The following is a 225,097-nucleotide window of genomic DNA, read 5'->3' on the forward strand; positions in this document are numbered from 1 at the left end:
TCCACCGCCTGGCGGAGCAGCGGCGCCGCCGCGTCGTCATCGAGGGTCCAGCTGTGCAGGCCGCGATTCGGGTCGCCGAAGCTCATGCAGCCGAGGGCGAGGCGACTGACGCGGAGGCCGGTTCGGCCGAGGTTCGTGTACTCCATGCCAGGAGCGTATGGCGGACCACCGACATCGAGGGAGTTCCTGCGAGTACCCGTTACGCAGTGCCCGGCTTGCTGGCTCTCATCACCCGACGCCAGACCTGAGGGTTGTGCAGGTGAAGGCACGCGCGGAGATGTGCAACTGCGAGGTCTGCGGATGTGGCTTCGCCAGACCTGGGGGTTGTGCCTGCCTTTCGGCGCGCCCGGGTGCGCAAGGGCAGTGTCTGCGCGCGCCGCCGCCGCCCGCGCCGTGCCACCGCCGTAACCCAGTGTTTACAGCGGCGAACGCTCTGGAAACATCTGCATGTCTACTATTGGCGAACAAGGTTTCATGTCAGGTAACATCGACAACATGCGGGAGACGACCATGACGCAACTAGCCCCCAAGCTGGTCGAGGCCACCCCACCAGGTGGGGACAGCCTCGCGGCCGGCGACCGCATCACGCTCCGCGACCTCGCGCAGGCGCATGGCGTGCACTTCATCCTCGCCACCTTCGTCGACCTCAACGGGAAGCCGTGCGCGAAGCTCGTGCCGACCTCGGCGGCCGACGAGCTCGAAGCGGGCGCCCTCGGGTTCGCGGGCTTCGCCGCCGGCCTCATCGGCCAGGAGCAGCACGACCCCGACCTCATCGCGATCCCCGACCTCGACTCGTTCACGCCGCTGCCGTTCGTGCGCGAGGGGCTCGCGCTCGTGCATTGCGACCCGCACGTCAACGGCAAGCCGTGGCCGTACGCGCCCCGGAACATCCTGAAGCGCGCCATCGCCGAGCTCGCCACACGCGGCATGACGGCCAAGGTCGGCGCCGAGGTCGAGTACTTCCTCGTCGACCGTGCAGAAGACGGCACCCTCGCCCCGGCGGACAAGCGGGACAACGGCCCGCGCCCCTGCTACGACGCCCGAGGCGTGACGCGGATGTACGACCACCTCGCATCCGTCTCGACCGCCATCAACTCGCTCGGCTGGGGCAACTACGCCAACGACCACGAGGACGGCGCCGGCCAGTTCGAGCAGAACTTCGACTACGCCGACGCGCTCACGACGGCCGACCGGGTCATCACGCTCCGCTACATCCTCAACGTGCTCGCCGAGGAGCGCGGCATGACGGCCACGTTCATGCCCAAGCCCTTCACCAACCGCACGGGCACGGGCCTCCACCTGCACCTCTCCCTCTGGAGCGAGCAGGACGAGCCGCTCTTCCCCGCGACGACGGGCACCGACAGCGAAGCGGATGCGCGCGGCCTCGGCCTCTCGCCCGTCGCGTACGGCTTCGTGGCCGGCCTCCTCGAGCACGCCCCCGCGCTGCAGGCGTTCCTCGCCCCCTCGGTGAACTCGTACAAGCGCATCGGCACGGCCACCTCCAGCTCCGGGGCGACCTGGTCGCCGCGCAAGGCGTCGTACGGCGGCAACGACCGCACGCACATGGTGCGCGTGCCGGACAACAAGCGCGTCGAGCTCCGTTCGGGTGACGGTGCCGCCAACCCCTACCTCGCGGTCGCGACGGCCATCATGGCGGGCATCGACGGCATCGACAACAGCATCGACCCGGGCAACCCGTCGGGGCCAGGGCAGGCGCCGGAGGGCGCGGCCGTGCTCCCCGCAACGCTCCTCCACGCCGTCGAAGCGCTGCGCCACGACCCCGTGATCCTCGCCAGCCTCAGCGGAGACGAGGCCACCGGCCGCTACTTCGCCGACGCGAAGGAGACCGAGTTCCTCACCTGGCACGCCCAGGTCAGCAACTGGGAGCTCGACACCTACCTCACCGCCTTCTAACCGCCCGCATCCAGAAGCCAGACCAGCTCACCCCCTCGAAAGGACCACGCCCGTGTGTGGAATCGCCGCGCTGCAGTTGCGCAACCCCCAGCTCAGGCCGCAGATGGGCGACCTGCTCTCGACCATGCTCTGCGAGATGGTCGACCGCGGACCCGACTCCGCCGGCCTCGCCGTCTACGACAACCCAGACCTCACCGGCAGTGCGGCGTCGACCCTCAGCCTGCTCGGGGGCACGCAGCTGCTCATCGCAGAAGAGCTGACGGCCGAGCTCGAGCGCACCCTGCCTGCGGGCGCCGCCCCCAAGGTCTCGGTCGTCGGGGACACGACGCTCGTCAGCGGGGAGCTGTCGACGAGCCTCCTCGCGGATGCGGTCAGCGCGGCCCTCCCGACCGCCACGATCATCGGCCGCGGCGGCCACCTCGCCGTCATGAAGAGCGTCGGCAACCCCATGGATGTCGCCTCCAACCACGGCCTCGAGTCGATGTCCGGCAGCCAGGGCGTCTCGCACACCCGCATGGCCACCGAGTCGGCCGTGACGGCGGGCGGCACGCATCCCTTCGCCGTCGCTGACGACCTGTGCCTCGTGCACAACGGCTCCTTCTCCAACCACGCGTCCATCCGCCGCGAGCTGAAGCGCACTGGCGTGCAGTTCGACTCCGAGAACGACACCGAGGTCGGCGCCCGCTACATCGCCTCCCGCCTCGAGCAGGGCGACACCCTCGAGGAAGCGCTCATCAACCTCGGCGAGGTCTTCGACGGCTTCTACACGCTTGTCGTCACCACCGCCGACAGCATGGCCATCGTGCGCGACCCCATCGCCTGCAAGCCAGCCATCGTCGCCGTCACCGACGACTACGTGGCCATGGCCTCCGAATACCGCGCCCTCGCGCAGCTCCCCGGCATCGAATCGGCCGACATCTTCGAACCAGTCCCCGGAAAGGTCTACACGTGGTCACTCTAGACAGCACCCAGTACGCGGCAGCCCCGGCGGTCGCACCGGCCCCCACGTCGCTTCCGGCGGCGGCTCCGGCATCAGCTTCGGCGGCAGCCACCACTACCACCATCGACCTCGCGGGCCAGGATGTGCGAGTCGTGAACGCGGCAGTGCAGACGGCCGAAGGCGGAACCAGGTGGAGCATCCAGCACCCCGCCGGGAAGCACAACGTCGCGGTCGGCATCACCTCCGCCATCGACGTCACGATCGACGGGCACGTCGGCTACTACGCCGCCGGGATGCACCAGCAGGGCTCGGTCACGATCAACGGCAACGCCGGCGTCGGGCTCGCCGAGAACATCATGAGCGGCACCGTGCACGTCACGGGTGACGCCTCCCAGTCGGCGGCCGCGACCGGCCACGGCGGTCTCGTCGTCATCGACGGCAACGCGGGGGCCCGCTGCGGCATCTCCATGAAGGGCGTGGACATCGTCGTGGGCGGCAGCATCGGCCACATGTCGGCGTTCATGGCGCAGGCCGGACGCCTCGTCGTGTGCGGCGACGCAGGGGAAGCGCTCGGTGACTCCATCTACGAGACGCGCATCTACGTGCAGGGCACCGTCGAATCGCTCGGCGCCGACTGCATCGAGAAGCCCATGCGCGACGAGCACCTCGCGGAACTCGCCGAGCTGCTGCTCGCCGCCGGCCGCGACGACGACCCGGCGGCCTTCAAGCGCTACGGCTCGGCCCGCAAGCTCTACCACTTCAACGTCGACAACGCCTACTAGGCCGAGCAGAGAGAGCCAGCCATGACGCTCATCGAACAGCCCACATCCACGGTCACCGCAACTCCCACCCAGTCGCCCGCGCAGCTCGCCGAGCTCGGCCTCCGCGAGTCGGCGACCTTCGACCGCGCGACGATCTCCGACATCCAGCGCGCCGCCCGCACCGGCATCTACGACATCCGCGGGTGGGGTGCGAAGCGGCAGCTGCCGCACTTCGACGACCTGCTGTTCCTCGGCGCATCCATGTCGCGCTACCCGCTCGAGGGGTACCGCGAGCGCTGCGGCACCGACGTCGTGCTCGGCGACCGCTTCGCCTCGAAGCCGCTGCACCTCGACATCCCCGTCACCATCGCGGGCATGAGCTTCGGCGCCCTCTCCGCGAACGCCAAGGAAGCCCTCGGCCGAGGCGCGTCCGAGGTCGGCACCTCCACGACGACCGGCGACGGCGGCATGACGCCGGAGGAGCGCGGCCAGTCGAAGCACCTCGTCTACCAGTACCTGCCCTCCCGATACGGCATGAACCCGGACGACCTGCGCAAGGCCGACGCGATCGAGATCGTGCTCGGGCAGGGCGCGAAGCCTGGCGGCGGCGGCATGCTGCTCGGGCAGAAGATCACCGAGCGTGTGGCCGGGATGCGAACCCTGCCCATCGGTATCGACCAGCGCTCCGCGAGCCGCCACCCCGACTGGACGGGCCCCGACGACCTCACGATCAAGATCGCCGAGCTCCGCGAGATCACCGGCTGGGAGAAGCCGATCTACGTGAAGATCGGCGCATCCCGCCCTTACTACGACACGGCGCTCGCCGTGAAGGCCGGCGCTGACGTCGTGGTGCTCGACGGCATGCAGGGCGGCACGGCTGCAACGCAGCAGGTGTTCATCGAGAACGTCGGCATCCCGACGCTCGCCGCGATTCCGCAGGCCGTCGCAGCGCTGCAGGAGCTCGGGATGCACCGCAAGGTGCAGCTCATCGTGTCCGGCGGCATCCGCACGGGCGCCGACGTCGCGAAGGCCATGGCGCTCGGCGCCGATGCGGTCGCGATCGGCACGGCCGCGCTCATCGCGCTCGGCGACAACGACCCCCGCTACCAGCAGGAGTACGCCGACATCGGCTCGGCCGCGGGCTTCTACGACGACTTCCAAGACGGGCGCGACCCGGCCGGCATCTCGACGCAGGACCCGGAGCTCGCCTCCCGCCTCAACCCAGTCGAGGGCGGGCGACGCCTCGCGAACTACCTGCGCGTGCTGACCATGGAGGCGCAGACCATCGCCCGCGCGTGCGGCAAGTCGCACATCCGCAACCTCGAGCCGGAGGACCTCGTCGCGCTGACCGTCGAGTCGGCCGCCATGGCCAACGTGCCGCTGGCCGGCACCAGCTGGATCCCCGGCAAGCAGTACTGAGGCGCGGGGCCTCTGCCGCCTCTCCGCCTCACCAGCGACGGCGCCTTCCCAGCTCCGTCGCCTCTCCAGCTACGCCGCCTCTATCCGCGCCGCCTGGCCAACTTCCGTGACGAAACGATACTTCGGAGCCCCGAAACCTTGGGTGCGGAGGTTTCATCACGGAAGTTGGTCACACGTCGAGGGTCGGAGGGTTGCCGCCTCGAGTTGGGCGAGGCGCTCGGCGAGATCGCCCGCAAGCTCCACGACGCGGGGGCCGATGAACTCCGGCTCGGCGGCGAGGTCGAGGAGGGCGTCGTTCATGGCATCCCGAAGTTCGAGGTCCTCGTCCTCGCCGACCGCGATCTGGTCCCGATAGGCGAGGGGGACCAGGGCGACGAGATCGATCTGCTCGGTGGCTTGCCTCGTGAGCGCCGTCCCGCGCTGGATGGCGGCGCGCGACCGCCCGGGCCTGCCGAGCGCATCGAGTGCGTGCAGGTAGGCCAGAAAGTCGACGGGCCCGCGTTCGGCGATGACGTTGGAGCCCGCCGGAAGCTCGGCCAGCCGGTGAGCCGCGATGTCGAGCTGGCGGCTGAACAGGACCGCGTCGAGTTCATCGAAGCGGTCGTCGATGAGTTCCTCGAACGGATCCGGCAGCACGAGGTACTCCGGATGCGCGGCCGCGAAGTCGCTGATGAGCGTGCTCTTGCCACTCGCATGGGTTCCCGACACGACGATCCGCATGGCACGCGAGCCTAGGTCGTCGCGCGCGCCACCGCCATCGCAGCGACTCGCGGCAGCGCCGGCAACTCGCCGGGCGCTGCCGGTCCACGTCTGCGCGGCACACTCCGTCTCCACGGGCTTGACCACCACGCCCTTTCACTAACTCCCGTGGCCAACTTCCGTGATCAGAGGGTGCCTCGAGGGTCTATCGAGCGGGAAGCTCAGGTTTCGTCACGGATGCTGGCCAATGGCTGGCCAGCATCCGTGCGATAGCGGCGCAATCTCAGTGTTCGACGGCGAATCGGCCCGACATTGCACTGATGTTGGTCAGGCGGCCGCATCCGCCGAGCGTTCGGCACGCGCCCGCCGATGCGCGCAAACGATGCGTCTGCAACGTTGTAGAGTGACGCGCACGAGCATCCCTGCAACGGCGCGCGCTGTGCTCGGAACCTGCAGCGCGCCGCCTGAAGAGAGACGACCACGCCCATGGCTGCGACCCTCCATGACGTTGCCCGAGTGGCGGGTGTGTCGATCAAGACGGTGTCGAACGTCATCCACAACTATCCGCATATCCGTGCCAACACGAAGCAGCGGGTGCTGGATGCGATCGCCGAGGTCGGGTACCGCCCGAACCTGGCCGCTCGCGGGTTGCGTCTCGGGCGCACTGGCGTGATCAGCCTCGTCATCCCGGATCTGCGGAACGCCTACTTCTCGGAGCTGGCCGAGGCGGTGATGCGTGCGGCGGCTGCCCACGATCTCTCGGTGCTGATCGAGCAGTCCGGCGGTTCTCGCGAGAGCGAGATCGCGGCGCTGAAGGGGCCGAGGACTGAGTTCGTTGACGGGATCCTGTTCAGCGTGCTCGAGCTGGGAGAGGAGGATGCGCCGTTGCTGGCTGACGTGCGCGTGCCGATGGTGCTGCTGGGGGAGCGCATCTTCAACGGTCCCACTGACCATGTGACGATGCGCAACACGGAGGGCACGCGCGCCGCGACGGAGCATCTCATCGAGGTGGGATGCACGCGCATCATCGCGCTTGGCTCTCACCCGGACGAGGAGGTCGGGTCGGCCGCGCTGCGCACGTTGGGGTATCGGCAGGCGCTCGAAGCCGCCGGCCTGCCGTTCCGCGACGAGCTGGTGAGGCCGGTCGGCACGTGGCATCGCTTCGATGGTGCCGAGGCGATGCGGGAGGTGCTGGCGTCCGGCATCGAGTTCGACGGCATCGTCGGGTTCAATGACTCGCTTGCGCTCGGCGCAATGCGGGTGCTGAGCGAGCGGGGCATCCGCATGCCCGAGGATGTCGCCGTGGTCGGCTTCGACGACATCGACGAGACGCGGTACTCGCTGCCGACGCTGACCACGATCGCGCCGGGCCGCGACGAGATCGCGAAGCGAGCGGTGGAGATGCTCGTGGAGCGCATGGACAACCGGGATGCGCCGCCCGAGCCGCGCGAGCTGCTGACGGAGTTCACGCTCGTGCGCCGGGAGTCGACCGCGCGCTGAGCTCGTCTCGAATCGGGCCTTGACAGGGTCGATCTCTTTCGGCAGGATCGCATTTACAACGTTTACCTACAACGTTGTAAATCGCAGAGGCGATGACAATGACGTTTCATCCTCGAGAGGTTCGCTCCCCCATGAACAAGAGAACTCTGACGGCCATCAGCGCCGCAGCACTCACGGCCGTCGCGCTGAGCGCATGCTCGTCTGGCGGAGGCGGTGGCACCGCTGCTGCGGACGCCACGTGCACGAACACGATCGTGAACGAGGACGCCCCGCAGGTGCTCGTCTGGGCTTGGTACCCCGCGTTCGAGCAGGTCGTCGACCTGTACAACCAGACCCACGACGATGTTCAGGTGTGCTGGACGAACGCCGGCCAGGGGAACGACGAGTACACGAAGTTCTCCACCGCCATCGAGGCCGGCTCGGGAGCCCCCGACGTGATCATGCTCGAGAGCGAGGTGCTCTCGAGCTTCACGATCCGGGATGCCCTGGTGGACATCAGCGAGTTCGGTGCGAACGACCTCTCCGGCAGCTACACGGAGGGTGCCTGGAGTGATGTGACGAGCGGCGACGCCGTCTACGCCATCCCGGTCGACAGCGGCCCCATGGGCATGCTCTACCGCCAGGACCTCTTCGACGCGGCGGGTATCGCCGTGCCGACGACATGGGACGAGTTCGCCACGGCAGCGCAGCAGCTCAAGGACGCCGGTTCCGGCGGAGTCCTGGCCAACTTCCCCACAAACGGTCGCGCCTTCAACCAGGCGCTCTTCGCGCAGGCAGGCTCCGAGCCGTTCGTCTACGACAAGACCAACCCCACCGAGGTCGGCATCAACGTCAACGACGACAGCGCCAAGGAGGTGCTCGCCTACTGGGACGACCTGGTGAAGAAGGACCTCGTCACGACGGACGACGCCTTCACCGCCGACTACAACACGAGCCTCGTCGATGGCACCTACGCCGTCTACCTCGCCGCGGCCTGGGGCCCCGGCTACCTGCAGGGTCTGTCGGACGCCGACGGAACCGCGGAGTGGCGCGCGGCCCCGCTCCCGCAGTGGGATGCGGCCAACCCCGTCGACGTGAACTGGGGCGGATCGACCTTCGCCGTCACGGAGCAGGCCGACGACAAGGCGCTCGCCGCCCGCGTCGCCATGGAGATCTTCGGCACGGAAGAGGCCTGGAAGATCGGCATCGAGGAGGGCGCGCTGTTCCCGACCTACACCCCGGTCCTCGAGTCGGAGTACTTCACCGAGCTCGAAGCAGAGTTCTTCGGCGGTCAGCAGGTCAACAAGGAGGTCTTCCTCCCCGCGGCCGCCGGCTACTCCGGCTTCACGTTCAGCCCGTTCCAGAACTACGCCTTCGACCAGCTCACCGAGCAGCAGTACGCGATGGTGCAGGGCCAGAAGTCGTCTGACCAGGCGCTGGACGACCTGCAGGCGTCGCTCGTGCAGTACGCCACGGAGCAGGGCTTCACCGTCACCGAGTAGTCGGCAGCGCCGACCCCCGTCCGGGCATCGGCGTCGACCGCCGCACGACAGCGGCCGACCCGATGCCCGGACGCCTCCTCCAGTGCGCCCACCGCGGCACCGGCTTCGTGATGACAGACAGCGTGATGACAGACAGAAGGACTCGAAATGGCTACTCCGAATGCCGTGATCGTGCCGAGTGCACGTGAGGCGGAACCGGGCGAGCAGGAAAGCGCCCCGCCTCCTCGCAAGCAGGGCAGACCCCGCAAGCCGCGGGCAGTGATCGGCCCCACCGAGCGTCGTCGGCAGCGCATCGGGTGGCTGTTCGTCGCCCCGTTCGCGGTCGTGTTCGTGACGTTCCTGATCGTGCCGCTCTTCTACGCGTTCTGGATGAGCCTGCAGACGTCGACGCTCGCCATGGGCACGTCGTTCACGTGGTTCGACAACTACGCGAAGGCGTTCACCGACCCGATCTTCCTCGACGGCCTGCTGCGCGTCGGACAGTTCGCGCTCGTCATGATCCCGCTGCAGATGCTCGTGGCGCTCATCGCCGCGCTGGTGCTCGACAGCCTGACGACGTGGGCGTCGAAGTTCTCGCGGCTCATGATCTTCCTGCCGTACGCCATCCCCGTCGTCATCGGGGCGCTCATGTGGGGCTTCCTCTACAGCCCGCGCTTCGGTCCGGCCAGCGACCTGTTCGAGCTCTTCGGGCTCGCGGCCCCCGACTTCCTCGCGCAGAGCGCCATCTTCGGCAGCCTCGTGAACATCGTCACCTGGCAGTGGGCCGGCTACTACATGATCATCATCTACGCGGCCCTCCAGGGCATCGACCGCTCCATCTACGAGGCGGCCCGCATCGACGGCGTCACCTCCCTGCAGATGGCGCTGCGCATCAAGGTACCCATGATCTCGTCGTCGATGGTCATGGTGCTCATCTTCGCGATGATCGGCACGCTGCAGTTCTTCACCGAGCCGCAAGTGCTCCGCGGCATCGCGCAGGGCGCGATCCCCGTGTCGTACACGCCGAACATGTACGCCTACTCGCTGGCCTTCTCATACAGCCAGTTCAACTACGCGTCGGCGATCTCGTTCGCGCTCGGAGTCGTCGTGTTCATCGGCTCCTACTTCTTCCTCTTCCTCACACGCAAGCAGAGCGGGCTGAAATGACCACGGAGACCGCGGCGAGTTCCACGCTCACCCCACGACAGCAGCGCAGCTTCGCGCGCGCCCAGCGCAACGCCGACCTCCGCAGAGGCGGGTCGAAGGCGAAGCGCACCTTCTCGCACATCCTGCTGCTCGCATTCGTCATCTACTTCATCATGCCGCTGTGGTGGCTCATCGTGGCGTCCACCAAGGACACGGCGGGGCTCTTCACCGGCAGCGGCGGGCCGCTCTGGTTCGACGACAGCTTCAACCTCTTCGACAACATCGCGCAGCTCAGCACCCACCAGGGCGGCATCTACTGGCGCTGGCTCGGCAACTCGTTCCTCTACGCCTTCACGGGAGGCATCGGGGCGACGATCCTCGCGGTGTTCGCCGGCTACGGCTTCGCGAAGTACCGTTTCCGCGGCCGCACGGTCTTCTTCAACGTGCTGCTCGGCGCTGTCATGGTGCCGCTCACGGCCTTGGTCATCCCGACCTTCGTCCTCCTCAGCGAGGCGGGCCTCGTCAACACGATCTGGGCGGTCATCCTCCCGTCGCTGCTGAACCCGTTCGGCGTGTACCTCATGCGCATCTACGCCCAGGATGCGGTGCCAGACGAGATCCTGGACGCGGCACGAGTCGACGGGGCGGGGGAGATCCGCATCTTCTTCCAGGTCGCGCTGCCACTGCTGCGCCCCGCGATCGTCACCGTCCTGCTCCTCAGCGTCGTCGGCACGTGGAACAACTTCTTCCTGCCGCTCGCCGTGCTGAGCGACCCGAACCTCCTCCCCGTCACCGTCGGTCTCAACAGCTGGACGGCGCTCTCCAACGCGGGAGCCGGCGGCGAGCAGGTCTGGAACCTCATCGTCACTGGCGCCTTCCTCTCCATCGTGCCGCTTGTCATCGCCTTCCTCTCGCTGCAGAAGTACTGGCAGGGCGGCCTCTCGCTCGGCGCAGTCAAGTAACCCCGCGCATCCGCAGCTCTCACCCCTCGACAGAAAGACAGCAGAACACCCCATGGTCACTGCACGACTCACCATCGACCCCCACTTCGCAGTCGGCGACATCAACCGCCGAGTCTTCGGTTCGTTCATCGAGCACCTCGGACGCGCCGTCTACGACGGCATCTACGAGCCAGGCCACCCGACGGCAGACGAGAACGGCTTCCGCCGCGACGTCATCGACCTCGTCAAGGAGCTCGGCGTCTCCGCCATCCGCTACCCCGGTGGCAACTTCGTCTCCGGCTTCCGCTGGGAGGACAGCGTCGGCCCCAAGGCTGAACGCCCGCGTCGCCTCGACCTCGCCTGGCACTCGACCGAGACCAACGAGGTCGGCCTGCACGAGTTCGCGACCTGGCTCGACAAGGTCGACAGCGAGCTCATGCTCGCAGTGAACCTCGGCACGCGCGGCACCCTGGAAGCCCTCGACCTCCTCGAGTACTCCAACATCCCCGCAGGCACCGCACTCAGCGAGCAGCGCATCGCCAACGGCAGGACCAACGCGTTCGGAGTGAAGATGTGGTGCCTCGGGAACGAGATGGACGGGCCGTGGCAGCTCGGCCACCGCTCGGCCGACGACTACGGCAAGATCGCATCCCAGACGGCGAAGGCCATGCGCCAGATCGACCCGACGCTCGAGCTCGTCGCCTGCGGCTCGTCGAGCGCGCAGATGCCGACCTTCGGCGAGTGGGAGCGCGTCGTGCTCACGCACACGTACGACGACGTCGACTACATCTCCTGCCACGCCTACTACGAGGAGAAGAACGGCGACCTCGACAGCTTCCTCGCCTCCGCGGTCAACATGGATGGCTTCATCGAGTCGGTCATCGCGACCGCCGACCACGTCAAGGCCGTCAAGGGCAGCGACAAGACCATCAACATCTCGTTCGACGAGTGGAACGTCTGGTACCTCGACCGGTACCACGACGTCGACAAGGTCGAGGGCGTCGACAACTGGCCCATCGCCCCGCGCATCCTCGAGGACGTCTACTCGGTGGCCGACGCGGTCGTCTTCGGCAACCTCATGATCTCGCTCCTCAAGCGCGCCGACCGGGTGACCAGCGCCTCCCTCGCGCAGCTCGTCAACGTCATCGCGCCCATCATGACCGAGCCGGGCGGGCCGGCCTGGAAGCAGACGACCTACTTCCCGTTCGCCCTCACCTCGCGCCTCGCCAAGGGGCAGGCGCTCGAGGTTCGCCTCGAGAGCCCCACCCACACGACCGAGGTCTACGGCACCGTCGCGACCCTGGACGCCGTTGCCACCCACGATGCCGAGACCGGCTCGACGGCGCTGTTCCTCGTCAACCGCAGCCGCGACGAGGAGGCAGTCGTCACGATCGACATCGCCGCGCTGGGCGGGGCAAGGGTCGTGGATGCGCAGACGCTCGCCGACGACGACGTGTACGCCAAGAACACGCTCGAGGACCCGGAGCGGGTCGGACTCGTTGCCAACGACACCGCCCGCGTCGAAGACGGAATGCTGACGGTCACCCTGCCCCCCGTATCGTGGACGGCGGTAGAGCTCCGAGCCTGACAACCTGGCCGAGCCCCGCCGGGTGCATCCACTTCGCAACGTCGCAGAAAGCAGGACAGCAGTGACCTCCAACTGGGCTGGCAACATCACCTTCGAGGCGGAGCGCGTCGCCGCCCCGACGAGCACGGCCGAGGTCAGCGAGGTGGTGCGCGCCGCGGTGGCTGCCGGACAGTCGGTGCGGGCGCTCGGCAGCGGGCACTCGTTCAACCGGATCGCCGACACGAGCGGAGTGCAGGTGTCGACGCGGGGGCTGCGCAGCCCGCTCCGCATCGACGAGGACCGGCGGTGGGTGTCGATCGGCGCTGGCACCCGCTACGGGGAGCTCGCGATCGACCTCGCCGAGCACGGCCTGGCGCTCGCGAACCTCGCCTCCCTCCCGCACATCTCCATCGCGGGGGCGGTCGCGACGGGCACCCACGGTTCCGGCAATACCAATCGGAGCCTGGCCGCCGCCGTCGCCGCCATCGAGTTCGTCGCGGGCGACGGGGAAGTGGTCGTGCTCGAGCGGGGCGACGAGGGCTTCGACGGGGCCGTCGTCTCGCTGGGGGCCCTCGGAATCGTGACGCGCATCCGCCTCGACGTCGTGCCCCACTTCGAGGTGCGGCAGCGGGTCTTCGAGAACCTGCCGTTCGCGGCGCTGCTCGAGAACTTCGACGAGATCACCGGCACCGGGTACAGCGTGAGCGCCTTCACGACGTGGGCCGAACCCGAGGTCATCGACCAGGTGTGGGTGAAGCAGCTCGCGAGCGAGCTCGCGCCTGGCGACTTCTACGGGGCCACGCCCGCGACTGAGGCCCTGCACCCCATTCGTGGCATCTCCGCCGTGGCCTGCAGCGAGCAGTTCGGCGTCGCCGGCCCCTGGTACGAGCGGCTCCCGCACTTCAAGCTCGAGTTCCAGCCGTCCAACGGGGCCGAGCTGCAGAGCGAGTACCTCATCCCGCGGCTCCGGGCGCAGGATGCGCTGCTCGCGCTCGCGGGCATCGCCGACCGCATCCGCCCCCACCTGCTCGTCAACGAGGTGCGCACGGTCGCGCGCGACTCTCTCTGGCTGAGCCCCATGCACGGCAACGACGTCGTCGGCCTGCACTTCACATGGAAGCAGGACCCGGAGGTCGCCGAGCTGCTGCCGCTGCTCGACGAGATCTTCGAGCCACTCGGCGGTCGCCCGCACTGGGGCAAGGTCTTCGACGAGCGGATCGACGTCGCCGAGCGGTACCCGCGCCTCGGCGACTTCCGGAAGCTCGTCGGGCGCTACGACCCGAACGGCGTCTTCGCGAACGACTTCACGCGACGCGTGCTGCGGTAGGCCTGGGGCTGGACGCGTTTCGAGCCCTGGCGCGCGGAACGGCACGTTTTTGCACTGATGTTGGTCACGGGGGAGTTCGCTGAGCGGCCGCGCCCCACTGCGCCTCGAACTGACCCTGTTGTGATCTCGCACGATCGTGCTAATTTACATCTGTAAATTAGTTCCGAGCGAGGAGTGCCGTGATCCAGGAAGATGCGAGGTTCGTCCGTTCGCGGGCGGCGCTCATCGCTGCCGTCGTCGAACTGCTCGATGAGGGGCGCGACGCAGCTCAGCTGAGCATCACCGACCTCGTCGGCCGGGCCGGAGTCAGTCGTCCCACGTTCTACAAGCACTTCGACGACACCGCCGCGCTCATCCGCGAGGCCGCCCTCCGCCGCCTGCAATCGGCATTCGATCGGATTCCGAGCGTCGGCGAGGACCCCTCGTGGCCGACCTTCGTGCGCGGCACGCTCCGCGCGCTCCTCCACGAACTCGACGCAGACGCGCCTTTCTACCGGGCGGCCCTCGAGAGCAGCTTCGGCCTCCTCACGGGCGACGTCATCGCGTACCTCGCCTCGAGGCTCCTCGAATCGTCACCGCTCGGACCCGTCATCCGACGGCGCCCGGGCCCCGACACCCCGCGGGACCGCGCCGAGTTCCTCGCGGCCGGCGCCATGTGGCACGTCACGCGGTGGCTCTTCGCTGACGTTAATGTCCCAGTCGAAGCGGACACGAACCCGACCGCCGACTCCTCGGCCGCTGCTCGCGCATCCACCGATGAACTCGTCGAGCGCCTCTCCTCCCTGCTCCTCGCATCCTCCGGCGCGACTGTCGCCGAGCTTGACGCCCTCCGCGCCGAGCACGTTCGCTCATAGGACTTCACACCCACATGCGTTCCTTCCCACTTCCCGCCTTCGTGCGCTCGCACCGGCGGACGCTCATCGTCATCGTCGGCATCGCGCTCATTCCCCTCATCTACGCGGGCTCGCTGATCTGGTCGAACGAGGACCCGACGCACCGCCTCGACCACATCGACGCGGCCATCGTGAACAGCGACCAGGCGGCGACCCCCGCGACGACCACCGAGGGGGAGCCGGCAGAACCCGTCGATCTCGGCGCGACGCTCACCGAGAAGCTCGTCGACAGCACCGAGTCGAACAACTTCAGCTGGCACGAGATGTCGGCGGATGAGGCGCAGAGCGAGCTCGAGTCGGGCAAGGTGCTCGCCGTGCTCGATATCCCGGCGGGTTTCTCGGCGGCGGCCGTCTCGGCGGGTGGTGACGACCCGCTGGACGCGGCCATCGCTCGCCTCTCCATCACGACCAACGACGGGGCGAACATCATCGTCGGCAACATCGCGTCGACGGTCGGCACGACGGTCGCCGACGAGCTGGCGACAGAGGTCTCCGACGAGTACCTCCGCAACGTCTACGTGGGCTTCACCGACATCCACGAGAGCGTCTCCGAGGCTGCCGACGGCGCGACCGAGCTCAACGACGGCGCCGAGCAGGCGCGCACCGGCTCTGGCCAGCTCGTCGTCGGGCTCGGCCAGCTGCGCGAGGGCGGGCTCACCCTCGCCGACGGCAGCGCGACGCTCGCCGACGGGGCGGCTCAGGTGGATGCGGGCGTGCAGCAGCTCAACGCCGGTCTCGTCACCGCCAACTCGGGTGCGCAGACGCTCAGCTCCGGCGCCGCGGACGCCAACGCGGGCGCGCAGCAGCTCAGCGCGGGCGCTGCGACCGCGAACACGGGTGCACAGGAGCTGAGCGCGAAGCTCGCAGAGGCGAGCTCCGGTGCGCAGCTCCTCAGCGATGGGCTCGCGGAGTTGAACTCCAAGACGAGCGACCTGCCTGCGAGCGTCACGACGCTCACGGAAGGGGCGACGACTCTCGACGCTGGAGCGACGGCTCTCGCCGGTGGCCTCGAGACGGCCCTCGGAGCGAGCAGGGGCCTCGACGACGGCACCACTGCCCTCGCCGCCGGTGCAGGGGACCTCTCAGGCGGCATCGATTCGCTGCTTGCCGACTACGACTCGCTGTCCGATGCCCAACGCAAGGAACTGCTGACGCAGCTCTCCACTGCTGGACAGTCCCTCGGCGCGAAGGCCGGCGAACTGAGCGCCGGGACATCCGCGCTCGTCGGTGACGCCGCCGCGGGGACCGGGCTGAGCTACCTCCAAGCGAAGTCGACCGAACTCGCCGCTGGCGCCACCCAGCTCTCCGACGGCGTCTCACCGCTCAGCGGCAAGGTCGACGAGCTCGTTGCAGCGGTCTCGACTGTTTCGACGAAGTCGGCGGAACTCGCCTCCGGAACCCAGCAGCTCTCCACCGGCGCTTCCACGCTCGCGACGGGCACCCAGTCGCTCGCCGACGGAACGTCGACGCTGGCGACCGGAACCCAGTCGCTCGCGGACGGCGCATCCTCGCTCGCGACGGGCACGCAGACACTCGCGGACGGCGCATCCACCCTCGCGCAGTCGACGCCGAAGCTCGCCTCGGGTGCCTCCGAGCTCTCGTCGGGCGCGACAACCCTCGCCGACGGAACCGCCGACGCCGAGTCGGGCGGCGCCGAGCTGAACGACGGCATCACGCAGCTCGCCGACGGCAGCAAGACGCTCGCGGATGGCCTCGACGACGGGGTCTCCGACATCCCGAGCTACACGGATGCGCAGGCCGACCACCTCGCCGGCGTCACGTCGACGCCAGTGGAGATCACGAAGACCCGACTCAACGAGGTGCCCGCGTACGGCTACGGTCTCGCGCCCTACTTCATGACGCTCGGCCTCTGGGTCGGCGCGCTCGCCTTCTACCTGATGTTCCCGCCGCTGCGCGAGCGTCTTGTGCTCGGCCGTCAGCCCGCGATTGTCGTGGCGCTGCGCAGCTTCGCGCCCGGCGCGATGCTCGGCGCCGCGCAGAGCCTGCTCATGCTCACGATCGTCCGCTTCGGGCTCGGGCTCGAACCTGCCGACATGCTCGGCCTCATCGCGCTGGCGCTGCTCACAAGCGTCACGTTCGTCGCCGTCAACCAGGCCTTCAACGCGCTCCTCGGCCCTCCCGGACGCTTCCTCGCGCTCATCATGATCGTGCTCCAGCTCTCCTCAGCCGGCGGCACCTACCCGGTCGAGACGGCACCCGCGTTCTTCCAGCTCATCCACTCGTGGCTGCCGCTGAACTACGCCGTCACCGCGTTCCGCTCCCTCGTCGCCGGCGGGTCGATCGGCATCGGGGAGGCGTACGGGATGCTCACCGTCTGGCTCGTCGCGGCCCTCGCCCTCACGACGCTGTCGATCGTCATCAAGCGCCGCCGGGAACGCCTGAAGCCGGCCGCAGCACCCGCTCCTGCGCGCATCCCGAAAGCTGCTGTCAGGCGGGCCGCGGCGTCCGTGACCTAGTTGTTCGCCGCGTTGGCGGCGACGCTCGCCGCGACGGCAGCATTGATCGTGATGGCGTTCATGGTGCGGGCGACGGCCGAACTGGCCGCGGTGGCTCCCCAGTCACCTTGCTCGAGGGCCTTGGCGCGGTTGATGACGTCGGTCTCCCAGGGGATCTCCCGGTGCAGCGTCGGCATCGACCCGCTCGCGGAGATGAGCGCCGCGAGGGCAGCGGTTCGCGCGTCGGGTTCCGCGCCGTCGATGAGCACGGACTGCACGCGGCTCATGAGCGTGGCACGGCGTCCCGTATCGCCCAAGCTGAGCGTCGTCTTCGGGATGAACCCGAAGGTCTTGCCCTGCTCGCGGGTGAGGTCGCCGCGGAAGATGAGGCTCTCGAGCAGCTGGCCGCGGAGGTTCGGCCCGATAGCGGCGAGCATGCCCTGCACCTCGCGCCGCTTCTCCCGCGAGTACTCCCAGGCCGACCGCAGAATCTCGTCCTCGGGCGCCTCATCGCCGACCGAGAGCACACGCGTGCCGCGAAGCCCCGCCTGCTCGATTCCGATCTGGTCGTTCAAGGCCAACTCAGTGAGCACCGCCCCGCCGAGCACGTAGAAGAGGGTGCCTTCGCCGCCGATGGTGCCGTCGTCCGGGTTGAAGAGCAGCAGCAAGAGGTCTTCTGCGAGCAGCGGCTGCGGCTCACTGGCGTGGTCGGCGCCGGTGTCGTCGGCGTCGTGGATGCGGTCGGGCTGTTCCATGGATCCCCCTGGCTGGTGCGCGAGTCGTCGTGCGCGCCAAGCTAGCATCCGAGCCTCGAACGGATGCTCGACCGTCCTGCTCAGCCCTCCGCGCGGTCTCCGTACGCGGTGACCGACAGGAAGCGGGCGGGCAGCTCGATGAGCTCTTCCGGCCCGTGGGGGCCCTCGCCGTCGAACTGGAGGGTGTCGCCTGGGCCCATCTCGTAGCGCGCATCCCCGTGCCCGTAGGCCATGCGGCCTTCGAGCATGTAGAGCAGCTCGGTGCCTGGATGCTGGAACAGCGGGAAGACCTCGCTCGCCTCGGTGAGGGTCACGAGCACGGCCTCCATGCGCTTGTGCTGGCCGCGCAGGGCGCCGAGGAGCTCGTAGAGGTGCCCGGATCGGGAGCCGCGGCGCACGATCTGCGCGCCGTGGCCTGCTGGCACGTAGACGGCTTCGCGGTCGGAGTCGACGCCGCGGAAGAGCGCCGTGACGGGCACGTCGAGGCCGTGCGCGAGGCGGCCGAGCGTGGTGAGGCTGCAGGAGGTGAGGGCGTTCTCGATCTTCGAGAGCATGGCTTTCGAGATGCCCACCTTGTCGGCCATCTCGGCGACGGACAGGCCGGTCGCGAGCCGGTACGCGCGCACCTGGGCTGCGATGGCCCGCTCGAGGTCGCCCGGCTGCGGGCCGACCGTGGCCGGATCGACCTCGCGGTCCACCGAACCCACGCCGATCTCGTCGTGGTCGTGTGCGTCGCTCATGCAGCCTCCGGGGTTTCGCTCAAGCCTAGCTTTCGAGCGTTGGCGAGCCGGACGCCTGGCATCGTTTGGTGTTGGGAGCCCCTTGCCCCTAGCGTTGCGGCATGACGAGCGCGAGCGCAGGGGCAGAGCGTGGCTGGGTTCTGCGCGCGGCGATCAGGGCCGGGCTGCTGACGGTCATCGCCGGGTTCCTCGTCTACATGCTGCTGATCTTCCCGGGGGCGGCGGCCGCATCCGACGTCGATCGCGACTCGGCCGAGGGCGCCCGACTCGCCGGCACGCTCATCCCGATCGCCGTGGCGAGCATCGCTGCCGCGCTGGTGCTGGGGGTCTGGCTGACGCTCGACGTTGCTCGGGCGATCAGCCTCAGCTTCCGGCGCGCGGTGTCGAGGGGTGAGCGGATGCGGCTGCGAGCGTCGCTGCCGTGGGTCGCCGCGCTCGCGGTGCTGGTCGCGGTGGGCTGTGCGACGCTCAGCGTCGCCGTCATCGTGGACAGCATCGTCGCCGGCATCGGCGTGGATGCGGATCAGACCAAGTACTGGGGGAGCACCGGCGCGATCATCGGGGACGCGTTCGGTGCAGCCTGCATCCCGTTCGTGGTCGCGACCGGTGTCGCGCTGGTCACGTGGACGATCCGCGCGGCAACAAAACTTGACCGCCACGCGAAACGCGCCGGGAGTAGCGTTGCGGCGTGACTTCTTCTTCGTTCAATGACCTTCTGACCGCCCAGATCGGCAACGAGTTCTCGGCATCGCAGCAGTACATCGCGATCGCCGTGTGGTTCGACAACCACGACCTCCCGCAGCTGGCGGCGCACTTCTACCAGCAGTCGGTCGAGGAGCGCAATCACGCGATGATGCTCGTGCAGTACCGCCTCGACCGCGACCTCGGCGTCACGATTCCCGGCGTCGCCGCCCCCAGGACCGAGTTCGCGAACGTCGTCGAGCCCATCGAGCTCGCGCTCGAGCAGGAGCGGGAGGTGACGTCGCAGATCGAGGCGCTGTTCCGCGCGGCACGTGCGGATGGCGACGCGATCGGCGAGCAGGCGATGCTCTGGTTCCTGAAGGAGCAGGTCGAGGAGGTCGCCTCCATGTCGACGCTCGTCACGATCGCGAAGCGCGCCGGCGACAACCTCTTCGACATCGAGAACTTCATCGCCCGCGAGACCGTCGGCGACAGCGGCCAGGACGCGGATGCTCCTGCCGCGGCTGGCGGGGCGCTCTAGGCGCTCGCGCTCGTAAGTCGCTCCAGATGGTCGCCATGCGTGCGCACTGACGACCTTTTGGGGTGACTCGTGGATGTCGGCGGTCGCGCTGGCGACCCCGCGTACGCTGAAGCCGTGCATCCCGAACCATCGACGAAGGCCGCGCGTGCGCAGCTGACCGAGCTCGCCGAGTGCGCGGCTGCGGGCCTCGAGCCCGCCGTGCCGCTGTCGCCCGTGGATGAGCGGCTCGTGCGCGTCTCGCGATCTGCGGCTGTGCTCATCCTCTTCGGGATGCTCGACTCGCTCCCCAGCGACCGCGACGCCCAGGCGGGCGCCGTGTCTCGTGACCTCGACGTGCTGCTGCTCGCGCGCGCGTCGACGCTGCGATCGCATCCTGGACAGGTCGCGTTCCCCGGCGGGCGCGTCGACCCGGAGGACAAGGACGCGGTTGCCGCCGCGCTGCGCGAGGCGGTGGAGGAGACGGGGCTCGACGCCGACGGCATCGACGTGCTCGGCCCCCTCGAGCCCGTGCCACTCACGTACTCCCGCCACCTCGTGACGCCAGTGCTCGCCTGGTGGCGGCGCACCTCCGCCGTCGGGGTCGTCGACGAGGCGGAGTCGGCCGCCGTGTTCCGCGCGCCCGTCGCCGATCTGCTCAACCCCGCGAACCGCGGCATCACCGTGCTTCGACGTGACGGGGAGGAGTGGCGCGGCCCCGGCTTCCTGGTGCGCGATGACAGTGGCCAGCACCTCGTCTGGGGTTTCACGGCGATGCTGCTCGACGGCATTTTCGACCGCCTCGGCTGGACCGAGCCGTGGGATGAGGTGCGCGAGTTCGAGCTCCCGGAGGGCTGAGCGGGCCATTCGCATGCTCCTGCCCACGCGGCACGCGTGTCCGAGAGCGGGCGCGGATCGGGCTGCCGCCGCATCCGCCCGCATTCTCGGGATGGAGAACTCGCTTCGTGCTGGGAAGTTTCCCGCAACGAAGTGAGGTTGCCATCCCGAAGTCGGAGCGCGGTCGGTCAGAAACCGGGGGTGGTGGATGCGAGGTGCTGTCGCATCCGCTTCGTCGACGCCTAGAAGATCATCGGGCGGTCGTCGTCGAGGGAGGTCTCGAGGTCGAGCTCCACGACGACGGGCACGTGGTCGCTCGGGCCGTCGCCCTTGCGCTCGTCGCGTTCGATGGACGCATCCACGACGAGGTCGTCGAACTCCGGGGTGCCGAGGATGAAGTCGATGCGCATGCCCTCGTTGCGGGGGAATCGGAGCGACTTGTAGTCCCAGTAGGTGTAGCCCTCGACGCCGCGCGAGCGCACGGTGTCGACGAAGCCGGCCTCGAGGAACGCCTCGAACGCGGCACGCTCGGGTGCCGACACGTGGGTCGAGTCGACGAATGCGGCCAGGTCCCAGACGTCGATGTCGAGGGGAGCGATGTTGAAGTCGCCCATGAGTGCAAGCGGGGTGTCTGGATGCGCCTGCCGCCACCCGGTCATGTCGGCGAGCAGCGCCTTCAGCCAGGCGAGCTTGTACGGGTAGTGGTCGTTGGTGAGCTCGCGGCCGTTGGGCACGTACAGCGACCACAGGCGCACGTCTTCGACGGTGACGCCGAGGGCGCGGGCTTCGAGCGGAAGCGTGCCCTCTGGCGTTGCCTTCCCAAAGCCCGGCATGTCGGCGAACGTGATCTCGGGATCGCTCATGGGGAGGCGGCTCGCGAATGCGACGCCGTTCCACTGGCTGAGGCCGTGGATCTCGAGCTCGTAGCCGGCTTCTTCGAACACCTCCCGGGGGAACTGCTCGGGCTTGCACTTGATCTCCTGCATCGCGAGCACGTCGATGTCGGCGCGCACCATCCAGTCGATGACTCGTCCCGAGCGGGCGCGGATGGAGTTGACGTTCCAGGTGGCGATGCGCATGGGGTCAAGGCTATCGCCCGGCGCTCTCAGGGAACTCGCACGCGCACGCCCCTGCCTGCTCTTGACGCAAACTAGTTTGCAGCGCAAACTGGTTTGCATGGACATCAACGAACGCCGGACCCCCGCCGATGGCAGCATCCCGCAGGCGAGCGACGACGACCGTGCCCTCGCGCCGAGCGAGATGCTCGCCCTCATGCGTGACCAGCAGCGCACGACGCGCACCCGGCTCGACCGTGCGCTGTACATCCTCCTCGGCACCTGGGCGGTCGCCTGGTTCGTCGGCTTCCAGGCGCTGTGGAGTGCCGAGGATGGGGGAGCGAGCCCGATCGTTCGCATCCCCACCGCCACGGCCTTCATCATTTTCGGCGTGGCGATGATCGTCGGCGTCATCGTGTCGGTGGTCTCCGGCATCTCGATGGGGCGGGGGATGCGCGGCCGCAGCAACACGGCGGGCAAGCTCTACGGCTGGTCCTGGTCGATCTCGATGATGGGCGCCTGGTTCTTCGCCGCGTCGCTGCTGCGTCAGGTGCAGGACCCGACCCTCGCGCCGCTGCTCATGCCGGGCATCTTCGTCATCACGGTCGGCGTGCTCTACATGGCGGGCGCCGCGATGTCCCGCTCCGGCGCGCAGTTCGCGCTCGGGGTCGCCGTCATCGTGCTCGCCGTCGTCGCCACCGCGCTGGGCGCGCCCACCCACTACCTCGTCTACGGCACGGCGGGCCCGCTCATCTTCATCGCCTTCATCGTGCTGCTGCGCACGGGGGTCATCTCGAGCGAGCCGCCCCTGCGCGAGACCACTCCGCGGGGCGAGGTGCACGCATGAGCGACCCGAGCGCCGAGTTCGACCCGATCATCCACGCGCCCGCCCGACTGCGCATCATGACGACCCTCGCCGAGAGCCTCGACGACGGCGACGAGATGACGTTCTCGAAGCTGCGCAGCCTCCTCGACATGACGGCGGGCAACCTCACGACGCACCTCTCGAAGCTCGAGGACGCCGGCTACGTCGTCATCGACAAGGCCTTCGCGGGCCGCAAGCCCGTCACGTATCTGACCATCAGCCCCGCCGGTCGAGCCGCGTTTCGCAGCTACCGGACGGCGCTCCTGAAACTCCTCGGGGGATGACATGAACGCCCAGCCCGCCAACGCCCAGCCCGCCAGTGCGCGGCCTTCCACGATCGTCGAGGTCGACGAAGTGGTCAAACGATTCGGCCAGCACACGGCCCTCGACGGGATCTCGCTGAACGTCACCGCCGGTGAGTGCGTCGGCCTGCTCGGGCCGAACGGCGCCGGCAAGACGACGCTGCTGTCGCTCCTGCTCGGGCTGCGCTCGCCGACGACCGGCACGGTGCGGCTCTTCGGCGGCGACCCGCTCGACGTCCGCACGCGCATCCGGGTGGGGTCGACGCCGCAGGCCAGCGCACTGCCGGAGGCGCTCAAGGTTGCGGAGGTGCTCGACTACGTTGCGGCCCACTACCCGCAGCCCGCGGCCAGGAACGAGCTGGTGGATGCGTTCGACCTGGGCCCGCTGCTCGGCAAGCAGTGCGGCTCGCTCTCCGGCGGGCAGCAGCGGCGTCTCGCCGTGGCGCTCTCGTTCGTCGGCGACCCCGACCTCGTGCTCCTCGACGAGCCCACGACGGGCCTCGACGTCGACGCGCGTCGCAGCCTCTGGGACGCGCTCCGCGCCAAGCACCGCGCCGGCTGCGCCGTCATCGTCACGAGCCACCACCTCGAGGAGATCGAGCAGCTCGCCGAGCGGGTCGTCGTCATCGACCATGGCAGCGTCATCACGGACGGCAGCCTCGCCTCGGTGGTCGGCAGCGTCTCTCGCCGCAGGGTCACGATGCGGGGCGTCGATGCGGCCCGCATCCAGGCCATCGACGCCGACGCGCTGACCGAGACGGTCGAGGGTCCGGGCGGTTCAGCGGGTTCGGGGCGGGCAGCGGATGCGGGGCTCGTGACCGCGCTCGTGCGCGACTCGGACGCGTTCATCCGCTCGCTCGTCGCATCCGGCGCGCCCTTCACGGACCTGACGGTGCGCGGGGCGACGCTCGAGGAGGCCTTCCTCGCCATGACGCAGAACGACGAGGCCTCGCCCGCCGTCAAGAACGCACAGAACGGGAGTTGAGGACCATGTCCACTGCAGCACTCATCGCCACGCACGTGAAGTACTCGCTCATCGAGACGGCGCGCGTGCCCATCGCCGTCATCGGGTCGCTCGTCTTCCCGACGCTCGCGTTCTGCTTCTTCGTGCTGCCGCAGCGCGCGATCGCCGAGGATCCGGTGATCGCCACGCAGGCCGTCGCGTCGATGGTCGTGTTCGCCTTCATGACCAACGGGCTCTTCAGCCTCGGCCTCGACCTGGCTGAGCAGCGCTCGAAGCCGTGGGTGCCGTACCTGCGCACCCTGCCGGGGAAGCCGTCCGCGCGCATCGCGGGGCTTGTCATCGGGACGCTCGTGATGGCGGTCGTCTCGATCGTGCCGCTGCTCATCGTCGGCGGGCTCTTCACGGCGGCCGCCCCGACCCTCATGCAGGTGGTGTTCGGCCTCATCGCGGTGGTGCTCACGGCGGTTCCGTCCGCCCTCATCGGCGCGATCGTCGGCACGACCGCGGGCCCGAAGGCGGCGATCGCGATCACGCAGGTGCTCATGTTCCTGCTCGCCTTCGGAGGTGGCCTGTTCCTGCCGCCCATGATGTTCCCCGGCTGGCTGGATGCCGCCTCGAAGGTGCTGCCCGTGCGGCAGGCGCGCGAGGTGGTCATCGCGGTGGTCTCCGGCGGGCAGTTCCCGATGTGGGCGCTCTTCGGCCTCCTCGCGTGGACGGCCGTCCTCGGCTTCCTCGCGGTGTTCTTCTACAAGCGAGACGAGGGCCGGAAGTTCTCGTAGGGGCCGTGGACAACCTGGCTATGAACGCTGAAAATCTCCATCAATCTGGCCGAAGGAACGCCACTTAGACGGAATCCATGAGAATGGATCTTTCTCGTTTGTTGCGGTCCAGAATCACCGCTACATTGATCCGCGTCGGCGCAAAGGGGCCCGACTCGGATCGAGGGGTGGCAGGGTGAAGCACGCGCAGCCTGGCAACGAAGACGTGGTCAGCGTCGTGTCGGACAGCGACCGACCTGCCCGGCGCCGGGGCTTCTCTGCCACCGTCGCGCTGGTCATCGTCGCCACGCTGGCGGTAGCCGCATCCCTCGTCGCCTTCTCCGTCTTCCGCCCCACCCCGCCCGGACTCGCAACCGCCTCCGTGCCTTCAGAAGTGCAACTCGTGGCCGAGGAACTGACCGACGCACGAGCCGTGGAGCTGACTGCACAGCTGGGTGACGACGCCTCCTTGCCGTCACCGACGAGCGGCACGCTGACCGACTCGTCCTGCACTGCAGGCGGCGACCTCGTCTCAGGGGGGAGCTCCTTCAAGGTCGGCGAGACTCCGCTCGTGAGTCTCCACACGTCCACGCCGCTCTGGCGGGACCTCAGCTATGGCCTCAAGGGTCCCGACGTCACCGCACTGCAGGTGGCGCTTGCGGGCCTCGGCTACGACGTGTCCGAGACTGACGCCTTCGACTGGCAGACGTGGTCTGCCTGGGACGACCTCGTCGAGTCGGTGTACGGCGACACCAAGCAAGGCGAGCTGGCACTCGCACAGGTGCTCTGGCTCCCCTCGGCGACGATCTCGGTGCAGTCCTGCCCGGTCCCGCTCGGACAGACAGCCGCGCAGGGCGAGGCTCTTGTCGACCTCGCGAACCCACTCCTATCGGCCTCCGTGAAGAGCTACCCGACAGACCTCGTGCCCGGTGCGCGAAAGCTGACGCTTGAGGGCGTCGACGTCGCGATCGACGAGGCGGGAGCCGTGACGCCTGAAGGGCTCTCCGTGCTGGCCGGCACGAATGCGTTGGCGAAGTACGCGGCGAGCCCTGACGATGCGAGCATTCAAGCCGAGCTCGTGCTGGTCGGTGCGACCACCGTCTACGCGGTCCCCCCGGCCGCGGTCGCGATGACCAGCGAAACAGGTGGATGCGTCGCGACGCCGGACGGCGGGTCGCTCCAGGTGGCCGTCGTGTCCTCGAAGCTCGGTCGCACCTACGTCTCGTTCCCGGAGCCGCCGACAGCCGCGGCCGTCAAGGCCGTCGCGAAGAAGGACCTGGCATGTTCGTGACGCTCGCCGACGTCGGACATCGTTACCCCGGCCATCCGCTGCTCTTCGAGAACGTCTCCGCGCGCCTCGACCCTGGCCGTGTCTACGCGCTCACGGGCCCGTCCGGATCAGGGAAGTCGACGCTGCTCGGGATGCTCGCCGGCTGGATCCCACCCGTGGTCGGCAACATCACGCGTGTCGGCGTGGAGCGGATCGGCTGGGTGTTTCAGAACCCGCACGGCGTTGCGCGGAGGACGGCGCTCGACCACGTGGCGCTTGCGTTCGTCGCACGGGGGGAGACAAGAACACGTGCGGATGTTCGCGCTCGGGAACTGCTCGAACGCTTCGGCCTGGGACACGCGGCCGATCGCCAGTTCAGGGCTCTCTCCGGAGGTGAGGGGCAGCGGCTCATGCTCGCACGCGGCATCGCCGCCGCCCCCGACCTGCTCCTGGTCGACGAGCCGACGGCGCAGCTCGACCTGCGCACGGCAGCTTCCGTCAGCGACGCCCTCGGGCGCATCGCCACCGACGGCACGATCATTGTCGTCGCCACGCACGACGCCCGCACGAGAGACGCCTGCACCGACGTCATCGACCTGGGGGTGTTCCAATGAGCGCGATGCGGTTCCGCGAAGTGCGGCGGGAGGCTGGCCGAAACCTGTCGTCCGGAGCGAGTCGCGCGGTGTTGCTGATGCTGCTTGTCGCCGCCGGCTCAGCCACGCTCGCGGCGTTGGACACTGCCGAGATGACCGGCGTCATCCGGGCCGCGGAGGACTTCCGCGCTCGTGGCGCATCGATCACAATCCTGGCGGCTGAGGACAGCATCGACGGGCGCGCGTGCGACGCACTCGGCCGGGTGGACGGGGTGCGCGCGGCAGGCGCGCTGGCCGAGCGCGAAACGCCGCTCCGCGTGGCGAGCATCCCGCAGAACCCGCTCACCTACTTCGAGTCGTCACCGGGCTTCGCGACGATGCTCCCCGCCGCGACGGGAGGCACGGAGCCGGGGCTGCTCATGCCGATCGCGGTCGTAGAGACCCTCGGGCTGACCTTGGGTGACCCGATCCAGACAGCGGATGGGCCAACGACCCTCGGCGGGACGTACGAGTACCCGGACGACGGGCGTACGACCGGAATGGCGTACGCGGCGATCGCGCCGATCGCGCCTGACTCCAAATTCGATGAGTGCTGGATCGACGCTTTCCCGGTCTCTCAGGCAACCATCGAGCTGCTCTACACGGCCATCGCGGCCGACTCGAATCTGCCTGACACGGGGCCGCAGCTGAGCCAGCACAACCTGCAGCTGGGGAAGCCGGTCAACCCGGAGTCTGCGTTCGCCGGAAGGGCGACTGGCGCGTTCCCGCTCGCGGGCTTCGGCATCGGCGCGATGATCGGCTTCGGGGCCGTCTGGCTGCGGCGGCTCGAGATCGCTTCGGCCTTTCACGTCGGGGTGCAACGAAGCGACCAGACGGTGACGCTCCTGCTTGAGGCGCTCGCGTGGTCGTGTGCCGGGGCATTGGTGGCATTCCCTGCGATCGCCCTGCTGACACAGAACCTGGCGGCGAGTGACCTCATTCCGGTCGCCGCGACCGCCGCTTTGACTCCCGCGCTGACCGTCTCCGGGGCGATCCTCGGAACGCTGGCGGCGGCCCTGCTGGTGCGAGAACGACGGCTGTTCTCGTACTTCAAGGGTCGTTGACGGTACCGGTCAGCGCGGGTCGGCGCCGCCAAGGGGGAGGCGTCGGAACACAGAAAGGGGACGAAGATGTCCACCATCACACTGAAGAACAAGGTCGGACGCAAGCTCGGCACGCTGCTGCTCGCCGGAGCGCTCGCAACCGGAGGGGTCGCGGTAGCGCAGGTCGCAGCTGCACCGGAAGCAGAAGCGGCGGTCTGCGGGTCGGTCTCGGCGCGGCCCGGTTACGCCTACGCGAGCAACGGCTGCGGCTATGCGCAGGCCTCTGTCGGACGCATCGTCAGCGGAAAGGGGAAGTCGGTGACGGCGACCAAGTACCGCGGCTGGGTCTCGGTGTCGTACAAGGCCGGTTCGCACTGGTACTCGCAGGGCAAGGTCTGGTAGCGCCGAGGGCGGTCTAGTGCAGGCGGGGCCCCGCGACCTCAACGCGGGGCCCCGCTTCCGAACATCCATTGACGGGGAGAGACAGATGGTCATTTCACACGCACGATTGATGTGTACGTCGGTTGCCCTGCTCGCGGCGGTCGCACTGACCGGTTGCGCGCAGGCGGACACCTCTGACGAGGGCATGACACAGACGGGCGGGTCCCTCACACTGGAGCAACTCCTTGATGAGGGCCTGGCGAACTCGAAATCGGATTTCCAGACGGAGGTGCTCACGGCCGCTCGTGAGTCCGGGGAGATCTCCGAGGCAGATTGGAAGGAGGGAAACAACCTGAGACTCCAGTGCCTTCAGGAGAAGGGTTTCGACGCCGAACTGCTGTATGAAGGTGCCGAGGTCTACTTGCAGACGGATGCCGATCCAGGGGCAGCAAGCCCCGACGAAGGGGATTCTGAGCTGCAGGCTGCGGATCTGGACTGTTACGAGAAGACCAGTGCGTTCATCAACGAGGCATACTCACTCATCAACGGCGGCCAATCTTCGGTGGATCCAGACGAGATGCAGCGTGCCGTACTGCAGTGCCTCATCGACCGTGAGCTCGTGCCGGCCGACACCACGTACGAGGAGTTCGTTGCCGACCTCGAGCAGAACGAGGGAAAGCAGTACTCGCCGCAGAGCACCGAAGCGAACGACCCCGTCGCGGCCTGCTGGATGGAGAACTCCTAGGTGCGTTCGGCGGCGACCTCCAGCCTCGTTCCCTAGCGTCAGGTCATGGACGCCACTGGGGAAGAGACTGTAACCGCTGCCGTGACCGTGCCACAGGCCGTGTTCCTGCTGGCCCTCGACGATGAGACGGGGAGGCCGCTCGTCGACAGGTCTGCGCTGGCGCAGGTGCTGTCGGCGGCGGGTCTCGTCGAGCTGATCATGCTCGGGAGGCTCCGCATCGCGGGCCCGACAAAGACCGAGTCGGGGGTGGATGCTGACGCCAAGCCCGGCACGTTCGTGGCGGTCGGTCAGCCCCTCGACCCGGCTGGTGCTGACGCCGACCTCGAGGCGCTCGTCGAGACCGCCGTCGGTCGCAAGCCGGACTCGGCGGTGAAGCTCATCGTCGGCTTCGGCGGACCCAAGTCGGAGGCGACGAAGCTCAAGGAGGGCATCGCCGAGGAGTTCGTGGACGCGGGCGTGCTCGGCCACGAGGAGAAGAAGTTCCTCGGCGGCACGTTCTCGGAACGCTGGCCGCGCGGGGAGAACGCGCAGCTCGAGGACTCCATCCAGGCTGAGGCCAGGGCACTGCTCACAGGTGAGGTCGAGCCGCGAGAGACCGACCGGGTTGCCGCAGCCCTCGCGCTCCTCCACGCGGTCCGCGTTCTGCCGCGCGTCTTCCCGGACCTCGACCGTGCATCCATCTCGAAGCGCGCCGAGGAGCTCATCGACTCGGCCGCCGTCGCGGGTGAGCTCGGGAAGATGATCAGGGAGGCGCAGCTCGTGATGATGACGACCGTCGCGACGCTGGTCATCACGACGCGAGATTGACAGCTCCCGAGCCGCCGACGCTTGCTGCCTCGGGCCCTGACCTCTGAAACTCGGGATGGCAAAGTCGCTTCGTGTTGGGAAGTTTTCCTCAACGAAGCGACTTTCCCATCCCGAGACGGATCGCCGGGCGGGCGGACCCGGACGGGAGCGCGACCGGCCGCGCGCGCCCCCCTAGCGGACGAGCGAGCGGAGGCGGCGCAGCGCGACGGACAGCGTGGCGAGGCCCGTGTCGTCGCCGGCGTGCACCGCATCCGATGCCTCGTCGAGCGCGCGCGTGGCGGTGGGGCCGAGCCCGGCGATCCACGCGTCGACGCGTGAGTCGGCCTCGGCCTGCTCGGTCTGAGCGATGACGGATGCGGCGAGCTCGACCATGACGGCGTACAGGTCGTCGCGCATCGCGGCGCGCGCCATGGACCCCCAGCGGTCGTCCTGCGGCAGCGCGGTGACGCGCGTGAGCATGTCGTCGAAGCTGACGCGGGCCGACAGCGAGTAGTAGACGCCCGCGAACTCCTCGAGGTCCCACCCCTCGTTCCCGGCGCGCTCGATGATGTCGAGCAGCGGCATGAGCTCGAGCAGGCCGGCCCCGCGCAGCGCGAGGTCCCGCGGTACCCCGGCGGCCTCGAACTCGCTCACACGGTCCGCGAAGCGCTCGCGTTCCACGCCCTGCTGCAGCTCGCCGATCCGCGACGCGAACTGGGCGACCGGCTCCGTGAAGCGGGTGATCTCCTCGCCGATGTCGATGCGGTCTGGCCTGTGCTGCACGAACCAGCGGGTGGCGCGGTCGAGGAGTCGGCGGAAGCCGAGGTACAGCTCGGTCTGCGTGGAGGTCGAGACGAGGTTGTCGGTCGCCTCGACTTCGACGACGAACCCGCGCAGGTCGAAGATCTCGCGGGCCGCGACGTAGGCGCGTGCGATCTCCTCGCTCGTGGCGCCCGTCTCGTCGGCGGCGCGGTAGGCGAACGTGATGCCGCCCCGGTTGACCATGGAGTTCACGACGGAGTTGACGACGATCTCCTGACGCAGCGGATGCGCGTGCAGGTCGGGCCCGTGCTGCTCGCGCACCTCGGCCGGGAAGTACTCGGCGAGGGTGTGCGAGAACCAGGGGTCGTCGGCGAGCTCGGTCGTGGCGAGGTCGCTCTTGAGGGCGAGCTTGGCGTAGGCGACGAGCACCGAGAACTCCGGCCTGGTGAGGCCGCGGCCATCCTCGATGCGGCGCTTGATCTCGGCGTTCGACGGCAGGAACTCGAGCTCGCGGTCGAGCTCGTCGCGCTCCTCCAGCCACGTGATGAGGCGCTTGTGCGATGGCAGCATGGATGCGGCGTTCGAGCGCGAGTTGCCGAGGAGCACGTTCTGCTCGTAGTTGTCGCGCAGCACCTGGGTTGCGACCTCATCCGTCATCGCGCGCAGCACCTCGTTGCGGGCCTCACGGTCGAGCCGCCCGTCGCGCTCGACGGCGCCGAGGAGGATCTTGATGTTCACCTCGCGGTCGGAGGTGCCGACCCCCGCGGAGTTGTCGATGGCGTCGGTGTTGAGGCTGACCCCGGCCACGGCGGCTTCGATGCGGCCGCGCTGGCTGACTCCGAGGTTGCCGCCTTCGCCGACGACCCTGAGCCGCAGCTCGCGGCCGTCGACGCGGATCGCGTCGTTGCCGCGGTCGCCGATCTCCGCGTTCGTCTCGTCACTCGCCTTGATGTAGGTGCCGATGGCGCCGTTCCAGAGCAGGTCGACCGGGGCCAGGAGGACGGCCCTCTTGAGCTCGAGCGGGGTGACCCGCTGCACGTCGGCTTCGAGGCCGAGCGCCTCCCGCATCTGCGGGGTCACTGGGATGGACTTCTGCGTGAGCGGGAAGACCCCGCCGCCTTCCGACATGACGGTGCGGTCGAAGTCGTCCCATGACGAGCCGGGGAGGTCGAAGAGTCGCTGGCGTTCGACGAACGTGGCCGCGGCATCCGGTGTCGGGTCGATGAACACGTGCCGGTGGTCGAACGCCGCGACGAGGCGGATGTGCTCGGAGCGCAGCATGCCGTTGCCGAAGACGTCGCCCGACATGTCGCCGACGCCGACGACCGTGAAGTCCTCGGTCTGCGTGTCGTGGCCCAGCTCCCGGAAGTGCCGCTTGACCGACTCCCACGCGCCTCGCGCGGTGATGCCCATGCCCTTGTGGTCGTAGCCGGCTGAGCCCCCGGACGCGAACGCATCCGCCAGCCAGAAGTCGTAGCTCTCGGAGATGCCGTTGGCGATGTCCGAGAACGAGGCGGTGCCCTTGTCGGCTGCGACGACGAGGTACGGGTCGTCGCCGTCGTGGCGGACCACGTCGGTCGGCGGCACGATGTCGGTGCCGACGCGGTTGTCGGTGATGTCGAGGAGGCCGCGGATGAAGGTGCGGTAGGCCGACTTCCCGGCCTCGAGCCACGCGCCTCGGTCGCTCGGGGAGGGCAGCTGCTTCGCGAAGAATCCGCCCTTCGACCCGGTCGGCACGATGACGGCGTTCTTCACCATCTGCGCCTTCACGAGCCCGAGCACCTCGGTGCGGAAGTCCTCGCGGCGGTCGCTCCAGCGCAGCCCTCCTCGGGCGACGCGGCCGAAGCGCAGGTGCACGCCCTCGACCTCGGGCGAGTACACCCAGATCTCCACCATGGGATGCGGCTTCGGGAGCCCGGGGACACGCGTGCAGTCGAGCTTCATGGAGACCCAGTGCTTCGGCTTGCCCTCCGCATCCACCTGGTAGAAGTTGGTGCGCCAGGTCGCGTCGACGATGCCGATCATCGAGCGAAGGATGCGGTCCTGGTCCAGGCTGGCGACGTCGTCGAGCGCCGCCTCGAGCCGTGCCGCCACCGTGGCGAGCTCGGCGTCTCGGTCGCCGCCCAGCTCGGGGTCGAACTTCGTCTCGAAGAGCCGCACGATGTCGGCCGCGATGGCGGGGCTCCCGGTGAGCGCCTGCTCGATGTACTCGACGGAGAAGGTCGCGCCGATCTGGCGCAGGTACATGCTGATGGCGCGCAGGATCACGATCTGGCGCCAGCGCAGGCCGCCGAGCAGCACAAGCGAGTTCAGCCGGTCGGTCTCGGACTCTCCCGACCAGACGGCGCTGAACACCGACTCGAGCTCCGCGCCCCAGTCGGCGTCGTTCCAGACCTCTGCGGCAGGGGCTGTCAGCCCGAAGTCGGAGATGTGCAGGTTCGTGCCGTCCGGCAGGGTGATGACGTACGGGTGCTCGTCGACGACGTCGACCCCGAGGTCGGTGAGGGCGGGAAGCACTCTCGTGATGGGGTACACGTGGTGGGAGGCGAACGTGAAGTAGCGCTTCCCCGGTTCGTCGCGTTCGGGGGCGTAGAGGTGCACGGCGAAGGGTGTCTCCGCGTCGAGCTGCTCGAGCAGGGCGATGTCGTGGACCGCGTCCTCGGGTGGGATGTTCTCCTTGTACCCCTCGGGGAATGCCGACGCGTACCGGCCGAGGATCTCCGCCGCACGCTCCTCGTCGTAGATGCGGTGCAGGCCATCCACGAGCTCCTCATCCCAGCCGCGGATGGCGCGCTCGATGCGGGGCTGCAGGTCCTGCTCGCTGACGTCGGGCAGCGGGATGCCCTTGGGCGCGCGCACGACGAAGTGCAGCTGGGCGAGCGGGGATTCGCCGACCCGGGTGGCGTGGTCGACCTGGCTCGCGTTGAAGGTCGTGCGCAGGAGCTCTTCGATGCGGAGGCGAACCGTCGTGTTGTAGCGGTCGCGCGGCAGGTAGATGAGGGCCGACGCGAAGCGGCCGAACTCGTCGCGGCGCAGGAAGATGCGGTAGCGGCGCCGCTCGCGCAGGCGGCTCACCTCGGAGGCCACGGCGTGCAGGTGCTCGACGCTGTCCTGGAAGAGCTCGTCGCGCGGGTACTGCTCGAGGGTCTGCAGGAGGTCCTTGCCGGAGTGCGAGTTCGGGGCGTGGCCGGACGCGCGGAGCACGGCCCGCACCTTCGCGCCGACGATCGGCAGCGTGAGAACGGACGCCGCGTAGGCGACCGACGTGAACATCCCGAGGAAGCGCAGCTCGCCCGTGACGTTGCCTGCCTCGTCGAAGCTGCGGATGCCGATGTAGTCCAGGTACACGTCGCGGTGCACGGTGGCTCGCGAGTTGGCCTTCGTGATCGTGAGGAGGCGCGGTTCCCGTGCGGTGCGCTGCGCCTCGGGGGTGAGGCGGGTGCTCGCGGTCGAGGGCCTGCGCAGGATGCCGAGCCCGGTGTGGGGGAGCGGGCGCAGCACCTCCTGGCCCTCCTCGTCCGTCTCGAGGACGTATTCGCGGTAGCCGAGGAATGTGAAGTTGTCTTCGGCGAGCCAGGTCAGGAACTCGACGGCTGAGGCGATCTCCTCCTGCGTGACGCTCGTCGGCGGCTCGGTGCGCAGGTCGGTGACGAGGTCGAGGCAGGCGCGGCGCATGGGGCGCCAGTCGGCGACCGCCGCGTGCACGTCGGCGAGCACGTTGCGCAGTCGCTCGGCGAGCTCTTCGCGGCCCTCATCGGTGGCGACGCGGTCGATTTCGAGGTGGATCCACGACTCGAGTTCGCCGCCGTGCGTGTGCATCTCGAGCAGCTCGCCGTCGTCGTCGCGGCGCACCGAGACGACGGGATGCGCGAGGAGGTGCACGGCGAGCCCCTGCCGCGCGACGGCGGCCGTGACGGAGTCGACGAGGAACGGGGCATCGGCCGTGCAGATGTCGACGATGGTGCGTCGCGAGCTCCAGCCGTCCTCCTTGAGGGTCGGCGTGAAGACGGCGATGAGGGTCTCGTCGCTGCGCCGGCGCGACGCGAGCCTCCGCATGGTGGCGGCGGCTCCGACGATGTCGCGCGGTTCGCGAGTCGCGATGTCGTCGGCGTCGACGTCGTCGATCAGCCGTTCGAGGCCTGCACGGATGCTCGGCTCGACGTCGTCGAGCGCCTCGCGCAGTCCGGTGAATTCAGTTCCGTGGATCATGCCCTACCCCTTTACAGGCGGGCCCTCATTGGCCCGCCGTCGCACCCCGTGCCTCGATGGTAGCCGGGGTGGGAAGGCTCGGGTGCCGCTCAGAGGGTGACGGTGAGTCCCGTGCGAGCGCTCTCGCGGGCCGCATCCAGGATCTCGACCGTGTGCACGGCCTGCTCGAGCAGCACCGGGGGAGCGGCTTCGCCTCGGACGGCGGCAAGCAGCTGGCGGTAGAACTCGGAGTAGTCGCCGCGCGCCGAGGGCACGGGCGTGCTGCCCTCCGCGGTGTGCAGCACGCCCCAGCGTTCCTCGGTCTCGACGCCCCAGTCGGCGGCCGCGGCGGATGCGGGTCGCAGGCCGGCGTCGATCTGCGAGGTCTGCACGTCGTCCATGCGCGACTCGTACGAGCCGAGGTCGCCGTAGACGATGAGCTCGCGGCCTTCGAGGTGGTTGATCTTGCTGGACGCGACACGGGAGAAGACGCCGCTCGCGTGGTGGAGGGCGACGTCGAAGCCGCAGTCGACGTCGACGCCACCGACCGAGGTGATGTCGAGGTGGGCGCTCACGCGCTCGACGGGACCGAAGAGGAACGCCATCTGGTCGACGAGGTGGCTGCCGAGGTCCCGCAGGAGGCCGTGAGCCGGCCCGGTCTCGAGGGTGCCGGAGTCGTCCTGGTCCATGCGCGAGGAGACGCGCCAGATCTCGCCGAGCCTCCCCTCGTCGATGACCTGCTTGAGCGTGACGAGGTCGGTGTCCCAGCGGCGGTTCTGGTAGGCGGTGAGGATGCGCCCGCTGCGCTCGGCGGCGGTCTGCAGCTCGCGCGCGCCTTCGACCGTCGGCGCGAACGGCTTGTCCGCGACGACGTGGACTCCCCGCTCGAGGGCGTGCAGCACGAGCTCGCGGCGTGTGTCGGGCGGGGTGGTGATGACAACCGCGTCCACGCCAGCGTCGAGGAGCGCATCCAGGGAGTCGAACGCGGGGACTCCCGGGGCTTCGGTCGCGAGGATCGCGCGCCGCGCTGGTGAGCGGGTCACGACCCCGGCCAGCTCCCAGCCCGCCACGGCCTGGATATACGGCACGTGGAAGCGGTGGCCGCCAGCCCCGTAGCCGACGACGCCGATGCGGGACGGTGTGGATGCGCTCATGGGGCTCTCTCTTCTGCGCGGGCACTTGGTGCTAATGACAGGACAAGGCTAGGGCCTGGGTGGCCGGGCGGCAACGGCTCGACTGTCGGAGGTGTGGTGTTGAATGAGCGCAGACAGGAAACAAGGGGGTGCGACCGTGGTTGAAGGCAAGAACGGATACACGCCGCCGGCGGACTACCGGGCACCCGACTTCGTGCGGCAGTGGTCGGACTCCGCGACGCGAGGTGCCGATCGCATCGAGCAGGAACGCGAGCAGCGCACGAGAGACGGCGAGCGCGATGCCGCTCAGCGCGCCCAGGACGGGCAGCGTGCGCTCGAGCAGAGCTCGCAGGACGCGCAGCGAGCCGCCGGTCAGGCAGCTCGGGACGCGCAGCGTGCGGCCGAGCAGCTCGCACGCGATGAGGGGCGGGCCGCCACGAGCACCGCTGCGCGCGCCACGTACGACCTCGACCGCAGCGGGGAGGGTGCGCAGCGTGGACTGGCCTACTCGCACGGCTCCGCCAACGACGCGCTGCTGCGTCGTCGCGCGCAGCTGCCGACGCAGGCGCAGGCGCAGGCGCCGTCGTCGGCCCCGGCTCCGCCTGCTGGCCAGGTGTCCAGCCCAGGTCCGGCCCCGACTTCTCCACCTGCTCCGCAGCCGACCACGCCGGGCGTGCATCCGACTCCCGCCGTCCCCAAGAGCCGAGCGGCCAGGGGCCCCGCCGCGAAGAACGCCGCACATCTCGGACAGCCGGGCCTCGGGCCTGGGGCCGCGGTCTTCGCCGGGCTCGCGGCCATCGTCGCGGCGTTCCTCGGCTACTGGATCCCGGTCGTCATCGCGATCCTGTTCTCGATGGCGCCCATCAAGCGCGGCTTCGCGTCGGGTGCCAAGGGCATCGCGGCCGCGATCCTCGCGATCCTGCTGCTCGCATCCGCCGCCTTGGTCCAGGTCGTGCAGGTGCTGCCAGGCGCCTTCGGAAGCGACGAGACCGAGGTCAGCACCGAGTCGACGCCCGTGGAGCTCGAGGGCGACCCCATCGAGTCCGGAACTCTCCCCGAGTTCACGTTGCAGGCCGGAAACCCCGTCGGAGGATTCGGCGAAGCCAACCTGGATGTCGTGCTGCCCGAAGGCGCCGGACAGCTGGCGGTGCTGCAGGTCGACGACAAGGTCGGTGGCCTCAGCGCCTCCATGTACAGCGGCGATCAGGTTGTCGAGTTCCAGTACCTGGAGCGGGCGACCGGCGGAACGGCGCAATGGCTCATCAACACCCAGGCGGCCTTCGAGCAGTCGTTCGGCGACGACCCGACGTCGCTGGCCGTCGACCGCATCACGATCATGAGCGAGGGGGAGTGGACGGCCGAGATCCTGCCGGTCTCGGTGCTCCCTCCGTTCGACGTGGCGCTCGACGGGGTCGGCCCGGGGCTCTACCTCTACACGGGTGCGGGCGGCGAGGCCTCGATCACATCGAGCGACTACGGCAACTTCGCGATGACCGTGCACGGCTCGGAGTTCGACTACATCACCGCCGAGATCCCTGAGGTCGAGGCGAGGACCTGGCCGGCGGGCCCCTTCGTCATCGAGGTCGTCGAGGCGACCAAGATCGACGGCACACCGCTGCCCTGGAGCATCCAGGTCGTAAGCCCCTAGTTCCATCCAAGACCCCACCGCGTGCGCTTCGAGGCGCCCAGACGGGCCTCGCTGACTCTCCACCCGGTGACGGCGTGACCTTCTGTGACGCAGCACTGCGCCGCGCGACCCTCTCGGAACTCCCGCGTACCGGCCCCTGCTGACGGGCATCCGTTCGCCAATACCTTCTCGACATGCCCTCGCATCTGAGGGTCAGCCCCTCCGCCCGGAGGGTCCGCCGAGAGGAGAACGCGATGTCACAGATCGACACCGCACCGACCACCGACAGCCCGCCGTCGACGCCGCCGGACGACGCCACACCCTTGGCGAGCCGCCGGATGCAGACGCTCGGGCCCGGTGAGCACCTCAAGGTCGTGCACCCCAAGCACTGGGTGCTCTGGATCCTCTCCGCCGTCGCCGTGTTCGCGGTCGCCCAGTTCGCGTGGTCGCTCGTCACGAACCAGCGCTACGAGTGGAACGTCTTCGGCGAGTACTTCTTCAGCCCGATCGTCGTCAACGCGCTCATCCTGACCCTGCAGCTGACGGTGCTCTCCGGGGCGATCGGGTTCATCCTCGGCGCCCTCCTCGCCGTCGCCCGCCTCTCGAAGTCGCCGCTGCTGAACTCCCTCTCGTGGAGCTTCATCTGGTTCTTCCGCTCCGTGCCGCTCGTCGTGCAGCTCGTGGTCTGGTACAACCTCGGCTACCTGTACCCGACGCTCGGCCTCGGGACGCCGTTCACGACGGACTTCTGGCTCGTCGAGTTCCCGACCGTGCAGCTCATCTCCTCGTTCGCCGCCGCGACGCTCGGCCTCTCCCTGCACCAGGCGGCCTACTCTGCGGAGATCATCCGCGCCGGCATCCTCTCGGTCGACCAGGGCCAGCTGGAAGCATCCGCCGCGCTCGGCCTCCCGCGCCGGTACCGCTTCTTCCGCATCATCCTGCCGCAGGCGGCACGCGCCATCACGCCGAACGCGTTCAACGAGATCATCGGCCTGGTGAAGGGCACCTCGGTGGTGTTCGTCGTCGCGCTGCCCGAGCTGTTCTACACGGTGCAGGTCATCTACAACCGCAACCAGCGCATCATCCCGCTGCTGCTCGTCGCGGTCGTCTGGTACGCCATCATCACCACGCTCCTCTCGATCGCGCAGTACTACATCGAGCGCCACTTCTCGAAAGGCGCGCACCGAGAGCTGCCGCCGACGCCCATCCAGAAGGCGAGGGCCTGGATCTCCGAGAAGTGGGCGCTGCTCGACGACGGTGAGCAGAGCGGAGGCAGAGAGAAACAGCGCGAGAAGCCCGAACAACCCGACGGGCGCGCAGCCGCTGACACCAAGGCCGACCGGAAGAAGAACGGGATCCCAGCATGAGCCAGGCAACCATCAACCGGAACGCCGAGGCGGAGCTCGTTCGCAGCGGAGCCGCCTCCGGGCAGGTCAGCGTGTGCGGCGTGAGCAAGTCGTACGGCGCCCACGAGGTGCTGCACGACATCGACCTCGAGATCGAGCCCGGCGAGGTCGTCGCGCTCCTCGGCCCATCCGGCTCCGGCAAGTCGACGCTCCTGCGCACCATCAACCACCTCGAGTCCGTTGACGGCGGCTCGATCCTCATCGATGGCGAGTACATCGGCTACGTCAGGAAGGGAGACCGCCTCTTCGAGCTGCGCGAAGCTGAAACGCTTCGCCGTCGTACGAGGGTTGGCATGGTCTTCCAGAACTTCAACCTGTTCCCGCACCTCACCGCGCTGCAGAACATCACGGCGGCCCCGGTCGCGCTGCAGCGGGCCTCCAAGGCGGATGCGGACGCGCAGGCGCGGGGACTGCTCAAGCGCGTGGGCCTCGAGGGCAAGGAGCACCACTACCCGCGTCAGCTCTCCGGCGGGCAGCAGCAGCGCGTCGCGATCGCGAGGGCGCTTGCCCTCAAGCCGGACGTGCTCCTCTTCGACGAGCCGACGAGCGCGCTCGACCCCGAACTGGTCGGCGAGGTGCTCGACGTGATCCGCGAGCTCGCGCACGGCGGCACGACGCTCGTCATCGTGACGCACGAGATCGGCTTCGCACGTGAGGTCGCCGACCGCATCGTGTTCCTCGACGCCGGTCGCATCATCGAGCAGGGCACGCCGGAGCAGGTGCTCACGAACCCGCAGCACCCCCGGACGCAGGACTTCATCCGCAAGGTGCTCTAGCTCGCAGCGGGCCGATCCCTGCCCGCATTCCTCTTCAGAACTTCAGCAACGCATCCACCCCGAAAGGTGCCTCTCATGGCAAAGCTCAACAAGAAGAAGGTCGGCGTCATCGCCGGCGGTGTGGCGGCACTCGCCGTCATCGGGGTCGTCGCCACGACCCTCATCGTCAACGGCCAGTCGGCCCCGGTCACGGCAGCCGAGCCCGACGGTGCCCAGCCGGCAAGCGGACTCATCGAGTTCGACCTGACCAGCGCCAACGTCGACGGCCGCCCGCAGATCGACCCGGTGCCAGAAGCCATCGCCGCGCTCGAGGCGTCCGGCTGGCAGCCCGCTGAGGCCGGCAAGCTCACGGTCGTCGGCAGCGCGTACATCCCGCCGCTCAGCTTCCTCGCCGAGGACGACAACGTGACGCGCCTGGGCAGCGAGGCCGACTTCGCGCAGCTCATCGCCGACGGGCTCGGCCTCGAGCTCAAGGGCGAGGTCGCCGCGTGGGCCGACTGGCCCCTCGGTGTGCAGTCCGGCAAGTACGACCTGATCACCTCGAACGTCACCGTCACGGAGGAGCGCAAGGACCTCTTCGACTTCGCCACGTACCGTGAGGACGTGCTGGGCTTCTACGTGAAGGCCGACAGCGAGATCGAGTCGATCACCGAGGCCAAGGACGTCGCAGGCCTGTCGGTCATCGTCGGCGCCGGCACGAACCAGGAGAAGATCCTCGTCGCCTGGGACGAGGAGAACCAGGCAGCCGGGCTCGAGCCGGTCGACTTCCAGTACTACGAGGACGACGCGGCGGGCACGCTCGCCCTGCAGTCCGGACGAGTGGATGCGACCTTCGGTCCGAACGCGACGGCCGCGTTCAAGGCGGCGAGCGACGGCGAGACGAAGCTCGTCGGCACCATCAACGGCGGCTTCCCGGCCAACGCGCAGATCGCCGCGGGCACGGCGAAGGACAACGGCCTCATCGAAGCCGTCGAGATCGTCCTCAACCACGCCATCGAGAACGGCCAGTACGACGCCATCCTCGACCGCTGGGGCCTGCAGGACGAGCGCATCGACGTCTCCGAGGTGAACCCGGCGGGCCTGCCGCGCGAGGAGTAGCCATCTCCCACTCGTCAGTGACGGAACCCGCCGCGTCCTCGAAGCCCGAGGGCGCGGCGGGTTGCGCGATCAGTCGGACGACGTGACCGACTTCAGGAAGTCGATGGTCGACGCGAGCGCGCTCTGCGCATCCGCCCCCTCGAGCTTGAACTGGTACTCGTGCTGCAGCGCCGGCTCGTGGTCCTCCGGGTAGAAGACCGCGGTGACCGGCACGCCGAGACCCTGCAGCTTCGTCGCGAACGGCTGCGACTGGTTCGCGGTCAGCGGGTCGGCGTTGCCGCCCGAGATCCAGGTCTGCGGGAAGTCGGCGGTCACGTAGTCGAGGGTCGACATCTCCTGCCCTGCGGGCGTGTCAGCCCAGTCCTTGTCGCCCTGGTACGCCCACAGCGCCACGCGGAAGCCGTAGCCGCCGAGGCCAGGCGCGCTCGGGATGCCGCTCACGTCGTAGATGCCGCAGTTCAGCACCATCCCAGCGAGCTGGTCGGCGGCGAGCGCCGGGGCGAGGCCGAGGAGCTCCGCGTAGGCGGGGTTCGTGGCGAGGGCCGCGAGCTGGCTCGCGAGCTGCGCGCCCGCGGAATCGCCCGCGAGGATGATCTGGTTCGGGTCGATGTTGTACTCGGCCGCGTTCGCCGTCAGGTGCGCGAGCGCCTCGTTCAGCTGCGTGAGCGCCGTCGGATAGGTGGCCTCCGGCGCGACCGTGTAGTTGACGGCGACCGTCGTGAACCCCTCCGCGGCGAGGATCTGCACATACGGGTCGACGTTCTGCTTGCCGCCCGAGATCCACGCGCCCCCGTGGATCCACACGACCGTCGGCAGTGCCTCGGTCGTGTCGGCGGGTGAGTACAGGTCGAAGGTCGTGTCCGAACCGCCGTCGCCGTACGGCACATCGAGCTGCGACTGCAGGCTGTCAGCGGTCGGCGCGAAGGCCTCCATCTCGGTGACGGTGCGCTTCGCGTCCAGCTCGAACAGGCCGCGGATGACCATGGCAGCGGGCCAGGGCGTCGACACCCAGATGATCGCGCCGACAAGGCCGGCGGAGAGCACGCCGAGCGGCACCGTCCTGCTCTTGTGGCGGTACCAGGGCTTCGCTGCGTTCCTGGTTGGTCTCGGCGTGACACTCGGGGGGATGCTCACCCTCGCATTCTTCCAGTACCGCGATCCATGCAGACACACACCGCCGTGTTGTCCGCGAGCCCGGGTATGCAATATGTTGCAGATCCCCCCTCCTCGATGCAGCGATGCAGCGCCGACCGCCCAGATCGGTTGCGCTCCTGCGAGCATCCCGACGCCGAACGGCCCATGCATGTACGCCCTCCTCGTGATCCTCCAGACGGTGGTGCTCCCGTTGCTGTTCGGGGGCGTGCACCTGGGCGTCGCGGGCGGCAATCCAGCGCTCGTCTTCGGGATCTGGTTCGCATTCTGGGGCGTCGGGTCGCGCCTCATCGTCGCGGGCATCAGTCAGCTCACGAACCCCCTGCGAACCACGCAGACCATCCTCGGGGCCGCCGCCGACGAGAGCGACGAGCCTGAGGAACACGCTGCCGGTACGCGCATGCAGACGCTCAACGCGACCGGCGCCGCGACCGCGCAGGTGGTGCAGGAACTCGGGCTCGCGAACCTCAGCCTGGGCACCGTCGCGCTGGTCTCCTCGCTGGTCCCCGGTTGGGGACTCGTGGGCGCGCTTCCCGGCGCGATCTACCTGGGCCTCGCCGGCATCCGGCACCTCGCCAAGCGCGGGAAGAGCACCAACGAGCTCGTCGCGACCTGGACCGACCTGCTCGTCTTCGTGATCGTCGTGGGCGGCGTCGTCGCGGCCGCCCTCCGCGGCTGGTGAACGACCCGCTTCCCGGCTTGTCGCGTCGCGCGCTGCGATAGCGTCGAGCACACCATGATGCTTCGCCTGGCTCGCGCGCTGCTCGTGCGCAGCGCGGTGCGCGACGTGCGGACGGGCCTGCTGTCGATCGCGGTCACCGGCCAGCCTCCGGGCGGCGGTGCGGTGCTCGCCGCCAACCACGGCTCATGGTGGGACGCCTACCTGATCGGCCTCTACGCCAGGAACACCGGGTTCGACGTGGCCGTCATGATGGGCGACGAGCAGCTGCGCCGCTTCCCGTTCCTGCGCCTCGTCGGGGCAGTGCCCCCGCGGGCGGTGCGCACGCTCGCCGACCGTGCGCGCGCCGGCGACTGGTCCCTGATCTTCCCGGAGGGCGAGCTGCGCGCGGGCCGCGGGCTCGCGTCACTGCACCCGGGCGCCGAATGGGTCGCGGCGCGCGCCGAGGTTCCGCTGGTCCCCGTCGCCATCCGCGTCGTCATGCGCGGGGCGGCCAAACCCGAGGCGTTCATCCGCTTCGGCGCACCCGTGCGCCCCGAGCAGCTCGCCGCCGCGCTCGGGTCGATGCTCGAGGAGCTCGACCGGGCCCTCGACGCCGCCGACCCCGCACGGCCCCTGCCGGGCTACCGCATCGTGTTCGACGCGCAGCGATTCCGCCGCGACCGAGTCGGCTTCGCCGGGCGGATGCTCGCGTTCCTGACCAGGCCGGAGGGCTTCCGGGCTCGCCCGGCTCGTCCTGGTCGTCAGGGCGAGCGGGGCCGCGAGTGAACCGGTCGCTCGTGAGCCGCGTGGTCGCCGGAGTCTCCCTCGCGTACCTCGGCGCGAGGGCGATCGTGCTGCTCGCGAACGCGCTGACGCAGCCGAGCCTGCGGGCGGCGGCCGCGACGGCAACCGGGACCAGCCGCGCCCGTGCCAGTGCTGGGGCCGGGCGTGGATCGTCGGCCTCACCAGCTCCGGCTGAGCGCTCGGGCCACGCATCCGCGCCGCGGGTCGCGCTGCTCATCCCTGCCCGCGATGAGGAACCGACGCTGCGGGAGACGCTGCCCGGATTCCTGGGTCAGGGAGCCGACGAGGTGGTCGTGCTCGACGACGAGTCGGCCGACGCGACCCGCGCGGTCGCCGAGGCCGCGGGTGCCCGCGTGCTTCGGGGTGCGCCGCGCCCCGAGGGGTGGACGGGCAAGAACTGGGCGTGCGCGCAGCTCGCCGCCGCCGGCGAGGCGCCCGAGCCGCCGAGGCCCGACGATGTGCTCGTCTTCACCGATGCCGACGTGCGCTGGAACCCCGGTGCGCTTGACGCGCTGCTGGTGACCATGCGTGCATCCCGGGCCGACCTCCTCACGGTCTTCCCACGTCAGGAGACGCGGACCCTCGGCGAGCGGCTCATCACGCCCCTCAACGACGCGGTCGTGCTCGGGTCGGTGCCGATGGCCCTGCAGGGGCGCAGGGCGCCGGTCGTTGCGAACGGCCAGGTCATGGCGTTCACGCGCGCCGCCTACGCCCGCGTCGGGGGTCACGCGGCGGTGAGCGGTGAGCTCGTGGAAGACATGCGTCTCGCCGAACGGATGCGCGCCGCTGGCGGCCGAGTCGTGACCGTGCGGGGTGGCAGCGCGATCGGGGTGCGCATGTACGACGGGTACCGGAGCTCGGTGCGCGGCTTCGCGAAGTCGCTCCTCGGCCTCCATCACGGGTCGCGCGCGCTCATGCTGGCGACGAGTCTCCTGACGGTCTGCGTCTACTCGCTGCCGTGGGTCCTGCCCTTCTTGCCCGGTGCGGGGGAGTCGCGCGCAACCGGGCGCATCCTTCGCCTCGTGCGGTTCATGGGCCTGCTCGATCGCACGGTCTCCAACCTCATCGCGGGGCGGCGACGCCCCCTCGACCTCGCCGAAGGGCTGCTCGGCCCGATGAGCCCGCTGCTCGTGCTGCCCGTGTACGCGTTGGCGGGGCGCCGCAGCGTCGCCTGGAAGGGCCGCGCCTACGAGGCGTGACCAACCATCGCGTCTACGAGCAGTAGAAGACGTGCGTAGACTTCTGGCGTGACCTCCGCCGGCCTGCTGACCCCCGCCGTGGGGGAAGTGGACCCGCTAGACCTCGACCTCGACCTCGACCGAGACCCCGCCCTGGCCCCACCCGTGGATGCGCGGCCACGAGACGCCGCACGGGTGCGCCGAGTTCGGCTCGCGTTCGTCGCAGCATCGGTCTCCACGTTCATCGCGCTCGCCTCGCACGTCTTCGCCGGCGGCGGCATGCCCGGCCTGCTCGGCGTCGCGTTGCCGTTTGCGCTGGCCGTGCTCGCTTGCCTGCTGCTGGCTCGCATCCGCACCGACTCGCTCCGCCTCGCCCTGTCTGTCGGCGCGAGCCAGTTCCTCTTCCACACGCTGTTCGTGCTCGGCACGCCGCCGGCCGCCAGCGGTTCGGCGAGCGCAGCGGATGCGCATGCCGGGCACGCGGGTCACGGCCAGCTCGCGGCCTCGTCGGCGATGGCGGACTTCGCGTCGGGCTCGGGCGTCAGCTCCCCGACCACCGCCCTGCACCTCGGACACGACGGCCCGCTCATGTGGGCGATGCACGCGTTCGCCGCGGTGCTCACGGCGCTTGCCCTGTACTTCGGGGAGGCCCTCCTCGCGAGTCTCGCGCGCGTGAGCCACGCCGCCGTCGAGCTGCTTCGGCCGCTCGTTCGCGGCATCTTCCTGCTCCTCGTTCGCGCCGTGCGCCCCGCCGCGGTGATCGACTCGGCGCCGCTCGAGTTGCCCTGGGTGCCCGCGCTGCCAGTGCGCGCTGCGCGCACCCTGCGGCGCCGAGGCCCGCCCGCGGTCGCGATGCTCCCAGCATTCGCGACCTCGAACTAGCGCCACAGCTCCCGTCTCAGCTTCCCTGCTGAGGTGCTGTCTGGTGCCGGTCGGCGTCGATCATTCTCCGTCCGCGACGCTCGCGCGCCTTCCGCGCGACGCCTTCGTGCGCGGGCGGACAGACCCGAGGAACTCTCGAGATGTCTTTCGACTCAGCACCAACATCCACGACGCGCCGGACACCCCCGGCGCGCAGAACATCCACGACCGGCAGCACACCGACCACAGCAGCCCCGACAGCACCGAGGAGACTCGCCGCCACGGCCATCGCGCTGCTCATGGCCTGTCTCCTGGGGTTCGCCGGCGCGACCCCAGCGCAGGCGCACGACCAGCTCATCGCGAGCTCGCCATCGCCGGACGCGTCGCTCGACACGTCACCGCCGGACATCACCCTCAGCTACTCCGCGAACATCATGGAGATCGGCCCGATGATCGTGCTGCAGGACGCCGCGGGCCGCGACTGGGCGACCGGCGAGCCCGTCATCGACGGGACGACGGTCACGAGCACCATCGTCGACACCCTGCCCGACGGCGCGTACACCGTCAACTGGCGGGTTGTCTCCTCGGATGGGCACCCGATCACGGGCACCATCCCGTTCACGGTCGGCGATCCCACGGCGGCGGACGCGCCCGCGGCACCGGCACCCTCGGACCCGGCCACCGCTGCCCCGACGACGGCCGACCCCGCCCCCACTGAGGCGGCGCCCTCCGAATCCGAGTCACCCTCCGGCGCGACGACCCAGCCGACGTCCGAGATCACCTCGCAAGCGGCGTTCGACGTGCCGCGGATGCTGCTCATCGGCGCGCTCGGGGCGCTCGTCGCGCTCGGCGTCGCCTGGCTGATCGTCCGCGCACGCAAGGGCGGTCAGGCGCAGCCTGAATCGGCTGAGGCCGACACCGATGCGCGCTGACGCCGCCGCCACTCCTTCTCTCTTCTCTCTCCGCAAAGGAACCACGCTCATGACCCGTACCACCACGAACCTCCCTCGCCCCCTCGCAGCGGCCGCCCTCCTCGCTGCTGCTGCGCTCGCCCTCACCGGATGCACGGCCGCCAGCTCGACGGCCACCCCCGACGCCGCCTCAGCGGGTCCCGCCGCCGAATCCGTCACCGTCGAGAACGCCTGGGTGAAGGCCGCCGACTCCGGCATGTCAGCGGCCTTCGGCGAGATCGAGAACACGGGTGCGGGGGACGTGACGATCGTGTCGGTCGCGAGCCCCGCATCCACCGCGCTCGAACTGCACGAGACCGTCGAGAACGAGACGGGCGAGATGACGATGCGTGAGAAGGGTGGCGGGTTCACGATCGCCCCCGGCGAGACGCTGACGCTCGAACCCGGGGGCAACCACATCATGCTCATGGACCTGCCCGAGCCCGTTGTCGCGGGGGACGAGCTGAGCTTCACGCTCACGTTCTCGGACGAGTCGACCCTCGACTTCACTGCCCCGGCCAAGGACTACGCCGGGGCCAACGAGAACTACGAAGACGGCGACATGGGCGGCGACATGGAGATGGACCACTCCGACATGGACCACGCCGAGCACGGCGACGACGCGGACAACAGCTAGTGCCCGGCGACCAGAGCCCTGGTCGCCCCCGCCCGACTCGGCGACAGCTCCTCTTCGGGGGTGCTGTCGCCGGGTTCGGCGCGGTCGCGGCCGTGGGCGCCGACCAGGCGCTCCGTCTCGCGGGACGCCAAGAGCCAGCGGGCGCAGCGGATGCGGCTGCCGACGCGAGCCCGGCCGGTGCCGGCGAGCTGACCGGGTCAGGCGTCGTCCCGTTCTACGGGCCGCACCAGGCGGGCATCGCGACCGTGCCGCAGGCGCACGCGACGCTCGTCGCCCTCGATCTGCGAGACGGCATCGACCGCGATGGGCTGCGGCGACTCATGCAGCTCCTGACCGACGATGCGGCGCGCCTCACCCGGGGTGAGCCGGCACTGGCCGACTCCGAACCCGAGCTCGCGCACCTGCCGGCCAACCTGACGGTGACGTTCGGGTTCGGTCCTGAGTTCGTGCGGCGCGCATCCACCACTGCAATGCAGGCGCCCGCCTGGCTGCGCCCGCTGCCGCCGTTCGGCATCGATCGGCTCGAGGCGGCGTGGAGCGACGGCGACCTGCTGCTGCAGGTCGCGTCCGACGACCCGTTCACGGTCGCCCACGCGTTGCGGATGCTGCTGAAGGACACGCGCAGCTTCGCGACGGTGCGGTGGACGCAGCCCGGGTTCCGCCGGGCGCGCGGGTCGGAGGCCCCGGGCACCACGATGCGGAACCTGTTCGGGCAGGTCGACGGGACCGTCAACCCGGCGCCTCCGACGCTCGACTTCGAGCAGCTCGTCTGGATTCGCGAGGGCGCGTTCGCGGGCGGGACGGGCATGGTCGTGCGGCGCATCCGCATGGACCTCGACAAGTGGGACAGGCTCGACCGCAGCGGTCGCGAGCAGTCGGTTGGCCGCACGCTCGCGAACGGCGCCCCGCTGACCGGCACGGACGAGCACGACGAGCCGGACTTCTCGGCCGAGAACGCGGCCGGGTTTCCCGTCATCGCCGAGTTCTCGCACATCCGGCGGGCGCGATCCGAGGACGCGTCGGAGCGGTTCTTCCGTCGCGCCTACAACTACGACGATGCGCCCACGGGGGAGGAGATCTCGAACTCGGGGCTGCTCTTCATCGCCTTCCAGGCGGACGTGGATGCGCAATTCGTGCCCATCCAGCAGCGGCTCGACGAGCTCGACCTGCTCAACGAGTGGACGACGCCCATCGGGTCTGCCGTGTTCGTCGTGCCGCCCGGATGCGCGGAAGGCGGTTACGTCGGCGAGGGGATCCTCGGATGAGCGGACCAAGACCGCGCGCCCGGCGCGTCTCGAGCACGGGATGGGTCGGGCAGCTGCTGATGCGCCTCCACTTCCTCGCGGGCGTCTTCGTCGGCCCGTTCATCCTCGTGGCGGCGCTGAGCGGCGCACTCTACGCGCTGACCCCGCAACTCGAGCAGCTGGTCTACGACCACGAGCTGCATGCGCCGGTCTCCGAGAGCGCCCTGCCGCTCGGAGAGCAGATCAAGGCAGCAGACGCGCACGTCGGGCAGGACGAGACGATCGTCGCCGTGCGTCCGGCCCCGAACCCGGGCGATACGACGCGGGTCATGTACGCGGATGCGACGCTCGGGGAGAGCACGACGCGGGCGGTGTTCCTCGATCCCGCGACGGCAGAGGTGCGCGGTGACCTGCCCGTCTACGGCACGTCCGGTTCGCTGCCGCTGCGCACCTGGATCTCCGAGCTGCACCGAAGCCTGCACCTCGGTGATGCTGGCCGGCTCTACAGCGAGCTCGCGGCATCCTGGCTCGGGGCCGTCGCGCTTGCAGGGGCAGGGCTCTGGGCCACCAGGTACCGGCGGGCGCGAACGGCGAAACGGGCGACGCAGCAGCGCAACCTGCTGCGGCCGAACCTGCTCGCTACGGGGTTCGCGCGCACCCGCAGCCTGCATGCATCCACCGGCATCTGGGTGCTGGCCGGGGCGCTGTTCCTGTCGGCCACGGGCATCACGTGGTCGCAGTACGGGGGAGCGAACTTCACGGAGCTGCGAGCCGCGGTGGGATGGACGACGCCCGCGCTGAGCACGAGCCTCGACGGCGCCGGCGCCGCGGCCGCAGATGAGCACGCAGAGCACGCTGGCCACGGGCCCGGGGGTGTGACACCGAGCCTCGATGCTGGCGAGCTGAGCCCGGGCGCCTACGACTCGGTGCTCTCCATCGCGCGCGAGGCGAACGTGAACACCGGGCTCGTCGAGATCCGGCCGCCGGCGGAACCCGGCACGGCGTGGGTCGTGCAGGAGATCCAGCGCAGCTTCCCGACGGAGGTGGATGCGGTTGCCATCGACGGCACGACCATGCAGGTGGTCGACCGGGTCGACTTCGCAGAGTTCGGGCCGGTCGCGAAGCTCAGCCGCTGGGGCATCGACCTGCACATGGGTTCGCTGTTCGGCCTCGCCAATCAGCTGGTCCTCTTCGCGGTTGCGGTGGGCATTGCGGCGATGGTCGTGTGGGGGTACGTGATGTGGTGGCAGCGTCGGCCGAGGCACGACCCGTCGCGGTTGGTCGGTGCCGCTCCGCCTCGTGGAGCGCTGCGCCGCGCGCCGTGGTGGGGCGTGCTGCTCGCGCTCGCCGTGGCCGTGGCGCTTGGCATGTTCCTGCCGCTGATGGGCGTGAGCCTGATCGTCTTCCTGGCCGTCGACGTCACGGTCGGGATGCTCGCTCGTCGGCGATCGCGATCCGGGGCGCGGCCGTCCGACCTGCCGCGCGGTCAGCGGGCCGGCGGGGTCAGTCCCGCGAGCGATGGCTCGAGTGCGGGTCGGAGCGTGGGTTCGAGCTTGGACTCGAGGTGACGCCGGGCCACACGTAGTCGAGGCCGCGTTCCGCGTCGGGGAACAGAGCGCCGTAGAACTCCTCGTCCTTGGCGATGAGCTTCGAGCGGTGCGACTCGTGGAGTGCCTCGTCGCCCAGCCAAGGTGGAGGGTCGGACACCCTGAAGTCCGGCCCTCTGCTGGCCGCCGCCTCCTCGAAGACGGCAAGCGTCTTCTCGGCGCAGGTGTCGGCGTAACCGCGTCCCACCCATTCCGCGCAGAACGCGCCCTGGTAGTCGAGGAGGGCCCGTTCGTAGCCGATCCACATCTTCACGACGGGATGCTGCTGCCACCCGTAGCCGGGCACGGTCAGCGCCTTCATGACCTGCAGGGTCTCGACGCGCTGCTTGCCGAGGCGCTGCCGGTCGAGCACCCGCGCGGATTCCGCGAAGTCTGCATAGGGGAGGAACGTCTGCATCGATCCGTTCTACCGTGCGGGGATCCGCGGACGCGGGGAGCTGGGCGGCAGATTCATTCGTCTCGCGGCCGCTCGGCTGGTGCCAGAGTGGGGGTGCCGTCGCCCCCCCCCGAAGCATGCGGCCCCCTCAGTGCTGTGTGATACGTTACCTCGACTCGAGCGACCGACCCCCAGGTTGCAGTGACCGACGGAGTTCACATGTCCATCCCGTGCTCGCAGTTCGCGGCCGAGTTCGACCAGGCTGGTTTCGTAGCGCGCCGCCACGAGCGCCGCGTGCCCACGCCCGTCCACTCAGCCCGCAGCGATTTCACACAGACGAAACATCTCTTGCATGTCAGAGAAATGTTGCGGGTGTCGTATGGGGTCGTGATCTTGGGATGCATCAGCTCGACGACCAGTGATATGTCACATTTCATATGGGAGGTCAGGTCGGTTACTCCGAGCCGCCTCGGCTTGCCGTGAATGTGATCGCTCTCATCGTCTCGCGGTGCCACGCGAGCAGAGCACAAACCCTCGTCTTCGTCACGAAGACCATCTGAGAGGAAAACCCCGTGAAGAAAAGAAAACTGGCCGGTGTCCTAGCGCTCGCCACGACGTCGATCATGCTGCTGAGCGCCTGTGGCGGCGGCGCGGCACCAGAAGCTGAAGGCGGCTCGACCGGAGAGCCCGTCGCGGGCGGCACCGTGCACATGCTGCAGAACGCAGACTTCTCCTACCTCGACCCGGCACGCGGGTTCGACGGCGGCGTCAACGCCTTCTACCGCCTCATCTACCGCGGTCTCACGATGCAGGCGGCCGGCAATGCGGAAGACCCGAACGCCATCGTCGCCGACATGGCGGAGGGGCTCGGCGAGCAGTCGGAAGACGGGCTCAAGTGGACCTACACGCTCAAGGACGGGCTGAAATTCGACAACGGCGACCCGATCACCTCCGCCGAGGTCAAGTTCGGCATCTCGCGCGCCTGGGACCCGGAGATCGGCATCGGCTCGCCGTACCTCAAGCAGGTCATCGACGCGCCTGAGGGTTACGAGGGCCCGTACGTCACGGGCGACCTGCCCACGATCGAGACGCCGGACGAGAAGACCATCGTCTTCAACCTGAAGGCACCCTTCCCCGAGTTCGACAACGTGCTCGCCCAAGCGAACGCCGTCCCGTTCCCCACCGGCACGGGCGGCGGCAGCGAGTTCATCAACGACATCATCGCCTCCGGCCCCTACACGCTCGAGAGCTACACCCCGGGCACAGCCATCAACCTCGTGCGCAACGAGAACTGGGACCCGGAGACGGACGACGTCCGCAAGGCGTACCCGGATGCTTGGCAGTTCAACATCGGCCTCGACCCGGCCACGATCGACGAGCGCATGATCGCCGGCCAGTCGTCCGACATCAACGCGATCGCCGGCGTCGTCCAGGCAGCGAGCCTGCCGCGTCTGCAGACTCCGCAGTTGCAGGACCGCACGGCGCTCTCCCCGGCCTACTGCACGACCTACATGTCGATGAACACGACGAAGGAGGCGTTCAAGGACGTCAAGGTGCGCCAGGCCGTGAACTACGCGCTCGACCGGGCTGCGATTCAGAACGCGTCGGGTGGCAACCAGCTCGCAGACCCCGCGACGGCGATCATCCCGGCTGCCGTGAACGGGCACCTCGACTACGACCTCTACCCGAGCGAGGGCGACGATTTCACGGGCAACGCGACTGAGGCGCAGAAGCTCCTCGACGAGGCGGGCGTCGGAGACGGCTTCTCGTTCACCCTCGACGTGCGCTCCAACCCCAAGGCGCAGGCACAGGCGGAAGCGATCCAGCAGGCACTCTCCCCACTCGGCATCGACGTGGCTCTGAACGTCATCGACGTCTCCACGTACTACGAGACCATCGGCACGACCTCGCAGCAGAACGACGCGGCGATCACCGGATGGTGCCCCGACTGGGCGTCCAGCGCCAGCACCTTCCTCCCCCCGCTGTTCGACGGGCGGAACATCACCGACAAGGGCAACTCGAACCTCGCCCAGATCAACGACCCGGCCATCAACGAGCGCATCGACGAGATCAAGGCGATGACCGACCTCGACGCCGCCAACACCGCTTGGGGTGAGCTCGACAAGCAGATCATGGAGCTCGCACCCATCGCCCCGCTGGTACTCGAGAAGGGCGTCTTCCTGCCGGGCGAGAATATCGCGGGCTACTACCCGAGCACCAGCTTGACCGACCTGACCATCGTCGGCCTCGCGGACCCGTCTAGGGGCTAACCGAAATGACCTTCTCGTCGACCAATCTCGAGGTCGAGGGCACGGCGGGTGGTGATCCGGGTCTCGCTGAGACCCTGGATGCACCACCTGCCTCCGGCCGTCGGCTCGCTCGTGCCTTCTTCCGCGACTGGGGAGCGGTGCTCTCGAGCGCGTACATCGTGCTCATCATCCTCATGGCCATCACGGCTCCACTCCTCGTCAAGCTGAGCGGCTGGGACCCGTACGCGTTCGACCAAAGCGCGATCGACCCGAACCTCGGAGGCGTGCCCCTCGGGGCATGGGGCGGCATCAGCGCCGAGCATTGGTTCGGCGTGGAGCCGGGCAGCGGGCGGGACATCTTCGCCCGAATCGTCTACGGGGCGCAGGTCTCGATGACCATCGCACTGTCGGCGACGGCGCTCACAAGCGTGCTCGGCATCGTGTTCGGGCTGCTCTCCGGGTACTTCGGCGGATGGGTCGACACGATCATCTCCCGCGTCATGGAGTTCCTCATGGCGTTCCCCGCGCTCATCTTCATGATCGCGGTGCTCTCGGCCCTCCCGGCCGACAATCGGCAGCTCTTGCTGGTGCTCGTCATCTCCGTGTTCGGCTGGCCGTACCTGGCCCGCATCGTGCGCGGACAGACGATGTCGATCAAGCAGCGCGAGTACGTCGAGTCGGCGAAGGCGTCAGGCGCGTCGAGCCTGCAGATCATCTTCCGGGAGATCCTGCCGAACCTGCGCTCGACGATCATCGTCATGACGACGCTGGCCATCCCCGGCTACGTCGGCACCGAGGCGGGTCTCTCCTTCCTCGGTGTCGGCGTGGTTCCCCCGACACCCTCGTGGGGTCAGATGATCGCGAGCTCCGTCGGCTGGTACGCGGTCGACCCCATGTACTTCCTTATCCCAGGCATCTTCCTGTTCCTGCTCGTGCTCTCCTTCACCGTGCTCGGTGACCGCATCAAGAAGCTCGCCGAGTCCGGGGAGGCTCGCTCATGACCCGCTACGCCATCAACCGCCTCCTCGGCATGGTCCTCGTGCTGTTCCTGGTGAGCCTCTTCACCTTCGTCGTGTTCTTCGTGCTCTCGCCAGACCCTGCCGTGCAGATCTGCGGCAAGAACTGCACCCCGGAGCGCATCGACCAGATCCGCGAGAACCTCGGCCTCGACCTGCCCTTCTGGACGCAGTTCGGCACGTTCCTCGGGGGCCTCTTCTTCGGTCGCACGTACGAGGGAAGCGGCGCCGTCATCCAGTGCGCGGCCCCCTGCCTCGGCTACTCGTTCCAGTCGAGCCAGCCGGTCACCGAGATGATCCTGCAGCGTCTGCCGGTCTCCGCGACCGTCGCCATCGGCGCCGCGGTGCTGTGGCTCCTCACGGGTGTGACGGGCGGCGTCATCAGCGCCGTCAAGGAGGACAAGTTCGCAGACCGCTTCATCACGGGCCTCACGCTCGGTGGCATGTCGATTCCGAACTACGTGCTCGCGTTGCTGCTGCAGTTCGTGCTCGTCGTGTCGCTCGGGTGGCTGCCGTTCCCGCAGGCCGTGCCGTTCCTCGACAACCCCGTGCAGTGGTTCCTGAACTTCATCATGCCGTGGGTGGTCCTCTCCATCGGCTACGCGGCGACGTACACGCGGCTCACTCGCGCGAACGTCATCGACACGCTGCAGGAGAACTACGTGCGCACGGCGAAGGCGAAGGGCCTGCGCCCGAGCCTCGTCTGGCGACGGCACGCGTTGCGTCCCGCGTTGACCCCCATCGTCACGATCTTCGGGATGGACTTCGCCGGGCTCCTCGGCGGCGCGCTCATCACGGAGACGGTCTTCGGCATCAATGGCGTCGGCAAGCTCGCTGCCGACTCCATCACGAAGAACGACCAGCCCGTCATCATGGGCGTCACCCTACTGGCGGCGTTCCTCGTGGTTGTCGGCAACATGGTCGTCGATCTTCTGTACTCCGTCATCGACCCCCGGGTCAGAGTTGGAGCTTCGAAATGAACGCGTCCGCATCCGCTGCCAATGGGCCCGGCGCAGGGCCGCTGCTCAGCGTCCGCGACCTCACCGTCTCGTTCGCGACGGCCGAGGGCCCGACCGACGTCGTCAAGAGCATCGACTTCGATGTGCCTCGCGGCGGTGCCCTCGGCATCGTCGGCGAATCCGGCTCGGGCAAGTCGATGACCAGCCTCGCCATCATGGGGCTGCTGCCCAAGGGCGCCAAGCGGTCCGGTTCGCTCGTCTTCGACGGCGAGGAGCTGAGCACGCTGCGCGAGCCGGCCATGCGCGCCATCCGCGGCGACCGCATCGCGATGATCTTCCAGGACCCGCTCTCGTCGCTCAACCCGTACTACACGGTCGGCACGCAGATCGCCGAGGCCTACCGTTCGCACCGCTCCGGTGTGAGCAGGGCGGCGGCCAAGAAGGTGGCGATCGAGGCGATGGAGCGCGTCCACATTCGCGACGCCGCTCGCCGCGTCGACCACTACCCGCACCAGTTCTCCGGTGGCATGCGCCAGCGCGTCATGATCGCGATGGCGTTGAGCATGGAGCCGGACCTGATCATCGCGGACGAGCCGACGACGGCGCTCGATGTGACGGTTCAGGCGCAGATCCTCGACCTCCTCACGGAGATCAGGAAGGACACGGGGGCCGGCATGATCCTCATCACCCACGACCTGGCTGTCGTGAGCGAGGTCGCCGACCAGATAGTGGTGATGCAGCGGGGCGAGCTCGTCGAATCGGGCAGCGTCGAGCAGATCTTCACCGACCCACAGGAGCCGTACACGCGCCTGCTGCTGGATGCCGTGCCCCGCATCGACGACGAGATCGGCCTGCTGCGCACCACGACCGTGCCGGTGCAGACCATGCGCGAGGAGGAGACGCGATGAGCGACCGGGAACCACTGCTTCGCGCGCGGAACCTCGTGCGCGAGTTCAGCACGGAGTCGGGCGGGGGCCTCTTCTCGAAGAGCAAGACCTTCCGCGCCGTCGACGACGTGTCGCTCGACGTGCACGAGGGTGAGACGCTCGCGCTGGTCGGAGAGTCAGGCTCGGGCAAGTCGACGACGGCCAGGCTCGTGGCGCGCCTCATGGACGTTACGAGCGGCACCGTCGAGTTCCAGGGGCAAGACGTGAGCGCGATCAAGGGCAAGGAATTGCACGCCTTCCGCGGCGAGGTGCAGGTGGTGTTCCAGGACCCGTTCTCCTCCCTCAACCCACGGCACACCGTCGAGCGGCTCATCACGGCGCCGCTCGTCTACCAGAAGCGCTCGATCCCCGGTGGAGCGCGCAGCTTCGCCAGAGGGCTCATGGAGCGCGTCGGCCTGAACCCCGACCATTCCGGCCGTTACGCCGCGCAGTTCTCCGGCGGCCAAGCGCAGCGCATCGGCATCGCGCGCGCGCTCGCCGTCGGCCCCAAGCTGGTCATCTGCGACGAGGCGGTCTCCGCCCTCGACGTGTCGGTGCAGGCCCAGGTCATCAACCTCCTCAGGCAGCTGCAGGAAGAAGAGGGGTTCAGCTATCTCTTCATCGCCCACGACCTCGCTGTCGTGCGGCAGATCGCGACGCGGGTCGCCGTCATGAGCGAGGGCCGCATCGTGGAGATCGGCGAGCGCGACCAGGTGTTCGAGCGCCCGAAGGACGAGTACACGCGCACCCTGCTCGCCGCGGTCCCGCGCATCAATCCGGAATGGGATGCGCGCCGCAAGAAGAACGAGCGCGCCCGCCGCCGCGCGGAGCGCGAAGCACAGGAGGAGAGCGCATGAGCGACGTGGTCGAGTACTCGCTGCCCGGAATCTGGGTGAGCGAGCGGAGCATCCGCGTGCCGCTCGACTGGTGGAACCCGGAAGCCGGAGAGATCTCGGTGTTCGTGCGTGAGCTCGTCGACCCCGACCGGCGGCGCGACGAGCTCCCGCTGCTGACCTACCTGCAGGGTGGGCCCGGCGGTGCGAACCCCCGCCCGCTCGACGCCACCGGCTGGATCGGCGAGGCGCTGCAGCACTACCGCCTGGTGCTCGTGGATCAGCGGGGCACGGGGCGGAGCACGCCCATCGACGCGCACAGCATCGCGGCCCTCGGCGACGGTGCCAGCGGCGCCGACTACCTCGCGCATTTCAGGGCCGACTCCATCGTGCGTGACCTCGAGCACGTGCGCACGGCGCTCTATGGCGGTGCTCTGTGGGCGACGCTGGCGCAGAGCTACGGCGGCTGGCTCACGCTCGCCTACCTGTCGCACGCGCCGGCGGCCATCGCCGCGAGCTACGTGTGCGGCGGCATCCCGGGTACCCCCGCCGACGCCGCGGAAGTGTACCGGCGCACGTTCACGCGCGTCGAGCAGAAGAACGCCGAGTTCGCGAGGCGGTACCCGCAGGACATCGACGTGGTCTCGACGATCGCCGACCGCCTCGCGGCTGATGAGGTGCGGCTCCCGGACGGCGACCGCCTCACGGTGCAGCGCTTCCAGTCGCTCGGCCTCGATTTCGGCATGAAACCCGGCTTCGAGCGCATGCACTGGCTGCTCGAAGACGCATTCACGCCCGACGGCCGCTTCAGCGAGCAGTTCCTCGCGCAGGTGCTCGCGCGCACCTCCAGCGCGGGCAACCCGCTGTTCTGGACCCTGCAGGAGTCGATCTACGGCGACGAGTCGAGCGGGGCCACGAACTGGGCGGCGCAGCGCGAGCGCGACCGGCGACCGCAGTTCGGCGTCGACCGTCATCCGCTGCTGTTCACGGGCGAGATGGCGTTTCCGTGGATGTTCGAGGAGGTCAGGCTGCTGCGTGGGTTCCGCGACGCCGTGCACGAGCTCGCGAAGCGCGAGCTCTGGAGCCGCCTCTACGACTTCGAGACGCTCGCCGCCAACGAGGCCCCGGTCGCAGCCGCGGTCTACTACGACGACATGTACGTGGATGCCCACCTGCAGCTCGACACGCTCTCGCGCGTCGGCAACTCCGTCAGCTGGGTCACGAACGAGTTCGAGCACGACGGGATCAGTTCGGGGCGCACCTTCACGCGCCTGCGGGAGCTGGTCCGAGACCGAGGAGGAGAGCGACGATGAACGCAGCGAACACAGACATGGCCACGGGCGCAGACGCACCAACGGGCGCGGCCTCCGTTCGGCCCCCGTACGCGGGCACGAGGTATCCGAAGCTCGCGACCATCCCAGCGTTCACTGACTTCATCGCGAAGGGCTGGCAGGACGTGGATGCGCCCGTCGCGCTCACCGAGGGGGCGGCGGCCGCGGCCGCGGCGCATCGAGCGCGCCTCAGCGCCCGCTTCGCCACCTCGACCATCGTCGTCTCGAGCGGCGTCGCCCCGGTTCGCAACGACGACTGCAACTACGGCTTCCGAGCGAACAGCGACTTCGTGTGGCTCACGGGCTGTCAGGTCGAGGGCGCGACGCTTGTCATGCATCCGGTGCCAGGAGGGCACGACGCGACCCTGTACCTGCCCGCGCCGTTCCGCCCCGGCGAGGCTGGCTTCTTCAGCGACGCGAACCACGGCGAGCTCTGGGTGGGAGCCTCGCCCGGCATCGGGCAATGGGCCGAGGCGCTCCAGCTCGAGGTGCGGGCCACGCCGGAGCTCACGGTCGTGCGTGGCGCTCGGGGCGCCCTCGCGAGCGCCTCGGTATCGGCATCGACGATCGAAGCGCTCTCGCTGCTGCGCTCGCCGGACCTCGACAGGGAGCTCTCGAACCTCCGCATGGTCAAGGATGAATGGGAGATCGCGCAGCTCAGGCGTGCCGTCTACGACACGGTGAGTGGATTCGCGGCGGTCGTGAGCGAGGTACCGCGGGCTATCGAGGACGGGCTGGGCGAGCGCTGGCTGCAGGGCACCTTCGACCGGCACGCTCGCACCTTCGGGAACGGCCCCGGCTACTCGACCATCGTCGGGTCCGGGCCGCACGCGCCGATCCTCCACTGGGTGCGCTGCGACGGCCCCGTGCTGCCGGACGCGGCGCTGCTGCTCGACATGGGCGTTGAGACGAACTCGCTCTACACTGCCGACGTGACGCGCACCATCCCAGCCAGCGGGACCTTCTCCGCCGAACAGCGCGCCGCGCACGACCTCGTCGAGAAGGCGCACCGGGCCGGCATGGCCCAGATTCGACCGGGCGTTCCCTACCTCGATTTCCACTTCGCGGCGATGGAGGTCATCGCGCAGGGGCTGCATGACTGGGGGATGCTCCCTGTCTCCGTCGATGAGGCACTCTCTCCCGAAGGCCAGCAGCACCGCCGCTACCTGGCGTGCGGGGTCGGCCATCATCTGGGCCTCGACGTGCACGACTGCAGCCACTCGCCGTACGAGGAGTACATGGGTGCCGACCTCGAGGCTGGCGTCGTCATGACCGTCGAACCCGGCCTGTACTTCCACGCGAACGACGAGACGGTGCCGCCTGAGCTGCGCGGCATCGGCGTTCGCCTCGAGGACGACCTGCTCGTGACGGACGACGGTCATGAGGTGCTCTCCGACGGCCTCCCGATCGACGCAGACGGGGTCGAGCGCTGGACGCGCGAGCAACTCGGCCGTGCCTGAAACACCCCAGAGGATCCTCGAGCACCTGCGCTCAGACGGGGTGAGCGTCGTCGTCGAGCGGCGGGGCGACGAGCTGCCCTGCATCCTGCACTGGGGTCGTGACCTCGGAGAGCTCGATGAGGGTGACCTCGCCTCGTTCGCGGCGGCGAACAGCACGGTGCTCGGCTCGGACACGCTCGACGAGGAACCGCGGGTCTCGCTGCTCCCCGAGGCGTCGCGTGGATGGTTCGGCAGGCCGGGCCTGCGCGGGCACCGCGACGGACGGTCCTTCTCGCCTCGCTTCCGCGTCACCGGAGCCCGGCGAGCGGATGAGGCCGGGAGCGACCGCCTCATCTGGCTCGCCCACGACGCGGCCGCAGAACTCCAGTTGCAGTTGACGCTCGAGCTCGCACCCAGCGGGCTGCTGCGGGCGCGGGCCTGGGTGACGAACGTCGGCTCGAGCCCGTTCAGCCTCGATGCGCTGGAAATCGCCCTGCCCGTTCCGGTCTGCGCTGGCGAGATCCTCGAGCACACCGGCAGGCATCTCCTCGAACGACAGGAGCAGCGCAGCGCCTTCCAGCCGGGCACCCACCTGCGCGAGAGTCGCCGCGCTCGGGGGCACGACGCGACGATGCTGCTTGCGGCGGGAACCCCGGGGTTCTCGGCGAGAGCGGGCGAGGTGTGGGGTGTGCACGTCGGCTGGTCGGGGAACACCTCCGTCGCTGCTGAGCGCGTGCAGCCGACGGGCACGCGGGTGCTCACTGGCGGCGAACTGCTGCTGGCGGGCGAAGGCGCGCTCGCACCCGGCGACAAGTACAGGTCGCCATGGCTGTGGGCGGCTCACGGCGACGGCACCGACGCGCTCTCAGCGCGTTTCCACGACTTCCTCCGCGCCAGGCCCGAGCACCCGAGGGGGCCACGAAAAGTGCTCTGCAACGTGTGGGAGGCGGTCTACTTCGACCACAGCCTCCCGCGGCTGCTCGAGCTCGCGGAACGCGCCGCGGCGGTCGGGGTGGAACGCTTCGTGCTCGACGACGGCTGGTTCTCCGGCCGACGCGACTCCACCGCAGGGCTCGGCGACTGGAGCGTCGACCGCGCCGTCTGGCCGGACGGCCTGTGGCCGCTCGTCGCGCGGGTGCAGCAGCTGGGTATGGACTTCGGGCTGTGGTTCGAGCCCGAGATGGTGAGTCCCGACTCAGACCTGGCACGCGCGCATCCCGAGTGGATGCTGCAGCCCGGCGACGGCAGGCTCCCCGCCTCCTCCCGCTCCCAGCAGGTGCTGAACCTCGCCGATCCGGGCGCGTTCGCGCACGTGCTCGAGGCGATGGACGCCCTGCTCGCCGAGTACCCCATCGCCTACGTCAAGTGGGACCACAACCGCGACCTCGCGGAGGCGGGCGACGCAGCCACGGGGCGCGCGTCCGCGCACGCGCAGACGGGCGCCGCGTACCGGCTCCTCGATGAGCTGCACGCCAGGCACCCCACAGTCGAGTTCGAGTCGTGTTCCGGGGGAGGGGGACGCGCCGACCTCGGCATGATGGGTCGCGCCGAGCGACTGTGGGCGTCAGACACCATCGACGCCCTCGAGCGCGTCGGCATCGAGGCCGGAACGGGGATGCTGCTGCCGCCCGAGATGATCGGCTCGCACATCGGCGCAGCTCGCTCGCACACCACGTCGCGAACCCATGACCTCGCCTTCCGCGGAGCCCAGGCGATCTTCGGCCATCTCGGCATCGAGTGGGATCTCACCAGGATCTCCGACGCCGAGACGAAGGAGCTCGCCGAGTGGGTGGCCCTCTACAAGCGCTGGCGCCCCCTGCTGCACAGCGGGAGAGTGGTGCACGGCGACCCGATCGACGACGCCGTCGCGATCCGCGGCGTCGTGGCGCACGACCGCACGGAAGCGCTCTTCGCCGTCACCCAACTGCGGGCGGGGCTGTCGTACCCTCCAGGGCGCTTCCGCATCCCCGGCCTCGATGAGCGTCGCCGCTACCGGGTCGGTCTCGTGCACCCGGCCGATGCTGTCGGCCCCCACAAGACGAACGTCGAGGGCTGGTGGCAGCGCGAGACGACCCTCGCGGGCAGCGTCCTCACCACCGCCGGTCTCCACCTCCCGCCGCAGCACCCCGAGCACACCGTGCTGGTCTCCCTGGCTTCCTGACCACCCCAGACCTCCCGCCCCCGATCTTCCGCGTTCTCTGAACGGAGCAGCATGACCTCTCCCACCCGCGCTCCCCGCACCGAGCGGATCGCGCCGCCCCTCGTCACCCCGTTCGGACTCGGCGACGTGGCCATCGACGACGCGAGCGTCTTCGCGCGTGCACGCAACGAGATGCTGCACCTCGCCGACGTCTACCCGATCGATCGCCTCCTCGCGGTGTTCCGGGCCAACGCGGGTATCGACACGCGGGGTGCCGCGGCTCCGGGAACGTGGGAGGACTTCGGGCACCCGCTCGAAGAGGCGTGGGGCGAGGCCGACTACCCCGGCCGCGAGCACGCGCAGACCGCGAACCTGCTGCGCGGGCACTACGCGGGCCACTTCCTGTCGATGCTGTCGATGGCCTACGCGGGGGAGCGCGCCCCAGCGCTCCTCGCCAAGGTGGATGCGTGTGTAGCGGGGCTCGCCGAAGTTCAGGCCGTCCTCGCCGAGTCCGGCCGCTACTCGCATCCCGGGTTCCTCGCCGCCTACGGGGAGTGGCAATTCGCTCGCCTCGAGTCGTACGCCCCGTACGGTGAGATCTGGGCCCCGTACTACACGTGCCACAAGATCATGGCGGGGCTGCTCGACGCACACGAGCTCGCCGGCAGCACCCTGGCCCTCGAGGTCGTCACGAGCATGGGGCACTGGGTGCACGCCCGCCTCGAAAGGCTCGACCCCGCGCAACGGCAACGCATGTGGTCGCTCTACATCGCCGGGGAGTTCGGCGGCATGAACGAGACGATGGCCCGATTGAGCGCGGCCGCCGACGAGCCCGCGTTCCTGGAGACGGCATCCTTCTTCGACACGAAGGCGCTCCTTGACGCGGGGGTCGCGGGCGACGACATCCTCACGAAGATGCACGCCAACCAGCACCTGCCGCAGCTCGTCGGGTACCTGCACGAGTTCGAGCTGACGGGGGAACGCCGCTACCTCGACGCCGTGCTCGGCCTGTGGGACCAGATCGTGCCTGGGCGGATGTTCGCGCACGGTGGCACGGGCGAGAGCGAGCTCTGGGGGCCGCCGCAGACGGTTGCCGGCAACATCGGCCAGCGCAACGCCGAGACCTGCGCCACCTACAACCTGCTCAAGATCGCTCGGCTGCTCTTCCAGCACACCCTCGACCCGCGCTTCTTCGACTACTCCGAACGCGCAATGCTCAACCACATCCTCGGCTCACGCCGGGCCGTCGACTCCGACACGAGCCCCGAGGTGACCTACATGTTCCCGGTGCACCCCGGCGCGGTGCGTGAATACGACAACGTCGGCACCTGCTGCGGCGGTACGGGGCTCGAGAACCACGTGAAGTACCAGGACTCCGTCTTCTTCTCCGCCGGGCGCGAGCTCTGGGTCACCCTACCGACCGCGTCGACCCTGCACTGGCGCGAGGCAGGGCTGCGGGTGCAGCTCAGCAGCGGGCTGCCCGCCGTCGGCGAGCTCGCGCTCTCGTTCGCAGCGCTGCCAGGCGGCGCACCCGGCGCAGCTCAGGCCGAGAGCGACGAGCTGGGGGCCAGCGCCGTGCACATCCGCATTCCGAGTTGGGTTGCCGGCCCCGTGAGACTGCAGCTGAACGGGGAGCCGCTCGAGGTGGAAGCTCGCCCCGGCACGTTCGCTACGATCCGTCGCGGGTTCACGCACGGCGACGTGATCTCGCTGGACCTGCCGATGGCTCTCGTGTCTGCCCCGACGATCGACGACCCGCGCCTGCACCACCTGCAGTACGGCCCGACCGTGCTGCTCGCGAGGTCGGAAGCGACGACGCCGCTACAGCTCGGTCTGCTCGGGCGGCGGATGCTCGACGGGACGCTGCTCGAGGACGCGGGCGTGGGCGACCGGGCCGCGGGGCGTCTCGGCGAACGTACGGGTGGTGGCTCGGTGCGGTTCGCCGGCCTCGACCTCGACCCGAGCTGGTCTGGAGCCGACTCGCGGTTCCACATGTATGTGCGGGCCGCCGACTCGACCATCGCCTTCGCCGGACGCGACAGCGGCGTACCGAACCGGGCCGACTCGAGCGGGGAGACCTTCCTCGAAGCGCTCTGGGGTCTGGCGCCGTTCGCCGACAGGCCAGCGTTCCTCGAGGCGGTCTTCGAGGCGGTGAAGTCCACGCGCTCCAAGGGGCTGCTCTCGGGTGCTGAGCTCGAGGCCGTGCTGCAAACCGCCGGGGAGGCCGACCTGGCTGGCGATGGCCGATGCCGGGTCTCGACGGTGACGGTCGTCGTCGGGGCAACGGGCGGGGACACGGGCGAGCTCGGGCCACGCGTCTCCGAGACCACGCTCGAAGGTTCGCCAGCAACGCTCACGGCCTGGACGATCGGCGACTCGGCCGAAGACCCTCCGATGCCGCCCGCCGTGAGCATCCGCGTCGATGTCGACCCGGCCCCGTCGGGTTGGTTCACGAGGCAACCCGTGCTCACGCTCGACGCGGTGATCCTCGACGTGGTGTCCGACTCTTCGGAGATCTGCATCGAGACGCGAATCGATGACGGAGACTGGCGGCCATACGACGGCCCGTTCGCTCTGGGCGCCGAGGGGGTGCACACGGTCACGGCGAGAGCCACGGGCGGTGACGGTCGGTGCGGCTACGCGAGCCGCGACCTCAGCATTGACACGGCCCCGCCCGAGGTTCGTGTCCGGCTCAAGGAGCTCGGGAGCAGTGTCGAAGTGACCTTCTTCGCCGACGATGACGTGTCCGGCGTGGAGCGCATCCAGTGGGAAGGCCCCGGCACGTTCTGGGGAACGTTCCAGGAGGCGTTCGTGCGGGCCCTCACCGACGAGGAGCAGGTGCTCGAATATGCCGCCACCGACCGCGCCGGCAACGAGGGCCCGCGTCAGCGCCTCACTCTGCCCTCGGCCGCGACGGTGCTGGAGCGACACGGATGAGCTCGCGACCGGCCCCGCTCCGCCAGGTGCGCATACTCGACGAGTTCTGGTCGCCGCGCATCCGTCAGGTCCGAGAGGTCATGCTGCCGCACATGCTCGAGCAGTTCCGCAGCGTCGGCCATCTCGAGGCGCTCGGCGGTGAATGGTCGCGCGACGGCTCACCGCATCCGTTCTGGGACAGTGACATCGGCAAGTGGATAGAGGCGGCCAGCAACCTGCTCGTCGTAACAGACGACCCCGTGCTCGCCGCGGAAGTGGAAGCGCTGGTCGACCTCCTCGAAACTGCGCAGCAGCCGGACGGCTACCTCAACTCGTACTTCACGACGGTCGCCCCCGAGCGGCGCTTCACCGACCTGCGCGACTCACATGAGCTGTACTGCGCAGGCCACCTCATCGAAGGGGCCGTCGCCTACGCGCAGGCGACCGGGCGAGAGCGGATGCTCGGCATCCTGATCCGCTACGTCGACCTCATCGAGCAAACCTTCGGTCTGGGCGAGGGGCAGCTGCGCGGCTACGACGGCCATCAGGAGATCGAGCTCGCGCTCGTGAAGCTGTGGCGGCACACCGGGCAGGAACGCTTCCTCGACCTCGCCAGGTACTTCGTCGAGGAACGAGGCACGTCGCCGAAGTACTTCGACCAGGAGGTCGCCGAGCGCGGCGGACCTGGCCACTTCGGGATCGGGTTCCCCGGCACCAGGGGCGAGCTCGAGACCGAGCACGAGTACTTCCAGTCGCACCTCCCCATCCGGCAGCAGACAAAGGTCGTCGGGCACGCCGTGCGCGCCATGTACTCGCTCAGCGCGGTCGCAGACCTCGCGCTCGCCGACGGTGACACGAGCCTCGGCGCCATCAACGGGAAGCTGTGGCAGAACCTCACCTCGCGACGCATGTACGTCACGGGTGGCCTCGGCTCCTCGGCCCACAACGAGGGCTTCACGAGCGACTTCGACCTGCCGAACCTGACTTCGTATGCCGAGACCTGCGCGGCAATCGGGCTCGTCTTCTGGGCCGAGCGCACCGCGAGGCTCGACCCTGACTCGACGTACTTCGACGTCGCGGAGCGGGCCCTCTACAACGCTGTTCTCGCCGGAGCCAGCAGCGACGGCACCGCCTTCTTCTACGACAATCCTCTCGCGAGCAACGGCGAGCGGAGCCGTTCGAGCTGGTTCGGGGTGGCCTGCTGCCCGCCGAACCTCGCGAGGCTCCTGACCTCCCTCGGCGGTTACTCGTACAGCCTGAGCGACGGGTCGGGTGCAGGTGGCGAGGATGGAGACGCCCACGTCGGCGCCGAGCCCTTCACCGTGACCGTGAACTTCTTCATCGGCAGCTCGCTCCGCTTCGAGACGGCCGGCGTCTCGGTGGAACTTCGCCAGCGCAGCGACCTTCCGTGGGAGGGGCGAGCGAGCCTCGAGGTGTGCCTGGAAGGGGCACGATCCGTGGGACTCGAGCTGCGCATCCGCATCCCGGATTGGGCGGAGCACGTGCAGATGACCGTGGGCGGTTCTCCGGTGCCTTTCGAGCTGAGGCGCGGCTACGCAGTCATTCGACGAGAGTTCCTCGACGGGGAACTGCTCGAGATCGACCTCCCGTTCGCCGTTCGTCGCGAACGCGCCGACCCCCGGGTGGTTGACGCCGTCGGCAAGGTTGCGGTCGTGCGCGGTCCGCTCGTCTACGCGGCCGAGGGGGTCGACAACGCGCATCCGCTCGACGAGGTGCCGCTGCCAAGCGCTTGCAGCTTCTCGGCGGAAACGGATGCTGGCCACCCGAGCGGTCCACTCACCCGGCTCATCGCAGATGTCGACCAGGCGACCCGGCTCACGCTTGTGCCCTACTTCTCTTGGGGCAACCGCGACCAGGGCGAGATGCGTGTGTGGCTGCCGGAAGAACCGCGCCAGGAGGCGCACCGCTGAGGGCTGGGCCGCCGTCGGCCCGGAGAACCCGCTGACCTCGGGGTGCAGACGGCGAGCCGCGTGCGCAGATTCAGGCTACCTTTGGGCACCGCGGTGCCCTCGATTCTCGGACCGGACCAAGAATGTCGGTGGTCGGGTGGAAGCTGATCGCATGATCGATGAAGCACTCGCGACGAGAATCCCGGAGGGGTGGAGGCCACCCGACTCGCTAGTGGAGCGCGTGCGAATGCTCGAGCGCTTCCTGGTGGTCCGGTCGATCGTCGATGCCGACGCTGATCTCGCCCGTGCCCAGGCTGAGCAGGCGCGCGTCTACGCACTCGCGGCTCGGACGGCCCTCGCAGAGGACGAGCGCGAGGGCACACTCGAGCAGGAGTGGGCGCTTCGCTCGTGGAAGGCGGAGATCGCCGCGGTCACGAAGACTTCGAGGCAGGCGGTGTCTGGCATCATGGGCCGCTCGGCGGTCCTCACTGAGGACTTCCCGCTCGTTCATGCCGCGCTCGCGGCGGGCGAGGTGTCGATGGCGCATGCCCGCATCGTGTGCGAGGCGGGAACGATCGTCGTGCACGAGGACACCGCGGAACAGGCCGCGCGCCGCGAGCTGTTCGTGCAGCTCGCGCTCGAGAAGGCGCGTTCGACGTCACCGGGCAGGCTGAAGGACTTCGCCATCAAGCAGGCGGAGCGGCTGACGGCGTCGTCGCTCGAGGAACGCTACGAGCAGTCGATGACGTCCCGGGCCGTGCTCGTCTCGAGTGAGGCGGATGGCATGGGGTCGCTCGGCGCGCGGCACTCGCTGCCGGTGCTCACGGCGATCGATGGGCGGTTGTCCGAGATCGCGAAGGCCATCATCGCGGCGCGGGGCTCTGATTCCGACGACCCGCGGACCTTCCACCAGGTGCGGGCCGACGTGTTTGCCGAGCTGCTGCTCACGGGCAGGCTGACGACCTGTCCGGAAGCGGCGGGCATCACCGCGAAGGTGTCCATCACCTTGCCGGTGCTCGCGATGCTCCACGCTCAGCACGGCGACGTCGACGGCGACGGCCGTGCGCTCGATACGACGCCCGCGCTCCTCGACGGCGTCACGCCCATCCCGATGAGCGTCGCGAAGGCGCTCGCAGCCAACGCGCCGTCCTTCGAGCGCATCCTCACCCACCCGATCACTGGAACGGTCGTCGAGGTCGACCGCTACCGGCCGACGGAGGCGATGCGCGCGTGGCTGCGGGCTCGGGATGTGCACTGCAGGTTCCCGGGATGCCGGCTCCCTGCAGAGCGTTGCGACCTCGACCACACGATCCCGGCATCTGAAGGCGGGCCGACGAGCCTCGTCAACCTCGCTGACCTCTGTCGCTGGAACCACACGGTCAAAGGCAACACCGGTTGGGAGGTCTGCCAGCTGCCCGGCGGAGTCATGGAATGGACATCGCCCACGGGCATCCCGCTGAAGGATGTTCCCGAACCGAGGGGCGTCACCTTCGGACCCTCCCCGCCCGGCGAACCGGGCCTCGAGATCGGAGGAACTGCCTACCGGGTGCAGCAGCCCGGGCCCGAGCTTGGACCGAGGACCGGCGAGGAGCCGGGCGTCATGCCGGGCCTCGACCCTCCACCGTTTTGACCGGGCTCCGATTCGTTCCCCGACTCTCGTGAACGCCCGCAGCTCCCCGCCGCCGCGCAGTGCGGCGACAAGGAGCTGCGGTGCGGAGGAGCTGGGCTGAGGAGCTGGGCTGCTTTGCCCCGGACTGTGCCCCGGCCTGCGCCCTGGACTTACGCCGTCGTCGGCCCGTAGAACCCGTTGATCTCGGAAAGCTCGAGCTCTGCGGTCGCCTGGATGAGGGCGAGCAGGTCGGTGTCGAGGCCAGGCGCGAACTCCTCCAGACGCTCGTGGGTGATGAACGACGGAGCTCCGGCGGGGGCCTGCTCCGAAGCGTCCAACGTCGTGCCGTCCTTCGAAGGCGAGTCGCCTTGGAAGATCTTCCCTGCCTCCGACTTGCCGTCGAGGTCGAACGAGTACTGCTTGCTCTGCAGGCCCAGGTCGAGCAGCTCCTTCACCTCGGGGAACGACTCGGCGTTCGTCTTCGGGATGGGCAGCAGCGACTTCCAGTTCACGCCGAGCGTCTCGAGGGCCTTCGCGTACGCGTTCTCGTGCGCCTGGTCGCGCACGATCAGGTAGGCGATCGTGCCACGCGCCGTCGGGTTGTCGGTCATCTCGTAGATGCGGCACTTCTGCAGCCGCCCCGTCGACTCGAGCATGAGGTTGTAGAGCAAGTCGAGGGGCAGGTTCCCGGAGTTGTAGACGTAGCTGCCGCTCCACGGGTTGCCCGCCGCATCCACGGGCAGAGCACCCTGCGCGCCGACCAGGTAGTGGTGGATGTTGCTCGTGTCGAGGGCGATCTTCAAGGGCGTCGCGCCGCCGGCACCCGGCTTGTCGAGCGGGTCCGTGAGCTTGCCCGTGTACTCGGGCGACCCATCGAGCAGCCGGGAGATGGTCGTGCCGATCAGCTCGACGTGGCTGATCTCCTCGGTGCCGATGCCCTGGATGAGGTCACGGTACGGCTTCGCCGTCGGGCCGCGGAAGTTCATCGCCTGGAAGAGGTACTGCATCATGGTGCGCATCTCGCCGAACTGCCCGCCGAGCCCCTCCTGCAGGGCATTCGCGGCCGCGGGGTCTGGCTCGCCGTCGGCGATGTCGTTGATCCAGGTCTGTGCGTGGAAGTACATGGGGGAGTCTCCTCGTCATCGTTCCGGTTCGACGCGGATGCGCCGGTACCGAGAGACCATCAACCGCGCCTGTGTTTTCAAGAGGGGTACCGCGAACCGGGCCCGAAGGTGTAGAACGCGCGATACCGACTACTCCACGGGCGTCGCCGCTCGCGAGTTCTTCGAGCGCCGGACGGCGCGCAACACGACGTACGTGACGACCCCGACGGCCACGATGATGCCGCCGCGCAGCCACACCTCGCCGCTCTGCTGGGTGAGGAGCACGATGCAGGAGATGATCGCGAGCACGGGGAGCACGGTCCAGGCCTTGAAGTGCGCGTGCTCGACCTTGTCTCGGCGCAGCACGAGCACGGCGAGGTTCGTGCTGAGGAACACGATGAGCAGCAGGATGACGACGGTCTCGGCGAGCACGGCGATGCCGCCGGTCGCGGTGAGCACGATCGCGAAGACCGTGGTGACGACGATCGCGACCCACGGGGTGCGTCGCCCGGGGAGCACGCGCCCCAGCATGCGAGGCAGCAGCCCCTGGCCCGCCATGCCGTAGGTGAGGCGGCTGGCCATGATCATGGTCAGCAGCGCGCCGTTGGCGACCGCGATGAGGGCGATCGCGCTGAACAGCCAGGCTGGCACGGGCACCCCGGTCGCCTCGATGACGTTGAGGAGCGGACCGGTGGACTCGGCGAGCTCGTCGGAGGGGACGGCGATGGATGCTGCGGTGCCGACGAGCATGTACATGAAGCCCGCCGTGAGCAGCGAGAAGAACAGCGCCTTCGGGTAGACCTTCGACGGCTCGCGCACCTCCTCGATGAGGTTCGCGCTCGTCTCGAAGCCGACGTAGGAGTAGTAGGCGAGGAGGGCCGCGCCGAGCACGGCCGGGAACGGGTTGATGTCGTCGCCGAACGACACAGCCCGGCCGATGTCACCGCCGCCGTTCCCGACGAGCACCCCGACGAGCACCACCACGAGGACGAGGCCCGTCAGCTCGATGCAGGTCATGACGATGTTCGAGCGCAGGGACTCCTTGATGCCGCGCAGGTTGACGAGCGCGATGAGCACCAGCAGGAGGGATGCGCCGACGACCGGCGGCAGGTCGATGAACGTGGCGAGGTAGTCGCCGCTGAACGCGAGAGCAAGGCTGGCCGCGCTGACGACACCCGCCGCGAGCATGCAGAACCCCACCATGAACGACACGAACTCGGAGCGGTACGCGCGCTGCGCGAACACCGCCGAACCACCCGCCTTCGGGTACTTCGTGACGAGCTCGGCGTAGGACGCGGCCGTCAGCAGCGCCATGCCGAGCGCCACCAGCAGGGGCAACCAGGTGACGCCGCCCACTTCGCCGGAGATGGTGCCGACGAGAGCGTAGATGCCAGCCCCGAGCACATCGCCGAGGATGAACACGAACAGGAGCAGCCCAGTGACGTCGCGCTTGAGGGCCGGGGTCGACGACGGGGAAGATGTGGGGGACATGCCCCGATTGTCGCGCGCATCCGGAGGGCAGTCCTCGCCCTTGTCAGGTGCGTCGCCGTATGCAACGGCGCCGGCCGTGCAGCCGCGGCCCTGAGCACCCGCGGCCCTGTGCACCCGCGGCCCTGTGCACCCGAGGCCCTGTGCATCCGCACTGCACGCGACTCCGGCCTGGCCAATGGAGCGGCCCGTTGCTACCGTTGAACCTTGAAGCCCCGGAATCGGGCTTGCGGACGAGGGAGCAGTACCCGCACCACGACAAGACTGACTCAGAAGGAGCCGTCGTGGCTTGGTTCGTGTTGATTCTGTCTGGAATGCTGGAGGCCGTCTGGGCCTCTGCGCTCTCCGCCTCGAAGGGCTTCAAGAGGCCCGTCCCCGTCGTCGTCTTCCTGGTGTCGCTCACCATCAGCATGGCCGGCCTCGCGTGGGCGATGACGCAGCTGCCGACCGGCACCGCGTACGCGGTCTGGGTGGGCATCGGCGCGACGCTCACCGTCATCTGGGCGATGGTCACCAAGCAGGAGCGGGTTTCCGTCGCACGGGTCCTGTTGCTCGTGCTGCTCGTCGGCTCGGTCATCGGCCTCAAGTTGGTGAGCTGACCATGGCGTGGATCGCACTCGTCATCAGCGGCATCCTCGAAGCCGTCTGGGCCACCGCCCTCGGCCAGTCGGAGGGGTTCACGCAGCCCCTCCCCACGATCGTCTTCTTCGTCGGGGTCGTGCTCAGCATGCTCGGCCTCGGCTGGGCGGCGGCGCGCATCCCGATCGGCACCGCCTACGCCGTCTGGGTCGGCATCGGGGCGGCCCTCACCGTCATCTACGCGATGGCGACCGGCGACGAAGCGTTCTCCCCGTGGAAGGCCGTCTTCATCTCCGGCATCATCCTCGCCGTGATCGGGCTGAAGCTCGTGCCAGACAAGAAGAAGGAAGCGGTCGCTGAGCCCGTGGCGCCTCCGGCGCTCTGACCTGGGCCGCGCGCTGATCGCGGCCACCTCCTCCTGGCGGACAGCTGTGCGGCAGACTTCGGCGACAACTCGCGCCTGACGGACGCTCAACGGACGCGAACGCCCCCGTCGTCACCGAAGTTTGCTGGTCGTGTCGGCGACCGGAATTGCGAGCCGCGATCGTGGCGGCCCTCGGCGCGCATCCAGTCGAGCGTCCGTGGCCGCACGTACGCTGTCCCTTTCGACGCCAGGCACCCCCACGTCCCGACCCCAGGAAGGGCCCGCATCATCGTCTCGTCCGCAAGCTCCCCCGCTCGCGCCCGTCTCCTCACGGCTCTCGGCGCCGGCGTCGCGTCGGCCTCGTTGCTGACGGGATGCGCCGGGTCGTTCTTCTCGCCCGCGTACGGCGAGGACGAGGTGGGGAGTGGGGCGCAGGAGTCGCAGGTGCAGACGGAGCCTTACCTCGACCCTGCCGCTGAGGGATACCCGGTGGCGCCGCCGCAGCAGCTGCCCGAGTCGGCCGGGTTCGGCATCTGGGATGTGCCGGTTGCGGAGCTCGCTTCGCCCGCCTGGGTGCAGGCGACGTCCGATGCGACGGGCATCCCGGTCCGCGCCCTCTCGGCGTACGCGGGGGCCGCGATCCGGGTCGCGGAGACGCGGCCGGAGTGCGGCATCGGCTGGAACACGCTCGCCGGTATCGGCGCGGTCGAGTCCAAGCACGGCACCTACGGCGGGTCGCAGGTGCTGGACTCCGGCCAGGTCGAGCCGCCCATCATCGGGGTGCCCCTCGACGGCAGCGAGGGATTCCTCGCGATTCCTGACACCGACGGCGGCGCCCTCGACGGTGATACCGAATGGGACCGGGCAGTCGGCCCGATGCAGTTCATCCCGGAGACGTGGGCGAAGCACGGGCAGGACGCGAACTTCGACGGGGTCGCCGACCCCCACCACATCGACGACGCCGTGCAGACGGCGGCCGCCTACCTGTGCGAGCGGGGCGGCGACCTCACCACCGACGACGGGTGGAACACGGCGATCTCGGCATACAACCTGCCGGCCGAGTACGCGCGCGAAGTCGCGGGGTACGCGGAGCTCTACGCGAGCTAGAGGTCCTCTGCGCTCGGCGCCACGACGCCGCCCGGGCTGTTGGCCATGCGAAGCAGGTGCGCGAGGACTCGACGGTCGAGGTCGGTCGGCCGCTCGCCTCGGTAGTTGAACAGGACCGGGACGTTGGCGTTCATCCAGACGGCGTCGCGGCCGCCGCCGGTGAGCGCGTCGTTGCGCCAGCTCAACAGGAACGACTCGCCGCGCCTGAGTTTCGTTCCGACGACGGCTTCGAGGTGCGCGAGCACTCGGTCGTCGAACTCGGTTGGTGTGTTGTCATAGATGAAGGTGCCCATAGTGTTGTCTGGCGCGGATGCGGTGAGCATTTCCGCGCCAGACGACGCTATTGAACCTGGCAGTTAGCGCCGAATCTCTTGACAAATCATAGAGTTTCCTCTACTCATGGCCAATCTCGGCGCAGGGAATCGCCATGGTCGCGACGAACGCCCCGTCGGAGTGCATCACCGGTGGGGCGGACTCGTCGAAGATCGCGGCCTCGCCCTCGGCGAGCTCGGTGCCGCCGAGGCTCAGGCGGCCGCTGATGAGGTAGATGGCGCGAACGTCGGGGTCGAACTCGATGGGGTCGCTCACGAAGACCCGGCCGAGGATGATTGGCTGCATCTCCGACTTGCGGGTCACCCGCAGCAGCCTGGTGCTCTTCGCGCGCCCGATGGAGCTGCGCAGCAAGAGGAGCGGGGTCGTCGACTCGACGACGATCTGGTGGTCGGCCCGCACCTTCTCCTGCCGAGTGCCATCCACGAGTCGCAGCTGCGGGCCGCTGATGCCGAGCCAGTGGTCGACGGTTCCCTCGGGCCGGTGCAGCGACTTCACGTTGCGTTTCACGTCGACGAGCGACAGGCTCCACCTCGGATCGACCTCGTCGTCCGGGTCGCGCCAGATCTCGTGCACGCTCCCGGAGCGAAGGTCGGTGCCGAGCCGTTCCCGTGGCAGCGACTGCGGCGTGACGATCTTCATCGAACGGCATCCAATCTACGAAGCTCAGTTGCTGGGGAACCCCGTTGTCAGGGGGGAGAGGCCAGAAGGTGGCGGCCAGTCTGCAGACTGTGCCGCCACCTTCATGGTCAGTGAGCGGATGCTCGTCGTGCGGGGCGGATGCTAGACGCGGGCATCCTCGAGCACGTAGCCGGCCTCACCGTGCGAGACGGTGTCGAGGCCTGCGATCTCGTCCTCGTCCTTCACGCGGAAGCCGATCGTCTTGTGGATGACGAACCCGATGATGAACGCGCCGACGAAGGAGTAGGCCATGACCGCGAAGGCTGCGATGGCCTGCACGAGGAGCTGTGTGCCGTCACCGCCGAGGAAGAGGCCGGTTCCGTTGGCGAAGAAGCCCAGGTAGAGGGTTCCGATGAGGCCGCCGACGAGGTGGATGCCGACCACGTCGAGCGAGTCGTCGAGGCCCAGCTTGAACTTGAAGTCGATCGCGAGGGCGCAGACCGCACCGGCGATGACGCCGAGGAGGATCGCCCAGACCGGGTCGAGGGATGCGCAGGCCGGGGTGATGGCGACGAGACCGGCGACGGCACCGGACGCGGCACCGACCGAGGTTGGCTTGCCGTCGCGGATCTTCTCGACGACGAGCCAGGCGAGGAGCGCCGCCGCGGGGGCCGCGATGGTGTTGACGACGGCGAGGGCGGCGACGCCGTCAGCGGCGAGCTCGGAGCCGGCGTTGAAGCCGAACCAGCCGAACCAGAGGAGGCCGGCGCCCAGGAGGACGAAGGGCGGGTTGTGGGGGACGTGCGCTCCCTTGCCGAAGCCGACGCGACGCCCGAGGACGAGGGCGAGGGCGAGGGCTGCCGCACCGGCGCAGATGTGCACTGCCGTGCCACCGGCGAAGTCGATGACGCCGACGCCGAACGTCTCCTGCAGCCCGTAGGTGATCCAGCCGCCGTAGGCGAAGGAGCCGTCGTCGGCGAGGCCGAAGTTGAAGACCCAGCTGGCAACGGGGAAGTAGACGACGGTCGCCCAGATGCCGGCGAAGATCATCCACGAACCGAACTTCGCGCGGTCGGCGATGGCGCCGGACACGAGGGCGACGGTGATGATCGCGAAGGTCGCCTGGAAGGCGGCGAACGCGAGCGGCGGGTAGGCGGCGTCTTCCGGGACCTCGAGGAGGCTGGAGAGCCCCATCGCGGACGGGTCGATCGCGAAGAGCGGGCTCAGGCCGTCAGCTGCCGGGAAGGCGATCGAGTAGCCGTAGAGCACCCACAGCACGCCGATCAGGCCGATCGCGCCGAAGCTCATCATCATCATGCTGATCACGCTCTTCGCCTTCACGAGGCCGCCGTAGAAGAAGGCGAGTCCAGGTGTCATCAGCAGCACGAGCGCCGCCGCGAAGAGGATGAATGCGGTATTTCCTTGATCCATCGTTGTAGACCTCTCTGCAAGGGGACGCCGTGGGCGTCGGGGTGCACTCAGCTTGCGCTCAGGCTGTTTCGCCTGTGAGGCCGTGGTGTTACGCGAACGAATGAAGTTCATGTCCGGCGTGTTTCCGCGGTGTCGCACGAACCGCGGTCTCGCCTTGCGCTATGTGACGCCCTGAGTAGTCCGGCGTAGCTGCGGTCTTACGGTTGCGGGTGGGCTCTGCCTACCATCCCCGCATGAGCACCTCGGCCTCCCTCGTCCAAGACGCATCCGTCGATCGCGCCCAGTTCAACCGAGACTGGGAGGCGTGGCACGTCGAGCACGAGAAGCGGCGCACCGACGGGCACGGCTTCCTCGCGGTGACGAGCCTCACGTTCCTCTCGGAGGAACCGCAGGCCATCGAGGGCATCCCAGGTGCCTGGTCGTTGGAGGACGGTCAGGCGGTCGTCGACCTCGCGGACGGCGAGACCCTCGAGGCCGACGGGCTGCTCCTGCAGGGTCCGCGCCTTCACCGCTTCCCGTGCATCGCCGAGCGCGACGGGGTCAGCGCCCGCGCCGGGAAGGTGTTCATCGAGATCGCCAAGCGCGGCGGCTTCACGATCGTGCGCCCCCGCGACCCCGACTACGACTATCTGGCCTCCTACTCGGGCACCCCCACGTACCTGCCCAACCTGCGCTGGCGCGCCCAGGGCAGCTTCGAGGCGTTCGACGAGCCCCGCGACGTCACGGTCGGCGCGGCCGTCGAGGGGCTCGAGCACGTGTACTCCTCACCTGGCAAGGTCACCTTCGAGCTGCGCGGCGAGCGGTTCTCGCTCACGGCCTTCAACGGCCACGAGGCCGGCTCGCTGCTCGTGCTGTTCACGGATGCGACGAGCGGGCTCACGACGTACGCCGCGAACCGCGCCCTCTCGGTCTCGGCTCCGGATGCGGACGGCCGCGTCACGGTCGACTTCAACCGCGCCGTGAACCTGCCGTGCGCGTACACGGTCTTCGCGACGTGCCCGCTGCCTCCCGCCGAGAACCGGCTGCCGGTGGGCATCGAGGCTGGCGAGAAGACGCCGCTGTCCAAGGCCGGCGGCGACGCGGGGAGTGAGCCCGCCGTATGACGCAGACCGCATCCGTCGCGACGCAGGATGCACGCGCGACGCCGTCCGCGGCTGTGCGCGTCCGCGAGTCGCGGCCCGCCGACTGGCCAGAGGTGGTCCGGGTCAGCGAGGCGGCCTTCGCGGCCGGGCCGTACGGTCACCTGCCCGTCGGCGAGGAGCGACAGCGCCTCGTGCGCGACGTCGAGGGCCGGGCCGCGGCGGGCAGCGTGCTCGTGGCGGAGCGTCTGACTGAGCGTCGGGCAGAGCAGGCCAGCGAGATCCTCGGCACGCTCAGCATCGCGCGGGCGGGCGCCGGCCCATCGCGGCTCGCGGTCGCCGACGAGGCCGAGGTTCGGCTCCTCGCCGTCTCGCCGACCGCCCAGCGGCTCGGCGTCGCGAGGCGCCTCATGCTCGCGGCGAGCGAGACCGCCCTCGGCTGGGGTGCGTCCGCGCTCGTGCTCGACACGGGTGACCGCAACTCCGCGGCGCAGGCGCTCTACGAGGGGCTCGGCTACCGGCGCACCAACGAGCCCGGCCAGCCCGGCCAGCGCGGCGTCGCGAGCGAGGGACGCATCCCGCACGTCGACTACCGGCTGCAGCTGCAACCCGCCCCGGGCGTCGTCGTGCGGCTCGTGCGACCCAGCGAGGTCGACGCGGTCGCCGAGCTGTCGCTGCGCGCCTACGAGCTCGAGTACAGCATCTCCGGCAGCTACCGCGACGACATCATCTCCGTCGGCGAGCGGGCGGCGGCCCATCAGGTGTGGGTGGCGGTGGATCCGCAGAGCGGCGAGCTGCTCGGATCCGTCGCGACGCCGAAGCCGGGGGAGCACCTCACCTCGTTGCCGCAGCGTGATGACGAGCTCGACTTCCGGCTCTTGGCGGTCGACCCGAGCGCCCGCGGACGCGGTGTCGGGGCCGCGCTCACGACGCTCGTGATCGAGCTCGCACGGTTGCGGGGTCTGCGTCGAGTCGTCATGAACAGCGGCCCGCAGATGGTGCGCGCTCACCGCCTGTACGAGCGCCTCGGGTTCTCGATCCTCGAGTCGCGCGTGCGCACCGTCGATCCGGGTGACGGCCGCGCGCCGTTCCAGCTGCTCGCGTTCTCGATCGACGTGTGACCTAGCGGGCCGCCCCGCGCGAGTCTGGACGTTGCCCAGGAGCCACCGATCCGACGCGGAGGTCGGTTCCGAATGATGGTGGAAGCGTCGCAGGGTGCGGCGCGGGAAGGCAACCAATGACTGAGATCCTCGCTCACCACGGCCTGCTCACCGACACGAAGCTCCACGTCGACGACACGGGCGGGACTGGCCGCCCTGTTGTGCTCATCCACGGCTGGCCCCTCTCGGGAGAGGCCTGGAATCACCAGGTGCCGGCATTCGAGGCGGCCGGCCACCGCGTGGTGACCTACGACCGCCGCGGCTTCGGCCGCAGCGACAAGCCGCTGACCGGATACAGCTACGACGACTTCGCGGACGACCTGCAGGCCGTCCTCGAGGCCCTGAACCTGCGCGACGTGACGCTCGTCGGCTTCTCCATGGGTGGCGGCGAGGTGGCACGCTACCTCGCCAAGTTCGGTGACGAGCGCGTGCACAGCGTCGTCTTCGCATCCGCCGTGCCGCCGTACCTGCTGAAGACGCCCGCCAACCCCGACGGCCCCCTCGAAGCGGGGGAAGCCGCGAAGATGACGGCCGCGCTCACCGCGAACCAGGAGTCGTTCTACGACGACTTCATCACCACGTTCTACTCGGTCGACGGCACGCTCGTCGTGTCAGAAGCCGAGCGGCAGGCCGCCATCGACCTCACGAAGCAGGCCTTCAAGCCAGCCGCGCTGCAGGCCATGGCGGCATTCGCGAACACCGACTTCCGCGACGACCTGCAGGCGGTGAAGGTGCCGACGCTCGTCATCCACGGAGACAGCGACGCGACCGTGCCGTTCGAGGGTTCCGGGGCCCGCACCAACGAAGCCATCGCTGGCTCTGAGCTGTACGTCGTGGCGGATGCGCCCCACGGCGTCAACGTCAGCCACGCCGAAGAGTGGAATCGGGTCGTGCTGGAGTTCCTGAACCGCTGAGCCTCGCCCCCGTGCTGACCCCGAGACCCGCTCGCCACCTCCTGGCGGGCGGGTCTTCGGCGTCTCACGGGCACCTTACAGAGGGCGTGCGCCCGGTGGCAGCGAATGCACCGACATCGCCGTCATCGCAGGGCTCGCAGGATTCGCTGGGAATCGCGGATCGTGCCCCGCAGACGCCGATGAGCCCCCGGTCCGTTTGACAGCAGGTCGACCGGCTTGCTGGGCTGGCCTCAGATCGACTCGCAGGACCGGAAGCATCCCGAGACAACGAAGGCCAGGCAGGCGCCGGCCGGAGGAGGCGTGATGAAGACGAACAGCGTGATTGAGACCAAGGAGCTCGACTCGACGACGTCGAGCGGCGCCGACGAGACCCGGCCCGCCGCAGCGCACGGTGGCGGCCCGGCCCCGAGCCGCGATGCCCACGGCCTGCCGACGGGGGCCGCCCTGCGGGAGTGGCGCCGCGCGCATCCCAGGGCCACGATCGCGGACGCCATCGCCGCGCACTGACGGGCGCGGCGGGCGATTAGGCTTGGCCCGTGACGACAGACCGCGACGCCCTCATCGAACTCATCCGCGACGAAGCCGTGTTCCACGGTGACTTCACCCTCACGAGCGGGAAGAAGGCGACGTACTACATCGACCTCCGCAAGCTGAGCCTCGACCACCGCGCGTCTCCCCTCATGGGCCGCGTGCTGCTCGACCTCGTCGAGGAGTTCGGGCCCGTGGACGCTGTGGGTGGCCTCACGATGGGCGCCGACCCGCTCGCGAGCGCCGTCATGCACCAGGGGCTCGCGCAGGGCAAGATCGTCGACGCGTTCGTCGTGCGCAAGGAGCCGAAGGACCACGGCCGCGGCCGCCAGGTCGAGGGCCCCGACCTGGAGGGCAAGCGGGTCGTCGTGCTCGAGGACACCTCCACGACGGGCGGCTCGCCGCTGAAGGCCATCGAGGCCCTCGAGAAGGTCGGAGCGAACGTCGTCGGCGTCGCCGTCATCGTCGACCGCGCCACGGAAGCGCAGGGCATCATCGAGGCCGCGGGCTACCCGTACCGTGCCGCCATCGGCCTCGAAGACCTGGGCCTCGCCTAGGCGCTCGCGGCGTGACCAACATCCGTGGAGCAGCTGGGCGCCGCAACCGCGGCGTGCTGGCGGCGCTGCTCGGCGTGCTCGTCCTCGGCGGGGTCGCGCTCGGAGTCTGGCTCCAGCCGTTCGGCGACGGGACCGTGCCGCCAGAAGAGACCGCCAGCCCGCCCACGACGACGGTGCCGCTCGCCGGCGTCGATGCCTCCCTGCTCGAGCCTGGCCAGTGCATCCAGGACTTCGTGTCGGCGTGGGAGCCACGCTTCGAGGCCGTCGACTGCGCCCTCGAGCACTCCGGACAGCTGCTCGCCGAGGTCGAGGCGACACCCCTCTCCGAGAGCGACGAGTACCCGGGCGAGGAAGCGCTGCGCGACCGCGCCCAGATCACCTGCCAGGCGACGGACGTCCTCGACACGACCGTCGCGGCGACCCTCCCCGGACTCGTCATCGAGGCCAGCTACCCGCTGAGCCAGGACGACTGGGACGCAGGGCACCGCAGCTACCGCTGCTTCGCCTCCACACCGGGAGCATCCACGACTGGCTCGCTCACTGCCAGCGAGTAGTCCGGCGGCAGCCCAGGGCGCGACGACTACCCTGATCGCATGACCTTCGTGAGTGAATCCATCGACATCGATGTGCCCGTCGACGTGCTGTTCAGCCTGTACGCGGAGCCGGAGTCGCTCCCCAGCGTGCTCAGCATCGTGAAGCACGTCGAGGTGCTCGGCCCCGACCTCATCCGCTGGGATGTGGAGCTCGTCGGCCAGCGTCGGTCCATCGACGCGAGGGTCGTCGTCAACGAGCCGGGCGAGCGCCTGCGCTGGGAGTCGGTCGAGGGGCGCGCGTCCTTCGCCGCCGAGGTGCGCACCGAGGCGATCACGCCAGCGAGCACCCGCGTGACCGTCGACGCCGAGTTCGACGCCGGTGGCATCGCCGAGCGCCTCGGCCTCGCGAAGCCCATCGCCGCCGCCGCCATCGCCAGCGAGCTCCGCAACGCGAAGAAGAGTGCGGAGGCGCAGGCCGCGCAATAGCGCGTGCGGGAAGCTGGGCGGGAGCGGATAGCCCGGTGAGCCTCCGCTGAAGACCCTTGAAGGGTCGAGCGCCATCTGACCACGATGGACGCATGTCCATGGCAGAACCATTCATCCCCCGCCCCCACGAGCAGCGCGAGATGCCCGCCGCCTTCGAGCCTGGCCCAGGTGCGCCCGGTGCCGCCGGAGCCGAGCCTCCAGCCCAGCAGCCCGACGTCCTGCCGCCGCCCGACCCTGAGGAGCAGGCCATCGAAGACGCGGGCCTCGACGACGACATCAACCGCTGAACGACAGCAACCGCTGAACGACCGCAGCCGAGACGGAGGAATCATGAGCGACACCAACGAGTTCTCGAACCCGAGCACGATGCCCGACCGGAACGACCCCGAGCCCGCAGAGCCGGACGCGGTCGACTCGGACACGGTCATCGACGACAAGCCGGACTCCGCTGAGGGCGTCGACGCGCCGGACAGCCCCGTCGACTACGCCATCAAGGTGGCGCGGGGCGACCACTCGACTGAGGCCTGACCCAGCTGTTCGCTTGACGCGGAGCGTCACGAGGTCGCGCTTCGCAGGGACCTGTCGTACTCTGACAGCAGAGTCCACGTGCTCCGGGGTCGGTGTAATTCCGAGCCGGCGGTTATAGTCCGCGACCTGCTCCCGCAAGGGAGTGGCTGATCTGGTGAAATTCCGGAACCGACGGTGAAAGTCCGGAAGGGAGGTGCACGTGACGGCACGCCTCGGCGTACCGTCAGCTCGTGGAATCCGCTGACCTGTTCGGCGAACCCACGCGCCTCGTCATCCCCGGAGCTTTCCACGAAAGCCGGGTAGATGAACACGACGTCAGCACGCATCTCCGCACCGATCTCGGTGGCGGTCGCGGTGCTCGCTGTGTGGTGGGCCGTCACGGCCGCCGGTCTCATCTCGCCGCAGTTTCTCCCCGCGCCGGGACAGCTCGCCGAGCGCTTCTGGCTCGACGTGACGCAGGGGCCCATGCTCTCCCACGCCTGGGTGACGCTGTCCGCGGCCCTGCTCGGCAGCCTCCTCGCGATCCTCGTCGCTGTCCCGCTCGGCTACCTCATCGCGCGCCTGCCCTGGGTCGACGTCGCGATCACCCCGTACGTCGCCGCGTCGCAGGCCGTGCCGGCCATCGCGCTGGCCCCGCTGCTCGTGCTGTGGATCGGCTACGGCCTCGCGCCCACGGTCGTGCTGTGCGCCATCATGTCGTTCTTCCCGATGATCGTCACCACGGTGCTCGGGGTGCGGCAGCTCCCGCAGGACGTCATCGAGGCCGGCCGCATCGACGGCGCCAACTGGTACCAGCTGCTGTGGTGGGTCGAGGCCCCGTTGGCGCTGCCCAGCGTGCTCGCCGGAATCCGTGCCGGCGTGACGCTGTCGATCACGGGTGCCGTCGTCGGCGAGTTCACGATGGGCGGCCGGGGCCTCGGGATGCTCCTCACCCTCAACCGCGACGCCAACGACATCCCTGGCATCTTCTCCACGCTCCTCATGCTCGTCCTCCTGGCCGTCGCGCTGTACATCCTCATGCGCCTGTTCCAGAACGCCGTCACCTGGAACGACGACGAGCCCAAGACGAAGCGACGAGCCCGCGTGCTCGCCGACGAACCCCTCCCCGCCTGACCCGAACCCCCCTGACCAAAACCGCCTGACCCGCCCATCTCGACCAGGAGACGCCCATGAACCTTCACCTCAACACCGCAGGCCGCGCTGCTCGCGGCCCTCGGGTACTGCGCTCCCTGGTCGCTGCGGGTGCTGTGGCGGCCATGGCCGTGCTCGCCGGATGCTCGACCTCCCCCGATGGCAACGCCACAGACGTGACGGCCGAGCCCGCGGGAGCCGCCACCATCGGCCTCACGTACACCCCGAACATCCAGTTCGTGCCGTTCTACGTGGCCGAGGCGAAGGGCTTCTTCGAGGATGAGGGCGTCGATGTCGAGCTGCGCCATCACGGTGAAGGCGAGGACCTCTTCGGGGCTCTCGCGAACGGCACCGAGGACTTCGTGTACGCGGGCGGCGACGAGATCACGCAGGCCCGTGCCGCAGACATCCCCGTCACCTCGGTCGCGACGCTCTACAACACGTACCCGGCGACGCTCATCGTGCCGGAGGACTCCGACATCAAGACGGCAGCGGATGCACGCGGCAAGACGATCGGCACGCCAGGACCCTACGGGCAGACGTACTTCGCGCTGCTGTCGCTGCTGCAGAGCAACGGGCTGACGGCGGACGACGTGAAGATCGAGCACATCGGCTACACGCAGCAGGTGGCGCTCACGACCGGCGCCGTCGACGGGGTCATGGGCTACGTCAACAACGACGCGGTGCAGTTCGAGAAGGCCGGCTTCCCGGTGCGCACGATCGAGATCGCGCCGGCGGACGCGCCGACCCTCGTCGGGCCGTCGCTCGGCGTCGCCGATTCGATCATCGAGGGCGACGACGCCACGATCACACCCGTGCTCGAGGCGCTTGCCCTCGCGACGCAGTACGTGATCGACAACCCGGACGAGTCGATCGACATCGCCGCCGAGTACATCCCGACCCTCTACACCGACGAGGCGAAGAGCGACGCGCTCGCGACCCTCGAGGCGACCATCCCGTTCCTGTCCGCACAGGACGGGCAGCCGCTCTTCACGAACGACGCCGAGGTGTGGGCCACGATGGCGACGTTCATGAGCGAGCAGGACCTGCTCGAGAAGCCGCTCGAGGGTGACGCCTTCACGAACGCGTACGTGCCGCAGGGCTAGGAGGCGGTCGCCTCCGGGCCCTGCGGCACGTAGGTCACGCGGGCCAGATGGTGCCGCTCGAAGCCGAGCCGCACGGGGCCGGGCGTGACCACCCGCCCGTGTTCGTGACGCGGACGCCGATGTCGATCGTTCCGTCGACGGCGACGGTCAGCTCGCGCGGCCCGACCGAGGCCCAGTCGGTGGACCCGTACCCGAGCCCGTGGCCGAAGGGGATGGCGGCTCGCAGGGTCGCGAAGCCGGTCAGGCATTCCTCGTGCGCGCTGGCCGGGATGCCGAAGCGCTGCGCGGCGACGACCCGATCCTGCCGCGAGCGGTGTCGTTCCAGGCGTTGCCGCTCTGCGCCGCGCTCACGCGTCCGCCCCCTCCCACACGCCGTCGACTCGACGGGGCACGCGCGACCGCGGATCCTCCCTGAGCTCGTCCGGCAGGAACCTGTCCGGCGTGCTCTGCCAGGTCACTGCTCGCATCCACCTGTCGATGGCCGATGCCCCGACGGAGGTGCTGGAGGCGTTCGTCGATGCCGGGTACGGCCCTCCGTGCGTCGTCGCCCAGGCCACGCGGACACCCGTCGGCACGCCGTTGACGATGACCCGGCCGCTCGTCGATGCGGCCGCGTCGAGCAGTTCGTCGATCGCGTCGAGGTCCTGGCCTGTCGCGCGCACGGTCGTCGTGAGCTGACCCCCGAGCGCACGGAGCGTTCCGGGGACCTCGTCAAGCGACCTGTAGGTGACGAGCAGCGCTGCCGGGCCGAAGACCTCCTCCTCCAGCGTGCCCGCGAGCTCGCCCAGCGAGGTGATCCCGAGCATCGCCGTCTGGCCCTGCGACGTCGCCCGGCCGTCGACGAGGGCCCGCACTCCCGCCCGCCGCCAGTCATCGAGACGGTGCTCGTATCGCTCCGTGATCCCGGGGGAGAGGAGCGGCTGGGGCTCGGCGTCGGCGATGCGCCCGGAGATGGTGGCGATGAGCGTCGCCGCCGACTCCGGGATGAAGATCAGCCCCGGCTTCGTGCAGAGCTGTCCGGCGCTCGCGGTGACGGCCGCGGCCAGCTGCTCGGCGAGCTCCTCGGCATCGGTCTCGGCGGCCTCTGGCGCGACGACCGTCGGATTGGTGCTGCTCATCTCCGCGAACACCGGGATCGGGGTCTCCCTCGCCGCAGCGAAGTCGAAGAGCGCCCGCCCGCCTGACACCGAGCCGGTGAAGCCGACGGCCGCCACGGAGGGATCCTCGACGAGTGCGCGGCCCGCATCCCGTTCGGTCACGATCCGGAGGGCACCGACGGGGAAGCCGTTCGACTCGAGTGCGTCGCGGACCACCAGGTGGGTCGCCCTGCTCGTCTCGGGGAGGCCGGGATGCGTCTTCACGACCACGGGGCAGCCCGCGGCGAGGGCGGAGACCGTGTCCCCGCCGAAGACGCCGAAGGCGAATGGGAAGTTGCCCGCCGCGAAGACGGCGATCGGCCCGATCGGTACGCGCATTCGGCGTAGCTCCGGCGCGCCAGGCGCCTCGTGGTCGATCGCCGCGTCGAGGTAGCTTCCTTCGTCGATGAGGTCGGCGAACAGCTCGGCCTGCGAGGCCGTGCGTTCGATCTCCCCACCGAGGCGGGCTGCGCTGAGGCTCGTCTCGGCGGCCGCGATCGCGACCAGCTCCGATGCATCCTCCCGGATGGCGGCCGCCGCGGCGCGGAGCCCACGGGCGCGAACACCGCGTTCCGTGTTCCGAAGGAGGGTCCAGGCGTCGACGCTCACCCCTTGACCGCCCCAGCGCTGAGGCCCTGAACCAGGTACTTCTGCACGTAGGCGAAGACCGCGACGACGGGCACGACCGCGACGACGCCGCCGGCTGCCAGCGCGCCGAAGTCGGTCCCGAACTCGCCGAGCAGGTAGCTCAGCCCGACCGGGATCGTGAACTGGTCCTGGGAGGTGATGAACATGATCGCGAAGAGGAAGTTGTTCCACGCGCTGATGAAGGCGAACGAGCCGACGGCGACGATGCCCGGCTTGAGCAGCGGCAGGACGACGGTGATGAAGGCTCTGAACCGAGAGCATCCGTCGACCCACGCCTGCTCCTCCAGGTCGATGGGCACGTTGCGTATGAACCCGGCCATCAAGACCAGCGAGAGTGGCAGCTGGAAGACCGTGTCGGAGATGATGAGCGCCCAGAGCGAGTTCGTCAGGCCGAGCCCGTTGAAGACCTGGAACAGGGGGATCAGCAGCATCGCACCTGGGATGAACTGCGTGCAGAGCATGATCAGCACGAACGCCGACTTGCCCTTGAAGGCGAACCGGGCGAGCGCGTAGCCGCCGAGGAGGCCGATGACGGTGGAGATGACAAGGCTCACGCCGGCCACGTACAGGCTGTTGAGGAAAAAGACCCCGAAGCCGTTCCCGTTCCACACCTTGATGAAGTGGTCGAAGGTGATGGGCCATGGCACCAGCGAGGTCGAGCCGGCTGGGCGGAAGGCGAACAGCAGCATCCAGTAGAACGGCACGAGCGTGAAGATCAGCGCGATCGTCAGCGGCACGGCGAGCAGGAGCCGGTCGAGCAGCGACTTCGGCCGCGGCTTGTTGAGCGGAGCCTCCTTCTTGCTCGTGGGCGTCTCGGGCTCTGTGGGCGCCGGAAGGCCCTGCGGCTGCGCGAGTGTGGTGAGGGACATGTCAGTTCTCCCGTCCGAAGCGGTTCGCTCGGAGATAGATCACGGTGAACACGATGAGGATGATGAAGGCGATGACGGTCAGCGCCGACCCGTAGCCGAACTCGCGGTCGAAGATCGCGGTCTGGGCGACGTAGAGGGGAAGCGTGGTCGTCGAACCGGCGGGCCCACCGCCCGTCAGCGTGAAGAGGAGGTCGACGTTGTTGAACTCCCACACCGCCCTGAGCAGGGTCGCGATGACCACGGCCTGGCGCACGTGCGGCCAGGTGATCGACACGAACTTGCGGATGCGACCCGCACCGTCCATCTCGGCGGACTCGTAGAGGTCCTGCGGGACCGACTGCAGGTCGGCGAGGATGAGGATCGCGAAGAAGGGCGCGCCCTTCCAGAGCTCGGCGAGGACCGCCGCCCAGAACGCCGTTCCCTCGCCGGACAGCAGCGAGGTGCCGTACTGGACGAGGCCCATGTCGGCCAGGTAGCGCCCGAGGCCCGTCGTCGGGTTGTAGATGAGCAGCCAGATCGTGGTGGTGAGGATGCCGGCGACCGCCCACGGCGTGAAGACCAGCGAGCGCACGATGCCTCGGCCCTTGAACGCCTGGTTGATGAGGAGGGCCAGGATCATCCCGAAGATGAACTGGAGGCCGACCTCGACGATCACCCACTGGAACGTGAAGCCGAGACTGCGCCAGAACTTCTCGTCCGAGGCGATGTCGGCGAAGTTGCCGAGCCCCACGAAGCCGTTGTAGATCGGGAACGTCGGGTTGTACTGCTGGAGGCTGTAGTAGAAGACGCTGCCTACGGGGTAGACGAGGAAGATCAGGACCAGCGCGGCGGCCGGGGCGATCAGTGCGTACGGGTACCACTTCGTGCGGTTCATCTTCGGCCTTGGCGGCTTCGTCTGGGGGACCGTTTTCGTCATCATTTCCTTTCCACCGTGGCGGGAGAGAGAGCTCCCGCCACGGCGCGGCTTGATCGCAGGATCAAGATGTGAGTTCTTGGTACCGTTCGTTGGCCTCGGTGAGTGAGTCCGCCCACTTGGTGCAGAACTCGGTGACCGTCATCTGCCCCTGGAGGACGCGCTGCCAGTCGGGGAGCATGTCGGTGCCGGTGATGGACGTCCACTCGGGCAGGTAGTAGGGCACGTTCATGGACACGGCGTCGGGGTTCTGGCTCGACGCGATGGCTGCTGAGATGGCTGGGTTGTCCTGCACCCACTGGTCCTCGAACACCGCGGTGTTGCCGGGGATGTAGCCGGAGGCCTCGGCCCAGAAGCTGTTGCCCTCCTGGCCCATCGTGAACTCGAGGAACTTGGAGGCGGCCTCCTTCTTCTCGCTCTGCTCGAACATCGCGAAGCCGGTCGTGAGGCGTCCGATCACCTCGACGCCGTTGTCCGCCTCGTACGGGGTGTTGACGGCGATCTGCTCGGGCTCGAGAGTCTGCAGCATGGTCGGGTACGAGCCGATCGAGTGGCTGAGCATGCCGGCACCGCCGCCGGTGAACTGCGCGATCATCACCTTGAAGTCGGCCGTCAGGTCGCTCTCGGCGGTCGTCGTCTTGTAGAGGTCGACGTACTTCTGGGCGGCCTCGATGACCGCCGGGTCGTCGAGGGTCGCCTTGCCGCTCTCATCGAAGATCTCGGCGATGCCTGCTCGCGTGTAGACCATCTGCATGAACTGCGGGAAGAAGCCGTTGCCACCGCGGATGGTGTACCCGAACTGTCCGGACGACTGGTCGGTCAGCGCGGCCGCTGCCGCGTCGAACTCGTCCCAGTTCTCCGGCACGCCGAGGCCCGCATCCGCGAGCCAGTCGGCCCGGTAGTAGATGGTGTCGGCGATCGCCGTGGCCGGTGTCATGTAGAGGGCCCCGTCTGGGACGGCCTTGCGCGTGCTGTCGACGAGGCCGGGGTCGAGCTGCTCCTCCCATCCGCCCGCCTCGATGAGGTCGTCGATGGGGGCGAGCGCGCCCTGGGCGACGAGGCCGGAGAGATCGGAAGCCTTCGGGGTGACGAGGTCAGGGGTCGAGTTCGTCGCGATCGCGGTGCCGATCTTCTGCATGTAGGAGTCGGTCGGGAGCCCGAGGTACTCGATCTTGATGTCCGGGTTCTCGGCCTCGAACATGGAGATGAGCTCTTGGAGGCTCTCCGTCCGCTCCGGCCTGGTGTCCGTATCCCACAGCTGCAGCGTGACGACGCCGTCCTCCGCGACGTCGCCTCCGCCCGCGCAGGCTGTCAGCGCGAGTGTCGCGGTGAGTGCGCCGGCAAGCGCTGCGGTCGTGAGCTTCCGTCTCCGGGGGTGAGAACGCGTCATTGCGATTCCTTTCGTGGCCTCGTTGCCGTTGCACCGTCGAGCGGCGATGCGGTCGATCATATACTAGACACCATACATGCTCTATCAGATCGTGCTAGTGTCCATTTCGAAGGAGGGCCACATGAGCTTTGAACCCTTGGCCCCGATGGCGACGCCGTTGTCGCGTACTGGGCATGTAGTTGAATCGTTGAGGAAATCGATCCTCTCTGGAGCACTTCGAGCGGGGCAGCCCCTGGTCGAGTCAGAGCTCGCCGCGAGCTTCGGGGTGTCGAAGACCCCCGTGCGCGAAGCGCTGAAGACGCTGGCGGGACTCGGCTTGGTCACGATGATGGAGTACCGCGGTGCCGTGGTCCGCTCCGTCGACTACGAGATGGCGCGTGCCGTCTTCGAGGTGCGCTGCCTGCTCGAGCCGGAGGCTGTCAGGCTCGCGGTCGGCAACGGCATCGATCTGACCGCGGCACAGCACGCGCTCGAGCGCTCTGAAGCCGCGAAGGACAGCGCCGAGCGGAGCATCGCCAACCGCGACTTCCACCGGCTGACCTACGCGAGCTGCGGCAACCCCCTCCTGCTCTCCATGCTCGACGACCTGCGCGACCAGACGGCGCTCATCAGCGTGACGGCCTGGCAGAACGGGATCACCTGGGTCCACGAGGCGCACGAGCACGTCGCGATCCTCGAGGCCGCCGCGCGAGGCGACGCCGAAGAGGCCAAGCACCTCGTCGACCTCCACATCCGACGCTTCACCGAACACGCCCTCACTCTCCTGGAGGAACACCATGCATGAGCAAGCAGCCCGCCTCTCGGACGTCGTGGCGATCCCGGTGACGCCGTTCGCCGACGGCGCCATCGACTTTCAGACCCTGAGATCAGTGCTCGACCGGATGCTCGACGCGGGCGTTCGGGTCCTCACCCCCAACGGGAACACTGGCGAGTTCTACGCGCTCCGCCCCGACGAGCGCCTCGACATCGTGCGTGCCGTCTCGACCCACGCGAGCGGCAGGGCGCTCATCGTCGCCGGAGTGGGCTTCGACACCGACACGGCGATCACGGATGGCCGGGCGGCGGCAGAGGTCGGCGCCGAGATGGTCATGATCCACCAGCCCGTGCATCCCTACATCTCCCGCACGGGGTGGATCGACTACCACGCGACGATCGCGGACGCGCTCCCCGAGCTGGGGGTCGTGCTCTACGTCCGGAACCCGTGGGTGGACGGCTCGATGATCGCGGAGCTGGCGGCCCGGAGCCCGAACGTCGTCGGCGTCAAGTACGCCATCGCCGACCCGGTCATGTTCGCCCGGGTGCGCAGCGCAGCCCCGCAGCTCGCCTGGATCGCCGGCCTCGCCGAGCCGTACGCGCTCTCCTACTTCGCGCACGGGGCGACCGGCTTCACCTCCGGCCTCGTCTGCGTCAACCCGGGCCTCTCCCTCGAGCTGCTGGACGCGTTGCGGGATGGCGACACGGCGACCGCGCGTCGGCTCACGGAATCCATCCGCGAGTTCGAGGAGCTCCGCGCCCTCGACTCCAACGCCAACAACGTGAGCGTCATCAAGGAGGCGCTCTTCCAGCTCGGCGTCGGCTCACGAGCCGTCCGCCCGCCGAGCGCGGAGGTCGACGCAGCGACGGCGGCCCACGTGTCGCGCATCCTCACTGCGTGGTCGGCCAACCACGAGCTGCACTCGCACGCAGACCTCGCGGCGAGCGCATGAAGATCGTCGGGCTGGAGGCCTTCCTCGCCCGAGTCGGCGACCGGCCGCGCGTGCTTGTCCGTCTCGACACGGACGAGGGCATCTCGGGCTGGGGTGAGGCCTACAACCACGGGCCCGACGAGGCGCTGTTCCCCATCTTCCAGTTCCTGCTCGAGCAGATCCGGAACGAGGACCCGACGCGGGTGGAGCACGTCACCCAGAAGCTGCTTCGGCTCGCCCGCTTCCCCCCTGGCGCGATCGGGCTCGCCGCGATCGCGGCGCTCGACCACGCGATGTGGGAGATCAGCGCCGTCTCGCTCGGGGTGCCCGTCTACCGGCTCCTCGGGGGACAGGTGAGGGACAGGGTCGGCGTGTACTGCGGGCTGTACTCGGCCCCGGACCCGGAGGATGTGCGCGACCGCACCGCGGAGCTCAACGAGACCTACGGGTTCACGTCGTTCAAGCTCAGCCCGTGGCGGACCGACATCCACGACCGCAGGTGGGGGCTCGTCGTCAACGAGGTCGCGTCCTACTTCGGCGCCATCCGTGAGCACGCGGACCCGCGGTGGGAGTTCGGGTTCGACGCCCACGCGCAGGTCTTCGAGCCGTACAAGGCCATCGAGCTCGGCAATGCGCTCGCGCCGTTCCAGCCCATGTTCCTCGAGGAGCCGCTGCGGCCAGAGCACTTCGCCTCGTGGGGGCACCTCCGGGACCGGCTCGACGTTCCCCTCGCGACTGGCGAGAGCCTCTACTCCGCGCACGAGTTCCTCTCGCTGTTCAACGCGGGCGGCGTCGACATCGCACAGCCCGACATCGCCGTCGTCGGCGGCCTGTCGCAGATGCGTCGCATCGCGACGGTCGCGGAGCTGCACAACGTGATGCTCGCGCCTCACAACCCGATGGGTCCGCTGGCGACCGCGCACAACGTGCACTTCGCGGCGGCCTGCAGCAACTTCCTGACGCTCGAGTACAAGTTCGACGAGACCACGTGGTGCCCGGATCCCTATGTTCCGGAGGGCGGCTACCTCGAGCTGCGGGACGACCGACCGGGCTGGGGTGTGACGATCGACGAAGACGCGCTGCGGGCGTCCGACACCACGGTGTGGCACCGGCGCCTCGACATCAGGCCTGACGGAGCCTGGGGCTGGGCCTAGCTGTCCGCTGTGCCGTCCCCGTCGCGTTCGGCCATCCGCTTCTGGATGGCGGACGTGACGGGGCCGGTCAGGAGCAGCAGCAGCCACGTGTAGCGCGCCGGGTCTGGCCCGAAGAGGAACGCGACCGGGATGGACAGGGCGAACACGGCCGGCACGACGAACGTGAAGGCTGAGCGGCGGCGAGCCGCGACCGAGTTCTCCGTCAACCCGCGGCGCACCGCGATGACCCAGATCACGTGCTGCGCGAGGGACGCGCAGATGATGCTGATGGCGTAGACCACGACGGGCAACGGCTGCGAGTCGACCGTCGACTCGCTCATCGACGCAGTTGTGAACGGCAGCACCACGATGAAGAACATGGCCACGATGTTGGCGTTCAGCACCGCGCCGTCGAGCGCGTCGACCTGCCCCATGAGGCGGTGGTTGACCTTCCAGAAGTTCGCGATCACGAAGAAGCTGATCGTGAACGCCAGCAGCTGGTCGAGCACACCGGAGCCGGCGAAGGCATCCCAGCTCGTCCAGTGCTCGGCCGTCGGCGGCTTGATGTCGACGATCAGCAGGGTGATCGCGACCGCGTAGATGGCGTCGAAGAAGGTCAGCCCTCGGTCGAACTCGGTGGTGCCGCGTGCGTAGCTGCGTGAAGCCATGTGGGGGATGCTCCGTGCTAATCGAGGGTGCGGATGACCTTCGCCGGGTTGCCGACGACGTTCGACGGCAGGTCCTTCGTGACGACGGCTCCGGCACCCACGACCGTGTTCTCGCCGATCGTGACGCCCGGGCAGACGATGACGCCCCCGCCGAGCCAGACGTTATCGCCGAGCGTGATCGGCTCGCCCGCTTCGCAGCCGGCGCGCCGGGGCTCCGGGTCGAGCGGATGCGTCGGCGTCAGCAGCTGCACGTTCGGCCCGATCTGGCAGTGCGCCCCGATCGTGATCGGTGTCACGTCGAGGGCGACGAGACCCACGTTCACGAACGTGCCGGCGCCGATCGTGATGTTCGAGCGGTAGTCGACGTACAGGGGCGCCTTCACGGCAACCCCCTCGCCGAGGCTGCCGATGAGCTCCGCGAGGATCTCGGACGCGCGCTCCCCGTCGACCGGGAACGTCGCGTTGTAGTCAGCCTGCAGCCGGGTGGCGCGTTCCGCACCCGCCGCCAGCTCGGGGTCGTCCGCGTGGTACAACTCACCGGCGAGCATCCGCTGCTTCATCGTGCGGCCATCGTCGAGGTTCAGCATCATGGCGAGAACACTAGCGTGCGCGCTCAGGGCAACGAATGACGTTAATCTCGACAGGTGACCTCGCTGTGGAACGCCGCCGGCCCCGACCTCGTGGTGCACGGCGACAACCTCGACGCCATGCGCCGCCTCCCCGACGGCGCCTTCCAGGTCATCTACCTCGACCCGCCCTTCAACACCGGCAAGCAGCAGAAGCGCCAGTCGATCAAGGTGAAGCGGCAGTCCCCGGCTGAGGAAGCCGTCGAGGCCGCCGAACTCGGCGAGGCGCTCGCACACGACGAGGCCCCAGCATCCACCCCACTGACCCGCACCGGGTTCCAGGGGCGCAGCTACGAGCACACCCTCGGCGAGCTGTCGGCGTTCAACGACGAGTTCGCCGACTACTGGGGGTTCCTCGAACCGCGCCTCGTGGAGGCATGGCGGCTGCTCGACGAGACCGGCACCCTCTACCTGCACCTCGACTTCCGGGAGTCGCACTACGCGAAGGTCGTGCTCGACGCCCTCGTGGGGCGAGACAAGTTCCTCAACGAGATCATCTGGGCCTACGACTACGGGGCCCGCACCTCGAAGCGCTGGCCCGCGAAGCACGACACGATCCTCGTCTACGTGAAGAACCCGAAGCGGTACCACTTCGACGCCGCCGAGGTCGACCGGGAACCATACATGGCACCCGGCCTCGTGACCGAGGCGAAGCGCGAACGCGGCAAGCTGCCCACCGACGTGTGGTGGCACACGATCGTGTCGCCGACCGGCAAGGAGCGCACCGGCTACGCGACGCAGAAACCCGCCGGGCTGCTGCGGCGCATGATCCGCGCATCCAGCCGCGAGGGCGACTGGGTGGCCGACTTCTTCGGCGGATCCGGCACGACGGCAGCCGTCGCCCGGGAGTGCGGCCGCAGGGTCGTGACCGTCGACGCCTCAGTGGATGCGCTCCGCACCATGAGGAAGCGCCTCGGCCCGGAAGGCGTCGAGTACCGCAAGCTCACGAAAGACGGCACGCGCCTGCTGTCGGCCGCACCGAAGCGCGCCAAGCGGAGCCGCTGAGCCGCCGAGCTGCTGAGCCTGGCAGCTGTTGAGCCTGGCAGGTTGGCCCGGTTTGCGGGGCTAGCGTGCCTGGTCTGGGTCCGTTGAGGACGGGCCGTTCCAGGTATCCGGAGCTGAGTACGGGTCAGACTGCGGCGCTGACGGGTACTGGTTCGGCTGCTGGCCGTACCCCTGCACTGGAGCCTGGTACGGCTGGTTCGGGAACTGCCCCGGGTACTGCTGACTCGGGTAGTACCCCTGGTTGGGCGCGGGGTACTGGCCGGTCCCGTCGAAGCGAGCGCCGGCCGGCACGGACGGCAGGCAGGCGAACACGACGAGCGCGATCGGGCCGAGGAACGGGAAGAGCCCGATGAACGCGAAGAAGCCGGAGAAGTTCGCGTCGTGGAGGCGGCGCACCGTGATGGAGATCGTGGGCAGCAGCAGCGCGAGGTTGACGAGGAGGCTGAAGAGGCCGAACAGGCCACCGCCGATCGCGACCCAGGTGGGGGTCGAGCCGCTGCTGAAGTCGAAGCCCATCGAGATCGCGTTGAAGGCGATCGTGACTCCCGCGAGGGCCAGCGCGACCCACCAGTACTCGCTGCGGCTCGCCCGCCCGCGGTAGACGAACGTCTTCTTCACGAAGCGCGTGATCGCTTCGGGGAACGGAGCCCCGTAGTAGGGCTGGTCAAGAGCCGGCTGGCCGGCTGGAGCGTGTCCGTAGGTCATGTCGTTCCTCCGTGGTCGCGCGAGTACTGCAACGCCACACCCTAGTGCGGCGTGGTCGAGCGGCTCAGGGCGGTGACCGTCTCGTACACGGCAGCGAGGGTCTCCGCGACGCCGCGGAGGTCGTCCGAGGTGGTGGATGCTCCCCACGTGAACCGCAGGGCGGTGCGGGCGTCGTCCTCGGGGATCCCCAACGCGAGCAGCACGTGCGACGGCTCGTCGTGCCCCGCCGCGCAGGCCGCCCCCGCCGACGCGAGCACGCCTCGCCGCTCGAGCTCCAGCAGCACCGTCTCGCCGTTCACCCCCGGCAGCACAAACGACGCGTGGCGGGGGAGGCGAGCCGATGCGTGGCCCGTGAGCCGTGCACCAGGCACAGAATCCAGGACAGCGGCCACAAACGCATCCCTGGCGCTCGCGGCCGCGTCGCTCGTCGCGGCCGCCAGGCGCTCCTCGTCGGCGAGCCGCAGCGCCACCGCGAACGCCACCGCAAACGCCACGTTCTCCGTGCCGGATCGGCGCCCTCGCTCCTGCCCGCCGCCGTGGATGAGGGGCTCGAGCGGCAGCCGCGACCGCACCGCGAGCACCCCGACCCCCTTCGGGGCACCCAGCTTGTGACCCGACAGGCTCACCGCATCCACGCCCGTCGCGGTCAAGGACACGTCGAGCGAGCCGGCCGCCTGGATCGCGTCGGTGTGAAACGGCACGCCGCGGGCGTGGGCGACGGCGGCCAGCGCGGTGATGTCCTGCACAGTGCCGACCTCGTTGTTCGCCGTCGCGAGCGACACGAGGGTCGTGTCCTCGCGGAGGGCGGAGGCAAGCGATTCCTCGCTGACCAGGCCAGACGCATCCACGTCGACGAACGTCACCTCGAAGCCATGGAGACGCGCGAGGTAGTCGGCGGATGCGAGCACCGACTCGTGCTCGACGCGGCTCGTCACGAGGTGCCGCCCGCGCGGATTCCCCAGGGTGATGCCCTTGATCGCAAGGTTGTTCGCCTCGGTGCCGCCCGACGTGAAGACCACCTCGGCGGACCGGCACCCGAGGACACCGGCCACTGCCTTGTGAGCGTCGGCGAGGGCTGCAGAAGCCTGCTCGCCGAGCCCGTGCGTGCTCGACGGGTTGCCGAACGACGCCGTCAGGAACGGCCAGGCCGCGGCGAGCGCGTCCTCCCGGACCGGGGACGTCGCGGCCGCATCGAGGTGGAGCACGTCAGCGCCTGGCCTCAGGTGCGGGATCGGCCGCGGGCTCGAGCGCCATGTCGAGGCCCAGGTCGATGGCCCGCGCGCTGTGGGTGAGGGCGCCGACCGAGATGACATCGACGCCCGTCTCCGCGATCGCCGCGACCGTGTCGAGGTTCACTCCGCCACTCGCCTCGACGACCGCCCGCCCGTTGATGAGCGCGACGCCCTCGCGCAGCTCGGCCAGCGAGAAGTTGTCGAGCATGATGGTGTCCACCCCGGCCGCGATCACCGGAGCGACCTGGTCGAGCCGGTCGACCTCCACCTCGAAGTGCGTCGTGTGGCCCAGCTTGTCCTTCGCAGCCAGCAGCGCTTGCGTCAGCCCGAGGCCGGACTGCTGCAGGAGCACGGCGAGGTGATTGTCCTTCGCCATCACCGCGTCCGACAGCGAGAAGCGGTGGTTGCGGCCTCCACCGTTCGCGACGGCGTGCCGCTCGAAGGCGCGCAGTCCCGGCGTCGTCTTGCGCGTGTCCGTGATGCGCGCCGACGTGTGCGCGACCGCGTCGACGTAGCTGCGAGTGAGCGTCGCGATGCCGCTCATGCGCTGCGCGAAGTTCAACGCCACCCGTTCCGCCGTGAGCACCGACCGCGCGGGTCCCGCGACGGCCACCAGCACATCCCCTGGGGCGAACTCGTCACCGTCGTCGGCGTGCAGATCGACCTGGATGCGCGCGTCCGTCAGCCGGAAGGCCGCCGCGAACACCTCCATCCCCGACAGCACACCCGCCTCGCGTGCGACGAGGGTGGCGCTCGCGGTGGCGTCGTGCGGGATGAGCGTCGAGGCCGTGATGTCACCCCAGGGGGCGTCCTCGAGCAGGGCGGCGCTCACGGTGGTCATGATGTGGGCAGGAGTGAGCATCAGTGCGCCATGGCCTTCGGCTTGAGAGGGAGTGGGCGTGGGTGTGGGTGTGGGTGCGGGAACTGGCGGGGAGACAAGGGCGGTGCCTGGGCGTGAGGCTCGCGGGCGCTGGGACGGTCAGCTCGGAAGTGCGCGCCCGCCGACTCGCCGCGGGCCCGGGCAGCCGCCACGGTGAGCTGGGCGAGCGTGAGCAGATTGGTGTCCTCGCGCGCGGCGACCGACGAGTCCGGCCCAGCCGCGTCTCGGTCAGCGGCCCAGGCTGCGAGGGCCTGCGCGGCGTCGTCGAGTGCGGGGCCGCTGCGATGCAGGCCCGCGGACGCCCACATCAGCGTCTGCAGTGCCGCCCGCGAGAATGCGGGAGCGCGTCCGCTCGCCGTTCGGTGTCCAACATCAGTGCGATTTCGGCCCGAATCGGGCCCGTTCGGCGGAATCGGGGCGAAATTGCACTGATGTTGGTCAGGGGTGGGGGAGACCGCGACGTCGGAGACGCGGTCAAGTCGGGCCTGGTCAAGCTGGGCCTGGCCGAGCAGCGCCTGGCCGTGCGGCGCCTGCTCGCGGAGCCCCTCCGCGACGCGGTGCCCGAAGACGGCGCCCTCGAGGAGCGAGTTCGACGCGAGGCGGTTCGCGCCGTGCACGCCCGTGCGGGCGGTCTCGCCCGCGGCGTAGAGGCCGAGGATGCTCGTCCGCCCGAGCAGGTCGGTGACGACGCCGCCCATCAGGTAGTGCGCCGCGGGCGTGACGGGCACCGTCTCGCGCGACCAGTCGAGCCCGGCCTCGTCGAGGCGGGCCGAGATGCTCGGGAACCGGTGCTCGAGGAAGCCCCGGCCCAGGTGCCGCGCGTCGAGCCGCACCGGCCGCCCGCCCTGCTTCGCCATCTCGTCGGCGATGCCGCGAGCCACGACGTCTCGCGGGGCGAGCTCGGCGTCGGGGTGCACGCCGACCAGGAAACGCTCACCCGCGTCGTTGAGCAGGAGGGCGCCCTCGCCGCGCACCGCCTCGGAGATGAGCGCACCCCCTGATCCGGCGAGCACGGTCGGGTGGAACTGCACAAACTCCAGGTCGGCGATCTCAGCTCCGGCACGCGCGGCGGCGGCGATGCCGTCGCCCGTCGCGACCGCGGGGTTGCTCGTGTGCGCGAAGAGCTGGCCGGCGCCGCCCGTCGCGAGCACAACCCCGTCGGCCTCGAAGAAGCCGGGCGTTCTGTCATCCGGGCCGAGCAGCCACGCGCCGACCACACGCGTGGCTGCTGGATCGACGTCGTCTGCTGCGGTGCTCACGGCGAGGTCCACGAGGAAGGTGTGCTCCAGCAGCCGGAGCTCGCCGCGTTCGGCCGCCGCGCGGGCGGCGTCGCTCAGCGCTCGCTGGATCTCGCGACCGGTGCCGTCTCCGAAGGCGTGCAGGATGCGCGCATGCGAGTGCGCGGCCTCGAGCCCGCGCGCGAGGGCACCACTCGTGCCAGCGTCGAAGCGCGCGCCGAGGGCGACCAGGTCGCGGATGCGCGCATCCGCCGAGCCGCACAGCACCTCGATCGCGCGCCGGTCGCCGAGCCCCGCGCCAGCTGCGAGCGTGTCGCGCACGTGCGACTCGACGCTGTCACCAGCGCTCGCATCAGCGCTCGCATCAGCGCCAGCATCAGCACCGGCCGCGAGCACTGCCGCGATTCCGCCCTGAGCATGCGAGGTGGCGGTATTGCCGAGCGTCGCCTTCGTGGCGACCATCACGTCGTGCCCGTCGGCGGCCGCCGCCAACGCTGCGGTCAGCCCCGCGATGCCGCTGCCGACGACCAGCACCCGCAGCCGAGCGTCAGCGCCCCGAGCATCAGCGCCCGCGCCCATCTCAGGACGCCATCGTCGTGTCCGGCCGGGCCGCGAGCATCCGCTCGACCGCGACCCTGGCGGGCTCGGCGACACTCGCCGGCACGCTGATCTGGTTGCGCACCTCGCCGGCCACGAGTCCTTCGAGCACCCAGGCGATGTAGCTGGGGTGGATGCGGTACATCGTCGAGCACGGGCACACGACCGGGTCGAGGCAGAAGATCGTGTGCTGGGGGTACTCGGCGGCGAGGCGCTGGACGAGGTTGATCTCGGTGCCGATCGCGAAGACCGAGCCGTCGGGGGCGGCTGCGATGGCCTTCGTGATGTAGTCGGTGGAGCCGTACTCGTCGGCGGCGTCGACGATCGCCATGGGGCACTCTGGGTGCACGATGACGCGCACCTCCGGGTACCCGGCGCGGGCCTTGTCGATCTGGGCGACGGTGAAGCGCTTGTGCACGGAGCAGAAGCCGTTCCAGAGGATCACCTTGGCGGCGTCGAGCGTCTCGGGGGTCTGGCCGCCGAGGGGGCGGCGCGAGTTCCAGAGCGGCATCTCCTCGAGCGTCACGCCCATGGCCTTCGCGGTGTTGCGGCCGAGGTGCTGGTCGGGGAAGAACAGCACCCGCTGCCCACGCTCGAAGGCCCACTGCAGCACGGTCTCGGCGTTGGAGGAGGTGCAGACGATGCCCCCGTTGCGCCCGCAGAACGCCTTGAGCTCGGCGGAGGAGTTCATGTAGGTGACGGGGATGACGGGCACGCGCCCAGCGGCGTCCGGTTCCGTCCCGTACAGGTCGGCGAGCTGCTCCCAGCACTCTTCGACGGAGTCGCTGTCGGCCATGTCTGCCATTGAGCATCCGGCGGCGAGGTTCGGGAGGATCACCGCCTGCTCGGGGGCGGACACGATGTCGGCTGTCTCGGCCATGAAGTGCACCCCGCAGAACACGATGGCCTCTGCCTCCGGCTTCGCTTTCGCGGCGTTGGCGAGCTGGAAGGAGTCGCCGATGAAGTCGGCGTACTGCACGACCTCGTCGCGCTGGTAGAAGTGGCCGAGGGTCACGACGCGGTCCCCGAGGGTCGCCTTGGCGGTGAGGATGCGGGCGTGGATCTCCGCGTCAGTCGCGGTCCGGTACTCCTCGGGCAGGAGCTCCTGCCTTGGCGCCGTCGGCGGGAGCCGGTCGGCCATTGACGCCCCAGGCCCGTAGGACGGCGCTTGCAGGTCGAACGCCCACGGCGACTTCACGAGCTCCGGCGAACAGCTCTCGCCGGCCTGCTTGCCGGTCTGGATGCGCGTGATCGTGGTGTGCACTGAGGCGGTTGTGGTCATGGGGGCTGCCCTTCGCGGCGGGGGAGGTCGTGAGGAGGGGGCTCTGCTCGGACGGGGCTGGAGCCTCGATGTACCTGTAGAGCTTCGGGGGTCGGTGCCTGGTGCCGGCGAGGGTCTCGCCGGTCTCGGCGAGCGTGTTCGAGGCCAGCATGTCGCGGCGGAAGTTGGCGGCGTCGATGGGGCGGTCGAGGACAGCTTCGTAGACCTCGCGGAGCTGGGCGATGGTGAAGGATTCGCCGAGGAAGCTGTGCGCGATGGAGCTGTACTCGACCTTGTTGCGGAGTCGCCAGAGGGCGTAGTCGATGATGCGGCGGTGGTCGAAGGCGAGGGGAGGGAGGTCGTCGACGGGGTGCCAGCGGACGTTGTCGCCGAGGCGCGCCAAGCTCGCTTCCTCGTTGCCGACGAGCGCCCAGTAGACGACGGACACGACCCGCGGGTCGGCCCCGAAGACGCGGTCGGCATCGCCGAAGGCGTAGAGCTGCTCGAGGTACTTGGGGGCGAGTCGCATCGTCTCGAAGAGGGTGCGTGACGCTGCGGCGGCGAGGTCCTCGTCGCCGAGCGGCCCGCCTGGCAGGGCGAGGAGGTCGATGAACGGCTGCCGCTGCCGTCGTACCAGCGGCACCCAGATCGTGGGCGCGGGAGCGCGATGCGACGAGGGAGGTGACGGGCGCAGCGCGAAGATCACCGTGGAGACGGCGAGGGTCGCGTTGTCGGATGGCATCCTCCACCTCCTCTCTAACTTAGAGTCAGTTCGACTCTAAGTGCAGTGTACGCCACGCACGCCTAGGCTGTGGCGGTGAGCGATCAGCAGCAGTTCGGCAGCGAAGACGACGCCCCGCACGGGGTCGGCCCCTGGCCCGGTGGCCGCGGCGCGTGGCCGGACGGGCCCTGGTACGACGCGGAGCTGCTCGAGAACGGCGACCGGCGCAACGTCATCGACCGCTACCGGTACTGGTCGATGGATGCGATCGTCGCCGACCTCGACACGAAGCGCCACGCCTTCCACGTCGCCATCGAGAACTGGCAGCACGACATGAACATCGGCTCGATCGTGCGCAGTGCCAACGCCTTCGCGGCCGACACAGTGCACATCGTGGGCAAGCGCCGCTGGAACAAGCGCGGCGCGATGGTCACGGACCGCTACCAGCACGTCGTGCACCACGAGACCGTCGCAGCGTTCATCGACTGGGCGCGGAGCGAGGAGATGCCGGTCCTCGCCATCGACAACGTGCCCGGCTGCGTGCCCATCGAGACCTACGAGCTGCCGGAGCGGTGCGTGCTGCTCTTCGGGCAGGAGGGGCCAGGGGTCTCGGAGGAGGCGGTCGAGGTCTCGGATGCGGTGCTCGAGATCTCCCAGTTCGGCTCGACCCGCTCGATCAACGCGTCTGCGGCGGCGGCCGTCGCGATGCACACGTGGGTGCTGCAGCACGTCGACTTCGCCTAAGGGGCGGTGGTCGGCTCGTCCGTCGCCAGTCCCGCGGCGCCGGCGAGGATCAGATCCAGGCCTGCCGTGAAGCGATCCGTGGGGTCCTGCCGGCTGAGCGGGTCAGGGGTGCGGGCCTGGAGTGCGCCGACCGCGGCGGCGTGCGCCTGCTGCTGCTCGTGGAAGACCTGCCCGATCGTGTAGTGCACGACCGCGTCCGCACAGGTGCGGCTGCCTGCATCGCCGAGGGTGAAATCGCTGTGCGCGGCGCCGGAGATCATCCGCACGAGGTCGACCGTCAGCAGGTCGAGCGCGAATGAGCTCGAGACGAGCTCGGCGCCATCCCTGCGGGAGAGGAGCGCTGTGCGGAGCTGTATCGCGAGGGTGCGGGTCTGGCGGGCGCCGGGCTCGACCCCGGCCCCTGGGTGCAGCCACGTCTCGGCGGTGAGGGGATGCAGGATGCGGTCGCTCACGGCCGCGAGCAGCGACTGCTTGTTGGGGAAGTGCCAGTAGAGCGCGCTCGGCTGCACCTCGAGATAGTCGCTGATGCGTCGCATCGAGAGGTTCGGCAGGCCGTGCTCGTCGAGCACCTCGAGGGCGGTCGTGACGATCTCTGTCCGGCTGAGCTTCTCGAGGCCGGAGCCTCCGGCTGGACCGCGGGGTGTCATGCCGCTAATCTACTGAACACTGTTCACTGAACACCGTTCAGGAAATTCCAGAGAAAGGTCCCACCCCCCTATGAGTGCCGATTCGATCACCGCCGCCGGGCGTCCCGCCGGCCGCGCCGTGCCCCGTGTTCTTGCCGACCTCGTGGCCGGGGCCGGCACCCATGCCCGCGCTCGAGGCGGGGCTCCCCGGAACGCCGCGCTCGTGCTGGGTGGCACCCTCTTCCTCATCGCCGCCGGCTTCATCGTCATCCCGCTGCCGTTCACGCCCGTGCCCGTCTCCCTCGCGACCTTCGCGGTGCTGCTGACCGGGGCTTCCCTCGGCCCCGTCCGTGCCGCCGCGAGTGCTGGCCTGTACCTCGCGCTCGGTGCGCTGGGGGCGCCGATCTTCGCCGACGGCGCATCCGGGGTCCTGTTCCCGTCGTTCGGCTACATCGTCGGCTACGTGCTCGCCGCGGTCGCCGTCGGGGCGCTCGCCCGTCGCCGAGCTGACCGCCACGTCCTCTCCACCGTCGGTGCCTCGGTGCTCGGGACGCTCCTCGTCTACGCGGCCGGCGTCCCCTGGCTCGCCCTCTCGCTCGGCGTGGACCTCGGCACTGCGCTTGCGCTCGGGGTCGTGCCGTTCCTCATCGGCGACGCCATCAAGATCGCGGCCGTGAGTGCCCTGCTGCCCTCCGCCTGGAAGCTGCTCAAGCGCTGAGCACCGGTGGATCGCTAGGCGTCTGAGTCCGCGGCTGCGTGCTCGCGGAGGAGTGCCGCCGCGATGCGCCGGGCTGATGCGGTTGTGTGTCCCGGGTCGCGGAGTCGCATCGCGAGGTCGCCGGAGACGACCAGCAGCAGCTCGTCGGCGAGCTCTCGGTCGCGGCTGGTCGCGTTCAGCGCGTCGTCGGTGATGGATGCAGTGAGTCGCCGTCGCAGCGAATCGGTGTCGGTGTCGACGGCCGCGCGCACCTCTGCCGGTGCGTCTGCGTACTCGGCGGCAGAGCCGAGGAACGCGCACCACTGGGTGCGCACGGGATGCTCGCGGAACGCGTCGAGGGCGTCGAACACGGCGAGGACGCGTCCCTCCCACGAGTCCTGGCGGGCGATCGCCGCATCCCAGGCCACGAGCCACTCCGCGTGCCGACGAGCCAGCGTCGCCGCCAGGAGTGACTCCTTGCTCGCATACCCGCGGTACATGGTCGCGGCCGACACGCCCGCGCGCTCGATGACGGCATCCACCGGGGTCGCGTGGATGCCCCGCGTGAAGAACAGCTCCTCGGCGGCATCGAGGAGCTTCGTCGCGCTCGATGTGCGGATGCTCATGTACACACCCTAAGCTCTAAATATGAAACGTACGTTTTCGTTTGGGGATATCGTCCAGCAGAGCCGGGGGCAGGGCACCCGGCAGCGGCGCTCGCAGCGACTCCTCGTGGTGGGCGGCGTCGGCCTGATCGCCGCCTGCTACGGCCTCGTGCGCCTCGCGTACGGGCTCTACCTGCCGGATGTGGAGGCCGAGCTCGGCCTCGACGCCTCGATGGCCGGGGTGGTCTCGGGCGGCGCGTCCGCGATGTACTGCGCTGCCGCGATCGCGGGGTTCTTCCTGGCAGGCCGCATTCCGCGCATCCTCGTGGCAGGCGCCGCGTCGACGGCCGGTGGCGGTGCCCTCGGCATGGCACTCGCGTCACAGGTCGAGGGCTTCGCCGCTTTCGCCATCGTCAGCTCAGCCGGGGCCGGCCTCGCGTCCCCCGCCCTGGTCGAGCTCCTCAGGCGGGCCGTGAGCGGAGACCGCGGGCAACGCCTCCAGGTCGTCGTCAACGCGGGCACCGGACCGGGCCTCGTGCTGGCAGGAGCACTCGCGTTGCTCCTGCTGCCCGACTGGCGCCTGGCATGGGCGGCCGCGGCGGTCGTCACGTTCCTCTCCGCGTTCGCCGTGCTCATGTCGACCGCGCTGCCCTCGACCGCGCTGCCGTTGTCGGGTCGAGCGCGGCGCCAGGACGCGTCGGCAGCAGTTCCGCCGCGCGCCTGGTTCGGGCAGCACCTGCGTGTGATCTGCGCAGCGCTGCTCCTCGGGGCAGGCTCGGCCGCCGTGTGGACGTTCGGGCGCACGGTGCTCGTGGACGGGGGCGCCTCCGGCGACTTCTCGGCGCTCGCATGGATGTGCCTGGGCCTCGGCGGGGCTCTCGTGCTGCCGCTCTCGGCCGCCGTGCGCCGCCTCGGTTCCACGCGGGCGTGGATGCTCACCGCGCTCGTCGTCGCAGCGTCGACGGCACTGATCGGGCTCTTCCCGGGCGTGCGGCCCCTCGCCCTCCTCGCGTGCGTCGCCTTCGGCTGGGGCTACACGGCGGCGACCGGGGCGCTCATCACGTGGACCTCCGAGATCGACGAGCGGCGCGCATCCGCGGGCACCGCGCTGCTCTTCGTCGTCCTGGTACTCGGTCAGGGCCTCGGCGCCGCACTGGCAGGGTGGGGGCTCGGCGCTGCGACACCCGGGCTGGTGTTCGTGCTCGCGGCGGCACTGTCGGCAGCGGCGATCGTGCCGGCCCGACCGGTGGCCTCGATCGTTCGCGTTCCGTGAGGAGTTGCACGCGGCCCGTATGGGTTCCGTGAGGGCGAGCACAGCGGCGCCCCGCGAGGAGTTGTATCGGGGACTGCGCCTGAACGGCGCGCAGCCACGCTCACCGCTGGCTGCACACCTCCGAACGGAGTCTCAGTGCTCGACCTCGTCTTCGTCGCGGGCGTCATCGCCCTCTTCACCGCCATCGGCCTCCTCGGCAAGGCGGTCGACAAGCTGTGATCGTCTTCGAAATCATCGCCGCCGCCCTCGGCGTCGCCGCGATCGCCTACCTCGTGGTGGCCCTCGTGCATCCCGAGCGATTCTGATGGACGCACCCACCATGCTCCACGCCAGCCTCGCGTTCCTCACGGTCGCGCTCATCCTCGCCGCCCTCCACCGCCCGCTCGGCGACTGGATCGCACGCGTGTACTCATCCACCGACGACTGGAGGATCGAACGGGGCGCCTACCGGCTCATCGGCGTCGACCCGTCGTCGGCGCAGACCTGGCAGGCCTACCTGCGCGGAGTGCTCATGTTCTCCACCGTCGGAGTGCTGCTCGTCTACCTCCTGCAGCGCACGCAGCAGTGGCTGCCGTACTCGCTCGGGCTGCCCGCGCCCTCGGAGCACCTCTCGTTCAACACGGCCGCCTCGTTCGTCGCGAACACCAACTGGCAGTCGTACTCGCCAGAGGTGACCCTCGGGTACGCCGTCCAGCTCTCGGCGCTCACGGTCCAGAACTTCGTCTCCGCCGCGGTGGGACTCGCCGTCGCCATCGCCCTCGTGCGGGGACTCGCAGCCCGCCGCTCGGGCACGCTCGGCAACTTCTGGGTCGACCTCATCAGGGGCACCCTCCGCCTGCTGCTGCCCCTCTCGGCCCTCGCCGCGCTCGCGCTCCTCGCGGGTGGCGTCATCCAGAACTTCAACGGCTTCACCGAGGTGAGCACCCTCACCGGCGCGACCCAGTCGATACCGGGCGGGCCCGTCGCCTCGCAGGAGGCGATCAAGCTCGTCGGCACCAACGGCGGCGGCTTCTTCAACACGAACTCCGCGCACCCCTTCGAGAACCCCAGCGCCATCACGAACCTGCTCGAGGTCATCCTCATGCTGGCGATCCCGTTCTCCCTGCCCCGCACCTTCGGGGTCATGGTGGGAGACCGCCGCCAGGGCTACGCGGTGCTCGCCGTCATGGCGACGCTCTTCACCGTGTCGTTCGCCATCCTCACCGCCGTCGAGTCCGCTGGCATGGGCTCGGCACCGGATGCGGCGGGCGGCGCCATGGAGGGCAAGGAGCAGCGGTTCGGCATCATCGGCTCGACCCTCTTCGCGACCGCCAGCACCGGCACGTCCACGGGCGCCGTCAACTCCATGCACGACTCCTACACGGCGCTCGGCGGGCTCCTGCCGATGCTCAACATGATGCTCGGCGAGATCGCCCCAGGTGGGGTCGGTTCCGGCCTCTACGCCATGCTGGTGCTCGCGATCATCGCCGTCTTCATCGCAGGCCTCCTCATCGGGCGCACCCCCGAGTACCTGGGCAAGAAGATCGGGCCGCGGGAGATCAAGCTCGCCAGCCTCTTCATCCTCGTCACCCCGGCGCTCGTGCTCACGGGCGTCGCCCTCAGCTTCGCGATCCCCGGCGTCCGCGACGAGCTGGCGGCGACCTCCATCTGGAACCCGGGCGTGCACGGCCTCTCCGAAGTGCTCTACGCGTTCACCTCGGCCGCCAACAACAACGGTTCGGCCTTCGCCGGCCTCACCGCGAACACTCCATGGCTGAACACCTCGCTCGGGGTGGTCATGCTGCTCGGCAGATTCGTCGCCATCGTGCTCGTGCTGGCGCTCGCCGGGTCGCTCGCAGCCCAGGACAAGGTGCCGTCGACGGTCGGCACGCTCCCCACCCACCGGCCGCAGTTCGTCGCGCTCCTCGCCGGCGTCAGCGTGCTCATCACCGCGCTCACCTACTTCCCCGTGCTCGCACTGGGACCCCTCGCAGAAGGACTCTCCTGACCATGCAGAGCATCCCATTCGCAGCCTCGATGACCGGCGCGATCCGCAAGCTCGACCCGCGTCAGCAGTGGCGGAACCCCGTCATGTTCATCGTGTGGGTCGGCGCGGCGTTCACGACCGCGCTTGCCATCGCCGAGCCGTTCCTCGGTGGGCCCGCCGACTCGGGCGGCACGGTCATCCCCGCCTCCTTCACGTGGGGCATCGGGGTCTGGCTCTGGCTGACGGTGCTGTTCGCGAACCTCGCGGAGGCGGTCGCCGAGGGCCGCGGGAAGGCGCAGGCGGAGACGCTCCGCCAGACGCGCACGAGCACGGTCGCGCACCGCGTCGACACCTACGACGCCGGGACCGACCCCGCAGCCGAGCGCGTCGGCAGCGTCGACGTCTCCTCGGCCGACCTGACCCTCGGCGACGTCGTCACGGTGGCGGCTGGCGAGCTCATCCCCGGCGACGGCGACATCGTCTCGGGTATCGCCTCCGTCGACGAGTCGGCCATCACCGGCGAATCAGCCCCCGTCATCCGCGAGTCCGGCGGTGACCGCAGCGCCGTCACGGGCGGCACGCGCGTGCTCTCCGACCGGATCGTCGTGCGCATCACCTCGAAGCCGGGGGAGACGTTCGTCGACCGGATGATCGCGCTCGTCGAGGGGGCCTCCAGGCAGAAGACGCCGAACGAGATCGCGCTCTCGATCCTCCTCGCGTCGCTCTCGATCGTGTTCGTCATCGTCGCCCTCACCCTCAACCCGATCGCCGCCTACGCGGCGAAGCCGGTCAGCATCACCGTGCTCATCGCGCTGCTCGTGTGCCTCATCCCGACCACCATCGGGGCGCTTCTGTCGGCCATCGGCATCGCGGGCATGGACCGCCTCGTGCAGCACAACGTGCTCGCCATGTCCGGCCGCGCGGTCGAGGCCGCCGGGGACGTGACGACGCTGCTCCTCGACAAGACCGGAACCATCACGTACGGCAACCGTCGGGCGTCCGAGTTCGTGCGGATGGCCGGGGTGCGCGACCAGGACCTGATCCGGGCCGCCGCACTGTCGTCGCTCGCCGACCCGACCCCAGAGGGGGTCTCGATCGTCGAGCTCGCGCGTCTGGAGGGCGTCGACGTCGAAGCCCAGGCAGCCGATTCGAGGCGCGGCGAGATCGTGCCGTTCACGGCCCAGACCCGCATGTCCGGACTCGATCTGGCGGACGGCGCGCGCATCCGCAAGGGGGCAGGCTCAGCGGTCACCGCCTGGCTCGGCGACCAGGGTGCACCCCTGAGCCCAGCGCAGCTCGCCGAGCTGGAGGATGCGACGGGTCGCGTCTCGCAGAGCGGCGGCACCCCGCTCGTCGTGGCAGTGATGGATGCGCCCAGCCCTGAGCGGGGACGGCCGGCCGGCAGTGTCCTCGGGGTCGTGCACCTCAAGGACGTCGTGAAGGAAGGGCTCAGCGACCGCTTCGCCGAGCTTCGCGCCATGGGGATCCGCACCGTCATGGTGACGGGCGACAACCCGCTCACGGCCGCCGCGATCGCCAGAGAGGCCGGAGTCGACGACTTCCTCGCCGAGGCGACGCCGGAGCAGAAGCTCGCCTACATCCGCCGCGAGCAGGAGGGCGGCAACCTCGTCGCGATGACGGGGGATGGCACCAACGACGCTCCCGCGCTCGCGCAGGCCGATGTGGGTGTCGCCATGAACACGGGCACGTCGGCGGCGAAGGAGGCGGGCAACATGGTCGACCTCGACTCCGACCCCACGAAGCTCATCGACGTGGTCCGCATCGGCAAGCAGCTCCTCATCACGCGGGGCGCGCTCACGACGTTCTCCATCTCGAACGACATCGCCAAGTACTTCGCGATCATCCCGGCCATGTTCATGGGCGTCTTCCCGGGGCTCGGCGTCCTCAACATCATGGGGCTGCACTCCCCGGCGTCTGCGGTGCTGTCGGCGATCGTCTTCAACGCCATCGTCATCGTGCTGCTCGTCCCGCTCGCGCTCCGGGGCGTGAAGTACCGGCCCGCGAACGCCTCGAGCACGCTCGGCCGCAACCTCCTCATCTATGGACTCGGCGGCATCGTCGCCCCATTCGTGGGGATCTGGCTCATCGACCTCGTCGTCCGCCTCATCCCAGGCTTCTGAACCCCGACCCGACACCTGCCCCAGAAAGGGACACCCACCATGAACTCCGCAACCCGCGCCGCGGCGCGCACCGCCTGGGTCGCCGTCCGCGCGATGCTCCTCTTCACCATCGTCCTCGGCGTCGGGTACACGCTGGTCATCACCGGCCTCGGCCAGGCGGCCTTCGGCGCCCAGGCCAACGGCTCGGCGGTGCGGGACGGCACCGGCGCGGTCGTCGGCTCGAGCCTCATCGGGCAGTCGTTCGTCGACGCCGACGGCAACCCGCTGCCCGAGTACTTCCAGTCGCGCGCATCGGCGGCGGGGGACGGCTACGACGCGGGCGCGTCCTCCGGCTCGAACCTGGGGCCGGAGAACCCGGATCTCGTGGCCACCATCGAGGAGCGGCGAGCGCAGGTCGCCGAGTTCAACGGGGTCGCGCCTGACGCCGTGCCGGCGGATGCGGTGACGGCGTCGGCGTCGGGACTCGACCCGCACATCAGCCCCGCGTACGCGGACTTGCAGGTGCAGCGCGTCGCGGCGACGCGCGCGCTCGACGCCGCCCAGGTCCGTACGCTGGTCGCAGCGCACACCGTCGCCCCTCTGCTCGGGTTCCTCGGGGAGCCCACCGTCAACGTGCTGGAGCTCAATCTGGCGCTCGCGGAGCTGCAGGCGAACGCCTCGGCCCCCACATCCACCCCCACATCCACCCAGGAAGGCAAGGAGCTCTGACCCATGGCGAAGCGGGGACGGCTGCGGGTGCTGCTCGGCGCCGCCCCTGGCGTCGGGAAGACGTTCGCGATGCTCCACGAGGGCACCAGGATGCGCGAAGCAGGCAAGGACGTGGTGGTCGCGGTCGTCGAGACCCACGGCCGGGCCGCGACGGCCGAGGCGGCCGCCGGGCTCGAGGTGGTGGGACGCGCGACGTACCTGCACCGCGGCGTCGAGCTCACGGACATGGACCTCGATGCGGTGATCGGGCGGCGTGCGGAGGTGGCGCTCGTCGACGAGCTCGCGCACACGAACGCGCCCGGCGCCCGCAACCGGAAGCGCTGGGAGGACGTGGAGGAGCTCCTCGACGCGGGCATCGACGTGATCTCCACCGTGAATATCCAGCACATCGAGTCCCTGAACGATGTGGTCGAGCAGATCACGGGGGTGCCGCAGCGCGAGACGATCCCGGACGACGTGCTGCGGCGAGCCGATCAGGTCGAGGTCGTCGACCTGTCCCCGCAGGCGCTCCGGGACCGCCTCGCCGGCGGGCTCGTGTACCCGGCTGAACGCATCGACGCGGCGCTCTCCAACTACTTCCGCCTCGGCAACCTCACGGCGCTGCGCGAGCTGGCGCTGCTGTGGCTCGCCGACGACGTCGATCAGTCCCTCAAGCGCTACCGGGATGACCACGGCATCGACGCGACGTGGGAGGCGCGCGAGCGGGTCGTCGTCGCGCTGACCGGGGGAGCGGAGGGGGAGACGCTGCTTCGGCGCGGCGCCCGCATCGCGGCGAGGTCCGGCAGCGGCGAGCTGCTGGCGCTGCATGTGACGAGCCAGGATGGCTTGCGCGTCGGGGATCCTGGGCATCTTGCACGGCAGCGGGCGCTTGCGGAGCAGCTGGGCGGCACCTACCACCAGGTGGTCGGCGAGGACGTGCCGGCGGCCCTCATCGAGTTCGCGAGGTCGGTGAACGCGACGCAGCTCGTCATCGGCGTGAGTCGTCGCAATCGGGTTGCCGCGCTGCTCACTGGCGCGAGCGTGGGCAGTGCCGTCACTCGGGACGCCGGCACCATCGACGTGCACATCGTCAACCATGCGGATGCTGGCGGCCGGCTCAGGCTGCCGAGGCTCGGCGGGGCGCTGACCCCGCGTCGCCGGATCGCCGGCTTCGTGCTGGCCCTCGGCGCGGGTCCGCTGCTCACCTGGCTGCTCGCGTCCCTCGGCAGTGTCGACTCGTTCACGACGCACGCCCTCAGCTACCAGGTGCTGGTCGTGGCCGTCGCGCTGGTCGGCGGGCTCTGGCCGGCGCTCTTCGCGGCCGTGCTGTCTGGCGTCACCCTCGACTTCTTCTTCGTCGCCCCGTTCGGCACCGTCCTCATCACCGACCCGAGCCATGTCACGGCGATCGTGCTGTATCTCGTCATCGCCGTCCTCGTGAGCTTCGTCGTCGACCGGGCGGCGAGAAGGGCGCGCGAAGCCCGTCGGGCGGCCGCGGAGTCCCAGCTGCTGCAGACCGTCGCCGGCAGCGTGCTCCGTGGGCAGAATGCGATGCAGGCCCTCGTCGAGCGGACGCGCGAGGCGTTCGGACTCGCGGGCGTGCGGCTCGTGGATGCGCGAGGCGTGGATGCGCGGGGCGACGAGACCGAACCGCGCGTGCTCGCGAGCTGCGGTGAGCCGCTGCGCGGGGGCCGGCACACCTCGATTCCGGTCGCCCCACCGTCGTCCGGTGGCTCGGGAGTCGCCCTCGAGCTGCACGGTCGCGAGCTCGACGCCTCGGAGCGCCGGCTGCTGACCGTCATCGTCGCGCAGCTCGGCGCGGCCGTCGAGCACCGCGAGCTGCGGGAGGCGGCCGACGAGGTCGCCCCGCTCGCCGCCTCTGACAAGGTCAGGCGGGCGCTGCTGTCCGCGCTCAGCCACGACCTCCGGCGTCCCCTGGCATCCGCGACAGCTGCGGTCACCGGCCTTCGCGTTGCGGGCGACGAGCTCGACGACCGCGACCGCGACGAGCTCCTGGAGACCGCGAACGAGAGCCTCGGCACGCTCGCAGCCCTCGTGACCGATCTCCTCGACGTGAGCCGCCTCCAGTCGGGGGCGCTCGCCGTCTCCGTCATGAGCATCGACCCGGCCGATGCGATCCTCCCGTCGCTGGACGAGCTGGGGCTCGGCCCGGCCGACGTTGAGCTCGCGCTCGACCCCGTCGTCGCATCCGTCGCCGCCGACCCGGCCCTGCTGCAGCGCGTGCTGGTCAACCTCCTCGCCAACGCGGTCCGCCACTCGCCGCCGGGTCGACCGGTCCGGCTCGCGACCAGCCAGTTCGGGGGCGACGTGCAGATCCGGGTCGTCGATCACGGGCCGGGGATCCCCGCCGAGCGACGCGGTGAGGTCTTCGAGCCGTTCCAGCGCCTCGGCGACACCGACAACACGACCGGCCTCGGGCTGGGGCTCGCCATCTCGAAGGGCTTCGTCGAGGGAATGCAGGGCACACTGGTTCCCGAGGACACCCCGGGGGGCGGGGTCACGATGGTCGTGACACTGCCGATTGACGCGGCGGCGACCGCCGAACGACAGACAGGGGAGGGGAGGCGCGCATGAAGATCCTCATCGCGGACGACGACCCGCAGCTGCTGCGCGCCCTGCGCATCACCCTCACCGCCAAGGGATACAAGGTGCTGATCGCCCGCAACGGGGCGGAAGCCATCTCCGTCGCGATCGACCATCGCCCGGACCTGTACCTCCTCGACCTCGGCATGCCGGAGCTCGACGGGCTCGAGGTCATCGAGGCCATCCGGGGTTGGTCTGAGGCGCCGATCCTCGTCGTCTCGGGGCGCAGCGGGGCGGGCGACAAGGTGGATGCGCTTGACGCGGGCGCGGATGACTACGTCACGAAGCCGTTCTCCATCGACGAGCTGCTCGCGCGCATCCGAGCGTTGTCGCGCCGAGTCCCGCAGGCTGGCGGTGAGCCGGTCGTCGTGTTCGGCGACGTGTCGGTCGACCTGGCGGCGAAGAGCGTCGTTCGCACCGTCGGCGGGGAGTCGACGCACGTGCGCCTCACGCCCACGGAATGGCAGGTGCTGGAGCTGCTCGTGCGCAACGCTGGGCGGCTCGTGACCCGGCAGATGCTGCTCACCAGCATCTGGGGGTCGGAGCACGTCAACGACACCGGCTACCTGAGGCTGTACCTGTCGCAGCTGCGCAGGAAGCTCGAGCCGGTGCCGTCGGAACCGCGCCACCTGCTGACGGAGGCGGGCATGGGGTACCGGCTCGTGCTCCAGCCGGACGGCGTCGCCTAGTTCGTCGCAGCGTCGTCCGAAGGGGCTGCCCGGCTCGCCTCCTCGGCGCTGGGGAAGTTGATGTCATCCACGTCGACATCGATGTCGCCCACGTCGTCCGGGCCGCCCGTGCCGGGGCGCACGTTCACCTGGTCGGCGTCGATGTCGTGGTCGACGTGGCCGTCGACCTCATCCACGCGCTCGGTGCTCGTCTCCTGCTTCTCCTGCGTCTCCGTCTCGCTGCCGGGGGAGTAGCTCGTGTCCTTCTCGAGCTGGTCGCTCTCGGGGAGGCTGTCTTCGCTGTCGTGCATCTGATGGCTCATCGTGCGAGCTTGCGGTCTCGTCCTGGGTGCGCGCGCAATTGTGCGTGTGCGGAGGCCGTGAACCGCTGAGGGTCCCGGGGTAGGCGTGCCCGCGTCAGGCGCCCGCGCAGGCGAAAGGGCCGGGCCGCAGTTTGCTGCGCCCGGCCCTTCGTCGCGAGTCGACCTCGCTCTCGTCAGTCCTCTTCCGGCTCGAACGTGGAGGCGTCCGGGTCGTAGCCGACCGCGACCCCGTCGTCGGAGTCGGGGATCGTGCCGTCTTCGCCGAGGCCGTTCGGCTTCTCGTCGCCGTCGCTGTCGTGGGAGATGTTCTGGTCGCTCATCGTGGGCCTTCCGTTCGGGGTCTGCTCTGACTTGTGGCGACGATAGCGCTCGACGCTGAAGGGTTTTCCGGATCCGCGCGTGCGTCACCGTCCTACGATGAAGTGTGATCTCGATTCGGCGAGCTGTACCCGCGGATGTGCAGGATCTGCTCGGCATCTGGCGGCGCTCGGTCGAGGCGACGCATGCGTTCCTCTCCGCCGCAGACGTCGACGCGATAGCGCTGGATGTCGAGAGCTACCTGCCTCGCATGTCGGACCTGCGCGTCGCCGAACGCGGTGGGCGGCTCGTCGGATTCGTGGCACTCGAGGGTGACGTCATCGAGATGCTCTTCGTGGATGCGGATGCGCAGGGCACCGGTGTCGGGAGCACGCTGCTCGACGCCGTGCTCGCGGGGCGAGCTCTCACCCGGGTCGACGTGAACGAACAGAACTCGGCGGGGCGTGCGTTCTACGCGCGCCGGGGGTTCGTCGAGGTCGGTCGCTCCGAGACCGATGGCGAGGGGCGGCCCTTCCCGATCCTCCACCTCACAGCCCGAGCAGCAGCGACGCCGCGATGCCGACCATGACGACGGCGATGATGGCGTCGAGGACACGCCAGGCGACGGGCTTCGCGAACACCGGCTGCAGGAGGCGCGCCCCGTAGCCGAGGGCGGCGAACCAGACGATGCTCCCGACAGCCGCGCCCGCACCGAACAGCCAGCGCGCCTCGCCGTGCGTGTTCGCGACCGACCCGAGCAGCACGACCGTGTCGAGGTACACGTGCGGGTTCAGCCAGGTGAGCGCGAGGCACGTGAGCACGGTCGGCAGCAGGGCAGAGGATGCCGCCGGGCTGTCCGCATCCATCGCCTTCGGCGTCATCGCCCGGCGGGCCGCGAGCAGCGCGTAGCCGAGCAGGAACGCTGCCCCAGCGATGCGCACGACGGTGGTCAGCCAGGGGAGCGCGGTGAAGACGATGCCGGCTCCGCCCACGCCGAGCAGGATCAGGAGCGCGTCGGAGAGCGCGCAGACGGCGACGACGGCGAGCACGTGCTTCCGCAGGAGCCCCTGCCTAAGCACGAACGCGTTCTGCGCGCCGATCGCGACGATGAGCGACAGGCCGAAGCCGAAGCCGGCGAGTGGGGTGAGCAGGTCCAGGGTCATGCCGCGACGATATGGCGCGTTAAATATCCGGGTCCAGCTCATTTTCCTTGGCAATCATTAGCATTGCTTCATGTCAGTCACTGCGTCGGGCTTCGACCCCCAACGTCTCGCCGCGCTCCGCGCCGCCGTCGAGACGGGCACCTTCGAAGCCGCGGCCCGCGAACTGCGCGTGACCCCGTCCGCGATCAGCCAGCGCATCAAGGCGCTCGAGAGCGAGACGGGTCGGGTGCTGCTGCAGCGCAGCAAACCCGTCGCGCCGACCGAGTCCGGTGAGGTGCTCCTGCGCCTCGCCAGGCAGCTCGAGGCGCTCGGACGGGAGGCATCGAGCATCCTCGGCCGCGTGGGGGCCGGTCCCGGAACCGGCACGGTCGCGGACCACGCGAGACCTGCCCTCGAGCGCCTCCCCATCGCCGTCAACGCCGACTCCCTCGCCACGTGGTTGCTGCCCGCGATCGCTCCGCTCGCCGACGAGATCGCGTTCGAGCTGCACCGGGCCGACGAGACGCAGACCACGGAACTGCTCCGGCGAGGGACGGTGACGGCCGCCATCACCGCCGACCCGGCGCCCGTCCAGGGCTGCACCTCGATGCTGCTCGGCGCCATGCGCTACGTGCCCATGGCGTCTCCCGGCTTCGCCGCGCGCTGGTTCGAGGTTCCAGGGGAGACGCTCACGGATGCCCTGCATGGCGCCCCGGTCGTGGTCTTCGACCGAGCGGACACGCTGCAGGACCGCTACCTGCAGGCCGTGGGGGTCGACCCAGGAAGCCCGCCCTGCCATTACGTGCCGTCGTCCGCCGACTTCGTCACGGCCATCCGCCTCGGCTTCGGCTGGGGGCTCGTCCCGGAGCAGCAACTCGAGGACGAACCTTCGTTGGTGCGGATCGACCCTCGGGGCTGGGTCGACGTGCCCCTGTTCTGGCAGCAGTGGCAGCTGCACACGCAAGCGCTCGGGCGGACGGCGGCAACCGTGTCCGCCGCCGCACGCGTGGCCCTACGGGCATCCGTCTGACGCCTCACTGGCAGCCCACGTCAGCGGCCCGCTGCGACCGCCGCGAGCACCACCGGGTCCGCGCATCCTCGGGCGAATCCGCGGATGCGACGGTCGATGTCGCGTTGCAGGATCGCCCCGCCGATGCGCTCGGCGAGCGGGGCAAGCCATCTCGGCCTGCAGGCGAAGTTGTACCGCCAGACGGCGAGTGTCGCGGGTCTGCCGTCGCCGGACTCATCCTCGGCGGGGCTGAACCGCCAACCCCCGCCGAGTCGTTCGAAGAACCAGGATCCTCGTGTCATCTTCATGCCGACGTTCGACGGCGGCTTGTAGGAGACGTACTCGCTGATCATTCGGAACCCGAGACGGTGCACGGTGAAGGTGCGCACCCCTTTCGCCGGCCGCTCGGCTCCGTCGAGGAAGCGCTGGCGGCGGATGAACGGGTCCCATCGCAGTCGCACGTCGCCGGTCGTCTGGGACACGGCGAAGGCTGTCGCGGGGTCGACGGGGACAACGCAGCGGGACTCGACGACGGGCATGCCCCATCGTCACACGGGGCCATCCCGGAACGTGCGGAGGCGCTCACGGATGCGCCGTCTTGTCAGGTTCGCGGAGGATGACGTGCTTGCCTGGTGGCTGACGGACGCAAACGGCGGGAGCAACCATGAAGGACAACCAGCACAGCGACGAGCGACTCGGGGACTCGATCCAGGGAGATCCGATCGGAGACCCCGCGGACCTGACTGCCAGCGAGGAGAAGTCGGGCGCGGAGCCGGCCGGCGAGAGGGGCGACGTGCTCGGGGCTGTGGGCAAGCTCGCGAACGTGCTCGCGTTCGGGAAGCTCTCCGACGCCTCGTCGGCGACCGCGACGGCCGACGGCACGTTGCCGTCGGACCCTGACGACGACGGCACCGGTGGCACTGGCGGCGCGCGCCGCGCCGGGGCTTGACGAGTCGCACGGGTCAGGCCCGGCCGTCTTCGATCAGTCGACGATGAACAACCGCGCGCCGGCCTCCGTGCGCGAGCGGTGGGCCTCCATGTCGGTCCCGACCTGGTAGCTCTGGCCAGCGCTCAGCGTCACCAGGCGGCCATCGTCGAGCTCGGTGTCCAGCGTGCCGTCGAGCACGTATAGCACGTGTCCGCGTGCGCACCAGTGGTCGGCGAGGTAGCCGGGAGAGTAGTCGACCATCCGGATGCGAGTCTCACCGATCTGCTGGGTCCGCCACCGCGCCTCGCCCGTGGTGCCCGTGTGGACGGTCGGCTCCAGCGAGGCCCAGTCGGTGGTGGTGAAGGCGTGCCCGAGAAGATCCATGGCTCGACGCTACCGCCCTGCGCAGCCGCCCCGCACCGCCGGTCGGGCTACCTGTCGGCGTTCTCGAGCGGCTGGGATGCGCGCATCGCCTCCGCGGTGATCTCGAGCGACCGGACGCGGTCGGCGCTCTGCAGCGCGCCGTGTCCGATGATCAGCTCGTCAGCCCCGGTCGTCTCGGCGAACTCCGTGAGATAGTCCCGCACCTCCGGCCCGGTGCCGACAGCCGTGTAGCGCATCATGTTCGCGATCTGCTGCCCCTGGGGGCTCGCCAGGATCTGGTCCATCTGCTCGTCCGTGAAGTCGGAGTTGGGTCCTCGGAGGAGAACGCTGCGAAGGCGGGACCTCCTGGATCGAGTGAACTGCTCCTGCGCTTCAGCTGCGTCGAGTGCCGCGACGACGTTGACGCCCACGATCAGGTGGGGTGCCTCGAGCTGCTCCGACGGCTGGAAGCGCTCGCGATACAGGGCCACGGCCTGGAAGAGCTGGTCTGGCGCGAAGTGCGACGCGAACGCGTACGGCAGTCCGAGCTGCGCCGCGAGCTGCGCGCCGAAGAGGCTGGATCCGAGGATGTAGAGGGGCACGTTCGTGCCCCCACCTGGCACTGCCTGCACACCCGGGATGGTCGACTCACCGCGGAGGAAGGCCTGCAGCTCGAGAACGTCCTGCGGGAACTCGTTCGCGGACGCGGGGGAGCGGCGCAGGGCCCGGAACGTCGCCTGGTCACTGCCGGGGGCGCGCCCGAGTCCGAGGTCGATGCGGTCCGGATACAGGGTCGCGAGGGTGCCGAACTGCTCGGCGATGACCAGCGGGGAGTGGTTGGGGAGCATGACGCCGCCGGCCCCGAGCCGGATCGTGGAGGTCTGCGACGCGATGTGCCCGATGAGGACGCTCGTCGCGCTCGACGCGATCGTGGGCATGTTGTGGTGCTCGGCGTACCAGACGCGGCGGTACCCGGATCGCTCGGCGGCCTGGGCGAGCTCGACGCTCGCTCGGAAGCTCTCCCTGACGGTCTGGCCAGGGGCGATGGGGGCGAGGTCAAGGATGGAGAGAGGAACAGTCACCTTGGATGCAACCGACGAGCCCCGTCAGGTGTTCCCACCGGCGGGCGGTCGCGTGTCGTGCGCAGCCCGTGTGGCTATTCGTCGCCCAGGTAGAAGGAGGCGGTGCGGGCCGCGGAGTCGTGTGCGTCGTCGGGGTCGGCACCGGCGCTGAGGTGGGCGGTGCACCAGCGGTCGGCCGCGGACTCGATGAAGCGCTTGCCCTCCGCAGTGTCGTTGAAGGCGGAGAGAGCCACCTGCACGTCGGTGCCGGAGTCGCCGAGAGCGAGTGCGAGGGCGAGGAGGGCGCCGTCCCAGCCGATGCCGGTAGCGGCCGGGCCGTACTGAGCCCAGTGCTCGTTGTCCGGCACCGTGTGGTGCAGCGTCAGGCGAGTGCCCGGTCCGGCGGGGTCGAGTGTCAGGCGGACTCGGCTGACATCGCCGTCGTACTCCCACGTCACGCGGAGCTCCGTGTGCGGCTGGCAGTGCTCGATGGTGCCGGATGTGCCGCTGGCGGTCAGCCGGTACCTCCCGCCCTCGGCGAGCTCGCCGTCGACGGGTTCGAACCAGCGCGAGAGGCCCTCTGGTGTTGTGCACGACGTCCACACGGCTTCAGGCGAGTTCGGGAAGGTGCGCTCGAGCGTGACGACGTAGCTCGTGCCGTCTCGCGCGACGCTGCGCGTGACGTTCTCAAGGCTCTCGGTCGACGCTCCGGCGGGGGACACCGGTTTCGTTTCCATGTGGCAGCGTGCCTGGCGTTGTTGTGGAATGGCGCAGACCCGGGGAATTGCGCAAGGGTCCGGCTTCGAGGCGGATCTTGTCCGTGGTCTGCCCCACAATGAACGGATGCACATCCTGGTCACGTCGCTCGAGCGCGGCTTCGCGCTCGAAGATCGACGCGACGCCGCACCCACCGCCGACGCCGCTTCCTCGCACGCCCCTCGCGTGCGGATCGTCCCGGACGCCATCGGGCTCGCGCAGCTGGTGTCCGAGTGCGAGCGGTCGGCCCCAGCAGGCGACCCGATTCGCTGGGTGTGGAACAGCCAGGACATCGTGCCCCGGCTGCTCGCCCACGGGGTGCGGGTGGGCCGGTGCCACGACCTTCGGCTCGCGGGCCGCATCCTCATCACAGCCGGCTATCTCGATGCGAGCCTCGATGTGGCGGACGCGCGAGGCGGGTCTCAGCCCGGTGAGGGCCTCTTCGACCTCGACGCCGAGAACCCGGGCACGCCCGCCGCGACCCGCGAGCTCTTCGAAGCGCAGCTCGCGGCCCTGGAGGCGGCGAACCACGGGGGATCCCGGAAGGGTGCGCTCGCGTTCCTCGTCGGGGTCGAGAGCGCGGGAGCCCTGGTCGCGGCGGAGCTCCGGGCTGCTGGCATGCCGTTCAGCATCGAGCGCCACGAGCGTGTCCTCGTGGAGGCGTTGGGGTCGCGGGGCGCTGGCGGCAGGCCCGCGAAGCTCGAGGCCGCGGCATCGGTGGTGCGTTCCGCGCTGGACGAGCCGACCCTCAACGTCGATTCACCCAAGGACCTGCTCGCTGCACTGCGCCGCGCCGGGCTCGACGTGGCAAGCACCAGCAAGTGGGAGCTGTGGGGCAAGGACCATCCGGTTGTCGAGGCGCTCCTGCACTACAAGCGTCTGCATCGGCTGTTCACGGCGAACGGATGGACCTGGCGCGACGAGTGGATCCATGGCGGACGCTTCCGGCCCGACTACGTTCCGGGTGGCGTCGTGACGGGACGCTGGGCGACCAGCGGCGGCGGGGCCATGCAGCTCCCCAAGGAGATCCGCAGCGCGGTCGTGGCCGACCCGGGTTGGAAGCTCATCGTGGCCGATGCGGCGCAGCTCGAGCCGCGCATCCTTGCTGCCATGTCCGGCGATGAGGCCATGGCAAGAGCGGGCGCGCAGCGCGACATGTACACCGCGTTCGTCGATCGGGGCGTCGTACCCGACCGCGATAGTGCGAAGGTGGCGATGCTCGGCGCGATGTACGGCGCGACGAGCGGGCAGAGCGCGATCCTGTTGCCGGGCCTCGAGCGCGCCTACCCGCACGCGATGGCGCTCGTCGCCTCGGCCGCCCGCTCTGGGGAACGGGGACAGCAGGTGCACACCTGGCTCGGACGAACGTCTCCGTGGCCGCCCGCCGAGTTCTCGCCGCGCGACTTCGGACGCTTCACCCGCAACTTCATCGTGCAGGGCACGGCCGCCGAGTGGGCGCTCACCTGGATGGCCGGCATCCGGCAGCGGCTGGCCCGACTCGGAGTTGGATCGGTTGTGGATGCGCCGCTCGAGCGCAGCCCGCACCTGGCGTACTTCCTGCACGACGAGGTAGTGGTGCACGCGCCCGCCGAGCTGGCAGACCGTGCAGCGGCTGAGGTCGTCGCGGCAGCCGCCGAGGCCGGACGACTCCTCTTCTCGGGCAGCCAGGTCACCTTCCCCGTGGTGGCGCACGTCGTCGACAGCTACGGCGAGGCGAAGTAGCTGAGCGAAGGAGCGCGCTCAGCGCTTCGGCCACACCCACTGCGGACCCTCGAACTGGAGTTGGCCGCGGATGCTCGTCGAGCCCGCCTCCTTCTCGAGCTCGATGACGTTCGCGTCGTCGCGGAGGCCCTCGACGAGCGGCTGCGAGTGCGTGACGACGATGACCTGCGTCTGCTCGGATGCGCTGCGGATGAGGCCCGCGAGCGTCGGGAGGAGGCTCGGATGGAGGCTCGCCTCTGGCTCGTTGAGCACCAGCAGCTCGGGCATGCGGGGCGAGAGCAGGGCGGTGGCGAGGAGGATCATCCGCAGCGTGCCGTCGGACAGCTCGCGGGCGTCGAGCGGCCTTGCGAGGCCGGGCTGCGACATGACGAGCCGCGCCATGCCGGACGCGTCTTCCCCGATGCCCACCCGGGAACCGGGGAAGGCGGCATCGATGGCGGCGTGGAAGGCTCTCGCGTTGCCGACCCGCTGCACCGTCGCGAGGGCCGCGGGGAGGCGCGAGCCGTCATCCGGCAGCACTGGGGTGAAGGTCGCTGGGCTCGGCAGCCTCGCCGGGGCTGCCGCGTCGGTGCGGAGGTAGTCGAGGAAGCGCCAGCCGCGCGCCGACTCGCGGAGCGCGTAGAGCTCGGGCGCCGTCGACGGGTCGGCGAGGGTGGCGAGCATCGACTCGGCCTCGCGCACGCTCCACTCGGCATGCACCAGCTTGAAGTTTGCGTCACGCACCTTGACGAGGTTGCCGCGCCGTTCGACGAGTGTCGTGGAGGGTCGCAGCAGCTCGCTCGACCAGACGAGCTCGCTCTTCACGACCGGGTCGAACGGGAAGTCCGAGATGACGGGGATGCCCAGGTCGATCGCGAAGTTCTGCAAGGGCCTCGAGTCGGGGCGCTCGTGAGGCGGCATGCCGAGGTCGGTCGCGTACGAGGCGGTCGAGGTGCGGAGGCCGAGCTTGAGGGTGACGGGCGTGCCACGGGAGCGCTTGCCCGCGTGCAGCGCAGCCCGCAGCCCGCCTTCCATCGCGAGCGATGACAAGGCGCCCTCGCGGATGATGTCGTGCAGCAGGCGCAGGGCTCGGTACAGGTTCGACTTGCCGCTGCCGTTCGCGCCGGTGATGACGTTGAGGCGTTCGAGTGCCACCGTGACGCTCTTGATGGACCGGTAGTTCTCGATGGCGAGGAGTTCAAGCATGCTCACACGCTAGGAGGTGCCACCGACAATGTCGCTTGAGGGAGCGGAAGAGCCCCTCGGGCGGAGGTGAGCTCCGGCCCGAGGGGCTCCCGGTCGACCAGGACTACTTGACCTGGCGGATGAGCTTCTTGTTGACGAACTCCTCGATGCCGAGCGAGCCGAGCTCGCGGCCGAAGCCCGAGCGCTTCACGCCGCCGAACGGCAGCTCCGGGCTGTCGAGGCCGACGCCGTTGATGTAGACCATGCCGGCTTCGATGGCGTCGGCAACGCGCTGTGCCTGCTCCTGGTCGGTCGTGAAGAGGTACGAGCCGAGGCCGAACGGGGTCGCGTTGGCGAGCTCGATGGCCTCCTCTTCGCTGCTGACCTTGTAGAGCGCCGCGACGGGGCCGAAGAACTCCTCCGTGTAGGCGTCGTTGTCTGGCGTGACGCCGGCGAGCACCGTCGACTCGAAGAAGTTGCCGTCGTGACCACCGCCTCCGAGCAGCTGCGCGCCCTGAGCGACCGCGCGTTCGACCTGCTCCGCGAGGTTCTTCGTGGCTGGCGCCGAGGAGAGCGGGCCGAGCTCGGCGTCGTCCTTCGTCGGGTCGACGGGGGCCACCGAGGTCATCGCGGCCGTGAACTTCTCGGCGAACTCGTCGTAGAGCGAGTCGATGACGATCATGCGCTTCGCGCCGTTGCAGGCCTGTCCGGAGTTGTCGAGGCGGGCGGCGACCGCGGCCTCGACGGCCTCGTCGACGCTGTCGGTGCTGAGCAGGATGAACGGGTCGGACCCGCCGAGCTCGAGCACGACCTTCTTGAGGTTGCGCCCTGCGATCTCGGCGACGGCCGCCCCGGCACGCTCGGAACCGGTCAGCGAGACCCCGTGGATGCGGTCGTCGGCGATGATGTCGGCGATCTGCTCGTTGGTGGCGAAGATGTTGACGTACGCGCCCGTCGGGAAGCCCGCGTCCGCGAAGATCTGCTCGAGCGCGGTCGCCGACTCGGGGCACTGCCCGGCGTGCTTCAACAGGATCGGGTTGCCGAGCACGAGGTTCGGGCCGGCGAAGCGGGCGACCTGGTAGTAGGGGAAGTTCCAGGGCATGATGCCGAGGAGGGGCCCGATGGCCGAGCGCCGGATGAGGGCGGTTCCCTCGCCGCCGAGCAGCTCGATCGGGGCGTCCTTCAGGAAGTTCTCTGCGTTGTCGGCGTAGTACTGCAGGATGTCGGCGCTGAAGTCGACCTCGCCGTAGGACTGCTCCATGGGCTTGCCCATCTCGCGGGTGATGATCTGGGCGAGCTCCTCGCGGCGCTCGCGGTGCAGCTCGGCGGCACGGCGCATGAGGGCGGCGCGCTCCGCGACGGTGCTGGGCTTCGACCACGTGCGGTACGCGGTGTCGAGGCTCTGCAGCGCAGTCTCGATGCCGTCCTCGGTGACGAGCGGGAATTCCTCTCCCTGCTCGCCGGTCGCTGGGTTCACAACTACGTAGGTGCTCAAACTCACTCCAGACATTGGATGCGTGCGCGCAGCATCGCGCGATTGGGTGAAGCCTAGGAGATGTGGCCTCGGAAACCCAGGGTTCGCGCCGAATTAACTGAATCTCGTTCATTTACGAGATGTGGGATGGTCAACGCCGAGGAGCGGCGCCGAGCGTGCCTTTTCCAGCGGCGTCGTCCTAGGCTCGCGATCGGCGGGACGCGCCCGCCGGCGAGGGGATGACATGAGCGAGACGCAGGTCGCCGATGAGCAGTTCTACCGCTCCTTCAAGCGGTTCCTCGAGCGGGTCAACGAGACGCCGCCAGACGCGAGGGTGCAGCGAACGCCGTTCGGCGAGGAGCTGAGCGACTTCCTCGGTGCGGATGCCGAGGCGCTCCCTGTGGTCGTCGAGGAGTTCGCGAGCTACCGAATCGTCGACGCCGACATCGCACTCGAGGAGATCGCCGGCCGCGGGGAGGCTCGCCTCGTCGGTGTCGCGGGCGGTTCGGCCCATGCGCACGCCGGACTCGCCGAGCTCATCTCGAGCCCTCACCTCCCCTTCAAGGCGGGCCCGGCCGAGTTCGCCGAGAAGGCGACCGGGCCGAAGACCACCAGGCAGGTCGTGAGCTTCGGTGCCCGACTCCTCTCCTACCGCGGGGCGCGGGTCGTCATCATGCAGCGCGCATCCCGTCCCGACATGGGGCGGCCGCAGAGCCAGCTCGAGGTGCTCACCGCCGCCGAGCCGGCGCTCGTCTCCGAGCTGCTCGGTGAGGTGCGCTCGCTCATGGTCGAGCGCAGCGTCCTGCGCGGCAAGGTGCTGGCGTTCGAGAGCAGCGACTTCCGGATGGATGCCGGTGCGACGTTCTTGGAGCGGCCGGACGTCGCCGAGGGCGATGTCATCCTGCCGTTCGGTGTGCTCGAGTCCGTCGTCGCGCACGTCATCGAAATCGGGCGCCAGCGCGAGGTCCTGCTCGCCGCGGGCCAGCACCTGAAACGCGGCGTGCTGCTCTACGGTCCGCCCGGCACCGGCAAGACGCTCACCGTCAGGCACCTCCTCAGCCGCACGGAGGGGGTGACCGCCGTGCTGTTGACCGGGTCGAGCATCCAGCACATCAGCGCGGCCGCGGAACTGGCCCGCACCCTGCAACCATCGATCGTCGTGCTCGAGGACATCGACCTCGTCGCCATGGAACGGCACGCCTCGCCGCAGCCGCTGCTGTTCGAAGTGCTCGACGCGCTTGACGGCCTGGACGGCGACGCCGACGTCGCGTTCGTCATGACGACGAACCGCGTGCAGGTGCTCGAGCGTGCCCTCGTCTCCCGGCCCGGTCGCGTCGACCTCGCCGTGGAGATCGCGCTGCCCGGCAGACCGGAGCGCCTCCGCCTGCTCGAGAAGTACGCGACGGGGCTGCCGTTCAGCGAGGCGGCGCTGGCTGAGGCGGCGCAGCGCGCCGAGCGGACCACCGGCTCGTTCTCGAAGGAGCTCGTCCGGCGAGCAGTGCTCACCGCGGCGAGGAACGGCGTCGAGGTCGACGACGACATCCTGCTTCACGAACTCGACGATCTCATGTCGGCGCAGTCCGCCCTCACGCGTCGGCTTCTCGGCGACGGCAGCGAGACCGACGGAATCGGCGACGACAGTGACGACGAGGGTGGGATGCCAGGCGGGGCCGCGCAGGCACGGGCGGCCCTGTTCGAGGGCACGGGGCCGGGGCGGTACTCGACGTCGTACGTTCCGATCGGCACCCAGTCCGACTTCGGTTGGACCGCGCATGTGCACGCCTCGGGCGACAGCTACCAGCCAGGGGCGACGAGCGTGCCATCGGGGCCGGAGCATCCGGACACGAAGCATCCGGATACGCAGCGGCCGGATACGCAGTGGCCGGACGGAGCGTGAACGCGGTGGCAGCTAGGGGGACACCTGTCGGGGCCGTGTGCATCGGCGTCGGCGTGCTCCTCGCGATGAGCGGATGCTCGATCCTCATCCCGCAGTACGGGCTCACAATCAGGCAGGCGGTGGTCGACGCGGAGTACACGGGCCCGGACTACGCGAGCAACCCCGTGGAGATCACGGAGTCGGCCTGCGGCGACGAGATCGACTGCGTCGAGGCATGGTCGACGGACCAGGCCGACTACTACCGCTTCGCGACGCGAGACAAGGCCACCGAGTTCGCCGAAGGGCTCGCCGATGGGGCGCAGTCGCACTTCATCGTCATGGACTTCGCCGGCAAGACGGGCATCGACCGCGTCGACCAGGAGGCGGCGTCGTGCCAGTTGCGCGGGGTCCACTTCGATCATGAGGGCCCCTGCATCGACTGATGCTGCTGCTCCGCGACGTCTTCGAGCGGCCGCTCCGGCCGGCTGGTGTCCTGCGAGAACACCGATGTGCGGGCCGGACGCTGTTTTGCTTCCGGTCGCGCGTCGGTCTTTGCTAGTTTGATGAACTAGCTTCCTGGCGTTCGGTGCGCCAGCACGAGGAGGATCATGGCGCAGAAGCCAGCCGAGCACTCGTCCGGGTACTGGTACCCGACGGGAGGGCAGCACGCGACGTCGGTCGACGTGCTGAACCTGCTCCGTGAATACCGCGAGGCTGAGGCGAAGATGCGTGCGCGGACGCGGTCGTCGATGCGCATGAACGAGAACGACCTCCTGGCTCTCCGCTTCCTCCTCCAGCAGCAGCGCCACGGCAAGGTCGTGGTGCAGAAGGACCTGGGGCAGCGCCTCAACATCTCCTCTGCGTCGGTGACCGGTCTCGTGGACCGACTCGTGAAGAGCGGGCATGTCGAGCGTCGCCCGCACCCCACGGACCGTCGGGCCTCGATCATCGCCCCGACAGTCGAATCCGACCGCGAAGTCCGAGAGACGTTGGGGGTCATGCACCAGCGGATGATCGCGGTGGTCGACTCCCTCAGCACCGAGGAACTCGATGGTGTCGCCAAGTTCCTCTCTGGCATGGTGGGGTCGGTCGAAGCGCCCGCCGCTCACGATGCCCCGGAGGCCGACGGTGTGGCGGATCCGGCGCCCGTCATGGTCGTGCATCGCTCCTAATCGGCTCGCGGGATACCCGTCGCATGAGCGGGCGTCAACCCTTGAGCAGATCCTATTTAGTTAAATAAGCTACATATATGCTCGGACAACGACGAAGGCTCACCCGCACTGCAGTAGCCGACGCTCGACGACGCGCTGAAGACCGCTACTGGGATGTCTACCAGCGGACCGTCATGCCAGGTGAGCTCCTCGCCCTCTGCTTCGTGGGCGCCACGATCTCGATCGGCGTCGCCGTGTCCTTCTTCGCCTTCATGCCCTGGTAGCCAGGCGCAGGACCGTCGCGAGCGTGCTCCCGGCCGCTTGGATGTTCGGCACAATCGGCTGGTTCGACTGACGGATCGGTGCGAGGCTCCCTGTGTGCATCCGCCCGGGTGCGATGGCGCAGAGGAGCGACATGACCGACCCAAGAACGTTGAGCGGACTCGAGCAGCTGCAGGCGCACCTCGCCAGCGGTGCGGAGATCGCTCCCATCGCCCAGCACTTCGGCATGACCGTCGTGAGCTTCGCCGCGGGCGAGGTCGTCTTCGAGGGGGTGCCCGACCGAACGCACTACAACCCGATCGGGACCGTGCACGGCGGCTTCGCCGCCACCCTGCTCGACTCCGCCTGCGGCACCGCTGTCCACACGACCCTCCGCCCAGGCCAGGCCTACACGTCGCTGGAGATCAAGGTCAGCTTCCTTCGGCCCATGACCGCGGATACCGGGCCCGTGCGCGTTCGCGGTCGGGTCGTCAAGTCCGGAGCGCGCGCGGCGTTCGTCGAGGCGGAGCTTCGAGACTCGACAGACGTGCTCCTCGCCACCGCGACCAGCACCTGCGCGATCTTCCCGGCGAGCTGAGACGCGGCGATCCGCCGGGCAAGCGGAGCGCGCTCTCCACAGCAATCCGCCCCGACCGCGCCCCGAAACATCCACAGGATAGAATCGGGCCCGTGACCGGAACGAATCTCCTCGGCATCCCCGAGACACGCCTCGCTGCTGAGCCAGAGGTCGTCGACGACCTCTCGAACCTGCCTCACGACCAGGCCGCGCTCGCGGCCATCGTCGAGAAGCACCCGGCGTCCTCGCTGGCCTGGGCGGCCCTCGCGGATGCGGCGCACGCCGACGGCAGCACCATCGCCTCCTACGCGTATGCGCGGGTCGGCTACCACCGCGGCCTCGACGCCCTCCGCAAGGCGGGCTGGCGCGGGCAGGGCCCGGTGCCGTGGTCGCACGAGCCCAACCGGGGAGTCCTCCGTGCGTTCTACGCGCTTCGGCGAAGCGCGGCGGAGATCGGGGAGGAAGGTGAGCCAGAGCGGCTCGCCGACCTGCTGCACGACGCCGACCCTCAGGCGATCACCGAGATCGAGCGGATGCACGCGGCCAGCTAGGCGCCCACCGGCGCGACAGCTCGAGTCACGGCAACACCAGCAGGGAACAGGGCGGGGCCGTCGAGCCGGTCATCCCGACCGCGTGGCTGACGCCACGCACACGACAGGCGCGAGCTGCGCCGATCCGACAGAGAACAGGGGCACACATGCCAGGCGTAGCGATTATCGGCGGCCAGTGGGGCGACGAGGGCAAGGGCAAGGCGACCGACCTCCTCGGCGACCGCATCGACTACGTCGTGAAGTTCAACGGCGGCAACAACGCCGGCCACACGGTCGTGATCGGCAACGAGAAGTACGCGCTGCACCTGCTGCCCTCTGGCATCCTCACGCCAGGCGTGACCCCGGTCATCGGCAACGGCGTCGTCATCGACCTCGACGTGCTGTTCCACGAGATCGACCACCTCGAGGCGCGAGGCGTCGACACCTCGAAGCTGCGCGTGTCCGCGAACGCCCACCTCATCACGGGCTACCACACGACCCTCGACAAGGTCACCGAGCGCTTCCTCGGCAAGCGCCAGATCGGCACGACGGGCCGCGGTATCGGCCCGGCCTACGCTGACAAGATCAACCGCATCGGCATCCGCGTGCAGGACCTCTTCGACGAGAACATCCTCCGCCAGAAGGTCGAAGCCGCGCTCTTCGGCAAGAACCACCTCCTCGTCAAGGTCTACAACCGCCGCGCGATCACGGTCGACGAGATCGTGGATGCGCTCCTCGTCCACGCCGAGCGCCTCCGCCCCATGGTCGGCGACACGTCGCTCGAGCTGTACGACGCCCTCAACGCGGGCCGCAACGTCGTCTTCGAGGGCGGCCAGGCAACGATGCTCGACGTCGACCACGGCACGTACCCGTACGTGACGTCGTCCTCGTCGACCGCGGGCGGCGCATCCACGGGTGCCGGCGTCGGCCCCACCCAGATCAACCGCATCATCGGCATCGTCAAGGCGTACATCACGCGCGTCGGTGCTGGCCCCTTCCCGACCGAGCTGTTCGACGAGTGGGGCGAGCTGCTTCGCACACGCGGCGGCGAGTTCGGCACCACCACGGGCCGCCCGCGCCGCACCGGCTGGTACGACGTGCCCGTCGCCCGCTACACGGCACGCATCAACGGCGTCACCGACCTCGTCATGACGAAGCTCGACGTGCTCAGCGGCATCGAGCGCATCCCCGTCTGCGTCGCCTACGACGTCGACGGTGTCCGCTTCGACGAGATGCCCGTCTCGCAGTCGGACATCCACCACGCGAAGCCCATCTACGAGTACTTCGACGGATGGACCGAAGACCTCTCCGGCTGCCGCACCTTCGACGAGCTGCCCCAGAACGCTCAGCTGTACGTACAGGCGCTCGAGCGTCTCTCCGGCGCCCGCATCTCCGCCATCGGCGTCGGCCCGAAGCGCGACGAGATCATCCAGATCCACGACCTCATCGACTGACCTCAGCCGGCGGCGAGTCGCCACGTTGCGGGCGTGCGCGGCGGGGCTCTCGCGGCCTGAGACAATCGACGACGTGACTAGCGTTCCCGCCGCCCTGACCGTGCTTCCCGACCCCTAGTTCGTGATGGTCGGCGACGGCCACCGCATCGCCACCTACACGTGGGGCGACACGGACGCGCCGACCGTGATCGTCGTGCACGGCTTCGCATCCAGCACGAAGGACAACTGGGTCGCGACGGGCTGGGTGCGGGACCTGCTGCGCGCCGGCTACCGGGTGCTCGGCCTCGACCAGCGTGGGCACGGGCAGAGCGACAAGCCCCACGAGGGCCGCGACTACGACATCCGCACGCTCGCCTCGGACGTCGAAGCAGTGCTCGACGCCTACCTCGTCGACACCGCCCTGTACGTCGGCTACTCGCTCGGTGCGCGCGTCGGCTGGGAGGTCGCGCAGGACTTCGCCGACCGGATCCCGCGGGTCGTCCTCGGTGGGGTTCCCGACGGCGTTCCACTGGGGCGCCTCGACATCACCCAGGTACGCGAGCTCATCGACAACGGCACCCCCGTGCAGGACCCGGTGACGCAGAACTACCTCGCCCTGACGGAGCGGGTCGGCGGCAACGACCTCCGTGCGCTCCTCGCGATCGCCGAGGGGATGCGCGCTTCCGGCAAGGCAGACCCGGACCTCGGCCGCGTCCCGCAGCAGCCGGTCCTGTTCGCGACAGGATCGCTCGACGGCATCATCGAGGGGTCGAAGGCGCTCTCGGCCGCGACGCCACAGGCTCGCTTCTTCGAGATCCCCGAGCGTCACCACTTCAACGCACCCGGCTCGCGTGACTTCCGGGCGGCGGCCCTCGCCTTCCTCGCAGAGGAGAGCTGACCGCCCTCCGCGGCACGTAGCCGACGGCGCCGCACGGCGTCTGGGACGCCTCTCGGCCGCGGCGGGCAGGATGCGGGCATGTCGCCCACGTCACTCACGCGTCGCACCACCAGGCCTGACGGGTCGATCCCATGGATCGTGGTCCTGCCCTTCGCCATCTCCGGTGTCATCCACCTCGTGAAGCCCGCGGTCTTCGAGCCGATCATCCCGGAGCCGCTGCGAGCGCGCGGACGCGAGCTGGTCGTCGCATCGGGGGCCGCCGAGCTCGCCTGCGCGGCCGGGCTCCTGCATCCTTCGACGCGACCCCTCGCCGGCCTCGCGAGCGCGGCCGTGCTGCTGGCGGTCTGGCCCGCGAACATGCAGATGAGCGTCGACCTCGGGCGTCGCGCGCTCCGCAAGAGGAACGCATCCTCGTTCGCCGCGTTCGCGATCTCCGTCGCGCGCCTGCCACTGCAGATCCCGCTGATCAAGGCCGCGCTGCGCTGACGCGCTCGAGTCCGACTCCTCGCAAGTTGAGCGCGCTAGCCTTTTCGAATGAGCATCGAAGCGCAGAGCGAGCGGGTCAGGACGCCCTCCGAGCAGCGGGAGATCGAGCGGAAGTACGACATCCCCGAGGGGGCTGGCGAACCTGAGCTGTCGAAGCTCGGCGCTGGACTGCGCGCGGGTGGAGCCAGCACCGAGACGCTCGTCGCCGAGTACGTCGACACCCCAGAGCTCGCCATCCTCGGCGCCCGCTGCGTGCTGCGGCGCCGGACCGGCGGGGACGACGAGGGCTGGCATCTGAAGCGACCGCGAAGCGGAGACGAGCGCATCGAGGTCCACGCGCCCGTCGGCGCCCCGCGACGCATCCCGCCTGAGCTCCGCGCCGAGTTCGCCGAGCTCATCGGCGAGCGACCCGTGCTCCCGCTCGTCGAGCTGACGACGATTCGCACGACCACCGAGGTCCGCGGCGGAGGCGCATGGTCCGCCGGAGGCGCCAGCGATGACGACGACGCGCTCGCCGCCCTCATCTGCGAGGACGTCGTGCGCGCGCGAGTCCTTCGCATCGGCGATGAGCGAACGCTGGAGTGGCGGGAGTTCGAGGTCGAGCTGGCTGAGGGCGCCTCGACTCGGGTCTTCGACGAGATCGAGGCGGTGCTCTTCGACGCCGGCCTGACGCCGTCCGTGCACACGTCGAAGCTCGTGCGCACGCTCGACGGAGTCGAGGCCGCGCAGGCGCCCACGGGACAGGCGACCGCGGGGGAGGCCGTGGTCTTCGCGATCGCGGGCCGCTTCGGGGAGTTCCAGGCCCACGAGGACGGGGCTCGGCGAGATGCCCCGGATGCGGTCCACCAGGCGCGGGTCGCGCTGCGTCGACTGCGCAGCCTGCTGAAGGTCTTCGGCTCCCTCTTCGAAGCTGACGCGGTCAAGCCGCTAGCCGCCGAGCTGAAATGGGCTGGCGGAGTGCTCGGAGCGCCCCGCGATGCCGAGGTGCTTCGTGAGCTGGTCCTGGCGGAGCTCGACGCGGAGGATGATCTCGACGCGGGGCTCGAGGCCGTGGAGCGAGCTCGAACTCGCATCGAGCAGGTGCTCGCGGAGCGCCACGACGCGGCCCTCGCGTCGTTCAGGGCCGAGGTCGACTCGGACCGCTGGGATTCCCTCCACGATCGTCTGGTCTCGTTCATCACGGCGCCGCCGTTCACGGATGACGCCGACCGACGTGCCCTCGGCGCGATGCGGCGGTTGACCCGCGGGGCGATCGTCACGGTCGAGCAGCGTGCGGAGCGGGCGCGGAAGAAGCCGAGGAAGCTCGAGCGGTGGCATGACGTCCGCAAGGCGGCGAAGTCGGTTCGCTACGGGTACGAGGCCATCGACGAGCTGCCGGATGCGAAGGCGAAGAAGCAGCGCAAGGAGTGGAAGCACCTCGCGCAGGCGTTCGGCGAGCTCCAGGACGCCGCGATGCTCGACGCGGAGCTCGCCGTCATCATCCAGGACCTCGACGCCGATCACGAACGCGAGCAGGGTGACGCCGGCGCGGAAACGGTCGCCGTCCTCGAGGAGGTGCGCGAGCGCGTCCGGCGTCGCCGGGGCGAGGGCCTCGACACCGCTCGCGACGCGCTCGACGACGTGACCTGAGCTGCATGACGCGGTCAGGCGGTGGTGCCAGGATCGCTGCCATGAACATCGATCTGTCGAATCGCACCGCCCTCGTGACCGGTTCAACGCAGGGCATCGGACTGGCGATAGCCACGGACCTCGCCACCGCCGGCGCCACCGTCGTCGTGAACGGGCGCGGTGCGGACGGGGTGGCCGACGCGGTCGCCGAGCTTCGGGGTCGCCTGCCGGACGCGACCATCGAGGGGGTGGCCGCGGACCTCGCGACTGCGGAAGGCGCGTCCACCGTCATGGCGGCGTTTCCGGACATCGACATCCTCGTCAACAACCTGGGCATCTTCGGCAGCACGCCGGCCCTGGAGATCAGCGACGACGAATGGCGTCGCTACTTCGAGGTGAACGTGCTGTCGGCGGCGCGCCTCATGCGCGAGTACCTGCCGGGCATGACGGCACGCGGCTGGGGTCGGGTCATCTCCATCGCGAGCGATTCAGCGGTGGTGATTCCCGAGGAGATGATCCACTACGGCATGAGCAAGACGGCGCTCCTCGCAGTGTCTCGCGGGTACGCGAAGGCGGTGAAGGGCACCGGCGTGACGGTCAACGCCGTCATCGCCGGCCCCACGCACACGGGGGGAGTCGAGGGGTTCGTCGCCGAGATGGTCGGGGATGAGCTCCCCTGGGATGAGGCGCAGCGTGAGTTCATGCGTCGTCACCGTCCGCAGTCGCTGCTTGAGCGCCTCATCGAGCCCGAGGAGATCGCGCACCTGGTCACCTACCTGGCGTCGCCGTTCGCCTCGGCGACGACGGGTGGGGCGTTGCGCGCCGATGGCGGCTACGTGGATTCGATCCTGCCGTGAGCCTCGACATCGGAACGGTCGAAGACCTGTGGGGCGTGCTCGAAGCGGCGACTGAGACGCGTACCCCGTTCACGCTCGGCTACCTCGGGACGGTCGGGGCGGCGGGGGAGCCTCGTGTCCGTGCGGTGATCCTGCGCGAGGTCGATGTGCGGACGGGCACGGTGGCATTCGCGACGGATGCTCGCACCGCGAAGGTGCAGGAGCTGGGTCGGGATCCTCGGGTCGCCGTCACCTTCTACGATCCCGATCGCGACGTGCAGCTTCGTCTCGAGGGCACTGGGGAGGTCGTCCGAGATGCGGACGCGCGGCGTGCGGCCTGGGACGGGCTCGGGGAGGGGTCGAAGCGGCTGTACGACAAGCCGCTGGTGCCGGCCACGTCTCTCGCCGATGTCGTCTCCGACGGCCTGGGTGGGGGTGACGGGGCGGCGTTCGAGCGCTTCGCGTGGGTCCGCGTCGTGGTTGACGCGGTCGACGCCATCGACCTGTCCGGGGTCGAGCACGCACGCGTTTTGCACTCGCGGCGCTCGGACCGCTGGGTCAGCACACGGCTTGTTCCCTAGCAGGCGCGAGGGGCAGGGGCGCTAGGCGAGCGCGGCGTCGATGGCCTCCGCCGAGAGCACGTGGTCGATGGCGAGGGCACTGGCCCCCAGGATGGCGGCCTCGCCTCTGGCACGCGAGGCCACGACTCGCAGGTGCTGCGTGGCGAGCGGAAGGGAGCGCGAGTAGACGACCTCGCGGATGCCAGCCATGAGCTGCTCACCGGCTTCGGCGATGCTGCCGCCGATGACGATCATGGACGGGTTGAGCATGCTGACGCACGCCGCGAGGACCGTGCCGACGTCGCGACCGGCCTGACGCAGCGCGCGCGCAGCATCGAGGTCGCCCGAGCGCACGAGCGCCACGATCTGGGCGCTGCCGGACACCTCGACGCCCTCCCTGCGAAGCTGGCGGGCGATTGCGTCGCTGCCGGCGACGGCCTCGAGGCAGCCGAGGTTGCCGCACCGGCAGGGGGTGTCCTCTGCTCCTGGCACCGCGATGTGGCCGATGTCACCCGCGGCTCCTCTCGCTCCGCGTCGCAGGGAGCCGTCGGCGATGATGCCGGATCCGATGCCGGTGGCGACCTTCACGAAGAGCAGGTCGGAGACGTCCGGCCACTCGCTGCGGTGCTCGCCGAGGGCCATGATGTTGACGTCGTTGTCGACGAGCACGGGCGCGTCGAAGTGGGCGCCGAGGCGTCCCGCGACATCGGCGTCGTCCCACCCGGGCATGATGGGCGGGTTGATGGGGCGGCCCGAGCTGAACTCCACTGGCCCGGGGAGGCCGACGCCGACGCTCACGAGCTCGCGTCGCCCACGCCCGGAGGCGGCGAGCATCTCGTCACCCTTCTCGCAGACCCACGCGAGCACCGTGTCCGGACCGAGGTCGATGGGCAGCTTGTCCTCTGAGTCGGCGATGATGTTCGAGGCCAGATCGGTGAGGGCCATCCGCGCGTGGGTGGCACCCAGGTCGATGGCGAGGACGACCCGGCTCTGGGGGGAGAACGCGAAGACCGCAGGCGGCCTGCCGCCTGTCGAGTGGGCCTCGCCGACCGTCACGATGAGGCCTGCCGTCATGAGCATGTCGATGCGAGTGGCAACCGTGGAACGGGCTTGTCCGGTGACGGATGCGAGCTCAGCACGTGTGCGCGGCGCCCCGTCTCGCAGCATCTGGAAGAGCTCCCCAGGTCCTGGCTGGCGCGACACCGGCTTCGGCAGCTGCTCGATGACCATCGGCGTCTCCCTTCTCGAATCGGCGGCCGGTGGGAACCGAACCGACTTCGCCACGTTACCCCGCGGCGAGTCGACGTCGACTGCGACGCTTCTGTGTGGCGGCGTATCTCAATTGTGCAACAGACGTGAGACTTTTGCTTGACCGTCGACAAAAGTGCGCGTAGCTTTCGACACATGGTCAACGAAGACCCCATCTCGGGTCCATCCCCCCTGCTGCAGATGCGCGGCATCGTCAAGCAGTTTCCCGGTGCCCGGGCGCTCGACGGTGTCGACCTCGACGTGCTCCCCGGCGAAGTCCACTGCCTGCTCGGCCAGAACGGCGCGGGCAAGTCGACCCTCATCAAGGTGCTCGCCGGCGCCCACCAGCCGACCGAGGGGCAGCTGCTCCTCGACGGCGAGCCCATCACGATCCCGAACCCCGTCGCGGCCCTTGGCCTCGGCATCGCGACGATGTACCAGGAGCTCGACGTCGTCGACGGCCTGACCGTCGCCGAGAACGTCTACCTCGGGCACGAGCTCGACACGGCGGGCGTCTCGCGGCGTGCCGAGGCGAAGCAGCGCACCAGGGAGATCCTGGCGCGCCTCGGCCACTCGGAGATCTCGCCGTCGACCGAGGTCGGCGAGCTGTCCGCCGCCGGCAAGCAGATCGTCTCCATGGCTCGGGCGCTCTCGCACGACGCGCGCATCATCGTCATGGACGAGCCCTCCGCCGTGCTCGACTCCGAGGAGGTCGCGAACCTCTTCCGAGTCGTCGAGGAGCTCACCAAGGCGGGCGTCGCGATCATCTACATCTCCCACCGTCTGGAGGAGATCCGCACGATCGGCGACCGCATCACGGTGCTCAAGGATGGCCGCACGGTCGCGCAGAACCTCCCGGTCAGCGAGACGCCGACCTCCGAGCTCATCACGCTCATGACCGGCCGCAAGGTCGAGTACCTGTTCCCGGAGTCGCCTGAGCTGCCAGCGGATGCACCCGTGCTGCTCGATGTGCGTGACCTTGCACTCGCAGACACCTTCTCGGACGTCTCCTTCACGGTGTCGGCCGGCGAGATCGTGGGCTTCGCCGGGCTCGTCGGGGCTGGGCGCAGCGAGATCATGGAGACCATCTACGGGGCTCGCACAGCGACGAGCGGCACGGTCACGGTGGAAGGGAAGGCGCTCAAGCGCGGCTCCGTCACCGCCGCGGTGAACGCGGGCATCGGCCTCGCCCCCGAGGAGCGCAAGAGCCAGGGGCTCCTGCTCGACGAGCCCGTCTACCGCAACATCACCCTCTCGACCTTCCAGCGCTTCGCCTCGTTCTCCTGGCTGAAGGAGAGCGACGAGCGCCGGGCTGCAAAAGAGCAGGCCGAGTACCTCGACCTGCGGCCTGCTGGCGTCGAGCGCGATATCCGCACGCTGTCCGGCGGCAACCAGCAGAAGGCGATGCTCGCCCGCTGGCTCGTGCACGGCTGCCGCGTGCTGCTGCTCGACGAGCCGACGCGAGGTGTCGACGTGGGGGCCAGGGCTGAGATCTACGCCCTCATCCGCAAGCTCGCCGACGAAGGGGCGGCGGTTGTCGTCGTCTCCAGCGAGATCCCGGAAGTCCTCGGCCTCGCCGACCGGGTGCTCGTCGTCTCCGAAGGACAGGTCGTGCACCAGGGCCCAGCATCCGCTCTCGATGAGCACGCAGTACTCGACATGGTTATGGAAAGCAGCGCAGCATGAGCACTCAGACTCCCCAGTCCTCTGCCCCGAACGGCGGCTCCCCGTACGACGATGGAGCGATCGCTGCCCCGGCCGCCGGCGAGAGTCTTCGCGTCGAGCACGAGGTCGCGAGCGACAACGCCAAGCGGGGCGGCTTCTTCCGGGGCAGCTCGGCCCGCAACTTCGGCCTCATCCTGGCGCTCGTCGTGCTCTGCATCGCGGGCACGGTCTCGGCGGGAGAGCGGTTCGCGAGCGTCGACAACCTCATGGTCGTGCTGAGCCAGGCCTCCATCATCGGCGTCCTCTCCATCGGCATGACCTTCGTCATCACGGCGGGCGGCATCGACCTGTCGGTGGGGTCGGTGCTCGGGCTCGCGTCGGTCTGGGCGACGACGCTCTCCACGCAGGCCTACGCCGAAGCCTGGGGATGGTGGGTCATCGTGCTCACCTCGCTGCTCGTCGGCCTCGGCGCCGGCGTCGTCAACGGCGTCCTCATCGCCTACGGCAAGGTGGTCGCGTTCATCGCCACGCTCGCCATGATGGTCGCCGCCCGCGGGTTCGCCGAGCTCATCGCCGGCCGCCGCACGCAGATCGTCAACGTCGACTCGTTCCTCGAGACGTTCCGCGGCGACCTCCTCGGCATCCCCGTCATCGTGTGGATCTTCGTGCTCGTCGCCATCGGCGGATGGTTCCTCCTCAACCGCACCACGTTCGGCCGCCGCACGGTCGCCGTGGGTGGCAACCCCGAGGCCGCGCGCCTCGCCGGCATCAAGGTGAAGCGCCACACGATGTACCTCTACGCGCTGGTGGGCCTCACCGCTGGCATCGCGTCCATCATGATGCTCGCCCGCACGACGGCGGGCTCCTCCACCAACGGCATGCTCTACGAGCTGGACGCGATCGCGGCGGTCGTCGTCGGCGGCACCCTCCTCGTCGGCGGCCGTGGCACGATCGTCGGCACCGTCCTCGGCGTCCTCATCTTCGCCACCCTCACGAACATCTTCATCCAGGCGAACCTCGACAGCTCCGTCCAGGCCATCGCCAAGGGCGCGATCATCGTGATCGCCGTCCTGCTCCAGCAGCGCTTCTCGTCGCGGGCCAAGACGTCCTAGCCTCCGCGACGGGCGCGAGCCCTGCATCCCCGAGCTCACCGAACCTCACCAGACCCAACCCCCACCAGTAGGACAGCATCAAAGGAGATCCCCATGTCCACGAGTTCCTTCAGGAAGACAGCTTCCCGAAAGCGCCGGATCCTCGCAGCAGGCGCAACGGCCGCTTCGGCGCTGCTGCTGCTCACCGGCTGCCTCTCGAACACCCCGCCGGCGGCGGAGGGCGAGGCCCCAGCTGGTGGCAACGCCACGGCATCGGACAACGACGCGGCGGGCGAGCCGCTGGTCATCGGCTTCTCGGCCCCCGCGGCCGACCACGGCTGGATGGGCGCCATCACCTCGGCCGCTGAGGCGGAGGCGGCGAAGTACGAAGACGTCGAGCTGCGCGTCGCAGAGGGCACGAACGACGTGAACCTGCAGATCAGCCAGATCGAGGGCTTCATCAACGACGGCGTCGACGCCATCGTGCTGCTGCCCTTCGACGGCGCCGCCCTCACCGAGGTCGCGACGAAGGCGATGGAGGCCGGCATCCCGGTCATCAACGTCGACCGCGAGTTCACGAGCCCGTTCGCCGCCCGCACCACGGTGCTCGGCGACAACTACGGCATGGGCGTCAGCGCCGGCACGTACATGTGCGAGCAGCTCGCCGACAAGCCGGATGCCGTGGTCGCTGAGATCGCCGGCATCGACTCGCTGCCGCTCACCCAGGAGCGCAGCCAGGGCTTCGCGGATGCACTCGGCGACTGCGGTCTCGAGGTGTCGAACCGTGTCGCGGCTGACTTCACCGTGCAGGGCGGCGAGCAGGCGGCCACGAACCTCCTCCAGGCCGCTCCGAAGATCGACGCGATGTGGAACCACGACGACGACCAGGGTGTCGGTGTCCTCTCGGCCATCGAGAACGCCAATCGCGACGAGTTCTTCCTCGTCGGAGGCGCGGGCTCGGCGAACGTGATGCGCGAGATCCAGGAGGGTGACAGCGTCGTCCAGGCGACCGTCATCTACCCGTCGACGCAGGCGGCCGACGGCATCAAGCTGGCCCGCCTCATCGCGCACGACCGCTCGCTCGGCGACCTCACGTCGCAGAGCGTTCCGCGCCTCGTGCAGCTCTACGCGCCCGTCGTGACGAGCGAGAACGTCGACGAGTACATCGACGCGGCGTTCGAGTCGTAACCAGACGCCCACACTGTCCACGCGGGGTGGAGTTCTCCTCCTCTCTGACTCCACCCCGCGTCGGCCTCCTGAACGAAAGAGTGAACAATGAGTCAAGACGCACAGCCGGAACTGGGCATCGGGATGGTCGGCTACGCCTTCATGGGTGCCGCACACTCGCAGGCCTGGCGCAACGCGCCCCGGTTCTTCGACCTGCCGCTCGCACCTCGGATGCGTGTCGTCGCGGGTCGCAACGCCGAGAAAGCGGCCAAGGCAGCCGACAAGCTCGGCTGGGCGTCGAGCACCACCGACTGGCGTGAGCTGCTGACACGCGACGACGTGCAGCTCGTCGACATCTGCTCGCCCGGCGACACGCACGCGGAGATCGCGATCGCAGCCCTCGAGGCTGGCAAGCACGTGCTGTGCGAGAAGCCGCTCGCCAACACGGTCGAGGAGGCTGAGCGGATGAACGCTGCAGCCATCGCCGCCGAGGCACGCGGCGTGCGTGCCATGGTCGGCTTCACGTACCGCCGAGTGCCGGCGATCCGCCTCGCGCAGCAGCTCGTCGCGGACGGCCGCATCGGTGACATCCGGCAGGTGCGGGCGCAGTACCTGCAGGACTGGCTCGCCGACGAGAACGCGCCGCTGTCGTGGCGCCTCGACAAGGAGAAGGCCGGCTCCGGAGCCCTCGGCGATATCGGCGCGCACATCGTCGACCTCACCCACTTCATCACGGGACAGCAGCTCAGCGGCGTCTCCGGGCTCGTGGAGACGTTCGTGAAGGAGCGGCCCATCGCCGACGAGTTCGCGGGACTCTCCGGAACCGGCGGCAGCGAGCGGGGGCCGGTCACCGTCGACGACGCCGCGGTCTTCTTCGGACGCCTGCAGAGCGGAGCGATCGCCGTGTTCGAGGCGACGCGCTTCGCGTACGGACGGAAGAACGCCATCCGCCTCGAGATCAACGGCACCAAGGGCTCGCTCGCCTTCGACTTCGAGGACATGAACGTGCTCGAGTACTTCGACGCGACCGGCGACCAGACGACCGCCGGCTACACGCGCATCATCGTCACCGAACCCGACCACCATCCCTTCATCAAGGCCTGGTGGCCCGCCGGCCACGGCCTCGGCTACGAGCACGCCTTCACGCACCAGGCTGTCGAGCTCGTCGAGGACATCGCTGCCGACCGGGCCCCAGCGCCTTCATTCGCGGACGGCCTCGCCGTGCAGCGAGTGCTCGCGGCCGTCGAGGAGAGCTCGGCGAACGGCAGCTCGTGGGTCGCGATCCCCGTGTCTGCCACCTCAGCACCGACACCCGTCGAACCAGAACTCCAGAGGAGCTAGCGCATGTCTCGTCCTGTCACGTTGTTCACCGGTCAGTGGGCCGATCTGCCGTTCGAGGAGGTCGCGCGCCTTGCGGGGGAGTGGGGGTATGACGGTCTGGAGATCGCCTGCTGGGGTGACCACCTGGATCCGTGGCGGTGGGATGACGCCGAGTACGTCCAGGGGCGTCTCGACATTCTCGAGCGCAACGGTCTGCAGGTGTGGACGATCTCGAACCACCTCAAGGGGCAGGTGGTGTGCGACGACCCGATCGACCAGCGGCACCGCGACATCGTCTCCGACCGAGTGTGGGGCGACGGCGACCCGGAGGGCGTGCGGCAGCGTGCTGCGGAAGAGCTGAAGAACACGGCCCGCCTCGCGGCGGCGCTCGGCGTGAAGACCGTCACCGGGTTCACGGGGTCGAGCATCTGGAAGTACGTGGCGATGTTCCCTCCCGCCACTGAGGCGATGGTGGATGCCGGATACCAGGACTTCGCGGACCGGTGGAACCCGATCCTGGACGTGTTCGAGGAGGTCGGCGTCAGGTTCGCGCACGAGGTGCATCCGTCCGAGATCGCGTACGACTACTGGACCACGAAGCGCGCGTTGGAGGCGATCGGGCATCGGGAGTCGTTCGGGTTGAACTGGGATCCCTCGCACATGGTGTGGCAGGACATCGACCCGGTGGGGTTCTTGTGGGATTTCCAGGACCGCATCTATCACGTGCACTGCAAGGACACGAAGAAGCGCCTCAGCAATGGCCGGAACGGGCGCTTGTCGTCGCACCTTCCGTGGGCTGACCCGAGGCGGGGTTGGGACTTCATCTCGACCGGGCACGGGGATGTGCCGTGGGAGGACTGCTTCCGCATGCTGAACGCGATCGGCTACGAGGGTCCGTTGTCGGTGGAGTGGGAGGACGCGGGCATGGACCGCCTGGTCGGTGCCCCGGAAGCGCTCGGCTTCGTGCGCAAGCTCTCCACGTACCGCCCGTCGGAGGCCGCGTTCGACTCGGCCTTCTCCACGAAGCAGGACTAGCGCACGACCGCGCGTCAGGCAGGCGCGGACGCGGGTGCGCCCTCGGCGATGTCGTCGAGGATTCGCGTCAAGCGGTAGGGCACCACCTCGGAGAGCGAGACCGTGGTGCTGGTCCGGGTGACGCCGGGCAGCTCGAGCATCGCCCGCGTCACCCGGTGCAGGTCGCTGGTGTCCTTCGCCACGACGCGCACGAGCAGATCGGCGTCACCGGTCGTGGAATGCACCTCCACCACCTGCGCCATCTCACCGAGCCGCGTGTACGCCTCGTCAGCGGCGTTCTGGCTGAGTGAGAGGGCCACGAACGCGGTCAGGGGAAAACCCAGCGACGTCGCGTCGAGGCGGCGACTCTCAGGGGCGAGCATCCCCTCTCGCTCGAGGCGCGCAAGCCTAGCGTGCACCGTGTTTCGTGCGACGCCCAGCTCGCGGGCGAGGGCCAGCACGGAGGCTCCCGGCTGGTGGTCGAGCGCGCGGATGATCCGCGCATCCAAGGCGTCGAAGCCGCGCTGGCTGGTCATATCTCTCCCTCGTGAACGGTCTCCTGGGCAGAATGCTCAACCTCGGCATCTTGTCTTGCGCAGACTACCTTCGGGGGGTGAAGCTTCGCGCATGACCGAAGCAGCTGTCCGTGCGCCTGAACTCGTCGAGCCCCCGCGGCACCGAGCCATCGACGACATCGCCGGCCTCGCGGTCGGTGCCCTCGTCATCTCCTTCGGGTTGTTCCTGCTCAAAGCCGGTGGGCTCGTCACGGGAGGTACTGCAGGCCTCTCGCTGCTCCTTGGCTACGTGCTGCCCATCCCCTTCGGCGTCATCTTCGTCGTCGTCAACCTGCCGTTCTTCGCGCTCGCCGCGAGGGGAAAGGGGTGGCGGTTCGTCGCGCGGAGTCTCGTCTCCATCATGCTCGTCTCACTGCTCACCTCACTGCACGCCTCCGCGGTCGGGCCGCTGGAGCTGCAGCCCGTATATGCGGCGGTCCTCGGCAACGTGCTCTGCGGGGTCGGTTTGCTGATCCTCTTCCGGCACAACTCGAGCCTCGGCGGCTTCACGGTGGTCGCGCTCGTCGTGCAGGAACGGTTCGGCTTCCGCGCTGGGTACGTGCTGCTCGCCCTCGACCTGTGTGTCGTGCTCGCATCGTTCACGGTTCTCGCGCCCGTCCTGGTGCTGGTCTCTGCGCTGGGCGCCGCAGTCCTGAGCAGCATCATCATGCTGAACCACCGCCCGGGGCGCTATCGAGCGTCCTGACATTCGACGTCGGTTGATGACGGTCCCGGCATCTCTGCAATGCAGAAGGGCGGCGAACCCGATGGGTTCGCCGCCCTTGGACTCCCACAAGGCAGAAACGCATGCGCGCGATTGCCTGGTGAAAGTAGTGATGGGCACCAACCTCCCCCGAAGTTGGTGCCCATCGTCCCCTGCCGCGGTCGCCGTGGCGAGTGATGCAGTTGGGCGTCGTCCCCCGATGACGCCCACCCCGATGTCGATTGGGGCCCGCAATTCCTCAAACCGGGCGTTACACGCCGGCGCGGGGAGTATTTGGTTGCTCTCTGTTCCGTTATTGATCTCGAGCCGAGACTCGAGATCGGGGGGAGGTGATGTCGGTACTTCCAAACCATGCTTCGCTTTCGCGGAGCGGCTCGGATTGAGCTTGTCTCGCTCATCACTGGAAGGAAACTAACACGACATGTGGCCGCAAATGCACTCCTTGGGGGTCCGAATAGGCGCATTTAGTCCATGGATATCGTCCGCGTGCCGTCTGGTCGGTCGGGGTCGCGGAATCCGTCTCTGACCAGGGGAGTTCCGGAAAAGGCAGCTGGACCGATCCACGTAGTGGGCGCGGCGGCTGCGTCGTGTTCTATGGACCTATGCAGCTTGATCCCGAGAAGTCGCTCCGCGGTCGCCACGTCGTGCTCCACCCTGCTGACAGTGCGGGGTGGGCGGAGGTCGGCGATGTCCTGTGCGTGCCAGAGGTGTTCGCGTCCGGATGGGGTGGGGGGCCAGCTGGGCTTCCGGCTCGCGCGGACTGGGCCGAGTGGGTGGCGGACTACACGCCCGGGCCGCAGCTCGGCTGCACCTACATCATCCGAGCTGAGGGTGGGCCCCTCCATGGCCGTGCAGTCGGGACCACCTCGATCGGGCGTGTCGACCTCGCCAGTCAAGCGGCGGAGATCGGATGGACCGCGTACGATCCGGCCGTCTGGGGCAGCGTCGTGAATCCCGCGACCAAGCTCGTCCTGCTCGACCACCTCTTCGAGGTCGGATTCGGGCGCGTGGCGTTCAGCGCGGACAACCGCAACGAACGCTCGCAGGCGGCCCTCGCGAAGCTCGGCGCGACTCGGGAAGGCGTGCTGCGTCGGCACCGCCCTCGTGCAGATGGGAGTTGGCGAGACACGGTTCGCTTCTCGATCATCGAGTCGGAGTGGCCAGACGTCCGCCAGGGCCTTCTGGCGCGCGTCGAGCGCGGGGACTGAGCGTTTCCTTCACGAGTCGTGGTTCCATGGACTCATGACGACTCCTGTGTACACCGCAATTGCCCACGCTTCCGGTGGTGGCCGCGACGGCCACGTGCGTTCGGAAGACGACCGCATCGACCTCGACACGCGTCCCCCCAAGGAGATGGGCGGCAGCGGCGAGGGCACCAATCCAGAGCAGCTCTTCGCGGCCGGCTACTCGGCCTGCTTCCTCGGCGCGTTCCACGCCGCGGGCAAGCAGCTCGAGAAGGATACGAAGGATGCGGCGGTCTCGACCTCCGTGGGGATCGGCAAGCGCGAGCCCACGGGCTTCGAGCTCTCGGTCGTCCACGACGTGTACGCGCCGAACCTCTCCGCCGAGGAGACCGCCGAGGTCGCTCGCGTCGCGCACGAGGACATCTGCCCGTACTCGCACGCCACCCGCGGCAACGTCGACGTGCAGATCAACGTCGTCAGCTGATGACCGAGCTCAACGGACAGACGAACCCTGCCGACCAGGTCACGAGGGCCGAGCTGGCCAGCATCGTGGACCATACGCTCCTGAAGACGGACGCGACGCCAGACCAGGTCGTCGCTCTCCTCGACGAGGCCAAGGCGCTCAACGCGTTCTCGATCTGCGTCTCACCCAACATGCTGCCCGTGCAGGGTGAAGCCGGAGACGTGAAGATCGCGACCGTCATCGGTTTCCCATCCGGGAAGCACCACTCGGCGATCAAGGCTGCAGAAGCCGCGAGAGCTGTCGCGGACGGGGCTGACGAGCTCGACATGGTGATCGACATCGGCATGCTCAAGGCGGGCCGCGCCGACCTCGTTCAGGCCGACGTCGCTGCAGTGCGCGTGGCGGCGCCGCACGCCCTGCTCAAGGTCATCATCGAGTCCGCGGCCCTCACGGACGACGAGATCGTCGCGGCGTGCGAAGCCTCCGAGGCTGCCGGTGCCGACTACGTGAAGACGTCGACGGGGTTCTCGGCGGCCGGAGGAGCATCGACCCACGCCGTCGCGCTCATGAGGAAGACGGTCGGCGAGCGGCTCGGCGTGAAGGCGTCTGGCGGAATCCGCTCGACGGCTGACGCGCTTGCCATGGTCGAGGCGGGTGCGTCGCGGCTCGGGCTGTCCGGTACGGCAGCCGTTCTCGACGGCCTGCCCGCCTAGGCACTCGCTTGCGCGCGAAACGCGCGTCGCCCCTTCGGGCGACGCGCGTTCCGCATGTGTGGCGCTCATTCTGCGACGTGCAGGCGCGGACGCCTACTCGGAGGTCCCTGCGTTCCGGAGCATGTACTCGACGTACTCCTTATCCTCTGAGGGAATATCTTGCTTCCAGCGAATGATGAAGATGTCGCGAATCTGCACGTCATCCTCAATTCGGGCTGCGTCCGCGTCCTCTTTCGAAGAGAACTTGAAGGCATCCGCCTGGTCTGAGCTGAATGCCTCCACACACGCGCCTGCACCTTCACAGGCCTGCGCTGTCACGTCCTCCTGTGACGTCAGGATCGTCGCGGCTTCTGTATCCCAAACCCCCGCGAGCGTCACGTCGTCCCGCAGGTAATCGCAAGCAGTCAGGAGAACTCCGGGCACGACCAGCAGAACTGCACACGACATCCACTTCAACGCCTGGTGCTTCACTAGGGATTTCCGTTGGAGTAGTTCCAGTTGCACTTGTGTCGGAAGACCTCGTGCCAGTTCTCCTTGGGGAGCGATGGGCGATACGGCTCCAGGTCCCAGGTCGGGTTCGTCAGCACATCGATGCCGTAGACCGCGTGGCAGTAATACTGCTGCCGGGTCGAATGGTTGATGTTGTATCGACCAGGCGACCTGTTCGCGAACTCATTCCATCCATCGGCCATGATGATCGACAAGCCGATGTTGGGGGCCTGGGGCGTGTTCACCGCACCCATGCGGATCGCGCGATTCCAGCCGGATGGTTTCAGGACGTGCACGCCATTGATCCATCTGACGTAGTCGAACAGGTTGGTGCCCCAGAACGGGTCGGCGACGACTGGGTACTGGAAGTCGCCGGCCAGATGCTCCACGACCTGGACGACCTGGGTTCCTGTCACCTCGTAATGCGTTGGAACCTCGACGCCGTTCGCGTCCTTGGCCCAGGCCGGCGCCACTCCGCCGAGCAGCGAGCCGTCGGCCGCACGCAAGAAGAGCGCACCGTCGTCGGACTCCTGAATGTAGGAGAGACCTTCTGCGTCGAATTCGTAGGGAATCTCCTGGGTCGTGGTCCCTTCCGCGATGGTCGAGACCACCTGCACCGAGCCGTCTTCCTTGACCACCGCGGTGGAGCTGATGCCACTCGCGTGATCCGCGAAGAGCGTCCCTTCGTTCGTGATGTCGGCTGGCGTCTCTGCCCCCGTCGCCTGCACGAGGGACATCGTGACGGCGCTGCCGTCGGCTGGATCCACCTCGATGGAGCTCGAGCTGGCTTCCAAGGAGACGGTCATTCGCTCCGTCTGGTCGCCTCCGGGGTCGATCTCCGCGGTCGCTTCGGAGTCGCTGGCGACGATGTCCTCATGGAGGTTGTCGAAGACCTCCGGCGTGACCTCCTCGATGGCCTCCTGCGACTCCGATTCGCTCGGTGTCTCCCCTGCCTGGTCTGCCTGTGCGGGCGCGGCGCTCATGATGGCGATGCCCATGAGCCCGGCCAGCGCGGCGGCTGCAACTTTTCGTTTCATGTTCCCCCCGGTTCGAAAGTGCTACTTATGAGTAGCGCGATCGACCCTACAGGGAATGAGGAAGAATTTGGCCCGGTCCATGACTACGCACGAGAATGCCGACGTGTCCCGGACCCGTGCGCCGTCGAGCTCTCGTGCGGGCGCTTCAGGCGCTTCAGGCGCGGGTCAGATGTTGGTGCACCGCCGCGTGGATGCCCTCGATGTCGCCCCGCCTCGTGAGCTCGACGAGGGCTTCGTGGTGAGTGCTGAAGTCGCCGCGGGATGGATGCGCGCCGACGCCGTGCGACGAGCAGATCAGCGACTCGGTGGCGATCGTCGCGTACGCGCGGGAGAGTCGTGAGTTGCCGGCGCTGTCCACGAAGCGGCTGTGGAACTCGTAGTCGAGGCGCAGCGAACGCGCCTCCTGGTCCGCTCGGATGGCGGCGCTGAGTTCGGCGGCAATCGAGGACAGTGCGGCTGCGATGCGTGCGCGCTCGCCCGCTGGCTTGGCGGCGATCACGGCTGCCGCGGCGCATTCGAGCACCTCGCGGGCCGCGAAGATCTCCGCTGCGTCATCGTCGGTCAGCTCGCGGACGAACACCCCGCGGTTGCGTCTGCTCTCGAGGAGGCCCTCCTGCACGAGTCGCTGCAGGGCTTCGCGGACCGGTCCCCTGGACACCTGGAAGTCGCCGGCGAGGCGCGCCTCGTTCATCTGAGCGCCGGGCGCGTAGCTGCCATCGACGACGCGTTCGCGGAGATGCTCGGCGATGATCGCCGAGGTCGGCTGACTCTGCAGGCCTGTGGATGTCATGAGTGCAGCTGCCCCGAGTGCGCCTCGTGTCCGACGTGGGCGGCCGGTTCCACCTGGAACGTGCTGTGGCTCGTCTCGAAGTGCTCTTTCAAGCACGCGTCGAGTTCGCAGAGCACGGCGTCGAGTCCACGCTCGTCGAGGGCCTCTGGCGCGACGACGACGTGGGCCGAGAACATGGGGACCCCGGAGGTGATGGTCCACGCGTGGACGTCGTGCACATCCACGACCCCCGGAACGGAGCGGAGGTGCTCGCGGGTGGCATCGAGGTCGACGTTCTTCGGCGTCGCCTCCATGAGCACGTCGACGACTTCGCGGAGGAGGCTGATCGCCCTGGGGAAGATGAGGATGGCGATGAGGATGGATGCGATCTGGTCGGCGACCATCCACCCCGTCACCCAGATGACGATGGCGGCGATGATGACGGCGACGGACCCCAGCAGGTCGCCGAGCACCTCGAGGTACGCGCCGCGCACGTTGAGGCTCTCCTTCTGTCCAGAGCGAAGCACCAGCAGGGACACGAGGTTCGCGAGGGCGCCGATGACGGCGGCGGCCAGCATGATGCCCGACTCGATCTCGACCTCCTGTCCGAATCGTCGGATCGCCTCGATGAAGATCGTCACGGCGATGACGCCGAGGATGAGGCCGTTGGTGAGGGCGGCGAGCACCTCGGCGCGCTGGAAGCCGAAGGTCCGGCGTGAGGATGCGGGCAGTGTCGCGACGTAGCTCGCGAGCAGCGCGACGGTGACGCCGGCCGCATCGGTCAGCATGTGTCCGGCGTCGGCGAGCAGGGAGAGCGAGTTCGAGGCAAAGGCGCCGACCACCTGCACGAGGAACACGCTTGCGGTGATCGCGAGCACGATGACGAGCTTCTTGCGGTGCTTGCCCGTCGCTGTGGTGTGGTCGCCAAGGCCGTGGCTGTGACCGTGCCCGTCGTCGCCCTCGGGTGCGCGGTCGACGCACGGATGCGCGGGGCTGAACGCCTCGCCGCCCGCGTGGTCGTGCTCGGACGGGTGGTCGCCGTGGTGGCTGGCGTCGTCTGGCTCGTGGGGGAGGGGCATGTGCCCAGGGTAGTCCGACTGTCGATTGTTGACAATCGCCAGCTCGATGACTTCTCGTCGGTTCGTGACCCCCGCTAGGCTCGTCCCATGCCTTCTTCGACCGACGCCCCCACTCACGCAGAGCACGCGGCGGATGACGCGGCGCTGCGTCGCCTGACCTCGATCCGGGGGAGCATCGACAACATCGACGCCGCGCTGGTGCACATGCTCGCGGAGCGCTTCAAGTTCACCACCCTCGTCGGTGAGCTGAAGGCTGAATACGGCCTCCCGCCCGCGGACCCCGACCGGGAGCGTCGTCAGATCCTCCGATTGCGTCAGCTCGCGGAGGAGTCGCACCTGGACCCCGAGTTCGCGGAGACCTTCATCAACTTCATCATCGCCGAGGTGATCCGCCACCACGAGCGCATCGCCGAGCAGGGCTAGCGGTCGGGGGGTCGCTCGCGCCGGCTCCTAGCGAGCGGCGAGCGCATCCGCCATGCGCTGGATGATCTCCTCCAGCACCGGCTTGGGGGTCGCGAAGACGATGCGCACGTACTGCTCGAAGCCGGCCCCGCAGGAGGCGCCCGCCGTGAGGGTGACGCCGGCGTTGTCGAGGAAGAACTTGGCAGGCGGGCCCTCGATGCCGAGCGCTGACACGTCGAGCCAAGCGACGTAGGTCGACTCGGGCACGATGGTGCGCACGCCGGGGAGGTGCTCGGCGATGAGCGCGAAGAGGAGCTCTCGGTTCTCGATGAGCGCCCCGTTGACGTCGTCGAGCCACTCGTCGCTGCTGCTGTACGCGGCTTCGGCCGCGAAGGCGCCGAGGATCGAGGACCCCCAGACGACGCCGAAGCCGAACGTTCGGTAGTGCTCGAGGTCGTCGTCGTTCGTGAAGATGATCTGGGCGGATTTGAGGCCGGCGACGTTCCAGGCCTTCGAGGCGGCCGTCGACGTCACGGAGTGACGCGCGGCTTCGGCGGAGATGGATGCGTAGGGGATGTGTGGCGGCCCGTCGAGGGTGAGGGGCGCCCAGATCTCGTCGGCGAAGACGCGGCCGCCGCCGCGTTCGACGATGTCGGCCAGGCGGAGCAGCTCCTCGCGCGTGTAGATCGCGCCGGTCGGGTTGTGCGGGTTGACGAGGACGACATTCGCCGGCCCGTTCGCGAAGGCGCGCTCGATGCCGTCGAAGTCGAGCGTCCACCGGGCGCCCTCGATCACGCCGGGCACTTCGATAGTCTCGCGCCCCTGCAGCGCCTCGGTCACGAGGAACGGCATGTAGGCGGGCGTCGGCACGATGATGGGGGAGCCCGGCGCGGTGAAGTGGCGCACGAACACGTCGAAGGCGCCCATGACGTCGGCGATGTGGTGGATGCGCGCGGGTTCGACCGCCCACCCGTAGCGTCGTTCGAAGAAGGCGGATGCCGCGGCCGTGGTCCGCGCCCAGGTCGGCGGGGCGAGGTAGCCGAGCTCGTCCTTGGCGACGGCGCCGAGGATCGCCTCGCGCACGTTCGGGGCCGTCCCGAAGTCCATCTCGGCAACCCACGCGCCGATCGTGCCCTCGTTGAGGCTCCACTTCCGACTGTCGGGGCGGTCGAGCTCGTCGCGGGTGATCGCGTCGAAGCGCGAGGTGGACTCGGTCTTGCTGGTGGGCGAGGGCATGGGGGAAGCGTAGCCACGTGAACGCTCGAGGCCCTTCGCGTGTTTCCAAAGGTTTCGCCGCGGCTCCACAAGCGGACGCGACTTCCGTACGTTGACCGTGTGGCCATTGAAGAGCGAAACGAACAGACCTTTGCGACCAGGCAGATCCACGCCGGCGCAGTCGTCGACAGCGACGTCGGCGCGCGTGTGACCCCGATCTACCAGAGCGCGGGGTACATCTTCCCGTCGTACGACGAGGCAGAGGCGCGCTTCTCCGGTGAGAGCGTCGGGCGGGCGTACTCGCGCGGCGACAATCCGACGAACGTCGTCGCCGGCAAGCGCATCGCGAACCTCGAGGGTGGACGAAACGGCCTCGTCGTCTCGAGCGGGCAGGCGGCCATCGCGATGACGCTCTTCTCGCTGGCCGCATCCGGTGACCACATCCTCTCCACGGCCAGCCTGTACGGCGGCACGCGTCAGCTCTTCGATGGCAGCCTCACTCGGCAGGGCCTGAACTTCGAGTTCCTCACGGCCGAGGCGACCGAGGAGGACTGGCTCGCCCGGGTGCGTCCGGAGACGCGCGCCGTCTACACCGAGTCGATCCCCAACCCCAAGAACGACGTCGTCGACCTCGAGCTCCTCGGCCGTGTCGCGGCGAAGGCTGGCGTTCCGCTCATCGTCGACAACACGGTCGCGACGCCCTACCTGTGTCGGCCCATCGAGTGGGGCGCCGACATCGTGATCCACTCGACATCGAAGTGGCTGTCAGGCCACGGCTCCGTCATCGGGGGCGTCATCGTCGACGCCGGCAAGTTCGACTGGGCGGCGAACTCGGAACGGTTCCCGCACTTCACGAAAGGCTCCTTCGAGGGGGCGCCGTCGTTCATCGAGCGATACGGCGCCGACACGTTCATCAGCTACGTGAAGTCGGTGACGGTGCTCGACTACGGCCCCACGGTGCCGCCCACGAGCACGTTCCTGCTGCTGCATGGCATCGAGACGCTGTCGCTGCGGATGGAACGGCACGTCGAGAACGCGCAACGCGTCGCGGAGTGGCTCGAGGCGCGTCCCGAGGTCGGCTCGGTCGACTACTCGGGCCTGCCGTCGAACGCCTACTACGAGCTCGCGCAGAAGTACCTCCCGGATGGGGCCGGCTCGGTCGTCTCGTTCGACCTGCCGGGTGGGCCGGAAGCGGCGCGGAAGTTCGTTGAGGCTCTCGAGCTGGTCAGCCACATGACGCACATCGGCGACGTGCGGACGCTCGCGCTGCACATGCAGTCGACGATCTTCAAGCGCTCCTCGCAGGAGCAGCGCGACGAGGCCGGGGTGACGCCAGGGCTCATCCGCCTCTCCATCGGCATCGAGGGGATCGACGACATCCTCGCCGACCTCGAGCGGGGACTCGCGGCGACCAGGGCGTAACCGGGCGCGCGCATCCCGCCTGCCGGTCGGACCGGTTGCCCCATCACGCACGCTCGCGGGCCCGGTGCCGGCGAACGGCGGCCCGGTTCGCGCATCGCACCGAGCAGTACCGCTGACGTCCGTTACGAGTCGTGTCGACGACCACGTTCCTGCACTCGTCGCCGGCGTCCAGTCCGGCTGCGCACCTGCTCAGGCGGTGCATCCCCCGCGTGGTGAGGTGCAGTGCCGTGCCCACGGTGATCACGGCCAGCAGGATCTCGGGCAGCGACATGTCCCAGTCCCGGTAGTGGAGGTGCCACCCCTCGCTGTCGTGGTTCGTGAGGCGCGGGTAGGCCGTCGCGGAGGCCATGAGGGTGTTCAGCACGTCAGCGCGCTGCTCGTCGGTGGGCGCATCCACGACCCTGAGCCAGTCGTCGACCACCGCGCGTGTGCGCGTGTGGTCCTCGGCCTCGGGCGGGAACGGCATCGTCATGCCGTGTTCGCGAGTTCGGGCGAGCAGGGCAGGGCGGTCCGCTGGCCAGTCGTTGGCGAGGGATGCGGCGAGTTCGACCGCGTATTCACCGTAAGGGTTGAGATGCATAAGGCTATTACACCAGGCTCGAGGGTATGAAGAAGCTGACCCCCGCAGGCGACTCCGCAACACGCCCCATCCGACTCCCGAACTCGGCCCGCCGCGGCCACCAGGACTCCCGCCTTCACCAGGACTCCCGCGCATCCGCAACGGGCTGCGTCGAGCACGGCTGGACGACGGCATCGCACCACTCGACCTCGCTCGGCACGGTGATCTACAGCGAATGCGCAACCTGCGGGGCGCACCGGGCCGAGCTGCTCGAAGCGCGCGCCCTCTTCCCAGCACCCATCTCGCACGCGATCGCGAGCCCCCCAGCGCGGTCCGCTCGTGCGTGAGTGCGCGCGCACGCGGTCCGGCCGCCCCGCATCCATCTTCGGGATGACCAAGTTCACCACTTCGGATGACGCGTTCGACCCGGTCCAACGCCTAGGGTCGATGACGTGCACCCCCGTCGAGCCGTCGCCTTCGCCGCCCTCAGCGTGCTCGCCGCGACATCGCTCTCGGCGTGCGCGACGCCCGAGCCCGTGCGGCTGCTCGACCACCTCTCGGTGAACGAGCTCTCGGCCACGATGGAGATCGACGAGCTGCTCCCCGACGACGCATCCGCGTTTGTGCTCGGCTGCCCGTACCGCAACGTGGACACGCTCGCCGCGGACTCCGGCATCGACCGCAACCTGTTCCGCATCGGCGACCGCCACCTGCCCGGGCTCAACACCGACGGCCCGATCGCCCTGCTGCCGGTCATCGACGGCAAGGTGCGTCCGGGGGTGTCCTACAACACGCAAGACGTGTCCATGTGCGGGACGCACGACACGACGGTCGTTGAGCGAGGCTCCACCCTCACGTTCGCTCAAGACGGCTACGGGCAGTGGTTCGCTGTCTCCGTGCAGTCAGGCACGCAGGTCTGAGGCGCCGTTGCCCCGGCCAGACGCGGTGAGGTCCCCGATCCCGCCCTCGGCGTCCGGCCAGCACATGGTGATGAGGTGTCCTGCGTGCGCGGTTCCCGGTGAGGGGTGCTGGGCTGAAGTGTGACGGCCGAAGCCGTGACGCTGCCCACCGCGTCGACAGGTGGACTGGAAACCGCCAGCCCTCGGTGTGTGCTCGCGCCGTTCGCCTACCGACTCACCGCGTCTTCGTTCGCATGCTGGTCCTCGGGGCTCAGGCCTCGAGGAGCTCGACCTCCCAGTTCGTGCGTTGGATGACGACATCGAGCTCGCGCAGCGCCTGAGCGACACCGTCCGCCTTGGCTCGCACGTCGCGCACAGGCAGGGCCGACATCTGCCGCAGCTCGCTGCGCATCTGCCGCTGCCCCCACGACCCCGCCGCCGCATCCGCCGCCCGAACCAGGACGCTGTGCTGACTGCGCAGCGTCTCGCGCGCCGCGAGGAGGGCCGTTATCGTGCGCCCGTCATCCGTCGGCGCGGAGGCATTCGTGATGTTGATCGATGTGACGAGTCGCTCGAGCTGCAGCAGGCGCGTCGCGCACTCGTCGAGGAGCTCGGCGGCGTCTTCCGTCGGCTGCTCACCCTCCTGGTAGGAGGCGTTCGCGACGATGCGAGCCTGCAACGACTCGATGCGCTTCTGCAGGTCGGCGCGCTCCAGGAGCGCTTCGGCGAGTTTCATGGGTCCACGATCTCACGTGGTCGCTGGCTCGATGATGGCAGCGCCGAAGGTCCAATGCTCCCGCGTCATCGTCACGGAGACGGGCCCCGAGACACCCGCGGGGACGTCGAACACGTCGGCGCGGTCCACCGGGTCGATACTGCAGCTGGCGCCATCGCCGTCGCTCTCGAGAGATCGGTAGTGGATGGAGATCTCCGACGGACTCAGCACGACGAGCTCGCTCGGCACGAAGGTGCACGGTTCCGCCCGGTCCTGGCGGATGATCGTGAACGTGTCGTCGTCGGCGACGAGCACCGGTTGTCGCTGCGTCGGGTCGGCCCCCGGAATCAACGCGGACTGCGCAGCGCTGGCGACGGGCGCGACGACGCCGTCGAACGCCGTGACGCTCGGAAGCGGCACCGACGCCGACGCGGAGGGGGCCTCGAAGGTCAGCGGCTGCTCGTACGAGTCCCCGGTCGCGAAACGGACCTCCATACCCTCGGGTGTGACTCCAGGTGGCACCGTGAACTCGTCGACGCGCGTCGTCGCGGTGAGGGTGCAGATCTGGCCCGGGTCGCCGACGTAGTCGTAGGTGATGAGGATCGTGTCGGCATCCAGCACCATCAGGCGAACGGGCGCCTGACTGCACGTGTCCTCGCCGTTGTCGTCGCGGAGCACGCGGAACGTCGCGCCGTCCTCGCTCAGGATCGCGGCGGTCGTGCGGTAGCTCTCGGACTGCATCAGGAGCTGCCACTCGTCCCCAGTTGCCGTGCGGGCGACGGCAGGCTCGAACTCCTCGACGTAGACGTCAGAGGCAGGGGCATCGGGCGGTGGTGAGCTCTCCGCCCGCGGCTCCGCTGGCGCGCATCCCGCGAGCAGGAGGGCAGCGGCCAGACCCGCTGCCAGCGTCGTCGTCATTCTCTTCGCGAAGTGCACACGTCCTCGATTTCAGGGGGTTGCTGGTTCGATGTAGAGCGCCTGCGCCGACGGCGTCTCCTCAGTGATCGAGACCGTCACCGTGCCCTCAACGCTGGCAGGAATCTCGAATTGCTCCGCCAGGTCGACCGAACCAGGGACGCAGTCGGAGTAACCGCCCTCAACTGAGACGGCGCGGTAGTTGACGGAGACCTCCGTGGCGTTGAGCACGATCAGCTCGCTCGGCACGGAGTTGCAGGGCTCAAGTGCGTCGAACCGGGCAATGGTGAAGGTGTCGGTGTCGAACGCGACGAGCTTGGGGTGCCGCGGGATCGACTTGTCGCCCGTCATGAGCGCAGACTCCTCTTCGGTTGCGAGTCTTGACGGGACGTCGACGAGCGCAGTGCTGCTCGAAGCTGAGCCGGTTGCGGTTGCGGTCGCCGAGTCCGTCGCGGACATCAGCGGAGCCTCGAACGTCAACGGCTGCGACGCAGAATGCGTGTTCGTCATCCGCACTTCGAGCCCCACCGGATCCACACCGGTCGGCACCCGGAATTCGTCGACTCGCGTCATGCCCGAGGCCAGGCAGGAGACGTAGGGGCTGAGGCGCTCGTAGGTGATGAGGATGGTGCTCGAGTCGAGGAGCATCAGCCGGGTAGGCGCTTCGCTGCACCCGCCCGAGCCATCGAGTCGCACCAGTCGGAAGCTCTGCCCGTCCTCGCTCAGCACTGCCGCGCGCATCCGGTACTGGCCGCCCGCGACGAGGGCGCCCATGTCCTCCTCAGTCGCTGTCGGTGCCATTGCCAGCTCGAACTCCTCGAGGTAGGCGCCAGGACTCACCGTCGCCGACGCGACCGGGCTCTCGCCTGGCGTGCTTGCGCGCGCGCATCCCGCGAGCAGGACGATGCAGAGGAGGACGGCCGAGGCGACGGCAGCTCGGTGGCGGTGTCGCGGAGCCTCGGGGCTGGTCATGCGATCAAACTATTGCCGTGAGCGCGACGGCGCCAGTGCTCGACGTGAACGCATCCCTCGGCGCGCCTCGACCCCGGTCGCTAGCCTGGCGGCATGTCCTGGATCCACGAATCCGCGTTTTCGGCGGAACCCCTCTACCTGAACACCGCGTCGATGGGTCTGCCGCCGCAGGCGACGACGGACGCCTTGACGCGTGAACTGGTCGGCTGGAGTGCGGGGCGCAGGCAGGCGAACGACTACGACGGCACCGTCAGCCGGTCGCGGCAGCTCTACGCGGAGCTCGTGCACGTGCCCGCCCCGTGGGTGGCGATCGGCAACCAGGTCTCACCCCTCGTCGGGCTCATCGCCGCATCCGTGCCCGATGGCGCCGAGGTGCTCTTCGCGGAGAACGACTTCACAAGCATCAGCTTCCCGTTCGCGGCCCACGCCGACCGGGGGCTGCGCCTGCGCGAGGTGCCCGTGCACCGCATCGCGGAGGAAATCGGACCGGAGACGGTGTGGGTTGTCGTGTCGGCCGTGCAGTCGCGCACCGGCGCCGTCGCCGACCTCGACGCCATCGAAGCCGCCGCTAAGCGGCACGGCGCACGCACCCTCATCGACCTCACGCAGTCCGCCGGGTGGAAGGACGTCGACGCGAGCCGGTTCGATGCAACCGTGTGCGCCGCCTACAAGTGGCTGCTCTGCCCACGCGGCACCGCGTTCCTGACGCTCACCCCGGAACTGCACGAGCGCATCCGCCCCCTCGCCGCGAACTGGTACGCGGGCGAAGACCCCTGGTCGAGCATCTACGGGCTGCCGCTCCGTCTCGCCGCCGACGCACGCCGCTTCGACGTCTCGCCCGCCTGGCACGCGTGGGTCGGTACGGAGGCCTCGCTCGAATTCCTGCTCAGCATCGGTGCGCCCGAACTGGAGGCGCACGCGCTCGAAGTGAGCGCCGCGTTCGCGTCTGCGGCGGGGCTCCCGGATGCACGCTCCGCGATCCTCGCCCTCGCCCCCGTCGAGGGAGCTGCGGACGAGATCAGGGACACGCTCGAGCGGCTCGACGTCATGGCCGCGAACCGCGCCGGTAACTTGCGACTCTCCTTCCACGTCCACAACACCGCCGAGGAAGTCGAGCCGCTCGGCGCGGCGCTGAGAGGCCTCGTGCACATCGTCACAGGGCGCTGACGCGGACCCCATCCCGCAACTAGACTCCCGCCGTGCGCGGTAAGAACTTCTTCGACAACCTGGCCAGAAAGGTCGGCGGCAAGACCCCGTCGACGACTGTGGGGCGCCGCGCGCAGCGTGCCCTCTTGGCCGAGCGCAGCATCCGCGAAGTCCTCGAACTGGCCGTGCGCGTCGGCGAGACGATGCTCGCCCTCGGTGCGTCGGCGACCGACGTGACCGACGCCATCCGCCGAACCACGAAGGCCTTCGGCGTCGACTGCCAGATCGACCTCACGTTCACGTCGATTCTCGTGGTCCACGACGGCGTCAACGACGGGGCCGGCATCAGCCTGCTGCGCGTCGTCAACAGCCGCCTCCCCGACTACGACCGCCTCACCCGCGTCATGGAGCTGTCGCGCGAGATCGCCGCCGACCCGAACGACATCGACGTCGCCGAGACGATCGACGACCCGGCCAAGCTCGAGGAGGCCCTCAACCAGCTCGAGTCGTTCCACCAGCGCCTCGACGAGATCCTCGTCGCCCCGCAGCGATTCCGCCGCTCCATGGTCACCCTCTGGCTTGCCCTCATGGCGGGAGGCGTGGGCTTCCTCCTCGGCGGCGGCCCCCTCGTGTGCCTCCTCTCAGCAGCGACGACGGTGGTCGTCGACCTCGTGCTGCAGGCCCTCGGCCGCTGGGGCCTGCCCGCCTTCTTCCTGCAGATCGCCGGCGCCGCCATCGCGACTGGCGTCGCCGTCGGCCTCCTCGCGGCGCTCCCCGTGCTCCCCGGCGAATTCGCCGCCCTCCCGCCCGCGCTCGTCGTCGCATCCGGCCTGGTCGTGCTGCTCGCCGGGATGTCGTTCGTCGGCGCCGCCGACGATGCCATCAACGGCTTCCCCATCACCGCCATGGGGCGGCTCCTCGAAGTGGTGCTGCTCACGCTGGGCCTCATCGTCGGCATCGCCATCGTGCTCGACGTGGCCCGCGGCCTCGGCATCGACCTGCGCCTCGTCGAACGGTCCGTGCAGCCCTGGCCGTCCGCCGTGCAGGTCATCGGCGCCGCCATCGCGGCCGCCGCCTGGGCGCTCGCCTCCTACGCCACGATGCGCACCGCGTTCGTCGTCATGATCTTCGGCGGCATCGCCTACCTCGGCTACGACGTGCTCGTCACCGCAGGCACGGAGCCGCTCGTCGCGACCGCCGTGCCCGCGCTGATCATCGGCATCCTGGGCGAAGGCCTCTCCCGCAAGCTGCACATCCCCGCCACCATCACAACGGTCTGCGGCACCGTGCCGCTGCTGCCAGGCCTCGCCATCTACCAGGGCATGCTCGACATCACCTCGAGCGACTCCTCCGACGACGGCGTGCTGCGGCTGGTGCAGGCAGGCTCCATCGGCATCGGCATCGCCGGCGGCGTCACCCTCGGCCGCTTCCTCGCCCGCCAGTTCAGGACCCGACGTCGCCGCCGCAACGCGACGCCGGAAGCGAAGGTCATGTCCAAGCGGCAGTTCCGCGGCACCGCAAGTGCCGGACCGGAGACACGCGCGCTGTACATGATCCCCGATGAGGTCGCCGTCGGCCTCGAGACCGGCATGCTGCGCATCGTCTCGGTCGACGAGGTCGTGGATGCAGGGCAGGCGGACGCCGAAGCCGCCGCGCCTCCCGAGCCTTCCGCCCGTCCGCATCCCAACGTCGCCCTCAAACGAGGCGACCTGAGCGCCCGCGGGGAATGACTGTCGGAGGCGAGGCATAGAGTCTCCTCGGTCCCGCCGCGCTCCGAGAACCGGAGCAGGCGAGCGAACGACCTCCAAGCACAACCCGAAGGAGCACGAATGACGACCGCGAAGGCATACGCCGCCCCCTCAGCAACCGAGCCGCTCGAGCCCACCACCATCGAGCGCCGCGCCGTCGGAGAGAACGACGTGCTCATCGACATCGCATACTCCGGCATCTGCCACTCCGACATCCACACGGTGCGCGGCGAATGGGGCAAGGTGCCGTACCCGCTCGCCCCCGGCCACGAGATCGTCGGAACCGTCGCCGAAGTCGGAAGCGGCGTCACCAAGCACAAGGTCGGCGACCGTGTCGGCGTCGGCTGCATGGTCAACTCCTGCCGCGAGTGCGACAACTGCAAGGCCGGCTCCGAGCAGTACTGCACCAACGGCAACGTCATGACGTACGGCGGCAAGGACCGCGACGGCAGCATCACGCAGGGCGGCTACGCCACGAACGTGGTCGTCGACGCCGACTTCGTGCTCAGCGTTCCCGAGAGCATCCCCTACGAGAAGGCCGCGCCGCTGCTCTGCGCCGGCGTCACCACCTACTCGCCCCTCGCGCACTGGCAGGCGGGCCCAGGCAAGAAGGTCGCCGTCGTCGGCATGGGCGGCCTCGGCCACATGGCCGTGAAGATCGCCGTCGCCATGGGCGCCGAGGTGACCGTGCTCTCGCAGACCCTCAGCAAGCAGGAAGACGGGCTGCGCTTCGGCGCCAAGCACTACTACGCGACGAGCGACGAGGCCACGTTCTCCGAGCTGCGGAACACGTTCGACCTCATCATCAACACGGTCAGCGCGAACCTCGACATCGACCAGTACCTGAACCTGCTGACGCTCGACGGCACCATGGTCTACGTCGGCGCACCAGCCCAGCCCATCCCCGTGACCGCCTTCACGCTGTTCAACAACCGCCGCTCCTTCGCGGGGTCGACGATCGGCAGCATCCGCGAGACGCAGGAGATGCTCGACTTCTGCGCCGAGCACGACATCGCACCCGAGGTCGAGCTCATCGAAGCGGCCCAGATCAACGAGGCCTACGAGCGGGTCCTGAAGTCTGACGTCCGCTACCGCTTCGTGATCGACGCGACGACCTTCTAGCGACGGCGCGGCCGACGCTCTCGGCCAGACTGAGGTCTCGGGCTGGAGAACTCGCCTCGTGATGGGAACCTTCCCGCAACGAAGTGAGTTCCCCAGCCCGAGTCTCGTTGGGGGAGTGCCGCGGGGTTTCGGGGTGGGTTGCACGCATGCAGATGCGCTGCAATCCATCCCGAGGCGCGGAACCCAGCCCGAGTCTCGTCGGCAGTCGGCAGTCGGCAGTCGGCAGCCGGGAGTCGGGAGTCGGCAGTCGGCAGCTACGCGCGGGCGGGGACGTCGTGCCAGCGGCCGTCTTCGATGGAGGCCTCTGCGGCCTCGACGATCTGCGCGGCGACGAGCCCATCGGCGACCGACGGCGCGACCTGCTTGCCGGTGACGACGCTCTCCAGGAAGCGGGCGGCCTCGATGGTCTTGAGGTCGTCGAAGCCCATGCCGGTTCCGCCGCCCGGCTGGAAGCGGTGGAACTCGCCGTGGCCGGGGGACATGTAGACGGTCGTGTAGCCGTAGGGGTTCGACGAGTCGAGGCAGACCTCGAGCTCGTTGAGGCGCTGGAAGTCCCACCGCAGCGAACCGTTCGTGCCGTAGACCTCGAGGGCGTACTCGGCGCGGGGCCCGCGCATGATGCGGCTGGAGTCCATGATGCCGATGGCGCCGTTGTCGAAGCGCATGAGCAGTGCCGCGTAGTCCTCGTTCTCGACGGGCTTCAGCTCGCCCGTACCCGGCGCCGAACGGTCGACGATGCCCGTGCCCGGTGCGGGGCGCTCGGTGATGAACGTCTCCGCCGTCGCCGAGACGCTGCCGATGCGGCCGACGACGTGCTGGGCGAGGTCGAGGCCGTGCGAGAGGAGGTCTCCGAGCACGCCAGAGCCGGCGCGTTCGCGTTCGAACCGCCACGTGAGCGGCGCGAGGGCGTCGGATGAGTAGTCGGCGAGGAGCGCGCCGCGCACGTTCGTGACCCGGCCGATCGCGCCCTCTTCGATGAGCTGCTTCATGTGCGCGATCGCGGGCGCGTTGCGGTAGTTGAACCCGACGGCGGTGACGATGCCGGCTGCATCCACTGCGGATGCGATGCGCCGCGAGTCGGACGCGTAGCGCCCCATGGGCTTCTCGATCCAGAACGGCTTGCCTGCTTCGGCGGCCGCGATCGCCATCTCGGCGTGGAGGAAGTTGGGCGAGCAGATCGAGACGACGTCGACCTCGGGGTCGGCGAGCACCTCGTGGTAGTCGGCGACGGTGCGCTCGAAGCCGAGGCGCTCCTCGGCCTGCGCGCGCGCCTCTGGCACGGGGTCGGCGGCGACGACGAGGCGCGTCTTGATGCCGAGCTCTGGGAAGTGGTCTGGCACGGCGCGGTAGGCGCGCGAGTGGAGGCGGCCCATCCAGCCGACGCTGATGAGGCCGACCCCGATGGTGCGGGGGCTGGTGGCGGTCTGGTCTGTCATGGGAACTCCTTTGTCCAGGTTGGAGCTGTCATATGTTCGGACAACGAGACATTTCTACTCCGTTCGCTCCCGTCGTAGCTCTGCGTAACCTTGCGTTACCTGAAGGCGCCCAGTTTCGGCGCACGCACGGCCGTCATGCTGGGTCGATGGTTTTCGCCGAGGGACAGATGTCAGCTGGGGCACCGGATCGAGTGGTCGTGCGGGGCGCGCGCGAGCACAACCTTCGCGGCGTGAACGTGGACATCCCGAGGAACGCGCTCGTCGCATTCACGGGCGTCTCCGGTTCGGGGAAGAGCTCGCTCGCCTTCGGCACGCTGTACGCGGAGGCGCAGCGCCGCTACTTCGAATCGGTCGCTCCGTACGCGCGCCGCCTGATGAACCAGGTCTCCCCACCCGACGTCGACTCGGTCGAGGGCCTGCCGCCGGCGGTCGCGCTCCCGCAGCAGCGGGGCGGTGGCAGTGCGCGCTCGACGGTCGGCAGCACCTCCACGATCGCGAACGTCGTGCGGATGCTCTTCTCGAGGGTGGGGGAGTACCCGGCCGGCGCGCCCATGCTGCTCGCGGAGGACTTCTCGGCGAACACTGTGCAGGGTGCCTGCCCGAACTGTCACGGCCTCGGCCGTGTCTACGAGGTGCCGGAATCGCTCATGGTCCCAGATGCGTCGCTCAGCATCCGCGATGGGGCGATCGCCGCCTGGCCGACGGCCTGGCACGGCAAGCAGCTGCGCGACAGCCTCGTCTCGCTCGGCTACGACATCGAAATCCCGTGGCGCGAGGTGCCCGCCCAGCAGCGGTCGTGGCTGCTGCACACGACCGAGAAGCCGCAGGTGCCGGTGTTCACGGGCAGGTCGCCGGCGCAGGTGCGCGCGGCTGTCGCGGCGGGAGACGAGCCCTCCTATATGAGCACGTTCGTCGGCGTGAAGCGGTACGTGCTCGACACGTTCGCGAACTCGAAGAGCGAGCGGATGCGCGAGAAGGCCGCCGCGTTCATGGAGAGCGTGATCTGCCCAGACTGTCGCGGAACGAGGCTGAAGCCGGATGCGCTCGCAGTGACGTTCGAGGGACGCGACATCACGCAGATCGCGGCGATGCCGCTTCGTGAGCTGGCCGCACTCATGAAGCAGGTGCTTGGCCCCGAGTGGGAGCGCTCGCGGGGAGCAGCGCTGGCGCCCGAGCAGGTGCTCGCCGCCCGACGCCTGGCGGGCGAGCTCTGCGCTCGCCTCGCGCCGCTCTCGGACCTCGGGCTCGGCTACCTCTCCCTCGACCGGCAGACCGGCACGCTGTCCGGCGGCGAGCTCCAGCGGCTGCGCCTCGCCAACCAGCTCCTCGCCGGCCTCTTCGGCGTCGTGTTCGTGCTCGACGAGCCCTCGGCAGGCCTGCACCCCGCGGACACCGAGGCGCTGCTGGGGATCCTTCGGGGCCTCCGGGACCGCGGCAACACCGTCTTCTACGTCGAGCATTCGCTCGACGTCATCCGCGAGGCCGACTGGATCGTCGACATCGGCCCGGGGGCCGGCGCTACCGGCGGCCGCATCGTCTACTCCGGGGGCCTCGACGGCCTGCGCGGCGCCGAGGAATCGGTGACGCGTCGCTACCTGTTCGACGGCCCCGACTCTCCCAGGCCGACGATCCGCGCGCCGCGGCCCCGCGACCAGCGCGTCGCCCTCGACGAGGTCGTGCGCAACAACATCCGCGGCCTCTCGGTGGAGTTCCCGCTCGGCTGCCTGACCGCGGTCACCGGTGTCTCGGGGTCGGGCAAGACGACGCTCGTCAACCAGGCGCTCCCCGACCTGCTGCGCGCGAGTCTCGCCAGCGAGGTCGGCGAGACGACCGCCACGGACGAGCCGGACCGCAACGACCCGATGCTCGCGGTGGAAGCAGCGGCGACACAGGGTCGGGCCGTCGGGCCAGCCAACCGACTCAAGCGGATCGTGCAGGTCAGCCAGGCGCCCATCGGCCGCACCTCGCGCTCGAACGTCGCGACGTACACGGGGCTGTTCGACCGCATCCGCTCGCTGTTCGCGTCGACGGATGAGGCGAAGCGGCGCCGCTACAGCGCCAGCCGTTTCTCGTTCAATCTGCCAAGCGGCAGGTGCCCGACCTGCAAGGGTGAGGGCACGATGGAGGTCGAGCTGCTCTTCCTGCCCACGGTGCAGGCGCCCTGCTCGACCTGCGGCGGCAGGCGCTACAACGCCGAGACGCTGGAGGTCGAGTTCGAGGGCTCCTCGATCGCCGACGTGCTCGACCTGAGCGTCACCGCGGCGCGAGAGAAGTTCGCCGGTCGCGCCGACGTGCTCCAGCACCTGGACGCGCTCGCGGATGTGGGCCTCGGCTACGTCTCGCTCGGCCAGCCCGCGCCCGAGCTGTCGGGAGGGGAGGCGCAGCGGGTGAAGCTCGCCTCGGAGCTGCGCCGCGCGCAGCAGGGGGACACGCTCTACCTGCTCGACGAGCCGACATCCGGGCTCCACCCCGCCGACTCCGATCGCCTGCTCGGGCACCTGCACGACCTCGTCGACCTGGGGAACACCGTCGTCATGGTCGAGCACGACATGCGCGTCGTCGCGGGGGCCGACTGGGTCGTCGACATGGGGCCGGGCGCGGGGGATGAGGGCGGCGAGATCGTCGCGCAGGGCACCCCGCAAGAGGTCGCCGCGGTCGAGGGCAGCGCGACGTCCGCGTACCTGAAGGCGGCGGTGGATCGGCTCGCGGCGACTGGGGTGTGAGGGCGACGGATGCGCGGGCGAGGCTCTGCTGGCGAGCGTGAGGGATTCGGCCGACCGGCGCATCCTGTCGTCACGAGGGTCTCAGCGCCCGCGCGGGGCTGAACCGTCCGCACCGCCGGCCTCTGGCGTCAGCTCCGCGTCGAGGTTGCGCACCTCCGTCTTGAGGATGCGCATCGACTGACCGACGCTCTTCGCGAGGGCCGGCAGCTTCGAGGCGCCGAAGATGAGCACGATGATGGCGAGCACGGCGATGCCATGCCAGCCCGTGAGGTTCGCGAGCATGATGGTCGCCTTCCTTTCTGTGGGTCTGTCGGGGTCGCGGGCGCTTGAAGTGCTCCGCCAGATGGGATGCGCGGGGCTCAGCTGCCGGGGCCTCCAGAGTTTCCGGGGCCGCCGGAACCGCCAGGCCCACCTGCGCCCCCGCCGCCTGACGGCGCGGCTCCCGCGGTCGGGGCGGTCGCGGTGTCGACGCGCACGGTGAGTGCGACGTTGTAACCGCTTGTCGCATCGCCCGTGACCGTCGCGAGCTGCAGCGCACCGCCGTCGTCGCCGAACACGTTGTCGGAGTCGAGGCTGACCTGCGCCAGGTTGGACGCGGATCCCTCGTAGCCGGCGAGCGCGTAGACGGCGCTCGAGGCGTACTCGGGCAGGGCGACCTGCGAGGTCGAGATGGCGTTCGTCGACTCGGTGATGTCGTCGATCGTGGGGTACACCTCGAAGTGGATGTGCGGCCATCGCCCCGTGTAGCAGGCGGGGAAGATCGAGGTGAAGGTGACGCTGCCAGAACCGTCGGCGACCTGCACGCCGCGCAGGAACGTCTCGTTCTCGATACCCTCCGAGTACATGGAGTAGCCGCCGGTCGCGTCGCAGTGCCAGACGTACACGGCGACGTCCTCGAAGGGCCGGTCGCCGTTCGCCATGTCGAGCACCGTCAGGGTGAGGGTCATGGGCACGCCGGCCGCGGCCATGGTGCTGCCGATGCTCGTGCGGATGTCGCTGCGCACGACCCCGGACTGCTCGAGCACGTCGGCTCCGTTCGAGCCATCGCCGGGGTAGGGGCCGGCCGTCTCGTCGGGGATCTCGCTCGCTGGCAGGGAGCCTGCCGTCGCTGTGGCGCTCGCGGATGGGGTGGCGCTGGCGGTGGCCGTGCTCGAGGCGCCTGATCTCGTCGGCGCGCAGGCGGCGAGTGCGACCGTCCCGACTCCGACGCCGAAGACGCTGAGCAGTCCCCGCCGCGACATGAGCGTGCCGAGGTCGAACGCGACGCCCTGGTCGACGACCTCCTCGTCTGCGCGGTCGAGGAGCCTGCCTTCGTAGGCGGGGCCGTCCGGCGTGAGGTCGGGCTCGGGGATCTTGATCATGGTGGCTCTCCTGGTCTGTTTCACGGAACTTCGGACAGCCTCGGTTGCTCCTCAGGCAGGGGGCTATGGCGCAGCTATGTCTGAGCTATGGCGGAGATCCCAGGCCGAATGTCCGTGGCTCGTGCTTAGCTATGCGCACACTTCAGGGAAGACGTGAACGGGGGAGCGACGTGACTCAGCAGCTCGATGTCCGGGAAGACAGATCAGGCAGCACGGCGGCGCCGGGACCAGCCGGTCTGCAGCGTGCGTCGAAGCTCCGGCAGTCCCTCCTGCGGCTCGGGTCTGGCGCCCTCACGAAGACCTACGACCTGTACCACCTGCATCCGGCCGTCTGGCGGTGGACCGCACGCCACTACGTGCCCGCCATGGGCGACTTCGCGAAGTTCAACGCGTGGATGATCTGCCAGCGCGCGAACCTCGACGTGCCCGCCTACCAGCGGTGGCTGCACGAGAACGACTTCAGGTTCCGGTGGTGGCAGCTCTCCAGCTACCCGGAGACGAACAAAGACGACTACGTCAAGCGCTACACGGAAGACGAGCGCTGCTGGGGCGGCGAGATCGACACGATCGGCACGGTCGTCGACGAATCGAGCGGGTCGAGCGGGTCACCCTTCAACTGGATCCGCGGTCGGCACGAGCTCAAGACCATCCACAACAACGTGGCGGGATACATCACGCTGCTGTTCGGCACGAAGAAGCTCTTCGGCATCAACGCCTTCTCGATGGGCGCCTGGGCGACCGGCACCAATACCGGGCATGCGCTCTCGAAGATCTCCATGGTGAAGAACACCGGTCCAGACATCGACAAGATCGTCGACACCATCCGCCACTTCGGGCCGAAGTACCAGTACCTGGTGAGCGCCTACCCGCCCTTCCTGAAGCACCTCCGCGACCGGCTCGACGGCGAGGAGTGGTTCGACTGGTCGAAGCACCGCCTCAACGGCTTCGTCGGCGGGGAGGCGATGACGGAGGGCCTGCGCGACTACCTCGAGGAGCGCTTCGGCCGCGTCTACTCGGGGTACGGGGCCTCCGACCTCACGATCGGCATGGCCGGGGAGTCGGATGCCTGCGTGTGGCTGCGCCGCGCGATGTTCGCCGACGAACGGCTGCGGCGGGTTCTCCTCGGCGACGACGAGTCGCGCATCCCGATGGTCTTCCAGTACAACCCCCTCGAGACCTACCTCGAGACCAACGACGACAACGAGCTCGTCGTGACGCTGAACTCCTCTGCGGTGCTCAGCCCGAAGCTGCGCTACAACATCGGCGACGAGGCGAAGATCCTCTCGTTCCCCGAGGTGCGAGAGAAGATCGCCGAGCTCGACCCGGCGCTGTCGAGGGCATTCCACCGGGCGTTCGCGGTGCAGCGGATGAAGCTGCCCTTCCTCTTGCTCTTCGGTCGGAAGGACTCGACGATCTCCTACATGGGGGCCAACCTGTACCCGATCGACATCGAGAACGGGCTCTACCGCGACAACCCGCACGCCGGCGACATCGAGTCGTTCAAGCTCGGCCTGCTCGAGCTCGACGGGCACGAGCAGCGGCCCGTCGTGCACCTCCAGCTACGCGACGGAGCGATGCTGACCGACGACGAGGTCGCGAAGCTCAGCGAGACGACCAGGCTCGGCATCGTCGAGCACCTGGCCTCGGTCTCGCGCGACTTCGCGCAGTCGCTCGACGAGGACCCGTCGACGGGCGACCTCCGCATCGAGGTGCATCCCTTCGGCACGGGGCCGTTCACGGGAGGCAACGCGAAGATCAAGAACGTCTACGTCATCAAGAACGCCGAGTAGGCCGTGTTCACGACAGACTTCTCGAAGGCGCCCATTCAAGGACGGGCCGAGGCGCTCGTCATCGTCGAGGGGCGCAGCGCCGAGCACGACGGCGTGATCTGGCGGCAGCGCTTCCGCGACCGACGAGTCGTCGGTGAGCTCCTGCTCTTCGAGAGCATCGAGCAAGCGCGGGAGGTCGCCGCCTCGCATCGGGGACGCACGAAGCTGCTGCTCGCAGAGGCCCGCGGCTACTCGAACGGCATCTGGCGGGCCGACCCCGAGCCGCCGCCCGGCGAGATGGCGCACAACCCGCACTTCGCGCCGGTCACAAAGGAATGGGAACAGGGTCGCACTCCGCCGCTCGTCGCCGAGCCCACGCGCAAGCCGAAGAAGCTGACCACCCCCATCCCACCGCCGTCGCACACGATCTTCGACACTGCATCGATGTTCGTCGGTGCAACCCGCTACACGACCCCCTTCGCCTGGGCCGTGACGGGCCGCATCTGGGGGCAGATGACCGGCAAGATGCGACGGATGCCCGACTACTGCTGGCACGGCATCTACTGGGAGGCGCCATGGACGCTCGGGACCCTCGCGAGCTTCTCGACGCGCGACGCACTCATCCGCTTCGCCAGGATGCCCGAGCACCGCCACCTCATGCAGTGGATCGTGAAGGACACGAAGAACGCCGACGCCGGGTTCATCCGCCTCTTCGCCAGCGAGGAGGAACTGGCGAGCGTCGAGGGTGGCGCGACGCAGGCGGCTGACTCGGCGGGGCCGGGGGCAGACGCGGCCCGTGCCCGCACTCCCGCTGTGACAGGCAGCGCCGACCGGCCCGCGCGCCAGCCCGCCATCGAGGTGAAGCGCGTGGAGTCCGAGCTCGAGTTCCTGGAGTTCGTCGAGCTGCCGGGACGTGTGTCCGACCCGAGCCGCGAGGTGCCAGTGCTCGAGTCGACGCTCCGTTCCTGGTGGAAGGGCAAGGGGGCGCACGAGTCGACGGTCGAGCTGCTCATCGCCTACCGGGGCGGCGAGCCGGTCGCCCGTACGGTCGCGCACACGAGCGCCGCGTTGGACGCGAAGCTCGACTCGAGTCTGCAGCTGTTCGGAGCCGTCGCGGCCGCCGATGCGGAGGCGCTCGGTGCGATCATCACCGCCCTCGAGGGGCGTGCCGGGAAGGTCGGGCGGCGGGAACTCCTCGGCCCCGTCACTCTGCTCCCGAACCAGGTGGGCGGCGTCATCACGAGCGGCTTCAGCGAGCGGGGCTTCGTGGAGGGCGCCTGGAACCCCGACTGGGTGCCCGCCGCCTACGAGCGGCTCGGCTTCACGACCTGGAACGAGTCGGCGACCTGGATCGCGCGCCTCGAGCAGGGGCGCCTCGGCCAGATCGAGGGCGACGCCTTCACTGCCCCCACCGATGCGGAGCTCGCAGCCGCCGGCGTCGTCATCGAGCGGGCGTCGCGGTTGCGCTTCCCGCGCGACGTCGCGCGCCAGCGGGAGCTGGTCAACGCCGCGTTTGCCGAGCTGCCCTACTACACGCAGATCTCTCCGGCCCAGATGCGCGAGGCGACCAGCGGGCTCGTCGCCATCATCGATCCCAGCATCTGGGCGTTCGCGCTCGACACGAAGACCCGCGAGCCGCTCGGGTTCCTGCTCTGCGTCCCCGACGTCACGCGCATCGTGCAGCGCTCCTCCGGCCGCATCGGCCCGAGGCAGCTGCTCGAGATCTGGCGGTCGAAGCGGGAGCCGAGAGAAGCCGTCCTCACCATCCAGGGCACCGTCCCCGAGGCGCGGGGGCGCGGCATCAGCACGCTCCTCGGTCGGACCGTCGGGGAGGCGCTCATCGAGGGCGGGTACACGGCGCTGCGCTCGACCTACATCGGACACGACAACCCGGCGTCGGCGCGGCAGCTCAGCCGAATGGGCGGCGAGGTGCTGCACAAGACCGTGTTCTACAGGAAGCAGGTGGGCGCGGTGCCTGGCCCGCGCACAAGCAACGAGGGGGAGCAGCGATGACCAGCATCCACACGCTGAACCAGATCATCGCCGACGCGGCGTCGGCGCCATCGGCCCACAACACCCAGCCCTGGTCGCCGCGGATGATCGGCGACGGAGAAGCGGTCGAGCTCCGAGTCGCGCGCACGCGGACCCTGCCGGCCTCGGACCCAACCGGGCGTGACACCCTGCTCGGCCTGGGCGCGTGGCTCGAAGCGTTCAGCGTCAGCGCGGCCGCGCACCGAGTGGACTTCGATGTCGAGCTCCTGCCCGCGCTCGCGGACCCGGAGGCCATCGTGCACGCGAGGAGCGACGAGCCCGTGCTCCGCATCCAGCTGCGCCGAGCCCCGGACGACGGTGGCGACGGCCAAGGGAGCGGCACCCCGAACGAGAACACCAGCGCGAGCGGCAGCGCCAGCGGCACCGGCGCCCACGAGCACGGCACCGCGGTGCCTACGCCTGGCAGCAGGAGCGCGGCCGCCGGGGGCGCGGCACCTGCATCTTCGGCAGGTCCGGATTCCGACCGACAGCTGCTGGCATCGCGGAAGACGGTGCGCAGCGATCTCGCGCCAGCGAAGGGGCTCGTGATCGAGCTCGCCAGTTCGCTGCCCGACTGGCTGCGGCTCGTGCCCGTCGACGCCGACGACCTGCGGCACTTCTCCTCGCTCGGCACCGCCGACACTCTGCGGGATCCCGCCGTTGCGCGCGAGCTCGCGCACTGGCTGCGGGTGCACCCCACGCATCCGCGTTACCACGTCGACGGGCTCAACGACCGGGTGCTCGGGTTACCCGCGGTCGCCTCGCGCCTCGTGTCGCCCTTCACGCGCAATCGCCGCCTGCGCGAGGCCGCGGTGCGCATCGTGACCCCGGTCGGGGAGCTGTGGCGCCGCGCGCTGCTCGAAGTGCCGGTCTCGGCGGCGGGCGAGGACGCGCCCGCCGCGGCGACCGCCTTCGTGCTGGTGGCCGACAGCAAGCTGCTCGACCTCGGATCGGGTGCAGAGGTGACCCGCGCGCTCAACTCCCCGCTCGGACTCCCACCGGAACGGGTGCTGGAGGCCGGCCAGGCGCTCATGCGGCTGTGGCTGATGGCCACGGCCCGCGGAGCGGCATTCGCGCCAGCCTCCGAGATCATCGACTCGTCGCTCGCGCAGGGCGAGCTGCGCTATCGACTCGGGCTCTCGCGCCGCGACGTGCCGCTCTTCGTCACGCGGGTCGGTGCGGCAAGGGACCCGAACCCGCCGCGCGCGCCGCGCCGCTGACCGGCTCGGCCAGCCGAGTGCCCGGGTTGCGGGAAGGCGCGCTGACAGCTCAGCCCAGCCCGCGCATCCACTCGGAAATCAAGTCGATGCCGCGCGTGAACGCGGGGTCGCGCGGTCGGTTCAAGAACGCGTGCGTACTGCCGGTCAGCACGCGGTACTCGGTGTCGACACCCGCCTCGGCGAGCTCGCGGGCGAAGAGGGAGCCGGATGCGCGCATCGCGTCGCGGTCCGCATCCACCACCAGGCAGGGCGGGAAGCCGCTCAGGTCGTGGCCTCCGGGGAACGCGTCGGGACGCGGCAGGACCTCCTCGCTGCCCGCGTAGTTGAGGTTCATCGCACCGATCAGCCACGGTGTGTGGACGTAACGGCGGCTGCCACGCAGACGACTCATCAGCTCGGGCGAGCGCTCGGGCAGCTCAGCGTGGAACGTGCCGTACGTGAAAAAGAGCCCGCGTAGGGGCGACGCCCCAGCACGCTCGTAGCGGTAGGCCGCCGCCGCCGCGAGGCATGCCCCGGCGCTCGCACCGCCGAGCACAACCCCATCGTCGCTCCGTGCGCTGACCCCGTCGATGACCGCCATCACATCGTCGAGCGGGATCGGGAAGCGGATCTCCGGCCGACGCTGGCGGCGGGAGCTCCTCGGAACCGGTGCGCCCCTGCGCCCCGCCCGCTCTCTCCCGCCGAGGGTCACGAGCCGGTAGTCGACGGTCGTCACCTCGAACCCCGCCCGTGCCAGGGCAACCGCGACCTCGTGCGTCTCCGGCTGGTCGAGGCCGCCAGAGTAGAAGCCGCCCCCGTGCAGCCAGATGACGGGGCGAATCGGCGAGCGCGCAGCACTGCCGTCGGCGGGGGCGTAGGTCCGCACCGGGACCTGGCCGTGCGGTCCGGCAACGGCGGAGTTCGTCGCATCCACCCCGTGCGGTGCAGTCGGCGAGCGTCTCGGCATCCGCCCACAATACGGGCACACGCCCTAGGCTCTTCTGATGCACGAGCTACGCCTCTCCCCGGAAACCCAGCGTCGGGCCATCGCTCTGAACATGAGGCAGTCCTGGATCAGCCTGGCCATGCTCGCGCCCATCCTCCTGGTGCTCGTCGTCATCTTCTCGCTCCAGGATTTCTGGCTCGGCTTCGGCTACGGCATGCTCGTTGTCGTGCTCATCGGCGGGTCCGTGCCGCTCTCGATCTGGCTCGCCCGCACATCGATGCGCGAGACCTACATCCGGTTCGGCGACGGCTGGATCGAGCACAGGTGGATGTTCCGCACGCGCCGGTTCGCGGCGGCCGAGGCGACCAGCGTCGTCACGGTCGACCAGATGACGCTCGGCGGCTTGATGGGCGCCCCCACGCACCACCTCATCGTCACGGGCCGCGACCGAAGGCTGCTGATCCTCGTCGGACAGATGTGGACTCAGCAGCAGCTCACCGCGATGATGCACGACCTCGCGAGCCGCGGAGTGCCGTGGATCTCCGTCCCCGAGCCGATCACCCCTCCGCAGCTGCGCGCCAGGGACCCGCGACTCGTGCCCTGGTGGCAGGCGCATCCCGTCGCCTTCGCGCTGCTGATCGCCGGTGCGACGTTCGCCGTCGTCATCATCCTGGCCATCGTCGTGGCATTCGCGATCTTCACGGCGACGACGAGCTGACCGCGCCGAGCTGGCTGGCCGTGCCGCTGGGCGACGCCTGGGCGTTGGCCCCGCCCGGCGTCCTACGCTGAGCACGTGCGCTCCCTCACCCGTCTCACCGGCCTCGATCGGATTCAGGCGAGCAAGCGCGTGCCCGCCCTGCAGGTCGCGAAGACCGCCGTCGCTGCGGTCGGCGCGTGGTTGCTGGCCGGCTGGCTCATCCCTGGCCCCCTGCCGGTCTTCGCGGCCGTCGCCGCGCTGCTCGTCGTGCAGCCGAGCGTCAACCAGTCGTTCGCGAAGGCCCTCGAGCGAAGCGCCGGAGTGGTCATCGGCGTCGCCGTCGCGAGCGCCATCTCGCTGGTCCTCGGCCCGCAGTCGTGGGTGATCCTCCTCGCGATCGTCGTCGCGATGATCGTCGCCTGGCTGCTGCGCATGACCTCCACAACCAGCAACCAGGTCGCCATCAGCGCCATGCTCGTCCTGGCGCTCGGCGCATCCACCCCCGAGTACGCGCTCGACCGCATCCTCGAGACCCTCATCGGCGCCGCCTTCGGGCTGCTCATCAACGCCGTGATCCTGCCGCCAGTGCTCGTCGGCCCGGCCCAGCGTGACACCGCGATGCTCGGCAACGAGATCGCCGCGTCGCTCGAGCGCCTCGCCGACGCCATCGAGCAGCCGCAGACCCCCGCGAGCCTCACCGAGCTGCTCCTCAAGGCACGCCTCCTGAGGCCCATGGCGGGTGTCGCCGAGAACTCCATCGCCGACGGGCTCGAGTCGCTCACCTTCAACCCGCGGAAGTCGAGGCACCACGAAGAGCTCGTCGAATGCGAAGAGCTGCTCGACCGCTTCCGCCCCATCGTCACCCAGCTCACCGGCATGACCCGCGCCGTCGCCGAACACTGGGAGCCGACGCTCGCCGACGAACCGCAGGCCATCGCCATCGCCGAGCAGCTGCGACGGGCCGCGCACGACACGCGCATCCTCATCCCGAGCGAACCGGGGGAGCCGCAGTCGTTCATCCTGGAGCCGCCGGCCCTCACCGCGCCGCTGGTCGTCTCAGCGCCGAAGGGTGGCAGCTGGGTGCTGATCGGCTCGCTCATCGAAGACCTCCGCCGCATCCACGAGGGCCTCACCGCAGAGGCGTAGGCGTGGTGGCAGGGCGCTGTTCTGGCCCGAGTCGCCGCGTCCGCCCGCCCCCGCTGGCCATCTTCCGGGATGGGACGGCCCCGGATGCGCCCTTCGCGCCCGGGGAGCTCGCATCAACACGGAAGCTGGCCGCCGCCGCCGCCGCCGCCGCCGCCGCCGCCGCCGCCGCCGCCGCCGCCCGCGCCGACGCGCAGCGCCCTGCCCCGCTCTTCCTGTCCAACATCAGTGCAATATCAGCCCCTGAGTCGCAAAAACGTCGCCTGGAGCCCGAATCTGCACTGATGTTGGACACGCGTCGTCGGCCCACCGTCCCAGGCAGGGCATGCCAGTACCTGGCACGACCGCCCCTTCCGGGCGCAGGCTGGAATCGATCCAATGGTGGAGCGGCGGCGGCCGGCGCTCTCGAGAGGGCGGCGTGGCCCGCCGCAGTTCCCGGAAGCGCAACGAGAGGCACCCATGAAGGCCACGTTCATGTACGCAGCAGGCGACGTCCGAGTCGAGACCGTCGCCGACCCGACCATCAAGCAGCCGACCGACGCGATCGTCCGGGTGACGCAGGCGTGCATCTGCGGCTCGGACCTGCATCCGTATCACTCGATGCAGGCCAGCGAGCAGGGCTCCCCGATGGGCCACGAGCTCATCGGCACCGTCGAGGAGATCGGCGCCGCCGTCACGACCCTCAAAGTCGGCGACTTCGTCATCGCCCCGTTCGCGTTCCAGGACAACACGTGCGTGTTCTGCCGCGAGGGTGTGCAGACGTCGTGCGTCCACGGCGGCTTCTACGGCAGCCCCGAGATCGGCGGTCTGCAGGCCGAGCTCGCGCGCATCCCGCAGGCCGACGGAAGCCTCGTCGTCGTGCCCGGCGTCGACGCGGCCGCCCTCGGTCGAGGTGAGAGCGCGGAGCTCGGCGCGAGCCTCCTCACGCTCTCCGACGTCTACCTCACCGGCTACCACGCGGCCCACATGGGTCGCGTCGAGGCGGGCAAGACCGTCACCGTGATCGGGGACGGCGCCGTCGGCCTCTCCGCGGTGCTCGCGGCCAAGCAGCTCGGCGCCGAGCGCATTATCCTCATGGGGCGGCACACCTCGCGCACCGACCTCGGCGTCGAGTTCGGCGCGACCGACGTCGTCGCCGCGCGCGGCGACGACGGCATCGCGCAGGTCATGGACCTCACGAGCGGCGAAGGCAGCCACGTCGTGCTCGAGGCAGTCGGCCACATGCCCGCCTACGAGCAGGCGTACGGCATCGTCCGTCCCGGCGGCGTCATCTCGCGCGTCGGCGTGCCCCAGTACGAGGAAGCGCCCATCGGCTTCGGCTCGCTCTTCGGCAAGAACGTCACCCTCACGGGTGGGCCAGCTCCCGTGCGCGCGTACATGGAACCTGCCATCCAGCAGGTCCTGAACGGTGACATCAACCCGGGTCGCGTCTTCGACCGCACGATCGGCATCGACGAGGTGCCGGCCGGCTACGCAGCCATGGATGCGCGGGAAGCCCTCAAAGTGCTCGTCCAGATGTAGTCGCCCCGCGGCCGTACGCACCACAACCCGAGAAAGGAACCTCCTCGTGAGCACAGAACTCCAGCCGAAGAGCCCGACCAACAAGGGGCCAGCCGAGTGGTTCACCGGCGACGTCTACTTCAACGCCTACTACGCGGGCACCGAGCCGTCGCGCACCCGCCTCAACCTGGTGCGCTTCACACCTGGTGCGCACACGGCCTGGCACCGCCACGCGGTTGGCCAGACGCTGCACGTCACCGAGGGCTACGGGTACGTGCAGTCGCGGGGCGAAGAGCTCATCGAGCTGCGGCCCGGCGACACTGTGTACACGCCAGCCGGCGAGTGGCACTGGCACGGCGCATCCGCCGACAACTTCATGTGCCACCTCGCCCTCTGGGAGGCACCCGGGGCTGACTCCGACGGGCCCGAGACGGTCTGGGGCGAGCTGCTGACGCCGGAGGAGTACCCGTAGCCCTAGCGGCTCAGGAGCAGCGACGAGGGTGGGGATAACGCTGGCACCAATGCTGCGTTCGCCGGACTTCGCCGAGCAAGAGTGAGCCAGAAGCATCCGGAAGCAGCGACTCCGGATGCTTCTGGCTCACTCTTCTTGCCTGAGGGGGGCACCGGGCAGGAGGCGCGCCGCTCCGTGCTCCCGCTACTACTGCTGGTGGGTCAGCGAGACGCCGGCGGGGAGCTCCGTGGCCGCCCAGGACGCGAGCATCCGTAACCCGTCGGCGCTTGGGCTGCCCTCCGCGGCCGTGTAGACGTTCATCGTCAGGCCGGGCTCGCTCGGCAGGGGCAGTGACTCGAAGTTCAGCTCGAGCAGACCGACGACCGGGTGGTTCAGGCGCTTGACGCCGCTGCGATGGAACTTCACGTCTTTCGCCGCCCACATCTCGCGGAAGAGCTCGCTCTGCGTCGACAGCTCGCCGATGAGCTGGTGCAGCTTGGGGTCGTGCGGGTTCCGGCCCGCCTCCATACGCAGCATCGATGCGGCGTCGGCGGCGATGCGGTCGAAGTCCGGCCAGAAGTCGCGGGCGGCCGGGTTCAGGTAGATGTACCTCGTCGTGTTCACCGGGCGGCGCGGGTCGTCGAAGACGGGGGAGTACAGCGCCCGACCGAGACGGTTGGCTGCGAGCACGTCGTGCCGGTCGTTGCGCACCCACGCGGGAGCCTCGGAGAACGCGTCGAGCATCTGGCGCACAGCCGGACGCAGCTCGCCGCCGCTCTGCTTCTTCGACGCTCGGCGCGACGGTGCGCTTGCCCTGGCGAGGTTGAAGAGGTGCTCGCGCTCAGCCTCGTCGAGCTGCAGGGTCGAGGCGATCGCGTCGAGCACGCTCTCGGATGCGCCGGAGAGGTTGCCGCGCTCGAGCCGCACGTAGTAGTCGACCGAGACGCCCGCGAGCATCGCGACCTCCTCGCGGCGCAGCCCCGCGACACGGCGATTCCCGCCGTACGCGGGCAGGCCGGCCTGTTCGGGGGTGATCTTCGCCCGGCGGGAGCTGAGGAACTCCTTCACCTGCTCGCCCACGTCGTTCATAGCTCCAAGCTACGCCTGGCGGCGCTGCCAGGGGGAGGTCCCACGAGTACCTGTCACCCGGGAGAGTGAGGGGTTCCTCGTGAGTTGACAGCCAGGGTGACGTCAGGGGCATCGAGAGTACGGGATGGTGGGATCTCCCGCTCACGTCACCTTCACTGTCACGACCGGAAAACGAGAGGCTGTGGTTGGGGCTGCCGAGGTCGGAGGCATCTCCAACCGAAGGCTCAGACGTCGGAGCCTTCGTGAGCCGACAGCCAGGGTGACGTGGGTCTGCGTGCGGCCAGGTAGCTGCGCATGCCTTCGCTCACGTCACCTTGACCGTCAGCAGTATGGGAACGCAACAGTGCGTAAACGCAACAGTGCGTGAACTCGGCAGTATGGGAACTCAGCAGTGCGTGAACTCGGCAGTGCGTGAACTCAGCAGTGCGGGAACTCGGCAATGCGTGAACTCAGCAGCGACAACGAATCAGTGCGGGCCGCATCGAACTGCGGCCCGCACTGCGAAAAGTGTTGCGCCTGTCCGCACCTGTAAGCCCCGTGGGAGTCAGGAGCGAGGGTGCCGCGGATCAGCCTCGTGGGGCTCTCGTCTGCGCGGCACGCCCTGAGCGTCAGTTCGCGGATGCTGACTGCCCGCGGCGTGCGACCTCGGCGATTTCCGCCGGGAAGGCGGCAGGCTCCCGGTCGAGGGGGAGCGTGTCGGGGTCGAGGGCTGCGTCGAGCGCGCCTTCGGCGTCTGCCTGCAAGGCTGCGAAGACGGGGTCGAGGTCGGGCTGACGGGGGCCACGCTCTGCGATCAGTTCGAGCGTCTTCCGGTTCGCCGCCGCGGCCGTCACGCTCTCGACGAGCATCCGCGTGATCTGCGAGCGGGCGACTGAGTCGTTCTCGGGCGAGCCAGCGCGCCGCGTATCGCCCTGCAGGAACAGCAGCTCGGGATGCGCGGTGGCGCTCTCGTCGAACACCCCGGACGCACGATCGTGTCGTCGCTGCCGCTCGCGCGCACGAGGCGCTCAGCGCGACGCTTCCAGTCGTGCGACTGCGAGGCCCGGTTGTAGCTGCTGTCGTGGACGGTCACCCCGCTCGAGGTCATGAGCGCGACACGGACGCGTCGCCCGTCAAACGCCTCGAAGGTCGCGCGCACGATGCCGTAGTCGATGGCTTCCGCCTCAACAGCGGGGTTGCTGGCCAACTTCCGGGACTAGACCGGTGCAGGCGCACGTTTCGGGCATGTTCTTAAGGTCTCGTCCCGGAAGCTGGACCCCCGCGGAGGAGCCAGCGCCGCGCCCCGGGTTCAGGCGCGTGCCGCAGCCGGTCAGGCCTCGGGGATGGGCATCCCGTACGCCTCGAGAGTCAGCGACTCCGGTTCCGGCCCGCGGCGCACTGCCTTGTCGAGGGCGTCGATCTGGGCGACCTCGTCGGCGGTGAGCTCGAAGTCGAAGATGTCGAAGTTCTCGGCGATGCGGTGCGGCTTGACCGACTTGGGGATCACCGAGCGGCCCTCCTGCACGTGCCAGCGCAGCATGACCTGCGCCGGGCTCTTGCCGTGAGCGTCGGCGATGGCGCCGATGGTCGTGTCCTCGAGGGTGCTTCCGCCGTCCCCGTCGCGGTAGAACGTGATGCCGCCGATGGGCGACCAGGCCTGGTCGAGGATGCCGTGGCGCGCATCCGCGTCCTGGACGTCCCGCTGCTGGAAGTAGGGGTGCAGCTCGATCTGGTTGAGGGCTGGCACGACGTCGGTCGCCGCAAGCAGCGCCGCGAGGTGGTCGGGCATGAAGTTGCTCACGCCGATGGCGCGCACCTTGCCGTCGGCCAGGAGGCGTTCGAGGGCCTGGTAGGCGCCGACCGTCTTCTCCCAGGCGGTTGGGAGCGGCTGGTGGAGGATCAGGAGGTCGATCTGCTCGACACCCAGCTTGCGGGCCGACTTCTCGAAGGCGTGCAGCGTCTCGTCGAAGCCGTAGTCGCTGATCCAGATCTTGGTCTCGATGAAGATCTCGTCGCGGGGGAGCCCGGACGCGGCGATCGCCTGACCGACTTCGCGCTCGTTCCCGTAGGCGGCGGCCGTGTCGATGTGTCGGTAGCCGACGCGTAGGGCTTCGGCGACTGCGGCCGCCGTCTCCTCTGGCGCTGACTGGTACACGCCGAAGCCGATGGTGGGCAGTTCGACGCCGTTGTTGAGGGTCAGGTTCGTGGTGCTCATGCTGGAAACGCTACGTCGCGGGGCTGATGGGAGACAGGTTCTGTCAGGGCCCGTCAGGGGAATCGAAGCCGTTTCGAACGGCGGCAAATCTCCTCTTGCGCACGGGGGCGCTCGTGCCTACACTTTCGGCAGGTGCACAAACGATCAGATCTATTTGCAACTTCGTGCACACCCCGACAAAGGAGTCAGAACATGCGGTCTAAGTCGCCGCTCGCCGCCCTCGCGGCCAGCACCGCCGAGCACAGCTCGGCGAACACGTCGGGAGGGAAGCCGGCATGGAAGTAATCACCTGGATCGCCGAGAACTTCATCGGCCTCTTCAATGCCTCCGCCGAGAGCCTCATGGGTCTCATCACCGGCATCCTCCCCCTGCTCCTCGTGCTGCTCACGGCAATGTACGCCGTCACCACGTGGATCGGCGAAGAGCGCGTCACGCGCGCTGTCCGCTGGGCAGGCAAGTACGCGATCACGCGCTACACGGTCATGCCGATCATCGCCGTGATCATGCTGACCAACCCCATGGCCTATACGTTCGGTCGCTTCCTCCCCGAACGCTACAAGCCGGCGTTCTACGACTCCGCGGTGTCGTTCGTGCACCCCGTCACGGCGTTCCTGCCGCACGCCAACGCAGGTGAGCTGTTCGTCTGGACCGGCATCTCCGCCGGAGTCCTCTCGATCGCGCCCGACAAGTACGCGACCCTCGCCGCCCTCTACTTCATGGTCGGCATCGTCGTCATCTTCATCCGCGGCATAACCACGCAGTGGATCACGAAGGTGCTCATCAAGCGCGGTGGCCACGAGGCGACGTTCGCTCGCTTCGACGAGATGTACGCCGAGGGCCACCTCCAGGGCTCCAAGACCGAAGGTGGTGTCCTGTGAGCACAGACGCTGACAACACGAACGCAGGCGCTGCCGACAAGGGTGGCGCGGGCACGGCCGACTACAAGGGCGTCAAGGTCAACCGCGGTCGCGGCGGCTGGGGCGACGGTCTGACCCTCGTTCCGAACGCCGAGAAGAACATCGTCCTCTCGGTCACCGGCGGCGGCATCCACCCCGTCGCGCAGAAGATCGCGGAACTGACTGGCGCCGAGGCGGTCGACGGCTTCAAGAACAACGTGCCGGACGCGAACGTGCTCTGCGCGGTCATCAACTGCGGCGGCACGGCGCGCATCGGCGTCTACCCGAAGAAGCGCATCCCGACCGTGGATGTGTACCCCGGCGAACCGGGCGGCCCGCTCGCCCAGTTCATCACCGAGGACATCTTCGTCTCCGACGTCGCGCCCCGCGACGTGGTCGCGCTCGATGCCGAGGCAACCGCAGCGGCTGGCGCACCCGCCGCGGCAGCGGCTCCGGCGCAGAGCCCGGAGGAGATCGCAGCGAAGGCCAAGGCGGATGCACGCGCCAGGGTCGCCGCTCAGGGAAGCGGATTCACGGGCTTCGTCGTGAAGTTCGGCAACGCCATCGGCTACTTCATCAACACGCTGCTCTCCTCGGGCCGCCAGGCGATCAAGCTGACGCTCAACACGATCCTGCCGTTCATGGCGTACGTCTCGCTCCTCATCGGAGTCGTCACGTACACGGGTGCCTCGGACTTCATCGCCAACGCGGTGTCCCCGCTCGCGTCGAACCCGATCGGCCTGATCCTGCTCGGCGTCATCACGGGCCTCCCGTTCCTGTCGCCGATCCTCGGCCCAGGTGCCGCGATCGCCCAGGTCGTCGGTGTCCTCATGGGTACGCAGATCGCGGCCGGCGCGCTGCCGGTGCAGTACGCGCTGCCGACGCTCTTCGCGGTCAACGGCCAGGTCGGCTGTGACTTCATACCCGTCGGCCTCTCCCTCGGTGAGGCAGAGCCCGAGACGGTCGCGGTCGGTGTCCCCGCCGTGCTCTTCTCCAGGCAGATCACGTCGCCCCTCGCGGTCGTGCTCGCCTACTTCGCCTCCTTCCTCCTCGTCTAGGTGGTGCCGGGCGGGCCGAGACCCGGCCCGCCCGCGCATCCGCTGCACCCCTGAACCAAGAAAGGGACCACAACGTGTCCACGACCATCTGGCAGTCAGAAATCGCCCGTATCGGACCCGACGCGAACGACATGTTCGAGGGCGGCGTCTACATCCTCTTCGGCGAACCCGTGCCGGACGCCCTCGCCGAGGTCAGCCTCGTGCACAAGGGGCACACGGGTGAGTTCGTGCCCGTGCAGGCGGGTGACGAGTTCGTGATCGGCGACGAGGCGGTCACGGTCACCGCGGTCGGCGACCTCGCCAACCCGAACCTGCAGGAGCTCGGCCACGTCGTGCTCTACCTGAACGCGGACGACACCGCGCTCCTCCCCGGCGCCATCCAGGCGACCGGCTCCCTCTCCACACCCACCGAGGGCGCATTCGTCAGCGTGCGCCGGAACGAGGCCTAGATCATGGACTGGAGATTCCCCGCCGTCCTCGTGCTCGCGCTGGTCCTGAGCATGGTCATGTCCGGCGTGCAGATGCGCGCCTACATGGGCCAGGTCAACGAGATCGCGAAGGCCAACGCCGGCAAGAACCTGAACCTCGTGAGCGGCCGCGGCAAGGGCGCCTTCCGCGGCGCGATCGCCGTGCTGCTCGTCGACCCCACGACCCTCGAGGTCGTCGAGGCCCGCGCGCTCGTCGGCTTCAGCGTCTTCGGCCGCCTGAAGCCGGCCCCCGACCTCGAGGGACCGCTGAAGACGGTCTTCGACCGTGCGGCGGCCCGCCACAAGCACCTCGGAACGGCCGTGCGCCAGGCCATCAGCATGCTGCCCCACCAGGTGCGCGCGCAGGTCCAGCTGCCGCCCGTGAAGGGCAAGGCCAAGCGCGGTCAGCCGACCGCCATCAAGGGCGCCGCGCCGAAGCAATTCGCCGGCCTCTCCCGCGTCAGCAACTAGCCCCGTATCAGCCACCAGGCCCACGACCCAAGCACCAAAGGAACGCACATGAACTACACGCAGCGCCTCATCCAGCGCGAAGCCGAGCTTGGCCGACCCATCCGCGTCGGCGTGGTCGGGGCAGGTCAGATGGGCTCAGGCCTCATCGCCCAGATCGAACGCGCCAAGGGCATGGAAGTCGCCGTCGTCGCCGACATCGCCGTCCAGCGCGGTGTGGATGCGTACACTCGCGCCGGCCGCACCGACGTGCAGGTCGAGAACGACCTCGCCGTCGTCGCCGAGCACATCGAGGCCCGCCGCCCCGTCGTCATCAACGACGGCCTGCTCATCCCGAAGCTCCCCGTCGACGTCGTCCTCGAGGTCTCCGGCGTCACCGAGATCGCCGCGCAGGTCGCCTACGCGTCGCTCCTCGGCAAGAAGGACGTCGCGCTCATGACCGTCGAGGCCGACGTGACCGTCGGCCTGTTCCTCGCGAGCATCGCCAACGCCGGCGAACAGGTCTACACGATCTGCCGTGGCGACGAGCCCGTCGAAGCGCTCAAGCTCGTCGAGCACGCGACCGACCTCGGCCTCACCGTCGTCGCCGCCGGCAAGGGCAAGAACAACCCCAACCGCCCCACCGACGTGCCGGAAGACGTCATGGAAGAGGCCAAGGCGAAGAACATGAACCCGCGCATCCTGTGCGAGTTCACCGACGGCACCAAGACGCAGATCGAGATGGCGTCGCTGTCGAACGCCACCGGCTTCCCCGTCAACAAGCCGGGCATGCACGGCCCCGCCGCCGACATCGCGACCCTCGCGACGACCCTCATCCCCGTCGAGGACGGCGGCGTGCTCACCTCCACCCCGGCCGTCGAGTACACCGTCGAGGGCGACGTCGCACCAGGCGTCTTCGTCGTCGTGAAGTCGGAAGACGACGTCGTCACGCACGAGCTCGACTACCTGAAGCTCGGCAAGGGCCCCTACTACGCGCTCTACCGCCCGTACCACCTCGCGTCCGTCGAGGCGATCCTCTCGATCAGCGAGGCCGTGCTCGAGCGCCGCGCCGACTTCCAGACCATCACCTGGCGCACCGAGGTCGCCTCGAAGGCGAAGTTCGACCTCACGGCCGGCACGAAGCTCGAGGGCATGGGCGGACACCACGTGCACGGCTGGGCCGTCGACGCCGACGAGGCGCGCGCCAACAACTCCATCCCGATCGGCCTCATCTCCGGCGGCATCCTGAAGCGCGACATCAAGGCGGGCGAGATCGTCTCCTACGACGACGTCGAGCTCGACGAGACCCGCCCGCTCATCGCGATGCGCCGCCTGCAGGACTCGCTCGTCGCCGCCGGAGTCATCGGCGTCTGAAGGCTTCCTCATCCTGCCGTGCCGTTGCCGCTCGGTAGGATCATGTGAACCGGACCACCGGTGCCGCGCCTCGCGTGCGGCACCGGCACGGCTCCCGAACGGTGCGGATGCACGGCTCGGGAGCCGTGGTCGTCCGGCCTCGCTCGCACGCAGAACGCGGGTCGACCACGAGACCGGGGCAGGCGGAACGGGAGCGAGCAGCGCCGCGCATCGCTCCGCAGCCGGACCGGCGCGGGCCGCCGCACGCCGCACGAACCGCCGCACCACGACGAAGGAGCAGACGAGATGCCAGCACCTCGCAACGCCGAGACCCTCGTCCGAGCGGCGCGCCTCTACTACCTCGACGGGCTCTCCCAGAGCGACGTCGCGAACGCCCTCGGCGTCTCCCGGGCGAGCGTCTCCCGCATCCTCTCGGCAGCCCGTGACCAGGGCATCGTCGAGATCCGCATCCACGACCCGCACGTCGTCGGCCGCGTGAGCGAGCTCGAGCAGCAGATCGTTGACGCGTTCGGCGTGGGCGCCGCCGTCGTCGTCGCGAACCTGCCGGGCCGGCATCCGCTCGACGTGGTAGCTGGCGCGGCCGCCGACTACTTCGCGGAACGAGTGCCATCCGTCGGTTCGGTGGGCCTCAGCTGGGGCAAGTCGATCGACGCGTTCGTCGAGCAGATCCACGTCGAATCCACAGGGCGCGCGCTGACCCTCTGCCCGCTGGTGGGCGGCATGCCCTTCGACTCCGGGCCCGCCGGCAACACCGCCCTCGAGCGCCTGTCGCAGAAGTCGGGTGCGAAGGCGTTCCGCTTCGAGTCGCCAGCCGTCGTCGAGTCGCCGCAGACCTGGGCGGCCCTCACGCGCGAGTCGTCGATCTCGTCCGCGATCAAGCGGGCGACGGATGTGCAGCTCGCGTTCGTCGGCATCGGCTCGTACGGCCTCCACGCGTCGCGGCACATCGTCTCCGCCATGCGCCTCAGCGACGACGAGCGTGCGGACCTCGACGCGCAGCAGCCGGTCGGCGACATCTGCGGCCGCTTCTTCGACGCATCCGGTCGCGCCCTCGGCTCGCCCGTCTCGGAGCGCGTCATCGGCATCACGCTCGAGCAGCTCGCCGCCATCCCCGAGGTCGTCGGCTTCGCGGCCGGCGCCGAGAAAGCCCCGGGTGTCGCGGGATCCCTACACACAGGCGCGCTCGACAGCGTCATCCTCGACGAAGACCTCGCCCGCGCCCTCGTCGAACTCGTGTAAGCGAGCGGCCGCAGCTGCTGCCGCCGCGCGACCGCAGCAGCGCTGCCGCACCGCGCTACTGCTGCCGCGCTGCCGCGCTGCCGCACCGCCGTGCCGCCGCTGCCGCGCTGCCGCACCGCATTGCGGTTGCCAGTGTTGCCGGGTCGATCTGCGCTGGTGGCTGCGGTTCCGGGTTCGGTGCGAACGCTGCCAGTCAAGTAGCCCTTTTGCGCGGCCTGGCTGCCATCGCTGCCAGCGATGTGGCCCTTTTCGCGCGGGCTTTTGGGCCATTCGACTGGCAGCGTTCAACGCGCAGGCTGCGGAGTCGCGCGGAGTCGCGCGGAGTCGGGGCTCGTGGCAGAGCACAGAGCACAGAGCACAGCGCACAGAGCACAGAGCGCGGAGCCAAGAGCACAGGATGCAGAACGACGCCGGCCTATCGTGCCGCTGACGGGGGAGTCAGGGCGAGATCGACCGGTGGTGTTGGTGCGCCGACATCGTCGGCGGCGTTCAGGAGCGAGGAAGCCGGGGCCTACTCGCCCATGACGACGACCTGGCACTTGCGCGCGCGGGCGCGGGTGCGGTCGAAGTCGACGAAGTAGATGTAGCCGGTGACGCCGACGCCGAGCTTGCCGTCGATGACGGCGAACACCTCGCTCGAGCCGAGGATCGTCGCCTTGATGTGGGCCTCCGCGTTGAGCAGCGCCGTCTTGTCGCCGCCGGGCAGGTACACCTCGGCGTCCGGCCACGACTCGACGTCTGCGTAGTGCTCGGGCCCCGGGTAGCGGTACTCGCCCTCGGGGGGTACGGCCGTCTGGTTCGGGGCGATGCGGTTCAGGACGTCATCGAGGTCGGCCTGCAGGAACTCGGTGCCGTCGTCAAGGCGGTCGTGCACGAACTCCTCGAAGAAGACGGCGCACGTCGTGTGGGGCGAGATGACGGTGACCGTGCCGGTCGTGATGCCACTCGCCGCGATCGCCTCCTTCACCTCGGCTGTGACGTCGATGTAGCTGGGGGTGCCGCCGTGTGACTGCAGCTGGAGGGTGGTCTGGGTGACGGTCATCGGTGTTCCTTCGTGGTCGTGGATGCGCGTGCTTCGACGAACGCGCGGATGTCGGTGGATGCGATGGGTGAGCGGATGCGCGGCGTCGCTCAGGCGCCCGGTCGCAGCGCCTGGATGAACTCGGCGACGTCACTCTCGACCTGCGCCGACACGGCCTTCGCGACCTTGGGGAACAGGATCGTGTTGGGCTCGTCTGCGGCCCGGAGCGCAGCATCCAGTGCCGCCTTCGCCGCGTACGTGTAGTAGTTGATCTTGCGGACGCCGCGGGTGATGGAGCGGTGGTACTCGTCGAGGGTGAGGCCGGAACCGCCGTGCATGACGATGGGCACGCCCGTCGCGTCGCGGAGCTGCTCGATGAGCGCGTAGTTGAGCTTCGGCTCCTGGTGGTACATGCCGTGCACCGTGCCGAACGAGGCGGCGAGCGCCGTGACACCGGTGCGCTCGACGAACTCCTTCGCCTGGGTCGGCTCGGTGTAGAGGGTCTCGTCGGCGATGCCCTGGCTCGGGTCGCCGTTCTCGTTGCCCGTCATGACGCCGAGCTCGCCCTCGACGCCGACACCGCGTTCCTTCGCGAGCTTCACGACCTCGGTGGTGCGGGCGACGTTCTCCTCGTAGGGGAGCGTGGAGCCGTCGATCATGACTGAGTTGAAGCCGATGTCGAGGCCGCGGGCGATGTAGTCGATGTCCTCGCCGTGGTCGACGTGCAGCACGAACGGGGCTTCGCTGCGCATCGCGAGCGCGAGCATGGCGGGCCCGATGTCGTCGATCGAGAGGGTGCTCTCGTGCACCTGCGCGTGCTGCAGGATGACGGGGACGCCGGCCTTCTCGGCTGCCGCGATGGTGCCGAGCAGCCCCTCGAAGTAGGGGGTGTTGACCGCCGCGATGGCGATGTTGTTCTTCTGTGCGTAGCGGAGCGCTTCGTCGAGTCCGATGAGCATGGGTGTTCTTCTCTCTGGGAGGGTGAGTCAGCTGGCCGGTGCGGCAGCGGATGAGTTGGTGCCGGTGGCCTGCGAGTCGCGGTGGTCGGCGAGCGCCTGGAACATCTCGGTGAGGATCTCGCGCCAGTCGGGGTGCTTGATGATGCCGCTTGTGCCGCCCGAGCAGTCGGCGCCCTGCTGGAGGACGCGCGTGATGTCGGCGCCGCGGCTCACGCCGGCGGCCTGCACGACGAGGATCGACGGGTCGACGTTCTTCACGATCTGGGTGGTGCGCTCGATGTAGTCGCCCGCATCCATCTGCCCGGTGCCGATGTTCGCGGTCGGCTCGCAGATCATGCCCGACGGGTCGAGGTCGGCGACGGCCCGGCACTGCAGGTCGGAGTCGGCGCAGACGATGGTTGCAAGACCGACCTCTTCGCAACGGCGCATCGTGGCGTCGAGGTCGGCCAAGGTGAGGGGGTGCTCGGCGTGGTTGAGCACGACGGCCTTGACGCCGGCCTCCGCGAGGCCCTCGGCGAGGATGTGGCCCATGCCGCGGCCCGGCACGATCGGGTCGACGTGCTGGGCTGTGACGCAGAGGTTCGTCGTCTCGGCGACGACGGACCGCAGGTCGATGTGCTGCGCGGTGAAGACGACGTCGATGTCGAACGCGCCGGCCAGCTCGTCGGTGAGGTGGGCCAGCTTCATGAGCTCGCTGCCCGTCAGGTAGGCCTTCGGGTTGACGATGAGAAACGGGCTCCGTACAGGGATGGGGACAGCCATTGTCAGTTGCTCCTAGCGGATGAATGCACAAAGTTGCACTGTGAATCGTACGAACGTGCAGTTAGGCAAGTATCGCATCCGCGGAACGAAACTGGCAAGGCTTCGGATGCCGGACCTCGCGAGCAGCGCCGTTCGCACCGATTTCGTCTCAGCTGCCGCGAATAAGCTGGCCCCTCACACTTGGATCAGGGAGCCACATGACTCGCGAACCCGTCTACTCATTTGCGATCGGGGTCGGCCGCACGGTGTTCGCCGCGCTTCGCGTTCGCCAGACGGTCCACGGCGCGCAGCACATCCCGGACACCGGCGGCGCCGTCATCGCGATGACCCACTTCGGGTACCTGGAGTTCGCCCTCGTCGAATGCGCCACGTGGATGCACAACCGACGGCGCATCCGCTTCATGGCGAAGCAGAGCGTCTTCGAGAAGCCCGTCGTCGGCAGGCTCATGCGGAGCATGCGGCACATCCCCGTGAACATGAAGGCGGGTGCCGACGCGTTCGCGGCGGCCGCGACCTCGTTGCGCGACGGCGAGCTCATCGGGGTGTTCCCCGAGGCGGGCGTCAGTGCGTCGTTCACGATCCGCGACTTCAAGACCGGGGCGGTGCGCCTCGCTGCGCAGGCCGGGGTTCCCATCATCCCCGTCGCTGTGTGGGGCGGGCATCGGCTGCTCACGAAGAACCGCAAGATCAGCTTGAGGGAGCGCCTCGGCATTCCCGTGCACTTCTCATTCGGCGCGCCCATCCACGTCACTGCCGGTGATGACCCCGCCGTCTCCACGGCGAAGCTCAAGACGACCATGGAGGGATTGCTCAGCGAGCTCCAGTCGAGCTACCCGGAAGACGGAACCGGCAAGTGGTGGCAGCCGCGCGCACTCGGCGGCACGGCCCCCACGCCGGAGGAAGCCGCCGCGGCCGATGCCGCGCGCGACCTCAGACGCGAAGCGGCACGGGCCGCGCAGGCCGCGCGGAAGTAGGACGCGCGTCCGCAGCGGGTCGCGGTCGCGCGGCGAGATCGTCGCCGCGAGGGACCGCGGCCGCAAGGCGTGGCGGGCTGGCGCATCGTGGCGCCTTGCGTGATGGATGGGCGCATCCAGGGCCGAAACCGCGTCCGGCGGGGCGTTCGTCACGGATGTTGGCCGGTGGGCGAGGGCTGCGGATGCTGGTGCGGCGGCGGCGATCTGTTCCGGGGCGGCAGCGGTGGTGCGGTGACCCGCGATCCGTGTCCAACATGAGTGCAGAATTGGCCCATCCGGGGGCGGAAACCGGGCCGGGGGCCAGATATCGCACTGATGTTGGACAGTGATCGGCGGCAGATGGAAGCCGGTGTCAGACTTGGCGCATGAACCGTGAGCTTCCCGGAACCCTGATGAGCATCGGCGAGTTCTCGCGCTACTCGGGGTTGAGCGTGCGCATGCTTCGGCATTATGCGGAGCGGGGTGTGCTTGCCCCGGCCGAGGTCGACGAGTTCAGCGGGTACCGACGCTACGCACCCGGTCAGCTGCAGGACGCGGGGCGGGTGCGGATGCTCCGCGACTCGGGGTGCGGGATCCCGGCGATCGCCGAGCTCCTGCCGCTCTTCGACTCGCCTGACCTGCTGCGGCTTCGGCTGCAATCGCACCTCGACGAGCTGAAGGCAGAGGCACGACGGGTGGCCGAGCAGCAGGCGCTCGCAGTGAACCTGCTTGGGGAGCTCGAGGCGCGAGCGCGGCGGCTGGACGTCGTCGAGCGCACGTTCCCGGCGCTGCGCGTGCTCTACCTGCGGCGGACCGTCGCCGACTACCCGTCTGAGGGGTCACTCTGGGGCAACTTCCGCGGCCCGGTCGCCGAGCTCACCTCCCGCGACCCGGAGGCCTTCGGCGACGTGGGCGGTGCCACCTACTTCGACGATGAGTACCGCGATGCCGACGTCGAGATGGCGATCTGGCGCGAGTACCGCGGCGCCTCCGTACCGGATGGGTACGAGGTCGTCGAGCTTCCCGAGCAGCGCGTCGCGACGGTCACACATCGGGGCGGCTTCGAGACGATCAACGAGGCGACTGCCACCGCGGGTGCCTGGGTTGCCGATCAGCAGCGCACGAGAGTCGGGCCGATCTTCAACGTCTACGTGCGCGGCCCCGGCCGCGACCCGAACCCCGAGAACTGGGTCACCGAGGTGAACGTGCCGATCGCGGTTTGACTCTCACACTGTGTGAGACCTCACGATCGGATCACCGGCGCACGAGGCCGGCGCCGCAGCGCAGGGGCGCGGCGGCTGATCCGGACGAGAGGACAACGACCATGTCGAACACTGTGAACTACTTCGAGATCGGCACCACCGACCCGGAGGCCGCGAAGGCCTTCTATGGCGACACCTTCGGCTGGACGTTCGGCTCGCTCGAGCCGGGCGGTTACGGCATGGTCGACGCTGCTGGCAACGGTGGCGGCCTCTGGGACTCGAGCACCGTCGGCGGTGGCAGCTGGGCGATCTTCTACGTCGAGGTCGACGACATCGAGGCGAAGCTCGAGCAGGCGGCCGCCAACGGCGCGGAGACCGTCATCCCGCTGGTCGACAACGGCACCATCAAGTTCGCGCACCTCCGCGACCCGCTCGGCAACCGCTTCGGCGTCTGGCAGCGCAAGGCGAAGGGCTGAGCGGCGCGGGCATACAAGCAGAACCCCGCCCGCGAGAGACTCGCGGGCGGGGTTCAGTCGGTGCTGAGAAGAACCGAGGTTCGCCGATCAGGTGTCGTGCGTGACCGGGGCGTGTTCGGCTCGGCCGTCGTCGTGACCACCCGACGGATAGTCGGCGCGTTCCGGGTGCCGACGGAGCGCGATGACGGAGGCGGCGCATCCGCCCCATACGATCCCGATCGCGACGATGAGCATCGTGATGGCTTCTGGGGTCATCGGGCCGTCTCCTTCTCGCGCAGCTCAGCCGACGTCGGCCAGGCGGTGAACTTATCTGGGCTGTTGCGCCAGCGGATCAACGTCATGACCGCGCTCGCGAGCAGCATCACGAGCACAGCGCCCCAGCCGAACACGCCGATGTACCAGAGCGGGTAGCCCTCGTAGCCGTCGACGATGAGCGTCCTGATCTGCTCGATGAGCATGTACGTGAGGACGACCGGCGCGATGATGCCCGTCAGCACGAGCCACCACTTGCCGACCTGGAACGTCGACACGGAGTTGAGGTGCAGCCGCATCTCCTCGCCGCGGCGGGCGACCCAGATGACGCCGACGCAGGTGGCGATGGCGGACGCGATGATGCCGATGTTGTTCGTCCACATGTCGACCGTGTCCAGGGCGATGAGGCCCGTCGTCGTCGAGAAGAGGAGGATCGAGATGACGGCGCTCACGCTGCCGAGGATGACCGCCGCCTTGCGAGGCGACCAGCCGAACTTGTCCTGGAACGCTGACGAGACGACCTGCAGGATCGACAGCAGTGAGGTGAATCCCGCCATGACGAGCGACCCGAAGAACAGCGCCCCGAAGATCTGCCCGCCTGGCATCTCCGAGATGATGGCCGGGAAGGTCACGAACGACAGGATCGGGCCGGTCAGCCCCTCCAGCTCGCCCACCGCGACGTTCTGCTGATGCGCCATGAAACCGAGCGTCGCGAAGACGCCGATGCCCGCCAGGATCTCGAACGACGAGTTCGAGAAGGCGACGACGAGTCCCGGGGACGTCATGTTCGAGCGACGGTTCCGGTAGGACGAGTAGGTCACCATGATGCCGTAGGCGATGGACAGCGAGAAGAAGATCTGGCTGTACGCGGCGATCCAGACGCTCGGGTCGCCTAGCGCGACCCAGTCGGGTGTGAAGAGTGCGTTGAGCCCATCTGCCGCGCCGTCCAGGAAGAGCGCCCGGACCACGAGGATGAGGAACGAGACGAGCAGTAGCGGCAGGAAGATGAAGTTAGTGCGTTCGACACCCTTCGCGATGCCCGCCGCGAGCACGAAGATCGTCACTCCCCAGACGGCGACGAGGGGGATCAGGACCGAGGGCACGAACTGCATCGAGACCCCGGGGTCGCTGAGCTGCAGGAAGTCGCCGGTGAAGAACGCCGCCGGGTCGTCGCCCCAGCCGAGGTTGAACGAGAGCACGAAGAAGCTCAGCGCCCAGGCGATGATCGCCGTGTAGTACAGGCCGATCACGAAGCAGATGAAGACCTGGAACCAGCCGAGGCTCTCCATCCACTTCGCGACGCGACGGAAGGCGGTCGGTGCGGCCCCGCGCATCCGGTGGCCGATCGCATAGTCGAGGAAGAGGATCGGGATGCCCGCGGTGATGAGCGCGACGAGGTACGGGATGAGGAACGCGCCCCCGCCGTTCTCATACGCCACCCCCGGGAAGCGCCAGATGTTGCCGAGCCCGACGGCGGAGCCGATGGCGGCGAGGATGAACCCGGTCTGGCCGGTCCATTGCTCGCGAGGCTTGACCTCGGTTGTTGTGGATGTCGTCATTGAGAATCCCCCAAGAGCGTCGTGAGCGGGTGCGCGTGCGACGACAAGCGCTCTGCTTGCCCGACGAGCCTAGTGAATTCGAGGTGCACCTCGCATGCCCGGCATCGAATCGTGATTCGCGACGGGGCGCGGAACTCTCCGAACGTCGGGCCCTAGCGCTCCAGGAGGTGCAGGCGGCTCACCATGCGGAACGCGTCGGCGCGGCCCGCGGCGGCGGCCACGAACTCGTCGAACGACGCATCCGCGGAGAAGTGCGCCTCGATGTCGTAGTCGACGAGCACGTCGATCGCAGTGACGAAGCGCTGCTGTGGATCGCGGCCGACCGAGGCGAGGAGCGGGACGTCGAGCACGTGCCACGTGTCGAAGTCGCGCGCCCACTGCAGGTATTCGAGCGACGACGTCTTCGCGACGAACAGCTCCGCGAACGTCGCCCAGAGCTCGCGCCCGCGCACGGCCGTCACTTCGAAGGTGCGCCCGCCGAGGTCGAGGCTCGTCGCCTCGGCGGTCGACGGGCGGGTAGTGGTGGATGCGGCGCTCGGCACGTGAGTCCACGACCCGGTCGCGAATCCCCGGCGCTCGACCGTTGCCGCTCGCGAGCGGCGGTAGTCGAAGTCGCCAGTGAGCTCGACGACGTCGAGCTTACGCTCGATGAGCTCGATGCCCGGCTCGAAGATGTGGTGGTAGACGGGGCTCGGGAGGAGGCCCTGTGGCGGGTAGTTCGAGGTCGCGACGATCGTGATGCCGTGCTCGAGTGCATACCGCAGCAGGCCGGTGAGCAGCGTCGCGTGGCCGGGGTCGTGCACGTGGAACTCGTCGAACAGCAGCAGGTGAGCATCGCCGATCAGTTCTTCGACAGCATTCGCGAAGACACTGTCCGAGCCGCGGTTCGCGAAGATGCGGGAGTGCAGCTCGTTGAAGAACGAGTGGAAGTGGACGCGCAGCTTCCGCTCGATCGGGACCGCGTCGTAGAAGGCATCCAGCAGCCACGACTTGCCGCGGCCCGCCGGCCCCCACAGGTAGAGCCCGCGCGGGGTCGCCGAATGGGGAGGAGCGGCGGTGGCGTGATCTGCGTCGTCCTCGCCGGGATGGGTCTCCCCGGCCGCACGCGCCTCGCGCTCGACGATCTGCGCGCCGAGGCCCGCGAGACGCAGGGCGACCATCCGCTGCCCATCGTCAAGCGCGAAGCCGGCCGATGCGGCTGAGGCGACGACGGCTTCGAAGACTCCGGCCGCCGCTTGGCTCGCTCCCGCCTCAACAGTTTCGGGATGGGCTTCTCGCTTCGGGATGGGAAGCAACCCATCCCGAAGCGAGGAACCCATCCCCAGACTCACGGCGCGGCGGTCCTTAGGAGATCGCAGCCGCGACGGCGGCGGAGATCGGCGCGGAGTTCGGTCCGACGACGTCGCCGAAGCGCTTCGGCAACGTGGCGCCGCGCGCCTCGGAGAGCTCGGCAAGCGTGAACTCGAAGAGGCCCTGGACCTCGAGCTTCGCGTCGGCACCCATGCCGTCGCTCACGCCGACGCGGGTGACGGGGAAGTCGCGCGCCTCGCACATCGCCTGGAAGCGCACGTCGTCGTCGTGTGGGACGGAGACGAGGATGCGCCCGGCCGACTCGCTGAACAGCGCGGTAGCCGCATCCACCCCCTCCTTCTGCATGAGGCCGTCGAGCACGATGCGCGCGCCGACGCCGAAGCGGGTCGAAGACTCGACGATCGCCGCCGCGAGGCCGCCCTCGGAGAGGTCGTGCGCCGAGGTGAGGAGGCCCTGCTGGCCTGCTCCGATGACGAGGTCGGCGAGTGCCTTCTCGCGCTCGAGGTCGACCTGCGGGGGCAGCCCGCCGAGGTGACCGTGCACGACGTCGGCCCAGATGGAGCCGGACAGCTCTTCGAGCGTCGTGCCGAGGAGGTAGAGGTTGTCGCCCTCCTCCTGCCAGCCGGACGGGACGCGGCGGGCCACGTCGTCGATGAGGCCGAGCACGGCGACGACAGGCGTCGGGTGGATGGGCACGTCGCCGGTCTGGTTGTAGAACGACACGTTGCCGCCCGTGACGGGGATGCCGAGCTCGAGGCACGCGTCGGCGAGGCCCTCGACGGCCTGCGCGAACTGCCACATGACCTCGGGGTTCTCGGGGCTGCCGAAGTTGAGGCAGTCGGAGACGGCGGCTGGGCGTGCACCCGTGGCTGCGACGTTGCGGTACGCCTCGGCGAGGGCGAGCTTGGCGCCCGCGGACGGGTCGAGCTGCGCGTAGCGGCCGTTGGCGTCGAGGCTGATCGCGAAGCCGAGTCCGGACTCCTCGTCGATGCGCACCATGCCGGCGTCCTCCGGCGTGCCGAAGGCCGTGTTGCCGAGCACGTAGCGGTCGTACTGCTGCGTGATCCACTCGGGGTCGGCGAGGTTCGCCGACGAGACGAGGGCGAGCACCTGCTCGCGGAGTTCCTCACCCGACTGCGGGCGGGGGAGCGCGGATGCGGTGTCAGCCTGCAGCGCGTCGATCCATGCCGGGTAGGCGACGGGGCGGTCGTAGACGGGGCCGTCGATCGCGACGGTGCGCGGGTCGACGTTCACGATCTCCACGCCGCGCCAGTTGATGACGAGGCGGCCGGTGTCGGTGACCTCGCCGAGGACGCTCGTCTCGACGTCCCACTTGTCGACAATCGCCATGAACGCGTCGAGCTTGTCGGGCGCGACGACCGCCATCATGCGCTCCTGGCTCTCCGACATGAGGATCTCCTCAGCCGTCAGGTTCGGATCACGCAGGAGCACCTTGTCGAGCTCGATGTACATGCCGCCGTCGCCGGCCGCGGCGAGCTCGCTCGTCGCGCAGGAGATGCCGGCAGCGCCCAGGTCCTGGATGCCCTCGACGACCTTCTCGCGGAACAGCTCGAGGCAGCACTCGATGAGCACCTTCTCGGCGAACGGGTCGCCGACCTGGACGGCGGGGCGCTTCGTGGGGCCCTTCTCGTCGAACGAGTCGGAGGCGAGGATGGAGGCGCCGCCGATGCCGTCGCCACCCGTGCGGGCGCCGAAGAGCACCACCTTGTTGCCGGCGCCGCGCGCGTTCGCGAGGTGCAGGTCCTCGTGGCGGAGCACGCCGACCGCGAGGGCGTTGACGAGCGGGTTCGCCTGGTAGACGCTGTCGAACCACGTCTCGCCGCCGATGTTCGGCAGGCCGAGGCAGTTGCCGTAGAAGGAGATGCCGCTCGTGACGCCATGCACGACCCGCGCCGTGTCGGCTTCGTCGATGGCGCCGAAGCGCAGCGCATCCATGACCGCGACCGGGCGGGCACCCATCGAGATGATGTCGCGGACGATGCCGCCGACACCGGTCGCGGCTCCCTGGAACGGCTCGATGTAGGAGGGGTGGTTGTGCGACTCGACCTTGAAGGTCACCGCCCAGCCCTCGCCGGCGTCGATGACGCCCGCGTTCTCGCCCATGCCGACCATGAGGTTCTTCTTCATCTCGTCGGAGACCTTCTGGCCGAACTGGCGCAGGTAGTTCTTCGAGGACTTGTAGGAGCAGTGCTCCGACCACATGACGGAGTACATGGCCAGCTCGCCCGACGTGGGGCGGCGGCCGAGGATCTCGCGGATCTTGTCGTACTCGTCGGGCTTCAGTCCGAGGGCGCCGTACGGCTGCTCCTTCTCGGGAGTCGCCTTCGCGTTGTCGACGGTGTCTGGCACGTGGGTGGTCTGGCTGCTCACTGGCGAGGCTCCTTCTGGCGGCGCGATGCGGAGAAGTCGGGGCGTGTCCGCACCGGACGAGTCTACGGCGTTCGGGGGCGCCCGCGCGAAGGGGTGTGGATGGACGCTGGCGGCGCGGCCCGTCGCGGGGCTGTTAGACCAGCCGCACGTCGCAGCCGGCCGAGCGCAGTGCCTCGACGTCGCCCGCGTCTGCCTCGGTGCCCGTGATGAGGCTCTCGAACTCGTCGAGGCCGCCGATCACGCCGACGTGGGCGCGGCCGAGCTTGCTGGCGTCGGCGACGACCACCGAGCGGTCGGCTGCGTGGAGCATGGCCCGCTTGAGCTCGGACTCCGGCAGGTTCACGTTGGTGACGCCCGCGCCGACCTGCACGCCCGTGCAGCCGATGACGGCCAGGTCGGTGTGGATGCGCTCGAGCATCGCGGACGCGTAGGGCGCGACGAGCGAGTGCTGCAGCGGGCGCAGGGTGCCGCCGGTCACGACGACCGTGAAGCGGGGGATGGCCGACTCGAGGGCGAGCGCGATCGAGAGGCCGTTCGTGATGATGACGACGTCGTCGAGATCCTCCCGCGCGAGCAGGGCCTCGGCGACGGCCGTGGTCGTCGTCCCGACGTCGAGGAGCACGCTGGAGCCGCTCGTGACGAGGGCTGCCGCGGCGGTGCCGATGCGGCGCTTCTCGTCTGCGGCACTCTGCTGCGCGGTCTCGAAGGAGGTCTCGAGGCCGGCGGGCCCGTGGCCGAAGATCGCACCGCCGTGGACCCGCCCGAGGATCCCCGCACGCTCGAGCGCCGTGAGGTCGGAGCGGACCGTGACCTCTGAGACGCCGAGCTCGCGGCTCAGGTCAGCGACCCTGGCGAAGCCGGTACGTTTGACGAGCGCGACCACGTCGGCTCTGCGCGCCTCCGCGGGGCGGTCTGGGGTCGTCTCGTTGTTCACCACGATCCACAGCTTACGCCTTCGCAAGCAGATTGGCGCTTGACTTTCGAAAACGAAAGTGGCGTAATCGGAGCGTGCACTCCCTCACCAACAACATCGTCAAGCGCGAGACGCTCCTCTCTGACGGTCGCGAGCTCATCTACTTCGACGACGCCGACACGACCCTCGACCCCGAGCGCGCGCTCGACAGTCGCATCCCTGCCGATCGTCCGCCGGTCGCCGAGATGCGCCAGGACCCGCTCACCGGTGAGTGGATCTCGATCGCCGCGGCGCGCCAGAACCGCGTCATGCTGCCGCCCAAGCACCTCGACCCCCTGGCGCCTTCGAGCCCGGCGAACCTCACCGAGGTGCCGAGCAACTACGACGTGGCCGTGTTCGAGAACAAGTCGCCCTCCTTCGGCCCGACGCTCGCCGGCGACGGCTTCAGCCCCGAGGGCGAGCTCGAGGAACTCGCATCCCTTGGCCTCGGCCGCACGAAGCCGTCGATCGGCCGATGCGAGGTCGTCTGCTTCAGCCCCGAATCAGAGGGGTCGTTCGCCTCGCTCTCGCTCTCGCGCGCTCGCACGGTCGTCGAGGCATGGGCTGACCGCACCGCCGCGCTCTCGCAGCTGCCCGGCGTGCAGCAGGTCTTCCCGTTCGAGAACCGCGGCAAGGACATCGGCGTCACGCTGCACCACCCGCACGGCCAGATCTACTCGTACCCCTACGTCACGCCGCGCACTGCTGCGCTCATCCGCTCTGTCGAGAAGTACGGGCCGACGCTCTTCCAGGACATCCTCGACTTCGAGCAGGCCTCCGAGCGGATGCTCATCCGCGGCGAGCACGTCACGTTCTTCGTGCCCTTCGCCGCGCGGTGGCCGCTCGAGGTGCACATGCTCCCGCACCGCCACGTCGCCGACCTCGCCGAGACGACGCCGGAGGAGCGCGACGAGATCGCCCGCGAGTACCGCCGCGTGCTGCGCGCCCTCGACGCGATTTACGACACCCCGACCCCCTACATCGCCGCGTGGCACCAGGCGCCCGTCAACTCGCATCGGGATGACGTCAGGCTCATGCTGCAGATCACCTCGCCTCGGCGTGCGGAGGACAAGCTCAAGTTCCTCGCCGGTTCCGAGTCGGCGATGGGGGCCTTCATCGGCGACGTCCCGCCTGAAGCCACGGCGGGCCTCCTGCGCGCGGCGCTCGCGAAGGTGGACGCAGCGTGACCCGGCCAGAGCTGGCGACGGCGGCGACGGATGCGTTCGCGCGCATCCACGGCGGCGCGCCAGACGGCCTGTGGTCGTCGCCGGGTCGAGTGAACCTGATCGGCGAGCACACCGACTACAACGAGGGCTTCGTGTTCCCGTTCGCGATCAACCGGCACACGGTGGTCGCCGCGAGGCTGCGCGACGACCGGATGGTCCGCGTCTCGAGCGGCCTCCGCGACGGCGTCGAGGAGGTCGCCATCGACGATCTGGCGCCGGATGCGCTCGGCGGCTGGTCCGCGTACGCGCTCGGGGTCATCTGGGCCGCGGGCCAGCTGGGCACCGACCTCAGCGAAGCCCGGGGGCTCGACCTGCACGTCGAGTCGGATGTGCCCCTCGGGGCAGGGCTGTCCTCATCCGCCGCCCTCGAGGGGGCCGTTGCGGTCGCGATCGACGAGCTGTGGGGCCTCGGGCTCGACCGCCGGACACTCGCTCGCATCGGGCGCCTCGCCGAGAACGAGGCCGTCGGCGCCCCGACCGGGATCATGGACCAGTCGGCGGTGCTGCTCGGCCAGCGCGACTCGGGTGTGCTGCTCGACTGCCGGTCGCTCGAGTCGACCATCGTGCCGCTCGCGTTCGAGGCGCAGGGGCTCGCGGTGCTCGTCATCGACACCCGCGTCGAGCATGCCCACGCGAACGGCGGCTACGCCGAACGGCGAGCCTCTTGCGAGCGCGGGGCTGCGGGGCTGGGCGTCTCATCGCTGCGCGACGTGGCCGTCGACGACCTGGAGCGCGCCGAGCAGGTCCTGGATGAGGAGACGTTCCGCCGGGTGCGGCACATCGTCACCGAGAACGCAAGGGTTCTTGCCGTCGTGGACGCGCTCCGCGACAGTGGCCCGCGCAGCATCGGCCCGCTGCTCGCCGAGTCCCACGCATCGATGCGCGACGATTTCGAGATCTCCGTGCCGGAACTCGACCTCGCGGTATCGACGGCCGTCGCTGCAGGTGCCATCGGCTCGCGCATGACGGGCGGCGGCTTCGGGGGAGCGGCCATCGCGCTCGTGGAACGCGACGACCTCGCCTCCATCTCGCAGCGCATCCACGAGGCCTTTGCCGCCGCGGGGTTCACGGAGCCGGCGACGTTCGAGGTGCTCCCCTCCCAGGGCGCTACCCGCGTCTGAGCCGCGCCCCGACGCCCGCTGGCTCCTGCCCGGCTGGCTCCTCCGCTCCAGCTCGTCTAGCGGAGCCGCTTGCCAGACCTGGGCCTTGCGCATCCGCTGCAGGTTGAGCGGCTGCGCTTGCCACAGGTCTGATGCCTTGCCGGGACTTCTCGGCGCAGACGTCGGGCTCGCGCATCCGCTCGCCGGAAAGCGGATGCGCGCGGCCCAGGTCTGCGGCTCGGGCGCCCGCTGCTACTCGTGCGGGGCGAGCGACACGATGAGGTCGGTGCGCAGGTCGTCGGGGTTCATGTCGGGGCTCGGCTCGGTGACGTAGATCTCCACCATCGAACCGGGGGCCTCGCCGGAGTCGGCGACATCCTGCATCAGGCGACCCCATGATTCGCCGAGGCCATCGAACGAGCCGAGGTGCGTGGCACCGGCCGCCGGACCGGCTGGCAACCAGGAATTCTGGATGGCGATGTCGCCGACGATGATCTTCTCCCGCACCGACTCGGTGACGGGGAAGCCGATCTCCACGTCGAAGGTCTGCGACGGGTCGCCGTGGTAGACGGCCAGCGCGGGCCCCGCCGGATGCACTTTGTCGGCCCCGATCGCTGCGCCCATCGCCTGGAACGTCGTGTCGAACAGCGCGCGCAGGTCGCCCATGCTGACGTTGTCGTAGCGCGCGACCGCCAGGGGGACGGCGGTCAGCTCGAAGCGCTCGACGCCTTGGCGGGGCGATTCGGGCAGCGGAAGTGTCTCTGGCATGGTGTCCTCCTCGACGTCCCGCGCAGGCGGGAGCAGATGCTTGACGCCAACCTAGGGCAAGCAGCCGTATGCTGACGCCAGGTTCGGTGTTCTCGCGGGAACTTCTCCACAAGGACCGGAACTCGACGCGCTCGGTGCGCGGCCGAGGCGCTACGATCGCGCAGGTGACGCGCCGGCGCAGGAGACGGTCGGGTGGATGCGCCACCGGAACCACGAGAGACACGAGCTGCGCATGAACACCGTCGAGAACAACGGCATCGACACCGGGGCGACGCAGAAGCGGCCGCTTGCGCGGGCGCTCACGGCCCGGCACATCCGCTTCATGGCGCTCGGCTCGGCGATCGGAACGGGCCTCTTCTACGGCTCGTCGGCCGCGATCCAGGCCGCAGGCCCCGCCGTGCTGCTCGCGTACATGATCGCCGGCGCCGCCGTCTTCATGGTGATGCGTGCGCTCGGCGAGATGACCGTGCGTCACCCCGTGACCGGCTCGTTCGGGCAGTTCGCGAACCGCTACCTCGGCGCGCGCTGGGGCTTCATCACCGGCTGGACGTACGCGTTCGAGATGATCGTCGTCGCGATCGCCGACGTCACCGCCTTCGGCGTCTACATGGGCTTCTGGTACCCGGACGTCGCGCGCTGGGTGTGGATCGTCGCCGTCATCCTCTTCATCGCCGCCATCAACCTGCTCGGCGTGCGCGCATTCGGGGAGCTCGAGTTCTGGCTCGCCCTCGTCAAGGTCACGGCGATCATCGCCATGATCGCGGGTGGCATCGCGATCATCATCTTCGGCTTCAGCAACCAGTCACCGGATGCGTCCGGCATCGGCGCGCTCTTCAACCCGGCGACGGGCGGCTTCTTCCCGATGGGCATCGAGGGAGTCATCGCCTCCTTCGCGATCGTGGTCTTCGCGTTCGGCGGCATCGAGATCATCGGCATCACGGCGGGTGAAGCGCAGGACCCGAAGCGCGTCATCCCGAAGGCCATCAACAGCGTGCCGCTGCGCATCCTCCTCTTCTACGTGGGCGCGCTCGCGGTCATCATGATGCTCGCGCCGTGGAACACGATCACGGGAGACGCGAGCCCGTTCGTCTCGATCTTCGACGGCCTCGGGATCCCCGCGGCCCCGCACATCCTGAACTTCGTGGTCATCACGGCGGCGCTCTCGGCCATCAACTCGGACGTGTTCGGGGCCGGCCGCATGATCTACGGCCTCGCCGAGCAGGGGCAGGCGCCGCGCGTGTTCCTGCGCGTCTCGAGGAACGGCGTGCCGTGGGCGACGGTCGCGCTCATGGTCGCGGCGCTCGCGGTCGGCGCGTGGATGAACGCCGTGATCCCCGAGGACGTGTTCCTTGTGATCGCGTCCATCGCGACGTTCGCGACGGTGTGGGTGTGGATCATGATCGTCTGCTCGCACATCGCGATGAAGCGGGACATCGCACGCGGCGGCCGCAGCGCATCCGAGTTCCCCGTGCCGCTGTGGCCGTACGCGTCGTGGGCGACGCTCGGGTTCCTCGTGTTCGTGCTCGGCGTGCTCGGCTGGTTCGAGAACACGCGCGTCGCCCTCGTGGTCGGAGCCGTCTGGTTGGCGCTGCTGCTCGTCGCCTACCAGTTCGCCGTCGGCACGGCCGGCAAGCGCCGCGCCGACCTCGTCGACGAGACGCGAGCAGTGGAGGTGCAGGCCGGCGGGCCTACGCCGCAAGTCAAGGGCACCCCGCGCGACTGACCCGCCCCGATACGATGGGGACGCACACTCCCGGCACGACAGACGACTGAGGCGCCAGATCTTGCAATTCATCTCAACACGCGGCGGCACGCTCGGCGCATACTCCGACGTTCTCCTCGAGGGCCTCGCCCCGAACGGCGGGCTCGCCGTCCCGGAGCTGCTGCCGCAGTTCACGAACGACGACCTCGAGCGGTGGCGGCCGCTCGACTACGCCGGTCTCGCGACCGAGGTGCTCGCGCTGTTCGCGACCGACATCCCCCGCGAAGACCTCGAGCAGCTGACGGCGCACGCCTACGGCGAGGGCCGCTTCGCCTCCGAGGATGTCGTCCCGCTGCAGAAGCTGGATGCGCAGCTCACGCTCGTGGGCCTGTCCGAGGGGCCGACCCTCGCGTTCAAGGACATGGCCATGCAGTACCTGGGCCAGACCCTCGACTACGTGCTCGCCAAGCGCGACCGCGTGCTCAACGTGCTCGGCGCGACCTCGGGCGACACCGGCTCGGCCGCGGAGCACGCCCTGCGCGGACGCGAGCGCGTCTCCGTCTTCATGCTCTCCCCGCAGGGCCGCATGAGCGCGTTCCAGCGCGCGCAGATGTACTCGCTGCAGGACGAGAACGTGCACAACATCGCCGTCAAGGGCGTCTTCGACGACTGCCAGAACCTCGTGAAGCGCCTCGCTGAAGACATCGACTTCAAGCGCGGCAACAACATCGGCGCCGTCAACTCCATCAACTTCGGCCGCATCTCGGCCCAGATCGCCTACTACGTGTGGGCGTGGCTGCGAGCCACCGACGAGCTGTCGGCGGATGCTCGCGACGGCTTCGAGGTGTCGTTCGCGGTGCCGTCCGGCAACTTCGGCAACATCCTCTCCGGCCTGTACGCGAAGCTCATGGGCCTGCCCGTGCGCAAGCTCGTGCTCGCCGTCAACGAGAACAACGTGCTCGACGAGTTCTTCCGCACGGGCTTCTACCGCCCGCGCAACGCCGAGAACACGCTCGCCACGTCGAGCCCCTCGATGGACGTGTCGCGCGCGTCGAACCTCGAGCGCTTCGTGTTCGAGCTGCTCGGTCGCGACGGCGGGCGCACGGCAGCCGCGTGGAGCGAGCTGGCCGAGACGGGCGAGATCGACCTGTCGGTGGCGCAGCACACGTTCGAGCCGCTCTTCGGCATCGTCAGCGGAACGAGCACCCACGCCGACCGTCTCGCGACGATCCGCAGCGTGCACGACGCATCCGGTGTCACGATCGACCCGCACACAGCCGACGGCGTGAAGGTCGCGCGCGAGCACCTCGAGGACGGCGTTCCCATGCTCGTGCTCGAGACCGCGAAGCCGCAGAAGTTCGCCGACACGATCTCCGAGGCGCTCGGCGCCGAGGTCGAGGTCGACGCGGAGACGCGGGCGCTCCTCGACGCGCCCCAGCGGGTCGTCGAGCTCGACGACGACGAGCAGCTCCTGCGCGACTTCATCGCGGAGCGCGTGCTGCGCTAACGCCCAGCCCCATCCGGGCGTAGACGGATGGAAAATGCATGCTCCTTGCACCGGGAGCATGCATTTTTCGTAGGTCTGCGCCGCAGCGGGCGGGTGCGGGAGGCAGTCGCGCGCGGGAGCGCCCGCGAGCCGCCTACTTGTAGTGGTGCTCCCCGCGGGCGGCCTTCTCGACGACGTCCTGGATGCGCGCGGCGCGGATCGCTGGCGTCTTGATGCCGGTGATGCGGAAGATGACCTGGAAGCGCTCCTGCTTCTTCATCGCCTCGAAGAAGGCGAGGGCGGCTGGGTTCGCGTCGAGTGCCGCCTGCAGGTCGGCGGGCACCACTGCGTCCTTGACCCGGTAGGCGGCGTCCCAACGGCCGTCGGCCTTCGCCCGCTCGATCTCCGCGAGGCCGCCCGGTTGCATCCGCCCCTCTTCGATGAGGCGGGCCACGTGCCCGACGTTGATCTGCGACCACGGGCTGTTCTTCCGCCGTGGCGTGAACGCCTGCAGCATGTAGTCGTCGTCGAATCGCGCCGACTGGCCGTCGATCCACCCGTAGCAGAGCGCCACTTCGAGCGCCTCCTGCCAGGTGATGCCCGGCGCCTTCGAGAGCTTCTTGCGCAGCTTCAGCCGCACGCCGCCGTCGTCGGGGTCGGCGGCGAGAAACGCCTCCCACTGCTCGATCGTGAACTCGTGGATGGGTTTGTCGGCAAAGCTCACCATGCCGTCATCCTAGGAGGCCGTCGGACAGGCTGGCGCTGTCCGACTTCCGTGATGGATGCGCCCCACCGACCACCGGGAACGCATCCGGGCCCGTTTCATCACGGAAATCGGTCAGGGCCCGCGCCCAGCAGAAAGCTGAGCACGGGCCCTGATCGTCGGCCCGAGCCGACGAGGCCCTTCGCCTGCCTCGCCTACCCGGCGATGAAGCTCATGAGCAGCCGCACGGAAAGCGCGAGCACCGCGACGAGGCCGAGGATGCCGAACAGGTTCTGCCACCACTTGTTGCGCATCTCGCCCATGAGCGAGCGGCGGTTCGCCATGATGATGATGAGTGCCGCCAGGATGGGCGCGACCAGGATGGTGAGGGCCTGGGCGAGCACGATGAGCTCGACGGGCGAGGTCTGGAAGATGAGCGTCACCGCCAGACCGAAGGCGAGGATGAAGCCGCTCGTGACGCGGGCCGTGATGGTGTTCGCGGATCCACCCCTGCCGAACGCGTCGGACAGCATCGTGCCGCCGGCGATCGCGTTGGGGATCATCGAGGAGAACGCCGCTCCCGCGAAGCCGAGGGCGAAGATGAAGCCGCCGACGGGTCCCGCGAGCGGTTCGAAGATCGCCGCCAGGCCGGTGATCGAGGTCGCGGTCTCGGCGGTCTTGCCCAGGGCGCCCGCCGCGACGACGATGACGAGCCCCGTCATGATGCCAGGCGCGATGATGCCTGGGATCGTGTCGACCAGCGTCACGTCGCGGTAGTCCTCCTCCGTGCGGCCGCGCTCCTTCGTGCCGTAGGAGGTGTAGAAGGCGGCGTTGATGGAGAAGTTCGTGCCGACGAGCGCCACGATGAGCAGCCAGGAGCCCTCCGGTGCGGTCGGGATGAGCCCGCGGCCCGCCTCCGCCCAGTCGGGGTTGACGACGAACGCGCTCACGACGAAGCAGATCGCCATGAGGGCGACGATGCCGATGAGCACCTTCTCGATGACGTTGTAGATGCTGCGGATGAAGAGCACGGCCGCGACGCCGAGGGTGCAGATGGCGGTCCACATGACGGGCGAAGAGCCCTCGACGAGCATCGAGAGTCCGAGGCCCGAGCCGACCGCGTTTCCCACGGAGAAGCACAGCGTGATGAGGAAGACGCCGACGCCGGCGACGACCCCGAGAGGCTTCCCGAGGTGGTCCTTGATGGAGGCGATGAGGGACACGGGCGATTTGATGCCGAGCCGCACGCTCATGTCGGTGAGGAAGATCATGAGCACCGTCGAGACGGCGATGACCCAGATGAGGGCGTACTGGTACGAGCTTCCGGCCTGGACAGCCGTGGTGAGGTTGCCGGGCCCGAACTGCCAGGCGCCCGCGACGAACGCGGGTCCGATGAGGGCCAGCTGCTGCCAGAAGCGGCGGCGAGTGCGGCGGGATTCGACGATCGTGCGGACTGCTTCGGTCGAGATGCGTGCGTGGCCGGTGCCCGGCGTCGAGTGGAGGCGGGTGTCGCCCATGGGGGTCTCCTTCGGGGAGTGCGGCTGATCGGATGCGGGGCATCCGGCCGCGAAGTCGTCATTGACTTGGGGGTCGCGCAGGTTGGGGGAACCGGCGCGACCGGTGCCGCTTCCGTGGCGTGCGTGGCGGCGTGTGTCGTCGATCTTCGAGCAGTCGACGTCAAGCGTATGGGGCAGCGACCCTGTTGTCGCTGCCCCTGCCTGCTAGGAGGCGACCGTCACGCGGTCGAGCCCTGCGATGGCGAACGCCTCGGCGATCTCGCGGTCCGCGCCGTCCGCGAGTGGCAGGAGCGGGGTGCGGACGGTCGCGTGGTCGAGGATGCCGCGGTGCACGAGGCCCCACTTGAGCGCGACCGTGCCCTCCATGTGCGAGCCGCGGTGGTACACGTTCTTCGTGACGGGGAGCAGGCGCTCGTGGATCTCGTGCGCCCGGTCGTAGTCGTGCGCCTTGCCGGCCTCGATGAGCTCGACGAGCGCCTCGGGAGCGATGTTGCCGTAGCCGACGAGCAGGCCGTCGACGTCGAACATCGTGGGCAGCAGGTACTCGTCGTGGCAGGAGAGGATCTGCAGCTCCGGGTAGGCGGCACGGAGCGCGGGGATCTCGGTGTACCAGCGGCGCATGTTGCGGACGCCGTTCTTCGTCGCGAAGACGCCCTCCTGGCCGGCGATCTCGAGCTGCGTGTCGAGGTTGTAGCTGGCCTTCGTGTTGTCGGGGTACTGGAAGAGGATCAGCGGGAGTCCGCTCTCCTCGTAGACGTCGCGGTAGCGCGTCTGGGGCGCGCCGTCCTGGTAGCCGAAGCGCAGCCACCCGTGGGACGGGTAGACGAGGCCGGCGGACGCGCCAGCATCCACTGCCCGCTTGGCTTCCTCGGCGGCGACGGCGTTGCCCTCCTGGGTGATGCCGGCGACGATCGGGATGCGGGAGTCGACCGACTCGCGGAAGGCCGTGATGACCTTCGCCTGCTCGGTCTGCGTGAGGAACGTGCCCTCGCCGGCGTGGCCGAGGACGACGAGGCTCTTGACGCCGTCGACGGAGCCGAGCCACGAGCCGAGGCGCTGGATGGCGTCGTAGTCGACGGCGCCGTCCTCGGTGAAGGGGGTGACGGGGGCGGGGGAGAGGCCGCGGAGATCGATCGACATCTTGTCTTCCTTTGCTCATCGTTGAGGTGGTGGGTCCCGGCCGTTGCGGGCTGGCGTTGCTTCTGGTCCTGTCAGGTGCAAACGTTTGCGGGAACGATTGCAAGTCTTGATGCAAACGTTCCCGGTGTCAACCCCCGAATCCTGTGCTTGCTGCCGGAGCGGTGTCAGCGACCGGGATACACTCCTCCGCATGAGGCGAAACGACAGTGCTGTTGCCCCCGGAGCGGGCGAGCGCCGAGTCGTGACCCTCAAGGAGGTCGCCGCCGAAGCCGGCGTCAGCATCTCGACCGTCAGCCGCATCCTCGACGAGCGCACCGCGCAGTCGCAGTCGGCGACCGCCGTGCGCGTCCGCGAGATCGCGAACGAGCTCGGCTACCGGCGCAACGTGTTCGCGTCCCAGCTCCGCCGCGGATCGACGAGCACGATCGGCGTGCTCGTGCCGCGCCTCAGCGACACGGTCATGGCGCTCATGTACGAGGCGGTCGAGCGTGCAGCGGCCGCGCGCGGCTACGTCGCGGTCGTCGCGACGACCGGCGACGACGCCGAAGGCGAGCAGCGCGCCGCCCAGGTCCTCCTCGACCGCAACGTGGATGCGCTCATCATCGCCTCATCTCGACGCGTCGACTCCTTCCCCCAGTCGCTGCAGGAGTCTGGCATCCCGCTCGCACTCGTCCTGCGCACCGACGGTGTCAGCCCGTCCTCCCTCGGCGACGACGAAGTCGGCGGCTACCTCGCCGTGCGGCACCTCATCGACCTCGGCCACCGCGACATCGCACTCGTCACGGGTCCCGACTTCACGTCCAGTGCACGAGACCGCCTGGCCGGAGCGCTGCGGGCGGCGCGCGAGGCCGGCATCGAGATCCCTCCGCACCGCATCGCGGGCGACGGCTTCCGCATCGAACACGGCGCCGCCGCCGCCGAGCGCATCCTCGACGCGGCCGACGTGCCGCCGACCGCGATCTTCGCCGCGAACGACAACCTCGCCCTCGGCGTCATGGCCGCCTCGCACCGCCACGGCCTGCGGATCGGCACCGACCTGGCCCTCGTGGGCTACAACGACGTCCCCTTGGCCGAGGCCCTGCCCGTGCCGCTCACCTCGGTGCGCACGTCGTTCGACCAGATCGCCACGACCGCGCTCGAGCTGCTGCTGACGCCCGGCGCAGGTCCCGTCATCCGCCGCGCGATGCCGACCCTCATCCCGCGCGCATCCAGCTGCCCGCCGCCGCAGCGCTGACCGCGGCTCCGTCGGACCGCCGCGGGTGCCGAGTTCGCCGCGGTCCTGTCCGGCATCAGTGCAATATGGCCGCATTTCGCCCCGTCAGGCCGTCGTTGGCGCGTTCTTGCACTGATGTTGGACAGGGTCGCCGCTCGGCGGCTGGGCCGACCGGCGCTCCGGGGCTTCGTGCCTCGTGCTCTGGCCCGTGCTCTGGCCCCGCCCCCTGTGGCCAACTTCCGTGATCGATGCGCGCCCGTGGCGTTCGTGGCGCCGTATGAAGGCGCTTTGTCCCGCAGCTTGGTCAGATGAACGTCGTTACTCGTCGAGGAGGTCGAGGAGCGTGCGGATGATCGCCTCGCGCTCCCCGTCGCTCGGAAGGAGCTTCGCGGCCTCGGGGAGGCTCTCGCGCGACTCGCTCACGAACGACGTCGAATGGTAGAGGCCGTCGCCGAGGAGCTTGGTCATGTGGGCGACGAGTGGACTGCCGGTCGATTCGAGGATCGCGTCGTGCCACGAGCGCTCGAGTTCGAGCACGGCGCGGGTGGCGCTCTGGTTGCCGTTGCGGGAGAGATTCATGACGGCGAGCCAGGCGGTGTCGAGCTCGTCGCCGACCGAGCTGCTCATCTCGATGAAGTGGCGGACGGTGGTCGCGGCGTCGCCGTGCAGCTGGTCGGCGCTTGCTCGCGCCATGCCGGTGAAGCGCTCGATGAGCGCATCCGCCAGCGCCTCCTTCGAGGGGAAGTGGTAGATGAGTCCGCCCTTGGAGACACCCGCGATGCGGGCGACGGCGTCGAGGGTGGTCGCGGCGACGCCCACGGTGGTCAGTGACTCCTCGTAGGCGTCGAGGATCTTCTCTCTGGCGGAGCTCATGGCCGACATCTTACAGTTGCCAGCTATACCGGCTGGTCGGTATAGTCGTTCTTCATGACCACACTGATCGAACAGCGCGCAGGCCGGAAGGAATGGCTCGGCCTCGCGGTGCTGATGCTCCCCGTCCTCCTCGTGTCGATCGACAACACGGTCCTGAGCTTCGCCCTTCCCTACATCGCGCTCGACCTCAAGCCGAGCGCCGCGATGCAGCTCTGGATCATCGACATCTACCCGCTTGTGCTCGCGGGCCTCCTCGTCACGATGGGCTCATTCGGCGACCGCATCGGCCGCCGCAAGCTGCTGCTCATCGGCTCTACGGGATTCGCGCTCGTCTCCGTGCTCGCGGCCTTCTCCGTCTCCGCCGAGATGCTGCTGCTCTCGCGTCTGCTGCTCGGTGTCTTCGGCGCCATGATCATGCCGTGCACGCTCTCGCTGCTGCGCGGCATGTTCCACGACCGCGCCCAGCGCCGCCTCGCCATCGCCATCTGGGCGACCGGCTTCTCGGCGGGCACCGCCATCGGGCCGATCGTCGGCGGCGTGCTCCTCGAGCACTTCCACTGGGGTTCCGTCTTCCTCATCGCGGTGCCGTTCCTGCTGCCGCTGCTCGTCTTCGCGCCGCTGCTCGTCACCGAGTCGCGCGACCCGAACCCCGGCCCCATCGATGTTCCCGCGATCCTGCTCTCCATGGCGGCGCTCGCGCCCATCGTCTTCGCCATCAAGCACACGGCGACCGACGGCCTCGACCTCATCTCGGTGGGCTCGCTCCTGGTCGGCCTGCTGTCCGGTTGGCTGTTCGTGCGTCGACTCCTGAAGCAGGAGAATCCGATCCTCGACATGCGCCTGTTCGCGGTGCCCGCCTTCACCGGTTCGGTGCTCGTGAACCTCGTCAGCGTCGTCGCGCTCGTGGGTCTGCTCTTCTTCCTGTCGCAGCACCTCCAGCTCATCCTCGGACTCACTCCGCTGCAGGCCGGCCTCATGCTGCTGCCAGGGACGGTCATGATGATCGTCGCCGGCCTCCTCATCGTGCGCGTCGTGCGCCGCGTGAAGGTGCACATCGCGATGGCGTTCGGCCTCGGCCTCGCGTTCCTCGCCTACCTGTCGCTCGCGATCACGGGCGGCTCAGCGCCGCTGTGGATGCTCGTGGCGGCGTTCACGCTGCTCGCGGCGGGAATCGCGATCGCCGAGACGCTCTCGAACGATGTCATCATCGCGAGTGTCCCGCCGGCCAAGGCCGGTGCGGCGTCTGCCGTCTCGGAGACGGCCTACGAGGTGGGCGCGGTGCTCGGCACGAGCGTCCTCGGTGGTGTCCTGACGTCCAGCTACCGCTCCGGCATGGTCGTCCCGGAAGGGGTGACCGCCGAGCAGGCGGATGCGGCGCGGGAGACCCTGGCCGGTGCCGTGAACGTCTCGAACGAGCTCGAGGCGGGTGGCATGGCGTCGCAGGCGCAGACGCTCCTCGACTCCGCGTTCCACGCCTTCGATGCGGGCAGCACCGTCACGTCGGCGGTCGGTGCCGTGCTCATGGTCGGCGCGATCTTCCTCGCGCTGCGCATGGTCAGCAAGACACCCGCGTAGTCGGTGGCGCCGGCAGCTGTCGCTCGCATCGCACGGACCCTCGGTGGCTCGTAGGGCTGTGCTGCCAGTCAGGGTGACGTGAGCCCCGAACCGGGCGTCGGACTCCAGATTCGGAGCCCCACGTCACCCTGACCGGCAGCGCCTGCGTGGCAGACCGACCCACATCGTCGCTCGTCAGAAATCGCGCGAGACACCCGGACCCGGTACTGTCGCTGTCGAGCCGTCTTCCAACGCAGGAATCCGCTTCTGCACTGAATCCGTTCCGCAGTGGGTGGGCTACTCAACCGTGATGGCTGTTTGCGTGTATTGCCACACCCAGAGGAGAACCAACGCATGAAGATCGGACTGCTGACCAGCGGCGGCGACTGCCCAGGACTCAACGCTGTCATTCGTGGCAGCGTGCTCCACGGCATCAAGACCTATGACAACGAGTTCGTGGGCTTCCGCGACGGCTGGCGTGGCGTCATCGAGGGTGACGTCATGGATCTTCCTCGCACGAAGGTGCGTGGCCTCGCAAAGCAGGGCGGCACGATCCTCGGCACCTCGCGCACGAACCCGTTCGACGGCCCCAACGGCGGTCCCGAGAACATCGCCGTCATGATGGAGCGCCACTCCGTGGATGCGCTTATCGCGATCGGCGGAGAGGGCACGCTGGCCGGCGCCAAGCGTCTCGCTGACGCCGGCATCCCAGTGGTCGGCGTGCCGAAGACCATCGACAACGACCTCCAGGCCACCGACTACACGTTCGGCTTCGACACGGCCGTGCAGATCGCGACGGACGCCATGGACCGCCTCCGCACGACCGGTGAGTCGCATCACCGCGTCATGGTGGCCGAGGTGATGGGCCGCAACGTCGGCTGGATCGCGCTGCACTCCGGCATGGCGGCTGGCGCTCACGCCGTGCTCATCCCGGAGCAGAAGGTGCCGATGACGCAGGTCGCGGAGTGGGTTTCCGAGGTGCACCAGCGTGGCCGCTCACCGCTTGTCGTGGTTGCCGAGGGCTTCATCCCCGAGGGCATGGACGAGGTGCTCTCGCAGGGCACCGAGGTCTCCGGTCGGCCCCTTCTCGGCGGAGTCGGCGACTACGTGACTGCTGAGCTGGAGAAGCTGACGGGCATCGAGACGCGCAACACGACGCTCGGCCACATCCAGCGTGGTGGCGCGCCGACGGGGTTCGACCGCGTGCTCGCGACCCGTTTCGGCCAGTACGCCGTCGACATGGTCAACGGCAAGCAGTGGGGCAACATGGTCGCGCTGCGCGGCACCGAGATGCAGACGGTCGCCTTCGAGGAGGCCCTCGACGGCCTCAAGACCGTCCCCCAGGACCGCTGGGACCAGGCGAAGATCTTCTTCGGCCGCTAGGCCGTCGGGTCGTTGACCCGAGATGCACGAAGAGGGCGGATGCAGGTGCATCCGCCCTCTTCGTGCACGCGCAGGGTGCTCAGTGGGCGCCGGTGGGTCCGACGAGGGCGCCGCTGAGGGAGCCGGTCAGGATGACGACGGCGAGCACGATGACGGCCGCGCTCATGGTGATCGGCCGGTCAACGAACCAGCGGACGATGCGCTGCAGCGAGAAGCCCTTGGATGGAGCGTCTCGCCAGCCGCCCTCGAGGGCGCCCCGGTGCTCAGCCCACCAGTCGTAGACGAGCGTCGCGAACGGCGGGATGGCCGCGAACCAGCCGAGCCCGAACATCCACCACGGCCAGCGCTGGTTGACGCCGACGAACGCCGTCACGACCAGGTAGACCATGAACATGGCGCCGTGCAGCGAGCCGCCGACGGACACGAGCAGGTCGGTGGTCTGCGTGACGTACTTGAGGAACATGCCGGTGAGCAGCAGGGCCCACGTGATGGCCTCGCCGATCGAGACCGCCCGCAGCAGGACGCGCGGGGTGAGGCGCCGACCGTCGGTGGGGGTCGTCGATCCGGTCGCCGTGGCCTGCGCCGTGCGCCCGGCCGTCGTGCTCGCGTCTGACACCGTCTAGACGCGCGCGAGCAGCGCCTCCACGGCGCTGCGGAAGATCGGGAGGCCGTCGAGGCCGGACGCCATGTGGGTCGCTGTGTCCGGCCCGAAGCCGAGCTCGACCGCGTGCTCGGGGTGCGGCATGAGGCCGACGACGTTGCCGCGTTCGTTCGTGAGGCCCGCGATGTTGTTGCGTGAGCCGTTCGGGTTGACGTCGACGTAGCGGAACGCGACCTGGCCCTCGCCCTCGACGCGAGCGAGCGTCTCGTCGTCGGCGATGAACCCGCCCTCGCCGTTCTTCAGCGGGATGGTGATCTCGGCGTTCTTCTCGTACGCGTTGGTCCACACGGTGTCGTTGTTCTCGACGCGCAGCACCTGGTCGCGGCACACGAACTTGCCGTGGTCGTTGCGGATGAGCCCACCGGGCAGCAGGTGCGCCTCGGTCAGCATCTGGAAGCCGTTGCAGATGCCGAGCACGGGGAGGCCCGCGTTGGCGGCCGTGATGACCTCGGCCATGATCGGCGAGTGGCTGGCGATCGCGCCTGCGCGCAGGTAGTCGCCGTAGCTGAAGCCGCCGGGGAGGATGATGGCGTCGACGCCGTGCAGGTCGTGCTCGCCGTGCCAGAGGGCGACGGCTTCACCGCCCGCGAGGCGCACGGCGCGCTGGGCGTCGCGATCGTCGAGCGAACCCGGGAACGTGATGACGCCGACGCGGGGGCTCATGAAGCGGAGCCCTTCGACTGGACCTCGGCCGCGATGACCGATGCGAGGGACGCCTCGGTGTCGGCGGCGACCGCGTCGTCAGCGTCGTCGTCGGCCGACTCGGCGCCGTCTGGCAGGACGTCGATCGAGATGACGTCCTCGATGACCCCGTTGGCGAGCAGCTCGTCGGCGACCTGCGAGATCTCCTCCATGAGCTCTGCCGTGACTTCGCGGTCGGTGGTGATCTCGAAGCGCTTGCCCACGCGCACGTCGTGCAGGTGGTCCTTGCCGAGGCGCGAGAGGGCGCCGGCGACGGCCTTGCCCTGCGGGTCGAGGAGTTCCTGCTTTGGCATGACGATGACGACGATCTTGGGCATCGGGAGCGGCTCCGATCGGTGGAGGAAAGAGACGCCCCCAGCTTACCGTCAGGCGCGGATGCGCGAGGCTCGTCCAGAATGTCGGTGCACACGCATAGCCTTGACCCACATTCTCGGCCGTTGGCATCCCCGCCGGCCGCTATCGCTGACATCTCGGGAGCATCCATGCGCGACAAGCTCAAGCGCCTCTTCGGCGGCGGCAAGCGGGCGGGGCGTCCCGCGCCAGTGCTGCCCGCGCCGTCCGCGTCCTCCGTCGCGGCGCAGCTGGCGGCGCAGTCGTCGCCTGTCGAGCACCTCGATGCTCCGGCGCGAGATGAGGTCATGGTCGGCGGCAACGCGGTCCAGGCATACGCGCCAGACGATGGCGAGGGCCGCGGTCGGCGCCCGACGAGCGTCGGCGTCATGTGGACCGACCAGCTGGGTCGCGTCGCGACGCGGGCGCTGCAGGGGCTCGTCATCGTCGCTGCCGCCACCCTGCTCATCTTCGCTGGACTGCAGGTCACGATCGTCGTCATCCCGGTGCTGCTGGCGCTCATCGTGTCGGCCGCCGCGTGGCCGATCATCCGATTCCTCACGTCGAAGAAGTGGCCGCCGGCGCTCGCGACCATCACCGTGCTGCTGGCCATCATCGTCTTCCTCGGCGGTGCGCTCACGATGGTCGTGCTGCTCGTGCGCAACCAGTGGTCGGAGCTGTCGGAGCAGGCGGTCCAGGGGTTCAACCAGGCTATCGAGTGGGTGAACGCGACGTTCCCGATCACGATCGACCAGGACCAGATCAACGAGTGGCTGGGCCAGGCGCAGGACTTCATCTTCACGAGCCAGTTCGGCAACGCCGCCGCGAGTGGGCTCACCGCCGGCATCTCCGGCGTCACCACGTTCATCACGAGCGGCGTGCTCTTCGTCGTCATCCTGTTCTTCTTCATGAAAGACGGCCCCCTCATCTGGGGCTTCCTGACGAAGCCGCTCAAGGGTGCGAACAAACGCCGCGCGCGACTCATGGGGTCCCGCGCTGTGGAGGTCATGGGCGGGTACGTGCGAGGCACGGTCATCGTGGCCCTCGTGGATGCGGTGTTCATCGGCATCGGGCTCGCCATCGTCGGCGTCCCCCTCGCCTTCCCGCTGGCCGTGCTCGTGTTCATCCTCGCGTTCATCCCGATCGTGGGCGCGACGCTGGCCGGCATCCTCGCAGCGCTCGTGGCGCTCGTCACGAACGGGCTCGTCCCGGCCATCGTGGTCGTCGGCATCGTCGTGCTCGTCAATCAGCTCGAGGGCAACTTCCTCCAGCCGGTCGTGCTCGGCAAGTCGCTCAAGCTGCACGAGCTCGTCGTGCTCATCGCGCTGACGGTCGGCACGATCCTCGGTGGCATCGTCGGGACCCTGCTCGCGGTGCCCGTCGCGGCCGTCAGCTGGGCCCTCATCCGCGCCTGGTACGAGCCCCTCGAGAAGCTGCAGGAAGACGAAGCCCTGCCTGATGACATGCGAACCAGGCTGCCCTGGCGCAAGAACCTCGACGAAGACGACGCCCCGGCCGGCGCCTCCTCAGGCGCCAAGGGCTCGAGCATCGACGTCTGATGTTCGCAGGGCTGATCCGGGGGATCCGGGAGAAGGGCGTCCTCGCCGAGCTCAGTTCGGCAGGCATCGCCGTGGCCGTGCTCGTCGGCGTCTGGACTCTCTCCACGATCTCGGACGTCTCGCAGTTCCCGTATGACGCATCCACGTGGTCGTACGTGGGCATGGGGGCTCCCGCGCTCCTCGGCATCTGGCTGAGCGTCGAGCTCCTCGGTCTGCCTGATGCCGAGGATCGGCCGCTGCTCGGGCGCTTCATGGTGCGCACGATGGTGGTCGGGCCGTTGCTCTTCACGGCCGCCTGGCTGCTCGGCACCCTGCTCCTCCTGGTGCTGACGCTCACGGGCGGCATCGTGCCGGAGCTGAACGAGACGGACGGGCCCGTCGCCGAGGTGCTGCTCAACGCCTTCCTGACGTGGCTGGTCGGCGTCGCAGCGGTGCTCCTCGGGGCCTTGCTCGGGCTGGTGTTCATCGTGCTTCCCGTCCTCTCCTGGCGTGACCCCGCGAGGGCGGCCGAGATCAACGCCGAGACCGTGCCGAAGGGTGACCTGGCCCGTGCGCGGCTCGAGCGGCTGACCTTCTCGGGCATGCTCGCCCTCATCTTTCTGGCGCCCGCCCTCTGGGTCTTCGGTGAGGACAACGCCAAGGCGAGGAGCGCCCCTGAGGCGTTCGTCAACGTGTGGCGTGCCGTCGTCGACTTCGAGCCGTCCTGGTGGGACCGGTATCTCTGGGACATCGTCTGGGTTCTCGGGATGCTCAGTGCGCTGCTGCTCGTCGCGCTGGTCGTCATCATCGTCCGACAGCGGTCGAAGCACGGCTCATCGTCCAAGGGCCGCGGTTCGAAGGCCGGCGGAGAGTAGCTCAGCACACATCGGTCGCTGCCCGGGCCACCACGAATCGAGCGCACGCGCGGAGGCACTCTCGGTGGGCGGCCATCCTCGCTGCGCCGACATCTGGCGACGGTAATACCTGTTGTGATAATGTCAGGACATATGCGGCAGGCGGGTAGCGATCAACACGGGCTCGAGGAAGAGCATCCGCGTCGTCGATGGCTCGCGAGGCTCAGCGCCCCGGACCTCGGGGAGCGTGGCTGCCGCGGCACCGGCGAACCCGGCCAACAGCCACCGATGAGGAGAACAGCATGACCCTGCTCGAAACAGCGCCTTCCAACGACAACGGCACCCCGGCGACGGAGCTCGCACCCCTCGCCTGGGCCGCGCAGAACACGCAGACCGCCCTCTGGAACGACTCGGCGGACCCGGAGGAGCTCACGAAGTCCATCGAGTTTGGGGCTGTCGGTGCGACCTGCAACCCGGTCATCGCGTTCGCGGCGATCAAGAAGCGTCCCGATGTCTGGGGTCCGCGCATCAAGGAGATCGCCGCGCAGAACCCCACCTGGGGCGAATCGGAGATCGGCTGGCAGGCCGTGCGTGACCTCTCGATCAACGCGGCCCGACTCCTCGAATCCGAGTTCGAGCGCAGCGGGGGCCGCAACGGCCGCCTCTCCATCCAGACCGACCCGCGCCTGCACCGCGACGCCGCGGCCCTCGCCGACCAGGCCGAGGAGTTCTCGAAGCTCGCGAAGAACATCATCGTCAAGATCCCCGCGACGAAGACAGGCATCGAGGCGATGGAAGAGGCCGCATACCGTGGCGTCAGCATCAACGCGACCCTGAGCTTCACGGTGCCGCAGGCTGTTGCCGTCGGTGCCGCGCTCGAGCGCGCCCTCGAGCGTCGCGCGGCCGATGGTCTCCCCGAGCAGGAGTTCGGCCACGTGGTCACGATCATGGGCGGGCGTCTCGACGACTGGCTCAAGAAGTGGACGACCGCGAACCGCATCCTCGTCACGCCCGGCATCCTCGAGTGGGCAGGCGTTGCGGCGCTCAAGCGCGCGCACGCCGTGTTCCAGGAGCGCGGCTACCGCAGCCGCGTGCTGTCGGCGGCCTTCCGCAACCAGCTCCAGTGGTCCGAGCTCGTCGGTGGCGACATCGTCGTCTCGCCGCCGTTCGACTGGCAGGCCCGCATCAACGAGAACAACCTCCCCGTCTCCGAGCGCATCCACGTGCCCGTCGATGCCGCGATCCTCGAGGAGCTGGGCACGCTCAGCGAGTTCCGCCGCGCTTACGAGGTCGACGGCATGGCTCCGGAGGAGTTCGAGGACTTCGGGGCGGCACGCAACACGCTCCGCCAGTTCCTCGATGCGGACGCACAGCTCGACGCCCTCGTGCGCGAGATCCTGGTGCCCGCCGCCTAAGGCGCCCACGGCGGAGGCGCCCACGGCGGCTATCCGCCAACATCCGCTTCCTGAACTGAGCTCGGCCGCGCCGCGTCGCGACACCCGGAGCGTGCCGAGCTCATCCCGCCTGCTGCTCAATCAGCGTGGCGGCGCAGGGGAGGGTCCGTAGTTTTCTCGCGAGGAAAGCCGACGGGCCCTCCCCTTTTCGCGTGCCCGCGCCCGCGTCAGTGCGCGGGGGTCCCGCGGTGTGCGGCGGGCAGTACGACGTTGTCGATGATGCCGACGAGGAACTCCCGGTCCGGTGGCTGGCGCAGGATGAGGGTGCGGAATGCGGCCATCGCCGGTGCAATCATGCTGAGGGTGTCCAGGTCGACATCGGCGGCGATCTCGCCGCGCTCGATGGCGCGCTCGAAGAGCACGCGGTTGGCGGCGGCGCGGGGAGCGACGATCGCCGCGTGCGCTGCGGCGGCCATCTCCGGGTCGCGCGCGATCATCGAGACGACACCGGTCATGACGTTGAGCTTGCGCTCGGCGTCGCGGATGTTCGGGGGGCGCACCATGGCGATGAGGTCGCCGCGCAGGGTGCCCGTGTCGGGGAGTGCCTCGAGGTCGAGGTCCTTCGACTTCATGCAGGCGACGGCGTCGAGCACGAGGTCCGACTTCGAGGCCCAGCGCCGGTACAGCGTGGCCTTGCCGGCCTTCGCTCGGGTTGCGACCATGTCGATCGTCATGCCGTCGTATCCGGTCTCGGCGAGCACATCCAGTGCCGCCTCGAGGATGTCGGTGTCGCGCGTGTGGTCGCGCTTGCGCCCGAGCCGCGGCTTCCCGGCTGTCTCGTCTGGTGTCGCCGGTGCTGCGGGGGAGCTGTCGGCGAGGTGTGTCTTCGTCATCGAAACCGCCTCTGGTCGCTGCACAGACTAGCCGTGCACATTACGGAACTCAGTGTATCCGAAACGGCCGAGTCTCGGATATGGTGATGCGCATGCCTGAAACCTCTGCACCCGCGACGGATCGTCGCCGCTGGTTGACGCTGGTCGTCGTCGGTCTCGCCCAGCTGATGGTCGTGCTCGACGCGACCGTCGTCAACATCGCCCTGCCGTCCGCGCAAGCGGACCTCGGGTTCTCCGATGGCCAGCGCCAGTGGATCATCACGGCCTACTCGCTCGCCTTCGGCAGCCTCCTGCTCCTCGGAGGCCGCCTCTCCGACCTCATGGGTCGCAAGCGCACGTTTGTCATCGGGCTCATCGGCTTCGCGGTCGCCTCCGCCCTCGGCGGCGCCGCCCCGTCCTTCGAGCTGCTCGTCGCAGCCCGCGCCCTGCAGGGTGTCTTCGGTGCGCTGCTCGCGCCGACGGCCCTTGCCGTCCTCACGACGACCTTCACGATCCCCAAGGAGCGCGCCAGGGCCTTCGGCGTCTTCGGCGCGATCGCTGGCGCGGGCGGAGCAGTCGGTCTGCTCCTCGGCGGCGTGCTCACGGAGGCGTTCGACTGGCGCTGGAACCTCTACATCAACGTCGCGATCGCTGCCGTCGCGCTGGTCGGCGCCTTCGTCTTCGTGCCGTCGATCGCCCGCACCGGTCCACGCCCGAAGCTCGACATCCCGGGAACGCTGCTGGTCTCCGCCGGCCTCTTCGCGCTTGTCTATGGCTTCTCGCACGCCGAGACCGACGGGTGGGATTCGCCGCTCACGTGGGGCATGCTCGCCGGCGCGGTCGTGTTCCTCGCCGGGTTCGTTGTCTGGCAGACTCGCGCCGGGCACCCGCTGCTTCCCCTGCACATCGTCCGCGACCGCAACCGCGGCGCCGCCTACCTGTCGGTCATGATCGCGGGCGCCGGCATGTTCGGCGTCTTCCTCTTCGTCACGTACTACCTGCAGCTCACGCTCGGCTACTCGCCCATTCAGACGGGGCTCGCGTTCCTGCCTATGATCGCGATGCTCGTGCTCGCCGCACAGCTGGGCACGAACATCTTCGTTCCACGGTTCGGCCCGAAGGTGCTCGTCCCGATCGGCATGACGATCGCCGCGAGCGGCATGGTCTGGCTCACGTTCCTGGATGCGACGAGCTCGTACGCGGCGCACGTCATGCCGCCGCTCATGATGATCGGCTTCGCGATGGGGACGATCATGCCCGCGTCGATGCAGACGGCCACGCTCGGCGTCGACCGCGAGTTCGCCGGGGTCGCGTCGGCGATGGTCAACACGAGCCAGCAGGTTGGCGGTTCGGTGGGTACGGCACTGCTCAACACGCTCGCCGCGACGGCCGCCACCGACTACCTGCTCGAGCATGGCCGGGATGCGGTCGGCGACGCCATGATCGCCAGCTACGCCGCCGCCTACTGGTGGGGCGCGGGCTTCTTCGCGCTCGGTGCTGTCGTCTCCGCGTTGCTGTTCCGCCGCCGGAACCAGGGACTCTCGCTCAGTCGGGAGATCGAGGCGGAAGAGGCCGCAGAGCCGACCCTCGCCCACTAGACGTGCGGCCGCCGGTCTGGGCTTCCGTGTCCATGCCGCGCGTCCGGGCGCTTGCTCAAGCGTCGCGGGTCACCGCTCCTACAGGTCGACGAGACGCACCTTGCCGACCACCGGCGCATCCAGCTCGAGCCCCTCGGCCTCGCGCACGGCCTTCTTGATGGGCAGGATGTAGGCGTCGTCGCTCGGGAAGATCGATGTGCGCCACGTGGAACCGCCGACGGTCGCCTCGACCCGCACCGAGCCGAAGCCGTGCGTGAAGCGCTCCGTGGCGGCCGCGATCTTGTCGGACGCGTCCTCGCTGAGGCTCACGAACGTCCACAGCTCACGCCGCTTGTCCCAGCGCCACAGGGGATTCGAGAACGAGAACTCCATGCGACCATGATCGCGCACGAGAGCGGTCGCGGCGAGCTCCGCGATGCGGGGGCTAGTGCCCGCCGCCCGGCAGCACGTCGCGCATCCGCTGCAGGCGGGTCTCGCTCTCGGCGTTCAAGCCGACGACCTCCACGGTGGCGCCGTGTCTCTCATACTTCTCGATGACGGCATCAAGAGCTGCGACGGTCGACGCATCCCAGACGTGCGCCGCACTCAGGTCGATGACCACCCGTGCCGGGTCGGACGCGTAGTCGAACTGCGCGTACAGATCGTTCGACGACGCGAAGAACAGCTGGCCCGTCACCGCGTACGAGGCGAGCGCACCGTCGTCCGACAGGGTCCGCCGCACCTCGACGACGTGTGCGACACGACGCGCGAAGAGCAGCACGGCGCACAGCACGCCCGCCCCGACGCCGATCGCGAGGTTGTGCGTCGCGACCGTCGCGACAACCGTCACGAGCATGACCGCGGTCTCGCTGAGCGGCATCCCGCGCAGCGTCGACGGGCGAATCGAGTGCCAGTCGAACGTCGCCCAGCACACGAAGATCATGACGGCGACAAGCGCGGCCATGGGGATGAGCGCCACAACGTCGCCCAGCAGCACGACCAGGAGCAGCAGGAAGACCCCGGCGAGGAACGTCGAGATGCGCGTGCGCGCGCCGGACGCCTTCACATTGATCATCGTCTGCCCGATCATCGCGCAGCCGCCCATGCCGCCGAAGAACGCGGTGATGACGTTCGCGGCACCCTGCCCCCACGCCTCGCGGGTCTTGCTGGAACGCGTATCCGTGATGTCGTCGACGAGCTTCGCCGTCATGAGCGATTCGAGCAGCCCGACGAATGCCATGGCCAACGCAAACGGGAAGACGATCTGCAGCGTCTCCAATGTGAGCGGCACATCCGGCACGAAGAACCCCGGCAGGGTGCTCGGCAGCTCGCCTTTGTCGCCCACCGTGGGAACGCTGAGCGACGCGAGCACCGTGATGAGCGTGAGCACCACGATCGCGACCAGCGGAGCAGGCACGACGGTCGTCAGTCTGGGAAGCCCGAACACGATGATGAGGGCCAGCAGGGTGAGCGGATACACGAGCCACGGCACCCCGAGCAGCTCGGGCACCTGCGCCAGGAACACGAGAATCGCGAGCGCGTTCACGAACCCGACCATCACCTGGCGCGGGATGAACCGCATGAGCTTCGCAATCCCGATCACGGCGAGCAGCACCTGCAGCACACCGGCGAGGAGCACCGCGGCGATGAGGTAGTCGAGCCCGTGCGAGGCCATGAGCGGCGCGATCACGAGCGCGACGGCGCCCGTCGCCGCCGAGATCATGGCAGGCCGGCCGCCCAGGACGGCGATCGAGACGGCCATCGTGAACGAGGCGAAGAGACCCACCCGGGGGTCCACACCCGCGATGACCGAGAACGCGATCGCCTCGGGAATCAGCGCGAGCGCCACGACCAGGCCGCCGAGCACCTCCACCTTGAGCAGGCGAGGTGATCGCAGCGTTCGGAGCACCGACTGTCGCTGCTCGGGAGTGATGGCCGTGACGGCGGACACCGGCGCGGATGGGGCAGAGGGAGGCACAGCGGATCCAGTCTCGAGGGTGAGGAAGCAGGAGGACCCGCGAGTCCATGAGCGGCAGCGGAATTCCAGGGCGGTGTCGAGGTCGTTCAGACCGCGGAATGACGACCATAGGTCCGCTACGTGCGCCGAGCAAGGGGCGCGCTCGTCCGCACGGCACTGGCCTCGGCGTCCGAGACGTGGCTAGGCGCCGACTCTGAGGCGGTCGAAGAGCTCCGCGTAGCGAGCCTGGGTGCGCTCGATGACCTCGGCCGGAAGCGCGGGCGGTTCACCCTGCTTGTCCCAGTTCGAGGACAGCCAGTCGCGGACGATCTGCTTGTCGAACGACGACAGCCGCTGCTTCAGCGGCAGCGTGGTGTCGGCGTACAGCTTCGCGTCCCAATAGCGTGACGAGTCGCTCGTGAGCACCTCGTCGCCGATCGTGATCTCGCCGTTGGCGGGGTTGCGTCCGAACTCGAACTTCGTGTCGGCCAATATGACGCCGCGCGCCTCGGCGACCGCGGACGCCTCGCGGAACACCCGCAGCGACAGGTCACGCAGCGCGACTGCATCGTCGAGGCCCACGAGCTCGATCATCTTCTCGAAGCTGATGTTCTCGTCATGCTCACCCTGGGGCGCCTTGTAGGCGGGCGTGAAGATCGGGGCCGGAAGCCGGTCGCCGTCCTCGAGCCCCGTCGGCAGGGCGATCCCGCACACTGTGCCGTGTTCGCGGTACTCGATGAGCCCCGAACCGGTCAGGTAGCCGCGCACGACGCACTCGACGGGGAACATCTCCAACCGCACGACGCGCATCGATCGGGCAGCGGTGTCGGCGGGCAGCGATGCATCCCATCCCGACGGCTCGCGCAGGTGGTTCGGCACCGCGATGCGGTCGAACCACCAGCGGCTCAACGCCGTGAGTCGAGCGCCCTTCCCGGGAATGCCGGGGGAGAGGATGTGGTCGAATGCGCTCACGCGGTCGCTCGCGACCACCAGCAGCACGCGGTCGTCGGCCAGTGATTCGTACACTTCGCGCACCTTGCCGGACGAGACGTGCGACCACCCTTCGAGCGTGGGAGTCAGCGCGGCGCCGGTCACGACTGCTGCTCGCGGGCCGCGAGCTCGGCGATGTCTGCGCGGTACTGCGCGCCGTCGACGTGGATGCGCGAGAGCCCCTGGTACGCGAACGCGCGAGCCTCCGCGATGGTCGCGCCGGTTCCGACGACGTTGAGGATGCGGCCTCCGCTTGTCACGAGCGTGTCGTCGTCGCGTTGGGTCGTGGCCGCCTGCAGCACCTTCACGTTCGGCTCAGCCAGCGCATCCTGAACACCCGTGATGGTGCGGCCGGACTGCACGTCCTCCGGGTAGCCCTCGCTCGCGAGCACGATCGTGACCGCCGCGTTGTCGGCGATCGCGAGCTCCTCTGGCAGATGTCCGAGGGTGCCGGTCGCCGACGCGTACAGCAGCTCGGAGAGCGGCTGGGCGAGGCGCTCGAGCACGGCCTGCGTCTCGGGGTCACCGAAGCGCGCGTTGAACTCGATGACGCGGATGCCGGCGCTCGTCACGATGAGTCCGCAGTAAAGGAGTCCCGCGAACGGCGTTCCGGAGGCCCGCATCTCGTCGACGACGGGCTTCGCGACCTGCTCGACGATGAGCTTCGAGAAGGCGCGCTCGCCGCCGAAGCGGTCGCCCAGGAACGGGACGGGCGTGTACGCGCCCATGCCGCCCGTGTTCGGGCCACCGTCGCCGGCAAGGAGGCGCTTGAAATCCTGCGCGGGCGGGAGCGCCCGGACGTTGACCCCATCGGAGAAGACGAACTGCGAGACCTCCTGGCCGTCGAGGAACTCCTCGACCAGCACGGGGCCAGCGGCAAGCCAGTGCTCGGCGTGGATGAGCGCGTCCTCGCGGCTCTCCGTCACCATGACACCCTTGCCGGACGCGAGACCGTCGGCCTTCACGACGTACGGAGCGCCGAACTCGTCGATCGCCGCGGCCGCCTCGTCGAGCGTCGTCGCGAGGCGTGCGCCGCCCGTCGGGACGCCGGCGCGGGACATGACGTCCTTCGCGAAGGTCTTCGAGCCCTCGATCTCGGCGGCGGCCTTCGACGGGCCGAACACGGGGATACCGGCGTCGCGCAGCGCGTCGGCGACACCCGCGACGAGTGGCGCTTCCGGGCCGATGACGACGAGGTCGAAGCCCTCGTCCTTGGCGAACTCCGTCACGAGCGACGGGTTGTTCACATCGAGCCTGATCACCTCAGACTCGTCGGCGATACCCGGATTGCCCGGGGCCGTGACGATCGAGTGTGCGCGCTCGCTGTGGAGGGCGGCAACAATTGCGTGCTCGCGGGCACCGGATCCGAGGACGAGAATTCTCACCGCACCAGCCTAACCGGGGACGACGTCTCCCGCTTCCGCGTGAAGGCAGATGACCGGTCGGCGACACCGGCGGCGCTTCTGCCTGCGCCTCGTCGCGCACCGGTCGCCAGCTCCGGTGACTGCTTCCTCGGATCACGGTGTCCGCCGAACGGAAACGCCGAAGAGTCGCCGAAGTTGGCAGCCCGCCCCGGTGAGGTGCGTCGCTCACCGACTCCGGGGGCGCGGCTGGAGCACAATAAGGACGTGCCGAAACCCCGAATCGCCGACGCCGCTGGCCTCGGAGCCATCACCGCCTGGTCTGAAGCTCGCGCGGAGGGGCGTCCGACGCCTCGTGCCGACGCCGCGACTGCCGTTCGCTACACGCTGCAGGCCCTCGAGGACCGGGCGCCCGGCGCGAGCGTCGAGGTTCGCGTGCCGCCGTTCGGGGCCGTGCAGTGCGTCGAGGGTCCCGGCCACACGAGAGGCACGCCGCCGAACGTCATCGAGCTCGACGCCGACACCTGGCTCGAGCTGGCAACGGGCCGGACCTCATGGCAGGAGGCCTTCGAGGCGAACCGCGTGCGCGCCTCCGGCACCCGCGCCGACGTCTCGGCCTGGCTGCCGCTCGTACGTCGCTGAGGGCGTCGTGCCTCGGCGGGGCCGCCGCCCCGGCCACTGCGCATCCTGCGCGCGCTCACCGGGAACTGCGCGACAATGGATGCATGCTCCGCGAGAACGAACCCACTCCGCCGCGACCTGAAGGCGGCGCCGAACCGACGGCTGACCGCACGGTCCAAGCCGGCGACGAGTTGGAGGGCTACGAGGCCGAGTTCGCCGAGCTGATCGACGAAGACGAGGATGACGGCGTCCGCGAGATGGACGCGAAGGTGCACCGGGTCCCGCGCATGAGCAGCTTCCTCGTGCTCGGCGCCATCGTCGGCGTGGTGCTCGTGACGATCCTCACGTTCGCGTTCCCGCCCAACGAGGCGTTCACGCGCATCCAGGTGTTCGCGTTCCTCCTCGCGTTCACGGTGCCCATCACGCTTGCACTCGGCGGGCTCGCCGGGTACATCGCGGGTCGGGTCTCTGCGAAGCAGTCGGTCGACGCGCGTCTCATCCGCGCCGACGAGCTCGAGAACCGCAGCTAACCCCCCCCGCACGGCCGCTGCAACAGTGGCCGTGCGCGCGCCTCCCTCTGGAACTGACTGGTGTTCACGGACCCAGTTCATCGCGTCGTGACGATTCGAGGCGGGGGGTGTTGCCACTCAAGGTGACGTAGGACTGAAAATGCGGGCGGTGCGGCGGCGACGCTCCCCACGTCACCCTGACTGTCAGCAAAGGCTGTCAGGTCCCGGTCCGAGCCAGGTGCGGAAGAGCGCGAGGACCTCTCGGTTCGCTCAGTCGTCGAGGCCGCGCGCGTGCAGCGCGTCTGACATGGCGTCGGCGCGACGCAGCGCTCGCACGACAAGCGGCACGGCGAAGGCACGCGGGCTGCCGCGGCGGCCGCGTGCGTACTGCGCCTGCCTCGCGGTCTCGGCGAGCTCGGCGATGAGCGGCACCGCTCGCACGCCGAGCGCGAGCTGCAACGCGATTCGGTCGGGATCCACGCCGACGCGTCGGAGCGGCCGGAGCAGCCACACGATGGCGTCGATCATGTCGGTCGTGCGGGTCGTGAGGCTGACGAGGGCTGCCGCGAGGAGCAGCGCGACGATCGACCCGACGACGCCGAGAGCCCGGGCGAGGTCAGCGCTCCACCACTGGAAGGCGAAGATGCCGATCAGGAAGATCCACGTGGGCCGCACGCCGCGCCAGGCGTAGCGCAGGCTCAGTCGCGCGACCGCGAACCCGAGCAGGGCAGTCGCGACCGCGATGCCGGCGGCGAGCGGCGACGCGATCGCGAGCACCGCTGCACCGGCGGCGACGAGCGCGAGCAGCTTCGCCCCTGCCGGCAGCCGGTGGACGACGGATGCCCCGGGCACGTAGACCGCGAGCGGCGACGAGCGGTCAGCCACGGGCTGTGCCCGGCGAGAGCGGGTGCCCCGCAGCGCGCCCTTCGTCGTCGAGGCGGGCGTCCCAGAACCCCGTCGGCCGGGATGCGGGCTTCACGGCGCCCCTTCGGCCTCGATGGCGGCCCGGTACGACGCGATGGCCTCCGACGGTGACCCGTCGAAGTGGATGCGCCCGTCGTGCACCACGAGCACGCGATCGAAGGTGCGGAGCAGGTCGAGGTCGTGGGTCACGAGGACAACCTGCTGCGGCAGGCGTGCGATACGGGCGGCCATGGCGCGTGCGTTGCGCAGGTCGAGGAGGGTCGTGGGCTCGTCGAGGATGAGGATGCTCGGCTCGGTCACGAGCACCGCCGCGAGGGCGAGCAGCTGCTTCTGTCCGCCGGAGAGGAGGTGCGCCGGGTGGTCGGCGCGGTCGGTGAGCCCGACCTGTTCGAGCGCGCTGGCCGTGCGGGCGGCGATCTCGGCCTTGCTGAGGCCCCGCCGCCCGAGCCCGAAGGCGACGTCCTCCCCGACGGTCGGCATGATGATCTGCGAGTCGGGGTCGGTGAAGCAGAACCCCACGCGCCGGCGGACCTCTCGCCCGTCCCGCTTCGTGTCGAAGCCGTCGACCGAGACGGTTCCGCTCGTCGGCAGCAGCAGGCCGTTGAGGAGCCTCGCGAGGCTCGACTTGCCCGAGCCGTTGGCGCCGATGATCCCGATGCGCTGCTCGTGGAGCGTGACCGAGATGTCGTCGAGCACCCGCCGCCGCTGGGCGCCGTCGCCGAACGCGACGCTCACGCCGTGCAGCTCGATCATGCGCAGGCCCCGTTCATCGGGCGGACGTGAGGGGACGCGGGAGCCGAGCGGTCACGCATCCACTGCCGGTGCCGCTGCTGGACTGGACGCGGCCTTCCGCCGGTGCCGACGACCGGAGATGAGCCCCGGGTAGGCCTTGTGGACGCCGCGGGCGATGAGCGCCGCGATGACCGCCTTCGCCAGGTCGCCCGGCAGGAAAGCGAGAGCCGAGACGGCAGCGGCACCGAACCCGATCTGGGCCACGAGCGCGACGCCGATGATGCCGGGGACGTAGAGCACGAGCACGCCGCCGACGACGGTTGCGAGGATGCCGGGCAGAAGGCGGAACGGGTTCCCGAAGCGCTCGACGAGCCAGCCGACGGCAAAGGCCGCGATGGGGAAGCCGATGAAGTAGCCGACCGTGGGGCTCGCCAGCACGGCCAGGCCGCCGCGGCCGCCAGCGAGGAGCGGGAGCCCCGCGAGCACGAGGACGTTGAAGAGCAGCAGCGCGGAGAACCCGCGCTTCGCGCCCAGCACGGCCCCCGCGAGCATGACGCCGAGGGTCTGCAGCGTGATCGGGACGCCCGGGCCGGGGATCGTGATGGCCGGCACCACGCCGAGGGCCGCCACGATGCCCGCGAACACGGCGATCTGCGTGAGGTCGCGGGTTCGGTTGCGGGGCGCGAGGGGAGCGTCGGTCATGCGAGGACTCTACCGGCGCCCCGCCCTGCCGCCCGCCTCGCGTCCGGCGTCTCGCATCCCGCGACACCTGTGGAAAACGCATGCTCGTTTCGCGACGAACATGCGTTTCCCAGATGTCTGGCCCCGTCGGGCGGCAAGGATGCGCCGGCTGGCTAGCTCTTCGTGTTGAGCTCGAGCCAGGCGAGGTACTCGGGGGTGACGGTGCCGGTGACGTAGTTGCCGTCGAAGCAGCTCATGTCGAGCTCCTTCACGTTCGAGCCCTCGGTGATGGCCGTGAACAGGTCGCCGACCTCCTGGTAGACGAGACGGTCGGCGCTGATGACCGACGCGATCTCCTCGATCGAGCGGCCCGATGCGACGAGCTCGCCGCGCGACGGCATGTTGATGCCGTACACGTGCGGGTAGCGGACCGGGGGAGCGGCGGATGCGAAGGTCACCGAGTTGGCACCGGCCTGCCGGGCCATCTCGACGATCTCCTTCGACGTCGTGCCGCGCACGATCGAGTCGTCGACGAGGAGCACGTTCTTGCCGCGGAACTCCGTCGGGAGCGCGTTGAGCTTCTGGCGCACCGACTTCTTGCGCACCTTCTGCCCCGGCATGATGAACGTGCGGCCCACGTAGCGGTTCTTGTAGAAGCCTTCGCGGTAGTCGATGCCGAGGGTCTTCGCCATCTCCATCGCCGTGGGGCGGCCCGAGTCTGGGATGGGCATGACCACGTCGATGTCGCCGGCGCTGATGCTGCGCTCGACGTTCGCGGCGAGGGTCTTCCCCATGCGCAGGCGCGACTCGTAGATCGAGATGCCGTTCATGACGGAGTCGGGGCGAGCGAGGTACACGTACTCGAACGAGCAGGGCACGAGGCGCGGGTTGACGGCGCACTGGCGCGAGAAGAGCTCGCCGCCCATGGAGATGAAGATCGCCTCGCCCGGCTCGACGTCGCGGACGAAGTCGTAGCCGCCCGACTCGAGCACGAGCGACTCGGACGCGACAACCCACTCGTCGCGGCCGTGCTCGTCGTCGCGGCGACCGAGGACGAGGGGGCGGATGCCGAACGGGTCGCGGAAGGCGAGCAGCCCGTATCCGGAGATGAGGGCGACGGATGCGTACGAGCCCTCGACCCGGTCGTGCAGGCGGGAGATCGAGTCGAACAGGTCGTCCGGGGTGAGGTCGTCGCCGTTGATGCCGTGCTGCAGCTCGTTCGCGAGGACGTTGAGCAGCAGCTCGGTGTCACTCGACGAGTTCAGGTGGCGGCGGTCGACGTTGAAGAGCTCCTTGCGCAGCTCTCGCGTGTTCGTGAGGTTGCCGTTGTGCACGAGGACGATGCCGTAGGGCGCGTTCACGTAGAACGGCTGCACCTCGTCGTCGCTCTTCGCGCTGCCAGCCGTCGCATAGCGGACGTGGCCGAGGCCGACGTTGCCGAGCAGGTTGCGCATGTCGCGGGTGCGGTAGCCCTCGCGGACCTGCCCCTTGACCTTCGCGATGTGGAACGTGTCCCCGTCGGCTGTCGCGATGCCGGACGAATCCTGGCCGCGATGCTGCAGGAGCAGGAGGGAATCGTAGATCTGTTGGTTGACGGGACTGGTCGAGACGTGACCAACAATGCCGCACACGCTGGGGGAGCTCCAAGCACAGGTAAGCGCGCCCGCGAGGGCCCGATTTCAAGGAGGCCCACGAGGGGCCCTGAACGATGTTTCGATTTTGTCACAGCTGGCGAGTCCGCGCGCACCAGCGTGGGAAGGGTTCGCTTCCGGCGTCACCCTCGCGGCGGGCTAGGCTGTTGGGCGCATCCCCCGAGGAAAGGGCATCCCTGTGTCAGGCAACGACCTCTACGCCGCCGCTGGCGTCGACACCCGCGCGG

At 69.2% G+C, this 225,097-nt stretch carries 217 protein-coding genes, 2 pseudogenes and 2 riboswitches (2 of these 221 only partly in view); of the genes and pseudogenes, 138 read left to right on the forward strand and 81 right to left on the reverse strand.

Translation table 11 applies throughout. From position 1 onward, the window contains the following. Nucleotides 1-146, reverse strand: the start of a protein-coding gene (locus C5B97_RS00550) for an aldo/keto reductase (RefSeq protein WP_104310204.1). It extends 823 nt beyond the left edge of the window; only the first 146 of its 969 coding nucleotides appear in the window; it begins with the start codon at nt 144-146; its stop codon lies off the left edge, out of view. A gap of 328 nt (nt 147-474) precedes the next feature. Here C5B97_RS00550 and glnT point away from each other — a divergent pair, with 328 nt between their 5' ends. From glnT to C5B97_RS00570, 4 genes are read left to right on the forward strand one after another with little or no spacing between them, the layout of a single operon-like run. Continuing rightward, on the forward strand, nt 475-1,914 hold the full coding sequence (glnT, locus tag C5B97_RS00555) for a type III glutamate--ammonia ligase (RefSeq protein WP_249312681.1): 1,440 nt from the start codon (nt 475-477) through the stop codon (nt 1,912-1,914). 52 nt (nt 1,915-1,966) lie between these two features. Then, nucleotides 1,967-2,875, forward strand: coding sequence for a glutamine amidotransferase (locus tag C5B97_RS00560; RefSeq protein WP_104310205.1), 909 nt, complete (start codon nt 1,967-1,969; stop codon nt 2,873-2,875). Continuing rightward, on the forward strand, nt 2,863-3,636 hold the full coding sequence (locus tag C5B97_RS00565; RefSeq protein ID WP_104310206.1) for a protein glxC: 774 nt from the start codon (nt 2,863-2,865) through the stop codon (nt 3,634-3,636). The genes C5B97_RS00560 and C5B97_RS00565 overlap by 13 nt, the downstream gene beginning before the upstream one ends. 21 nt (nt 3,637-3,657) lie before the next feature. Then, entirely contained in the window at nt 3,658-5,034 is a 1,377-nt protein-coding gene (locus C5B97_RS00570; protein WP_211892179.1) for an FMN-binding glutamate synthase family protein, read from the forward strand. 156 nt (nt 5,035-5,190) lie between these two features. Here C5B97_RS00570 and C5B97_RS00575 read toward each other — a convergent pair whose 3' ends face one another. After that, nucleotides 5,191-5,754 (reverse strand): AAA family ATPase, encoded by a 564-nt coding sequence (locus C5B97_RS00575; protein ID WP_104310578.1) that lies wholly within the window; start codon nt 5,752-5,754, stop codon nt 5,191-5,193. A 465-nt stretch (nt 5,755-6,219) separates the two neighbouring features. Here C5B97_RS00575 and C5B97_RS00580 point away from each other — a divergent pair, with 465 nt between their 5' ends. The 8 genes from C5B97_RS00580 (at nt 6,220) to C5B97_RS00615 (ending at nt 17,044) form a co-directional block, all read left to right on the forward strand. After that, nucleotides 6,220-7,233, forward strand: a complete 1,014-nt coding sequence (locus tag C5B97_RS00580) for a LacI family DNA-binding transcriptional regulator (protein ID WP_104310207.1) — start codon at nt 6,220-6,222, stop codon at nt 7,231-7,233. Nucleotides 7,234-7,364: 131 nt separating this feature from the next. Further along, entirely contained in the window at nt 7,365-8,714 is a 1,350-nt protein-coding gene (locus C5B97_RS00585) for an extracellular solute-binding protein (protein WP_104310208.1), read from the forward strand. A 147-nt stretch (nt 8,715-8,861) separates the two neighbouring features. After that, nucleotides 8,862-9,860: a carbohydrate ABC transporter permease gene (locus C5B97_RS00590; RefSeq protein ID WP_104310209.1), complete on the forward strand. Its 999-nt coding sequence runs from the start codon at nt 8,862-8,864 to the stop codon at nt 9,858-9,860. Continuing rightward, nucleotides 9,857-10,801: a carbohydrate ABC transporter permease gene (locus tag C5B97_RS00595; RefSeq protein ID WP_104310210.1), complete on the forward strand. Its 945-nt coding sequence runs from the start codon at nt 9,857-9,859 to the stop codon at nt 10,799-10,801. Before C5B97_RS00590 ends, C5B97_RS00595 begins: the two co-directional genes overlap by 4 nt. A gap of 52 nt (nt 10,802-10,853) precedes the next feature. Then, a complete protein-coding gene (locus tag C5B97_RS00600) occupies nt 10,854-12,368 on the forward strand; it encodes an alpha-N-arabinofuranosidase (RefSeq protein ID WP_104310211.1) in 1,515 nt (504 codons plus the stop codon). Between the two features lie 61 nt (nt 12,369-12,429). Next, on the forward strand, nt 12,430-13,674 hold the full coding sequence (locus C5B97_RS00605) for an FAD-binding protein (RefSeq protein ID WP_104310212.1): 1,245 nt from the start codon (nt 12,430-12,432) through the stop codon (nt 13,672-13,674). A gap of 179 nt (nt 13,675-13,853) precedes the next feature. Further along, nucleotides 13,854-14,528 carry a TetR/AcrR family transcriptional regulator gene (locus C5B97_RS00610; protein ID WP_104310213.1) on the forward strand — a complete coding sequence of 225 codons (675 nt, stop codon included), beginning with the start codon at nt 13,854-13,856 and terminating at the stop codon, nt 14,526-14,528. A 14-nt stretch (nt 14,529-14,542) separates the two neighbouring features. Then, nucleotides 14,543-17,044: a YhgE/Pip domain-containing protein gene (locus C5B97_RS00615; RefSeq protein WP_104310214.1), complete on the forward strand. Its 2,502-nt coding sequence runs from the start codon at nt 14,543-14,545 to the stop codon at nt 17,042-17,044. Here C5B97_RS00615 and C5B97_RS00620 read toward each other — a convergent pair. Together C5B97_RS00620 and C5B97_RS00625 are read right to left on the reverse strand one after the other, a co-directional pair. Next, nucleotides 17,041-17,778, reverse strand: a complete 738-nt coding sequence (locus tag C5B97_RS00620) for a GPP34 family phosphoprotein (RefSeq protein WP_104310215.1) — start codon at nt 17,776-17,778, stop codon at nt 17,041-17,043. The genes C5B97_RS00615 and C5B97_RS00620 overlap by 4 nt on opposite strands. Nucleotides 17,779-17,858: 80 nt before the next feature. Then, entirely contained in the window at nt 17,859-18,518 is a 660-nt protein-coding gene (locus tag C5B97_RS00625) for an XRE family transcriptional regulator (RefSeq protein WP_104310216.1), read from the reverse strand. Between the two features lie 101 nt (nt 18,519-18,619). On the opposite strand from C5B97_RS00625, the gene C5B97_RS00630 reads away from it, so the two are divergent. The 3 genes from C5B97_RS00630 to C5B97_RS00640 all read left to right on the forward strand — a co-directional run bounded on the left by C5B97_RS00630 (nt 18,620) and on the right by C5B97_RS00640 (nt 20,574). Beyond that, the gene (locus C5B97_RS00630) at nt 18,620-19,210 is read left to right on the forward strand and encodes a hypothetical protein (protein ID WP_104310217.1); all 591 of its coding nucleotides are present in this window, start codon (nt 18,620-18,622) and stop codon (nt 19,208-19,210) included. After that, a complete protein-coding gene (locus tag C5B97_RS00635) occupies nt 19,207-19,740 on the forward strand; it encodes a ferritin (RefSeq protein WP_104310218.1) in 534 nt (177 codons plus the stop codon). Before C5B97_RS00630 ends, C5B97_RS00635 begins: the two co-directional genes overlap by 4 nt. 198 nt (nt 19,741-19,938) lie before the next feature. Then, on the forward strand, nt 19,939-20,574 hold the full coding sequence (locus C5B97_RS00640; protein WP_258067846.1) for a CoA pyrophosphatase: 636 nt from the start codon (nt 19,939-19,941) through the stop codon (nt 20,572-20,574). A gap of 221 nt (nt 20,575-20,795) precedes the next feature. On the opposite strand, the gene C5B97_RS00645 is transcribed toward C5B97_RS00640, so the two are convergent. Continuing rightward, on the reverse strand, nt 20,796-21,632 hold the full coding sequence (locus C5B97_RS00645; RefSeq protein WP_104310219.1) for an exodeoxyribonuclease III: 837 nt from the start codon (nt 21,630-21,632) through the stop codon (nt 20,796-20,798). A 97-nt stretch (nt 21,633-21,729) separates the two neighbouring features. Here C5B97_RS00645 and C5B97_RS00650 point away from each other — a divergent pair, with 97 nt between their 5' ends. From C5B97_RS00650 to C5B97_RS00705, 10 genes are all read left to right on the forward strand, one after another. Then, nucleotides 21,730-22,455 (forward strand): hypothetical protein, encoded by a 726-nt coding sequence (locus C5B97_RS00650; RefSeq protein WP_104310220.1) that lies wholly within the window; start codon nt 21,730-21,732, stop codon nt 22,453-22,455. Continuing rightward, on the forward strand, nt 22,452-22,757 hold the full coding sequence (locus tag C5B97_RS00655) for a transcriptional regulator (protein WP_104310221.1): 306 nt from the start codon (nt 22,452-22,454) through the stop codon (nt 22,755-22,757). Before C5B97_RS00650 ends, C5B97_RS00655 begins: the two co-directional genes overlap by 4 nt. Before the next feature lies 1 nt (nt 22,758). After that, on the forward strand, nt 22,759-23,760 hold the full coding sequence (locus C5B97_RS00660) for an ABC transporter ATP-binding protein (protein WP_104310222.1): 1,002 nt from the start codon (nt 22,759-22,761) through the stop codon (nt 23,758-23,760). A gap of 5 nt (nt 23,761-23,765) precedes the next feature. Then, nucleotides 23,766-24,518 (forward strand): ABC transporter permease, encoded by a 753-nt coding sequence (locus C5B97_RS00665; protein ID WP_104310223.1) that lies wholly within the window; start codon nt 23,766-23,768, stop codon nt 24,516-24,518. A gap of 175 nt (nt 24,519-24,693) precedes the next feature. Further along, a complete protein-coding gene (locus C5B97_RS00670; RefSeq protein WP_104310224.1) occupies nt 24,694-25,788 on the forward strand; it encodes a peptidoglycan-binding protein in 1,095 nt (364 codons plus the stop codon). After that, the gene (locus C5B97_RS00675) at nt 25,779-26,381 is read left to right on the forward strand and encodes an ATP-binding cassette domain-containing protein (protein ID WP_104310225.1); all 603 of its coding nucleotides are present in this window, start codon (nt 25,779-25,781) and stop codon (nt 26,379-26,381) included. Before C5B97_RS00670 ends, C5B97_RS00675 begins: the two co-directional genes overlap by 10 nt. Before the next feature lie 131 nt (nt 26,382-26,512). Then, entirely contained in the window at nt 26,513-27,463 is a 951-nt protein-coding gene (locus C5B97_RS17825) for a hypothetical protein (RefSeq protein WP_181026839.1), read from the forward strand. A 66-nt stretch (nt 27,464-27,529) separates the two neighbouring features. Further along, the gene (locus C5B97_RS00695; protein WP_104310229.1) at nt 27,530-27,844 is read left to right on the forward strand and encodes a hypothetical protein; all 315 of its coding nucleotides are present in this window, start codon (nt 27,530-27,532) and stop codon (nt 27,842-27,844) included. 184 nt (nt 27,845-28,028) lie between these two features. Beyond that, entirely contained in the window at nt 28,029-28,568 is a 540-nt protein-coding gene (locus C5B97_RS00700; protein WP_181026840.1) for a hypothetical protein, read from the forward strand. A gap of 81 nt (nt 28,569-28,649) precedes the next feature. Beyond that, a complete protein-coding gene (locus C5B97_RS00705; protein WP_181026841.1) occupies nt 28,650-29,375 on the forward strand; it encodes a GPP34 family phosphoprotein in 726 nt (241 codons plus the stop codon). Nucleotides 29,376-29,546: 171 nt separating this feature from the next. Here the strand turns inward: C5B97_RS00705 and C5B97_RS00710 are convergent, their stop codons facing one another. Beyond that, complete coding sequence (locus C5B97_RS00710) at nt 29,547-34,325, reverse strand: NAD-glutamate dehydrogenase (protein WP_104310232.1); 4,779 nt, start codon at nt 34,323-34,325, stop codon at nt 29,547-29,549. An 89-nt stretch (nt 34,326-34,414) separates the two neighbouring features. Beyond that, nucleotides 34,415-35,458 (reverse strand): Gfo/Idh/MocA family protein, encoded by a 1,044-nt coding sequence (locus C5B97_RS00715; RefSeq protein ID WP_104310233.1) that lies wholly within the window; start codon nt 35,456-35,458, stop codon nt 34,415-34,417. Between the two features lie 136 nt (nt 35,459-35,594). Between C5B97_RS00715 and C5B97_RS00720 the strand changes: the two genes are divergently transcribed. The 4 genes from C5B97_RS00720 to C5B97_RS00735 all read left to right on the forward strand — a co-directional run bounded on the left by C5B97_RS00720 (nt 35,595) and on the right by C5B97_RS00735 (nt 40,344). Next, on the forward strand, nt 35,595-37,085 hold the full coding sequence (locus C5B97_RS00720) for a hypothetical protein (protein ID WP_104310234.1): 1,491 nt from the start codon (nt 35,595-35,597) through the stop codon (nt 37,083-37,085). 317 nt (nt 37,086-37,402) lie between these two features. Continuing rightward, nucleotides 37,403-38,431: an amino acid ABC transporter permease gene (locus tag C5B97_RS00725; RefSeq protein ID WP_104310580.1), complete on the forward strand. Its 1,029-nt coding sequence runs from the start codon at nt 37,403-37,405 to the stop codon at nt 38,429-38,431. Then, the gene (locus C5B97_RS00730; protein WP_104310235.1) at nt 38,428-39,246 is read left to right on the forward strand and encodes an amino acid ABC transporter ATP-binding protein; all 819 of its coding nucleotides are present in this window, start codon (nt 38,428-38,430) and stop codon (nt 39,244-39,246) included. The genes C5B97_RS00725 and C5B97_RS00730 overlap by 4 nt, the downstream gene beginning before the upstream one ends. A gap of 75 nt (nt 39,247-39,321) precedes the next feature. Then, complete coding sequence (locus tag C5B97_RS00735) at nt 39,322-40,344, forward strand: ABC transporter substrate-binding protein (RefSeq protein ID WP_104310236.1); 1,023 nt, start codon at nt 39,322-39,324, stop codon at nt 40,342-40,344. 69 nt (nt 40,345-40,413) lie between these two features. Here C5B97_RS00735 and C5B97_RS00740 read toward each other — a convergent pair whose 3' ends face one another. Then, complete coding sequence (locus C5B97_RS00740; protein ID WP_258067815.1) at nt 40,414-41,478, reverse strand: alpha/beta hydrolase; 1,065 nt, start codon at nt 41,476-41,478, stop codon at nt 40,414-40,416. A 169-nt stretch (nt 41,479-41,647) separates the two neighbouring features. On the opposite strand from C5B97_RS00740, the gene C5B97_RS00745 reads away from it, so the two are divergent. The 8 genes from C5B97_RS00745 to C5B97_RS00780 all read left to right on the forward strand — a co-directional run bounded on the left by C5B97_RS00745 (nt 41,648) and on the right by C5B97_RS00780 (nt 49,399). Then, nucleotides 41,648-42,178: a hypothetical protein gene (locus tag C5B97_RS00745; protein WP_104310237.1), complete on the forward strand. Its 531-nt coding sequence runs from the start codon at nt 41,648-41,650 to the stop codon at nt 42,176-42,178. A 54-nt stretch (nt 42,179-42,232) separates the two neighbouring features. Continuing rightward, nucleotides 42,233-42,943, forward strand: coding sequence for a lysophospholipid acyltransferase family protein (locus C5B97_RS00750; RefSeq protein WP_104310238.1), 711 nt, complete (start codon nt 42,233-42,235; stop codon nt 42,941-42,943). After that, nucleotides 42,940-44,160: a glycosyltransferase family 2 protein gene (locus tag C5B97_RS00755; protein ID WP_219819739.1), complete on the forward strand. Its 1,221-nt coding sequence runs from the start codon at nt 42,940-42,942 to the stop codon at nt 44,158-44,160. Before C5B97_RS00750 ends, C5B97_RS00755 begins: the two co-directional genes overlap by 4 nt. A gap of 48 nt (nt 44,161-44,208) precedes the next feature. After that, nucleotides 44,209-45,021 (forward strand): hypothetical protein, encoded by an 813-nt coding sequence (locus C5B97_RS00760; RefSeq protein WP_104310239.1) that lies wholly within the window; start codon nt 44,209-44,211, stop codon nt 45,019-45,021. Between the two features lie 140 nt (nt 45,022-45,161). Next, a complete protein-coding gene (locus C5B97_RS00765) occupies nt 45,162-45,932 on the forward strand; it encodes a copper resistance CopC family protein (protein WP_104310240.1) in 771 nt (256 codons plus the stop codon). A gap of 49 nt (nt 45,933-45,981) precedes the next feature. Continuing rightward, nucleotides 45,982-46,587 (forward strand): copper chaperone PCu(A)C, encoded by a 606-nt coding sequence (locus C5B97_RS00770; protein ID WP_104310241.1) that lies wholly within the window; start codon nt 45,982-45,984, stop codon nt 46,585-46,587. Further along, nucleotides 46,587-47,852 carry a Dyp-type peroxidase gene (locus C5B97_RS00775; RefSeq protein WP_104310242.1) on the forward strand — a complete coding sequence of 422 codons (1,266 nt, stop codon included), beginning with the start codon at nt 46,587-46,589 and terminating at the stop codon, nt 47,850-47,852. Before C5B97_RS00770 ends, C5B97_RS00775 begins: the two co-directional genes overlap by 1 nt. After that, nucleotides 47,849-49,399: a PepSY domain-containing protein gene (locus C5B97_RS00780; RefSeq protein WP_104310243.1), complete on the forward strand. Its 1,551-nt coding sequence runs from the start codon at nt 47,849-47,851 to the stop codon at nt 49,397-49,399. The genes C5B97_RS00775 and C5B97_RS00780 overlap by 4 nt, the downstream gene beginning before the upstream one ends. Here C5B97_RS00780 and C5B97_RS00785 read toward each other — a convergent pair. Next, nucleotides 49,335-49,835 (reverse strand): MSMEG_6728 family protein, encoded by a 501-nt coding sequence (locus tag C5B97_RS00785; RefSeq protein ID WP_104310244.1) that lies wholly within the window; start codon nt 49,833-49,835, stop codon nt 49,335-49,337. The genes C5B97_RS00780 and C5B97_RS00785 overlap by 65 nt on opposite strands. 551 nt (nt 49,836-50,386) lie before the next feature. Here C5B97_RS00785 and C5B97_RS00795 point away from each other — a divergent pair. The 11 genes from C5B97_RS00795 to C5B97_RS00845 all read left to right on the forward strand — a co-directional run bounded on the left by C5B97_RS00795 (nt 50,387) and on the right by C5B97_RS00845 (nt 67,163). Beyond that, nucleotides 50,387-52,084 (forward strand): ABC transporter substrate-binding protein, encoded by a 1,698-nt coding sequence (locus C5B97_RS00795; RefSeq protein WP_258067816.1) that lies wholly within the window; start codon nt 50,387-50,389, stop codon nt 52,082-52,084. Nucleotides 52,085-52,089: 5 nt separating this feature from the next. Continuing rightward, on the forward strand, nt 52,090-53,064 hold the full coding sequence (locus C5B97_RS00800; RefSeq protein WP_104310246.1) for an ABC transporter permease: 975 nt from the start codon (nt 52,090-52,092) through the stop codon (nt 53,062-53,064). Beyond that, nucleotides 53,061-54,059, forward strand: a complete 999-nt coding sequence (locus C5B97_RS00805; RefSeq protein ID WP_104310247.1) for an ABC transporter permease — start codon at nt 53,061-53,063, stop codon at nt 54,057-54,059. Before C5B97_RS00800 ends, C5B97_RS00805 begins: the two co-directional genes overlap by 4 nt. After that, a complete protein-coding gene (locus tag C5B97_RS00810) occupies nt 54,056-54,946 on the forward strand; it encodes an ABC transporter ATP-binding protein (protein ID WP_104310248.1) in 891 nt (296 codons plus the stop codon). Before C5B97_RS00805 ends, C5B97_RS00810 begins: the two co-directional genes overlap by 4 nt. Next, nucleotides 54,943-55,821, forward strand: coding sequence for an ATP-binding cassette domain-containing protein (locus C5B97_RS00815; RefSeq protein ID WP_104310249.1), 879 nt, complete (start codon nt 54,943-54,945; stop codon nt 55,819-55,821). Before C5B97_RS00810 ends, C5B97_RS00815 begins: the two co-directional genes overlap by 4 nt. After that, nucleotides 55,818-57,110: an alpha/beta fold hydrolase gene (locus C5B97_RS00820; RefSeq protein WP_104310250.1), complete on the forward strand. Its 1,293-nt coding sequence runs from the start codon at nt 55,818-55,820 to the stop codon at nt 57,108-57,110. Before C5B97_RS00815 ends, C5B97_RS00820 begins: the two co-directional genes overlap by 4 nt. After that, nucleotides 57,107-58,588 (forward strand): aminopeptidase P family protein, encoded by a 1,482-nt coding sequence (locus C5B97_RS00825; RefSeq protein WP_258067817.1) that lies wholly within the window; start codon nt 57,107-57,109, stop codon nt 58,586-58,588. Before C5B97_RS00820 ends, C5B97_RS00825 begins: the two co-directional genes overlap by 4 nt. Next, the gene (locus tag C5B97_RS00830) at nt 58,581-60,728 is read left to right on the forward strand and encodes an alpha-galactosidase (RefSeq protein WP_258067818.1); all 2,148 of its coding nucleotides are present in this window, start codon (nt 58,581-58,583) and stop codon (nt 60,726-60,728) included. The genes C5B97_RS00825 and C5B97_RS00830 overlap by 8 nt, the downstream gene beginning before the upstream one ends. A gap of 51 nt (nt 60,729-60,779) precedes the next feature. After that, on the forward strand, nt 60,780-63,644 hold the full coding sequence (locus tag C5B97_RS00835; RefSeq protein ID WP_104310252.1) for a beta-L-arabinofuranosidase domain-containing protein: 2,865 nt from the start codon (nt 60,780-60,782) through the stop codon (nt 63,642-63,644). Further along, nucleotides 63,641-65,554, forward strand: coding sequence for a glycoside hydrolase family 127 protein (locus tag C5B97_RS00840; protein ID WP_104310253.1), 1,914 nt, complete (start codon nt 63,641-63,643; stop codon nt 65,552-65,554). Before C5B97_RS00835 ends, C5B97_RS00840 begins: the two co-directional genes overlap by 4 nt. Before the next feature lie 151 nt (nt 65,555-65,705). Next, entirely contained in the window at nt 65,706-67,163 is a 1,458-nt protein-coding gene (locus C5B97_RS00845) for an HNH endonuclease signature motif containing protein (RefSeq protein WP_181026843.1), read from the forward strand. A gap of 149 nt (nt 67,164-67,312) precedes the next feature. Here C5B97_RS00845 and C5B97_RS00850 read toward each other — a convergent pair whose 3' ends face one another. After that, nucleotides 67,313-68,266, reverse strand: coding sequence for a manganese catalase family protein (locus C5B97_RS00850; RefSeq protein ID WP_104310255.1), 954 nt, complete (start codon nt 68,264-68,266; stop codon nt 67,313-67,315). Nucleotides 68,267-68,395: 129 nt separating this feature from the next. Then, nucleotides 68,396-69,736, reverse strand: coding sequence for an APC family permease (locus tag C5B97_RS00855; protein WP_104310256.1), 1,341 nt, complete (start codon nt 69,734-69,736; stop codon nt 68,396-68,398). Nucleotides 69,737-69,940: 204 nt separating this feature from the next. After that, nucleotides 69,941-70,007: riboswitch (guanidine-III (ykkC-III) riboswitch) on the forward strand. 10 nt (nt 70,008-70,017) lie between these two features. Between C5B97_RS00855 and C5B97_RS00860 the strand changes: the two genes are divergently transcribed. The 3 genes from C5B97_RS00860 to C5B97_RS00870 all read left to right on the forward strand — a co-directional run bounded on the left by C5B97_RS00860 (nt 70,018) and on the right by C5B97_RS00870 (nt 71,783). Continuing rightward, nucleotides 70,018-70,332, forward strand: a complete 315-nt coding sequence (locus C5B97_RS00860) for a multidrug efflux SMR transporter (protein ID WP_104310257.1) — start codon at nt 70,018-70,020, stop codon at nt 70,330-70,332. Between the two features lie 2 nt (nt 70,333-70,334). Continuing rightward, nucleotides 70,335-70,697 (forward strand): multidrug efflux SMR transporter, encoded by a 363-nt coding sequence (locus C5B97_RS00865; protein WP_104310258.1) that lies wholly within the window; start codon nt 70,335-70,337, stop codon nt 70,695-70,697. Nucleotides 70,698-71,120: 423 nt separating this feature from the next. Continuing rightward, complete coding sequence (locus C5B97_RS00870) at nt 71,121-71,783, forward strand: lytic transglycosylase domain-containing protein (RefSeq protein WP_104310259.1); 663 nt, start codon at nt 71,121-71,123, stop codon at nt 71,781-71,783. Here the strand turns inward: C5B97_RS00870 and C5B97_RS00875 are convergent. The 3 genes from C5B97_RS00875 to C5B97_RS00885 all read right to left on the reverse strand — a co-directional run bounded on the left by C5B97_RS00875 (nt 71,780) and on the right by C5B97_RS00885 (nt 74,165). Then, the gene (locus tag C5B97_RS00875; RefSeq protein ID WP_258067819.1) at nt 71,780-72,106 is read right to left on the reverse strand and encodes an ATP-dependent DNA ligase; all 327 of its coding nucleotides are present in this window, start codon (nt 72,104-72,106) and stop codon (nt 71,780-71,782) included. The two genes, C5B97_RS00870 and C5B97_RS00875, sit on opposite strands and share 4 nt — an antisense overlap. Nucleotides 72,107-72,176: 70 nt before the next feature. Next, complete coding sequence (locus tag C5B97_RS00880; RefSeq protein ID WP_104310261.1) at nt 72,177-72,755, reverse strand: hypothetical protein; 579 nt, start codon at nt 72,753-72,755, stop codon at nt 72,177-72,179. 141 nt (nt 72,756-72,896) lie between these two features. Next, nucleotides 72,897-74,165 carry an ammonium transporter gene (locus C5B97_RS00885; protein WP_104310262.1) on the reverse strand — a complete coding sequence of 423 codons (1,269 nt, stop codon included), beginning with the start codon at nt 74,163-74,165 and terminating at the stop codon, nt 72,897-72,899. A 233-nt stretch (nt 74,166-74,398) separates the two neighbouring features. Here C5B97_RS00885 and C5B97_RS00890 point away from each other — a divergent pair, with 233 nt between their 5' ends. The 11 genes from C5B97_RS00890 (at nt 74,399) to C5B97_RS00940 (ending at nt 82,187) form a co-directional block, all read left to right on the forward strand. Beyond that, on the forward strand, nt 74,399-75,268 hold the full coding sequence (locus C5B97_RS00890) for a DUF1684 domain-containing protein (RefSeq protein WP_104310263.1): 870 nt from the start codon (nt 74,399-74,401) through the stop codon (nt 75,266-75,268). After that, nucleotides 75,265-76,365: a GNAT family N-acetyltransferase gene (locus C5B97_RS00895; RefSeq protein ID WP_104310264.1), complete on the forward strand. Its 1,101-nt coding sequence runs from the start codon at nt 75,265-75,267 to the stop codon at nt 76,363-76,365. The genes C5B97_RS00890 and C5B97_RS00895 overlap by 4 nt, the downstream gene beginning before the upstream one ends. Nucleotides 76,366-76,481: 116 nt before the next feature. Next, nucleotides 76,482-77,318, forward strand: a complete 837-nt coding sequence (locus C5B97_RS00900) for an alpha/beta fold hydrolase (protein WP_104310265.1) — start codon at nt 76,482-76,484, stop codon at nt 77,316-77,318. Nucleotides 77,319-77,621: 303 nt separating this feature from the next. After that, complete coding sequence (locus C5B97_RS00905) at nt 77,622-77,825, forward strand: hypothetical protein (RefSeq protein WP_104310266.1); 204 nt, start codon at nt 77,622-77,624, stop codon at nt 77,823-77,825. 29 nt (nt 77,826-77,854) lie between these two features. Beyond that, on the forward strand, nt 77,855-78,403 hold the full coding sequence (pyrE, locus tag C5B97_RS00910) for an orotate phosphoribosyltransferase (protein ID WP_104310267.1): 549 nt from the start codon (nt 77,855-77,857) through the stop codon (nt 78,401-78,403). 11 nt (nt 78,404-78,414) lie between these two features. Next, nucleotides 78,415-78,957, forward strand: a complete 543-nt coding sequence (locus C5B97_RS00915) for a septum formation family protein (RefSeq protein ID WP_104310268.1) — start codon at nt 78,415-78,417, stop codon at nt 78,955-78,957. Nucleotides 78,958-78,996: 39 nt separating this feature from the next. Then, a complete protein-coding gene (locus C5B97_RS00920) occupies nt 78,997-79,422 on the forward strand; it encodes an SRPBCC family protein (protein WP_104310269.1) in 426 nt (141 codons plus the stop codon). Between the two features lie 98 nt (nt 79,423-79,520). After that, nucleotides 79,521-79,709, forward strand: coding sequence for a hypothetical protein (locus tag C5B97_RS00925; RefSeq protein WP_146080684.1), 189 nt, complete (start codon nt 79,521-79,523; stop codon nt 79,707-79,709). Between the two features lie 43 nt (nt 79,710-79,752). Beyond that, complete coding sequence (locus C5B97_RS00930; RefSeq protein WP_104310271.1) at nt 79,753-79,950, forward strand: hypothetical protein; 198 nt, start codon at nt 79,753-79,755, stop codon at nt 79,948-79,950. A gap of 75 nt (nt 79,951-80,025) precedes the next feature. Beyond that, nucleotides 80,026-80,152: riboswitch (FMN riboswitch) on the forward strand. A gap of 101 nt (nt 80,153-80,253) precedes the next feature. After that, on the forward strand, nt 80,254-81,063 hold the full coding sequence (locus C5B97_RS00935) for an ABC transporter permease (protein ID WP_104310272.1): 810 nt from the start codon (nt 80,254-80,256) through the stop codon (nt 81,061-81,063). Nucleotides 81,064-81,119: 56 nt separating this feature from the next. Then, the gene (locus tag C5B97_RS00940) at nt 81,120-82,187 is read left to right on the forward strand and encodes an ABC transporter substrate-binding protein (protein WP_104310273.1); all 1,068 of its coding nucleotides are present in this window, start codon (nt 81,120-81,122) and stop codon (nt 82,185-82,187) included. A gap of 347 nt (nt 82,188-82,534) precedes the next feature. Here C5B97_RS00940 and C5B97_RS00945 read toward each other — a convergent pair whose 3' ends face one another. From C5B97_RS00945 to C5B97_RS00960, 4 genes are all read right to left on the reverse strand, one after another. Beyond that, nucleotides 82,535-83,932 carry an aldehyde dehydrogenase family protein gene (locus C5B97_RS00945; RefSeq protein WP_104310274.1) on the reverse strand — a complete coding sequence of 466 codons (1,398 nt, stop codon included), beginning with the start codon at nt 83,930-83,932 and terminating at the stop codon, nt 82,535-82,537. Beyond that, on the reverse strand, nt 83,929-84,840 hold the full coding sequence (locus tag C5B97_RS00950) for a carbohydrate ABC transporter permease (protein ID WP_104310275.1): 912 nt from the start codon (nt 84,838-84,840) through the stop codon (nt 83,929-83,931). The genes C5B97_RS00945 and C5B97_RS00950 overlap by 4 nt, the downstream gene beginning before the upstream one ends. A 1-nt stretch (nt 84,841) precedes the next feature. Further along, nucleotides 84,842-85,714, reverse strand: coding sequence for a carbohydrate ABC transporter permease (locus tag C5B97_RS00955; RefSeq protein ID WP_211892138.1), 873 nt, complete (start codon nt 85,712-85,714; stop codon nt 84,842-84,844). Nucleotides 85,715-85,817: 103 nt separating this feature from the next. After that, on the reverse strand, nt 85,818-87,143 hold the full coding sequence (locus tag C5B97_RS00960; RefSeq protein WP_181026844.1) for a sugar ABC transporter substrate-binding protein: 1,326 nt from the start codon (nt 87,141-87,143) through the stop codon (nt 85,818-85,820). Between the two features lie 121 nt (nt 87,144-87,264). Here C5B97_RS00960 and C5B97_RS00965 point away from each other — a divergent pair, with 121 nt between their 5' ends. The 3 genes from C5B97_RS00965 to C5B97_RS00975 are packed head-to-tail and all read left to right on the forward strand — an operon-like array spanning nt 87,265 to nt 89,982. Continuing rightward, nucleotides 87,265-87,927: a GntR family transcriptional regulator gene (locus tag C5B97_RS00965; RefSeq protein ID WP_104310278.1), complete on the forward strand. Its 663-nt coding sequence runs from the start codon at nt 87,265-87,267 to the stop codon at nt 87,925-87,927. Beyond that, nucleotides 87,920-88,849, forward strand: a complete 930-nt coding sequence (locus C5B97_RS00970) for a dihydrodipicolinate synthase family protein (protein ID WP_104310279.1) — start codon at nt 87,920-87,922, stop codon at nt 88,847-88,849. Before C5B97_RS00965 ends, C5B97_RS00970 begins: the two co-directional genes overlap by 8 nt. Beyond that, on the forward strand, nt 88,846-89,982 hold the full coding sequence (locus tag C5B97_RS00975; RefSeq protein WP_104310280.1) for a mandelate racemase/muconate lactonizing enzyme family protein: 1,137 nt from the start codon (nt 88,846-88,848) through the stop codon (nt 89,980-89,982). Before C5B97_RS00970 ends, C5B97_RS00975 begins: the two co-directional genes overlap by 4 nt. On the opposite strand, the gene C5B97_RS00980 is transcribed toward C5B97_RS00975, so the two are convergent. Continuing rightward, a complete protein-coding gene (locus C5B97_RS00980; RefSeq protein WP_104310281.1) occupies nt 89,979-90,629 on the reverse strand; it encodes a TMEM175 family protein in 651 nt (216 codons plus the stop codon). The two genes, C5B97_RS00975 and C5B97_RS00980, sit on opposite strands and share 4 nt — an antisense overlap. Nucleotides 90,630-90,646: 17 nt before the next feature. Beyond that, nucleotides 90,647-91,216: a sugar O-acetyltransferase gene (locus tag C5B97_RS00985; protein WP_181026873.1), complete on the reverse strand. Its 570-nt coding sequence runs from the start codon at nt 91,214-91,216 to the stop codon at nt 90,647-90,649. Between the two features lie 120 nt (nt 91,217-91,336). Between C5B97_RS00985 and C5B97_RS00990 the strand changes: the two genes are divergently transcribed. Beyond that, entirely contained in the window at nt 91,337-92,260 is a 924-nt protein-coding gene (locus tag C5B97_RS00990; RefSeq protein WP_104310585.1) for a site-specific DNA-methyltransferase, read from the forward strand. A gap of 60 nt (nt 92,261-92,320) precedes the next feature. Here C5B97_RS00990 and C5B97_RS00995 read toward each other — a convergent pair whose 3' ends face one another. The 6 genes and pseudogenes from C5B97_RS00995 to C5B97_RS01020 all read right to left on the reverse strand — a co-directional run. Further along, on the reverse strand, nt 92,321-92,965 hold the full coding sequence (locus tag C5B97_RS00995) for a DUF805 domain-containing protein (protein ID WP_104310283.1): 645 nt from the start codon (nt 92,963-92,965) through the stop codon (nt 92,321-92,323). 41 nt (nt 92,966-93,006) lie between these two features. After that, the gene (locus tag C5B97_RS01000; protein ID WP_104310284.1) at nt 93,007-94,170 is read right to left on the reverse strand and encodes a cysteine desulfurase family protein; all 1,164 of its coding nucleotides are present in this window, start codon (nt 94,168-94,170) and stop codon (nt 93,007-93,009) included. Nucleotide 94,171: 1 nt separating this feature from the next. Then, entirely contained in the window at nt 94,172-95,059 is an 888-nt protein-coding gene (gene nadC, locus C5B97_RS01005) for a carboxylating nicotinate-nucleotide diphosphorylase (protein ID WP_104310285.1), read from the reverse strand. After that, nucleotides 95,059-96,894, reverse strand: coding sequence for an L-aspartate oxidase (locus C5B97_RS01010; RefSeq protein WP_104310286.1), 1,836 nt, complete (start codon nt 96,892-96,894; stop codon nt 95,059-95,061). The genes nadC and C5B97_RS01010 overlap by 1 nt, the downstream gene beginning before the upstream one ends. Nucleotide 96,895: 1 nt before the next feature. Beyond that, nucleotides 96,896-98,194 (reverse strand): quinolinate synthase NadA, encoded by a 1,299-nt coding sequence (gene nadA, locus C5B97_RS01015; RefSeq protein ID WP_104310287.1) that lies wholly within the window; start codon nt 98,192-98,194, stop codon nt 96,896-96,898. A 34-nt stretch (nt 98,195-98,228) separates the two neighbouring features. Beyond that, nucleotides 98,229-98,915 (reverse strand): annotated as a pseudogene (locus tag C5B97_RS01020) (NUDIX domain-containing protein); the annotation flags it as partial. A gap of 75 nt (nt 98,916-98,990) precedes the next feature. Between C5B97_RS01020 and C5B97_RS01025 the strand changes: the two are divergent. After that, entirely contained in the window at nt 98,991-99,638 is a 648-nt protein-coding gene (locus C5B97_RS01025) for a TrmH family RNA methyltransferase (protein WP_104310586.1), read from the forward strand. Here C5B97_RS01025 and C5B97_RS01030 read toward each other — a convergent pair. Continuing rightward, a complete protein-coding gene (locus C5B97_RS01030; protein WP_104310288.1) occupies nt 99,635-100,285 on the reverse strand; it encodes a TetR family transcriptional regulator in 651 nt (216 codons plus the stop codon). The two genes, C5B97_RS01025 and C5B97_RS01030, sit on opposite strands and share 4 nt — an antisense overlap. Nucleotides 100,286-100,355: 70 nt before the next feature. Here C5B97_RS01030 and C5B97_RS01035 point away from each other — a divergent pair, with 70 nt between their 5' ends. Next, nucleotides 100,356-100,982, forward strand: coding sequence for a biotin transporter BioY (locus C5B97_RS01035; RefSeq protein WP_104310289.1), 627 nt, complete (start codon nt 100,356-100,358; stop codon nt 100,980-100,982). 14 nt (nt 100,983-100,996) lie between these two features. Here C5B97_RS01035 and C5B97_RS01040 read toward each other — a convergent pair whose 3' ends face one another. Further along, nucleotides 100,997-101,587: a TetR/AcrR family transcriptional regulator gene (locus tag C5B97_RS01040; protein WP_104310587.1), complete on the reverse strand. Its 591-nt coding sequence runs from the start codon at nt 101,585-101,587 to the stop codon at nt 100,997-100,999. Nucleotides 101,588-101,609: 22 nt separating this feature from the next. Here C5B97_RS01040 and C5B97_RS01045 point away from each other — a divergent pair, with 22 nt between their 5' ends. From C5B97_RS01045 to C5B97_RS01075, 7 genes are all read left to right on the forward strand, one after another. Then, a complete protein-coding gene (locus tag C5B97_RS01045; protein ID WP_104310290.1) occupies nt 101,610-102,839 on the forward strand; it encodes an MFS transporter in 1,230 nt (409 codons plus the stop codon). Nucleotides 102,840-103,054: 215 nt separating this feature from the next. Further along, nucleotides 103,055-103,144: a potassium-transporting ATPase subunit F gene (locus C5B97_RS01050; RefSeq protein ID WP_104310291.1), complete on the forward strand. Its 90-nt coding sequence runs from the start codon at nt 103,055-103,057 to the stop codon at nt 103,142-103,144. Continuing rightward, the gene (gene kdpA / locus C5B97_RS01055; RefSeq protein ID WP_104310292.1) at nt 103,144-104,826 is read left to right on the forward strand and encodes a potassium-transporting ATPase subunit KdpA; all 1,683 of its coding nucleotides are present in this window, start codon (nt 103,144-103,146) and stop codon (nt 104,824-104,826) included. The genes C5B97_RS01050 and kdpA overlap by 1 nt, the downstream gene beginning before the upstream one ends. 2 nt (nt 104,827-104,828) lie before the next feature. After that, complete coding sequence (kdpB, locus tag C5B97_RS01060; RefSeq protein WP_104310293.1) at nt 104,829-106,946, forward strand: potassium-transporting ATPase subunit KdpB; 2,118 nt, start codon at nt 104,829-104,831, stop codon at nt 106,944-106,946. 39 nt (nt 106,947-106,985) lie between these two features. Further along, nucleotides 106,986-107,654, forward strand: coding sequence for a potassium-transporting ATPase subunit KdpC (kdpC, locus tag C5B97_RS01065; RefSeq protein ID WP_104310294.1), 669 nt, complete (start codon nt 106,986-106,988; stop codon nt 107,652-107,654). Between the two features lie 3 nt (nt 107,655-107,657). Then, nucleotides 107,658-110,228 carry an ATP-binding protein gene (locus C5B97_RS01070; RefSeq protein WP_104310295.1) on the forward strand — a complete coding sequence of 857 codons (2,571 nt, stop codon included), beginning with the start codon at nt 107,658-107,660 and terminating at the stop codon, nt 110,226-110,228. Next, the gene (locus C5B97_RS01075; RefSeq protein WP_104310296.1) at nt 110,225-110,926 is read left to right on the forward strand and encodes a response regulator; all 702 of its coding nucleotides are present in this window, start codon (nt 110,225-110,227) and stop codon (nt 110,924-110,926) included. Before C5B97_RS01070 ends, C5B97_RS01075 begins: the two co-directional genes overlap by 4 nt. Here the strand turns inward: C5B97_RS01075 and C5B97_RS01080 are convergent. Both C5B97_RS01080 and C5B97_RS17830 read right to left on the reverse strand, forming a co-directional pair. After that, complete coding sequence (locus C5B97_RS01080; RefSeq protein WP_104310297.1) at nt 110,923-111,228, reverse strand: hypothetical protein; 306 nt, start codon at nt 111,226-111,228, stop codon at nt 110,923-110,925. The genes C5B97_RS01075 and C5B97_RS01080 overlap by 4 nt on opposite strands. Nucleotides 111,229-111,401: 173 nt before the next feature. Beyond that, nucleotides 111,402-111,548, reverse strand: a complete 147-nt coding sequence (locus C5B97_RS17830) for a hypothetical protein (RefSeq protein WP_167516425.1) — start codon at nt 111,546-111,548, stop codon at nt 111,402-111,404. 137 nt (nt 111,549-111,685) lie between these two features. Between C5B97_RS17830 and C5B97_RS01085 the strand changes: the two genes are divergently transcribed. Further along, the gene (locus tag C5B97_RS01085) at nt 111,686-112,114 is read left to right on the forward strand and encodes a GNAT family N-acetyltransferase (protein WP_258067820.1); all 429 of its coding nucleotides are present in this window, start codon (nt 111,686-111,688) and stop codon (nt 112,112-112,114) included. Here the strand turns inward: C5B97_RS01085 and C5B97_RS01090 are convergent. After that, complete coding sequence (locus C5B97_RS01090) at nt 112,074-112,688, reverse strand: LysE/ArgO family amino acid transporter (protein WP_104310298.1); 615 nt, start codon at nt 112,686-112,688, stop codon at nt 112,074-112,076. The genes C5B97_RS01085 and C5B97_RS01090 overlap by 41 nt on opposite strands. A gap of 70 nt (nt 112,689-112,758) precedes the next feature. Between C5B97_RS01090 and C5B97_RS01095 the strand changes: the two genes are divergently transcribed. Further along, nucleotides 112,759-113,697, forward strand: coding sequence for a LysR family transcriptional regulator ArgP (locus C5B97_RS01095; RefSeq protein WP_104310299.1), 939 nt, complete (start codon nt 112,759-112,761; stop codon nt 113,695-113,697). Between the two features lie 20 nt (nt 113,698-113,717). Here the strand turns inward: C5B97_RS01095 and C5B97_RS01100 are convergent, their stop codons facing one another. Then, nucleotides 113,718-114,215 carry an SRPBCC family protein gene (locus C5B97_RS01100; protein WP_104310300.1) on the reverse strand — a complete coding sequence of 166 codons (498 nt, stop codon included), beginning with the start codon at nt 114,213-114,215 and terminating at the stop codon, nt 113,718-113,720. Between the two features lie 125 nt (nt 114,216-114,340). Between C5B97_RS01100 and C5B97_RS01105 the strand changes: the two genes are divergently transcribed. Then, on the forward strand, nt 114,341-114,625 hold the full coding sequence (locus C5B97_RS01105) for a hypothetical protein (RefSeq protein WP_104310301.1): 285 nt from the start codon (nt 114,341-114,343) through the stop codon (nt 114,623-114,625). Nucleotides 114,626-114,658: 33 nt separating this feature from the next. Here C5B97_RS01105 and C5B97_RS01110 read toward each other — a convergent pair whose 3' ends face one another. From C5B97_RS01110 to C5B97_RS01120, 3 genes are all read right to left on the reverse strand, one after another. After that, nucleotides 114,659-114,988 carry a DHCW motif cupin fold protein gene (locus C5B97_RS01110; protein ID WP_104310302.1) on the reverse strand — a complete coding sequence of 110 codons (330 nt, stop codon included), beginning with the start codon at nt 114,986-114,988 and terminating at the stop codon, nt 114,659-114,661. Nucleotides 114,989-115,035: 47 nt separating this feature from the next. Then, a complete protein-coding gene (locus C5B97_RS01115; RefSeq protein ID WP_104310303.1) occupies nt 115,036-116,049 on the reverse strand; it encodes an LLM class flavin-dependent oxidoreductase in 1,014 nt (337 codons plus the stop codon). 74 nt (nt 116,050-116,123) lie between these two features. After that, on the reverse strand, nt 116,124-116,765 hold the full coding sequence (locus C5B97_RS01120; RefSeq protein ID WP_181026845.1) for an SRPBCC domain-containing protein: 642 nt from the start codon (nt 116,763-116,765) through the stop codon (nt 116,124-116,126). A gap of 106 nt (nt 116,766-116,871) precedes the next feature. On the opposite strand from C5B97_RS01120, the gene C5B97_RS01125 reads away from it, so the two are divergent. Further along, nucleotides 116,872-118,506, forward strand: a complete 1,635-nt coding sequence (locus C5B97_RS01125) for a bifunctional 3'-5' exonuclease/DNA polymerase (protein WP_104310305.1) — start codon at nt 116,872-116,874, stop codon at nt 118,504-118,506. Nucleotides 118,507-118,524: 18 nt separating this feature from the next. On the opposite strand, the gene C5B97_RS01130 is transcribed toward C5B97_RS01125, so the two are convergent. Beyond that, on the reverse strand, nt 118,525-119,691 hold the full coding sequence (locus C5B97_RS01130; RefSeq protein ID WP_104310306.1) for an AAA family ATPase: 1,167 nt from the start codon (nt 119,689-119,691) through the stop codon (nt 118,525-118,527). 103 nt (nt 119,692-119,794) lie between these two features. Continuing rightward, nucleotides 119,795-121,165: an NAD-dependent succinate-semialdehyde dehydrogenase gene (locus C5B97_RS01135; RefSeq protein ID WP_181026846.1), complete on the reverse strand. Its 1,371-nt coding sequence runs from the start codon at nt 121,163-121,165 to the stop codon at nt 119,795-119,797. Between the two features lie 223 nt (nt 121,166-121,388). On the opposite strand from C5B97_RS01135, the gene C5B97_RS01140 reads away from it, so the two are divergent. The 12 genes from C5B97_RS01140 (at nt 121,389) to C5B97_RS01190 (ending at nt 131,381) form a co-directional block, all read left to right on the forward strand. Continuing rightward, nucleotides 121,389-123,041, forward strand: coding sequence for an AAA family ATPase (locus C5B97_RS01140; protein WP_104310308.1), 1,653 nt, complete (start codon nt 121,389-121,391; stop codon nt 123,039-123,041). A gap of 5 nt (nt 123,042-123,046) precedes the next feature. Then, nucleotides 123,047-123,463, forward strand: a complete 417-nt coding sequence (locus tag C5B97_RS01145; protein WP_146080685.1) for a hypothetical protein — start codon at nt 123,047-123,049, stop codon at nt 123,461-123,463. A 165-nt stretch (nt 123,464-123,628) separates the two neighbouring features. After that, on the forward strand, nt 123,629-124,192 hold the full coding sequence (locus C5B97_RS01150) for a MarR family winged helix-turn-helix transcriptional regulator (RefSeq protein ID WP_104310310.1): 564 nt from the start codon (nt 123,629-123,631) through the stop codon (nt 124,190-124,192). 77 nt (nt 124,193-124,269) lie between these two features. Then, nucleotides 124,270-124,455 carry a hypothetical protein gene (locus C5B97_RS17680; protein ID WP_146080686.1) on the forward strand — a complete coding sequence of 62 codons (186 nt, stop codon included), beginning with the start codon at nt 124,270-124,272 and terminating at the stop codon, nt 124,453-124,455. A 131-nt stretch (nt 124,456-124,586) separates the two neighbouring features. After that, complete coding sequence (locus C5B97_RS01155; protein ID WP_258067821.1) at nt 124,587-125,030, forward strand: PaaI family thioesterase; 444 nt, start codon at nt 124,587-124,589, stop codon at nt 125,028-125,030. A gap of 92 nt (nt 125,031-125,122) precedes the next feature. Next, entirely contained in the window at nt 125,123-125,560 is a 438-nt protein-coding gene (locus C5B97_RS01160; RefSeq protein ID WP_104310312.1) for a DUF3151 domain-containing protein, read from the forward strand. A gap of 146 nt (nt 125,561-125,706) precedes the next feature. Then, nucleotides 125,707-126,993 carry an adenylosuccinate synthase gene (locus tag C5B97_RS01165; protein WP_104310313.1) on the forward strand — a complete coding sequence of 429 codons (1,287 nt, stop codon included), beginning with the start codon at nt 125,707-125,709 and terminating at the stop codon, nt 126,991-126,993. A 124-nt stretch (nt 126,994-127,117) separates the two neighbouring features. Further along, nucleotides 127,118-127,870 carry an alpha/beta fold hydrolase gene (locus C5B97_RS01170; RefSeq protein WP_181026874.1) on the forward strand — a complete coding sequence of 251 codons (753 nt, stop codon included), beginning with the start codon at nt 127,118-127,120 and terminating at the stop codon, nt 127,868-127,870. Between the two features lie 78 nt (nt 127,871-127,948). Beyond that, nucleotides 127,949-128,356, forward strand: coding sequence for a DoxX family protein (locus C5B97_RS01175; RefSeq protein WP_104310314.1), 408 nt, complete (start codon nt 127,949-127,951; stop codon nt 128,354-128,356). A 48-nt stretch (nt 128,357-128,404) separates the two neighbouring features. After that, nucleotides 128,405-129,985 (forward strand): CYTH and CHAD domain-containing protein, encoded by a 1,581-nt coding sequence (locus C5B97_RS01180; RefSeq protein ID WP_104310315.1) that lies wholly within the window; start codon nt 128,405-128,407, stop codon nt 129,983-129,985. Nucleotides 129,986-130,026: 41 nt separating this feature from the next. Then, a complete protein-coding gene (locus C5B97_RS01185) occupies nt 130,027-130,821 on the forward strand; it encodes an SDR family NAD(P)-dependent oxidoreductase (RefSeq protein ID WP_104310316.1) in 795 nt (264 codons plus the stop codon). After that, nucleotides 130,818-131,381 (forward strand): pyridoxamine 5'-phosphate oxidase family protein, encoded by a 564-nt coding sequence (locus tag C5B97_RS01190; protein WP_104310317.1) that lies wholly within the window; start codon nt 130,818-130,820, stop codon nt 131,379-131,381. Before C5B97_RS01185 ends, C5B97_RS01190 begins: the two co-directional genes overlap by 4 nt. 21 nt (nt 131,382-131,402) lie before the next feature. Here the strand turns inward: C5B97_RS01190 and C5B97_RS01195 are convergent, their stop codons facing one another. Continuing rightward, a complete protein-coding gene (locus C5B97_RS01195; protein WP_104310318.1) occupies nt 131,403-132,590 on the reverse strand; it encodes an ROK family protein in 1,188 nt (395 codons plus the stop codon). Between the two features lie 174 nt (nt 132,591-132,764). Here C5B97_RS01195 and C5B97_RS01200 point away from each other — a divergent pair, with 174 nt between their 5' ends. From C5B97_RS01200 to C5B97_RS01220, 5 genes are all read left to right on the forward strand, one after another. Continuing rightward, nucleotides 132,765-134,294, forward strand: coding sequence for a sugar ABC transporter ATP-binding protein (locus C5B97_RS01200; protein ID WP_104310319.1), 1,530 nt, complete (start codon nt 132,765-132,767; stop codon nt 134,292-134,294). Further along, nucleotides 134,291-135,385 carry an ABC transporter permease gene (locus C5B97_RS01205; protein WP_104310320.1) on the forward strand — a complete coding sequence of 365 codons (1,095 nt, stop codon included), beginning with the start codon at nt 134,291-134,293 and terminating at the stop codon, nt 135,383-135,385. Before C5B97_RS01200 ends, C5B97_RS01205 begins: the two co-directional genes overlap by 4 nt. A 93-nt stretch (nt 135,386-135,478) precedes the next feature. Next, nucleotides 135,479-136,552: a substrate-binding domain-containing protein gene (locus tag C5B97_RS01210; RefSeq protein ID WP_104310321.1), complete on the forward strand. Its 1,074-nt coding sequence runs from the start codon at nt 135,479-135,481 to the stop codon at nt 136,550-136,552. 87 nt (nt 136,553-136,639) lie between these two features. Further along, a complete protein-coding gene (locus tag C5B97_RS01215; RefSeq protein ID WP_104310322.1) occupies nt 136,640-137,872 on the forward strand; it encodes a Gfo/Idh/MocA family protein in 1,233 nt (410 codons plus the stop codon). A gap of 3 nt (nt 137,873-137,875) precedes the next feature. After that, the gene (locus C5B97_RS01220) at nt 137,876-138,886 is read left to right on the forward strand and encodes a sugar phosphate isomerase/epimerase (protein ID WP_104310323.1); all 1,011 of its coding nucleotides are present in this window, start codon (nt 137,876-137,878) and stop codon (nt 138,884-138,886) included. A gap of 14 nt (nt 138,887-138,900) precedes the next feature. Here the strand turns inward: C5B97_RS01220 and C5B97_RS01225 are convergent, their stop codons facing one another. Continuing rightward, nucleotides 138,901-139,401 (reverse strand): Lrp/AsnC family transcriptional regulator, encoded by a 501-nt coding sequence (locus C5B97_RS01225; RefSeq protein ID WP_104310324.1) that lies wholly within the window; start codon nt 139,399-139,401, stop codon nt 138,901-138,903. A gap of 91 nt (nt 139,402-139,492) precedes the next feature. Here C5B97_RS01225 and C5B97_RS01230 point away from each other — a divergent pair, with 91 nt between their 5' ends. From C5B97_RS01230 to deoC, 4 genes are all read left to right on the forward strand, one after another. Continuing rightward, entirely contained in the window at nt 139,493-140,125 is a 633-nt protein-coding gene (locus C5B97_RS01230; protein ID WP_104310325.1) for a YitT family protein, read from the forward strand. A 620-nt stretch (nt 140,126-140,745) separates the two neighbouring features. Further along, complete coding sequence (locus C5B97_RS01235; protein WP_104310326.1) at nt 140,746-141,351, forward strand: GNAT family N-acetyltransferase; 606 nt, start codon at nt 140,746-140,748, stop codon at nt 141,349-141,351. A gap of 34 nt (nt 141,352-141,385) precedes the next feature. Continuing rightward, complete coding sequence (locus C5B97_RS01240; RefSeq protein WP_104251527.1) at nt 141,386-141,811, forward strand: organic hydroperoxide resistance protein; 426 nt, start codon at nt 141,386-141,388, stop codon at nt 141,809-141,811. Beyond that, nucleotides 141,811-142,503, forward strand: a complete 693-nt coding sequence (gene deoC, locus C5B97_RS01245; RefSeq protein WP_104310327.1) for a deoxyribose-phosphate aldolase — start codon at nt 141,811-141,813, stop codon at nt 142,501-142,503. Before C5B97_RS01240 ends, deoC begins: the two co-directional genes overlap by 1 nt. A gap of 93 nt (nt 142,504-142,596) precedes the next feature. Here deoC and C5B97_RS01250 read toward each other — a convergent pair whose 3' ends face one another. From C5B97_RS01250 to C5B97_RS01265, 4 genes are all read right to left on the reverse strand, one after another. Next, entirely contained in the window at nt 142,597-142,974 is a 378-nt protein-coding gene (locus C5B97_RS01250) for a hypothetical protein (RefSeq protein WP_104310328.1), read from the reverse strand. Further along, the gene (locus C5B97_RS01255; protein WP_146080687.1) at nt 142,974-144,029 is read right to left on the reverse strand and encodes a DUF2599 domain-containing protein; all 1,056 of its coding nucleotides are present in this window, start codon (nt 144,027-144,029) and stop codon (nt 142,974-142,976) included. Before C5B97_RS01255 ends, C5B97_RS01250 begins: the two co-directional genes overlap by 1 nt. 154 nt (nt 144,030-144,183) lie before the next feature. After that, nucleotides 144,184-144,819 carry a GntR family transcriptional regulator gene (locus C5B97_RS01260; protein WP_104310330.1) on the reverse strand — a complete coding sequence of 212 codons (636 nt, stop codon included), beginning with the start codon at nt 144,817-144,819 and terminating at the stop codon, nt 144,184-144,186. Continuing rightward, on the reverse strand, nt 144,816-145,877 hold the full coding sequence (locus tag C5B97_RS01265) for a cation diffusion facilitator family transporter (protein ID WP_104310331.1): 1,062 nt from the start codon (nt 145,875-145,877) through the stop codon (nt 144,816-144,818). The genes C5B97_RS01260 and C5B97_RS01265 overlap by 4 nt, the downstream gene beginning before the upstream one ends. 87 nt (nt 145,878-145,964) lie before the next feature. Here C5B97_RS01265 and C5B97_RS01270 point away from each other — a divergent pair, with 87 nt between their 5' ends. Next, nucleotides 145,965-146,300, forward strand: coding sequence for a chorismate mutase (locus tag C5B97_RS01270; RefSeq protein WP_104251534.1), 336 nt, complete (start codon nt 145,965-145,967; stop codon nt 146,298-146,300). A 27-nt stretch (nt 146,301-146,327) separates the two neighbouring features. On the opposite strand, the gene C5B97_RS01275 is transcribed toward C5B97_RS01270, so the two are convergent. Next, nucleotides 146,328-147,515 carry a MalY/PatB family protein gene (locus tag C5B97_RS01275; protein WP_104310332.1) on the reverse strand — a complete coding sequence of 396 codons (1,188 nt, stop codon included), beginning with the start codon at nt 147,513-147,515 and terminating at the stop codon, nt 146,328-146,330. Between the two features lie 99 nt (nt 147,516-147,614). Between C5B97_RS01275 and C5B97_RS01280 the strand changes: the two genes are divergently transcribed. After that, the gene (locus C5B97_RS01280) at nt 147,615-148,916 is read left to right on the forward strand and encodes an O-acetylhomoserine aminocarboxypropyltransferase/cysteine synthase family protein (RefSeq protein WP_258067822.1); all 1,302 of its coding nucleotides are present in this window, start codon (nt 147,615-147,617) and stop codon (nt 148,914-148,916) included. A 43-nt stretch (nt 148,917-148,959) separates the two neighbouring features. Here the strand turns inward: C5B97_RS01280 and C5B97_RS01285 are convergent, their stop codons facing one another. Next, complete coding sequence (locus C5B97_RS01285; RefSeq protein WP_104310333.1) at nt 148,960-149,496, reverse strand: CGNR zinc finger domain-containing protein; 537 nt, start codon at nt 149,494-149,496, stop codon at nt 148,960-148,962. A gap of 26 nt (nt 149,497-149,522) precedes the next feature. On the opposite strand from C5B97_RS01285, the gene C5B97_RS01290 reads away from it, so the two are divergent. Both C5B97_RS01290 and C5B97_RS01295 read left to right on the forward strand, forming a co-directional pair. Then, on the forward strand, nt 149,523-149,822 hold the full coding sequence (locus C5B97_RS01290) for a hypothetical protein (RefSeq protein WP_104310334.1): 300 nt from the start codon (nt 149,523-149,525) through the stop codon (nt 149,820-149,822). A gap of 105 nt (nt 149,823-149,927) precedes the next feature. Further along, nucleotides 149,928-150,395, forward strand: a complete 468-nt coding sequence (locus tag C5B97_RS01295; protein WP_104310335.1) for a hypothetical protein — start codon at nt 149,928-149,930, stop codon at nt 150,393-150,395. A 250-nt stretch (nt 150,396-150,645) separates the two neighbouring features. Here C5B97_RS01295 and C5B97_RS01300 read toward each other — a convergent pair whose 3' ends face one another. The 3 genes from C5B97_RS01300 to C5B97_RS01310 are packed head-to-tail and all read right to left on the reverse strand — an operon-like array spanning nt 150,646 to nt 152,976. Continuing rightward, on the reverse strand, nt 150,646-151,110 hold the full coding sequence (locus C5B97_RS01300) for a DIP1984 family protein (RefSeq protein ID WP_104310336.1): 465 nt from the start codon (nt 151,108-151,110) through the stop codon (nt 150,646-150,648). Between the two features lie 12 nt (nt 151,111-151,122). Then, the gene (locus C5B97_RS01305; protein WP_146080688.1) at nt 151,123-152,007 is read right to left on the reverse strand and encodes a hypothetical protein; all 885 of its coding nucleotides are present in this window, start codon (nt 152,005-152,007) and stop codon (nt 151,123-151,125) included. A gap of 30 nt (nt 152,008-152,037) precedes the next feature. Continuing rightward, nucleotides 152,038-152,976, reverse strand: a complete 939-nt coding sequence (locus tag C5B97_RS01310) for a hypothetical protein (RefSeq protein WP_104310338.1) — start codon at nt 152,974-152,976, stop codon at nt 152,038-152,040. Nucleotides 152,977-153,069: 93 nt separating this feature from the next. Here C5B97_RS01310 and C5B97_RS01315 point away from each other — a divergent pair, with 93 nt between their 5' ends. The 3 genes from C5B97_RS01315 (at nt 153,070) to C5B97_RS01325 (ending at nt 156,992) form a co-directional block, all read left to right on the forward strand. Further along, nucleotides 153,070-154,143 (forward strand): aminotransferase class V-fold PLP-dependent enzyme, encoded by a 1,074-nt coding sequence (locus C5B97_RS01315; RefSeq protein WP_104310339.1) that lies wholly within the window; start codon nt 153,070-153,072, stop codon nt 154,141-154,143. 32 nt (nt 154,144-154,175) lie between these two features. Further along, nucleotides 154,176-155,852: a threonine/serine exporter ThrE family protein gene (locus C5B97_RS01320; protein ID WP_104310340.1), complete on the forward strand. Its 1,677-nt coding sequence runs from the start codon at nt 154,176-154,178 to the stop codon at nt 155,850-155,852. A 99-nt stretch (nt 155,853-155,951) separates the two neighbouring features. Next, nucleotides 155,952-156,992 (forward strand): NAD(P)-dependent alcohol dehydrogenase, encoded by a 1,041-nt coding sequence (locus tag C5B97_RS01325; RefSeq protein WP_104310341.1) that lies wholly within the window; start codon nt 155,952-155,954, stop codon nt 156,990-156,992. Nucleotides 156,993-157,246: 254 nt separating this feature from the next. Here the strand turns inward: C5B97_RS01325 and C5B97_RS01330 are convergent, their stop codons facing one another. Then, nucleotides 157,247-158,428: a Gfo/Idh/MocA family protein gene (locus C5B97_RS01330; protein WP_104310342.1), complete on the reverse strand. Its 1,182-nt coding sequence runs from the start codon at nt 158,426-158,428 to the stop codon at nt 157,247-157,249. 146 nt (nt 158,429-158,574) lie between these two features. On the opposite strand from C5B97_RS01330, the gene C5B97_RS01335 reads away from it, so the two are divergent. Beyond that, nucleotides 158,575-161,151 (forward strand): excinuclease ABC subunit UvrA, encoded by a 2,577-nt coding sequence (locus tag C5B97_RS01335; RefSeq protein WP_258067823.1) that lies wholly within the window; start codon nt 158,575-158,577, stop codon nt 161,149-161,151. A gap of 81 nt (nt 161,152-161,232) precedes the next feature. On the opposite strand, the gene C5B97_RS01340 is transcribed toward C5B97_RS01335, so the two are convergent. Further along, nucleotides 161,233-161,433, reverse strand: a complete 201-nt coding sequence (locus C5B97_RS01340; protein WP_104310344.1) for a twin-arginine translocase TatA/TatE family subunit — start codon at nt 161,431-161,433, stop codon at nt 161,233-161,235. 77 nt (nt 161,434-161,510) lie between these two features. Beyond that, entirely contained in the window at nt 161,511-162,512 is a 1,002-nt protein-coding gene (locus C5B97_RS01345; protein WP_104310345.1) for an intradiol ring-cleavage dioxygenase, read from the reverse strand. 170 nt (nt 162,513-162,682) lie between these two features. Between C5B97_RS01345 and C5B97_RS01350 the strand changes: the two genes are divergently transcribed. From C5B97_RS01350 to C5B97_RS01360, 3 genes are read left to right on the forward strand one after another with little or no spacing between them, the layout of a single operon-like run. Beyond that, complete coding sequence (locus C5B97_RS01350; RefSeq protein ID WP_258067824.1) at nt 162,683-164,302, forward strand: phenylacetate--CoA ligase family protein; 1,620 nt, start codon at nt 162,683-162,685, stop codon at nt 164,300-164,302. Nucleotides 164,303-164,305: 3 nt separating this feature from the next. Next, the gene (locus C5B97_RS01355; RefSeq protein ID WP_104310346.1) at nt 164,306-166,294 is read left to right on the forward strand and encodes a hypothetical protein; all 1,989 of its coding nucleotides are present in this window, start codon (nt 164,306-164,308) and stop codon (nt 166,292-166,294) included. Further along, nucleotides 166,291-167,532: a hypothetical protein gene (locus C5B97_RS01360; protein ID WP_104310347.1), complete on the forward strand. Its 1,242-nt coding sequence runs from the start codon at nt 166,291-166,293 to the stop codon at nt 167,530-167,532. Before C5B97_RS01355 ends, C5B97_RS01360 begins: the two co-directional genes overlap by 4 nt. Before the next feature lie 49 nt (nt 167,533-167,581). On the opposite strand, the gene C5B97_RS01365 is transcribed toward C5B97_RS01360, so the two are convergent. Beyond that, nucleotides 167,582-168,478 (reverse strand): alpha/beta hydrolase, encoded by an 897-nt coding sequence (locus tag C5B97_RS01365; RefSeq protein WP_104310348.1) that lies wholly within the window; start codon nt 168,476-168,478, stop codon nt 167,582-167,584. A 37-nt stretch (nt 168,479-168,515) separates the two neighbouring features. Here C5B97_RS01365 and C5B97_RS01370 point away from each other — a divergent pair, with 37 nt between their 5' ends. The 4 genes from C5B97_RS01370 to C5B97_RS01385 all read left to right on the forward strand — a co-directional run bounded on the left by C5B97_RS01370 (nt 168,516) and on the right by C5B97_RS01385 (nt 172,269). Further along, the gene (locus C5B97_RS01370; RefSeq protein ID WP_146080689.1) at nt 168,516-169,175 is read left to right on the forward strand and encodes a hypothetical protein; all 660 of its coding nucleotides are present in this window, start codon (nt 168,516-168,518) and stop codon (nt 169,173-169,175) included. Nucleotides 169,176-169,250: 75 nt separating this feature from the next. Beyond that, on the forward strand, nt 169,251-170,300 hold the full coding sequence (locus C5B97_RS01375; RefSeq protein ID WP_181026847.1) for an aromatic acid exporter family protein: 1,050 nt from the start codon (nt 169,251-169,253) through the stop codon (nt 170,298-170,300). Nucleotides 170,301-170,756: 456 nt separating this feature from the next. Then, nucleotides 170,757-171,818 (forward strand): alcohol dehydrogenase catalytic domain-containing protein, encoded by a 1,062-nt coding sequence (locus C5B97_RS01380; RefSeq protein WP_181026848.1) that lies wholly within the window; start codon nt 170,757-170,759, stop codon nt 171,816-171,818. 46 nt (nt 171,819-171,864) lie between these two features. After that, nucleotides 171,865-172,269, forward strand: coding sequence for a cupin domain-containing protein (locus C5B97_RS01385; protein WP_258067825.1), 405 nt, complete (start codon nt 171,865-171,867; stop codon nt 172,267-172,269). Nucleotides 172,270-172,455: 186 nt separating this feature from the next. Here C5B97_RS01385 and C5B97_RS01390 read toward each other — a convergent pair whose 3' ends face one another. From C5B97_RS01390 to C5B97_RS01405, 4 genes and pseudogenes are all read right to left on the reverse strand, one after another. After that, entirely contained in the window at nt 172,456-173,337 is an 882-nt protein-coding gene (locus C5B97_RS01390) for a helix-turn-helix transcriptional regulator (RefSeq protein ID WP_104310351.1), read from the reverse strand. 608 nt (nt 173,338-173,945) lie between these two features. Further along, nucleotides 173,946-174,296 carry a hypothetical protein gene (locus C5B97_RS01395; protein WP_258067826.1) on the reverse strand — a complete coding sequence of 117 codons (351 nt, stop codon included), beginning with the start codon at nt 174,294-174,296 and terminating at the stop codon, nt 173,946-173,948. 41 nt (nt 174,297-174,337) lie between these two features. Beyond that, nucleotides 174,338-174,475, reverse strand: a pseudogene (locus C5B97_RS18345) (hypothetical protein); the annotation flags it as partial. Nucleotides 174,476-174,646: 171 nt separating this feature from the next. Further along, nucleotides 174,647-175,531 carry an aldo/keto reductase gene (locus C5B97_RS01405; RefSeq protein WP_104310354.1) on the reverse strand — a complete coding sequence of 295 codons (885 nt, stop codon included), beginning with the start codon at nt 175,529-175,531 and terminating at the stop codon, nt 174,647-174,649. A gap of 275 nt (nt 175,532-175,806) precedes the next feature. Here C5B97_RS01405 and C5B97_RS01410 point away from each other — a divergent pair, with 275 nt between their 5' ends. The 6 genes from C5B97_RS01410 to C5B97_RS01435 all read left to right on the forward strand — a co-directional run bounded on the left by C5B97_RS01410 (nt 175,807) and on the right by C5B97_RS01435 (nt 181,012). Next, nucleotides 175,807-176,409 (forward strand): PTS glucitol/sorbitol transporter subunit IIC, encoded by a 603-nt coding sequence (locus tag C5B97_RS01410; protein WP_104251554.1) that lies wholly within the window; start codon nt 175,807-175,809, stop codon nt 176,407-176,409. Continuing rightward, nucleotides 176,406-177,485 carry a PTS glucitol/sorbitol transporter subunit IIB gene (locus tag C5B97_RS01415; RefSeq protein WP_104310355.1) on the forward strand — a complete coding sequence of 360 codons (1,080 nt, stop codon included), beginning with the start codon at nt 176,406-176,408 and terminating at the stop codon, nt 177,483-177,485. The genes C5B97_RS01410 and C5B97_RS01415 overlap by 4 nt, the downstream gene beginning before the upstream one ends. 74 nt (nt 177,486-177,559) lie before the next feature. Then, nucleotides 177,560-177,934: a PTS glucitol/sorbitol transporter subunit IIA gene (locus C5B97_RS01420; RefSeq protein ID WP_104310356.1), complete on the forward strand. Its 375-nt coding sequence runs from the start codon at nt 177,560-177,562 to the stop codon at nt 177,932-177,934. A gap of 3 nt (nt 177,935-177,937) precedes the next feature. Next, nucleotides 177,938-178,423 (forward strand): transcriptional regulator GutM, encoded by a 486-nt coding sequence (locus C5B97_RS01425; RefSeq protein WP_104310357.1) that lies wholly within the window; start codon nt 177,938-177,940, stop codon nt 178,421-178,423. A gap of 48 nt (nt 178,424-178,471) precedes the next feature. Next, on the forward strand, nt 178,472-179,773 hold the full coding sequence (locus C5B97_RS01430) for an NAD(P)H-dependent oxidoreductase (RefSeq protein WP_104310358.1): 1,302 nt from the start codon (nt 178,472-178,474) through the stop codon (nt 179,771-179,773). Between the two features lie 285 nt (nt 179,774-180,058). Continuing rightward, on the forward strand, nt 180,059-181,012 hold the full coding sequence (locus tag C5B97_RS01435) for a sugar-binding transcriptional regulator (protein WP_104310359.1): 954 nt from the start codon (nt 180,059-180,061) through the stop codon (nt 181,010-181,012). 511 nt (nt 181,013-181,523) lie between these two features. Here C5B97_RS01435 and C5B97_RS01440 read toward each other — a convergent pair. The 3 genes from C5B97_RS01440 to C5B97_RS01450 all read right to left on the reverse strand — a co-directional run bounded on the left by C5B97_RS01440 (nt 181,524) and on the right by C5B97_RS01450 (nt 183,754). Then, nucleotides 181,524-182,054, reverse strand: coding sequence for a YjbQ family protein (locus C5B97_RS01440; RefSeq protein WP_104310360.1), 531 nt, complete (start codon nt 182,052-182,054; stop codon nt 181,524-181,526). Nucleotides 182,055-182,143: 89 nt separating this feature from the next. Then, complete coding sequence (locus C5B97_RS01445; RefSeq protein ID WP_104310361.1) at nt 182,144-182,992, reverse strand: class II fructose-bisphosphate aldolase; 849 nt, start codon at nt 182,990-182,992, stop codon at nt 182,144-182,146. Nucleotides 182,993-183,019: 27 nt separating this feature from the next. Further along, nucleotides 183,020-183,754: a triose-phosphate isomerase gene (locus tag C5B97_RS01450; protein WP_104310362.1), complete on the reverse strand. Its 735-nt coding sequence runs from the start codon at nt 183,752-183,754 to the stop codon at nt 183,020-183,022. A 197-nt stretch (nt 183,755-183,951) separates the two neighbouring features. Here C5B97_RS01450 and C5B97_RS01455 point away from each other — a divergent pair, with 197 nt between their 5' ends. The 3 genes from C5B97_RS01455 to C5B97_RS01465 all read left to right on the forward strand — a co-directional run bounded on the left by C5B97_RS01455 (nt 183,952) and on the right by C5B97_RS01465 (nt 186,385). After that, nucleotides 183,952-184,728: a 1-acyl-sn-glycerol-3-phosphate acyltransferase gene (locus C5B97_RS01455; RefSeq protein ID WP_104310363.1), complete on the forward strand. Its 777-nt coding sequence runs from the start codon at nt 183,952-183,954 to the stop codon at nt 184,726-184,728. Between the two features lie 365 nt (nt 184,729-185,093). Then, nucleotides 185,094-185,930, forward strand: a complete 837-nt coding sequence (locus C5B97_RS01460; protein ID WP_104310364.1) for a GyrI-like domain-containing protein — start codon at nt 185,094-185,096, stop codon at nt 185,928-185,930. Nucleotides 185,931-186,031: 101 nt separating this feature from the next. Then, a complete protein-coding gene (locus C5B97_RS01465; protein ID WP_104310365.1) occupies nt 186,032-186,385 on the forward strand; it encodes a VOC family protein in 354 nt (117 codons plus the stop codon). A gap of 87 nt (nt 186,386-186,472) precedes the next feature. On the opposite strand, the gene C5B97_RS01470 is transcribed toward C5B97_RS01465, so the two are convergent. The 5 genes from C5B97_RS01470 to C5B97_RS01490 form a co-directional block, all read right to left on the reverse strand. Next, complete coding sequence (locus C5B97_RS01470) at nt 186,473-186,640, reverse strand: methionine/alanine import family NSS transporter small subunit (protein ID WP_104310366.1); 168 nt, start codon at nt 186,638-186,640, stop codon at nt 186,473-186,475. Beyond that, nucleotides 186,637-188,196, reverse strand: coding sequence for a sodium-dependent transporter (locus C5B97_RS01475; RefSeq protein WP_104310367.1), 1,560 nt, complete (start codon nt 188,194-188,196; stop codon nt 186,637-186,639). Before C5B97_RS01475 ends, C5B97_RS01470 begins: the two co-directional genes overlap by 4 nt. A gap of 152 nt (nt 188,197-188,348) precedes the next feature. Beyond that, nucleotides 188,349-189,515 carry a cell division protein ZapE gene (gene zapE / locus C5B97_RS01480; RefSeq protein WP_104310368.1) on the reverse strand — a complete coding sequence of 389 codons (1,167 nt, stop codon included), beginning with the start codon at nt 189,513-189,515 and terminating at the stop codon, nt 188,349-188,351. Between the two features lie 25 nt (nt 189,516-189,540). Then, nucleotides 189,541-191,898, reverse strand: a complete 2,358-nt coding sequence (gene purL, locus C5B97_RS01485) for a phosphoribosylformylglycinamidine synthase subunit PurL (protein ID WP_104310369.1) — start codon at nt 191,896-191,898, stop codon at nt 189,541-189,543. Nucleotides 191,899-192,031: 133 nt separating this feature from the next. Beyond that, nucleotides 192,032-192,835: a DeoR/GlpR family DNA-binding transcription regulator gene (locus C5B97_RS01490; RefSeq protein WP_258067827.1), complete on the reverse strand. Its 804-nt coding sequence runs from the start codon at nt 192,833-192,835 to the stop codon at nt 192,032-192,034. A gap of 71 nt (nt 192,836-192,906) precedes the next feature. On the opposite strand from C5B97_RS01490, the gene galT reads away from it, so the two are divergent. Then, entirely contained in the window at nt 192,907-194,037 is a 1,131-nt protein-coding gene (gene galT / locus C5B97_RS01495; RefSeq protein ID WP_258067828.1) for a galactose-1-phosphate uridylyltransferase, read from the forward strand. A gap of 11 nt (nt 194,038-194,048) precedes the next feature. Then, entirely contained in the window at nt 194,049-195,197 is a 1,149-nt protein-coding gene (galK, locus tag C5B97_RS01500; RefSeq protein ID WP_104310594.1) for a galactokinase, read from the forward strand. Nucleotides 195,198-195,428: 231 nt separating this feature from the next. Here galK and C5B97_RS01505 read toward each other — a convergent pair whose 3' ends face one another. Continuing rightward, nucleotides 195,429-195,944, reverse strand: a complete 516-nt coding sequence (locus C5B97_RS01505; protein WP_104310371.1) for a GyrI-like domain-containing protein — start codon at nt 195,942-195,944, stop codon at nt 195,429-195,431. Between the two features lie 322 nt (nt 195,945-196,266). Here C5B97_RS01505 and C5B97_RS01510 point away from each other — a divergent pair, with 322 nt between their 5' ends. Together C5B97_RS01510 and thrC are read left to right on the forward strand one after the other, a co-directional pair. Further along, nucleotides 196,267-197,667, forward strand: coding sequence for an amino acid permease (locus tag C5B97_RS01510; RefSeq protein ID WP_249312722.1), 1,401 nt, complete (start codon nt 196,267-196,269; stop codon nt 197,665-197,667). Between the two features lie 61 nt (nt 197,668-197,728). Next, nucleotides 197,729-199,153, forward strand: a complete 1,425-nt coding sequence (thrC, locus tag C5B97_RS01515; protein WP_104310372.1) for a threonine synthase — start codon at nt 197,729-197,731, stop codon at nt 199,151-199,153. 133 nt (nt 199,154-199,286) lie between these two features. Here the strand turns inward: thrC and C5B97_RS01520 are convergent, their stop codons facing one another. From C5B97_RS01520 to C5B97_RS01530, 3 genes are all read right to left on the reverse strand, one after another. Next, a complete protein-coding gene (locus tag C5B97_RS01520) occupies nt 199,287-199,859 on the reverse strand; it encodes a YdeI family protein (protein ID WP_104310373.1) in 573 nt (190 codons plus the stop codon). A 191-nt stretch (nt 199,860-200,050) separates the two neighbouring features. Beyond that, the gene (locus tag C5B97_RS01525) at nt 200,051-201,352 is read right to left on the reverse strand and encodes an Nramp family divalent metal transporter (RefSeq protein ID WP_104310374.1); all 1,302 of its coding nucleotides are present in this window, start codon (nt 201,350-201,352) and stop codon (nt 200,051-200,053) included. A gap of 204 nt (nt 201,353-201,556) precedes the next feature. Then, the gene (locus tag C5B97_RS01530) at nt 201,557-202,492 is read right to left on the reverse strand and encodes a dihydrodipicolinate synthase family protein (RefSeq protein ID WP_104310375.1); all 936 of its coding nucleotides are present in this window, start codon (nt 202,490-202,492) and stop codon (nt 201,557-201,559) included. A 190-nt stretch (nt 202,493-202,682) separates the two neighbouring features. On the opposite strand from C5B97_RS01530, the gene C5B97_RS01535 reads away from it, so the two are divergent. Beyond that, nucleotides 202,683-203,726, forward strand: coding sequence for a LacI family DNA-binding transcriptional regulator (locus C5B97_RS01535; RefSeq protein WP_104310376.1), 1,044 nt, complete (start codon nt 202,683-202,685; stop codon nt 203,724-203,726). A 297-nt stretch (nt 203,727-204,023) separates the two neighbouring features. Here C5B97_RS01535 and C5B97_RS01540 read toward each other — a convergent pair whose 3' ends face one another. Continuing rightward, nucleotides 204,024-204,578, reverse strand: coding sequence for a TetR/AcrR family transcriptional regulator (locus C5B97_RS01540; RefSeq protein ID WP_104310596.1), 555 nt, complete (start codon nt 204,576-204,578; stop codon nt 204,024-204,026). A gap of 54 nt (nt 204,579-204,632) precedes the next feature. Here C5B97_RS01540 and C5B97_RS01545 point away from each other — a divergent pair, with 54 nt between their 5' ends. Both C5B97_RS01545 and C5B97_RS01550 read left to right on the forward strand, forming a co-directional pair. Next, entirely contained in the window at nt 204,633-206,153 is a 1,521-nt protein-coding gene (locus tag C5B97_RS01545; RefSeq protein WP_181026849.1) for an MFS transporter, read from the forward strand. Between the two features lie 333 nt (nt 206,154-206,486). Further along, entirely contained in the window at nt 206,487-207,515 is a 1,029-nt protein-coding gene (locus C5B97_RS01550) for an ATP-dependent 6-phosphofructokinase (protein ID WP_104251579.1), read from the forward strand. A 79-nt stretch (nt 207,516-207,594) separates the two neighbouring features. On the opposite strand, the gene C5B97_RS01555 is transcribed toward C5B97_RS01550, so the two are convergent. Genes C5B97_RS01555 through purS form a run of 3 tightly spaced genes read right to left on the reverse strand, consistent with a single transcriptional unit; the run spans nt 207,595 to nt 209,195 of the window. Then, the gene (locus C5B97_RS01555) at nt 207,595-208,131 is read right to left on the reverse strand and encodes a DUF3817 domain-containing protein (RefSeq protein ID WP_104310377.1); all 537 of its coding nucleotides are present in this window, start codon (nt 208,129-208,131) and stop codon (nt 207,595-207,597) included. Nucleotides 208,132-208,134: 3 nt separating this feature from the next. Further along, the gene (gene purQ / locus C5B97_RS01560; RefSeq protein ID WP_104310378.1) at nt 208,135-208,839 is read right to left on the reverse strand and encodes a phosphoribosylformylglycinamidine synthase subunit PurQ; all 705 of its coding nucleotides are present in this window, start codon (nt 208,837-208,839) and stop codon (nt 208,135-208,137) included. Continuing rightward, complete coding sequence (gene purS, locus C5B97_RS01565; protein WP_104310379.1) at nt 208,836-209,195, reverse strand: phosphoribosylformylglycinamidine synthase subunit PurS; 360 nt, start codon at nt 209,193-209,195, stop codon at nt 208,836-208,838. Before purS ends, purQ begins: the two co-directional genes overlap by 4 nt. A gap of 120 nt (nt 209,196-209,315) precedes the next feature. On the opposite strand from purS, the gene C5B97_RS01570 reads away from it, so the two are divergent. The 3 genes from C5B97_RS01570 (at nt 209,316) to C5B97_RS01580 (ending at nt 213,015) form a co-directional block, all read left to right on the forward strand. Beyond that, nucleotides 209,316-210,767, forward strand: coding sequence for an AI-2E family transporter (locus tag C5B97_RS01570; RefSeq protein WP_249312709.1), 1,452 nt, complete (start codon nt 209,316-209,318; stop codon nt 210,765-210,767). Next, a complete protein-coding gene (locus C5B97_RS01575) occupies nt 210,767-211,621 on the forward strand; it encodes a hypothetical protein (RefSeq protein WP_104310380.1) in 855 nt (284 codons plus the stop codon). Before C5B97_RS01570 ends, C5B97_RS01575 begins: the two co-directional genes overlap by 1 nt. Nucleotides 211,622-211,902: 281 nt before the next feature. Beyond that, nucleotides 211,903-213,015: a transaldolase family protein gene (locus tag C5B97_RS01580; RefSeq protein ID WP_104310381.1), complete on the forward strand. Its 1,113-nt coding sequence runs from the start codon at nt 211,903-211,905 to the stop codon at nt 213,013-213,015. Between the two features lie 206 nt (nt 213,016-213,221). Here the strand turns inward: C5B97_RS01580 and C5B97_RS01585 are convergent, their stop codons facing one another. After that, nucleotides 213,222-213,887, reverse strand: coding sequence for a TetR/AcrR family transcriptional regulator (locus C5B97_RS01585; protein ID WP_104310382.1), 666 nt, complete (start codon nt 213,885-213,887; stop codon nt 213,222-213,224). A 92-nt stretch (nt 213,888-213,979) separates the two neighbouring features. Between C5B97_RS01585 and C5B97_RS01590 the strand changes: the two genes are divergently transcribed. After that, nucleotides 213,980-215,464, forward strand: coding sequence for an MFS transporter (locus C5B97_RS01590; protein WP_258067829.1), 1,485 nt, complete (start codon nt 213,980-213,982; stop codon nt 215,462-215,464). A gap of 78 nt (nt 215,465-215,542) precedes the next feature. Here C5B97_RS01590 and C5B97_RS01595 read toward each other — a convergent pair whose 3' ends face one another. From C5B97_RS01595 to purD, 4 genes are all read right to left on the reverse strand, one after another. Next, nucleotides 215,543-215,836 carry a DUF1905 domain-containing protein gene (locus C5B97_RS01595; RefSeq protein ID WP_104310384.1) on the reverse strand — a complete coding sequence of 98 codons (294 nt, stop codon included), beginning with the start codon at nt 215,834-215,836 and terminating at the stop codon, nt 215,543-215,545. Nucleotides 215,837-215,888: 52 nt separating this feature from the next. Then, nucleotides 215,889-217,394: a SulP family inorganic anion transporter gene (locus C5B97_RS01600; protein ID WP_258067849.1), complete on the reverse strand. Its 1,506-nt coding sequence runs from the start codon at nt 217,392-217,394 to the stop codon at nt 215,889-215,891. Nucleotides 217,395-217,601: 207 nt separating this feature from the next. After that, nucleotides 217,602-218,495 (reverse strand): phosphoribosylaminoimidazolesuccinocarboxamide synthase, encoded by an 894-nt coding sequence (locus tag C5B97_RS01605; protein WP_104310385.1) that lies wholly within the window; start codon nt 218,493-218,495, stop codon nt 217,602-217,604. Further along, a complete protein-coding gene (purD, locus tag C5B97_RS01610; RefSeq protein WP_104310386.1) occupies nt 218,492-219,775 on the reverse strand; it encodes a phosphoribosylamine--glycine ligase in 1,284 nt (427 codons plus the stop codon). Before purD ends, C5B97_RS01605 begins: the two co-directional genes overlap by 4 nt. Before the next feature lie 285 nt (nt 219,776-220,060). Between purD and C5B97_RS01615 the strand changes: the two genes are divergently transcribed. After that, a complete protein-coding gene (locus tag C5B97_RS01615) occupies nt 220,061-220,393 on the forward strand; it encodes a sterol carrier family protein (RefSeq protein WP_258067851.1) in 333 nt (110 codons plus the stop codon). A gap of 83 nt (nt 220,394-220,476) precedes the next feature. Beyond that, a complete protein-coding gene (locus C5B97_RS01620; protein WP_104310387.1) occupies nt 220,477-220,902 on the forward strand; it encodes a hypothetical protein in 426 nt (141 codons plus the stop codon). A gap of 249 nt (nt 220,903-221,151) precedes the next feature. Here C5B97_RS01620 and C5B97_RS01625 read toward each other — a convergent pair whose 3' ends face one another. The 4 genes from C5B97_RS01625 to purF all read right to left on the reverse strand — a co-directional run bounded on the left by C5B97_RS01625 (nt 221,152) and on the right by purF (nt 224,849). Beyond that, complete coding sequence (locus tag C5B97_RS01625) at nt 221,152-221,766, reverse strand: energy-coupling factor transporter transmembrane protein EcfT (RefSeq protein WP_104310388.1); 615 nt, start codon at nt 221,764-221,766, stop codon at nt 221,152-221,154. Between the two features lie 90 nt (nt 221,767-221,856). Then, complete coding sequence (locus tag C5B97_RS01630) at nt 221,857-222,558, reverse strand: energy-coupling factor ABC transporter ATP-binding protein (RefSeq protein ID WP_104310389.1); 702 nt, start codon at nt 222,556-222,558, stop codon at nt 221,857-221,859. A 51-nt stretch (nt 222,559-222,609) separates the two neighbouring features. Then, nucleotides 222,610-223,239, reverse strand: a complete 630-nt coding sequence (locus C5B97_RS01635; protein WP_104310390.1) for a biotin transporter BioY — start codon at nt 223,237-223,239, stop codon at nt 222,610-222,612. Between the two features lie 152 nt (nt 223,240-223,391). Further along, nucleotides 223,392-224,849: an amidophosphoribosyltransferase gene (gene purF, locus C5B97_RS01640; protein ID WP_104310391.1), complete on the reverse strand. Its 1,458-nt coding sequence runs from the start codon at nt 224,847-224,849 to the stop codon at nt 223,392-223,394. Between the two features lie 199 nt (nt 224,850-225,048). On the opposite strand from purF, the gene purM reads away from it, so the two are divergent. Further along, nucleotides 225,049-225,097, forward strand: the start of a protein-coding gene (purM, locus tag C5B97_RS01645; protein ID WP_104310392.1) for a phosphoribosylformylglycinamidine cyclo-ligase. It continues 1,058 nt past the right edge of the window; only the first 49 of its 1,107 coding nucleotides appear in the window; the start codon lies at nt 225,049-225,051; its stop codon lies off the right edge, out of view.

The organism is Pseudoclavibacter sp. RFBB5, from assembly GCF_002931555.1.
Taxonomy (GTDB): Bacteria; Actinomycetota; Actinomycetes; order Actinomycetales; family Microbacteriaceae; genus Pseudoclavibacter.

Coding starts and splice junctions, on each gene's coding strand:
- deoC (WP_104310327.1), top strand. CDS start 141,811: ATGACCGAGCTCAACGGACAGACGAACCCTGCCGACCAGGTCACGAGG.
- C5B97_RS01150 (WP_104310310.1), top strand. CDS start 123,629: ATGGCGCAGAAGCCAGCCGAGCACTCGTCCGGGTACTGGTACCCGACG.
- C5B97_RS01330 (WP_104310342.1), bottom strand. CDS start 158,428: ATGACAGACCAGACCGCCACCAGCCCCCGCACCATCGGGGTCGGCCTC.
- C5B97_RS01325 (WP_104310341.1), top strand. CDS start 155,952: ATGACGACCGCGAAGGCATACGCCGCCCCCTCAGCAACCGAGCCGCTC.
- C5B97_RS01045 (WP_104310290.1), top strand. CDS start 101,610: ATGAAACGTACGTTTTCGTTTGGGGATATCGTCCAGCAGAGCCGGGGG.
- C5B97_RS00710 (WP_104310232.1), bottom strand. CDS start 34,325: ATGATCCACGGAACTGAATTCACCGGACTGCGCGAGGCGCTCGACGAC.
- C5B97_RS00770 (WP_104310241.1), top strand. CDS start 45,982: ATGACCCGTACCACCACGAACCTCCCTCGCCCCCTCGCAGCGGCCGCC.
- C5B97_RS01390 (WP_104310351.1), bottom strand. CDS start 173,337: ATGAACGACGTGGGCGAGCAGGTGAAGGAGTTCCTCAGCTCCCGCCGG.
- C5B97_RS00645 (WP_104310219.1), bottom strand. CDS start 21,632: ATGCGCATCGCCACCTGGAACGTCAACTCCATCCGCGCCCGCTCGGGA.
- C5B97_RS00800 (WP_104310246.1), top strand. CDS start 52,090: ATGACCTTCTCGTCGACCAATCTCGAGGTCGAGGGCACGGCGGGTGGT.
- glnT (WP_249312681.1), top strand. CDS start 475: ATGTCAGGTAACATCGACAACATGCGGGAGACGACCATGACGCAACTA.
- C5B97_RS01130 (WP_104310306.1), bottom strand. CDS start 119,691: ATGCTTGAACTCCTCGCCATCGAGAACTACCGGTCCATCAAGAGCGTC.
- C5B97_RS01445 (WP_104310361.1), bottom strand. CDS start 182,992: ATGCTCATCGGACTCGACGAAGCGCTCCGCTACGCACAGAAGAACAAC.
- C5B97_RS00815 (WP_104310249.1), top strand. CDS start 54,943: ATGAGCGACCGGGAACCACTGCTTCGCGCGCGGAACCTCGTGCGCGAG.
- C5B97_RS00925 (WP_146080684.1), top strand. CDS start 79,521: ATGGCAGAACCATTCATCCCCCGCCCCCACGAGCAGCGCGAGATGCCC.
- C5B97_RS00595 (WP_104310210.1), top strand. CDS start 9,857: ATGACCACGGAGACCGCGGCGAGTTCCACGCTCACCCCACGACAGCAG.
- kdpC (WP_104310294.1), top strand. CDS start 106,986: ATGAACTCCGCAACCCGCGCCGCGGCGCGCACCGCCTGGGTCGCCGTC.
- C5B97_RS01425 (WP_104310357.1), top strand. CDS start 177,938: ATGGACTGGAGATTCCCCGCCGTCCTCGTGCTCGCGCTGGTCCTGAGC.
- C5B97_RS00875 (WP_258067819.1), bottom strand. CDS start 72,106: ATGCTCACCGCATCCGCGCCAGACAACACTATGGGCACCTTCATCTAT.
- C5B97_RS01075 (WP_104310296.1), top strand. CDS start 110,225: ATGAAGATCCTCATCGCGGACGACGACCCGCAGCTGCTGCGCGCCCTG.
- C5B97_RS01630 (WP_104310389.1), bottom strand. CDS start 222,558: ATGATCGAGCTGCACGGCGTGAGCGTCGCGTTCGGCGACGGCGCCCAG.
- C5B97_RS00960 (WP_181026844.1), bottom strand. CDS start 87,143: ATGACGCGTTCTCACCCCCGGAGACGGAAGCTCACGACCGCAGCGCTT.
- C5B97_RS00985 (WP_181026873.1), bottom strand. CDS start 91,216: ATGCTGAACCTCGACGATGGCCGCACGATGAAGCAGCGGATGCTCGCC.
- C5B97_RS00855 (WP_104310256.1), bottom strand. CDS start 69,736: ATGTCCCCCACATCTTCCCCGTCGTCGACCCCGGCCCTCAAGCGCGAC.
- C5B97_RS00615 (WP_104310214.1), top strand. CDS start 14,543: ATGCGTTCCTTCCCACTTCCCGCCTTCGTGCGCTCGCACCGGCGGACG.
- C5B97_RS00695 (WP_104310229.1), top strand. CDS start 27,530: ATGTCCACCATCACACTGAAGAACAAGGTCGGACGCAAGCTCGGCACG.
- C5B97_RS00965 (WP_104310278.1), top strand. CDS start 87,265: ATGAGCTTTGAACCCTTGGCCCCGATGGCGACGCCGTTGTCGCGTACT.
- C5B97_RS01205 (WP_104310320.1), top strand. CDS start 134,291: ATGAGCACTCAGACTCCCCAGTCCTCTGCCCCGAACGGCGGCTCCCCG.
- kdpA (WP_104310292.1), top strand. CDS start 103,144: ATGGACGCACCCACCATGCTCCACGCCAGCCTCGCGTTCCTCACGGTC.
- C5B97_RS01335 (WP_258067823.1), top strand. CDS start 158,575: ATGGTTTTCGCCGAGGGACAGATGTCAGCTGGGGCACCGGATCGAGTG.
- C5B97_RS00820 (WP_104310250.1), top strand. CDS start 55,818: ATGAGCGACGTGGTCGAGTACTCGCTGCCCGGAATCTGGGTGAGCGAG.
- C5B97_RS00750 (WP_104310238.1), top strand. CDS start 42,233: ATGATGCTTCGCCTGGCTCGCGCGCTGCTCGTGCGCAGCGCGGTGCGC.
- C5B97_RS00625 (WP_104310216.1), bottom strand. CDS start 18,518: ATGAGCGACGCACACGACCACGACGAGATCGGCGTGGGTTCGGTGGAC.
- C5B97_RS01540 (WP_104310596.1), bottom strand. CDS start 204,578: ATGAGCTCCGCCAGAGAGAAGATCCTCGACGCCTACGAGGAGTCACTG.
- C5B97_RS00585 (WP_104310208.1), top strand. CDS start 7,365: ATGAACAAGAGAACTCTGACGGCCATCAGCGCCGCAGCACTCACGGCC.
- C5B97_RS00810 (WP_104310248.1), top strand. CDS start 54,056: ATGAACGCGTCCGCATCCGCTGCCAATGGGCCCGGCGCAGGGCCGCTG.
- C5B97_RS00735 (WP_104310236.1), top strand. CDS start 39,322: ATGGCAAAGCTCAACAAGAAGAAGGTCGGCGTCATCGCCGGCGGTGTG.
- C5B97_RS17680 (WP_146080686.1), top strand. CDS start 124,270: ATGCTCGGACAACGACGAAGGCTCACCCGCACTGCAGTAGCCGACGCT.
- C5B97_RS01175 (WP_104310314.1), top strand. CDS start 127,949: ATGTCGCCCACGTCACTCACGCGTCGCACCACCAGGCCTGACGGGTCG.
- kdpB (WP_104310293.1), top strand. CDS start 104,829: ATGCAGAGCATCCCATTCGCAGCCTCGATGACCGGCGCGATCCGCAAG.
- C5B97_RS00630 (WP_104310217.1), top strand. CDS start 18,620: ATGACGAGCGCGAGCGCAGGGGCAGAGCGTGGCTGGGTTCTGCGCGCG.
- C5B97_RS01460 (WP_104310364.1), top strand. CDS start 185,094: ATGAACCGTGAGCTTCCCGGAACCCTGATGAGCATCGGCGAGTTCTCG.
- C5B97_RS00765 (WP_104310240.1), top strand. CDS start 45,162: ATGTCTTTCGACTCAGCACCAACATCCACGACGCGCCGGACACCCCCG.
- C5B97_RS01170 (WP_181026874.1), top strand. CDS start 127,118: ATGGTCGGCGACGGCCACCGCATCGCCACCTACACGTGGGGCGACACG.
- C5B97_RS00850 (WP_104310255.1), bottom strand. CDS start 68,266: ATGTACTTCCACGCACAGACCTGGATCAACGACATCGCCGACGGCGAG.
- C5B97_RS00785 (WP_104310244.1), bottom strand. CDS start 49,835: ATGCAGACGTTCCTCCCCTATGCAGACTTCGCGGAATCCGCGCGGGTG.
- C5B97_RS01070 (WP_104310295.1), top strand. CDS start 107,658: ATGGCGAAGCGGGGACGGCTGCGGGTGCTGCTCGGCGCCGCCCCTGGC.
- C5B97_RS01470 (WP_104310366.1), bottom strand. CDS start 186,640: ATGACCCCAGAAGCCATCACGATGCTCATCGTCGCGATCGGGATCGTA.
- C5B97_RS01275 (WP_104310332.1), bottom strand. CDS start 147,515: ATGCCCTCGCCCACCAGCAAGACCGAGTCCACCTCGCGCTTCGACGCG.
- C5B97_RS01455 (WP_104310363.1), top strand. CDS start 183,952: ATGACTCGCGAACCCGTCTACTCATTTGCGATCGGGGTCGGCCGCACG.
- C5B97_RS01530 (WP_104310375.1), bottom strand. CDS start 202,492: ATGTCGATCGATCTCCGCGGCCTCTCCCCCGCCCCCGTCACCCCCTTC.
- C5B97_RS01590 (WP_258067829.1), top strand. CDS start 213,980: ATGCCTGAAACCTCTGCACCCGCGACGGATCGTCGCCGCTGGTTGACG.
- C5B97_RS00575 (WP_104310578.1), bottom strand. CDS start 5,754: ATGCGGATCGTCGTGTCGGGAACCCATGCGAGTGGCAAGAGCACGCTC.
- C5B97_RS01140 (WP_104310308.1), top strand. CDS start 121,389: ATGAGCGAGACGCAGGTCGCCGATGAGCAGTTCTACCGCTCCTTCAAG.
- C5B97_RS00990 (WP_104310585.1), top strand. CDS start 91,337: ATGCGCCGCCTCCCCGACGGCGCCTTCCAGGTCATCTACCTCGACCCG.
- C5B97_RS01340 (WP_104310344.1), bottom strand. CDS start 161,433: ATGCTCGCGAACCTCACGGGCTGGCATGGCATCGCCGTGCTCGCCATC.
- C5B97_RS01410 (WP_104251554.1), top strand. CDS start 175,807: ATGGAAGTAATCACCTGGATCGCCGAGAACTTCATCGGCCTCTTCAAT.
- C5B97_RS00940 (WP_104310273.1), top strand. CDS start 81,120: ATGAACCTTCACCTCAACACCGCAGGCCGCGCTGCTCGCGGCCCTCGG.
- C5B97_RS01215 (WP_104310322.1), top strand. CDS start 136,640: ATGAGTCAAGACGCACAGCCGGAACTGGGCATCGGGATGGTCGGCTAC.
- C5B97_RS00805 (WP_104310247.1), top strand. CDS start 53,061: ATGACCCGCTACGCCATCAACCGCCTCCTCGGCATGGTCCTCGTGCTG.
- C5B97_RS01165 (WP_104310313.1), top strand. CDS start 125,707: ATGCCAGGCGTAGCGATTATCGGCGGCCAGTGGGGCGACGAGGGCAAG.
- C5B97_RS01365 (WP_104310348.1), bottom strand. CDS start 168,478: ATGCCGAGACGCTCGCCGACTGCACCGCACGGGGTGGATGCGACGAAC.
- C5B97_RS00660 (WP_104310222.1), top strand. CDS start 22,759: ATGAACGCCCAGCCCGCCAACGCCCAGCCCGCCAGTGCGCGGCCTTCC.
- C5B97_RS00955 (WP_211892138.1), bottom strand. CDS start 85,714: ATGAACCGCACGAAGTGGTACCCGTACGCACTGATCGCCCCGGCCGCC.
- C5B97_RS01370 (WP_146080689.1), top strand. CDS start 168,516: ATGCACGAGCTACGCCTCTCCCCGGAAACCCAGCGTCGGGCCATCGCT.
- C5B97_RS00975 (WP_104310280.1), top strand. CDS start 88,846: ATGAAGATCGTCGGGCTGGAGGCCTTCCTCGCCCGAGTCGGCGACCGG.
- C5B97_RS01525 (WP_104310374.1), bottom strand. CDS start 201,352: ATGGGCGACACCCGCCTCCACTCGACGCCGGGCACCGGCCACGCACGC.
- C5B97_RS00845 (WP_181026843.1), top strand. CDS start 65,706: ATGATCGATGAAGCACTCGCGACGAGAATCCCGGAGGGGTGGAGGCCA.
- C5B97_RS00600 (WP_104310211.1), top strand. CDS start 10,854: ATGGTCACTGCACGACTCACCATCGACCCCCACTTCGCAGTCGGCGAC.
- C5B97_RS00570 (WP_211892179.1), top strand. CDS start 3,658: ATGACGCTCATCGAACAGCCCACATCCACGGTCACCGCAACTCCCACC.
- C5B97_RS00715 (WP_104310233.1), bottom strand. CDS start 35,458: ATGAGCGCATCCACACCGTCCCGCATCGGCGTCGTCGGCTACGGGGCT.
- C5B97_RS01035 (WP_104310289.1), top strand. CDS start 100,356: ATGAGTGCCGATTCGATCACCGCCGCCGGGCGTCCCGCCGGCCGCGCC.
- C5B97_RS01195 (WP_104310318.1), bottom strand. CDS start 132,590: ATGGTCATCGAGCAGCTGCCGAAGCCGGTGTCGCGCCAGCCAGGACCT.
- C5B97_RS00590 (WP_104310209.1), top strand. CDS start 8,862: ATGGCTACTCCGAATGCCGTGATCGTGCCGAGTGCACGTGAGGCGGAA.
- C5B97_RS00900 (WP_104310265.1), top strand. CDS start 76,482: ATGACTGAGATCCTCGCTCACCACGGCCTGCTCACCGACACGAAGCTC.
- C5B97_RS01585 (WP_104310382.1), bottom strand. CDS start 213,887: ATGACGAAGACACACCTCGCCGACAGCTCCCCCGCAGCACCGGCGACA.
- C5B97_RS01010 (WP_104310286.1), bottom strand. CDS start 96,894: ATGGGCGCGGGCGCTGATGCTCGGGGCGCTGACGCTCGGCTGCGGGTG.
- C5B97_RS01475 (WP_104310367.1), bottom strand. CDS start 188,196: ATGACGACATCCACAACAACCGAGGTCAAGCCTCGCGAGCAATGGACC.
- C5B97_RS01090 (WP_104310298.1), bottom strand. CDS start 112,688: ATGACCCTGGACCTGCTCACCCCACTCGCCGGCTTCGGCTTCGGCCTG.
- C5B97_RS17825 (WP_181026839.1), top strand. CDS start 26,513: ATGACCGGCGTCATCCGGGCCGCGGAGGACTTCCGCGCTCGTGGCGCA.
- C5B97_RS00935 (WP_104310272.1), top strand. CDS start 80,254: ATGAACACGACGTCAGCACGCATCTCCGCACCGATCTCGGTGGCGGTC.
- C5B97_RS00885 (WP_104310262.1), bottom strand. CDS start 74,165: ATGGATCAAGGAAATACCGCATTCATCCTCTTCGCGGCGGCGCTCGTG.
- C5B97_RS01440 (WP_104310360.1), bottom strand. CDS start 182,054: ATGACCGTCACCCAGACCACCCTCCAGCTGCAGTCACACGGCGGCACC.
- C5B97_RS17830 (WP_167516425.1), bottom strand. CDS start 111,548: ATGAGCGACCAGAACATCTCCCACGACAGCGACGGCGACGAGAAGCCG.
- C5B97_RS01265 (WP_104310331.1), bottom strand. CDS start 145,877: ATGCCCCTCCCCCACGAGCCAGACGACGCCAGCCACCACGGCGACCAC.
- C5B97_RS01505 (WP_104310371.1), bottom strand. CDS start 195,944: ATGCCAGAGACACTTCCGCTGCCCGAATCGCCCCGCCAAGGCGTCGAG.
- C5B97_RS01595 (WP_104310384.1), bottom strand. CDS start 215,836: ATGGAGTTCTCGTTCTCGAATCCCCTGTGGCGCTGGGACAAGCGGCGT.
- C5B97_RS01240 (WP_104251527.1), top strand. CDS start 141,386: ATGACGACTCCTGTGTACACCGCAATTGCCCACGCTTCCGGTGGTGGC.
- C5B97_RS01315 (WP_104310339.1), top strand. CDS start 153,070: ATGTCCTGGATCCACGAATCCGCGTTTTCGGCGGAACCCCTCTACCTG.
- C5B97_RS01110 (WP_104310302.1), bottom strand. CDS start 114,988: ATGGATCTTCTCGGGCACGCCTTCACCACCACCGACTGGGCCTCGCTG.
- C5B97_RS01405 (WP_104310354.1), bottom strand. CDS start 175,531: ATGAGCACCACGAACCTGACCCTCAACAACGGCGTCGAACTGCCCACC.
- C5B97_RS01285 (WP_104310333.1), bottom strand. CDS start 149,496: ATGCATCTCAACCCTTACGGTGAATACGCGGTCGAACTCGCCGCATCC.
- C5B97_RS01635 (WP_104310390.1), bottom strand. CDS start 223,239: ATGACCGACGCTCCCCTCGCGCCCCGCAACCGAACCCGCGACCTCACG.
- C5B97_RS00905 (WP_104310266.1), top strand. CDS start 77,622: ATGAAGACGAACAGCGTGATTGAGACCAAGGAGCTCGACTCGACGACG.
- C5B97_RS00580 (WP_104310207.1), top strand. CDS start 6,220: ATGGCTGCGACCCTCCATGACGTTGCCCGAGTGGCGGGTGTGTCGATC.
- C5B97_RS01225 (WP_104310324.1), bottom strand. CDS start 139,401: ATGACCAGCCAGCGCGGCTTCGACGCCTTGGATGCGCGGATCATCCGC.
- C5B97_RS01095 (WP_104310299.1), top strand. CDS start 112,759: ATGTCAGTCACTGCGTCGGGCTTCGACCCCCAACGTCTCGCCGCGCTC.
- C5B97_RS01300 (WP_104310336.1), bottom strand. CDS start 151,110: ATGAAACTCGCCGAAGCGCTCCTGGAGCGCGCCGACCTGCAGAAGCGC.
- C5B97_RS00730 (WP_104310235.1), top strand. CDS start 38,428: ATGAGCCAGGCAACCATCAACCGGAACGCCGAGGCGGAGCTCGTTCGC.
- C5B97_RS01100 (WP_104310300.1), bottom strand. CDS start 114,215: ATGCCCGTCGTCGAGTCCCGCTGCGTTGTCCCCGTCGACCCCGCGACA.
- C5B97_RS01575 (WP_104310380.1), top strand. CDS start 210,767: ATGTTCGCAGGGCTGATCCGGGGGATCCGGGAGAAGGGCGTCCTCGCC.
- C5B97_RS01270 (WP_104251534.1), top strand. CDS start 145,965: ATGCCTTCTTCGACCGACGCCCCCACTCACGCAGAGCACGCGGCGGAT.
- C5B97_RS01510 (WP_249312722.1), top strand. CDS start 196,267: ATGGCGCTCGGCTCGGCGATCGGAACGGGCCTCTTCTACGGCTCGTCG.
- C5B97_RS01210 (WP_104310321.1), top strand. CDS start 135,479: ATGTCCACGAGTTCCTTCAGGAAGACAGCTTCCCGAAAGCGCCGGATC.
- C5B97_RS01260 (WP_104310330.1), bottom strand. CDS start 144,819: ATGACATCCACAGGCCTGCAGAGTCAGCCGACCTCGGCGATCATCGCC.
- C5B97_RS01185 (WP_104310316.1), top strand. CDS start 130,027: ATGAACATCGATCTGTCGAATCGCACCGCCCTCGTGACCGGTTCAACG.
- C5B97_RS00655 (WP_104310221.1), top strand. CDS start 22,452: ATGAGCGACCCGAGCGCCGAGTTCGACCCGATCATCCACGCGCCCGCC.
- C5B97_RS01545 (WP_181026849.1), top strand. CDS start 204,633: ATGACCACACTGATCGAACAGCGCGCAGGCCGGAAGGAATGGCTCGGC.
- C5B97_RS01080 (WP_104310297.1), bottom strand. CDS start 111,228: ATGAGCCATCAGATGCACGACAGCGAAGACAGCCTCCCCGAGAGCGAC.
- C5B97_RS01360 (WP_104310347.1), top strand. CDS start 166,291: ATGACCAGCATCCACACGCTGAACCAGATCATCGCCGACGCGGCGTCG.
- C5B97_RS01180 (WP_104310315.1), top strand. CDS start 128,405: ATGAGCATCGAAGCGCAGAGCGAGCGGGTCAGGACGCCCTCCGAGCAG.
- C5B97_RS01200 (WP_104310319.1), top strand. CDS start 132,765: ATGGTCAACGAAGACCCCATCTCGGGTCCATCCCCCCTGCTGCAGATG.
- C5B97_RS00620 (WP_104310215.1), bottom strand. CDS start 17,778: ATGGAACAGCCCGACCGCATCCACGACGCCGACGACACCGGCGCCGAC.
- C5B97_RS01465 (WP_104310365.1), top strand. CDS start 186,032: ATGTCGAACACTGTGAACTACTTCGAGATCGGCACCACCGACCCGGAG.
- nadA (WP_104310287.1), bottom strand. CDS start 98,194: ATGACCACAACCGCCTCAGTGCACACCACGATCACGCGCATCCAGACC.
- C5B97_RS01155 (WP_258067821.1), top strand. CDS start 124,587: ATGACCGACCCAAGAACGTTGAGCGGACTCGAGCAGCTGCAGGCGCAC.
- C5B97_RS00995 (WP_104310283.1), bottom strand. CDS start 92,965: ATGACCTACGGACACGCTCCAGCCGGCCAGCCGGCTCTTGACCAGCCC.
- C5B97_RS01380 (WP_181026848.1), top strand. CDS start 170,757: ATGAAGGCCACGTTCATGTACGCAGCAGGCGACGTCCGAGTCGAGACC.
- C5B97_RS00890 (WP_104310263.1), top strand. CDS start 74,399: ATGAGCACCTCGGCCTCCCTCGTCCAAGACGCATCCGTCGATCGCGCC.
- C5B97_RS01450 (WP_104310362.1), bottom strand. CDS start 183,754: ATGGCTGTCCCCATCCCTGTACGGAGCCCGTTTCTCATCGTCAACCCG.
- C5B97_RS00880 (WP_104310261.1), bottom strand. CDS start 72,755: ATGAAGATCGTCACGCCGCAGTCGCTGCCACGGGAACGGCTCGGCACC.
- C5B97_RS01235 (WP_104310326.1), top strand. CDS start 140,746: ATGCAGCTTGATCCCGAGAAGTCGCTCCGCGGTCGCCACGTCGTGCTC.
- C5B97_RS01520 (WP_104310373.1), bottom strand. CDS start 199,859: ATGGTGAGCTTTGCCGACAAACCCATCCACGAGTTCACGATCGAGCAG.
- C5B97_RS00835 (WP_104310252.1), top strand. CDS start 60,780: ATGACCTCTCCCACCCGCGCTCCCCGCACCGAGCGGATCGCGCCGCCC.
- C5B97_RS00980 (WP_104310281.1), bottom strand. CDS start 90,629: ATGGCTTCACGCAGCTACGCACGCGGCACCACCGAGTTCGACCGAGGG.
- C5B97_RS01580 (WP_104310381.1), top strand. CDS start 211,903: ATGACCCTGCTCGAAACAGCGCCTTCCAACGACAACGGCACCCCGGCG.
- C5B97_RS00780 (WP_104310243.1), top strand. CDS start 47,849: ATGAGCGGACCAAGACCGCGCGCCCGGCGCGTCTCGAGCACGGGATGG.
- C5B97_RS00840 (WP_104310253.1), top strand. CDS start 63,641: ATGAGCTCGCGACCGGCCCCGCTCCGCCAGGTGCGCATACTCGACGAG.
- C5B97_RS01120 (WP_181026845.1), bottom strand. CDS start 116,765: ATGGAAACGAAACCGGTGTCCCCCGCCGGAGCGTCGACCGAGAGCCTT.
- nadC (WP_104310285.1), bottom strand. CDS start 95,059: ATGCTCACTCCTGCCCACATCATGACCACCGTGAGCGCCGCCCTGCTC.
- C5B97_RS01620 (WP_104310387.1), top strand. CDS start 220,477: ATGCTCCGCGAGAACGAACCCACTCCGCCGCGACCTGAAGGCGGCGCC.
- C5B97_RS00675 (WP_104310225.1), top strand. CDS start 25,779: ATGTTCGTGACGCTCGCCGACGTCGGACATCGTTACCCCGGCCATCCG.
- C5B97_RS01550 (WP_104251579.1), top strand. CDS start 206,487: ATGAAGATCGGACTGCTGACCAGCGGCGGCGACTGCCCAGGACTCAAC.
- C5B97_RS01040 (WP_104310587.1), bottom strand. CDS start 101,587: ATGAGCATCCGCACATCGAGCGCGACGAAGCTCCTCGATGCCGCCGAG.
- C5B97_RS01310 (WP_104310338.1), bottom strand. CDS start 152,976: ATGACCAGCCCCGAGGCTCCGCGACACCGCCACCGAGCTGCCGTCGCC.
- C5B97_RS00970 (WP_104310279.1), top strand. CDS start 87,920: ATGCATGAGCAAGCAGCCCGCCTCTCGGACGTCGTGGCGATCCCGGTG.
- C5B97_RS01305 (WP_146080688.1), bottom strand. CDS start 152,007: ATGACGACGACGCTGGCAGCGGGTCTGGCCGCTGCCCTCCTGCTCGCG.
- C5B97_RS00950 (WP_104310275.1), bottom strand. CDS start 84,840: ATGTCCCTCACCACACTCGCGCAGCCGCAGGGCCTTCCGGCGCCCACA.
- purQ (WP_104310378.1), bottom strand. CDS start 208,839: ATGAGCCCCCGCGTCGGCGTCATCACGTTCCCGGGTTCGCTCGACGAT.
- C5B97_RS00700 (WP_181026840.1), top strand. CDS start 28,029: ATGACACAGACGGGCGGGTCCCTCACACTGGAGCAACTCCTTGATGAG.
- C5B97_RS01255 (WP_146080687.1), bottom strand. CDS start 144,029: ATGAAACGAAAAGTTGCAGCCGCCGCGCTGGCCGGGCTCATGGGCATC.
- C5B97_RS01345 (WP_104310345.1), bottom strand. CDS start 162,512: ATGATCAAGATCCCCGAGCCCGACCTCACGCCGGACGGCCCCGCCTAC.
- C5B97_RS01430 (WP_104310358.1), top strand. CDS start 178,472: ATGAACTACACGCAGCGCCTCATCCAGCGCGAAGCCGAGCTTGGCCGA.
- zapE (WP_104310368.1), bottom strand. CDS start 189,515: ATGGGTTCCTCGCTTCGGGATGGGTTGCTTCCCATCCCGAAGCGAGAA.
- C5B97_RS00650 (WP_104310220.1), top strand. CDS start 21,730: ATGGACATCAACGAACGCCGGACCCCCGCCGATGGCAGCATCCCGCAG.
- purS (WP_104310379.1), bottom strand. CDS start 209,195: ATGCCCAAGATCGTCGTCATCGTCATGCCAAAGCAGGAACTCCTCGAC.
- C5B97_RS01230 (WP_104310325.1), top strand. CDS start 139,493: ATGACCGAAGCAGCTGTCCGTGCGCCTGAACTCGTCGAGCCCCCGCGG.
- C5B97_RS01435 (WP_104310359.1), top strand. CDS start 180,059: ATGCCAGCACCTCGCAACGCCGAGACCCTCGTCCGAGCGGCGCGCCTC.
- C5B97_RS01105 (WP_104310301.1), top strand. CDS start 114,341: ATGAAGGACAACCAGCACAGCGACGAGCGACTCGGGGACTCGATCCAG.
- C5B97_RS01535 (WP_104310376.1), top strand. CDS start 202,683: ATGAGGCGAAACGACAGTGCTGTTGCCCCCGGAGCGGGCGAGCGCCGA.
- C5B97_RS01125 (WP_104310305.1), top strand. CDS start 116,872: ATGCACATCCTGGTCACGTCGCTCGAGCGCGGCTTCGCGCTCGAAGAT.
- C5B97_RS00920 (WP_104310269.1), top strand. CDS start 78,997: ATGACCTTCGTGAGTGAATCCATCGACATCGATGTGCCCGTCGACGTG.
- C5B97_RS01030 (WP_104310288.1), bottom strand. CDS start 100,285: ATGACACCCCGCGGTCCAGCCGGAGGCTCCGGCCTCGAGAAGCTCAGC.
- C5B97_RS00725 (WP_104310580.1), top strand. CDS start 37,403: ATGCAGACGCTCGGGCCCGGTGAGCACCTCAAGGTCGTGCACCCCAAG.
- C5B97_RS00665 (WP_104310223.1), top strand. CDS start 23,766: ATGTCCACTGCAGCACTCATCGCCACGCACGTGAAGTACTCGCTCATC.
- C5B97_RS00745 (WP_104310237.1), top strand. CDS start 41,648: ATGTACGCCCTCCTCGTGATCCTCCAGACGGTGGTGCTCCCGTTGCTG.
- C5B97_RS00895 (WP_104310264.1), top strand. CDS start 75,265: ATGACGCAGACCGCATCCGTCGCGACGCAGGATGCACGCGCGACGCCG.
- C5B97_RS00865 (WP_104310258.1), top strand. CDS start 70,335: ATGGCGTGGATCGCACTCGTCATCAGCGGCATCCTCGAAGCCGTCTGG.
- C5B97_RS01290 (WP_104310334.1), top strand. CDS start 149,523: ATGAAGAAGCTGACCCCCGCAGGCGACTCCGCAACACGCCCCATCCGA.
- C5B97_RS00825 (WP_258067817.1), top strand. CDS start 57,107: ATGAACGCAGCGAACACAGACATGGCCACGGGCGCAGACGCACCAACG.
- C5B97_RS00930 (WP_104310271.1), top strand. CDS start 79,753: ATGAGCGACACCAACGAGTTCTCGAACCCGAGCACGATGCCCGACCGG.
- C5B97_RS01220 (WP_104310323.1), top strand. CDS start 137,876: ATGTCTCGTCCTGTCACGTTGTTCACCGGTCAGTGGGCCGATCTGCCG.